Source organism: Paenisporosarcina sp. HGH0030 (assembly GCF_000411295.1).
Lineage (GTDB): Bacteria > Bacillota > Bacilli > Bacillales_A > Planococcaceae > Paenisporosarcina.
Map to the genome: position 1 here is coordinate 249126 of NZ_KE150422.1, position 216112 is coordinate 465237.

Genomic DNA, 216112 nt, shown 5'->3' on the forward strand with positions numbered 1-216112 from the left:
TCATTCCGCTCGACTTGCATGTATTAGGCACGCCGCCAGCGTTCGTCCTGAGCCAGGATCAAACTCTCCATAATAGGTGAGTCGATTAGCTCGACTTTGTTGCTGGCGTCAAATTAATGACGTTTTAAAATGAACAATTAAGTTCAAGTTTTGCTTCCCACACCGAAGTGTGTTCCGCTTTATTGTTGACGTTTTGCTGTTCAGTTTTCAAGGTTCATTGTGTCACTCGTTTTGGCGACTTCTCTAATTTAGCACTTTAAAGTAAGAGAGTCAAGCACTTTTTAAATCTATTTTTTCATGCTGTGTTGCTCAGCGACGTTTACTATTATATACAGGCTTTTATTCAAACGTCAAGAAAAAAATAAGACGCTTTTTCAAGCGCCTTATTTACTGTGGTGCTTCCTCATCAATTTGTTCAACTTTATAGTAGCGGTGAAAGATTTTATCACTCTTCGTCTCTATTCGTTCTACGTGGATGTAGCCCTTCTCTACAAGAAATTCAATAAAGACTTCCAAGTCGACCGAATAGTTTCTGAGCTCTTCTTGTTCGTGCAATTCTTGAATCGTCCAATGATCTTTTTGGCTCATGACTTCTAATATATGACGTGACCCGTCTTTGGTTCTTGAATGGATCATAAACTCACTTGCTAAGAACAATAGCTCCAATCTTTTATCGATTGGTTCTTCGCTTGATAGCAATTCTTCATATAGTTTATAGATGGAGGGTTCAATTATTTTGACCTGCGACCAAACAGTTACTTCAGGATGCATGCCGTTTTCAAAAACAGCCAGTCGTGCAAGATGGTGCAAGGAATCCACAATATGATTGTATGCATCCATGTAGTTTTTTTGTTCAAAGAACACTTTTCCTTCTAAATAACGACGCAAAAGTTTTGCAAATTCAATTCCCATTTTAATTTTACGTCCATAAAAGGGAAAATCTTTTAACTCAGTTTTCAATTCATGAACAAATTCATTACGGTCGAACATGACACGTCCATAAAAAATCCAGTCCACGATTTTTCTATTAGTTCCAAGAAGTAACCATTTCCGTAACTGTTTCTCAGTAACAATGTGCATCGCTGCTTTTTTATCGTTAAATGTATAATGTTTCGTAAACACAGGCTGTGTTGCATCTTTAGCTAATATTAAAAGAATAGTATCGAATGTATCCGTTATTTGACTAACTTTTTCTCTCTTCTCGACTAAAATGACGCCGAGCGTATTTGGTTGGCTCGCTCTTTCCTGATAAATAGGACGCAGAATTTGTTCCAACGGAAGTCCCCCTCATAAATTAATCAAAATGGTATATGTTCTTTTTTCGACAAAGGTTGTGAGATTCCTTCAAACGATTTACACTACCAATTATGGTATAGTAAACATGATTAAGGAGGAACACAATATGAAACCTTATAAAAATAAAATAAATCGAATTCGTTCGTTTGCATTATCATTGATTTTCATCGGTTTTGTCATCATGTATATCGGCATCTTCTTCCGAGAAAATCAAATCGTCATGACTCTGTTTATGTTTTTAGGTCTGCTAGCCATTATAGGCAGCACAGGTGTATACGCATGGATTGGAATGCTTTCCACGAAAGCAGTTCAAGTTGTCTGCCCTAACTGCGGAAAGTATACCAAAGTTTTAGGTCGTGTTGATATGTGTATGTATTGTAAAGAACCACTTACATTAGATCCTACTTTAGAAGGTCAGGAATTTGATGAATCTTTAAACCGAAAAAGATAATAACCAAGTGGGCTAACATTCATTATAGAATGTTAGCCCTTTTTTTGTACAAAAAAAAGAGCACCGAAATGCTCTTTTTGTTTACTATTGAACTTTTATAGCTGATGTTTCACAGGTCGGACATGTTCCGTAAATCTCCATACGATGCGAATTTACTTTGAATCCAGTGACGTGAGAAGCTAATTGTTCTACCTCATCTAAACCTGGATAATGGAAATCAACAATTTTGCCACAATTATCACAAATAATGTGATAGTGATCATTGGTAACGAAATCAAACCGACTCGATGAATCGCCATAGGTTAATTCTTTTACTAATCCGGCTTCTCTAAAAACACGAAGATTATTATATACCGTCGCTACGCTCATGTTTGGGAATTTCCCTTCAAGCGCTCTATATATATCATCTGCTGTTGGATGAATCATGGATTGGATGAGAAATTCTAAAATCGCATGACGCTGTGGTGTAATTCGGACTCCTGTTGATTTCAAATTATCCAATGCGTCACGTAAATGCATTTCAGTCATCGCCATGCACCTCACTTCATAAAGATTATTATTTTATAATCGTTACAATTAGTATAAGAAAGAAGTAACGAAAAAGTCAACAAAAACCCATTACATCAAGGCCTACTCAGCGTGTAATCCTTTTTCTTTCTGACCTAGGCGCAAGTTAACGAAGCGTGCAGCAACAAATAAGAAATCAGATAAACGGTTTAAGTAAGCTAAAACAAGTAGAGATACGCTATCGCCAATACTGACCGCAGAACGCTCAGCGCGTCGAACTATGGTGCGAGCTACATGCAGGGTCGCCCCGGCAGGATGACCGCTAGGCAAAATGAAGTTTTGTAATGACGGCAACTGCGCATCCCATTCATCGATTAAATTTTCAAGTTTTGTGATTTCACTATCTTCCAGTTTCCATTTCACTTCTTTTCCAGCAGGTGTGGCCAGTTCCGCTCCCACATGAAAAAGGGTAGTTTGGATTTGATGGAAAGCTTGCAAAACAGTCTCTTTTTCTTCAAAAAACTCATTTTGGATAAAACTGAGGGCAACTCCTATCATGGAATTCGCTTCGTCGCATGTACCATAAGCTTCTACCAAAGCATCATTCTTTGCAACTCGCGATCCATAAATAAGTGAAGTTGTCCCTTTGTCGCCTGTTTTAGTATAAATTTTCACGTTAATACCCCTTTTCTAAGTCTATGACATTTTGAAAATTCGATCCCGTTTCCATCCATTCATGTAGGTTATGCCGGAAAATCTTTAGAGCTCGTGGTACATATTCTGAAGAATGGCTGGAAACATGAGGTGAAACAATAACCCCTTCCATTTTCCAAAGCGGATGACTGTCATCAAGTGGTTCACTCTCAAAAACATCAAGAACAGCATAAGCAATTTGACGTTCCTTCATTGCTTGTATGAGTTGTTCCTCTTTTACCAGATCACCACGACCAAAATTCATAAAAATTGCATCTTCCTTCATTAATACGAAATGATTATATGTAATAAGACCCCTTGTTTCCGATGTACTTGGTAAGACAGAAATGATGATATCAACTTTGGGTAGTTCTTCATTTAATTGATCAAAAGTAATCATTGCATTCATGTTGGGTGCTTTTCGCCCAGAGCGATTGCAACCAATTGTTGTTACGCCAAACGCTTGCAACAACCGACCGATTTCACTGCCGATAGCACCAGGGCCAATTATCAGAGCCGTACTTCCAAAAAGCTCCATAGACCCTGAGCGCTTACTCCATTCACTGTTTTCCTGTTGTTTATACATCCACGGTAAAGCACGTTTAAGGGCAAGTAAATGTGCTAGGACGGATTCAGACATTGGTGTTTTGTGAATACCTTTGACATTGGTAACTAAAATGTTTCGCTTCGCAATATCACGAAGCGGCATTTTTTCTAATCCCGCAGAAGCAACCATGAGCCATTTCAACGAAAGTGCTTGATCAAGTGTTTCTTTTGAAATATCTTCGCCATAGGTCACAATGATTTCAGCTCGTTTAAGTGCATTTTCATCTTTAATAGAAGAAAAAATGAACTCAACTTTCGGAAACTCAGTCAGTAATTCTTCTATCAAATATTCCTTAACCGGAAAAGTAAAAAGTACATTGATCATTTAGCTGTCACTAATTCACGCAAAGTTACGAGAGCATCTTCCACGTGTCCCTTCACTTTTACTTTACGCCATTCTTTTACGACAGTTCCCGTCGGATCGATTAGGAATGTGGAACGTTCGATTCCCATATATTCTTTACCAAACATTTTTTTAAGAACCCAAACTCCATACGACTCTGCAACTGCATGGTCTTCATCAATCAATAATGAAAATGGTAATCCGTGTTTTTCAATGAACTTTGTGTGCGCTCGTTCCCCGTCTGGGCTGACTCCTAAAATAACGGCATTCAGGTCACGGAAAGATTCGTGCATATCTCTGAAATCACACGCTTCAGTTGTGCACCCTGGAGTAGAATCTTTCGGATAAAAATAAAGCAGCACATATTTATTCCCAGCGTAATTTCGCAGTGAAACTTCTTCCCCTTTTTCGTTTCGTAATGTGAAATCTGGTGCTTGCATGCCTTCAAGTGTTGTCATGAACATTCCCTCCACTTTACTATTTGTTTAATCGTACCTAAGAATGGCAGGAGTTTCAATTTTCTTGGCGTTCTCCTTCCTTTTTGTCTATTATTAAGGATGTTAGAAAAGGAACGGAGGATATAAATATGAATAGAACTAAGTCAGAAGCATTACATGAAGAAGCTTTACAACATATCGTTGGAGGCGTTAACAGCCCTTCACGTTCATACAAAGCAGTCGGTGGCGGTTCACCAACTGTCATGGAAAGAGCACAAGGAGCATACTTTTGGGATGTAGATGGCAACAAATACATTGACTATCTTGCAGCTTATGGTCCCATCATTACTGGGCATGCCCATCCACATATTACGCAGGCCATTACTAAGGCAGCTGAAAATGGATTATTGTATGGTACACCTACTCCTCATGAAGTGAAATTCGCAAAAATGCTGAAAGAAGCTATGCCTGGGATGGATAAAGTCCGTTTTGTGAATTCGGGAACAGAAGCGGTCATGACGACGATTCGAGTATCACGTGCTTATACAGGACGTACCAAAATCATGAAATTTGCTGGATGTTACCATGGTCATTCGGATTTGGTTCTTGTAGCTGCCGGTTCTGGCCCTGCGACACTGGGTACTCCTGACTCTGCTGGTGTCCCTAAATCTATCGCAAAAGAAGTAATCACCATTCCTTTTAATAATCCAGAAGCTTATAAAGAAGCGATGGAAAAATGGGGCGACGAAATTGCTTGTATTTTAGTTGAACCTATCGTCGGTAATTTTGGGATTGTCGAACCGAAAGAAGGCTTTTTACCTCTTGTGCATGATATTGCCAAACAAAAAGGTGCACTTATTGTTTATGATGAAGTAATTACAGCATTCCGCTTCCACTACGGTGGTGCACAAGATTTACTTGGTTTGACACCTGATTTGACTGCTCTTGGGAAAATCATCGGGGGTGGCTTGCCAATCGGCGCATACGGCGGACGAAAAGAAATTATGGAACAAGTCGCACCACTAGGACCAGCTTACCAAGCGGGAACTATGGCAGGAAATCCAGCGTCTATATTATCTGGAATTGCATGTTTAGAAGTACTGAAGCAACCGGGTATATATGAAGAAATGGATCGTTTAGGTGCACTGTTGGAAGAAGGTATTTTGAAAGCAGCCGCTAAACATGACGTGACAATCACAATCAATCGTTTAATGGGTGCATTGACAATTTACTTCACGGATGTGAAAGTAGAAAATTATGAACAAGCCGAAGCGACTGATGGCGAGATTTTTGGACGATTCTTTAAACTAATGCTGGAACAGGGTATCAACTTGGCTCCTTCGAAGTATGAGGCTTGGTTCCTGACGACTGCTCACACTGAAGAAGATGTTAAACAATCGTTAATCGCTGTGGATTATGCATTTTCAAAACTTGCCTAAGTATGGTTGACCCAAAAGCTGCCCTGCTGTAAAGTAGCAAAAAGCCTGTCACTCAGAAAGCAATCCAGGCCAATTTAGACAGACTCTTGTGTTGCAACAACTCGATGGAAACCTTTTCTCGATGGAAGGAATGAAATGGAGGTGCAGTCTGGTCTAACAAGCTAGACAATAAAGAGTTTCAGAAAGGCATTTTATTAAGCCTTTTTTAAGAAGTCGGAAAGGAAATAAAGCATATATGAAACTTGGTGCACGAATCGTTAAAACAGGTGTCGCAATCGTTTTTGCGCTCTACATGGCTGATTTATTGCATTTACCGTCTCCTGTTTTTGCAGGAATCGCGGCAATATTTGCCCTTCAACCTTCCATTTACCGCTCCTATTTAACAATTATTGAACAGATTCAAGGTAATATTATTGGTGCAGGAATTGCAGTTATTTTTGCTCTTTTATTTGGCCACAATTATGTAGCCGTGGGTTTAGCCGCTGTTATCACGATTGCTATCATGTTGAAATTAAAATTAGAGAAGTCCATTTCACTTGCGCTTGTGACAATTATTGCGATTATGGAAGTACAGAACGATGACTTTATAACATTTGCTCTAATTCGTTTTACAACTATTGTGGTCGGTGTGCTTGCCGCATTTGTAGTTAACTTAGTATTCATGCCACCGAAGTATGAAACCAAGTTATTTCAATCGATTCATTCGACTACCGATGAGTTGATTCGCTGGACGCGATTAGCGGAACGTCAAGCTTCTGAACATAATGCCACAAAACATACGCTTGAAAAGTTGCGAGAACGATTAATAAAAGTCGATCAGTTTTATTTATTCTATAAAGAAGAGCGTAGCTACTTCCGAAATGAAAAACGTGCGAAAGCCCGAAAACTTGTGGTATATCGTCAAATGATTTCAACCGCTAATAAAAGCTGGGATGTTCTGAAACGTCTTCATTTACATGAAAATGAATTGGCCAATCTCCCAGATCAATTTCGTTTGATGATTCAAGAAAGACTGGACTTTTTGTTGACATATCATGAACAGCTACATCTGAAATATACAGGAAAGTTAAAACCGGAACATTCGTTTTGGAACGGCAGTGATGCTACGCTTCAACGTCATGAAGTAATGGAAATATTCGCGAGAGAAATCGCACTCTCCAAAGAAGAAGAGTCTTTTTCTTCATATCATTTACTGCATGTACTTTCTGCAATTTTGGATTATGAAGAACAACTGGAACACTTAGATACGCTTATCATTTCCCACCAGAATTATCACGGTGAAGAAATAAAAGTCGAGCTTGAAGATGGATTTTAATTGATAGGGCAGTCATCTCTTCAGTGAGATGGCTGCTTTTTCGTGCAGACGATTTTCATTTTTTCCCTCCCCCGACTAAAATGCTTATTTGTCCAACTAACCGGAAGCTCAGCCAACAGACGCCCTACATCCCATAAAAAGAAGCCATTCCCTAAAAAGGAATGACTTCTTCAGTAACTAACTAGTTCTTCATGCGTGGATCCAGTGCATCACGCAATCCATCTCCCATTAAATTGAATCCCAATACCGTCAGCATAATGGCGATACCTGGGAAAATCATGGTCCAAGGAGCATTAATTAAATACATTTTGGAATCTGCCAGCATTTTGCCCCACTCCGGAGCCGGAGCTTCTGCACCAAGACCAAGGAAACCAAGTGCTGCCGCTTCAATAATGGCGGTTGCTATGGCAAGTGTGCCTTGCACGATAACTGGTGCCATTGAGTTCGGTAAAATATGCGAGAATAATATTCGGATATCCTGCATACCGATTGCTTTTGCTGAAGTGATATACTCTTCTTCCTTAATACTCAAAACTTTTGATCGAATCAATCGACCGAAGTTCGGAATGTTAATGATGGCAATGGCAATTAATGCATTTTGCAAGGAAGGTCCCAATACCGATACGACAGCGATTGCCAGTAAGATACTTGGAAATGCGAGCATGATATCGAAAATGCGGGAAATAACCGCATCCACCCACTTACCATAATAACCTGCTACAATTCCTAAAATACTTCCTGCAACCACCGAACCGATTACTGAGAAGAATCCAACCCATAATGAAATACGTGCACCATGGATAATGCGAGACAATATATCTCGGCCCATGTCATCTGTTCCGAACCAATGAGCAACAGATGGTGCCTGCAATCGATTGGGTAAATCTTGCTCATTTATGCCTTGTGGTGCTATCCAAGGTCCTATGAATGCCACGATGATAAAGAAGAGAACAATCCCAGCTCCGACTACGGCGACTTTACTTTTCTTAAAGCTTCGCCAAGCTTCATGCCAAGGGCCCGCTACTTTATCTTGTTGTGCTACTACATCTGATGGTTTAGGCGCGAATCCGACCATTATGAGATTCCTCCTTCTTAATCGTATTTAATTCGTGGATCAATCAAACTGTAAAGAATATCAATTAACAAATTAATCATAACGAAGATAAATGCCACGACAAGAATACCTGATTGGATTACTGGGTAGTCGCGGAAATTGATTGCTTCATAAATGTAACGGCCAACTCCCGGCCACGCGAAGATGGATTCTGTTAATATGGCACCGCCAAGCAGTAATCCCATTTGCAGACCGATAATTGTCAGAACTGGGATGATTGCATTTTTCAATGCATGCTTGTACACAACCCAGAACATTTTTTGACCTTTCGCACGTGCAGTACGTACATAATCCGATCTCATTACATCAAGCATGCTGGAACGAGTCATACGGGCAATGATTGCCATCGGAATTGTCGCAAGGGCTAGCCCTGGTAAGACCAGATGTTTCAATACAATGCCTAATTGATCAAAGCGTCCTTGAAGAATAGTATCCAACACATAAAGATTGGTTATTGAATCTATGGGATTCCTGACGTCTTCACGTCCTGTAGTTGGAAGAATGCCAAGCTCGATTCCAAAAATATATTGCATCATCAAACCAAGCCAGAAAATCGGCATGGACACGCCAACTAGCGCTAATATCATGGCTGTATAGTCAAACCATGAGTTTTGGAACCAGGCAGAAATGATACCTGCATTGACACCGACAATGACTGCTATAAGAACCGCAAATAGAGATAATTCAAATGTAGCAGCTAGATACGGCCAAATTTCTTCAGAAACTGGTGTAGTTGTCCGTAGAGATTCTCCAAGATCACCCTTTAACAATCCACCTAGATAATCAAAATATTGGACATACCACGGATTGTCTAATCCGAGCTTTGCTCGTAATGCCTCAATCGCTTCTTTCGTCGCTTGTTGACCCAAAATAACTTGTGCTGGGTCCCCAGGAATGGCACGAATAATCATAAAAACGACAAACGTCATGCCCAGCAAAACTGGGATTAATTGCAATAGTCTTCTCCCGATATAGTGAAGCATTGTCTTCACCTCTCCATCTGATGCGATATGTAAATCAAAATTCTTAGTGGACCAATATGACTGCAGCCCGTTTCCACGATTTCATTTCATTTGTTTTCGTAAATAAAATGGGGAGAAATCACGTAGACTTCTCCCCATCAGTCAGTTTGTTACTTGAAGTCTACTTCTGCTAACTTATCAGAACCAGTCGGATGTGGTAAGAAGTCTACCAGATTCGCTTTACCTGCAAGAAGTGGAGTAGAGTGAGCAAGCGGTACCCACGGAGCGTCTTCGAAAATGATTTCTTGAGCTTGACCGTAAAGTTCATTTCGCTTGTCTTCATCAACTTCTGATTGTGCTTCAATTAGGATGTCGTGTAATTCGTCGTTGCTATAGTATGAATAGTTATTGCTTCCGATATTGTCTTTATCAAGTAATACGTATAGGAAGTTATCCGCATCACCATTATCACCAGTCCAACCTAACATGAATGCATCTGCTTCTCCGTTACGAGCTTTTTCCAAGTAAGTTGCCCACTCGAATGTAACGATTTTCGCTTTGATGCCAACATCAGCTAAGTTTGATTGAATAACTTCTGCCACTTTTTGGCCATCTGGCATATATGGACGTGGTACAGGCATTGCCCATAGTTCCATTTCAAAGCCTTCTGCAAGACCAGCTTCTGCAAGTAATGCTTTTGCTTTTTCTGGATCGAAATCATATCCAGCAATATCGTCATTATAGCCGCTGATTACTGGAGGCATTGGGTTTTTCGCTACTTCAGCGCGACCTTCAAAGAATGCATCTACGATCGCTTGTTTGTCAATTGCATGGTTAATTGCTTGACGTACTTCCACTTTATCAAATGGAGGACGTGTACTAGTTAAACCTAAGTAACCAACGTTCATTGATGGACGTTCGAATAATTGCAATTCTGAGTTGCTTTCAACAGATTTGCCATCAGCAGGATTTACACCATCAGCCAAATCAATTTCACCTGTGTTTAAAGCGTTCAAACGAGCTGAGTTATCTGGAATTGCTTTGAAAACTACTTTATCAAGTTTAGGAAGACCCTTAACCCAATAATCTTCGTTCTTTTCAATTGTGATTGAATCATTACGTTTCCACTCGACAAATTTGAATGGTCCAGTACCTACTGGATTATCGCCGAATTTTGCTCCTTGTTCTTCAAAAGCTTTCGGGCTCGCAATACCGAACGGGCTCATTGCTAAGTTTTTAAGGAATGGTGCTTGTGGACGTTTTAATTTGAACACGACTGTGTAATCTCCATCTGCAGTAACAGAATCGATAACATGTCCTTCATCACCTTTGTAGCCACCGAACATTGATGAATAGTAATAGAAGTCTTCACCAGAACCATTTGCCCAACGCTCGAAGTTAGCTACAACAGCTTCTGCATTGAAGTCAGTACCATCATGGAACTTAATGCCTTCTTCCAATTGGAATGTATAAGTTAAGCCATCCTCTGAAGGCTTCCATTCTTTTGCAAGGCCTGGGTTGATTTCTGTATCTTGTTTACCGAAGTTCACAAGTGTTTCAAAAACGTTTTGCGTTACTTTAAATGATTCTCCATCAGTTACAGTTGCCGGATCTAGAGATACAGAATCTCCACCACGACCAAATACTAAAATTTTCGGTTCTTTTTCGTCGTCTCCGCTGTTTCCATCTGATGAATCAGTTTGACAGCCCGCTAAAATCGTTGAGAGGACTAGCATTGTTAATAAAGCAAGTGACCACAGTTTCTTCTTACCCAAATTGACCCCTCCATATTGTTTGTTTATTTATCATTGTTGCGCATGTTCACCGTATAGGTGGCAGGCAACAGAATGACCTGGTTCAACTTCTTCTAACTTCGGTACGATTTTTGTACACACATCCATTTTAAAAGGACAGCGCGTGTGGAAAGTACATCCCGACGGAGGATTTGACGGACTAGGAATATCTCCTTTTATAAGCATTTGTTCCCGCACAAAATTCGGATCCGGAACCGGTACAGCAGACAACAAAGCCTGTGTATAAGGGTGAAGTGGCTTGTCATAAAGCAATTCACTTTTAGCAAGCTCGACCATTTTGCCTAGATACATAACCCCTACTCGATCACTTATATGACGAACAACCCCTAGATCATGCGCGATAAATATATAAGTCAGGTTTAATTCTTTTTGTAAATCCTGCATCAAGTTCAACACTTGTGCTTGAATGGACACGTCAAGAGCTGAAACGGGCTCATCTGCAATGATCAGTTTAGGGTTCGTCATGAGCGCACGGGCAATGCCGATACGCTGACGTTGTCCACCACTGAATTGATGAGGATAGCGTTTTGCATGGTAACTGCTTAACCCAACAATCTCCAGAAAATCGTGGACTTTCTTTTTGCGGGTTTTGGCGTCACCGATTCCGTGCACAATCAGAGGCTCCTCCAAAATCTTCTCAATGGTATGTCTAGGATTTAAGGAAGCATATGGATCCTGGAAAACCATTTGAATTTCCCGGCGTGCCTTTCGCATATCATCATCGGATATATTCGTCAGTTCTTTACCATCGAAAACAACTTTTCCCTCTGACGGTTCTAGTAATCTCATAAGCATGCGACCTGTAGTAGATTTCCCACAGCCAGACTCGCCCACAATTCCAAGAGTTTCGCCTTTATTTACGTAAAACGATACATCATCAACCGCTTTTACATGCCCAGACACACGACTGAGTAATCCTTTACGTATGGGAAAATACTTTTTAAGTCCTTCAACTTTCAACAAGGGTTCTGTCATGAGTGGATACCTCCTGATCTTCGTACAAGAAGCATCTTGTCTTATGTACCGATGCAGTTTGATACAATTCTGGATTGTGTGTCAGGCACTTTTCAAATGCAAACTCGCATCGTGCAGCAAAGCGACATCCAGTATTTATGGTACCGGGTTTTGGTACATTACCGGGTATCGAATATAAACGTTGTTTTTTATAACGCATGTCCGGAACGGATTGCAACAATCCTTTTGTATATGGATGTTGAGGGTCTTTAAAAATCGTTTGAACCGGACCTTCTTCAACAATTTGGCCCGCATACATGACCACAACTCTTTCACAAGTCTCTGCCACAACCCCAAGATCATGTGTGATTAACAAAACAGCTGTATTCAATCGTTCATTCAAGTCTTTCATCAATGCCAGAATCTGCGCTTGAATAGTTACATCAAGTGCAGTTGTCGGTTCATCTGCAATTAACACTTTCGGATCGCATACAAGAGCCATCGCTATCATGACCCGCTGTCTCATCCCACCTGATAATTGATGCGGATATTCTTTCATCAATTCATTAGCACGCGGAAGACCTACAAGGGTAAGCATTTCAATTGCACGTGTATTTGCTTGTTTTTTTGACCATCCTTTTTTATGGATAAGAATGGCTTCCATCAATTGATTCCCTATTGTGAACAATGGATTCAAAGATGTCATAGGCTCTTGGAAAATCATTGCCACGTCGTTGCCGCGGACTTTACGCATTTCTTTATCGCTTAATTTAGTTAAGTCCTTATCGCCGAAAAGAATTTCACCACCAGTAATTTTACCTGGAGGACTTGGTACTAAACCCATAATGGATAAAGAAGTAACACTTTTCCCACAACCAGATTCCCCTACGATACCGAGTACTTCTCCTTCATGTACGGAAAAATCAATATTGTCTACTGCGGGAATTACTCCGTCATCTGTGAAAAAGGATGTTTGAAGACTTCTTACTTGAAGAATCGCTTTTCGTTCACTCATGATGATGGCCCTCCTTTTCCTAGCATACGAAATAAATAGTTTTATTAGTATCATTATTTCAGAAAATTCGATATGTTCTTTATTATACAAATAATAATTATAATTGCAATATTTATTATATAAGTCATACTTCTATTGTTTAACAAAAAAAGGTTCCCCTTTTCAGGAGAACCTTTTTAGTCTATATCCAGTTGTTGAACTTGAAATAAGTTGTAATATATTCCCTTCGAATTCATTAATTCATCATGCGTTCCTTGTTCCTTTAGTTCGCCATGATCAATAACAAAGATTTGATCTGCATGAGTAATCGTCGAAAGGCGATGGGCGACAATAATCGTGGTCCGGTCATGTGCCAAGCGCTCCAAAGAGTCCTGTATCAAGGACTCGCTTTCCAAGTCCAACGCAGAAGTTGCTTCGTCCAAAACTAAAATCGGAGGATTTTTCAGGAATACGCGCGCAATGGCAACACGTTGTTTTTGTCCTCCTGACAACTTGACTCCACGTTCCCCGACTTTCGTCTCGTAACCTTCGGGTAGCGAAACGATAAAGTCATGAGCGTTTGCAGCTTTTGCCGCTTCAATTACTTCGTTTTCCGTAGCACCTGGACGTCCCATAAGTATATTTGCTTTCACAGAGTCACTGAACAGTATGTTATCTTGCAATACTATTCCAATCTGTTCGCGTAATGAATGAATTTTTACATCTTTAATATCCTGGTCATCTATTTTGACCGAACCGCTTGTTGCATCATAAAATCGGGGAATCATACTGATGATGGTCGACTTCCCACCTCCGCTCATTCCTACAAAAGCAGCTGTTTGACCTGGCTCTACCGTGAAATTCATATTATTTAACACGAGATTATTTTCTTCCTCGTATTTGAAAGAAACGTGATCAAACTGCAGTTTCCCTTTTATAGTCGGCATATCCTGCGCATTTGGACCATCTTCAATATCATATTTTTCATCCATTAGTTCGAATACCCGGTCCATTGAAGCGAACGCTTGCGTCAATGTAGTTGATGAATTGACCAATCGTCTTAAAGGATTATAAAGGCGTTCGATATACGCGATAAACGCAACCATTGTCCCGACAGATAAATTTCCATTGATAACTTGATATCCAGCGTAGGCAATAACCAAAAGTGGCGCAACATCCGTAATGGTATTCACTACTGCAAAAGCTTTCGCATTCCATTTCGTATGATCAACAGCCTTGTCGAGAAACTCGCCATTTGCTTTATCAAAAATTTGCTGTTCATGTTTTTCCAAAGCAAAACTTTTAATGATGCTCATACCTTGGACACGTTCATGTAAATAACTTTGGACACCCGCAAGCGCTTGAGACCGTTTTCGAGTTAGGTCACGTAATCGTCCGAAGAAGTATTTCACACTGAACGCATAGAATGGGAAAGCCAGTAATGTAACAAGAGTTAATGGAACATCCATTGTCAGCATGATCGCAACAGCAATCAAAATCGTGGCTAAATCCAGCCATAAATTCATTAAGCCAATCATGACAAAGTTTTTGGTTTGTTCAACGTCGTTGATTACACGGGAGATGACTTCTCCAACCCGTGTGTTTGAATAAAACCGCAAACTCAGGCGTTGCAAGTGTGCGTATAATTCTTGTCTTATATCATACAAAATTTTGTTACTGACAAGTTGTGCATAGTATTGTCGGTAATACTCAATCGGAGGTCTTACAATGAAGAATACGAGTGCAGTTCCGCCCAGCCAATAAAATAACTGCCTCGTCTTTTCCGCATCTGTCAATGTATCTACACTGATGATATCGTCAATTACAATTTTAATTAATAGTGGAATAAATAACGGGATGGCAAATTTGACAATCCCAATGGCAACCGTGAGGACAATTTGCCAAGTATATGGTTTAACAAACTTCATGTATCTTTTTGTACTGCTCATCCGTTCACTTTCCTTTCCAAATGAAAAACCTGTTGGGATTCAACAGGCATCATTTACTCACGTATTCGAAGTTGCTTGTGAAATAGGTAACGGCTTGTCCACACCTCGATAAAATCTGGTGCAAATGGTCCTTTTCGTTGTTTAATCCAACTAATTAGTTTTTCCACATTACGATGTAAGATCGTATCAATAACCTCAGGATAATTCATTTGCTTTTTATGATCTTCAAATTCATCTTCGTCCAAAATTGTAAATGTCATATCTGGGAAGACTTTAACATCTAAGTCGTAATCAATGTATTTTAAAGATTGGTTATCGTAAATAAATGGTGAACTAATATTGCAGTAATAGTACACACCATCTTCGCGCAACATACAAATGATATTAAACCAGTGTTCAGCATGGAAATAACAAATCGATGGTTCCCGTGTTAACCAAGTGCGACCGTCTGACTCGGTAACGAGCGTGCGTTCGTTCGCGCCAATGACAATATTTCTTGTCCCTTTCAGAACCATTGTTTCCTGCCAGACGCGGTGGATTTTGCCGTTATGCTTGTAGCTGTGGATCTGAATCGTTTCTCCTTCTGCTGGTATTGACATGGATAAGCCCACCTTTTCGTCAAAGCACAATATATATAAATCTTGCAGTGTACTCATTATACCAACCAATTTACAAAAACTGTAGCAAAAAAATCAGCGAAGGCATAAGCCCTCGCTGATTAGTGGTGAATATTCATTATTTAGTTGAATTATTGTTGCGGTTTGCTTGTGGACCAGAAGCATTGTTTTTCTTCTGAGCAGATTGTTGATTGCGTTGGATTACTTCGTTAACATCAGTTTCAGAACCGAACTCTGTAGTGAAGTTAGCTGGAGTCCCCATCGTTGATTGTTGATTTTGTCTACGTACTTCTGCAGCGTTGGTTGGTTGGTTGTTGTTTTTGTTTGGCATGAATTTTCACCTCCATACTCATTAATGTGTGCAGGTTGAGAAAACTTATGCTTACAAATTTTTTTTTACATTACGATGGAGCGTCCGCCATCCACAATGATGGTTTGACCGCGAATCATATCCGAGCTATCTGAAATCAAGAACATGGCTGTTTTGACCATATCTTCGATTTCAACCATACGTCCAGCAGGTGTATTTTTTCTTGCGTCATCCAATAGTTCTTCGCGATTCGGGAAGTGCTTTAATGCATCTGTATCAAGCGCTCCACCGGAAACTGTATTTACTGCAATCCCTTTTGCCGCAAGTTCGACAGCTAAGTAACGCGTAATGGATTCAATCGCCGCTTTTGATACGCCTACAGTTGTGTAATTTTCTAAATAACGAATCGAGCCTAGTGAGCTGATTCCAACGATTTTTCCGCCTCGGTCCATTAATTTTGCCGCTTCCTGTGCCCCAAATAGCATGGCTTTCGCATTAATATTCATGGTCCAGTCCCAGTGGGATTCTTCCAATTCCATTACTGGTCGCAGAACTCCAGAAGCTGCATTGCTTACGAATACATCCAGACGGCCAAACTCTTCACGAATTGTTTCAAACATCGCTTTTAATTTTTCTACATCTCCTACGTTTGCGCGTACAAGAAGGGCTTTTTGACCAAGCGCTTCAATTTCTTTCACTGTTTCGAGAGCAGCTGTTTTGCTGCGTGCATAGTTTACAACGATATCATAGCCATTTTTTGCAAGTTCAATCGCAATTGCCTTTCCGAGTCCTCTGCTGCTTCCGGTAACTAACGCCACTTTGTTTGTTGTCATTATTGTTTTCCCCTCTCCATATAAGCCTGCCAAATTTTCAACATTGGGACAGGCATCGGTACTTCTTTAATTTCTTCTAATGATAACCACTTACAACTTTCAGTCAGACTTACTTCGACTCCATGTCCAACGAAATTATTCATCTCCCATGTTAAATGAGAAAAGACATGTTTAAAAGAACCTAAATCCATTTCTTTTGTAAAATGTGTGCCATAACGATCTTGGAACAGTGGAATCGTCCCTTCATCTTTGTTTGCGCGCTCAATCATGGGGAACTGCCACATGTTCGCCAACAAACCTGTTTCAAGTCTTTTTTCCATGAGAAATTGTTTTTGTTCATTTTGGGCAATATAAACATCATAATGTTGTGCTTTCGTTTTTTTGTTTTTCGTTTTTATTGGCAAGTCATTTTGTTCACCTGCATAAAAAGCAGCACAATTTTCTCTAACTGGACACAATAAACATTTTGGCGATGTTGGCGTACAAATCACTGCGCCCAGTTCCATCAATCCCTGATTGAAGGATGACGGATCTTGCGGGTCGATGATTTCAGAAACGGCTTGTTCAAAAATTTTTCTCGTTTTCGGCTTTGCGATATCTTCTTTTATTAGAAGAACCCGTGATAATACTCGCATGACGTTCCCGTCAACCGCATGTTCAGGTCGTCCATAAGCAATGCTCAATATGGCACCAGCCGTGTAAGGACCTACACCTTTTAGTGTCGAAATTTCATTTCTTGTTGAAGGCACTACACTATTATAAGTTTCAACTACTTCCTTTACACCTGCTTGTAAGTTCCGTACACGGGAGTAGTAGCCTAAACCTTCCCATTGTTTCAGAATTTTTTCTTCTTCAGCATTCGCCAATTCTTCCATTGTAGGAAAAGCTTCTATAAAACGATTGTAATAAGGTATGACTGTATCCACTCTTGTTTGTTGGAGCATGATTTCCGAAACCCATATTTTGTAAGGGTCTGATGTCTCTCTCCAAGGTAGATTTCTTTTTTCTTCTAAATACCATTCAATTAACGATTTACGAAATTCAATTTTGTTGAATTCATTCATACTTTACACCTACATTCTGTTGATTACATGTTCTACATTACGGGTATACCAGTTTGTAGAATGCAATCAATCTTGGAAGTCTAACCGTTTGTTATTTTAACAAAAATATCTTATGATGAACAAAATTATTCGGGCAGTCTCCATACAAAAGGAGTTGATACAGTTGGATACAGGTACTCATGTTGTTATGGGAATCGCTTTAGGTGGACTAGCCATGATTGACCCAGTGGTTGCTAACCATTCCATGACCGCCACAGCCGTCATTGCAGGAACCATTATCGGTTCTCAGGCTCCTGACCTTGATACGGTCCTAAAATTAAGAAATAATGCGGTATATATTCGCCATCATCGTGGCATTACCCATTCCATTCCGGCTGTCTTGCTATGGCCTTTGGCGATTTCCGGCGTCCTTCATTTAATTATGCCAAGTGCAGACCTTTTGCATTTATGGTTATGGACATTTCTGGCCGTATTTCTCCATGTTTTTGTGGACATATTCAATTCATACGGAACGCAAGCACTGCGTCCATTTTCAAATAAATGGGTGGCTCTTGGAGTAATCAATACATTTGATCCCATCATTTTTGGTTTGCATGTAGTTGCCTTGTTGTTCTGGGCATTCGGTGCAAATCCGGTATATACAATGCTGTTGCTATACGCAATTGTTTTTGTCTATTACCTTCTTAGGTTTGCAGTCCAGCATGCAGTCAGACATGCAGTCAAAAATACGATTCCTACGGCGGAAGAAATCATCATCGCACCAACGATTCGTTTTTTCCAATGGCGTATTGCAGCAATCTCTAAAACGCATCACTATGTAGGTAGAGCTTATGGACGTTCAATCAATATTTACGATCGCTTTGACCGTAAAACGATACCAGATTCTCCCCTTGTGAAAGCTGCTTTGAAAGACAAGAACTTGCAAGCTTTCATCTCATTCTCTCCTATATACCGTTGGGAAATTACAGATCATGATCACATTCATGAAGTTCGTCTCATTGATTTGCGTTATCGCAGCAATGATTATTACCCCTTCGTAGCTGTTGCTCATTTAAATGAAGACCTGGAAATCGTTAATTCTTATACAGGCTGGATTTTCAGTGAAGAAAAACTTCATAAAAAATTGGATTTCCTTTCAAACTAAAAAGTACACGACACTCGATGTCGTGTACTTTTCTTATTCGATAACCATAACGGTTAACAAATTTTTTCTTATTGTTGTGAATCGTTGTCCACTTGTAGCAAATGAGCATATTTCGGATTGTTACCTGCAAATTCATGAATCCGTTCTCCATAGCTTTCAATCCATTGACGAATTACTTTCTCAGTAACTTCGGTACCTTTATAATCATAGCCCGCTTTTGCGTAAGATGATTCAAAATCTGACCATAATAATTCAATCCACACACGTGCTTTGGCGACAGATAATGACTCATTCTTTGCTGCAAGTTCTTGAACTAATTGTTCGATTTGCTGTTGCATATTATTTTCCCTCCTTCAGTGGTTTTAGCATGGATATCGGCAATGCTTCAGTAAATTTTTCCCCACCAAGTCTGTAACCCCAAGCAAAACGCCCTTTTAAGTAATCCACTTGGAAAAAGACTCCTGGATCTCCTTCAATCCGATACATTTCTCCAGGTACAATCGATGCAGGATCTACTAAATAAGCTTGTGCCATAATTGCTTTACGTTCCAGAACAGCATATTCGTTTACATGACCAAGCTGACTCGCTTTACGTGCTTGTTCCAGTAATTTGGCAATTGCTTGGCGTAATTCCTGTTCGGACATCTGACTATATTTTTTTTCAATTTCCATCTTCTTCGAGCTCCTTTTTTCCAATAAACATTTCGATTTGTTCTGCAGGGAAACCTTTTACATACAAGGCTTGCTTCACTCTGCGTTTACGATCAAACCCGGTATATTTCGAAGAGAATTTCCGCCAGATTTTATCTCCTTGATCTGCAATCATTTCTTCCCATTCTTCTGGTTCTGTTTCAAATTCAATATCTTCAATAGCTTTGCTAATAATGGCATAAGAGTATCCCTTACGCAACAAGGTGTCCTGAATTTTTTGCTTTACTTGCATTGGCGTTTTGGATGAATGCTGGTTGGCTATTTTGGCAGCCAGACCTTTTGCAATTTCAGTTTGGTCTTCTTCCGTATACGTTTCAAGCACTTCTTCTTGCAACGATTTATCGATTCCTTTTTTCTTGAGTTCCTGTTGGATGGCACGAGGACCTTTTTTACCTGTTTTCTTTTGCGTTTCAAGCAATGCTTTAGAAAAGGATTCGTCGTTCAAAAAATCCAATTGATACAATTTTTGAATGGCTTCCAAAACAACGGCTTCTCCGTATTCAGCATCAAGCAGTTTCTTCTTAACTTCGTGTTCACTCCGCATACGGAAACTCAAGAATTGAAGTGCTTTGTTAAATGCTTTTCGCACTTCGTCGTCATAGACGATTTCATCTCTTTCCCAATCCTCCAGCACTTTGCCTTTCGATAATTGGTACTTTATAAGAAGCGATTCATCTACCGCAAATGCGTATTTTTCCTCTATATAAATATTATAACGTTCAGGATTATTTTTTTGACGCATGATTTTCGTAATGACTGTCACAACTATCACCTCATGTAACAAGTATACACATTATTAGAGGCACATTCATTTGCGTACACTTATAGAAGAAAGGGTATTATACATCTAACAGCTTTATAAAGGAGGATTATATTAAATGAAAATAGCGATTACTGGAGGAAGTGGATTTGTCGGACAGGAGATAACGAAGCAACTAACCTACAAAGGACATGAAGTGTTTATTTTAACGCGTTCGGATAAACAATCCGACGGCTCGGTACATATGGTCAAATGGCTTACAGATGGTGCTAAACCTGAAGAACACGTTGAATGCATGGATGCTTGGATTAATCTAGCCGGTGCATCAATTAATGAAGGTCGCTGGACTTCGGAACAAAAACAAAAAATTTATGAAAGCAGAATGAATGCAACAAATGAAGTTCTGCGCATTTTTAAAGAAGTGACGAAAAAGCCTTCCGTTTTGATTAATGCAAGCGCAATCGGGATTTATCCCCCTTCTGAACATGCAACATATACCGAACATTCGTCTTATCGTGGATCGGATTTCCTGGCAAAAACAGTTGAGGACTGGGAGAGTAAAGCGACGGAAGCGGAGCAATTTGGGACACGTGTGGCTTGCGGACGTTTTGGCATAATCCTTGGAAAAGATCAGGGTGCTCTTCCCCTTATGGCTTTACCTTATAAAATGGGTGTCGGAGGAAAAGTCGGAACTGGCCTTCAATGGGTATCATGGGTCCATGTAGCTGACGTCGCCAAAGCCATTCTTTATGCAATTGAAAATGAAGATTTTTCAGGTCCTTTTAACGTAACAGCGCCAGATCCGAAACAAATGAATGATTTTGGGGGAATTTTGGGCAAAGTTTTACAGCGACCTCATTGGATGCCCGTACCTTCACTTGCATTGAAACTTGTACTGGGTGACAAGAGTCAACTTGTTTTGGAAGGACAAAGAGTTATTCCCGATAAATTGTTAACCCATGGTTTTAAATTCACTTATCCAGATTTGCAACAGGCACTTAAAAATATTTATGCATAACATTTCAGAGAAAACGCAACCTATCTTAAAAAGAAAGGTTGCGTTTTTATGTGGTGGAAACATACCGTAGGCGTCATTGCCTCATGTGCAATATTAACTCTGGGCATTTTATTGAATCCATTTCAAGTAGATGCCGAATCTCTTAATTGGGGATTCAAAAAATCAAAACAGGAAGAACAAGCTCAAGCCGGGAGTGCATTTGATGAACTCTTGAAAAAATATGGAGCCTATTACAAAGGGTCTCCCGATGAAAAAATCCTATACCTTACGTTCGACAATGGCTATGAAAATGGCTACACTGCATCTATTTTAGACACATTGAAAAAAGAAAAAGCACCTGCCACTTTTTTTCTGACAGGTCATTATGTAGAAAGTGCGACGGAACTGGTCCAACGTATGGTGAAGGAAGGCCATCAAATAGGAAATCATTCGTATGGCCATCCAAATATGGCTAATTTATCGGAAGAACGAATGAAAGAAGAATGGGAAAAATTCGATCAGATTCTTGCCGAAAAAACGGGCGTGAAGAGAACATATTTTGCACGGCCTCCTGAAGGTGTTTTCAGTGAAAAATTACTTGCCTATGGTAACGAGCTCGGCTATCGCCATATGTTCTGGTCTGTCGCTTTCGTTGATTGGTATGCTGATCGTCCACAAGGAAAGGCTTATGCATACAACCATTTAATGAACCAACTTCATCCAGGTGCCATAATTTTGATGCATACGGTTTCTCCGGATAATGCAGCCGCTTTACCCGATTTTATTCGTGATGCCAAAGCGAAAGGCTACACATTTTCATCGTTAGACGCATTGGTAAATGAAGCAATCGAATTCCCGTTGTCTTTTCATTAACTGGTCTGTCCTATATACTGTAGAAACCAGTAGTAAAGGACGTGAAAACATTTGTCACAAGAAAACATAATCGAAGTCGGTCAAAAATTCCCGCTGACAATCAAACGCCTTGGCATTAATGGAGAAGGCATTGGCTATTATAAGCGCAATGTCGTCTTCGTTACAGGCGCTCTTCCAGGAGAAGAAGTGACCGCTCAAGTACAAGTAGTCAAGCGCAATTTTGCTGAAGCAAGCATTCTAAAGATCCGTAAGGCCTCACCTCACCGGCAAGATGCACCCTGCCCTGTTTATGAAGCCTGCGGTGGGTGTCAATTGCAGCATATGACTTATGAACAACAGCTTAAAGAAAAACGTGATTTGATTGTGCAATCACTTGAACGATACGTAAAAGACATTGCAAATGATATCGAAGTGCGCCAGACAATCGGCATGGATAATCCATGGCATTATCGCAACAAAAGTCAATTCCAAGTACGTAAAGACGGCAAGAAAGTAAAAGCTGGTCTATTTGCGGAAGGTACACATCAGTTATTGGATATCGATGAGTGTATCGTGCAACATCCACATACAACACTTGTGACGAATGCAGTAAAAAGAATTCTAGAGAAACTTAAAATACCGATTTATGATAGTGAAACCGGCAATGGTCTAGTACGAACAATTGTGGTCCGTACCGGCATTCAAACAGGTGAAATTCAGTTAGTACTTGTCACTACACTTGCAGAAATGCCGAAACGTCAACTACTCATTGATAAATTGGCGACCATAGATCCTGCCATTGTCTCGATTGTCCAAAATGTCAATCCGAAGCAAACTTCCTTAATTTTTGGCGAGCGAACAATAGTTCTTCATGGCAAGAAAACACTCCATGAAGAATTAGGTGAACTTTCATTTGATTTATCTGCACGAGCATTTTTCCAATTGAATCCCGCTCAAACCGTTCGTTTATATAACGAAATTAAATCGGCTGCAGCATTAACAGGTAAAGAAACCGTTGTCGATGCTTACTGTGGTGTTGGAACAATTGGCTTATGGTTAGCCGATCAAGCAAAAGAAGTCCGAGGAATGGATATCATTGCGGATAGTATTTACGATGCAAAGAAAAACGCAGAGAAACATGGATTCACTCACGCTACTTACGAGACTGGCACTGCTGAAGAGTGGCTTGCCACATGGAGCCGTGAAGGGTTCTCCCCTGATGTTCTAACTGTAGATCCACCTCGGACCGGTTTAGCTGACAGTTTATTGCATACTATTTTAAATGTGCGACCGAAAAGATTTGTCTATACGTCATGTAATCCATCCACTTTAGCAAAAGATTTAAGCGAATTGCGTAAGGTTTACAATATCGTCTATATCCAACCTATCGATATGTTCCCGCAAACAGCACAAATCGAAAGCGTCACATTGTTGGAACGTAAATAATCATTGAACGATAAACACTAGAATCATTTAATATAGCCTCATAATAAATAATAATTTCTAGCATGCTCAATTGGGCATGCTTTTTCTTTTTGTTTAATATCAAGGATTATTATTTTTAATTCTAGGGAATAAAGACAATAAGTTACTACGAATTTAAAGCTAAATTGGATTTACGGAGGAATTGCTATGAAGTGGAGAGGTCGAAGACAAAGTGCAAATGTAGAAGATCGCAGAGGGATGGGTGCTGGTGGAATAGGAATTGCCGGTGGTGGAATTGGTCTAGTCATTGTCATTATTATGACGCTAATCGGTGGCGGTGGTCCCGGTGATATTTTGAATAATATACAAGGCACTGATACGAACCAAGCAGGTCAATACGAAGAAACCGAACAGGAAAAAGAACTGGCGGATTTCGTTTCAGTTGTCCTGGCAGACACCGAAACTGTATGGAGCGAGCTTTTCAAAGAAAAAGGATCGGAATATCAGAAACCGATCATGGTATTGTATAACGGTCAAGTCCAATCCGCTTGTGGAGCAGCTGGCTCAGCCGTAGGACCATTTTATTGTCCAGGTGATTATAAGCTTTATATTGATTTAAGCTTTTATGAAGAATTGAATAAAAAATTCCAAGCTCCTGGTGACTTTGCAATGGCTTATGTTATTGCCCATGAAGTTGGTCACCACGTGCAAACACTTTTAGGTACAAATAAGGAAGTAATGGCACTTCGCAATAAAATGAGTGAAGAGGAGTTCAATCTATATTTAATACGTCTGGAGTTGCAAGCGGACTATTATGCTGGCGTTTTCGCCCATTACGCAGAAGGTCAAGGCTACTTAGAAGTAGGCGATATTGAAGAAGCGATTACTGCTGCAAGTGCAGTAGGTGATGATAATATTCAAAAGAAAACGCAAGGATACGTCGTACCGGAAAGTTTTACACATGGTACTTCTGAGCAACGCATGCGTTGGTTCAAAAAAGGATATGAAGCGGGAACAATTGAAGATGGTGATACATTTAAAGCAAAAAATCTATAATGACCTCTCATAAATGAAAACAGCATGTCCCATCGAATCTCAACTCGATTGGACATGCTGTTTTTTGGGCTTCAACAAGCTTAATAAACTTAACGTCAATAAAAATAACGAAATAAGCCATAAAAAACTGAAGTCTTTAAAGTACTCCAGAAACACACCGCCCAAAAATGGTCCGGTCAAGCTGCCGATACTAAAGAAAATCCCGCATAGTAAATTCCCTGATGGCAATAAAGCTTTAGGCGTTAAATCCGCCATGTAAGAAATACCAAGAGAAAATGTTGACCCTACGAACAAACCAGCGAGTAGAAATGCACCGATAAGTGTCCAAACATTATTCTCTAACATGGCTGCCAAACTAAAAGAGAACGCGCCGCCAAACAACGAAAATAATACGACTTTCTTTCTGCCGATTCGATCACTTAGAGCACCTAATGGTAACTGCGAAAGGATTCCACCTGTTGAAAATGCAGCTAATATAATGGAAACCATAGACACATTGACATCATTTCGCAACGCGTAGACTGGGAAAATGGCATGCAAGCTGGACTCCAAAAATCCGTAACTAAATGGAGGGATAAAAGCTACCCAAGCAAATCCAATGGTTGCCCCAAAACGTGCCCATGTCCCTCGCATTGTGGATGTTTCATGTATATGCCCGGGAAAATCATTATCTACAAAAAATATGAGTGACCAAGCGGACATACATAAAATCCCCGATATGATAAACGGCAAGCCTTCGTAAATATAAACGAGTGGCAAAAATAAAGGACCTGCTGCGAAACCAATTCCGAATGACAGTCCGTACAATGCGATATTGCGCCCTAAGCGTTCTTGTGGCGAAAAGCTTGTAATCCATGTTTGAGTCGAAAAATGAAGTGCATGGTCTCCTATTCCAATGAACAATCGCAAAATAAACCAAAAAACAACACTTTTCCATAGCGGAAATAACAGCAATGATACAAAAACCAACATCCCTCCGATGAGAATTATGGGCTTATAACCAAATCTTCGAAGTGGCTGTTCCATAAATGGAGAAATTAAAAGTGTTCCGATATATAGCCCTGTTGCGTTCAAACCGTTCAATGAAGAAGAAAGTCCATCTTGTTCGAAAATTACAGAAATGAGTGGCAACAGCATTCCTTGCGAAAATCCAGATATCGAAACAATGACCACTAAAATCCAAAATCTTCTTTTTTCTAAGGCTGTAAACTGATTCATGAAGGTCCTCCTGCGTACGGGTTGAAATTATATTCATTTCAACCAAGTTTCGGTACAATTCTATCATAAAGGAGGGATTTGCGTTGAAGTATGTGATGACAGAATATGGATTAGAAACAGAGTTGGAGTTTGGAAAATTAACGATTTCAGGAGATGAAACAAAAGGATTTAGACCTTACCAATTAATTGTTTCGTCTCTTGTAGGCTGTAGTGGCGGCGTTCTTCGAAAAGTATGTGAGAAGATGCGTATGCCGATTGAGGATATGGAGATTGAAGTATTGGAAGTGTTGCGCAATCCTGAAGAAGCAAATCGACTCGAAAAAGTGCACATCCATTTCAAATTAAGAGGTCAACTCGAGGAAGCGAAAGTTGAAAAAGCAATGATTCTGACGAAGAAAAATTGTTCTATGGTCCGTTCTGTAGACCAATCAATTGAAGTCGTAGAAACGTTCGAACTTATTTAGACATTGATGAAGGCTCAGTCGATGATCTGCGAACAGATGATTGGCTGAGCCTTCTAAATATCACTAATATCCAATTGAGTATCCATATATCGATTCACGGCTATTGTGCCGGTGAAATGTTCGAACCCCCTCCTTCTAACTGATTGATTGGTTTCGACTATTCACTACGGCCTCCCCTCTCTTGTTGAAGTAAATTAACCTTAACACGTTAATTAACTTTTGTAAATATTCAAAATACATTTAATATTAAAATATTTCATAAGTCCTACTGACAGTTGAAAAATCATTGTATATGGGCTACGATGTATGTGTAAAGCGAGGTGGCTCACATGGGCAAGTCAATTTCAAACAAAGACCAACAAGTCACATACTTAAAAGAACGTCTTCACATTTTCTTAGAAGTATTAGATTCAATTGAACCAGAAACGACTGAACTTGAAGACATTGATCGCTTGATTGCGATGATGGATGACTTAGAAGAAAAGATGGAACAATTTAAAAACCGTCCTGAATGAACACATGGAGAGTGCCTATTTATATGGGTGCTCTCTTTTTTATGTTCCAAATTCTATTTTATTTTAGCTCTGTTAAATGGTGTGGTTGTTTATCGTACATTTGCGCTTGCCGCACGTTCCGCATGAGCCCAACAAGTATGAAAACCACATACTTGCGGTCTCATTCTTCACGCTCTTGCGGCCAGCTAGGCGCAAATGCACTCTTCGTAATATCAACAACATTATTTAATAGGGTGTTCTAGAGTCTGTTAATCATATTGTTAAAGTAAAGGAATCTGCGCCACTCCTGCGGAAAAACGGGCTGGCAAGACCCCGCAGTGAGGTACGAGCGAGGAGGCTTGCCAGTTCGTCCGCGGAAAGGGCGCAGATTCCTTTTTTGTAAAATCAACCGTGAAAGTTCAAAGCGGTTAGTTCGAATGAAATTTTAAGCTATGAAATGTTTTTTGACTAATCGCAGACCATTTCTGTCGGTTCGCATGTGATTTATGTCCAGTCAGAGGCGGTTTATATCCATCTGCAATGGTTTTACGTCCATACAAATCTCTTTCTGTCCATTCGCATCCAACTTCTCCTTACCCCCCTCCCTCCTTTCGACATCCATTCCTTTTTTTAGCCAACTGAAAAGAGTATAATGGAGAGTGGAATTATGACTAAGCAATGTATGAGAGGGGTCAACACACATGTACTTAGAAACATTGGAAAAAAGCATATATGACTTAATTACAGAAACGTCGACAAACTTACCGAAAGATGTGCGTCGTGCAGTCCGCAAAGCTAAAGCGGCGGAAAATGCGGGCACTCGCGCTGCGATGAGTTTGGATACAATCACCAACAATATTCAAATGGCGGACGAAAATGTCTCCCCTATTTGTCAGGATACTGGGTTGCCTACTTTTAAAATCAAAACGCCAATTGGGGTTAACCAACTTGAAATAAAAGCGGCAATCAAACGTGCGATGGTTACTGCTACGAAAACTGGTAAACTGCGTCCTAATGCAGTAGATTCATTGACTGGTGAAAACAGTGGCGATAACTTGGGCGAAGGTGTTCCAGTTGTGAAGTTTGAGCAATGGGAAAAAGATTACATAGAAATGAAGCTTATCCTTAAAGGTGGCGGATGTGAAAATAAAAACATTCAGTACAGCCTCCCTGCACAACTTGAAGGAATCGGTAAAGCAGGACGTGACTTGGATGGCATTCGCAAATGTATTCTTCACTCAGTCTATCAAGCACAAGGTCAAGGGTGTTCAGCAGGATTCATTGGTGTAGGAATTGGTGGCGACCGTGCTTCCGGATATGACTTAGCCAAAGAACAATTATTCCGCTCTGTGGATGACGTGAACCCTAACGCGCAACTCGCTGAACTTGAAGAATACATTGTAGAAAAAGCTAATACACTTGGCATTGGCACGATGGGCTTTGGTGGAGAAGCTACTTTACTAGGTTGTAAGATTGGTGTCATGCACCGTATTCCGGCAAGTTTCTTTGTTTCCGTAGCTTACAACTGTTGGGCTTACCGTCGATTGGCGATCAACATTAACCCTGCGACTGGTGAAATCAATGAATGGCAATATCAAGAAGGCGAAAAAGTTGAGTTTAAAGACTCAGGTACAGATCAATCTGCTGAAGAAGCAACATCTCGCATTGTCGAACTGCGTGCACCAATCAGCGAAGAAGAAATTCGCCAATTAAAAGTCGGCGATGTCGTGAACATCAGCGGGATGATGTATACAGGACGTGACGCGATTCATAAATATTTATCCGAAAATGATGCACCAATAGATTTGAATGGTCAAATCATTTATCACTGTGGTCCGGTTGTTTTGAAAGATGACGAAGGCAAATGGCATATTAAAGCGGCTGGTCCGACTACATCCATTCGTGAAGAGCCTTACCAAGGCGACATCATGAAAAAATTCGGCATTCGTGCGGTTATGGGTAAAGGCGGCATGGGACCAAAAACACTGGAAGCGCTTAATGAACACGGCGGAGTATATTTAAATGCAATTGGTGGAGCTGCTCAATACTATGCGGATTGTATAAAAGATGTTGAGGGCGTGGATTTAATGCAATTCGGCATTCCTGAAGCGATGTGGCATTTGCGCGTTGAAGACTTCACGGCGGTCGTTACAATGGATTCTCACGGCAATAGCTTACATGCAGATGTAGATAAATCATCTCTTGAAAAATTAGCCCAATACAGTGAGCCTGTATATAAATAATTCATTAGATTGCCTGTTTAAGAACTTCTATGTTATAATGATTATTAATTAATATAAATTCTAATAAATGCTGGTATTCCCTTTGGGAGTGCCAGCTTTTCGTACATTTTAGGGACTATGATTTTGATTTTCATTATCAGGAGGAATGTAAATGAGAGCAAAAGAGCAAAATATTTCACTGACAATGTTCAGTCGCATCAAACCACATGCCGAATTGATTGCAGCACTTTTATCAGGCGTATTAATTGTAATCGCTTGGCTGATCGGAAAAGGCGAGGAAAGCTCCTTATCCATTTCTATCTATTTAATCGCCTTTCTAATTGGCGGTTACGCTAAGGCGAAGGAAGGCATTTTACACACAGTGCACAACAAAGAATTAAACGTTGAGTTACTGATGATTTTTGCCGCAATTGGCTCATCCATTATTGGCTATTGGACGGAAGGTGCGGTCCTAATTTTCATTTTTGCACTAAGTGGGGCTTTGGAAACTTACACGATGAATAAAAGCCAACGCGAATTATCAGCGTTAATGAAGTTACAACCAGAGGAAGCATGGCTGCTGGATGAAAACGGGCAATCAAAGCGTGTCGCTGTAGAGGAGTTGCAAATAGGAAACCTCCTGCTTGTAAAACCGGGTGAACGTATTCCCGTAGATAGCATTATCGTGAGCGGAAATACTTTGGTAGATGAAGCTGCAATCAGTGGGGAATCCATTCCTGTATCAAAACACACAGGCGACCATTTATTTGCCGGTACTGTTAATTTAAATGGTGTCATGACAATTGAAATGAACAAGCTAAGCAGTGAATCGCTCGTACAAAAAATTATCGAACTTGTGCAATCGGCGCAAAGTGAAAAATCACCGGCGCAACAATTTATAGAGAAGTTTGAGAGCCGGTACGTCAAGATTGTTCTTATCTCGGTAGGCATCATGATGTTTCTCCCCCACTTCCTATTTGGCTGGGACTGGACGACGACATTTTACCGGGCGATGGTACTACTCGTAGTAGCATCACCTTGTGCACTCGTTGCATCGATTATGCCAGCAACTCTTTCAGCCATTTCAAATGGTGCCAAAAACGGATTATTGTTCAAAGGCGGCGTTCATTTAGAAAATGTGGGTTCCATGAAAGCAATCGCACTCGATAAAACGGGCACGCTCTCTCAAGGAAAGCCCGAAGTGACTGATTTCATCGTTCGTGAAGGCATGGATGAAACCTCAGTTCTGACAAACTGGGCAAGTATTGAATCGCAATCAACGCATCCACTTGCAAAGGCAATTACTAAATTTGCGGTTAATCAAGGGATTGTCACTTCACCTATTTCGAATATGAAAGATGTTCCCGGTTGGGGGATACATGCAACGATTGGAACGACACAATGGAAAGTTGGAAAACCGAGTTACGTAGGAACAGATGCAGCCATGAAGTTTCATGATGGCATTGCTTCTAAATTGACCGAACAAGGAAAGACAGTTGTATTCGCAGCAGATAACGATGGGATCATTGCCATTGCTGCATTAAGAGACCAAGTTCGACCTGAAGCAAAAGAAGCTATTGCTTTACTTCGTGAATCAGGCGTCTATACGATTATGCTGACAGGCGACAATGAACGAACTGCAAAAGTAATTGCTGAAGAAGCTGGCGTTGATCAATACATTGCCGAATGCTTGCCAGAGACAAAAGTGAGCCATATGAAAGAACTACTTTTGAAATACGAAAATGTTGGGATGGTTGGCGACGGCATAAATGATGCCCCTGCTTTGGCAACTGCAACGATTGGAATTGCTATGGGTGAAGGGACGGATGTGGCATTGGAAACTGCTGATGTCGTCCTCATGAAAAATGAATTATCTAGAATCAATTATGCTGTCCGCTTGTCTCGTAAAATGAATCGGATTGTTAAGCAAAATGTATTTTTCTCCATTACCGTTATTGTCATTTTAATCATCAGCAATTTCTTTCAAATGATAAATTTACCTTTGGGGGTCATTGGACATGAGGGCAGTACGATTCTAGTAATCTTGAACAGTTTACGTCTACTGAATCGGAACATATAAAAAGCAGGAGCGTCTATACGACAGCTCCTGCTTTTTTCATGGCCAGTTTTTCTTTTCGTTCCTGTATCACGGCATTGATTTGTCCCCCGACCATCAAGATGATTCCGGAAAAATAAAGCCACATCATCAACACTATGATTCCACCAATACTTCCATATGTAGCTGAGTAATTGGCAAAGCTACTAACATATAATGAGAATCCAAGGGAAACAATGATCCAGCCTAGTGTTGCAAAGATTGCGCCAGGAATTACACTTTTCAAATACAACTTGCGATTTGGGGCAATCCAGTATAACAACATAAAGACGATAAAAATCATGACAGGTGGAATGGTCCATCTTATATTATTCCATACTTCCAAAAATCCTTGTTCATAGCCGAGATAAGAGAATATGAAAGTACCAATTTGTTTGCCAAATACCGGCAATACAAGTGCAATTACAAATAGCATTATGAGCAATAAAGTGAAAATAACGGATATACCTCTTGCGATGAAGAAAGGTCTTGTTTCTACCAAATCATATGAACGGTTAAATGATTTTATCAATGCGTTCATCCCATTCGATGCAGACCAAATGGTAGCAAGAATCCCGATTGATAATAAACCACCGTTGCGGTTATTGAGCACTTCATTCAAAGTGCCATCAATCAGCGTGTATACTTCAACAGGTGCATATGTACGCAAAATATTAAAGAGTTGATCCTCCTGCAAATTCAAATACGGCAACAAGGTCACCAAAAAAATCAGCAAAGGGAATAGCGATAATAAAAAGAAGAACGCAAGTTGTGCCCCTAAGCCTGATACGTCCACATGTTGAATGCGAGCAATTAATTCTTGAAAGAATCCTTTTGATGATGTGACATCAAAAGGATGCTTAGGTTCTTTATTTTTTTTCTTAAATTGCATCAATTTCAGCTTACTTAAGAAATTCCCTGACGACTTGGTTTTTTGACTACCTCTAGGTTGAATTGGAATATCTTCGTTAGCCATGTCATCGTTCCCTTCCTTATGAGAAATATTTCTCTTCGTATACATGCTCAGGTAAAACCGGCATAGTGAATTCATCTTCATCGTCTTTTACAATGGTTTTGTACTCTTCTTTAGAGTGTTCGAATGCTTCTTTTGTATCTGTTACCAACGTTTTCACTTGTGGTGTCAAGATTTTCATTTCTTCCACTTTCCCTGATAAATATTTAGCATCTTGGGATATCTGAGTATAAACCGTCTGTAGAACTTCTGCTTTTTCCTGTAATTTCATTATCAGGTCATCACGGTTTTTTGAATAATATTTCACGTCAGAAGATACCGTTTTCAATTTATATTTAACCTCTTCACGTGTCGCACGATCAAATAAACTGATCCCCGCTCCTGCCAATGCTCCAACAACCATGCCTTTAAATAATTTGCTTTCCTTCATATAAAAACCTCCTAAGTAGTAATAATCATTGTGCTTTAATATACCCAACTCTTTCTTCATTAAAACAATAAGTGAATTGGATTTGACAATCTTTCTGTCCCATGAAATGATTAACCATATTGTCCGAAAGGCAGGAATCCCAAATGAACTTAACTCAACCTTCACAAGAAAATGTGGAATACATGATTGAACAAATAAAAGAAAAACTTCGTATGGTCAATGTAGATGCCATGAAATCTGAGCATTTTGATGACTCTCAGTATGAAGATTTACACGATTTGTATGCCATGGTCATGAAGCGTGATACATTCAGTCCAAGCGAAATGCAAGCCATCGCATCAGAGTTAGGTTCATTACGTAAATAATTTTTTAAAAAACTTAGCGAACTTTTTTAGCCGAGAACCTCTAGTCTTGTTGACTTAGAGGTCTTTTTATATTGCTCAGCAAAACCAACTGCCTTCTCTGATGACAATCTGCATGCCCAATAATGTTAAATTAGCGTCAGTTCGCCATTGCTCCCATTGCTCTTTTTGAGGCAATAGATGTATATTTTCGAATGAATGGAAGAAACTATTGAAAACCGCTACACGCACTAGCTTCAAAGCAAAGTGTTAAGCCACCAATGCCACCACCAGTGATAAAAACATCCGTCTTCACGCTCATCCCCTCCATACTATTAAGTTCCTCAATTACTGATCGACAAAACTTTTAAGTATATAAAAAAACACCATTCAAATTTGAATGGTGTTCAAAGACTCATTATCAATAACAAGGAGGGCAGGAAAACTGGGCGACGATGGCTTCAGAAATTTCATCTGCCATATGGAGTGCCTGTAATTCGTATAGGTCGAATGTGTTGATTGAAGCGGTATAATTTTTTTCAAGCAAATAAGTCGTTACTGCTGTAAGTAACTCCAAATGTTTGTACATCATTTCCTGCATTTCATGTTTCGTGATAAAAGGATTAATCATACTCAAAAATTCAGCAATGTCATCTGCATTGGCGTACCACTTTTTATTAATGGCTTCAAAGCTTTTCGTATCTCCCGCTTTTGCCGCTTTCACCAGATCGGCTGCAAGTACCAGATGTTCCTTAATCAACTCACTGTAACGGTCTCCCGCTTCCTTTCCGTAATAAGGCACGAGTGCATCTCCCATCTCGGGAGCGTTTCGTAATAATCGCGCCAGCACCATCTCCAGGTCGGGTGAATCGTTTATCAATGCAATCACGGCTGCTCTTGTCCAGTATACATGCTGTGACCAAAGTAAACGCATCGTATTACGCAGTTCTAGTTCTGCACGACTGAGACATGGATTAAGAGGGGCTACGTATTGATTAATATTCGAATACATTTCATTACCTCCAATTGTTAATCTATGTATCGTATTCCGTATAGGCATTCGACGTTCGCGTTTCTGCAAAAAAAAATTAATAGAAGGAATTTTTGTTTTTGTGGTTTATTTCCGTTCAAATTGGTTTCTTCCTGTAGAAAGTCATTTTTACCGGTCGTCACCCGTGTACTCCCTCTCAGCCTCTCTTTATTCCCTTTCACTCATTTTCTTCCACTAAACATAAAAAAGCCTTCGCAAGGAAGGCTTCTCTAGGAAATTACACATTCATTAAATTTTGATACGCCACGGCAATGCCTGTACCAACAACTGCATTATGTTTAACCAAGGCAATATTTGCTTCCAAACTCTTGCCTTCCGTTAATTCTTTCACTTTTCCAAGTAAAAATGGCGTGACGTTTTTTCCAGCAATGCCGTTTTCGTCTGCTTCTGCCAATGCTTTTTCAATAATCTCAGTAATAAAGGACTCTTCCATTGCATCTTCTTCACGAATAGGATTGGCGATGACTGCTCCACCCTTCAGATTCAATGTCCATTTTGCTCTCAACATTTCGGCTACTGTTTGTGCATCATCCGCACGGAAATTCACTCCAAATGGACTCGTTCGCGTATAGAATGCCGGTAAAGAATCCGTTTGATACCCAACAACCGGTACACCTTTCGTCTCCAAATATTCCAGTGTGAGGCCAATATCCAAAATCGATTTTGCGCCTGCACAAATGACCGCTACATTCGTTTGTGCCAATTCTTCCAAATCTGCTGAAATGTCCATCGTTGTTTCAGCACCACGATGTACGCCGCCGATTCCTCCTGTAACGAATACATGAATACCTGCTAAATCAGCACAAATCATGGTCGCTGCTACCGTTGTTGCACCTTTTTGTTTAGTTGCCAATAAGTATGGCAAGTCACGACGTGATGCCTTGGCTACGTCTGGACTGTTTCCAAGCACTTCTAATTCTTCATCATTTAAGCCGATTTTGATTTGACCGTCCAATATGGCAATCGTTGCTGGTACTGCTCCATTGTCACGAATCAGTTGTTCCACTTCTTTTGCCGTAATTACGTTTTGTGGGTACGGCATCCCGTGAGAAATGATAGTCGACTCCAGAGCGACGACTGCTTTACCTGTCTCCAGTGCTTCTTTTACCTCGGTTGAATAAGATATGTATTGTTTCATTTATAATTCCTCCATTTCTTTTATTAAACGTGTTGCTGAAAGTTCGGTTCTTACCGTGTAAGGAGATGCTAATGTTTTGGAAGCATTCATCAGACCTGCTTGAATCGATTGAGGTAGTGATAAACCCTCCAACCAACTATGTAGCGTTGCCCCAACAAAGGCATCACCAGCTCCAGTAACATCTTCTAGCGAAGAAGCTTTTACGGCCGGCATGTGACGTACACCATCTTCAGCGGAACCAAAATAAACTCCATTGCTTCCAGTTGTAATGACTGCATACTTTGCACCTTTAGCTAAAAGTTCCAATATAGCTTCATGATATTCCTCATTCGTTTTAATCGTCTTTTTCAAATACATTTCGGCTTCATCTAGGTTACATAAGACCCAAGTGACACCATGTAGTTCATCGGGCATGCGATTCATTTTAGGTGAGGAAACAGGCACTATTGCCAATGGAATTTGATTGTCAAAAGCAAATCGTTGGATAAACTGTACCGTTTCTTTCGGACAGTTTAAGTCAATAACAATAAGTGTTGAACCACTTAACAGCATTTCATAGGTTTGTAGATAGGCAGGTGTCAATTCTTCATATACGTCCATATTGGCAATAGCCAGAACCAACTCCCCTGAAGGATCCAGGATTGCTGAGTAAGAACCCGTAGTGTGAGTTGGGAGCTGCTCGATGGATTGCAAGTTCATAAAGCTTTGCGAAGCCGTTTCGATTGTATGCCAATCTGCGTCTTTACCTGCAGTTGTAAAAAGACGCACTTTATGTCCTAAGCGTCCTAAATTTTCAGCGATATTCCGTGAAACACCACCTACACTTTCAATCGCATTCGCTGGATTCGATGTTCCCAGTTGAACATTTTGTTGCAAATGGAATTTACGGTCAACGTTGGCGCCACCAATACAATGAATTTCCCGTTCTTCATGCAAGACATACGCTCTTCCCGCAATCTTTCCTTGTTTCATTAAACCTGAAATTAAATTAGCTAACGCGGGTCTTGAAATGTTCAACGTTTCCGCCATTTCTTTTTGGGTCAAAAATGGATTTTGGCGAATCATCTCAATGATCGCCTGTTCTTTTTCATTCATCACATCACCTCTTTAAACATTTGTTTATAATATAAACTTTTGTGAAGGCAATTACAATACTTAATTTTCAAAATACCAAACTATTCTTTCGTTTTACGATTATTGCAATTGATTTACTGCTTTGAATATTGCTACTATAGAAGCAGACTGGACGAAAAAGGAGAATATTGAAATGACATCATTTAATGAGAAATTAACGAAGTACGCTGAGTTAGCTGTCAAAGTCGGCGTTAACATTCAACCGGGACAAAGTTTATACATTACAGCATCAATTGATAATCCTGAATTTGTACGTTTATTAACTAAAACAGCCTATGAAGTGGGCGCAAAACAAGTTTATGTGGACTGGACGGACGACGTCATTACCCGCACAAAATTCGAAATGGCTCCAAGTGCTTCTTTCGAGGAATTCCCAGCATGGAAAATTCAAGAACGTGAACAGCTTGCGGATCAAGGTGCAGCGTTCATGAATGTGATATCTTCAAGCCCTGATTTACTTAAAGGAATTGAGTCTTCCCGCATTGCTGCATTCCAAAAGGCTGCTGGAACCGCTTTATCGAAATATCGTCAATACGTTCAATCGGACAAAATCAGTTGGACAGTAATTGCAGCTCCTTCTAAAGCTTGGGCAGCGAAATTGTTCCCTGACGTTGCTAAAGATGAGCAAGTTTCTACATTATGGGAAGCAATTTTTAAAGCTGTGCGTGCAGATGTTGACTCTCCTATCGAAGCATGGAAAAAACACGATGAAACTCTTCATGCAAAAGTGGATTATTTAAACGAAAAAAAATATCACAAGTTACACTACACTGCACCGGGTACTGATCTTACAATTGAACTTCCTAAAGGCCATTTATGGTGTGGGGCTGGAAGCGTAAACGAAAAAGGCGATTCTTTCATGGCAAACATGCCAACTGAAGAAGTATTTACAGTTCCTTTGAAAACTGGTGTGGATGGAGTTGTTGTTAGCTCTAAACCTTTAAGCTACGGCGGCAACATTATTGACGATTTCAAAATCACGTTTGAAAAAGGACGCATTGTGAAAGTGGAAGCTGCAGAAGGACAAGAAGTATTACAACAATTGGTGGATACGGATGAAGGCGCGAAGTATTTAGGAGAAGTTGCATTGGTACCTCACCAATCCCCTATCTCTGAATCCGGATTACTTTTCTACAACACTCTGTATGATGAAAATGCGTCAAACCACCTTGCAATCGGAAGCGCTTATGCATTCTGTTTAGACGGCGGCAAAAAGATGTCTCAAGAAGAACTCGCGGAGAACGGCTTAAACCAAAGCATTACACACGTGGACTTCATGATTGGTTCTGAGCAAATGGACATTGATGGAATTTTGGAAGACGGCTCTCGTGAAGCGATATTCCGTGCAGGTAACTGGGCGTTTTAATGAACAATTTTCGACAATTGGTAAAATACCTTCAAGAATGCACTTTCCTCCTGTATACTGATAACTATTGAACAAATAGGTTAGTAGAAAGGAGAGTTCTCATGACTTTCGGGATTATAATTGTTATTGGCTTTATGATTATTATTGGGATAACTGGTCAATTCGTTATGCATTTCTTGGGTAGAGCTTTAGTTTCTCATGACGCAGAAATAATCGATCCAAAACCTAATACAAAGTATTAATCATATAAAGCAATCGTCTACAGACGATTGCTTTTTGTTATGATTTAACTTTTCGTTTACATTTACACTACACGAGTATAACGATAATGTGACAAAATCCTACAAGATACTTAATTCCCCCCTCCTCTCTATACCATATGTCACAGGAAATTCTGCAACATTTGACAACTCCCATTAAGTACCATATGGATTATGCACTAAAATCCTCTATACTTATGAAGCAAACCGTTTTAAGGGAGGAATCTGCATGTTTTCAGGTATTGATTTGGGGATTGATTTAGGAACAGCTAATATCCTTGTATATACAAAAAATAAAGGCATTATTTTAAATGAACCATCGGTAGTAGCGGTGGATACAAAAACTAGACAAGTTGTCGCATTTGGTGAAGAAGCGAAGAGTATGATCGGTAAAACACCAGGCTCGATTACAGTTATTCGACCATTGAAAGATGGCGTCATTGCTGATTTTGATGTAACGACAGATATGTTGCGTATGGTCATGAAAAAAGTAGGCAAAAAAATGGGTAGCTCTGTCCGTAAACCGAACGTTATGGTATGTACACCATCTGGCGCTACTTCAGTAGAACGCCGTGCAATTCATGATGCCGTGAAAAATAGTGGCGCTAAAGAAGTACATTTGATTGAAGAACCTGTAGCAGCTGCGATTGGCGCAGACCTGCCTGTCAGCGAACCAATTGCAAGTGTCATTGTTGATATTGGTGGGGGAACCACTGAAGTTGGGATCATTTCATTTGGCGGTGTCGTATCGTCTAATACAGTTAAAGTTGCGGGAGACCGTATGGATGAAGACATTATTCATTTTGTCCGTAAACAATTCAATGTGTTAATCGGTGAACGCACAGCTGAAAGAATTAAAATGGAAGTCGGGTACGCCTTGATTCCACATACAGTAGAAACAATGGAAGTGCGTGGCCGTGACGTCATGACAGGCCTTCCAAAAACTATTACAATCAGTTCTGTAGAAGTTCAAGAGACTTTGAAAGAATCGTTACTTTCTATTCTGGAAGCAATTCGTGCAACTCTTGAAAGCTGTCCTCCAGAACTATCTGGTGACATTGTTGACCAAGGTGTTGTATTGACTGGTGGCGGTGCCCTATTAAAAGGCATGCAAGAATGGTTATCTAACGAGATTTCCGTACCAGTTCATATTGCCCCTCAACCACTTGAGTCTGTAGCAATCGGTACAGGTCGTTCATTAGTTATGATGGATAAAATACAAAAAGTTGCCCGCTAATCAAAAATGATAGGGGCAACCTTGTGAGCGGGATGATTCTGTCATCTCGCTCATTTTTTTATATAATGCAGGTCGCTTTTGTTTGATAAAGTTCGGCGACAATTCCTCGTTCATAATTCCTTGATGAAAGATTGGAGTCAATGCCGGCGACACCGGTGGAATGAGCCACGTCCAATCCCCTTTTACTTCTCTTTGCTGCTTTTCTTCTTTATCACGAAACGTTTGAAATTGCTGTGCCGCTGTATAATGGTCGACAATCTGGACTCCAGCCTTTTTATACGATGCATACACTGCATGTTGAAGTTCCACTAGGGCTCTGTCCCTCCAGAACGTTGTCGTACTTGATGTATCAAGCTCCAACTGTTCTGCGACATCTCTCAATCGATTGTAACGATAAGAATCTACTAAATTTCTTGCTGCGATTTCTGTCTCCATATACCATCCGTTAAAAGGAGCGGGATAACGTAATCCGCCAATTTCCAAATATCGATCCGAAATGATTGGCACCGCATACCATTTCAGATTAAGTGGTTCCCAGTTTTGATGAACAGGATGATTGATTTCCACTTCAAGTATTTCTTCTTTATTTAATGGTACCATTATTGGATTCCCTTCATCCCATTGGAAAATCACGGGCAATAAATCGTACGGACTGCCCTCACCTTCCCAACCAAGATTTTGGGCTATTTTTGTTATCTCAATCGAAGCTGGATCACCTACAACATCACCTGATTCCAATTTGTACCCTGCATAGCGGATCAACTGATGACTCCACAATTGCACTTTTTGCGGTTCATTTTGTTTAAGTGGCGGAAAAATGGTAATCGTAGACCGAATTTTCCCTGTATTTGTTGCGTGTTGAATATGTTTATGCAGATATCCGGCTACTTCATCAGACGACTCCACATCTCTTGCATCTAAAATATCGAGACTTTCCCAAAACAACCGTCCAATGCATTTCGTACTATTTCGCCAAGCAAGCTTTGCACCATACGTTATTTCCTCCAGTGTATGTGTATAGGTTCCAGTAGCTCTTATTTCACTTTCTACACAACGCTGACGGTCATTTACCACTTCCATTGAAAGTCCATTCTCTTCTCCATATTGAAAAATAAATTTAGCTGCCTCTTCAAGCATTGAATGGTTCATGTTTTTCATCCTTTATGTTTCTTTATCCTTATAGTGTAGTTAATATTTCTATTCTACACAAAGGATTATCGGTACACATTACCTTGTTTTTAAGGAATGTGACTTAAAAGTGGCGAATCCCTATAAAAATCATCTACAATAAGAAAGGAACTTACTTAGGAGGAACTGATAAATGTCTTTATTAAACGAAATTCTTTCTTTTAACCAAAAATTCGTAGCTGAAAAACAATACGAAGAATTCATTACAACAAAATTTCCGGACAAAAAAATAGTTATCTTAACATGTATGGATGCCCGGTTATTTGAATTATTACCGAAGGCAATGAACTTTAAAAACGGTGATGTGAAAATTGTAAAAAGCGCCGGCGCTGTAATTAACCATCCATTCGGTGGCATCATGCGTAGTTTACTTGTAGCTGTATATGAATTGAATGCAGAAGAAATTTACATAATTGGTCATTACGACTGTGGGATGAGTGCCATCAAACCGGATGTCATGCTGCAGAAAATGATTGATCGGGGAATTGCTCAAGAAACAATCGATATGCTGAGCTATTCGGGTGTGGAATTGAACGAATGGCTGCGTGGCTTTGAAGATGTGAGCGAAAGTGTCAGACATAGTGTGGATATGGTAAAAAATCATCCCCTAATGGTCAAAGATTTTCCAGTTCACGGTTTGGTCATTGATCCCGCAACAGGCAGACTTACACTTGTGGAATAAGAAACATAAAAAAACTGCACCCCAATTGTTAGTGTGTCTAACAATTGGGGTGCAGTTCATGTTAGGCTCTTTTTTACTGTTCTGCTGATTTTTTGCGTCGATAATTCCATTGTTGGTATTGGAAACGAATGAAGCATCCGATACAAAACCCCATAATAGCTATCAATGCTGCTAATCCCACCATAACAGTTGCAATGTTAAACAAAATACCCCAATTCATAAAGAAACTAATCGTCGCAATTAATAAAAACCCAACGGCCAACCATTGGTTAAATTGTAGCTGGTCATAATCTTCTTGGGCATATTCATTTGCTGGCTTGGTTAAAAATTTCTTAACTATGGCTAAAACAGGATTGAATCCTGTAAATAAACTTAAAAGACATGAAACTAAAGGAATCAATAACATCCACGCGGATTGTGTAATAAGCGAAATGACTACTGATATGACAATTGTCCATTGATTCGCCATCACAAGAGGCTTCGGAATTGTTTTCATATTAAAACCTACTATTCTTATTGGATTTCAGTTTATTATATGATTGGGTTGAAAATATGTAAACATATCAGCCTATAACATCTAATATTTCCCGGGAAATCGACATAAAAAAACTGGTTTCTCAATTGAGAAACCAGCCATTCATCATTTTACGCCATTTCCGCCAAGCGGCCTTGCCTTTTCAATAATCATTTTCTAAAATTGCATAAATGTAATGATCTTCCCATTCACCATTAATGAATAGTAGCTGTCTTAACAAGCCTTCTTTTTGCATTTTTGCTTTTTCTAAGACACGCATTGAACCAACATTACGCGGAGAAACATATGCTTCAATGCGGTGTAACCCTATAACTTCCATTCCATACTTGACCAGAAGTTGAACCGCCTCTGTCGCAACCCCTTTGCCCACATTCAATTCATCTATAGAATAACCAATGAAAGCACTTGAAAAAGGTAGGCGTTTAATACTGTACATAGAAATATGACCAATTAGTTCCCCCGACTGTCTATCATAAATGCCGAAGCTGAATTCGCGTTGGTTCTTCATATGGTGAAGTGATTCTAGAATCTTTTCTCTTTGTACTGCTACGGTAAAGTATGAATCCTGATGCCTTGGTTCATAAATTGACCAATAATGTCGATTCTTAAATACTAGATTGGTGAGATCTGAAGCATCATTTTCATCTAATGTTCGTAAAAAACAAGTTTGTCCGTCCAGTAAAATCATTGAAAATCACCCTTTAGATGAAGTTAACGACAGAAACTCTTCCACATCTTTAATACATAGTGCTATGCCTTTTTCCCAGAACGCATGTTGAGTGATATCTTCTCCTAAATGCTTCATTGCTAAATCTTCAACAGACATGATTGCCGTATCTTGAAGTAGGGAGATATACTTTTCTTCGAAACTGCAGCCTTCTTCAATTGCTTTCGCATAAATGCTTAAGCTGAATAAATAACCGAATGTGTAAGGGAAATTATAGAATGGTACATGTGTGATATAGAAATGCAGTTTTGATGCCCAGAAATGCGGATGAACTTCACCTAATCCATCTCCAAATGCTTCACGTTGCGCTTCTTCCATCAATGTATTTAAGCGTGCAGCAGAAACAATTCCTTTTTTACGCTCCTCATAAAAACGAGTTTCAAATAAAAATCGTGCATGAATGTTCATGAAGAATGCGACACTTCGTTGAATCTTATCTTCAAGCAATGCCAATTTTTCATCAGCTGTTGATGCTTCTTTTACTGCTGCATCAGCTACAATCATTTCAGCAAATGTAGAAGCTGTTTCTGCAACTCCCATTGCATATTGACGATTCATCCAATGTACAGGACGAAGTGCATATGAATGGAAAGCATGACCAAGTTCATGTGCCAATGTTGCAACGTTGGACATCGTTCCACTATATGTCATAAAAATACGGGACTGCTGTGATAGAGGCATCCCAGTACAGAAACCACCTGGTCGTTTATTAGGGCGGTCTTCTGCCTCAATCCATTCATCTTCAAATGCCTGTCGTGAGAATTTCTCAAGCTCCGGACCGAATTTGCCGAAGTGTTTTAAAATGAACTCTGCACCTTCCTGGTATGACACTTTCTGAGTAGATTCAGTTACTGGCGCGTCTAAATCGTACCAATGCATGGCATCTGCTCCTACCAGCTCAGCCTTACGCTTTAAATATTCTACAAATGGAGCTTTATGCGCGCTGATTGCGCCCCACATAGCATCCAATGTTTGCTGTTTCATTCGATTTATTTGCAATGGTTCTTTTAATATTGAATCCCAGCCACGTTTTTTGTAAACGGCCAAGCGAAATCCAGCCATATGGTTCAATGTTTTAGCAAAGAACTCTTCTTTATCTGTCCATGCTTGTTCTAATGCTTCAAACGATTCTTTTCGAACTTTTGCATCCGGATGAGAACTTAAGTTACTCGCTTGTCCTACAGAGAACTCTTTTTCTTCTCCGTCCACTGTGACACGAACTTTCACGTCACCAACCAATAAATCGTATAGTTGACCCCATCCATGATAGCCGTCCACCCCAAGAGCGGTAATCATATCTTCTTCTTTTTCAGAAAGTAATTCCTTCGCTTCATCTCGCCATTCGTTTAGAACAAAAGCAAATTCTTTTAATTGATCGTCCTTCATTAAAGCAGTCCAAACAGTTTCTTCAGTTTTTGATAACTGTTGTTGAACAACGAGCATGGATGAAGAAAAACGAGCACCTAAAGAGCCGATTTCCCCTTGCAATAAGTTCGCTTGTTTATCAGTAGTATCTTGAGCTAAATAACAACCAACAACTGCTCCAGCTTGTGTTAAATTTTCAGCAACTTGTTTAGTTTCTTCAATAATAGAAGAAATTTTAGTAGCGTCTGATTCCCCTGTTGGAACAACAAAGGATGATAAAGTTTGCTCAAAAGTATCAAGTCTACTTGCTAAAGCATCCAAATGTTCACGAAGTTCAGGAGATGAGCTTCCTCCCTTAAAAAATACGTCCAAGTCCCAAACTTCAGCATACGTCTTTGTAGTCAATATCTTTCCCCCATGTCTTTCTAAATTTTCTGAAAACACTACACTATTATATCATGCTTCTTCGCCTTGCGAAACATCGTTCTGTAGTTTTGCAATGGGTATGCCTTTTTCAATGCACACTTGCATAATATGTTCCAGAATTCTTTTTAAAACAACCTTGCGTGCATATTTCTTATTATTCGCTTCAACGATAAACCACGGAGCCTGTTCAACATTTCTTCAGCAGCCGTGACAAATTCTGTCAATCCAGAGACCTTCATTCTTTTAAACTTCATTTTACAGAGAGTTTTGGTAAATAGAAATTTGTTGTTGCTTTGGACTGACGTTATACTAATGTATAGGAGGTGAATGCTGTGGTTCGTTTCGCACTAATGGTCATCGCACTGATTGGTGTGGTTATCATCAATGCATTGGCAAATATTTTACCACTTAACAATCAAACAACTGGTGAAATTTCCAATCGTCTTCCTGTACTATTTACACCGGCCGGCTATGTATTTTCAATTTGGTCCGTTATTTATGTATTGATGCTCATTTGGTTGGTAGGTATGTGGAAGAGGAGTAAAGATATAGATGCAACCTATATAAAGCGCTCAAATCTGTTTATCATCAGTTGCATTTTTAATGTGGCATGGATTTATTTATGGCATTATGAATATTTCTTATTTACGGTTGTCGTGATGATTGCATACCTAATTACACTAACTTTACTTTATCGTACTTATCCAGTATCCGATAACCTTCTTACTGGTCGCTTTCCAATATCAATTTATTTGGGATGGATCAGTGTTGCAACGATTACGAATATTAGTTATGTCCTAACTCTATATCAGTGGAATGGCTGGGGATTGAGTGACCCCCTATGGGCAGTCATCATGATGACTGTTGGAACAGCACTCGCACTACATATTCGATTCCACCATTTTGATATCGCTTATGTATTTGTCTTTATTTGGGCTTATATCGGAATTGCGGTCCGAAATGGTTTCGAAGAACTTCTTGTCTCTACAGCTGCTCTTTTCTTATGTGCAGTCATGCTAGCGGGCATCCTATTTATTAAAAAAAGACCAACTGCGCGTTCATAGCAGTTGGTCTTTCGCATTATTTAATCGATTTTCGTAATAAGAATTGGCGCATCTTTAGTAACGATGACCGTATGTTCAATCTGTGCAACTAATGATTTATCCGGAGTCAAGAAAGTCCAACCGTCACCAGACTCCACGATATGTTCCGCTTTTTCTGAAATGAACGGCTCAACTGCCAAAACCATACCTTCTTTTAAGATGGTAGGTTCCCATGCATCAAAGTAATTCAAAATATGCTGTGGTGCTTCATGAAGAGATTTTCCGATACCATGTCCAGTTAAGTTCATAATGACAGTTAATCCATTTTGCTTCGCTTCACGTTCCACAGCTTTGCCGATTTGATTTAACCGAGCACCAGCCTTTACTTTCAACATTGCACGGTTAAATGCACTTTCAGCTACTTCACATAGCTTTTCTTTCTTCGCGTAGCCTTCACCCACTACAAATGAAATTCCCGTATCTGCGAAATAGCCATTGAATGATCCGGATACGTCGATGTTCACTAGGTCTCCATCTTTGATGACACGTGAACCAGGAATGCCATGAGCAACTTCTTCATTGACACTGATGCATGTAAATCCAGGGAAATCGTACTCCCCTTTAGGACCAGAAATAGCTCCTTTTTCTTTAAACATGCGGCCAGCGATCTCATCAAGTTCTTTTGTCGTGACACCTGGTTTTGTTGCCTCTCGCATTACATCACGAATTTCTGCAACGATGCGACCGATAGTTTTTAACGACTCAAAGTCTTCAGTAGTTTTTGCAATCATATTCGTTAAACCCTTTCTTCCTCAAATTATCTACCCCATACTATACCACAAGAAAAGATGCTTTCCCATTTACCAAAATCATTCTGAACATTTGGTAAACCTCTAGTAAAGTATGCGCAATAGAGGAATTGCGTCATCAGCCGAATTTTAAAAACAACCCATACAGGGTTTTAACGTGGTTTTTGTTCATTCAAAACGAATTCTGTCCACTCGCTACCAACATTGATGATTCCACTCAATAAAGACACACCTATAAATCAAACGTTATTGCGATGTTCAATCAAACGTGGTGCAGCAACGAAAATGATGGAGCACACAATTGCTGTCAAAATAATGGAAGGAATCATATAACCGCCGTTATATACGAGCGAATAAATCCAAACGTTCTTGCCTTCTGCAGCTTCTGAAAAGAAAATAACTCCTGCGATTACGTGTGTAAAGAACCGGAAGAGCCCACCAAAAACAGCTCCCAATACGATATAAGTAATCATTTTTCCTTTACGCTGCTCATTTTTTGCTTGTATTACTTTATGTCTGACAAGTGCTGCTAAGCCAACAACTGTGAACGCTACGAAATAATCCAGGAAACCTTGGGCAGGAGTTAAAATATAAGCTCTTCCCGCTAAAATTTGAAGGACCCCAATAATCAGACCCGTGCTCAAACCTCCCGCAAGCCCCCATCGAATAGCCATCAATACGATTGGTACCATGACAAGACTAATAGATCCGCCCTGGAACCATAAGTTAATAGAAAGCATATCCAATACCAATCCGATTCCTGCAAAAATAGCCACTTCAATTAATAATAACAACTTACTTCGATTCATCTTGCTTCCTCCTTTTGCGATGTACTGCAAATCGCATGTCAGGGTGAAAAAACCATAAAAAAACAACCTCAGGGACAGAGCCTGACGTCGTTGGAGTCGGTTTCTATCCACATCCCTGCGCAAGCATTAACTTACAGGTTCAAAGGGTTAGAACGTTCCTCGCTCACTCTCAGCCATTACAGGCTCCCCTTGTGGTAAATACATCTAATTTTGATATTACGGGTTAATTGTAACCAAAGAGGGAAAGAGAAGCAAGAGGGTTTCGTTAGTTCTGTGACTTTTGGAACAGCGGTAGTATACTGAATATAAAAATTTATTGAGGATGTGAAGTTACATGATCGAGTTATTGAAAAATTTGGTAGCAATTAAAAGTGATACAGAAGAAGGTGCCAATGAAGCACTTCGATTTTGTTCAAAATGGCTCGATAGTCATGAAATCACACATGAAGTTCTTGAAAATGAAGGCCGATTGATGATTCACGCTGAAATCGGACAAGGTCCCACAACCATCGTATGGAATGGCCATGTGGATGTAGTACCTGGAAAAATCGAGCAATTCAATCCCGTTATCGAAGGCGACCGCTTGTATGGTCGTGGATCCGCAGATATGAAAGCTGGAGTGGCAGCCATGATGGAAGCGTTCCGACGTACTTATTCTGCAAGGGAAGAACTTAAGCAACGCATTGTTTTACATATTGTAACGGATGAAGAAACGGGTGGAAGTAAAACATCCGGTCATCTTGTAGAAATTGGTCGCTCAGGTGACTTTGTCATTTGCGGAGAACCAACTCACATGAAACTAAGTGTTCAATCGAAAGGAATTCTGCATGCGGATGTCACTTTGTTCGGAAAAGCTGCCCACGGATCCCGTCCATGGGAAGGAACGAATGCCATTGAAGCAGCCTTTAAATTTAATGAACAATTAAAGACACTACCATTTACGAAAGCAAGCAATCCATATTACGAATATCCTTCCATTAACTTGGCTAAAATCCAGGCAGGCGATCGATATAATGTCGTACCTGATGAATGTCTAGTTAACTACGATATTCGCTTTGTTCCAGGACAAAAATGGGAAGATATTATTGAAGAAATGACTGAACTTGCTCAATCTATTAACCCCAAAAATATTGTCAAACCTGGCGGTAAAACACCCGCCATTACAACAACCGAAGATAATGCTTTTGTTCAATCTCTTGCTGGTGTTATAGCACAAGTAACCCAAAAAGAGGCTGTGTTATTCGGGCAGCATGGAGCTGCGGATACACGTTACTATGCAAAAACTGGTGCTGGAGCAATTGAGTTCGGACCAAGCGGAGACGACTGGCACGGACCAGGAGAGTATGTATTGATATCATCCGTTGAGCAATATGCAGACATTTTAACGAAATATGCATTGATTTGAAACCTCTATTAATGTTGTAACGTATTAAAGGCAGTAAGCATTAAAGGAGGAGTATTAATGGATAATCAACGTATATTATCCGCTTTGTGTTATTTCAGTATTTTATTCGCTCCATTCTTATTGCCATTAATCGTATATTTCGTTTCACCGACAGCTGAGGTTAAGTATCATGCGAAACGCTCTCTTCTGTCACACTTGATTCCCGTGGTGCTCGGAATTGTCGGGTTCATTGTATTAGTGATTGGTTCAATCGCAGTATTCAGCACGACAGTTGATGGCACTGTAGAGCCTAGCACATCATTTAACTTCCTGACTGCAGGACTTCCTTTCTTGTTTATTGCAGTGTATGGTATTCTTTATCTTATTGTATTGATCTGGAATATCATCCAAGGAATTAAAGTACTGCAATAGGTTTACCTTGGGCTCTTTACGGGAATTAAATTAATGTACAATACTGACAGGAGCGATACACATGAGAATCGGTAACTTAGTTAAGACAGCTGTAAAGTTTGCGCCAATTATTATTCCAATCGTAAAAAAAGTATTGGATTCAAGAAAACGCTCCACAACAATAACATATCCACGCAAATAAAAAGTTGGAACTCATTAATCTGAGTTCCAACTTTTTTTATATCATCGTTTTCATTTCAGATATGGCAATATAATCTTCTTCCAAAAATGATGATGGCAGTGCGGCAGATTCATCTCCAGCTGCCGTTGCCTTTGCTCCTTGACGGTCTTTCATAATCTGTTCGAAGCTCAGTGGATTTGCAGGAGGAATCTCCCCTGCCAATACCTGCATGCCACCTTTAGCATAGACATTGAAGAAGCTGTTAGCCATGGCTCTGTATCCTTCAGCATTCGGATGCACATCAGCAGGGTTCGGTACTTTGCCAGTGGCTTGATCTCCAAATGCAGTTTCCACAGATACAAATTTCACACCCGCTTCTTTTGCCACGTTTGCCAAAATTTGATTCAATCGATTCAGTTGTTTCGCAGTACCGACTTTTTGTGAGTCACGAGCATGCGGATAGGCAAAATAATAACCCATTACATACACTTCCGCTTTTGGTGCAATCTTTTTCAACTCTGCAAGCATGGTCTTCATATTCTTTCGTACATTGTTCAAAGAATAGTCTGCTGGGATTTGCTGAAATGACAGTGAACCTGATTTTGCATCTGATTTTATTAATCTCAGAAGATCGTTTGCTCCAGCAGATATCGTGATGAGATTTGCATTTTGTAGCAAAGGTTTTGCTTCTTTCGATTGGACTCGCTTCAACACATCAGCGCTCGTAAATCCTGGGAACGCCAAATCTTTTGAGTAGAAGGCCAGTGGTTGATTTCTCGCAATTTCTTGGGCAATTAAATCACTGTAACCAGTATCAATCTCACGTGTCGGGGTTTGACCTGCCGCAAGTGAGTCACCGAGAGCCACATAAGAAACTGGTCCAATTACTTGAGCGCTTGTCTGTAATGGCACTAAAAACAGGCCCAGACTGAACAACACGACAGTTAGTTTTTTGATAATCATGACATCACCTTAAAATGCCCAATTACCTTTGCGGAAAATCGGTTCTCTTGTACCATCTTCGTATTCGCCATCAATGTCCATTTCTGCACTGCCTATCATGAAATCTTCATGAGTGATTGATGTATTTAATCCTAAAGCACGAAGCTGTGCTTCTTCTAAGTCCCGTGCACCCTCAACGCATGTTGGATACGCTTCGCCAATTGCTAAATGGTTAGAGGCATTTTCATCAAATAATGTGTTGTAGAACAAAATTCCAGAAGATGAAATCGGTGATTCATGAGGTACCAATGCCAACTCCCCTAAATAAGCAGAGCCTTCATCATGTTGAATGAGTTGCTGCAATAAGTCATTCCCTACTTCAGCCTCAGCCTTCACGATCTTTCCTTTTTCAAATGTTAACGTAAATTTGTCTATGATATTACCTTGATATACAAATGGTTTAGTATTACGGACATAGCCATTTACACCAAATTTTAATGGAGCAGTGTACACTTCTTCAGTCGGCATATTCGCAATAAACGCTGTTCTGTTAGGTGTTCTGCTGGCACCGGACATCCAAATATGTTTATCCGGCAATTCGATTATCAAATCCGTGCCTGGTGCTTTATAAATAATTTTTTTGAAACGTTTATCATTTAAAGCTGTTGCACGGGCTTCCAAATCGCGGATATGTGTTTTCCATTGATCAACAGCAGTTCCATCTCCGATGCGTACGGTTTTAAAAATCGTTTCCCATAGCATGGATAACTGCTCTTCTTTTGGCAAATCCGGGAATACTTTGGCTGCCCACATCTCTGAAGGTATAGCTACAATCGACCAAGCAATTTTATCTGACATGACGGAAGCGCGATATTTTTCCAATGCACGGCCAGCCACTTTTTGTTGATCGGAAATGCGTTTGGCAGGAATTCCAGCCAATAAATCAGGATCTTCTGCATCAATCCACAACAAAGCTCCCTGCTGATCGATCAATTCTTCACGCTGTGTAACCATCCATGCAGGAAATTCGTGCATAGCGGAATCTGGTGCCAACTCATAAAAAGCACGATTTATCGGTCCATCTGAGAAATTCACATGGACACGCTTTGCTCCAGCTTCATATGATTTCTTCACAACCAAACGCGTAAAATCAAGGGTATCAGTCGTTGTATTTATCAATACATATTGACCAGGTTGGACATTGATTCCAACGCGAACTGCCAAATCTGCATATTCGGCTAGTTTCTCTTCAAATGTCATTTCTTTTTCCCCCTTTGTTGCACCGTTTTTGAGGACCCTTCAATCAATTTACCTTGATCCCATACCTTTTGAACGGGTTTTGAAGGCAATTCTTTCGTCCATTTTTTAAAATTCTTTTCGTCTGTGTAGGTTAATAAAGACAATACTTCCCCGTCAGCACCAGCACGGCCTGTTCGACCTGAACGGTGCAGATAAGGTTCTATTGAGTGCGGTACATCGACGTGAATGACATGAGTCAATCCTTCAATGTCAAGACCTCGTGCTGCAATATCTGTAGCGATCAGTATGCTTACTTCGCCTTTACGGAAAGAAGCCAATGCCTGCTTACGTTCTTCTTTTTTCATATCTGAGTGCAAGGCAACTATTTTTGCTTCACGGAATTTCAGTTTCGTTTCTTTCATCAACAATTGATCTAAATTATTGACAAATGCTAGACCCCGTAAGCCTTCTACGTGCGCCAACCGTCGCAATAAATCGGTTTTATCTCGTTCTTCTACTTTGACGAATGAATGGACCACTTTTCCTTGTGCTGGCAATTCTTCATGACTAACTTGAATTCGAATCGGCTCTTTCATCATGCGGCTTGCAACAAGCTCAATTTCTTCTGTTATTGTTGCTGAAACGACCACAATCTGTCTGTCATGATTAGACCCATCGATAAGCGCTTTAATGATACCACGATGCTCACGGGCCAATAGTTGATCTCCCTCATCTAAAACAATATGTCGTATATCGTGCAATTTAAGTTTCTTTGATTTCATTAATTCATTCAAACGCCCCGGTGTTCCTACAACAATTGTGGGCTTTTTCTTTAATTTTTCCAATTGACGAGCCATATTGGCTCCTCCGATTAGTTGAGCAACCGTAATATCGGTATCTGCAGTCCACTCTCGCAATACTTCAACGATTTGCATGGATAGTTCCTGTGAAGGGGCAACGATAAGTGCTTGTGTTTTTTGAATGGCACCATTCACTTGATTCAATATCGGCAATACATACGCCAAAGTTTTCCCTGATCCTGTCGGCGATTGTGCCACCACATCTTTTCCTTCCAGCATGCTAGGGATTAATTGTGACTGAACAGGCATTTCATATTCAAATTTCCATTTATTTTGAAGTTCTGGTTTTAAGTTTTCGATAAATGTCATGGGTTATTCCACCTTTATAAATACATGCTCCTAGTGTACCACAAATCACTATCTTCAACCTTTTACTGATATATTCAGTCGTTTTCCCCATAATAAAAACCCTGTCCCCATGAAGGAGACAGAGTATGTTTAATCATTCAATTCGTAGCCGCATGCAAGTATGGCACTTTCAGCTAATACCATCAGCGAATCAATATAAGTTTCATCAAGATTCAGTTCTTTTTTGACAATCGATAATTCTGTACAGCCCAATATCAAATGATCGCAACCCAATTCGTTCATTTGATTGATGATTTGCTGCCATTTTAGAAAATCGACAGGTTGCCCAGCTTTGACGTCATCATAAATAACTGACATGACCAGTTTCTGAGTTTCCTCATCGGGTACAACCGGTTGAATGCCACTCTCTTTACAAGCCAGTTGGTAAACAGAAGCCGTCAATGTACCTGTTGTTGCCAGAATTCCTACTTTTTTGGCACCAATTTGAGCTGCACGTTTTGCCGTTTCGTTAATCATGTGCAATACGGGAATTTCCGCTCCTTGTTGAATCTCTTTATAAAAAGAGTGAGCAGTATTGCACGGAACCGCCAACACTTCCGCACCAATAGATTTCAGTTTTGTAGCATCGGAAATCATCACTGGCACTGGGTTGGCTTTCGATCGATCTAAGATATATGTTGTACGGTCTGGTATGGCCGTATTATTGGTAATCACCATGTTGACATGCTGTTGATCGGTTTTCGCTTTCGTGCGTTTGACAATCATTTCACCAAGCAACATAGTGGCCAGGGGACCTACCCCTCCAATGATGCCTAATATTTTCGTCTTCATAACTTATGACAAACCTTTGTTATTAAAGTATTTTTTGTATTTACGATAGTAATTCAAATTATTGAGCGTCAATTTCGCCCAACGTTTCGGATTGAAATCCTCTTTGTAGAATAAGTGATTTGTCACTTTTCCTTCTGAAATTAACTCCCTGGCTTCTTCTTTCAACAGCTCGTTTTGTGCGTATTTGAATAATACACCTTTAGGAATGATCATCCATAAGTGCTTGTCCTTCGCATACGTCAATGTTTGTGGAATATTGAGCATATGATCGTCTGCTACGTATTTCATCAAATTATGTCCACTTGCCGTTACATAGTAACTGCTGCGGCCATTTCGCAAGTTGATTTCAAACAGTTTATATTCACCATCACGCAAATCCAGCTTCATATCAAAATTCGCGAAGCCTGTGTAGCCAATATCTTCTAGGAATACACGAACTCGGTCAAGTAATGCCTCATCAAATGTATTAATGATTGCCGCATAGCTCCCGATTCCTTCTGGAGAATGTTCTTCGAGAATTGGATTTCCAAGTGACATGAGCTTAACTTCGCCATCTTTCCCAACGTATGCGTTCAACACGCGCATGTAGGAATCGTCTCCAGGAATAAATTCCTGAATCGTTAAATTATCTTTGTAAGATGAGCTATAGATCGCTTCGATAATGGCGTTTTTTTCTGCTTCATCGTGTGCGACAAACACTTTTTTCTTTCCAGGGAACGAGCAATTCCAGTACGCTACAGAGTTTGATGCTTTAATGATGATTGGATACATAAAGTCAATTGCAAACGTATCCTTCGTGTCATATGTGCATAGTGACGTTTTAGGATAGGCAAAGCCGTATTGCTCACAAATATTATAGAAGTTCTCTTTAAGAACGATGCGATCCATTAATTTTTCATCAATATATGGAACCGCGAAATAAGGCAGCAATTGCTCCTTATTTTTAATGATTAATTTTGCATAATCATCGCCACATGCAAGGAGCAAAAGCTTTTTGTCTGTATGTTCACCCGCCACTTTAATAAGTGCCGGAACGAATACGTCCTGTTCATTTAAACGCGGGATAACCTGAAAATCCAGGATTTTGCTGTCTTGTGTTGCGGATAAATTCATACGTCCAAGGACTAGCGGCTTTAAACCATAGGCTTCGTGAAAAGCACGTGCCATTCCATAAGCATTCATATCTGATCCAAGCAATATAGGTAAAAATGAATTTGTTGTCATTGTGATATCAACTCTCTTTTCCAAAAAAACATAGTTTGTGTTTATATTGTAACGTGAATTACGGTTTTCTCCGAGCAATTACTTTTTGTTAGAATGCATATGCCATTGAAATGAGCAAAAGCTCACTCCACGCGAAGCCTGAAAAGGTAAGTCCAAAGGGTTCTCCTGCCTGCGAAAAATCCGCAGGAACAGTGATGAATGGTGTACCTGCGGCAGCACCGATACAGCACACATGATCTTGAGGAAAGACCACGGCATCAAGTTGGAATCGTCCATCGACTTACTTATCGCAATTATACATGAAAACCAAATCCTCAGAAGTCATTTCATTACTAGATCCTACATATCAGCAATGGTTGCCTCATCCAGCCAATCCTTGATAAATTTTTTGCGCTTTGTTTGACTCATGAGAACTCCTCCCAAACATTTCGCTTCCCGACATCTCATTCAATCATTTATTAATCACTTCAATGTGAAATTATATCATTTTTCCCCAGTTAATTTAATGTCACTTTTTATCTGTTTTATGAACCTATATCAACAGACCCACAAAAAAGAGCCAGAGTAACTGGATCGCTCCTGTTACTCTGACACCTAATTAATCTACTTTTTCCATATGCTCTTTAATTAATTCATATAGGGATAGTTCATATAATTGTTTTCCTTCAACTTTAAATACGCCTTGTTTAACCAAATCATCGATAACGGTCATTTTCTTTCCGTCCATTTTTGTTTCTACTGGTGGTATCATGCAGTCAAACCCCTTAATTTCTAGATTCATAGGTTATTTACCCATGGCTCTAGTTTTTAAACCATTTTTTGAACGATTTAGGGAACCCTCTATACAAGACATAGCCAATTGCCGTCCCCAATGTATTCAGCCACAAATCGTCCACGTCACTGCTGCGCATTTGAGGTAACTGTAATATTTCTATGGCTAATGATAGGAGCAGTCCAGTCCCAATCACTTTCCAAGCGCGATTGAATTTCTGCCATAACAACGGAAGAAAAAAGCCAATCGGAAGAAACATCACAATATTACCAACGAAATTAATGAAAAAAGGTTGCCATAAGTTCAAATATTTAATCGCGTTATATGTTTCAAACAAGACTCGAAAAAGTTCTATATTAATTGCTTGATGATCTCCGTTTATTAATTGCACTTCCCCGCCTTGATTGCTCACTGATGGCAAAATCGTCTGTGACAACAGCCCCGCCAGGAACATGAAAAAAAAGACAATCCCGCATTCTCGTAAGATATTCAATTGTTTATTATTGCGTTTTATTTGAATGAAACGAACCACTAGAATGATCGGTAAAATTAATACCATATAAAAGCCCATATCTTCTATATACTTTAGAATCGACTCCATCACACACCCAATTTCTTCGCTGTAATACTCTTATTCTAAGCCTTTAAGGTTACTATTCAAAATGTATTTTAAGACAGTTAGCTTTTATTATTGATTATTATTGAAATGAGGGAATTACCATCAACATCAGAGATAATAAAAGTGGAAATCCGCTCCGTTAAACGAGCAATCTCGTTTAACAAAGACTATTTTAAAAGAAACCCCCACTTATCACGTATTCATCCAGGTCGCGCTGGATATACTGTCAAATAACAAGTATTTTCCAATACGAGAATACAATTTGATGATAAGGGTGGAACAAAATTTGGGTTACATAAAATTAATCCTCACATTACTTTTTGCAGCTTATTTAACAAGTCCGCTGTGGGAAGAACCAGCCAGCAAATACGTTGATGTATCTTTTTTAAATACAATTGATGCACAAGTAATTAAAGGATACGAGTATTTAAAAGAGCAGCCCATTATTGCTGATTTATCCCAAAAAGTGGCTACCATACCCGCAAAACTGACATTGGAAGCAGGAGAAACGAAGTATGCATCCATTAATCAAGTCGAAAAACCTGCACTATCAACACCTACAGAGGGATTATTTGCCGTTCATAACATACAAATTGGGGACAGCATGGAATCGGTCAATGCCGAGCTAGGCAAGGCGAAACGCATCACTAAAAATGAATATGGCTCAGATTGGCATACCTATCACACAGACTATCAAAACTTTTTAATGGTTTCGTTCGATGAGTCTCAACAAGTGAATGGGCTATTTACCAATAATGACTTGATTTCCACTTCATACGGATTCAAACTGAGCAGTCCAAAATCTATTGTTCATAATGCATTAGGAAAGCCTATCAAATACATTCAAAAAGGCAATGTCCGATACTTGTTGAATAGTGATGGAGAGATGGATACTTACTTAATCGAAAATGTCTATGTGACTGTGTTTTATGACGTCCATGAAAAAAATACTGTCACTGCAATCCAAATTATTTCAAAGCATTTGGAAAACCAAAAAGGTGCTTTATATGGTGACACAAGTGCGGATTTACAAAAGGGATTTGAATTTCAATTATTCGATTTAACAAATGCTGCCCGAGTTCATCACAATGTCTCACCAGTGAAATGGGAATCCAAAATCAGGGTAACAGCTTATAAACACAGTGTAGACATGGCAGAACATAATTATTTCAGTCATACCAATTTATCAGGACAATCTCCTTTTGATCGCATGACGATGGACAACATCAATTATTCCGTAGCTGGAGAAAATTTAGCTTATGGTCAGTCCAGCAGTATTTTTGCACATGAAGGATTGATGAATTCTATGGGGCATCGCAAGAATCTTTTAAAAAGCGACTTTGAATTGCTTGGCGTGGGTGTAGCATTTAATGATGAAAATCAACCCTATTACACCGAGAACTTTTATAAACCATAACTCGGAATTTCCGGTTATGCCTATAATCCAAAATCAAGGTCGTTCCCGTGTAATTGGGAACGGCCTTGATTCTTATTGTGCTGTTAATTAGGCTTGAATTCGGAATAAAATGACCGCGAATTTTGCCCGGCTTGTTTCCTCGTGTAAACCAAAAATTCCATTGATCGGCTTGGAAATTATCATACATTACATACGAAGATCTTGATGCTTGACTTGTCCTGAAGAATTCTGATTACTTTTCTTATACACATGAAATGTAAATGTAAATACAGTTCCTTCCCCAACTTTACTTTTGACTCGTATGGTTCCTTTCATAGCTTTGACAATACTATTTACAACCATCACACCGAGGCCAGTCCCTTTATCTCCTTTCGTTGAATAATAAGGTTCACCTAGACGCTCTATTTGATCTTTCGTCATACCAACTCCTGTATCTTGAATCTTGATCGTCACGTGAGTAGAATCTGCGCGCGAGGAAACCGATAAAATACCACCGTTTGGCATGGACTCAATCGCATTTTTTATGACATTGACAAAACATTGATGAAATTTTTGACGATCACCTTGTATGTAATTTAACGAGCTATAATCACTTTCCACTCTTACTGAATACCAATTAGCAGAAGGCTGCAGCAATTTTAGTATTTGGTTAAGCTCTTCTTCCACTTGAAATACTTCTACGGATTCAATGGTCGGTTTGGAAAATGTTAAATAATCCTGTATTACCTTTTCAGCTGATTGCAATTCTTCTTTTAAAATGTTTAGATATTGCTTTCGTTTATCCAAATCAAGTAAATCATCTTCCAAAAGCTGAACAAAACCCATGGCAGACGTCAAGGGATTACGAATCTCATGAGAAATGGCCGCACCCATCTGTTCAACTGCCTCTAATTTTTCAGCCTTGACCAAACGCTGTCGCAAAAGAACATTTCTTCTAATACCTTCTATAAGATAAGAAATCATGGCAACTCCGAGTGGCGGTACAAAAAGATAAGCAAACCAGAAATCTAAAGAATGTTCTGGCGGGGACAGAATTTCTAAACCTACTAATATGAGCAAACTGACCAGAAAAGTTACCCCTATAGAAAACATTATTCTGAATTTAGATGACCTTTTTAAAAACCAAGGGGAAATATACCATATAAACCAACTGGCTACTCCGTAAAACAATGCGGCTATAAAGAATCCGTTATCGATTCCCAAAAATCCACGAATAACGATAATCAGTAGACCCAATATCGGACTTATCCCCAAATAGAGTCCCCCTATCACAAAAGGGACTATTCGCAGATCTAATACTATATCTTCCGTCAAGCGGTATGAAAATACATAACAGAGCACCAAAGAAACGATAAAATATAACTTAGCTGTTTCTCGGTAATTATTCTTTTCATCTGATTTTTCTGCCCACATCAAAAAGAAAAAAAGTAAAACAATTAATATTGATAAATTAAATAGGAAATTCACTGTTAGTAATTCCACAAAGGTATACCTCGTCTCATGATGTTTATACCTAAATACTATCTGTAGTATAAAGTATATACAATACATTTTTAGACTATTTGACTTAATCTGATTATTCACTTTTTTATTCTTAAAACGTTTTAGTGGCTTTTCTTTCCACTCAATAGTTATTTCATATTTAAAATTGCCCAGAAAGGACAAGCCTTCCTGGGCAGTTTATTATTTAGTCAAAAATATTCAAGTCAAATTTCCTGAGAGGATTAGCGTTTTTCAATGAACACTACTTTTAAATAATTTCCTTCTTTAAATTCTTCGATTGTTTTAAAGTCTTCAGGGAGAGAGAACTCTTCCCGGATAGTATACTTTTCACCAGATTGTTTAAACGCTTTATCAATAAACCCTTTAAACTTGGTCATGCCAAACGTACTGCAGTTTGAAGAAGCAACAATCATGCCGTTTTTTTCAGTAATGGCAATTGCTTGCATAAGTAAATCTGTATAGTCCTTTCCAGCGCTGAACGTATGCTTTTTAGATCGGGCAAAGCTTGGAGGATCTAATATCACCAAATCAAATTTCAATTCTTTTCGAACCGCATATTTAAAATAATGAAAAACATCTTCCACAATAATGTCCTGGGACTCGAAATCGATACCATTAACACTGAACTGCTCGATCGTTTTGCTTTTACTGCGATTAGCCAGATCGACACTCGTCGTTTTTATTGCACCACCAAGTGCCGCTGCAACTGAAAATGCACCTGTATAAGAAAACGTATTCAAGACATTTTTCCCTTTTGAATAGGAATCACGAATAGTTCTTCTTACGTCACGTTGGTCCAAAAAGATGCCTACCATTGCCCCGTCGTTTAAATACACTGCAAAATTCATGTCATTCTCTTTTACAAGCAATGGTTCAGGAGCCTTTTCTCCCGAAATAAAATCATCATCTTCCATATAAGTACCTTTGACGGCAAAACGTTTTTTTTCATACAAACCTTTCACGTCAACCACATTGGACAACGCTTGAATCACTTCATTTTTAAACTGGTAAATTCCTTCACTGTACCAACTGATGACATAGTATCCATCGAAATAATCGATTGTAAAACCGCCCACACCGTCGCCTTCTCCATTAAATACGCGGAATGCAGTTGTCTTGGCATCCTGGAATAATGAATCCCGATGTTCGATGGCCAGTTTTAATTTTTCTTCAAAAAACGAGGCATCAAATTTTTCATGTTGATTTTGGCTCAAAATCCACCCTCGACCCTTGTTCTGTTTGCCATAATAACCTTTTCCTATGAAACGGTGTTGATCATCCACAAGTTCGATGATTGTCCCTTCATCTTTTACATCTTTCATATTGATGATTGCATCGTCCGTTATGAGCGGGTATCCTTCTTTCATATTTTTTGCAAAAGAAGATTTCACTTTAAGCTTTATATTTTGTTTCATAAAATCACCCAATCATTTGTTTTTCTTTTATTCTACATCTGTTTTAGCCGAAAATCATATGTAAGTCAGTTAAACTCATCGAATTCGCTTTACTATTAGTACTTTCCTTTTTATAACAACCATATAATAGAGGAATATTTGTGTATTGGAAGGAGTTGAATAAAAATGGCTATAAAGCCCCCGCAACTGCAAGCAGGTGACACCATTGGGATTGTGACTTTAGGGAGTCCATTAAGTGCTCAGAGAATTGATGAAGGCATTGCTACTTTAAAGAATATGGGCTTCAACGTCATTGTTGGGGATCATGTATATGATAACGACGGTTTCCTGGCAGGAACTCCTGAAGAACGGGCATCGGATTTAATGAAGATGTTTGAAGATAAAACCGTTACCTGTATTTTACCAACCAGAGGAGGAGTCGGAGTTGCTGGCATCCTTCCTTTCCTGGACTTTAATGTCATCAGGCAAAATCCAAAAATCATTTCAGGATACAGCGATGTAACGATTTTACTGAACGCTCTTTATGAGTATTCAGATTTGATTACTTTTCAAAGTTTACTGTTACTTGATTTCAACACCCGAACCCCTGCTTATAATTTCAATCAATATTTCGCTGCCACTTCAGCTAGACCAGCACCATGGCAAATTGTAAACCCGCCAGGCATGCCGTTCGTGAACAAAGTTTCCGGGGATGTAACAGGTCCGATTGTAGGTGGAAATCTGACGTCATTTGTGGACACATTGGGCACTCCCTTTGAAATTAATACGGAAGGAAAGATTCTCTGTCTTGAAGATACACATGAACCTATCAACACTGTTTACCGCTATTTAAATCACTTGAAACTAGCCGGTAAATTTGAGGATTGCATCGGAATTATGATGGGCGAGTGTACAAATTGCGAACCTGCCTATGGGGTCTCGTACGATCAACTAATAGATGATTTTCTTGTGCCTTTAGGAAAACCTATATTAAGTAATGTAGCCACGGCACATGGCCGTTTTAAGGCTGCCATTCCGCTTGGCGCAAGTGTGAGGATGAATACACTTAATCTTACTTTAACTGTACTCGAACCTGTTGTAAGTCCATAGAGTGAAAAAAACCGATTGCAATTATGTGCAATCGGTTAGTTTTATTTATTTTTTCAATAAGGAAGCCCATTCATTTTCAAGCCACTTATCGAATTCGCCACCCTTTTCACCTTCGTATGCATCATATACATCAAGTCTCATTTTTTTCAGTTTCTCTTTGAACTCGTCATATGAATGATCGGCAGGCAAGCTCTTTTTAATGCGCAACAAAATTTTAGACGTTCCTTTAATGATATCGAATTTTGTTTGTTTAGGCTTCTCTACATCTTCACCGAAATTTTTAAGTTGTCGGTAAGCTGCCTCTTGCACTTTAAATACAGGATCGTTGTTCATACGGTTTGTAAGAACATCTATCACTTTACTGTGTTTGGACTGACCCAATTCCTCAACTGCATCAAAACGCGCTCTCCAACTGGATGTACGGTTCGCTTCTTTTTTCAGTTCTTCGTAATTTTCTGGTAGATCATTTTGTACTTTGTTAGTCATGTAAATCTATCTCCTTTAATAAAAAAACCCAGCTATTCGCAGCTGATGTTTTTTCATTTATTTATTATCGAAAATTTCATATTTGCTTATCAGTATATACAAGCCATAGCGGATAAAAAACATTCAAGCATTCTAAAGAATTTCCTATACTAAGTATTGTACCATTTTCTGAAGACTCACATACGCTGTTTCACAAATAGAGATGAATTATACTTTTATTCACAGTTGATGGTGATCAATTTTTTCGATAACTTTTTGCAATTCAGACCAGTCCACTATTCTTGGAACGGTCAGATGCTGGTTATAGGATTGATTCATAACAAAAGGTTTGAGATGAGCTGATGAAAGTGTATTTAACACATCCGGCTTGTCATCAAAATAATAATCGAGTTGTAAAGATTGAATGATATCAACTTTTTCCTGATCCTTCATGCCGCAAAAGAAGCGATCATCTTGTACGGGAAACCCTTGTTCAATCATCCATTTTTTCGTCCGTTCGCCATGTTCACTCGGTCGAGCAGTTATATAATATATTTCATGACCTTGGTTACTTAGTTCCACTAATGCCTCTACGGCACCTGGATAAGGTGGACAAGCCGTGTAATAAATTTCTTCCAGCGAACGATTCCACATATCAGCACCTTGTTGTGCATCCAGTCCGAATGCTTCATGTATTTCAACTATCTTTATTTCATGAAAAACGTCGATGGGAACATTTTGTTTCAAATTTTTATTGTAGATATGAAAAGCATGTTCTCTCAGCTTAATGAGCGTGTCGTCTATATCAAAGCCAAACTTCATAATGGAATCCCTCAATTTTTTCTTTCATTTTTTATATACTGGATAACCGGTAAATTTAAAATCTTTCCCGATTTTTATCATCTCAGTATCAAATAATTCAACAGCATCGCCCATTTTGTCAATTCCTGTACCTTCCATGAAAGTAGGGGCTTGATGTCCTCCGATTAATTTCGGTGCAATATAAATAATGGCTTTATCAATCAATTTATTTTCTAAAAAAGCAGCGTTGATGGTTCCTCCACCTTCAATCAATATAGATGAAATTCCTTTTTCACCTAAGACTTTCATCACTTCAACAGGGTTTACATGTTTTGAACCAGACGTGGAAAAAACAGATATCCCCAAATTCTCCAAGGCTTTTTTCTTGTCCCTATCATAGTTAACACTGGTAAAAATCCAGGTATCAGCTAATTTATCTGTAACAACCTTACTCTCTAGTGGAACTTTTAAGGTAGAATCCAATATAATGCGAATCGGGTTTCGACCATTTGGAATTCTTGTTGTTAATTCTGGGTTGTCCGCAATAACAGTATTTACGCCCACTAATATCGCCATGTTTTCATTTCGTATTTTATGGACATCGTTTCTTGCTTCTTCAGATGTAATCCATTTGCTATCAGATGAATGTGTAGCAATTTTACCATCTAAAGTAATACCCGCTTTTAAAGTTACGAATGGTTGATTCTCGACGATGAACTTATTGAATACTTCATTCATTTTTCTTGATGCATCTTCTTGAATGCCAACAATGACTTCAATTCCTGCATCTTCAAGAATTTTGACACCTCGTCCGGAGACCATTGGGTTTGGATCGAGCGTTGCAATAACCACTTTCTTCAAGCCGGCTTCTACAATCGCCACCGCACAAGGACCCGTACGCCCGTGATGGGAGCAAGGTTCGAGTGTGACGTAAATGGTTCCACCCCTCGCTTTGTCTCCAGCCATGCGCAGCGCATGAATTTCTGCATGTGGTTCCCCAGTTTTCAAATGAGCTCCGACTCCAACAATTCGGTTGTCATTCACAATGACTGAGCCCACCAGAGGATTCGGATCTGTTTGCCCCTTCATCGCCCTTGCATTATTAATGGCCAAATCCATATAAAATTCATGATTAGTCATTCGGACAAGTCCCTTCATCCTCGATTTCTAAATGTCCCGAGCGTTTAATTTTCGTCTGCAAGTAAGCTTCATTATATTCGGATACATCTCCCCATAAAGGTGTGCGACCTGAAATTGGCATACCGGCATCAATCAATGCCGCGAGTTTTTTCGGATTATTTGTCAACAAAGTAACAGGTTTTGTACGCAATGCTTTGAGTACATGGATGGCATCATCATAATTGCGGGAATCATCCACAAAACCGAGGCTTTCGTTAGCTTCCACTGTGTCGTAGCCATTTTCCTGAAGAATATAGGCCATGGCTTTGCTGAATAACCCAATTCCTCTACCTTCATGATTTGCTAAATAAAACAACGCTCCTGAACCGTGATCGACAATCATTTGCATGGATTGTTTCAATTGAAATCCGCAATCACATCTTTTACTGCCAAAGATATCACCAGTGTGACAGATGGAGTGCATTCTAATAAGTGCTTCTTCATCATTTTCAAAATCACCATACACCAAGACGCTTGACTGTTGATATTCTGCAAGATTGGCAGAAGATAAATTATCTATAATCTGTTGAAAATCTTCGTTTTCATTGTTGCTATTCAACCAGCAGTACCATTGAAAAATGACTGTTTCTCCATATAAATTAACAGGTAGGCGAATGGGACCTACTAAATAAACCGCACCATCATCTTTTTTTATTAACTTTATTTTATCTTTTAAAACCGAAAGAGCTTCTTTGGAAACCATTTGAATATCGCTCATTTTACTATCCCCTTTTTGTATCGTGTTTTCTCCATTAAGTTACTTTATGTAAGTAATTATATTTTTGTAACTTGAATTTGTCAAGTAAGCAAACTATCTATATCAGAAATAGTTGAGAGAATATTAATGACTATCCAGTAAAGACTCAACTCACATACAAGAAATATCGATTAAAAGGTTCTATTCTTTCACGTTTTAATTCCACAAAAAAAGTTGATCCCTTTCTGAACCAACTTGGTTTAATGGCAACCCTACTCTTTATTGTTAACTAGGATTATTCCAACGGGCTAATTTATGAATATTACGAGTGAACAGTCCAGTTAACATTTTCGGAATTCCGAATTCAATCAACTTTCCTTTCACCTTCTCTCTCATTTTGTCTACGGTCATCTCAGGAGATGTAAACGTGCCATTTTGATAACAATGGCTACAATACATGACACTTTTATTTCCATTCTTTTCTGTACCGCCACCTTCAGCATCCTTTGAAAGTGGCATTCCACAACTTTGACAATTTTTATATGGCTTCATCTAAATATCACCTCATCTACTTGAATTATTAAACCTACATCCATTCTTTATCAGTCACATCAAAATTCTTTTCTGCCCAAGTGATTGCCTCCTCAAGTGATTCAAGATGATGATCGTCCTGAACTGTCCATTCGCTATCACACATGAATAAATAATACCCTCGTTCTTCTTCGTACTTTGCAATGGCTAAAGCAGTTATCGGTACTTCAATCGTAGTGCCATCTTTTTCTTCAAAATACATAGTGCTTAATTTTAGTGTTCCGTCATTTTTCGTTTGTTTGATTACTTTTGCTCCATCCAGTTCATTCACCTTCGTCATAAATTCATCCTCATTTCATTTTTAAGTTTAGTTTGTATTAGGCTCTTCACGTTCTATTTTTAGTTTCATTAAAGGTAGATGAAAAATCATGAATCGTTCATTTTCATTTTGTTCATACAGCTCTGGTACTTTGATTTCTCGCAGAAATTCGAAGGTTGTCCTTGTTTCGAGAAACAAAAGATACGCTGAGGTTGGATAGTAAAGAATTAAGTCAATAGATCTTTTATGCTCATCCACCGAATCGAGAATATGTTCAACAAATTTCATAAAAATTTGTTCGGAAAATGGATTGAAGAAATAGAATACATCATCTCTAGTATCAATTTTGTAGTCCTCAGCAAGACATCGTTCGAAGGTAATTAGTCCCTTCGATTTCTTCCCAGTCTTATCGTAGCTCTGCAAATTTTCTAGTGCATCTTGATAAAGTTTGCCACTCATTTCAATACCTATTGTCGGTACTTGAAAATGATTATGAATGTAAAAAGAAAGCCGACCTTTGCCACATCCAACATCCACTATTCGATTGTCCTTTGTTATTTCATAATGTTTGAACAGTTCATCTAAAGCAATATAGGGTGTTGCTTCATATCGATTATAATGCACGGACTGATTCAGCACTTCGAGCGTTCCTGCCGTTTTAATACGAAGCATTCTATCCATTTCCTTCTCACTCATGAAAAACCCTCTATTCTGCATTATAAACAATGCATTAGTTCTTCTGCCCGCTCCCACGGTACAGTGTAGCCTTTACCTTTCGCGCAGAAAATTGATGATGAACTATATTCAGGGTCTGCATCTTTATTGTAAGCAATTCTCTGAATGACTTCATCTTCATTATGACATTGCTCATATCCACCGAACATCAAATTTAATACACCTTTTCCTTGTGTAAACGAAGCAAGCTCCGCTGCATAGTTCATAAAGGTGGCCACTGGGACTTTTCCGGTCAATATCACTTTATGGCCTTCCGTTTTAGGTGAATCAAAACTTCCATGCGCCATTTGAATATCGGAAAGTACTTTTCCCATCTGATCAACGTCTACTTTTATCCTAAAGTCATAAAAGGGCTCCAGCAGAAGATTTGATGCTTTTTCCACCCCCTGTCTCAATGCCCTGTATGTGGCTTCCCGGAAATCACCGCCAGACGTATGCATATTGTCGGCTCGTCCTGTTAGTAATGTGACCTTAATATCTGTCAATGGTGAACCGGTTAACAATCCGTTATGCGCCTTCTCCAATAAATGATGCTTGACCAAGTTTTGATTGCCCACCGACAAGTGATTCGCATGACAGACATTATCAAATGTGATACCACTGTTTCTCCTAGCAGGTTCCATTTTCAAATGAACTTCGGCATAATGTTTCAATGGCTCAAAATGCCCGTACCCTATGGTAGTAGAGTTAATGGTTTCTTTATAAAGGATTTGCGGTTCTTCAAATTCAACTTCAAAATGAAATCTTTCTGCAACCAGCTGTTTCAAAATTTCCAATTGAATTGCACCCATCACATGGATATGAATTTCCTGGAGACGTTCCTCCCACATCACATTCAACGATGGATCTTCCACATCCAGTAATTGAAAACACTTCAATGCATCTTTTATATGAACAGATGGAACAATAACAACTTTGGATTTCAATGTCGGTACCATTTCATAATCAGCTTTCCCGTATAAAGTTCCTAAGCCATCGCCTGTAACTGCATTTGTCAGTCCTGAAACTGCAAAAAGTTCACCGGCCTTCACATGTTCTACCGTTTTGAATTTATTCCCATTGTAGACCCGTATTTGTGTGATTTTTTCCGTTAATGCTTGCTCTATCGGACTATACGTTATTTCATCTCTAACGCTCAAAGTACCGCTTAATGATTTAATAAAAGTGATTCTTGTCCCTTTTTCATCATGCCTAACTTTATAAACTCTTCCAGAGAATGCTTCATCACTTGTATATTGCGTCTCGGTCAATTGATGAAATTTATCCAGGAATTCGACTATACCAATATCCTGCAGCGCTGACCCACTGGCACACGGAAAAACTTTGTTATCCTTAATCAAGTCTTTCATTGTGTTGATCCATAAATCCTTCTCGTAACCATCTTCCATATAGTGTTCAAGAAGATTTTCATTGCGTTCAGCGATAGATTCTATTAGACTTTCCGTCATTTCACCTTCGTGAAAAGATTGAGTAATATCAATGACGTCCGCTGAAAAGTCTTCCTGTATTTCTTTTACTACGTTTTTCACATCCGCTCCAGTACGATCGGTCTTATTAATAAAGAAAAAGGTAGGAACGTGATGCTTTCTTAGTAGTTGCCAGATGGTTGCTGTATGTCCTTCGATTCCTTCAACAGCACTTAATATAACAATAGCGTAATCCATTACTTGAACGGAACGCTCCATTTCCGGAGAGAAATCAACGTGTCCTGGGTTATCAATTAAATAATACGTTGAATCTTTATATGTAAAAGTTGCTTGATCTGCAAATACTGTAATTCCTCTTTGTCTTTCTATTTCATGGCTATCGAGGAAAGCATCTTTATGATCAACACGTCCTCTGTGCTTAATACTTTTCGTATGGTAAAGAATTTGCTCGGAAAATGTTGTTTTCCCTGCATCAACATGGGCAAACACACCTATTGTTTTATTCATCACGTCCACCTCACTTATGTCAATTCTATCTTACAATTTACAAAAGATAAAAGCAGATACCTAAAAGGCACCTGCTTCACATAATGAACTTTACTTTTTCTTTTGTTGTTCTGGAAAGACTTGCTCACTGCCGAATTCAGTTTGTTCATTGCCAACCGTTTTTGCAATCAACTGCTTTACTTGATTGTAAGTAAGTCCTGAATTTGCATTATTTCTTTTGACCTCTTCAATATCTGTTCCGGTTTGAGTATATGCACCCGGCTTATTCTGATTATTCGTCATAAAAATGACACCTCCGTTTCGATTACTTTTATGTTCTCTCAAAACGGAGTTTTTACTCAATAATTTTAAGTAAAGTAATTTTCAAGTGGTTTCCAATAATTTTCATGCCATCCTGTCCCAAGATGTTCCCCTTGAGCTTCCGGGAAAGCCGTGTGTGTGAATACGAGTTGAGTTTCATTGCCAAGTTCCTTGAATTCAAACTTAGCAATAGAATAAACACCTGCTTCCCAATTACCGGCACGCCAAGCTTGGACAATTCTTTCATTAGGCACCAATTCAATATTTCGACCCGTAATCATTCCACCGAATAAAGAAAAAGAATCTCCTTCTTCAGAACCGATTTCAGTTGGTGCACCGCCAGTAACTTTAGCAAATTTCGTTGCATCGGTTAGCGCTTCATAGAGGTGATTTGGGCTAACGTTAAAACGTATTTCTTGATGTATTACAGTAGACATAATGGATTTTCCCACTTTCATGTTTTTGTAAGGATGGACCTAGGATCGACATCAGCATCTTTCCTTCTGCAAAAGATTGCAATCGAATCATATAATGTTTCCACCCTTCTAGGTGAGTCTGGATTTTTTCGGTAGGTAGATCATAGTGCGTCAATATTTACTGCGTCCCTTTTTCACTATGTACGCAAACAGACGAATCATTAAAAAAGATGGAGAACGTTTAGTCTCCATCTTTATTTAGCAATGCTACACTCTTTTAAATGTAGCCATTGATACGTGATTTGCCCTCTTCGATTATTTCTTTTCTTAAACCATCAATGGCTTCTTTACGATGTTCGTTTTTTTCCTTGATTGCGGCAAGCTCTTTCCCTTCAGCATACGTCATTGCTTCTTCTGCTGCTTCCATATTGTCAATCGTTTTGTTAAGTCTTTCTTTGTTATCTGCTGAATCATTTGGCAGTGGTCTAGGCATCACAAATCCTCCTTCAATTTGAATATTAGTCAAGAATTAGCGTTCCCACATTCCTGAATACTATCCATTGAATTCGTTTTTAGTAATTCGTATTTAAATGCACTGCTTTTACATCTACCTTCTTTATAAACTGCGTGAGGAAATCACAACAGTTTTAGTTTTCAAAAAAGTCCAGCTCAACTTGTTGAGCCGGACTTTTTTAAGCCTGCTTTAATTCCAGTCTTCGTGCAACTAAGGATAAAGCAAAGTTAACGATAAAGTACATCAATGCAATAGTGACGAAAATAGGTATGACACCCGATTCGTTCTGTGCGTATAAGATTTGAGCGTTATGCAATAGTTCTGGCAACGCGATGACGACAGCCAAAGATGTGTCTTTCAGAAGGGAAATAAATTGACTGACAATCGGTGGAACCATTCTTCTCAAAGCTTGGGGCATAATAATATATCGTAATGTCTGTATGTAGTTCAAGCCAGATGAACGTCCAGCTTCTATCTGTCCTTTTTCAATGGAATTCAGCCCACTTCGGATGATTTCCGAAAGCATCGCGGATTCAAAAATCGTCAATGCCACGATGGCAGCTGTCATTATTTCCATATCAATCCCGATTTCGGGCAACGCAAAATAGGTAAAGAAAATGATTAACAGTAAAGGGAGGTTACGGATTGTCTCAACAATCAATGCAACTACATGTGAAACAACAGGAATCTTCGCGTACCTGATTGTCCCCATCAGACCACCAATTATAAAGCTAAGCACAATTGAAATGGCAGCTACCTTAATTGTGACCCAAAATCCTTCGAGTAAAAATTTTATATTGGCCGGTGTTAATACATCAGTGAACGGTGCCAGGAAATCCATCTATGCACCTCCTTAATTACTTCTAGCCAGGCGTTTTTCCAAAAATACTACGCCAAAACTTAAAGGTATAGTTAAAATCAAATAAAACAAACCAACGAAAATATATGTATCAAAAGTGGAGAATGTCTTCGCAGCTATTAAATCCCCTTGATACATCAAATCCCCACCTGCCACGACGGCTAATAGTGATGAGTTCTTAACCAAATTGATAAATTGATTGCCAAGAGGCGGGATAACAATTTTTATTGCCTGTGGTAGGATGACAGTCCTCATTGCTTGTCCGTAAGTCAGTCCTGATGATCTGGCTGCTTCCATTTGGCCCTTTGGCACTGACAAAATCCCTGCACGGATTGCTTCAGCAATAAAAGCCGCTGTGTAAACAGTCAATCCTATAATCCCTGCCGTCATTCCGCCGTAACTACCAGCCAAGTAAGTGAAAAACACAATGACCAGTACAGGTATATTACGGATAAATTCCACATACGCCGTTCCAATCCAGTTTAGCGGTTTAAATGGGGCAATTCGCATAACTGCAATAAGTGTCCCAAGAAGAAAGCTACAAACCAATGCTATTAAACTAGCAATAATGGTGATTTTAAATCCTTCCACAAATAAATCCATATTATCTGTCAGTATCGAGAAATCCAGCAAACGATCTCCTCCTAATTAATCAGGATGAGCAGTCCGTAATTCTACTTACGGAATATGCCCATCCTGACAAGAAACCTAATATAAATTATTATTTCTTAATCCATTTATCCTTGATTTCATCATATTTTCCTGAGTCCTTTAAGCTTTTCAATGCTTTGTTCAACTCATCGACAAGCTCTTGATTGCCTTTTTTAACAGCGATTCCATAAGGCTCTTCCGTGAAAGTTCCACCGACAAGTTCAAATGAAGGATCTTCTTCAGCCATGCCATAAAGGATAGAATCATCTGTAGTCAGGGCATCACCCTTACCAGATTTTAATGCTGTAAAAGCTTCAGCGTAGTTTTCAAATTCAAGAACAGTCGTTTCAGGAGCTTTCTCACGAATATTTATTGCAGATGTAGAGCCTTTAACAGCAAGCACTTTTGTTCCTTTTGCTAAGTCTTCAATGCCCTTAATCTTACTTCCCTTTTCTACAAGCAATGATTGTCCTGCATCAAAATACACATCAGTAAAATCAACTTCTTTTTTACGCTCTTCATTAATTGTCATCGTAGCTACAACCGCATCGATTTTATCATTGTTCAAGAGTCCTACTCGCGTTTTCGAAGTAACTTCTTTGTACTCAGGTTTAACATCCGGGCCGAACATTTCTTCTGCCAGTGCTTTGGAAAGATCGATATCAAAACCTTCAACTTCGCCAGTTGATGGATTTTTCAATCCAAAAAGACGAGTATCGTATTTTACACCAAACACAATTTTTTTGTCCTCTTTGATTTGTGCAAGTACATCTTTGTCTTCGCTTGCATTATCGTCCCCGCTGCAACCCGCAAGAAAAATAGCGGCCATTGTAGATACAAAAGCCATTTTTAATAATTTTTTTGTCTGAAACATTCCAATTACCCCCTATTAATGATTTAAAATACGACTGAGGAACAAACGAGCCCGCTCTTCACGGGGATTCTCGTAGAATTCAGCCGGAACTGCTTCTTCTAAAATTTTTCCTTCATCCATAAATACAATTCGGTCCGCAACCTCTTTAGCGAATCCCATTTCATGAGTGACCACAGCCATCGTCATTCCTTCTTTTGCAAGGGTTTTCATAACATCCAGAACCTCACCAATCATTTCGGGATCGAGTGCCGAAGTCGGCTCATCAAAAAGCATGATTTCGGGTTTCATGACTAGACCACGTGCAATTGCCACACGCTGTTGCTGGCCACCAGATAGCTGGGAAGGGAAAGCATCGGCCTTATCAGATATACCTACTTTATCAAGATAGTACATAGCTGTTTCTTTAGCTTCTTTTGCAGATTGCCCTAATACTTTCATTGGAGCTAGCATGATGTTTTCAAGCACTGTTTTGTGTGGATATAAATAAAAATGCTGAAATACCATTCCGATATTGCGTCTTAGCTTATTGATATCCGTTTTTTTATCCCCTACTGAAACATCATTTACAATAAGGGTACCTTCAGAAATTGTTTCCAACCGATTCATACAACGTAGCAAAGTACTTTTCCCTGAACCAGAAGGTCCAATTATGACAACTACTTCGCCCTTATTGATTGTGAGATTAATATCTTTCAAAACGTGAAAATCTCCAAAATACTTATTTACTTCTTTAAATGCAATCATTCTTGACCTCCTAAATTTTAACCCTTATGTATATATGTATAATTCATTCTAGCAGAAATTTTCAGAATTAATAAAATTATATTCACTACTTAATGAAATAGTCAATGTTAATATTTCTTCGTTTTTGTCTTTAAGTCTTCATTCTTAAACTTTATGTATGCTAACTAAATATTCATATACCTCTAATATTTATTTTTTAAACCAAGATTATTAATAAATAATTTGAAAACTTTGAACATGGAGCGGTGATTTTATGCCAAGAAGGACGGTTGAGACATCTTGGAGCTATTTTCACTTCACAAGATGAGAAGACGGTTAAATTGCGTAAAAAGCTTGAAGAAATTGAAAAAGGAGTTGGGGCCATGAGCATTGACGAAGTCCCATAAGCGTGGTTGCTTAAGCCTTCTGGCACATATTATGCCGATAGTGGGTTCAGGCAAATGCCACGCATAGAATCAGCTATACGGGCTTTGTATATATCTTTAACAAGAGACCAGTGGTTTGATATTTTACAGGTTGCTATTTGAGCCTAGATTCCTTTCTCACTTCTCTCAGTCATAATCTAGTATTCATCTGAATATGATAGAGCAAGACACCCCGAGTAGTCGCAGAGCTGCTCGGGGTGTCTTTGTGTGTATATATGATAAAACCTATATTAAAGTAAGCTTTGTCCTTTTTCATAAAATCTTTTCATGTCATGTTTTGGTACAAGTGCTCCACCCGTTGCCCAAACGATATGTGTGGCTTGAGAAGTATTCAAGTTATTTTCTTTCACGTATTCGGACGCTAATATCAGTCCTGGTCCTATCAGACCTGAAGTGGCTGATGGTTCCAGATGGATCCCTTCACTATCCGACAATAATGCCAATAATTTAAATAAATCTTCATCCTCCATGGTGTAAATACCACTAACGAGCTTCTCACTAATAGAGGAAGCGAAGCATGACGGTCTTCCTACTGCTAAGCCATCCCCTTCAGTTAAGTTATCGATTCCGAAATTCTGCACACATACTTTTTCTTTTTCCCCTGTCAGCAGCCCGACTAATACGGCTGGAGAATGAGTGGGTTCCACAAAGAAACAATGTACATAATCTCCAAAAACCTGTTTTAGTCCGAACGCAATTCCACCAGGCGACCCACCAACACCACACGGTAAATATACAAATAAAGGATGTTCAGCATCAACTTGTATATTTTCATTTTGTAGTTGTTTTTCCAAACGAATCGCCGCGACACTGTACCCGAGGAATAAATGCTTTGAATCTTCATCATCAACAAAATAGCCTTTTACATTATTTTTCGTTTCCTGTCTTCCAGCAAAAATGGCTTCGCCAAAATCTCCTTTGAATTCATGTACGGTCGCACCTTTTGCCCGCAATAAATCTTTCTTCCATTGCTTAGCATCTGCGGACATGTATACGGAAACATGAAAACCTAATTTTGCGCCAATAATACCTATACTCAGACCCAAATTCCCTGTAGAGCCAACACCGATTGAATACTGACTGAAAAATTGCTTGAAATGATCGCTTGAAAACGCGCTGTAATCATCGTCTCTTTTAACTAGACCTGCTTCTAGCGCCATCTTTTCCGCATAATACAGGACTTCATATACACCGCCTCGTGCTTTAATTGAACCTGCAATGGGCAATTCATTGTCGCATTTTAAAAACAATTCCCCATTTATTTTGGCATCGTATTTTGTATTCAGCTCATTTTTCATTTTCGCTATATTTCGAAGAGGTGATTCGATGATGCCATTCGTCTCTTTCGTTTCAGGAAACTCTCTCGCCAAGTAAGTAGCAAATCTTTGAAATAGCGCTGCGGCTTCCTTCATATCTGTTTTCGTCACTGGCAAGGAATCAATTTCTTCCATTTTTTGAAGCTGTGAATTTAACCATACAACCGGTTCCAAGCGAATGATATCATCCAAAAGCGGATATTGCTGAACCCATTTATCTAATTCCGATTGTTCAAAGATCAAACTCTTCATCCTTTCTTTGTGAGGCCTTTAAATTTGATGATGAGAGCCGATTATCTACACCATTCATAATAGTATGTGCAAAATTAGTTTGAATTTCTACTTAATGAATGGCAAAAATGAACTGGTCAAGTTTACTACTTATGATTTATTTGGAACAGGATATTCTAATGTAATGATTCACAAAGGAGGTTTATTTAGTGCGACGAATATTTCACTTAACACTATACGCTTTTACACTGTCTTTGCTAATAAGTTCCGTCGTTTCTGCAAAAGAGCAGCCGAAAGTGGATATACTGGAAGAGCGCATGAGCTACTATTTACAATTTGAAAACACACTTGTCCCTTGGTACTATTTAGCCGCTGTGGATCAGTTTGAACGCAATATTCAGCAAGTGCGGAAAGACATTCCGAAGAGAGATGGCACGATTGCCATTCAATTTTCGGACGATTACTGGGCAGGAATGTTTAATCCTGATAAAGATGACATAACACCTGAATCCATCACATTTTTTGGTGGAAATGGACTAGACGGGAATGCAGACGGCATGGCAAATCCAGAAGATAGTATAGATATTCTTTTTACGATGTCTTCTTATTTAGCCAGTTACGGACAATCTGAAGAAGACTTTAAACTGGCCGTATACGAATACTACCAAAGTGAAAAAACCGTCGATCAAATCATGACCATTGCCAAATTATATAAACACTTCAACACACTGGATCTGGGTGAACATGTTTTCCCTATCCCACTTAATCAGAATTACAGTTATAGAGGTACTTGGGGAGCTAACCGCGGATGGGGTGGCCGACGCATTCACGAAGGCACTGACTTATTTGCTGGATATGGCGTTCCGGTAAAATCGACCTCATATGGAATTGTTGAAGAACTGGGTTGGAACCAATTTGGCGGTTGGCGTGTGGGTATACGTGATATTCAAAATACCTATCACTATTATGCGCACTTAGCTTATTTTAATGAAGGATTAGCAAAAGGCGATATCGTTGAACTCGGTTCTGTTATTGGTTTTGTGGGAAGTTCGGGATATGGGAAACAAGGAACTTCAGGTCGATTCCCACCTCACCTGCATTATGGCATGTATAAATATAATGGACGCACGGAATGGGCATTCGATCCATATCCTCACTTGAAAATATGGGAGCGTCAAGCAAGGGAAGCCAAAAAACGAAAAAAATAAATATGTGACTCCCTCAATAATAATTTTTATTGGGGGTGTAAATTTTTATTGCAAGCTTCTATAAATGCATCGAAAATTTTCCGTGCAGCTTCATCGCCGCCAAAAAACATGTTTTCTGGATGCCACTGGACACCAAGGACGAAGGAATGCACTTCACTTTCGATAGCTTCAATTACACCATCACTTGCACTCCCACTGACTCTTAATGGAAAGGGAACATTGCGATTGGCTTGGTGGTGGCGACTATTGACCTTCAAACGGTGTTGCCCAGTGATTTGATGCAGCAACGTACCAACTGTTACATTCACAAAATGAGAACCATGCGACTTAGGTGCCCGTTGCTGATGTTGCAAAAAATCATTCTTTATTTGAGCACCAATATCTTGATACATATCTCCACCTATGGCGATATTTAACGACTGGATTCCTCGACAAACACCCAAAATCGGTTTATTGAGCGTTAAAAATTTCCGAATAAGAGCTAATTCAAAAACGTCTCTGGCAGGATCTATAATCCCCAGCATCGGATGTGGTTCTTCGCCAAAAAGTGTAGGATCTATATCGTACCCTCCTGTCAGGTAAAGACCATCCAAAAATTGTGCCAACTCATCTATATCGGACTTTTCCTCTAAATGTGGCAACATCACTGGCATGCCCCCCGCCTGTAAGATAGCATGGGCATTGGCCATGGATACAGAGTATTCATCCCCATCGTACTGCACAAACGAACTGATTCCAATAATCGGTTTCATTATCTGTCCCCTTACTTTCATTCGAAATTTAGTCACCGATAAAATATGGACTATAGTTTGTCATATGCATAAGAAAGGACTTAAAGAAGTGTTATGGAAAAAATTAGCACCTCGTTTTAATAGTCATTACCATCATGATCCTTTCGGAATCCTTATTACTTTTCCCGTTTAAACGTTAACTGTGTATACATAGTCATTCATTTAAAGCACATGATAAGAGTGTTCTCTGCCACCTTTTACAAATAGTTGAAAGGATGAAAACCAATGAAGAAAAAAGTGTTTACAGAAGAAGACCGTAGATTGGCTAAAGGTCCTTACATGCATAATCCGGATGCCGTACAAACGGACAAAGTGAGCTTATTTGATATGCATGAAGATATGAAAACGGTGGACATACTGTTTGTTGATGAATTGAACAAACAAGTAATCAATGATCCAGCACGAAAAGTGACAAATGATCCTTCAGCCAATGAAGAAATACACCCTAATTGAAAATACCTCCATTTCATGTAGCCTTACATGGAATGGAGGTATTTTTTGTTTGTTCATTGTGTAATTCGCGAATCCTGAAAGGTCACTACACGAGGCCGCTGTACAAATAATCCCTGTAAACCAACAAAAGATTCTATATAGCGGCCATCATTTCCTATATCGACGCTGTGTCAATGTAACTGCATATACATAAAGAATAAGAGCTATCACAAATGGGAGTGCCGACATAATTTGCCCAACTAATTCATTTCCATCATGATGGGGATGGGCCATGTACATTTATTCCTTTTTCTAGGAAATATCCATGGCCTAGTTGACGACATGTCTATACTGATAATAAGAAACTATAATGTAAAAAATAGAATAAAGGAGTTGTAACGTGGTACTTAAACAAAAACTACAAAGTTGGAAAAATGAAGGATTTATCGACGAATCAACTGTTGAAAAGATTCTTGCATTTGAAAGTAAGCAACCGAAACCTGTTAAAATCCCACTGCTTTTGATTATCGGGCTTATCTTCTTTTCATTGGCCGTGTTCAGTTTCATTGCGGCCAATTGGCAAGCGATGCCTGATGTGTTAAGAATATTTCTTACACTTTCTGTAATGTGGTTGTTTTACATCCTTGGGCATTTTTCTGAGATGAAAAAATTTGGTCAACCAATCATATTCCGTCTTATTGGTTTGGCCATGTTTGCAGCAAGCATCGTTGTAACGGTCCAAACATATCATTTTTCCTTATATAATTCGTTTTTACCATGGGCAATATTCATTGCAGCACTTGGTCATTATTGGCACTGGCGTCAATTTCCTTATGCCATCGTCGCTTTTGTTTTTGGGGCTCAAGTATTATTTACTTCCGTTGTAACTCTGGGGTGGTTTGAATGGGGAGCATTCTTAGCTGTTTCATTAGCCTGGTTTTATTTCAGTAAAACGCCCATCTCGATTTCATTTAGTTGGATTCTACTATTTGGAGCAGGACTCACACTTTGGTCAGTCGTTGAATATGACAACGTACTTTGGCCAATATGGTCACTATTTGGTGTTGTCGCTTTCATTCATTTCTTCCCGGAAAAAGAACAGATTGTACGTCCTCTCTACCTTATGATAGGGGGAATACAGCTTCTAGTTTACTTAGCTATTTTGGGAGAAACCCAACTCTCTTTCATCGAGATAAATATTGTTGAATCAATCACTCTGGCTATCGTTGGAGCAGCATTACTCGCGTTCAGTTATTTCCGATTCAAAAAATTCCAATGGGTTGCTGCACTAAGTCTAATCGGACTTCTGCTTTATGATGAATCGGCAATAGGTCTTGCCATTTTGGCCGAAGTCATCGCACTTGCTTATTTAATAAATGAGCATCGTAAAGACAGACTACTTGCACCTGGCTTTGTATTTTTCATTCTTGTCCAGTTTGTCCTGTATTTCATTTATGCGTGGGGAAGAATGGATGTCTCCCTATTCTTCCTAATCGGAGCGCTTTTACTTTTTGCATTGTCCGGCATCGCCTGGAGAATTAACAAGAAGAAAGTAGGTGTCTCTTCATGAAGTCCTTTTTATTTCCTGCCTTACAGACACTGATGATTTGCTTGATTGCTTTGAGCTTCTTTGCAGCTTCTTGGTTTGGTGAAGAATATGTGTTACGAGCCGAGCCTTACGACCCGTATGATCCTTTTTACGGCGAGTATGTGATGTTGCAATACCCTGATTTGAAATCTTCCTCTTCTGCACCGGAAGGCGATATTTATTTTTCATTAAAAGAAGGCAAAGATGGCTATGCCATTATTGATCGATTGGATAGCGAACATTTTTGGGGAGCTATACAAGGAACAAATTATGGTGGGCAAATTACTACACCACAGCTTGAACAATATTATGTGGAACAAGGTACCGGTCCTAATTTAGAGGAAACGAAGGATTTGGCGCTCACTCTTGATGTAGCCCCTTGGGGTTCTATACGTCCTACATTTTTAGAGAAACGCCACGATCAGAAATAGAAAAAACGGCAAAAGCTAAATGCTTTTGCCGTTAGACTGTAGACAAAAAATAAAAAGAGTGAATATAACTGTATACTAATGAAAAAGAGGCGTATGCAAGAAAATGTTGATTTCCTTTGCGGCGGACGCGTTTCGCGGGCACGGCTTTAGTCTCCTCGTCACTACGTTCCTGCGGGGCCTTCAGCTCGTGCTGTTCCCGCTGAAGTCGCCGCCTCCACTCCAATCAACGGAATTCGCTTCTGTTATCGTATCTCTTCATATTATTTTATTAGTAAGATGGTCGGTTATTTCTGAAGACTCCTGCGGAAAAACGAAATAAGCTAGACCCCACAGGCTCAGCTGTCATAGACAGCTGAGCCGAGGAGGCTAGCGTTTCGTCCGCGGAAAGCGAAAGAAATAGCCGACCATAAACTTTTTCGATAGAGTGCAATAGATAAGAATGCGAATTTTTATACTTTTATTTTGATTGCTTTTGCCGTTTTTGTTACCTTTGATATTCAATCAGCCAGCAATCACGATACTCACCTTCGTGCAGTTCATTTTTAGGTAATAGAGTTACCTTCTTGAATCCACATTTTTCATAACACCGTATGGCACGTTCATTCCATGTCTGTGGGTCCATTACTACAAGTTCAGCATGTTTTTGCTCAACCAAGAACGTTACCATAGATTTCACAAGATGAGTTCCTAAGCCTCTATTCCAATACTCTGTTTCCCCAATAAACTGGTCCATGCCATAAATCTTATATGGTGAATCAGAATAACCATAATGATTTCTCGTTTCTTCATCCAATTCATAGTACTGGATGTAACCTATTTTAACATCCTCATATTCAACCATACATTTCATTTCATTTTCATCGCAATTATAGAATTTCTCATTTACTTTTTCCAAGTCAAATGGATTGTCCCTTCCTTCATAATATTGTAAGACTTTCGGATCCGAAAGCCATTTTGCCAATAAGTGCTTATCCTCTATTTTCAGTTCTCGCACTGTTATTTGCCCATTCTTATCAATCAAATTCGTTTCCTCCATTGCAACTTTCTAATAGAGTTATTCGTTACTTTTCTTGAAATTCCTTCCAAGGTCAATATTTCCAAAAAAATTTTTCGACAAATTTCTCACTTTTTCGTTTCTGTGGATAAGGTTATACACATTTTCCCGGGTACTGAGTGTACATTTCTACTAACTATCAACAAGTTAATCACAATTAATCCACCGATAGCTGTGGATAAGAGAACGCTTGTTCCGAACAAAACTATCTGATAGATTAAGATTACATCAAAGATATTTACCAATTTATTTGCTGCTTTCCTAAAATGGCCCATCTATTATGTAATCGGAGGTGAATTCACTTTGAGTAAACTATCATCTGAATTGTTGATTGAATCGTATGTTAAGGCAAAAGAATTAAAGTTATGTCCTGAATTTATCTACTTGTTGGAAATCGAAATTCGCCGACGCTCTCTACACATCTGACACTCTTTCTTTCATTGTTTTTTATCATATACATGTAATAATCATTATAAAAAGGAAACCAGTAGCTCATTAGCTGCTGGTTTCCTTTCTATGATTATGGGATTTTCTTATATCAGAACAAAAAGAATTCCAGCTGCTAGCTAAGCAGTTGGAATTCTTTTTAAATTAATTCGGTTGCCAGAAAATGTAAATTAATAACTAGATGATATTAAAAAGAAAAACAAACTTTTTTTGAAAACTGCTATAAAAAGTGAGTGAATCCTATGTAATGGCACCCTTTTGATTTTACATATTATACTTCATCCATTATGTTGATTTAGATTGTGATGTTCCGGTTTAGCAGCGTCGATCATTAGGAAAATGGCAGAAAGAATGTGCATAATCATTCCTACAAAAGGAATCCATGCGATACAAGAAGTGACGATACCAAGTATACTTCCCGTGGTCGAACCACCATCTTTTTTGGTGAGAACCAATGTTACAATGTGTAATGCTAACATAATGCCTAATGGAATCCATAAAAATCCAATTACAATGCCTGCTCCTAGAAAAGGAATCCCCAATAACGCTTCAAGACCGCCGGTGACCCATTTCAATATTTTAGATGTGGACAATTTAAACACCTCCTTTCTTGTTAATTAATAGGCTCTGTCATACTTGCTGGCTCATGCGGAACATGCGACTAGTACAATTGTACGCTAAACAACCGATATCTTCTACATCCTTTAACACAGCCAATAAAATAAAAACTACAACTTAATTTCTGTCCGTTTCTATTTAAGAAAGCAAACGTAATGGTTAAACCAAATAAAATTCCAACATCTTCAAAAGATGCTGGAATTTTTTTGTCTATCATAATAATCGACGTGACACCTTTTTCCCATCATATGAATAAACAATTGGTTTATTCTCAACATACGTTTCCAAATAGACTGACCGTCCCCACAACTGATAAATGTAAGGCAGTACATGTTCCAGATAAAGAGGATCCAGCTCAGTTCCCTCGTAACCATGCTTTAAATAGAGTTCACCATTTCTCGAGTAGTCTCCATCCTCAACCACGATATAAGGAAAGCTTCCATTCACCCTCATCGAAATCAATTGGTCACGAACCTGCTCATAGTCTTTATCGGTAATTTGATAGTTTCCATTCTTCTTTTCAAACAAATATAGATCTTCCTGTTTCACCAATTCCTTCGTCAAATAATTTCGGATGAAAGAAATATCTGATTCAATTTCTCTTACTTCAAACATTTTTTCCCGGCCAGAATTTTCTTTAACGCCGTTTTTCTTCATTCGCTCTGTTGGATGATTGTATCGCTTTTCAATATCCTCAAAAATCTTTAAGCCCAGATAATAGGGATTGATACTCGTTTTGGAAGGCTGAACAACTCCGGCATTCAATGTCGCAAATTCGATGGTTTCAGCTGGCGTCAAATCCATTTCTCTTAATATTCGCTGATGCCAATAGCTCGCCCAGCCCTCATTCATGATTTTCGTTTCCATTTGCGGCCAGAAATACAGCATTTCTTCCCGCATCATGGTTAAGATATCCCTTTGCCACTCTTCCAGTTCACGGCTATATTCCTGGATAAACAATAAGAGGTCTTTTTCAGGGGATGGCGGAAATTTCTTTCTTTTTTCTATGAGTGCCTTATTGTCTTTCGCTTTTATATCCAAGTTCCATAAGTCATCATACTGAGTTTTCCGATTGACTTCTTTTTCTTCTTCATTCGTATCGTAGTCCAATAATTTATGTCTGATAATGGAGGGATCCACATGCTCCTGTATGGCCATGGCCGCATCCAAAAAACGTTCTACTTCTACTTTGCCATAAATCATTTCATAATTGGCAATCCGTTCGGCAGTTGCCGTCATACTTTCGACCATATCACGCTTCGTATTGGAAAATCGAGCATTGTTTTTAAAGAAATCACAGTGGGCAAGCACATGGGCAATAATTAATTTATTTTGAATGAGACTATTTGTATTAAGCAGAAACGCATAACATGGATTTGAATTGATCACCAGCTCATAAATCTGACTTAAACCCAAGTCGTATTGCAGCTTCATTTTATGAAATTGTTTCCCAAAGCTCCAATGGCTGAATCGTGTGGGCATGCCGTATGCACCAAATGTGTAAATAATATCAGCAGGACAAATTTCATAACGCATCGGATACGTATCCAGTCCAAATCCAGTTGCAATTTCCGTAATTTCGTCTATTGCCCGATGAAGAGCATTCTTTTCCATCTATTGAATCCCTCCGACGGTTTATTCAATGACAAGTGCAAGGCACCGACCAGTTCAAACGGAAGTTATTTCTTTTTGGAAAAAGCTTTTCAATGCTTTATAGACATCTTGTTTTTCTTTCAATATATAATGGCGGAACATCGGATTCGAGATTTTTTTATAAGTGGACATCAAAGTGGAATATCGATTATTGGGGTTCACTTCTCCGTAGCCAAACATACTGGAAACGGCCATCAGTTCATTTACCAACTTCAAACATCTTTCATTATCGTTTGACATGTTTTCACCATCTGAAAAGTGGACCGGGTAAATATTGAATCGAGAAGGTTGATATTTTTGTTCAATCAGTTCCAGCGCTTTTAGATAGGCAGATGAACAAATGGTGCCGCCGCTTTCACCTTTTGAAAAAAAGTTCTCTTCCGTGACAACCTTTGCTTCAGTATGATGAGCGATAAATTCAATTTCCACCGTTTCGTATTTGGTACGTAGAAATTTGGTCATCCAGAAAAAAAAGCTGCGAGCCATATATTTTTCAAATGGTCCCATGGATGCACTCGTATCCATCATCGCAAGTACAACTGCTTTGGATTCCGGTTTTACTTCATCATTCCATGTTTTGAACCGCAAATCCTCATTATGGATAGGCGAAATTTCCGCTTTCCCATTCGCCGCGTTGCGTTTGATAGCCGTTAAGATGGTGCGCTTTTTATCAATATTGCCCATCAGCCCTTTTTTACGAATATCATTGAATTCAATTTTTTCTTTTCTAATTTGAGCTTGTTCTTTTTGCTTTAAATTGGGTAACTCGAGTTCATTGAAAAGGGCACTTTCCAGCTCCGCCATGGTGATTTCCACTTCATAATAATCCTTACCCGCTTGATCCCCTGCTTGTTTCCCTTGCCCTGGAGCGGCTTTTCCTTCCCCAGAACCACGTGCGATGACATCTCCTACCTGACTATCACCATTCCCTTGACCCACGTGTTTTGATTTGTCGTAATTATAGCGAATTTTGTACTCATCCAAGGAGCGGATCGGAATTTTGATGACATCCCGTCCATTTGACATAATAATGCTTTCTTCACTGATTAAATCCGGCAAATTATTCTTGATGGCTTCTTTGACTTTATCCATATGACGTTGCTGATCTTGATAGCCTTTTCTATGGAGCGACCAGTCTTCCTGTGAGATGACAAAATGATTATCAGGTTTTTCGTTCATTTCCACCCACACCCATCCAGTATTAAAAGTTTTTTAATTTTATTATCATATGCGTTGGCGAACAAGTTATTGACTTCAGAGAGTAAGAAAAACAAGACGAATTATCTGATTCGTCTTGTTCTGTTATTCATATTCATCCCATTATCGATTAAGCAGGCTTCCTACGTAACGCAATAATTCATTGGCTGAAATTGAATTATAGCCATGTTCATCAATCAGTCTCGCAACTACTTCATTTACCTTTTTAAGCTGTGATTCATCCGGTGTTTTGGATGATGTCGTAATCTTCACCACATCTTTTAAATCCGCAAAAAGTTTCTTTTGTATAGCTTCGCGTAAACGTTCATGTGAATTGTATTCAAAGCGCTTTCCTTTTCTAGCGTAGGCAGACAGACGTATGAGTATTTCTTCCCTGAACGCTTTTTTCGCATTTTCAGAGATGCCAATTTGTTCTTCGATTGAACGCATCAGTTTTTCATCCGGATTCATTTCTTCACCGGTCAAAGTATCTCTTATTTTATTTTTATTACAATAAGCTTCTACATTGTCCAGGTAATTATCCATTAAGGTAATTGCTGACTCTTCATAGGAATAAACAAAGGCTTTTTGAATTTCTTTCTTGGCAATTTCATCATATTCCCGTCTGGCAATAGAAATATAATTCATGTACCTTTCCCGGTCTTCCTGCGTGATGGAAGCATGTTGGTCGAGACCATCTTTCAGTGCACGCAAAACGTCCAGAGCGTTGATCGATGGCACTTCCTTGCGGATGATGGCCGAAGAAATCCGATTGATTACGTAACGCGGATCAATGCCGTTCATCCCCTCATGCGGAAACTCCTTCTGCAATTCCTCCACATCGATTTGATTGAAGCCTTCTACACTTTCGCCGTCATATAAACGCATTTTCTTCACAATATCAATGCCTTGCTTTTTAGGTGTTTCAAGCCTTGTTAATACTGAGAAAATGGCGGCTGCTCGCAATGCTTGCGGAGCAATATGAATATGTGTCATATCGCTTTCCTGGATCATTTTTTCGTAAATCCGTTCTTCCTGACTCACTTTCAGGTTATAAGGAATTGGCATGACAATAATTCTGGAATGCAAGGCTTCATTCTTCTTATTTGAAATAAACGAAGCATACTCTGTTTCATTTGTATGAGCCACTATGAGTTCATCCGCGCTGATTAATGCAAACCTTCCTGCCTTGAAATTCCCTTCCTGAGTTAGAGATAACAACAGCCAAAGGAATTTTTCATCGAGTTTCAACATCTCCTGAAATTCCATCATTCCGCGGTTCGCTTTATTCAGTTCCCCATCAAATCGGTAAGCACGAGGATCTGATTCCGCACCGAATTCTGCGATTGTTGAAAAATCAATACTTCCTGTCAAATCGGCAATATCCTGTGATTTCGGATCAGAAGGCGTATATGTGCCAATTCCCACCCGTTTGTCTTCGGAGAAGAAAATTCTTTCCACCATTACGTCTTCCAAGCGACCATTGAACTCTTTATCCAAACGCATCGCGTTCAAAGGAGACAAGCTGCCTTCAATGCGGACTCCATACTCTTCAAAAAATTCGTCACGTAACTCGTGGGGAATGAGGTGAAGTGGGTCTTCGTGCATTGGGCATCCTTTTATCGCGTAAACAGCTCCTTCGTCGGTTTTTGAATATTTTTCAAAACCACGTTTCAACAATGTCACAATTGTTGATTTCCCTCCACTTACAGGTCCCATCAACAATAAAATACGCTTTCGAACATCCAATCTTTTTGCAGCTGGGTGAAAGTACTCTTCTACTAGTCGCTCAATGGCCGTTTCAAGTCCAAATATTTCTTCACCAAAAAAATGGTACATTTTATGACCATTCTTTTGCGTCAACCCATGGCTATTGATCATATTATAAACACGTGAATGAGCCGATTGGGCAACTTCTGGTCGTTCCTTAACGATGGTCAAGTATTCAGCAAATGTACCCTCCCACTTTAGGCTGTTTTCTTCTTCTCGGAAGCTCTTCACCTTGTTCAAAATATCCATTTTTTCCCTCCGTTTAGGGTTTGATTTATTCATAGTATGAAATGAGACAACTTATGATTACCGGGACTTTTCACAATTGCCTCATCCGGCAAAAAGATCTTCAAAATTAATATCCGATTTTAGAAAGTACTTTTCTCATCATTTTCATGTTGCGAATAGCTTTAATTAATACACATGTTCTTACTCTTTGACATAGGTTAAAGGAATAATAGAGTGGAGATGAAAAAAATGAAGAAAAAATATTTACGTTGGTCCGAAGTACCTTATGCAGGTGAAAAGAAACCACCAGTAAATCCTGATACACCATCTTCAGGTTCTCGGTCTTTGACCTATTTAAAAAGAGACAAAGAAAAGAACTTCTTGAATCCAAATGGAACGATAATGCACTTTCCCATTAAAAAACCTAGTGCAATAGATTTTGAAAAAGAATTAAAGATTGTTCAGCGTACACTCAACCACCTGACACACACTCAGGAACAGTTGGCCATTTTTTATGGAACAGGTGTCCCTACTAAACAGTGGACTTCTATCATTGACCGTTTAGTAGAATCGTATGGGGTCAGTCCTGTCTACGCCTCTCGAATACTAGCTGCTGTCCATATGGCAATCAATGACACCAAGATTGTCGTATGGGATTTGAAGTATAAATTGGATGTTGCCAGACCAAATCAATATGACCATGAGATGGAAACGATTCTTTCCACACCTAAATTTCCTTCCTATCCTTCTGGCCATGCCAGCATGTCTGGCTGTGCAGAAGTGGTGTTAAGCTATTTCTTCCCAATGGAAGCACAAAAGTTACGAAAAATTGCTTTTGATGACGCCTTCAGCCGTCTATGTGCTGGCGTTCATTTTGAAGCCGATAACATCGAAGGCTTGAAATTAGGCAGATATATTGGAAACGTAATAGTTGACCACTTACGTGCGCAGAAGAATGAAGATGGCAAGTCCATTGACAAACCTTTTAAGGAATACCGGAATGCCAATATTAATACGCATGACTATAAGCAGTTTATCCCGTATGATTTCGATGATGAAGGTACGTCTCGAACAAAATTCAATTCCAAATCTATCTCCAAATCCAAAGATTTCAATGAACCTATTAAATTCAATGATTCCAATGAATCCTTTGAATCCAATAAAACGCATGAATCGAATGAATCTAGTGAAATCAAAGTTAACCAGAAATCCCATCAAAACGATATCCGGCCCAAGCCTCCATGGTATTTTTAGTGTGACGAAAACCTTTACAATTCAACCCGACATATCAATCCTCAAACCAAAAGACAATCCTATGTGATTGTCTTTTTTAATTTGAGGACATAGCCAAGTCGTACAAGAGTGATTGTTGAGTGTGTGTACAGAAATGGGAGCTGACTGGAGAAAACCTTTAAAGCGCCTTTTACATGAACATGTTTTCGTTCTACATGATTTTTTTTTTTTGAAATTTAAAGAATGAACTTCGCTTTTATAACCATGTTAAGAAGGAACGATACTTTTAAGGAGGTTTTTTGATGGGAAGTGACAATCATAAAGGTGCTATTAACTTTACAGGTCCCTTGTCTCAAACACCAAAGAAGAAAGATTTTAATGCAACTTCACCAAAAGAAGAAATTTCGATGGAATTAGTGGAGCAGGGATTCTTAAAACCAAAACATGAGCCAATGACATCGAATCATCGTAAAAAAAGTGAAAGAGAAAAATCTTACAAGTCCTAAAGTATCGTGAAACTGAATAGAAGAAAAAACACCTCCAATTTGAAAAGAATTGGAGGTGTCCTATTTTTGAATTTTAATGATACTCACATTTGATTGTTCTTTTTTCCAATCACTTCTTGAACTGAAGATATTTTAGAAATTGCATGAAATTCTTCTCCAAAACTGATTGCTTTTCTTGCAACTTCTGGCCGAATACCGGAGATAAAGCTTTCAATCCCCATCAAGTTCAAAACTTGAACAAGTTGAGTCAGCTGGAATGCAACGACTTCTTCAATTTCAATCACACCAGAAAGATCGATAATTAAACTTTCTACCATGTTTTCACTACACTTCATCGGAATATCATTAAGTAAGGACAACCCACGTTCCGAATTAATCACACCGATTACCGGAAGAACAGAAATTTTATCACAAATCTTGATGAGTGGTATTTCCAGTAATTTTATCAAGGCCTGATGCTCGGTCAATCGTTTCTCGTTGAATTCATGGTAATACTCAGAGAACTTGACAATCATCAGTTCAAATCCAGAATTCAGCATTTCACTCCATTCCGATACTAGATGTTTGCAAACATCTTCATTCGTTTGATCGATATATTGTTTCATATATTCCCAAAAGAGCGTTCTCGTTTTTCCAAGAAATTTAATAACTTCATGAATGGCTATTCGATGTTCCACTCGCGACTTTGCTACAGTTTGAGCCCATTCATCAAGTTTTTCCCGAAAATCGAAATCATTTTGATCAAAGCTTGATATCAATAACTGAATGGTATGTTGATGCTGCTTTCTCAAGAGTTTCTCCACATCTGGTGAAGCTTGATTAGAATAAAATGAACCCGGCTCTTTTACTCTCTCATTCAACCATTCTTCCGTGATTTGATGTGCATGATCTTTCAAGTAGTTGGATATTGCGAGTGTAGACATCTTGAGTGTACTCCTTTAAATAAATACTTTTCGATATTTGATGTTAAATTATTACTTATACTATCGGATTTTGAATGGTTCGTAAAATATTGCACGATGCAATTATAACAAATGAACTGCTTCAACTTTAAAATCATTCACTTTGCACGAAAAAAGACCATCTTTTGGATGGTCCTTTTCCTTCAAACAGTTGCATTTATTATTCCTTCATCTGAAACATTTTTGCTCATAAATAAACCTGCATATAACAAGACGATACCAGCCATCAGAATCATTCCAATGTAAACGGACATCATGGTCGGGACCAGGTATGCACCCATGATAATCGTGGAGCGAGCAACCAAGTCTGCACCGCTGAATGATAGGTTCGAAAAGGCAGAATAAGATCCCCTCTTATTGGCTGGCATCATGTTTGCCTCTTCCGTATTTCGAATCGGTGAATAAATCAGTTCTCCCAGTGTTGCAATGATATTAAAGAGAACTAGAATGTACCACGTGTTGGCAGACGTGACCGTTACATAACCGATTCCATATAGTAGAAGTCCAAACAGTAAGACATTTTTCTTATTGAACCTATCAGTGAGTTTATTGATGATAAACGTAAAACACACAACGAGAAGCATATTTTGGATATTGAGGTAACTCAGCATCCTTACTCCCCCCACTTGGAACTCCCCTATTTGTACTGTCTCGAACGTTTCTGCGAGACGAACGCCGATGTAACTGTTAAGTGAAAACTCAGCGGCAAAAATAAACATCGAGCCTACGACAACTTTGACAAACGGTATATCTTGAAAAGCAATTTTATAATTTTGAATTACATCCAGTAATACATTTTGATGCTGTTTTTCCAATCTACTTGTGGACTCATCCCGCAGCCATATATGATAAGCAATCGGTAGACTGGCCGATGTGACCGTCAACATGGCAAACAGTTCAATTTGATGGTTGACGTAAAGCAATCCTCCAAGTGCCGCACCGATTGCCATAGATAGATTTACGAGCCAGTATTCAATAGCATAGACTGCTTTTCGATTTTCAGGCGTGGTCGAATCGATGATGATCGCATGCATGGCAGGTCGCCCTAGGCTGCTTGTCACTACGAATGCTGCATAGGCAATCGCAAATAACCAAATCAAGTTGTCTTCAGGTAATAGACTCAAGGTCATGAATAGAAACAGCAACGCACTCAAGGAAGATGTGAGGAGCAACACCCTTTTGCGTGGTAATCGATCCGAAATATAGCCCCCGATCAAATTAGTGAAAAAGCTGACGACGACTGTGAATACCAGAAACACACCTGCCCATACCTTGCTCATTTCCTGTGCAAAAAATAATGCCATGAAAGGCATGACCGCTGATGATACCGCACGGTTGAAAAACGATGTAATCAACCGAACTTTTATATTTTGTGGATAGTCTTTAAAGGCCATGTTGAACCCCTCCTATTACTTATGTATATTAAACTAGACTATTGACATTAAAAATGGACAAAATAAATAATTATGTCCACTTTTTCAAAAAAGGAGAACATGATGGATAGACATTTATTGACCGTATGGCGTTCGGTTTCATCAGGGAGCATTAGGCTGGATGAACTAACGGAACTCCTCGGTCTGAGTAGGAAACAAACGGCAAGATACTTGCAGAAATGGACAAAAGAAGGCTGGCTCATCTTTACTTCAGGACTTGGGAGAGGCAAAGCATCGAAGATTCAATGGCAAAAAAATGTGGAAGAAGTTTATGAAGACTTGGTCATGAAAATGATTGATGAAGAACCAGTCGAAACGATCGGGAAATATTTACTCTACGAGTGGTCAAGCGACAGCAAAATGCGTTTGATGAATAAGTTCCATTCCAAATTCGGCTACAACCAAAGCACAAACCACATGGACAAGCTCATCATTCCAAGAAGATACACCTTCCTAACGATGCATCCACTGGAAGCGGCAGAAGTACATAGCGCGAGCTTGGTGGCGAATCTATTCAATCGATTAGTGGCCATTGACGAAAAGGGGATGGTTTCACCTGAACTTGCCCACAGTTGGGATGTAACCCCATCGAAACTCCGACTCTATTTGAGAAAAGATATTAAGTTCCATGATGCATCCATACTGACCGCGGAAGATGTGAAGTTCTGTCTGGAAAAATTGAGGTGTCATAAGCATTTCCGGGATTTATGGGAGCCCATTCAGCGCATTGAAATCGTGGCACCTCTAGTAATTGATATTGAATTCCCAAACGGTTGCAGCTATTGCCTCCAACTTTTGGGTACGTTAACTGCAAGCATTTACAAGGAAACTAAAGGACAGTTACTTGGCACTGGAGCATTTTATTTAGAAGAAAGCAATGACTTAAAAACCACGATCTGTGCTTTCAAGGATTATTTTTTGGAAAGACCTTTATTGGATGCAGTGGAATTTGTGCAGGTACCAAAAGACTTCGATACCGCCTACCGTTCTGCAACTAAAGACCCAGTAGATGGCACTTTTCAAGTAGAAAGTAGCTCAGGTTTCGGAGTCGTAATCATGAATGCGTTTCGCGATTCACAGATTCAGTGCAAGGAAGTCCGAGACTATCTGCACTATGTAATAGCGAAGCATCGCCATGAAATTCCACTCGTACATTCACGTGCTTGGGCCAACGATAAGAGCTGCCTCATAGGTCATGATCAGCAATACAAAGTACCAGTGATGCAACGCCCCCATTTTTCAGAACCATTGATTTTAAAAGGAGTGAACTATACGGAAAAAACCACTATGTGGCTGAAGGAAGTATTCGAAAAAGAAGGCGTCCCTGTGGAAGTCACTTGGCTTCCCTTTGCCGAGACAGTTCAAAACAGTCCAAGAAACCAGGAAGCCGATCTGTTCATTCACGGTGAAGTATTCGAATTGAATCAAGATTTGTCCTTTTACTATTTTCTTAAAAATGGGTACTCCCCATTAGCAAAAATGATTGAGGCCGATGAAACGGCCAGCATGTATTTAAAGGAATATGTGCATACCCCTTTTGAAAAGTGGACTACCTTGAACTTGAGAATGGAAAGAGCTCTTTTGGAAGCTTCGCTGATGATTCCTTTATATTATGAAAAACGTCAAATCCCCTTCTCTACCGATCTAATGAACGTCAATATCAAGCATTTTGGATACGTTGATTTTTCCAAGTTGTGGGTAAGACCCGAACTTTAGAATAAAAGATCATCCATGAAAATAAAAAGGGCTACCGATTTGGTAGCCCTTTTCGTTTAAGTGTTACTTGATTTTTATCTGTTTTCTTTATTCTTCTTCGACAGAAACATATAATGTTTTGTCTTCGCATCATTAAAGTAATAACGTTTTGTAGTATTTAACGCATGGTGCCAAATTGTTACGTGTTAACAAAGAGAACGTTTGGCTGATTCCCCCACCAAACTAAATATAAGAGCAACCCTTGGATACGTAATCGACGTATTCAAGGGTTTTCTTCATAGAGTGTGACATTATCGGCGTCGAAAGTTTCAGCTAGCGAGACGATTTTCAGCAGAACGGAATTTTGTGCAACCCGGAACGCAGAACTGTCAACCTGGAATCCAGAACTGTCAACCTAGAATCCCATTCTGTCTACCTGACAGACTTTTCACTTTTATTATATACCCCATTAGGGTATACTACATTTAAGAAATCAAAATGATAGGGGAGTATATACCATTGAAAAAGAAACGGTACTTATTGAGTTTTGCATTACTAGTGGCACTGAGCGGTTGTGGAAATGAAACGAGCAAGGAATCCGACCATAGTGAGATGGATCATGGAGGTTCACATTCCAGCTCTGGTGAGATTCCTGAAGGGCTAAAAGACGCAACAAATCCAACTTTTAAAGTTGGTAGCGAAGCAACCATTACAACAGATCACATGAAAGGCATGAAGGATGCCGAAGCTACAATCGTTGGAGCTTACGATACGACAGTATATACCATTTCTTATACACCAACGACTGGTGGAGAAAAAGTAGAAGACCATAAATGGATCATTCATGAGGAAATAAAAGACGCTGCTACTGAACCATATGCAGAAGGCGATGAAGTAATTGTCGAGGGAGATCATACGGAAGGGATGAAAGGCACCACCGCAGTTATCGACTCAGCTGAGGAAACAACTGTGTATATGGTAGATTACACTTCGACTGATGGTGAAGAAGTAAAGAATCATAAATGGGTAACTGAAAGTGAACTTTCTGCTGAATAAGGTGTGTTCGTAGTCACAATAAAGAGAGGGACGGTGACATGGTCATCGCCCCTCTCTTTTTGTGCTTTTATCCACCCGGTGATATTCCGAAAGTTGAATGACTCGAACATTTCGCGTATTCAACTCATGGTATATATCTCTGCTATCACGAAATGAAATGGTTTGTTCTCTTTCACTTTGTATCAGCTCTTCTGCAATTTCCATGGATTCAACATGGATAAATCGCCGGATGTAATGGTCTTCATCAAAAAAATAAGTGATTTTGAATTCTTTCATGACATATAGCTCCTGATAATTAATTTAGTGAATAATGATTAGTATACCCATGCAAAAGCCTCCCTATTAATCAGATTAATGGGAGGCCATGCAAGTTATACATTAGATTTTCAATTCAATTTCAGCGTCAGCTTTTAACTCTTCAACATGTTTAGTCAATAATTCTTGCTGTTGTTGTTGTTTAAGAATCCCTTTAATTTCTTCTTTTGCTTCTTCAAGTGGAGGAAGATCTTGTCCAGCCGATTTTGCTTGAGAAGCAGCTTGATCGTAATAGGCTTTAATTTCTTTTTCTGTTACTTCTTTGGCAGGTACTACTTTATCCTGATATTTTTCAAACAGAATGGAGTCAGCAATTTGGGTTTTCAGCATTTTAGTATCCATGCTTTGTGCTTTCAACGCTTTATTCATTGCTTCTTCTCCACCGTATTGCTCTACAAAAGATTTATATTGTTCATCAATCTCTTTATCTGTAGCAGTAATTTTTGCTTCTTTCGCTTTTTGTAAAATCAACGTTTGTCCAACAAGCGTATTAAGTACTTGCTCTTTTACCTGTTTTGCTGCTTCTTTGCTACTAGGATCTTGACCTGTCTGCTGCATTTGCCCTTGAACGGAAGCCAATACTGCATTATATTCCTCACCTTTTAATTCTTCTTCATTGACTACCGCAACAACTTTGCTCTCGTCTACTTCTTGCTTAGCAAGCTTTGCCTGCATTTCTTTAGCTGCAGCTGCTTGGTCTTGTTCAGATGGTGCTTTTGTTGCTTCCTGCTTCGTTTCTTCTTGTGGCTTTTCTTCTTTTGTTGCTTTATCTTCTTCGTTGCAAGCAGATAAACTCAATATCAATACACCTGCTGCAAACGGTAATATAATTTTTTTAATATTCATTCTCATGTAAACCCCTTTCGATTCAAAGCTACGCTTTATAACTAAAGCATAGTCTGCATCTTAACGGAGAATCCCTGATAGTTAAACCCATACCCCTTCATGTCATCGAATTGTTAACTTGTTGTCATATGATGACCAAAATTAGGCTTGGCATGAAATTTAATGATAATACACTCCCATTTGTTTTTGGCGATTCACTTTACACAGACTTTTTATAAAAAACCAGTGTGGTATTATCATTAATACGCCGTTTTTCCCCCGTCTGTATATACCCCATTTTTTCATACAAATGGCAGTTACGTTCTTCCTCCAGGATTGTTGCCAGTTCCCAACTGATGGCTTGAGGAAAGCTTTCTTCTACTAACAATATCGCTTTTTTTGCTATACCTTGCCCTTGATGGGTTGGACTGATAAACATGGGGCTAATCCAAAAATGAACATCTTCTTTCCAAAAGATACGGATTCCACCTACAAGTTTTGTATCCAACAAAATTTTATAAAATATGCCTTGAGGATTAGTGATCCTCGAAACAACTCGGTCTATTGTTTCATTCGCTGGGTTTATATCGTAATCCTTATACTTTTCCATAAGCGGCATGAATGCTTTGACTTGCATATTAAAAATAGCTTCTGCATCGGGTATTGTTGCTCTTTCCAGACTAACTATATTCAAATTATTACGCCCCAATCAATCTATGATGTTTCCTATTATTAAATTATGATATTTATTAAATAAAAAAAGAGTGAATACTAGATCATGTAAATCTGGTTTTGTCGACATGAGTAATCACCCCATCTTTACTTGTAGTAAGTACTCTTCCTGGAGAATCCCGTAGATTGCACAGTCTTTGTATTGATTTTTAGCGTTACGAATCATATGCCGTATCAACCCTTCTTGTTTCATTCCAACTTTTTGCATGATTTTTCCGGATGCAGGATTATCACTGTTATGTGCTGCAGATATCTTATGAATATTCATATGCCTGAAGCCAAATTCCATAACGGCTTTCAACGATTCTGTTCCATATCCTTGATTCCACCAGTCGTAACCGAGTGTAAATCCTACTTCGCAATTTTCCGTGCCGAGGTCGAAATGATAAAAATCGATTGCTCCGATAAGATCACCAGTTGCTTTTAATTCAATGCCCCAATAACAAAATTCTTGTTCCTCATATTCATTGACAATATTCGTTACCCTCTCAACTGACTCCTTGATTGATTTATGTGCTCCTTTTATGAGATTGTCCGTAACCCGTTCATCAGACATCCAATGGGTAAAGAAGTTTTGTGCATCTTCAATAACCAGTCTTCTAAGAATCAATCGTTCGGTTTCCAGCGTTGGTGTTCCGTGGAATTTAATCATGTTCGCACCTACTTTAATTTATTTTTCCCGTGACTCCATGGCATTAAAGCAACAAAATCTAACTGAACAATAGGTAGAGTGATGTAATCCAGCACAAAATATCAACTTCCAGTAACCATTTTGCTATTTTAATCTTTTGCTGCATTAATGAACCTTCTTGTACGTATTTATGAAGTTATTGTGTAAGGTTTATCTTCTCTAATCATATTCATATTCCCTCTTTTGACGAACTGCTTTACAATATGTCCGAAGGCCAATCTCTTCTGGAAAAACTATAAATTGTGTGGCCCAGCGTGCAGTAAACGTAATGTTAAATTGCTGAAATTTCATTTGTATGTGACAATATAACTAAATAGCATCATACTTTCCAATATTTAAGGGGTACAACAATGAAAAAAAGCACCGATTTTTACCGAATAATTCCGTTTGTCTATTTGATTATAGGTCCAGTCTGGGTTATAGGGACAGATTATTTATTATATGATCCTAACACCATTTTTGAAAAAGTCCTTCTCCTTCAGACATTCAAAAGTCTGTTATTTGTTTTCTTTACCGCCATTCTTTTGTATTTTTATATTAAAAATTTGAGAGATTCAAAACTAATTGAAGAAGAAAAAGAGAAGCTCACACTGCTAATAGATACCATGCCAGACTGTGTTTCATTTAAAGATGGTGAAGGCAAGTGGCTTCAAATCAATAAATTTGGTGCTCAATTATTCGAACTAGAAGGCATCGATTACAGGGGCAAGGACGATAGAGAGATGGCCCAGTACACTGATTATTATCATGATGCTTTGATTTATTGTATTGATACCGACGAGGAAGCTTGGAGGGCTGGGAAAGTCACTCGCTGTGAAGAAACCATTCAATTAAGAGATGGCTCAAGCAAAACGTTCGATGCATTCAAAGTGCCCATTTTCAATCCTGATGGTTCGAGAAAAGGGCTGGTCGTAATCGGGAGAGATATTACAGCATTAAAAGAAACGGAAAGTATGTTGAGACAGTCAGAAAAAATGTCTGTTATTGGTGAACTGGCTGCAGGCATTGCTCACGAAATACGTAACCCTTTGACCACTATTAAAGGTTTTTTGCAAATGGGGAAAGATAAGGCCATTAATCTTGAGCCTCATACCGAGATGTTGATTGATGAAATAGACCGAATTAATACCATCGTTAACGAACTATTGATTGTTTCAAGACCATCGGAAGTTATTTTTTCCAACAAAAACATAAATACAATTGTTAAAGAAGTCATTCAATTGTTATCGACAGAAGCATCGCTTCAAAATATTCAACTGAATTTAAATGAATTAGAAAAATTTGATACATATTGTAATGATAGTAAATTAAAACAGGTGTTTATCAATATTCTAAAAAATGCTATAGAATCTATATCCACTCAAGGTGAAGTCAATATCACTTTATTCGAAAAAGATGAAAACTATTTTGCGATTAAATTTGAAGATAATGGGTGTGGGATTGAGGAAAGCCGTTTGAAACACATTGGTGAGCCATTCTATAGCGTAAAAGAAAAAGGTATTGGCTTAGGAATGACTGTTAGTTTTAGTATTATTGAATCTCATAAAGGAACTATTAATATATCAAGCGAAGTCGATAAAGGAACTAGCGTGGAAGTGTTGTTGCCTAAATATAAATTACAAGCTATTTCATAAATGAATTTGCCCCTCTGCATCCTAGCATCAATTAACCTTGTTCATAATTCGTTCGTCATTCATTATGCAAGTATAGTTACAAAAGCAAAAAGACACCTCCAATCTATATTACTGGAAGTGTCTTTTTGCCATCTTATTATTTGATTCTCTCATTACCTTCGTAGATTTTCACATTCAAAGGTCCGGCTAGATATTCTGCAGCTCTACTTGAAAAGGAAGTGAAGTGATCACTTTTGTTGTGACTTTCGACAGCGTTCATATCTTGCCATACTTCGACCATCGTGTATAAGTTTTCTTTCTCTATATCTTTCAATAAGTCGTATGAAACATTTCCACTTTCAGCTCTAGAGGCTGTGATTAGTGGATGAATTTCTTCCAAAAATGCTTGTTCTTTTTCTACTTGCACTTGAAATTCAGCATGAATAATAAACATCGATTCAGTTCCTCTTTTCTGTTACTTGACTGTTAGCTTTATTTCCATTCAGTGATGGCATCCACAGGTAGACGGACAGACTGATACCCTTTATCTATCGCTTTTCCAATCGAAATTAGCATAACGGGATAGTAACGCTCTTTGTCCATACCAAAAGCTTCAGCAATTTGGTCCTTTTCATAACCACCTATTGGATTCGTGTCATAACCGTGAGCTCTTGCTGCGAGCATCAGTTGCATGGATACTAAACCAGCATCAATTAAGTTCATTTCCTTCAATTGTTCCGGTGACATGGTTGAAACCAATCCTTTGATAGCTGGTAGCTGTGCATCTCTGACTTCAGCTGGCATCAGACCTTGTTCCACTGCTTTACCGTAAATGTCGTCAGCATAGTCGATGCTGTTCATATCTGCAAATACGGCAATCATTGCAGCAGATGTTGCCACTTGGTTTTGATTGAATTTGGCCAGGGGAGCCAATGTCGCTTTACCTTCTGGGCTATCGATGACAACAAAACGCCAAGGTTGGAGATTAACGGATGAAGGGGCAAGCGTGGCAGTTGTTAGTATTTCAGTCATTTCCAGTCTTGTTATTTTCACCGTCGGATCATAATTCCGGATGGAACGACGTCCTGATACGATTTCATTAAAGTCATTTATAAGTGTATGGTTCATTTTTCATTCTCCTTTATATTTATACTAGTTTGTCGTATTGCGACTACTCATTTGGATTAATATTTTTGACGTTGTCTTGTATCCGTGTCAGCATGTCCAAAAGTAAAGAGCGTTCCTCTGCATTGAATCCAGTTAAAACCTTCGAAATGAATTGCTGTTTCTCTTTTTGGTAAGCAACAATTCTTTCACGACCTTCATCCGTCAGACGAACAAACGTAAATCGATTATCTGCGGGATTCTTACGTCGTGTGACCATTCTCTTTTCTTCCAATTGCTTTAAGTGCCTCGTTACAGCTGCATGATCTATATTCACTTCTTTTTGAAGCTCCGTCTGACTGATTTCATCCACTTCAAACAACTTGTTCAACAAATCCAATCGGGATTGACTGATGCCTGTACAGCGCTCAAACTTCGGGCTTGTTTGCTTATTTATCTCATATAATCGATAGACAATTTTTCCTTCATCTGAACATGAGTTGGACATAAAACCACCCCTTTAATGTTTGACGGGTCAACAGTTGACCCATCAACTACTATAATACGATGCATTATTAAAATCAACTAATTGAATCGTTTAATAACTCTTCTTCTTGAAAACTGCAATTATATCCAGTGATTTTTAAGGTTATAAGCAAGAAAAACCCCCATTCATCCAAAGAATAAAAGGAAGGTTTTTCAACTATTTTGAAAGCAGGTCGTTAATCGAAACTCACAGATATTAATACTAACGATTTGAAGTTTGAAAGCTTCTTCCATGAATTGGCGGTGTCCAAGATTTCAGAAATTGCTCGGTTCGACTCCGTCCTCTTTCAATCAGAGCCTCTCTCCTTTCTTTACTAAGATCAAAATCTGTAGTGTTAACATCATCTACTGGTATGAAGATAATATCTTTCTCATGTTTCCTGGAAATGTACCTTTCATCATGCGCATTTTGCATCGTTGAAAAAAGCGCTTCGAATAAATTGAGTCCATTGTTGATTTTATTTCCTTTCGATTCGTGGTGGCCACGACTGATTTTCAAACCAAGAACGGGTCGTTCCCTATTTCCATCTTTATCATCGAATAACCACAAAGGAAAGTTACTCAACACTCCCCCATCAACAACAATTGTCTCCCCATTCTTGACTTTCAAAGTGACTGGTTCAAAGAAAAAAGGGATGCCACAACTCATACGTAAAGCACGGGCAATGGGGAAGCTATCTGCTGATAGCCCATAACTTGCTAAGTCATCTGGAAATACAATTATTTTTCCATTCGTCAAATCTGAAGCCACGAGCTTCAACGTACCATCCGGTAAATCACCAAAAGAATATACCCCTTTTGCCGCCAATTTTTCCATGAACCAGTTTTCCAGTGCATTGCCTTGGTACAGTCCCATGTGCCAATACAGGAAAATCCATTTCATAAATGGTAATGGAACGATCGATTTTCGTGTATCGAGTAGGGTTTTGAAATCTAAATCACCCAGCATCTCTTCCATTTCCTTACCAGTGTATCCAGCAGCAATAAAGCAGGCAAGAATAGCCCCTGCACTTGTTCCCGCTACTCGTTGAAAGCGATATCCCTTTTCCTCCATTACTTGATATGCACCAACTAATGCAAAATTTTTCAAGCCTCCTCCAGAAAACACCCCATCTATTAACATGCTTACGCTCCTTTTTTCAAGTCGTTGTCTTACACTGTAATAAGAAAGAACGCAAATTAGAACTTAATTCGACAATGACTTGTTGAGCAAAAGCGTATTAAAAGAAGTGAAAAGCCTTCCCCGCTCGGTCGGGAAGGCTTCATTCATGTCTTCATTTGATGTATTGGGGCAACTATTGGTGTTATTGGGGCAACTCTTCATGTTATAGGGGCAACTTTCCCCGTTATTGGGGCAACTTTCCCCGTTATTGGGGCAACTAACCAATTATCTCCTAATTTCATCTTTACTTAATATCAAGGATACTGTTGCATGACGGTCCTGACATTGACAAATCGCTGAAATGATTGCCACACCGTCGGCACCAGCCTGTAGCGGTTCGTGTGCATTTTCAGCTGTGATTCCTCCAATAGCGACGATTGGGTAATCGAGATGTAAACTTCGGGCTTGTCGCAAGAAAGTGAGACCTGCAGGAGCCATTGCATCAGATTTCGACCTTGTTTCATATATCGGACCAATCCCAACATAATCCGCACCACCTTTGATGGCACCTTCGAGCTCTTGTTGGGTATGCACGGAAACTCCTACGATTTGTCCCGTGAACTTTTCTCTTATATCCGTAAGGGCGATGTCATCCTGCCCTACATGCACCCCATCTGCATGCAATTTTATCGCTAATTCCACATCGTCATTGATAATGAATGGTACCTTGTAAGATTTGCATATTTCCTGACATTGCCGTGCAAACTCTTCCAGTTCATCCCCTTTCAATGCCCCATCACCTTTTTCTCTCAACTGAAACATTGTTACGCCAGCCTCCAACGCATCCTTTAAAACAACCAAGGGATCTTCAACACAATTGGGTGTACCCATTATGAGGTATACTGCCAAATCTTTACGGTTCAATGATGGTCACCTCACAAATTGCTTTTAATTGCTTATAAGCGAAATGGTTGGTCGGTCCATGTCCATGGCCGATACCAAGAGGATTCTCGAGAGCCAGCTGGACAAATTTTTTCGCTTCAATCAAAGCTTCCTTCAAAGGAATTCCTTGTCCCAAAAATGCAGTTAATGCGGCAGAAAACGTACAGCCCGTTCCATGTGTATGCTTGGTGTTGATACGAGGGGTAACCATTTTAAAGCTAGTCCCATCGGCCATAAAGACTGTATCAGTTGCCGTATCTCGTTCTTCTAGATGACCGCCCTTCATGACCACGCAATTGACACCCATTCCTAAAATCGCCTTGGCTGCTTTGTGCATATCTGACTCCGATTGGATTTCCAAACCAGCCAGCACCTCGGCTTCTGGAATATTTGGGGTTAATACTGTTGCAAGAGGCAATAGGTTGGTCCGTAAAGTTTCCACGGCTTGATTCTGCAAAAGGTTTGCGCCTCCTTTGGCAATCATCACAGGATCAACGACAAGCTGTACATTTTTTTCTCGCAAATTATTTGCTACTTCTTCAATGATTTCTGTTGAAAAGAGCATGCCTGTTTTGACTGCTTGGATGGGCATATCCTTAAAGACAACATCTATTTGTTGTGCCACGAAATCGGGTGATGTTGGAAAGATCCCTTCTACACCCAGCGTATTTTGAGCAGTCAGTGCTGTAATCGCGGACGTACCAAATACGCCAAGTTCCTGAAATGTTTTCAAATCGGCTTGTATACCGGCTCCGCCCCCACTATCCGAGCCTGCTATCGTCATGACAATGTTCATTTTCCATCACCTTTGGAAAAGAGATGCAAAGCATTTAGTACTTCAGTCTGGAAAGAGCCAGGAAGTTGTGCCTGAGACGATGCTTGCTCGGATATTTGTTTATAAGCTTGAAGGAGATCACGTAAGTTGAGGAGGGCCTCTCCATCCAAACTTAAAGCCGCCGTACAAATTGCACTCAACAAACACCCAGTACCGGTTACCTCGGTCATTCGTTCATGCCCGCCAGTTATCCAAAATTCTTTGTTTCCATCGGTAATATAATCTGAAGCGCCAGTCACAGCTACTATACAATTCCAATCCTTCGCTACTTGCTTGGCAACGTCCGCGATGTCCATGTCACCTTCTCCACTGTCCACTCCTTTTGACTTCCACGAAACACCTGCTATTGCAGCCAGTTCACCTGCATTACATCTGATTAAATTAAACCGAACTTGTTCCAGCAAATCCTTCACTGCCTGTTTGCGAAATGACGTAGCTCCTACGCCTACTGGATCCAAAACAACGGGTGTACCAAGTTCATTCGCTTTTTTACCAGCCAGAAGCATCGCTTCTTGCGTTCGTGTATTGATTGTGCCGATATTAATTAATAGAGCCGAGGAAATGGCAACCATTTCTTCTACTTCTGATATCTCATCCGCCATGATTGGTGACGCACCGATTGCTAGCAACCCATTGGCTGTAAAGTTCGCCACGACATAGTTTGTCATGCAGTGAACGAGAGGCTTTTTTTGACGTATTTGTTCAATAGGCATAGACTTTCACCTCGTTTTCCCAGTTCTCAAGTGTCCAAGGCATTTCCCAGAATTTCCACTCGTAATAGCAGCTCTTAGCAAAATGACTTTTCAGCACATTTCTCTTATTCGGATTTGCCTCTGCATATCGATTCATCATTTGCATTTGATGCTCGATTTTTTCTTTGTAACCTGGTGCACTATACACGGCAATCCAATCTTCATAAGCTTTGACACCTGGTTTAGCGTCTTTATACTTCTCCCCGATTTCCTGATAGAGCCATGGACAAGGGAACATGGCGGCAAACGCTTCTGCCACATCCCCGTTATGAGCTGCATTGTACATATGCGATACGTAGTTGTAGGCAGCCGGAGCAGGTTCAAAGTGTGCTTCCATTTCCTCCGTAATAGCGAGCTCTTTGAAAACAGTTCGGTGCAACTCAAGCTCGGCTTCATTGATGTAGCGGGCAGATTCTAAAAAGAATGCTATGTCTTCATTCGTTTCAGCCTTCGTAGCGGCAATCGCCAGCACCTTTGTGTAGTGTTTTAAATAATAGGCGTCCTGCATCATGTAATACGCAAATTTCTCAAGTGGCAATGTCCCGTCCACCAGTCCCATTACAAAGGGATGATCAAAACTGCCTTGCCAATAAAGATCCGTTTCTTTTCGTACTTCTTCACAAAATGTCATTACTAGTCCTCCTTCTTTGGATGGACGCAAGTGCAAAAAACGCCCTTTTGCGTATGACAAAAGAGCGTTTCTGATGAAACATTGCTCCCTACGTCAGTGTTAACTGTCAGGTTCCAAGGGTCAGGTTTTAACCTTCTCAACTAAAAAGTCCCCCCGCAATTAAAATATTGAATTAGAAACAAAAAAGCCCTCCATAATGGAGAGCTACAGTACAAAACAAAAGCGTTAAACCGCTATGTACTTTGCTCCCTACGTTCGTCTTAACGAACAGGTTCAAAGGGTCAGGTTTTAACCTTCTCAACGCCAATGCGTCCCCCCGCAACTATTTTAATTACTTACATACTAGCACACTATCAGGAAATCTCAAGAATCGTGGTGAGTAATTTCAGTTTCCATCATGAATGAAAAAACCCTTCAACTCCTTCAAAGAACTCATTTCATCATCGTTTACAATTTTTTTCTGAACGAAAAACACCATTTATCATAATCCATTCTGTCTTCATAGAACCTATGAGCATCGGTTCTTTGGATTCCCGATTCCAGTGCTACATATTCGGCACCATTTTCTTTTGCCCACTCATGTATGAACTCCAACAATGTCTCTCCATACCCAAGCGAACGTTTAGAGACGTCCGTAACTAAATCATAAATATAAACGTGACGGCCGCTATAAAAATTTGTTCTCAAGCTCACGCCTGCCAAAGCTACGATTTGATTTTGAGCAAATAAGGCAAAAAGTCGATATCCGTCTTGTGTCATTTGTCCAAGCAATTCCTGAAAAGACTCTATCGTCAAATCCAATCTTAACTGTTTCATTAGTGGAAATGCACGTTCGAATTGTTCTGGTTTGGTTAGTTCTAAGATTTTATGGGTTGAATCATCCATCGTCATTCCTCCGTCAAAATTAGTTTCCGTCACATGTCCCATGTAGCACAAAAGTCTTCATCTATTTAACAGCTTCTACTATTTTTAGTTTTTCCTTTAGGGTTTGAACAATCGTATGTACTGGGACGTTCTCCGTGTTGATGTAATCCCCAAAATCATGTTCTTTATATGCTTTCAGGCATTTCGATGTTTGTTGGAAACACCAATTCCCTTCTTCCTCCCCACGTTCCCTAAGTCTATCGAAAATAGTTTCCTGATTTGCTGTTAAACAAAAATGGCTTGTTTGTTCATCTATCTTCTTAAATCCATCAAATATGTAATTAAAATATTCTACTTTCCGAATAGTCATTGGAACAATTAAGTTCACTTTATACTGTGCGATTAAGTGCTCAGCTACGGTAACGGTTAATTGTTTCCAAAGCTCCAAATCCTGAAAATCTCCTGTTTTTGCTTCAAGAGCCATAACATCTACTGGGAGAATTTTGCCTAACAAAGTACCTATTTCTTCCGGATCAAAAATCATACTATTTTCGACTTCTTTCTGTAGTTCATTGGAAACAGTGGTCTTCCCCACCCCAAATGCTCCATTTATCATGATAATCATTCGTACACCAGTCCTTTCCCTTTAGTTTCATCCTTCTACAAGCATTAATTATTGTTACATTTTACCATTCTTTCATTGTTGAATTAAATAACAAAAACAAAAAAACACCGCAAATGCGGTGCAATTAGTGAGTGATTATGGGTTGTCATGCTCAATTGGACTAAGGGCTTTGGTTTCGTCCAGATAAATGAAAGCGTCGTAGCGACTTCCCATTTTTGAAGGTACATAATTCCCGTAAGCTTCGAACTCAGGATTATAAACCACGCCAATTGCCCGATGACCAATCCATTCATCAAACAGGTGGCGATTGTCATCATCGAAAATCAATAACTTATTAAATTCACCGGCTGCATGCATAGCGTATTCCCATGATTTTTCCATAGCTGGTGGCACGACCATCATTTCATATGGGTTTGCCCATTGGTCAGTTGCGATAACTGTTCCCTTGTGTGTGCCAAATCCGACAGCGAAAACATTTTCTTTTCTGTTCTGTAGACGGAGAATCTGTCCAACGTTCACCATGCCAGCCGCTTCCATATCCGTTGCGGAAGCATCCCCGATATGGGTGTTGTGTTCCCAAATGATGATTTTTGCATCGTTTCCATGATAGTCCATGACTTCGTTTATCACTTCAACCATATGCTCATCACGGACATTCCAGGAGATATCATCACTACGGACCATAGCCCGGTAATATTCTTCAGCGTTTTGTGCAACCATTGCATTGATTTTCAAGTTCAAATCGGCTTCCTGTACATCATTATAGTTATCTTCATGAACGCGTATAGACTTTAGTAGCTTAGTCACTTCATCGATACATGCTTCCGATATATTTACCGAAGACATGGCATACGTTTCAGGATGTCGATTAAAAGGTTCAAAGCACGCGAACGCTTTCCTGGCCAGATCCAGATCCTCACTTTCTGGATCTGTCTTGCTTAAATAAGTGATTACTTCGTCCAATGACTCCCACAAACTGTAGACATCAATTCCGTAAAAACCTACGTTTTGACTAACTCCAATTTTGGCATTGTGTTCCTTGAGCCATGTGATAAAGTCAGCAATTTCCTCATTAGCCCACATCCATGTTGGCCAACGGTTGAACGCCTTTAACACATCTTTTACATCTTCTTTTTCTTCTGAGTACCCTTTAATATATCGATTAACTTGTTGGCTGGATGGCCAATCACCTTCAACAGCAATAAGAGTGAATCCTTTTTCCTCAATCAACCTTTTTGACAGTTCAGCACGAATCGAATAAAACTCTGAAGTACCATGGCTTGCTTCTCCCAATAGAACGATTTTCGCTTCGCCGATTGCTTCTATAATAGGTGTAAAATCATCTTGTGTTTCAAAAGGAATAGCATATTTTTTAATGGATTGCTCTAGGGAATTCATTGAAACACTCCTTTATCAGTTGAGTTTACGTCTTCTCTGATATCTATTATTGTTTATTACTTACTATATCTATCATTCTAAATTCCCCTGTTTTCCAACCTTTATTCTTAAAAAATCATTTAATTGAAAAAAGGATATAAATGGCATGCAACAAATTCATGAAATGGGAAAAGATAAAAAATTGAATGAAGAATATATTTTAAGGGGCGGGTATAGCATGGCCATGGAATGGTTTAACCGAGTAACAGCCGAACTGCAGGATCATCTGAATTCGATCTGTGATGAATATGATAAAGTCGGTCATATGACGATTGATCAAAGTGCCAAACATCCGAGAATTGAGTTTTTCGTCGAGACGGAAGATGACGACAGAGAGTTTTTCTGTACCCTCCTCTTTGATCCTCATAACGAAGAATTTTACATTGAAACATTTGATTTCGAATATGAAATGCAGGCAAGGATTATACTCCCTGATATTGAAGATGTTATTGACGCCGTCCACGAAAGTTTCCATTCTTTTATGAACGGAGATAGTGAAGCGTTTTATGTGGATGAAGTAGATGATGAAGATGATTATGTATTGGAAGAAACTTATGTAACAGATGAAGATGAAGACGGTGAAGAGTATTATGTAGATGAAATTGTACATGATGATTATGATCCTGAAGAGGTCGGCGTTGATTGGGAATCTCCTGAAGTCACCGCATTTCATATAGAAGATGAAGTAGAAATCACCTATCAGTTTGGACTGGTTGGGGACACGGGTCACGGCGTCCTCAAAAGAGTCAACCGTTATTGGCTGGATGACGAGCTCCATAAAGACGAAAGCATCTTTACGTTTTCTAAAGAAGAGGCCAGCACAATGATTGCTATGATTGCGAGCCATATGGACTCGATGACTGAATATAAAGAACTTTAACTTCACTAACAGGTATCTGGGATAATACTTCCGATACCTGTTTTTAATTTGCTCGTACAGATCCGCTCATTAGCCCGGTGTTGTTAACATCCCCTCTAATACTATTTTTAGAATTAACATTTACTTATCGCCTAACTTTTTTGAATAAACTTCAGGGATGATTGAAAAAATAATTATGCCTAGTATCACAGCGAAAAATATATTTCTACTAATCCCTCCGAGTAATAGTAGTGATGTTAGAATTACTAAAAATAAGATTCTCCACCCAATAACAAATTTGTTCATTTTGACACACCCCCGAGTGTTGTTATTCCTTATTTAAAAAAATCATTTTTTATCTTATTTATCTATACTCACTGATTAGCTCGACTTAGAAATACTTTCCACATTAATTATTCAAAAGGTGAACAATATAGCCACAATAAAATTAGTAAGCCTAAGTTGATTACCCCAAATATAAAAGAGATAAATTTAAAAATAGCAATATGGTATCTTTCAGGGAAAAATTTCTCTGAAATGAACAGTAGACCTCCTAGTAACATTTCAACAAATGAAAATGTGTTAATGCCTCCGGTAAAATCGTCATCCTCTTCGTATCCCTTAAAAGCAACATAAAAAGCATTTCCAACCAATAATACTAAAATGAATGAAATTATTAATAGAACATATATATTCATAATAAAATGCATCTCCTAATGTAATCCAGATCTACGATGTAAGAATCAGTTAATGTTAAGAGTTTTATTTATCGTTATCTAAATCACTATCAAGAAAAGATTTTTCATTTTCTTTTATTCCATTCTCTTTTTCAAGAAATTGACCAATTACTGATCTGTTTATTCCGTTTCTTACTGCTATTTCAATAACGTTCATAAAAATCACTACGCCAACCAAAAAAAGACAATTGATATAACAGCAGTCTGCATTTAAAGCCCCCCATAATTAATCAACAATTACTAAATTTTACCACAAAAACAGAATTTTAGTTCAATCCATTTAATGGGATATCTATATACTTTATATATTTATTTGTTTCAACCTCTTGATAAACCCTTACAAATTTAACATCAAAAGTTGGATAAGGACTAAGTTCTTGTTCTGCTAAGTCTTTCATATCTATAAGTTCTATTTTTGTTAAACCATAATTTGTTTTCCCCAAAGTCATATGTGGTACAAAGTCGTCCAGCTCAAAATACTGTTTAATTAATTCGTTGGAAGGAGAAATTTCTCGAACTATAGTTTTATGTAGTTTATATAATTCATGGGAATTTGCACTTAAATAAAGAATGTCTTCACCAAAGAACATTGGTTTATCAAGTGTAATTTGAAAGGGTTGAAAGTTATTACATACTTTTCTAACTCTACTTAGCCACTCTTCATCTGGGGTTAATCCACCTTGTGCTTTTAGAGTTATATGTGGTTCCACAAAATTTGTAATCAGATTATTTTTCCACTTATGCTGAAAATCTATTAGTTTCATTTTGTATTCATCTGAAGGTACAATCCCAATAAAATATTGCAATAATATCACTCCCTCTTTCAATGATCTTGAACTAAATGCAAATTAACTATAAGTTATTAATCTTTTTATTGCCTCGACAACAATCTGGGGTTCATCGTTTTGGATATAATGAGCACTATTTTCATGTTGACGCCACCAAAGGAATGTCCTACCAAAATGTCGTTTAGTTGAAAATTGATTGTACTGTGATAGCAACTTCTTTAGGCTTAACGTCAATGTATGATAATTTTTCTATTTCAACCCATATTGGCAAATATGTACCTCTATCTCGATTATTATCAGTGTATTCTTCTCCTTGTCCAGTACCAAAAATCCCATCGAGTATTTCAGCTAAGAAAAAGTATTGAGTACCGTTACAGTCCACCTTTGCAATGCACTTACTAACGTTTACTATTACACCTAACTCCTCAAAGGCCTCTCTTTTTGCAGCTGTTTCAGGATGTTCACCTTCTTCAATTCCGCCTCCAGGAAAAACATAGTAAATTGAACCGTTCCTAATTCGTTTAATCAGCCCAACTTTATTATTTTCTACAAGAATAACCGAAGCTCTGTCTCTCAAAATTATCCTCCCTATTTCTTACAGCCATTAAATTAAAAGAGCTCTATTTTGAGCTCAATATTTACCTCAAGGTCTTTAGTGTGAAAAGTGTTTTCCTTTAAAAACTAGATTCCCATTTAATTTTGAAATACTAGGTCTGCTTGCTTCTTTGGAGATTCTGTATCCAAATAATACTCTTCTGCTTTCCAGTATCTATTTCTAAATTTCTCGATATTGCTTTGTGTCACATCACTTTCACGGTTATATCTTATTTCTCTCGGACAATCCAAATAAACTAAATAATCGTAGAATCTTCTCCACTCATTTCGTTGTAGAAATACTCCTTCAACGATAATTAGACAAGTTTCAGGTAATCTAACTACTTGTATATTGTGTGTGTCAGATTGATTATCATAAGTTATTAAGTTTAGTTCTTCAGACGTTTTTAGTTTGATGAACAAATTCTCTTTTAACCAATCAGTATCCCATTGTAAATGGTAGTACTCATACCACTCTTCATAATCGGTGTCGTAACGCCTTTTTTTCTCCACAATGTAGTCATCTATATGGAAAATGCAGATGGGGATATTTTTTTCTTGAAGATGGTGTTGAACTTTTTTTACAAAGGTTGTTTTCCCAGAACGGCTTAATCCATCTATTCCAAGAACGACTCTTTTACCTTTTTCAACGGGTGGAATTTCATTTAGTAGAGTATGTATGTAATCTTCCATGCCAGTCCCCCCTAATTCAAGTGCTTAATATTTCTTCCACTGGGATCGTGAGTAACTGTCAAGAGAGCTATTTTGGCACGTTTTTCACCTCGATTATGTAAATCTTACTATACCAATTCTCCTAAACTACCTGTTTTCCTTTTTAAACTAATTTTATTCATCGCTCTTATAAAGACGTGCTATAAATCCTAAATAGCTAGAAACTTTTTACAATTCCTTAATACTCAAGAAATATTGCATCGCTATACTATATAAAAGTACACAAATAGAACGCAATGTTAAGGGAGATTAAATGAAGATTAACCAGATAAGTACGATGTTTAAATATTTACGATATTTACATAATAACCATAATTTTGTTATTCAAGAATTTAAAAAAAGTGAAGAGTTTAAGGGACTTATAAGTAAGCAAAAGATAACAACTGTATTTCAGCCGATTTTATCTCTTGTGGAAAATGAAACCATTGGATATGAAATACTGAATCGTCCTGAGATCACATCCTTGTTTCCATCAACAGAAAAATTTTATGATTATGTGGGTCAAAGTGATAACGTCTTTATGGTCGAAGCCTTTTTGCGCAATCTATCACTTGAGAGATATTCGGAGCAGTTAGAGCATTCGCAAGAGTTTAAAAATCGGTTGGTTTTTCTTAATATTCAACCACAAGTACTAACAGATTCGGCGTATCGAAGTGGAAAAACGTTGGAGCTATTAGATAAATATAATCTTTCTCCTAGCCAAGTTGTATTAGAAATGACGGAAAAAGAAGCTGTGATTGATTATAATCGATTTGAAAAAATAATAGAGAATTATCGTCTACAAGGATTTAGAGTTGCCGTGGATGATGCTGGAACAGGTTATAATAGTCTCAAAACGCTTGCATATTTAAAACCGGAATTCATCAAGATTGATAAATCGCTGATCCGTAATATTAACATTCAACCAGCTCAACAACAGTTAGTCGAACTTCTGGTCGAGTTTGCACTGCAATCCAAAACCGACGTTATTGCAGAAGGCATTGAAACATTGTCAGAATTGGAGTTTATTCAAAAACTTGGCGTTCATTATGGACAAGGTTATGCATTAGGAAAACCGAACCCTCTATTAAAAAATGGAATAGTACCCTTAACTCAATCACCTATTGTCACACCTGCAAATTTATATCGCGCTAAATGAAATTCTAAATAAGTACAGATTAGAAAAAACATGCTCATGTATTTCCTTTTTTGAATTCAACATAAACACCCCTCACATCATTTTTAATTAGATTTTGTGAAGGGTTGTTTTTATACAAAAATTAACCCAATATATCCCTTTATATAAACTAAAAGAACTATTATAGTATAGATAATATGCTTCATGTTTTTACCAATTGAAATTAAAAGTATTAATTACCTTCTTTAGTTTAAGTACAACTCTTACCACAATGTTCAAGTGAATAAGAAATTAACGACAAAATTACTAAATATGGGGGTTTATATGATTGCTTATATCGGAGATATTGCTAAAGAAATACCTAAGGTACCTTTTGGAACGCCTTGTCACCAGGTGGACCAAATTTTTCATAATGATTTAAGTCTGCAAGGCATTGTTATCACTGAGCAAAATTCAGCTACAGCCTTAATTACTAGAACTAATTTTTATCAAAAAATGGGTACACAATATGGTTATAACCTTTACATTAAGAAGCCTATTGAAATATTAGCCAATAATAATCCATTGATTGTGGACTTTTTCACTTCCATTGTTGAAGTCAGTAAGTTAGCGATGGATAGATCCGAAGAAGAAATATATGATGACGTAATTATACAATTAGACGATATAATCGTCGGTGTAGTGAGTATTAAAAGCCTTCTAATGAAAGTTTCTGACATACAAGTTGAGTTTGCTAGTTATTTAAATCCCCTGACTAGGCTGCCAGGAAACATTATTATTAATCAAAATCTAAACAAAGTTTTGGAGCATAAAAAAGAGTTTAGTCTCTTATATATAGATTTAGACCGTTTCAAAGCTTATAACGATTATTATGGCTTTAAAAAAGGAGACGAAATTCTTCAGCTAACTGCAGATTTATTAACTAACTCCCTTGATAATAAAGAAAGTTTTTTAGGTCATATCGGAGGCGACGATTTTATTGTTCTTTTTAACCATTACTTCTATGAAGAATACTGTGACAGAGTAATCAATGCATTTGATGAGCAAATCAAAAAATTTTATACAAATGAGCATCTAAAAGAAAATTTTATCTATACCACAAATCGTGAGTATCAAATGGAAAAGATTCCGTTAGTTTCTATATCGATTGCCGTCGTTACAAACGAGCATGAAGAATTTACCTGTGTTGAAGATATTGTCTCGGAGGCTACTCGATTAAAAAAAATATGCAAAATGAAAAGTGAAAGCTGTTTCTACGTCAAACCAGTATTAGTCTAAGAAATTAGAATCCATGCAAAAAGACACCGCCAAATTGGCGGTGTCTTTTTGCAATTTTATTGACACTTTTTATTTCTTGATAATGGCGACGAAATCGCTACCGACTTGGCCTGTTTGCTTCTAGCCCACTAGCGAAAGGTGCAAAGAACCTCTTCTGCGAAAAAGAGGACGAATGGTATCCCAACCGTGTCCTTTTTCTTGCTGACGATACATGAGCCAAAGAGGTGCGGAAGCCTTTTGTTCTTTATTTATTATTTTTCAACAGATTCAAGTTTGTCGAGCATTCGATATAAAACTACCGCCGTTTCTGCTCTTGTCGTTTGCTTTTTAGGATCGAACGCTCCGTTTGATCGACCATTGATTAAACCCAGTTTACTTGCATTGCTTACTGCCTCTTTCGCATACATACTGATTTTCGAGTCATCCTTAAATTTGTCTTTTTGAGGCAAATTCGTCGTCAGTTCTGGATTTGAATAGTCAATAGCACGCATCATCATGGCCGCCATTTGCTCACGTGTGATATCTGCGTCTGGATCGAATGAGCCGTCGTCCTTACCGTTTACGATACCCATGCGATGAGCCGCTTCAATTTGTTGGGCTGCCCATTTTTTTGAAGCTGGGACATCTTTGAATGTTCCCTTATAGTCTTCCAAAGGCACTTGCAGTGCTCTTACAAGAAGGACAGCGAATTCAGCACGTGTCAATTTTTGTTCCGGTGCAAATAATTCAGCTGTTTTTCCTTCTGTTATAAAGCGTGAAGCTATGGAGTCAATTTCTTTATTAGCCCAGTGCTTGGCAGTATCTTTGAATGCGACATTTGCAGACATGACCGTGAACATGGATGGATTATTCTTGGTTGAAACGGTCCAATAGCCATTCTTCTCTTTTCCGCCAGCATAAACCCACGCGTTCGCTCCATTGTCGTAATAGACTGCTGTCGTTCGATGTTTATTGATAGTTTGAGCTAACTTCAGTTTCAGTTCGACTGGATACTCAAGTGAGTCAATCTCTTTATCTCCTGCCATTAAAGCGATGTCCACAATATCAGTGTAACGATTGCCAGTTGGAAGACCGGCTTCTTTTTCAGCCTTAACAGTTGAAATAATAGAGATGCTGCCTTGATTCTGCTGCAATTGTTTCGCAGCTTTAACTGGCAACACAACTTCATGACCGTTCTTCGTCAAGAAACGTAGGGGTTTGTCCGCAATGATTGCATTGGATATTACTTGTTTTGGAATGACCCATTTCGCGCTATCGGAAGTTGGCATTTGGTCAAAAGTCCAAGAATCATTCGTTTTTGTTAGTTGGCCTTCGTTTACGTTAAAAATTTGTTCCCCTGTAACTGGTGGTATAGGCGCAGGTGGAATTTCGTTTCCACCGTTGTTACTTTCTTGGTTACCTGTTGTGAACACGGAAACGTCAGAGCGCATTTCTCCGCCAAATGAATCCTTCACTTGAACATACCAGCTATGTTTAGTCGAACGTTCGAGATTATTCCAATTTACTTCCGCAATCGAACCATCCGTGATGTTTTTAACTTCACCGATCCGTTCAGTTGTGAATACTTCTGCCTTGAACATATCTGTAGCAACAACTTTTTCTTTCGGCGTCAAGTCCGTTTCAATCGTGAATTCATCTTTTCCAGGATAGTCTACTGGATTGTAGTAGTTATACTGATCCAAATAAGGTGAGTATGTCTGCATCTGGATGGTGTTTTCAACCGGATTTACTTTCATAAGACGCAGGAAGCCTTGTCCGCCTTCAGGTCCTCCCTGATAATCGGCTAACATTTGAAACACTTTCCGATCGGCTGTACCGTCCTTATCATCATCGATTTCGTCAACCAGTGTTTCAGCGTCATGGTAATGGCCTGACAATACCGCAATTACGTTTTCGTTCGTCTTGACGACATCGTTGAATATTTTTTCACCGATTGGGCTTCTGTTGCCGGATACCAATAAATATTCATGGAAGGAAAGAATGGCTTTCTTTTCAGGATACTTGGCTAGGACTTCATTCATCCATGCAATGTCCTCTTCATTCACTCCCCAGCCCATGTACATCATGATGAAATCATTGCCATTAGAACTGATCAGATCGTAATGGCCACGATTGTCTTTATAGGATTCCCCATAATAATCCTTGTCCATAAATCTTTGTTCCCCGAAGTATTTACTGTATTCATTATAGTCCCCTGTTTTGTGACCGACATCATGATTTCCTGCCAATACACCGTAAGGAATGTCTGCATTGTCAAGCGTGCCCATGAATGTATCCGCACGCTCCCACTGAATTGGCTGGTCAGCTTCATCGACCAAATCGCCTGTATGGAAAACGTATTTTAAGTTCAGGTTTTGTTTCGCTTCAGCCATCCATTTCGTCATTCTTTCGAAGATATGTGGGTAACTTTCGGAATAATATTGTGTATCCGACATCCAGATGAACGAATAATCGAAATCCGTTGTGGACGCAATTTCATCCTGTACCATCACTTGTACTTTTCCGTCCTTGACAAACTCTTTCACGTTGACGGATCCATGTAAAGTGAAGTTCTTGTCGTCTTTTGCAACTTTCCATTCTTGCAGTTCCCATAAAGCATTTACATGATTCCAAACGTACATTGATACTTTACGGCCGATCAGTGATTTCCCTTCCCAGTTCAGGACGATTTCGTCATCTTTATCAAGCTCTTCCCCTACAGTAACTTCAAATCGGTGATACGGGAATTTATCCAGTGAAGTAGTTTCAATGTACTCTCCGTCCACTTTGGCCATTTTATCTTTTGCCGTGACAACGGATTCACCTGCTGGAATCAGCTCTTTAGGCGGTTCCCGGTCTGCACTGTTTTCAAATACTGTGATTTCCTCTGCATCCGCTTCAAACTTGTGTCCCTTATAGAATGAAACATTCAGCTCATCCTTTGTAGGGTCCGTCACTTTCACTTGCAGTTTCGTCTCGTTCGGGTTGACGTTTTCCGTACCGTCTATCGGAGAAATGATTTCCGGCATGTATGGTTTTTCTTCCAATACGGTAAAGTGAATATCTTTTTGTACTTCATTCATGGCAACATCTTTTGCCGTGAATGAAACTGTATGTTCGCCTTGTGACAATTTTGCGGATGACGTCTCAAAAGGCATTGTGATTTCTTCCCCATCCAGCAACGCAGTCACGCTTTCAACTGCAGAGTACTTATCCTCAACCTCCGCCTGAATCGTAAAGGCACCTTTGTATTCCTTTCCTTCTTCAATCGAAGGGGTAATGATTGGTGCACTGTTATCGATAATAACTTCAGCTTTTGTATTTTCTGCATCCTGCGCTTCGACCGTATGCGTTCCTTCAGTTTCTCCAGTTGTGTCCCAAGCGTAGGCCTTTGCACTAAATTTCTCATCCGGCAGATGGAAGCTGAAATCGATTACCGGCTTGGCACTCGCACCGTCTCCGACCGATAGCTCTTTTTCGATATCTTTGTATTGAGGATCGTAAAGAGTGGTACCATCCGCTAAAACTAATCGTACATTTTTGACATAGAAGTCATCGCGATTTTCTTCTGAATTTGTATCGAAAGGAGACACTTTTGTACCTGCACGTATCGATATTTTGGTATCGAGTCCTTGCGTAAAGTGATCAGGATCCACCGGTATGGTCAAGGTTGTATAAGTGTTAATTGTGTCATCGAAAATGTGGAGCGTTTCATCACCAATCGTGACCCCGTTTTTAAAGTATAGATTGACATTTTTCGCATCAAAGGCGAAGTAAGCCTGTGTTGGTAGCGCAGGTTTGGTTTCGCCCGTGACATCCTTTTGATTAATTAATAGTTTTGAATCCTTGCCATACGTTTTCAGCAAAACAGTTTTACTTAAATAAGAGCCATCTTCCACGTTCAATCCTGTTACAATCGAATCGTCGTTTAATATTTCGATTTGCTTAACATCCGAAGCCACTTCATTTGTGCCATCTGATACCTGAACGTAATAACTTAAGTTCTCCTTCCCAAGTAACTCTGGTGAAGCAACCGTATGAGAATAAACAGTAGAATCGTAGGTTTTGGTTAAATCGACCATACGATATTCGTCGGTTTCATTTGTTCTATAGAAAAGACGCACCGTTTTGACCATGGACTCATCCGTTACATCGAATGAAAGATCAAGATTTTCGTGTCCCGACGTCGGGATAGCTTCAGTCAAATCGCTGATTGAAGGCGCTGTTTTGTCCTCAGTAAAAGTAACCTTGGCTTTTGGTATCTGGATTGGTGATAGGCTCCCTGGTGTCGCATTTTCCAAGCTGTGGCTGTATTTTTTCATGACATTGGATTTGCCATCTGAAGGATACGTGTATAAAATGCCTTTGTTCGCAGCCACGTCATCTACATCCGGCTGGTCGTAATAATAGGCAGATGAAATATCAATGCCTGTATTTGTTGCGATGGCTAAACCGCGATGACTCGAGTTGGCCATTCCTCCAGATTTGATTTCCGCGATGTCTACATTTTCAATCAAGTTCACATTGTAAATCTGGTTGAAATCAGCCACAGTCTTTTCTTGATTGCTCGCATTTTTAATCCAATAGACGATGGTTTTGCCACTAGGCAGGATAATGTCCTCTTTATCCGCTTTCCATATTAAGTCCGCTTCCGGACCTTCCGCTGGATAACGATAGCGAATCTTGTAATCTTTCAAGTTAATGGCTTCTGCCGAATTGTTATACACTTCGATAAACTCATAGCCATCCAGTGATCCGACATTCGTCGAGTCTGGAACGAGCTCTGTCACAAGAAGTGCAGGAACATTTTGTGGGTTAACGTCCATACCTTCAATCAACACTTGATAATCTTCTGTCCTAGCTGTATTTTGCCCATCAAATGCTTCAATGCGGTAGGTTACTTTGTTCGTCAATATTTCCGATTGGTCGATTTGGGCTTCAAACGTATTTTCTTCAGATGAACCGACCATATCCTTATGAAGCCAACTGCCATTTTCCGTCAGTTTGTAAAACAGTTTTACGTTTTCGAGTTTTGTTTCATCCGTAACCACTGCTTTGAATTTAACGGGTTCACCAACCGCAACTTTGTCGATCGCTTGATGTGCAATGACAGGTGCTGCTTTATCCTCGACTATTGGATCTGCAGGGGCTTGTCCCGTGATCAATCTACCTGGTGTCGGTGCTTCTGAAGACGAAAGAATGTCCATCGTTTTCCCGTCTTCCCCGGCTTTGTATTGAATGCCTTTATTTAAGCCGACATCAGCTTTCACATATTTTGCTGAAGTGAAAATATTGTTGGACGTATCCGCAACCGATATCGTTCGCTCGTCAGAGTTTGCCATTCCGTCCGACTCGATGTAGGTAAACTGACTTTCCGATAACTGGGTATTGAATTCGTTATTGAAATCTGCAAGTGTCAGATTCGTATTTGCTTTATTTTTGACCCACACGACGAGTGTCTCGCCTGGAGCAATCGCTTTGTCTTCATTAAATGTCCAATCTACCATTTTCCCATCTGGATATCCGTAGACTAACTTGTAATTCTTTAAATCAATTGATTGGGTGCTATTGTTATATAGTTCGATAAACTCAAACGCATCCGTTGACGTATCAGCTACATTATTGCTGTTAGGCAACAGTTCCGTAATGAGGATTGGAGAGAATGCTGCTGCCTCGACATGTGTTTGGCTTTTCTGCAATAACTCGGTTGGTGAAGGAATTACCGTGGAAAATGTTAAACTACTCATCAACGCAATTGGCACCAAAAATTTCTTGTTCATCTAGCAAAATTCCTCCCAAGTAAATATATTCCATCATCAGTTTACGGGAGAATTGTATGCGCATTATGAAGCAGAAGTAAAAGCTATGTAAATAAAAGGATTTTTATAGAAGGGGAGTAAAAAGAGGAGATAAAGGAGGGACATTCGAGGATATAAAACTTCCAGGAGATTTTTAAAGTTATAGACATTAGTTCTCTTTTATATGGTATGGATATATTTCTTTAAAACGGTTGTGGAGGACATGACGGAAAGCATTGCGCCGTAGTTGACGAAAAATGATACTTCATCACCCACCAGGACTCAATTCAATTCAATTCTTAATTTAATTTCCCATCTTAATAGAGATAACCTAGAAAATCTATATCGCCTTCAGTCCATTCATTCATACCGATTTTCTTAATCATTAATTCACTTATTTCTTCATAGCCTATTCCCAGTATAGTTTGATTTCTATCATCGATTTTCAACCATTTACATTTGTTCTTAACAGATTTGTAGCCGTTCTTTAAATACAATGTTTGATTGTCGGCAAATAAAATTATAAAATCAATATCCTTCCCTACACAGTACTTATCGATTTCTAATAGTAAAAGTGAAGCTATTCCTTTTGCACGGGATTCCTGTGAAACACATAAATCAATTATCCCAAGCACTTTTATAAGTTTTCCATTAAGGTTCATAACTCGGTAATCTAACCCAACCTGTGCAAGAAGGTGTTTATCCTCGTTAAAGGCTAAGAATCTAAAATGAGGCACTTGTTTAAAATAAATTCTATTGTTTGGATAAATACCCTCGAAACTCTCAGTCAATAACTCTTGAATTTTCTCAGTTATTTCGTTATCAATTTCGCACTCAATGATCTTTTTTATCTTCAAATTTTCTTCATTTTTCATCATAAATTAACAATCCTTTCTTGAACTATCCTTCTTTTAGATATTTTCTCAATCCAAATTGTTTTGCCTTCCAAACTATTTTCAAATAATTTAATTTACCGCACTCGTTGGTTTGATTACTATTAAACTGAAAAATAATAAAAACAATTTGACTCTTTTATAAATCCAATTTTTTCGTAAAGCCTTTGTGCTGTAATGTTTTCCTTACCTGTCTCAAGCGAAACTTCTTTTGCACCTGTTTCCTCTGCAAAATGTATGGCCTTCTTTATTAAATTCTCAGCAAATCCCTTTTTACGAGCATTTTCTTTCACATATAAATCATTTAACACCCATGACCGCTGCATACTAACTGATGAAAATGTTGGATATAGCTGAACAAAACCAACAGGATTATTCTCATTAAAGGCTATAAATACTACTGAGTCTTTGTTAATCAACCTTTCTCTCAAAAACTCTCTTGCACCTACCAGATTAGACGTTTGTTCATAGAATAATCTGTATAAATCAAATAGTTCTGTTAGCGAATCAAGCTCGTTTAATGTTGCTTTTTGAATTCTCATGTATTTTAACCCCCATTAATTGCCCAACAATTTTGATGTAAAACACCCGTTAGCAAAACTATTCCTGTTTCTTTAATGGCATATATAAAGAAGGATTTAATTCTGTACTTTCAATAACAATAGCAGTTAATCCATCATTTGATTTCGTTTCGTGCCACTCATCTTTCTCCCAAAATACAGCATCTCCAGATTGGACTTTAAAGTATTCTTCTTTATCATTACGAACAGTACCTTCTCCGGATAAGATTAACAAGAGTTGAGGAACTACCGCTTGGTGATAGCCTACAATACCATTCTTGTCTAAATGCATACAACCAATGTTAGTTGTCTTATCAGTTTGAATAATACGAGACATAATAAAATCTGAGTTGAATTTTGAAATCTGCTTACCACTTTCTTTATTAAATTGATAAAACTCCATTATGTACCTCCGATGACTTCGAAATATTTTACTTTTTGTAACTTTTCATATCGCCTATTATTAAATATTCAAATCCTTTTTTAAATAATAATGAGTGAATTCTCTGCCCACATTATCAATACTTCCGAATACTTGATAACCGTTTTTTTTATAGAAATCTAACGCCTGAAAACTTAATGTATCTACCTTGATGAAATCGCATTTTTTCTCTAATGCGAATTGCTCGACTTCCATCAATAGCTTGGAGCCGTACCCGAATTTCCGAGTTTCTTCATCAACTATTAAAGTGTGGATTTCTAACCAATTCCAGCACACTTCACCTAATAAACCACCACGAACAAGACCATTTTCATCTTTAAGGAATAAATTGATTTGTTCGTACCGCCCTCTTAAATCCTCTGGAAAATGAGCCAAGTTATATTTATATAGCTCATTATTAATGTGATTTTTGTCGTCATTATTTATTTCTCTTATGATTTGAAAACTCATTATTTATTACTCCTTTAATTTATTAGGACTCATTATCGTAAAATGGTTCTTTAACACTTACAAATCATTAAATGATTTCCATCAGGATCTTTAAAATTGAAATAGTGATTATGTTCGATATCACTTGTTAACTCAACTTGATTTTTCTTCATGTACTGAAAAGCTTCTTCTATATTTTCTGTATTGAGATGGAATACAGGTTTTTTAAATATATTTTCTTCTGAGAAAATTTTGCTATCTAATACAATCCCCGTACCATTCATAGGTATTACATAAATATGACCGAACAGAATTTCTCCATCTGCTGGTACACCTAATATGTCACAATACCAATCTCGAGCTTGTTCTATGTTACTTACTGGAATAAAGACCGTTCCGATTTGATTTAGAATAGGACTATTCAATGTAACACCTCCATATTTAATTTCAAATTAACTTCGGTGGTTTCCGATGTTTAGTAGCTTGTTCAAAAGCATAAGCGAGTTTGATTAGTATCCCTTCACTAAAAGCAGCACCAGCAAAAGTAATACCAAATGGCTTACCACTTTCCATGTATCCAGCAGGAATAGCTATAGACGGATATCCAGCTTTTGCACATATTGTGGAACCAATATAAGAAGGGAAAATGATCGCATCAAGATTATATTTTTTCAAAGTAAAATCAATACCCATGTCCTGCGAAAAATACAGATCTTCCAATTTCGCATTCAAATATTCAGGATTTCTTAACGTGTTGGGCAAGGTCTCTCGATATTCCAACTTACCCTGACCATATTTTAATGCCCTCTGTTCATGTTGTTTATTGAATTGAATTAGTTCTGTGAAAGAATGAACTGGAACATAGGATGGTAACTGAGATAAATAATTTCCTAAACTATGTTTTAGTTCATAGATAGATACTTCCCAACTCCATTCCCGATGGTAGGAAGGAATTTCGATATCCTCGATGACTTCTGCGCCTTCGCCACGTAAGGTTTGAAGTACATTGATAAACAGAGTTTTATCATATTCTCCTGATTGAAGGTAATCGTCAGAAGCATTATTGAATACGCCGATTCTGGCACCTTTTAATCCATTGGAATCCAAATAGATCGTATAATCCTGGAGTGAAATACCTTCACTTTTATATGTAGCTGGATCGCCTTTATCGAAACCTGTTAAGGAACCTAATAAGATAGCAGCGTCAGTAACCGTTCTTGCAAAAGGTCCAGCTGTATCCTGTGAATATGTAAACGGAATAATCCCTGTGCGACTGATTAAACCTACTGTTGGTTTAATTCCAACAACAGAGTTTTGAATTGCAGGACTCAGAATGGAACCATCTGTTTCAGTGCCTACAGACAATACGGTGAAATTTGCAGCAACGGCAACGGCTGATCCTGAACTTGATCCACCGACAAAAAGGTTCGCATCGCCATATGGATTTAATACTTGTCCGCCTCTGGAGCTATAGCCTGCCCACATTTCATTCGACATGCCATTAGCCAGTTCTGTCATATTTGCCTTACCTAGAATGACTGCACCTGCTTCACGGAGTTTTTGAACAAGGAATGCGTCTTTCATTGCAATATTATTTTCTAGTGCAAGTGTTCCTGCACTGGTATGCATGGAATCACTTGTTTCAATATTATCTTTAAGAAAAACTGGGATACCATGTAAAGGCCCCCTCGTTCCTTTTGTTTTTCTTTCATAATCCATTGCTTCTGCAATAAATATTGCATCCGGATTTATTTCAAGGACAGAATTTATTTTTGGACCGTCCTGGTCATACTTGGCTATTCTTTGAAGGTAATACATAACCATCTCTTTTGAGGTTATTTCACCGTTTTCTAAAGCGACCTGTATCTCATTGATTGTTAATTCTTCTTTAAAAAAATCATTAAACTTAATTTCCATGTAGTTCTCCTTTTTCAAAACCTTTTAGATTTAAAAGGCGATCCATAATTTAATTATTGATTACCACTGTTGTTTTTTTGACAGATGAAAGCTTGATTAGCCCCAACAATAAAAACAACATACTTACTGCCCATAAAACCCCAGCAAATCCTAGTAGCAGAGAGATTTCTTCGGATGCCATTGGATGGTTTATATCAAAAGCAATCGCCTTTAGTGCTTGGCTTACGGCCAAACTAAAAAACACAAAAAAACTAAGGACCAATGCATACGCCGCTCTGAATAGTTTTCGTTCTTTTGAGAATAACAATCTCAATACCACAATAAACGCGGTACCCATTACGATTGATAATCCAGCGACTAACATACCCATTGTTTCCTGTTCCATTGGCATGTCTCTCCACTCCCCAAAGATTAAATTTTCACTTTATTTATTTTAACATAAATTTACAGAGCCATTGGTTGATTTTCAATAAGAAAAAGGGAGTTCAATTCATTTGCGAATTGAACTCCCTTTTTCTTATTTTGTGTGATTACGTGACCAGATAACAACTGGAATGAGCAGTAATGAGAGGAAGCCTCCAACAAGTGACAGAGTGGAGTAACTAGTTAGTGCCACAAACATTCCGGAAAAGCCTCCGCCAGTTGCCCCTGCTAATGCTACCAAAACATCCACTTTCCCTTGAGTCTTTGCACGAGCGGTTGGGTGAGTTGAATCCACGATTAATGCTGTGCCACAGATCAATCCAAAGTTCCAACCAAGACCTAGGAGAACTAGTGCAATGATAAGTACTAGCATGGAATCAGCTGGTGCAACAGCCGCTACAATTGCGGCAGCCATTAACGTGGCACCAGCAGCGATGGTCATGACCATTCTTCCAAACTTGTCAACGAGAACTCCGGTCACCAAGGAGGGCAGATACATGGCCGCAACATGAAGGCCTATGACCATTCCGACTTCATCCAATCCATGTCCGTGATGCCTCATATGTACGGTAGTCATGGTCATAATGGCAACCATAACCATTTGGGTTATGACCATGACGGTTGCTCCAAGAACGATTCCTCGATTGTTGTTTGTGTGGGAAGTCGTATCAACAAGATTACTCACGTTCTTTATCTGCGCATCTGCAATAGCATTTGCTACGACGAGCGGATCAGGACGAAGGTAAACTAAAAGTACCAGACCTGCAACAATATAAGTTGCGGCTGCTAAAATGAACGGACCCGACAGTGCAGGGACACCAAGTGACGTAGCAAACTTGCCCATGACACCGACCAAGTTCGGACCCGCAACTGCACCGAGTGTTGTGGAAACCATGGCAATGCTGATTGCAGTTCCCCTCTGTTTGGAAGTTGCCAGGTCAGTACCCGCATAACGTGCCTGTAGATTTGTAGCAGTGCCGAAACCGTAGATCAGCAAGGAAGCAAAAAGCAGATAGATGTTGTTAGTTAATGCTGCAATCACCACACCAATTGCCCCAATACCACCTGCAAGGAATCCAGTCGCGAGTCCAAAACGGCGCCCGTAGCGTTGAGAAAGTCTCCCTACCACCAGTGCAGCCCCAGCAGAACCTAGTGTAAACAATGCGACAGGAACTCCTGCAAAACTATCTGTTCCTAGCATATCCTGTGCAAGGAGTGCTCCGACTGTTATTCCCGCAGCTAGACCTGCCCCTCCGAATATTTGCGAAATGACTACAATCCATAAAGTCCTTCGATATAGCTGTTGTTGTTTTTCCGGAGAATCTACATAACTCTTTATCCAATCAGATTGATTGTTGTTGACTCCTGAATCATCAGGTTTTGGCGACATGGGTTTGTCCTCTTTTCTTAAGATACATCTCTATGAAGTTACTGAATCTTGTATTGTTTATCAAAATAATTATATGCTCTAGAATTCAGAAAAGAAATTCATTATTCCCAACAGCGGCTAAATAGATGGCTCCATCTAGTTTTCGTATATAATTTAATGCATCAAGTACCTGTTGGTAAGGAGCTAGTTATAATGGAAATAAGAAATGCTAAATTATCGGATGAACCTACAATCGCTGATTGGTTACAAAATGATACAGATTGTTTTTATGCAACAGGTGAAGACGTCTATTCTGCGGATATGTATCGTAGCTGGCATGAAGCACCTGACCAATTTGGCTACATTTTTATGAAGGAAAACCATGCTGTAGCTTATGGAGAAATTTGGGTAGACGTCGAAGAGCAGGACTTGGAACTGGCTCACTTGATTGTCCACCCTTCCTATCGCAACAAAGGAATCGGAAAACAACTTGTGCGAATGCTTCAGAAGGAATGTTTGGATTATGATTATCCATGGGTTTTTTTAAGAATCGAACCTGAAAATAGCCGTGCAAAAAAATGCTACACAGGCGCAGGATTTATAGAAGATTTGAGTCTACGTACAACATTCAATTCAAGATGGGTTTGGATGAAAGCTAAAAACGGAGAAGCATAAGGAAAAGCAGTTAGGAAAGTATCTCCTAACTGCTTTTTTGTGGTTGATTTCAAAACCACAGTAAATATGGTGTGATTTATGATGGCACGCAATCAATTTCGAAACCAGGTAGACAGTATCACACTCCAGGTAGACAGAATTCCTCTCCAGGTTGTACAAAATTAGGTTATCCGTACTTTAAAACAAAGAAGTTAGGTCGTGAATACTTTGAAAAGCTATAATTCGCAGTACATGCTAAATATCAGACAACACGATCAACGTTGCCAACACATGTTCAAGAAAATCCTCTAGCTCCCCCATATGCTCTTCATTGATTTTATGATTAAATGGCAATTCAATTTTGTTCAAGTAACTTGACGCTTCCTGTCCATACTCAAAACTCAATGTTTGTTTTACTTTCTGATCTGGTTCCCATATACCATGCAAAGCTTGCTCGATCTTCATGCACTGCTCGGATACTTGTTGAACACGTTTATGAAACCTTAATACGAGGGAACACCCTGGACTTGTATCAGGCTTCTCCAAAATCTCAGCAGCTAACTCTTCCAAAGAAGCTTCCAAAACAATTTCCGCTGTCACTTCAGGTTGACCGACCAATGTAAATTGGATGGCAAAATATCTACCCATAACGGAGAAATCCATTCGATCGACCCGGTTTGTAATGTCAATTTTACGTTCGATCGTATCCAGGTCGTACACCTGATTTTCAAATGCGACTTTTAAGTTCTCGAAAACGGTTGGATCATACATTTGGACACCTCCGAGTTTTGTGATGTGTAGTTAAAGATTCTGATTTCTGTTCTGCAATTACAGCAGATGTTGATATTGCCAAATACGTTCATTGGTCTTTGATATTTCATCAGTTTACGTTTCCAATAAACCAAATGGAGTCTCTTTCAAAAGATTCATCATTTCCCTCGAATCCTTTAACTTCTAATCCATCAGGTATATGCAGACCCCATTCATTTTGAAGATACTGGACATTAGTAGAGGGTGAGAATACTTTATTGAATTCGCCGTTATGATTTAATCCTGCATAAAAACTTTCTAATCCTGCTTGAGTGTAACCGACCATAACCAAGACTCGATATAAATCTGGTATCGGTAGAAAACAGATGATTCTATATTCCTTTTCTTTTTCTGTTTTCAAATCATGCAATGCTTTAACAAAGTTAATAATCATTTGTAAGAACTCTCTTTTTTGGGATTTAGGAAACTTACTGTAATCCCCAAAATCTTCGTATATATCATCAAAACTATAGGATCTACATCCAAGATACGAAGGGCTTAAGTCTGGTGGGACTGGTAGCGTTTGTGACCATTCTTCAATATTGTTTCTAAAATTACGGAACTTCCTTGTTTTTCCACGCACTTTCTTTTCTCTTATCATCTTTAATGAAACACCTCTATTTTCTGTCTTGCTTCTTAAGCAGTATCAATCCCCTATAACGTTTTCTGATTGAAATGATCTAACGCTACATTGACCGAATACATGTCGTGAATGTTATTTTCCAGACAGTACTGGATGACTAGATCAAAGACATTGCTATCTGATAATGAGTATCCTGCAGCACTCAAAAGCTCATCAGTGTCATCGCTATCGAGCTGCAATGCCAAAGCAAGCGAAATGGTTGTATTTTTACTTGGACGATAGTCAGGATTGGAGCGAATCTTCGAAAACAGTTTGCGATCGATTCCCGCTTTTTTGTAAATATCGACATCACTCACCCCGGCATTATCAATCAAGCGAAATAACACTTGATTCAATGTAGGCTTGCGATGATTTTTTATATAGTCCTCCAAATCAATCGTGATATTTTCCGATTGTAGGCAGTACTCCAAATCCACTTGAGACTCTAATGTCATGGTCATTATCTCGTTATGTAAATGATTCTGTATGTACTCTTCTATTTCAATAAAAATGTGCTGATTGAGCAAAAACATCCGCCTCCTAAAATGTCGCTTTGCAGGCGACCAAATCATTTTAAAAACTGGTTATGATTATCTTACCAACAAACGAAAGAGGATGATGACTTTGAATTACAATCGTACAGAAATTATTTTCTTGCTTGATCGAAGCGGATCTATGTCTGGACTTGAAAGTGATACTATCGGTGGTTTTAATGCGTTTATTGAAAAGCAATGCCAACTTGAAGGGAAAGTATCACTCACGACAGTCCTGTTTGACGATCAATACGAAATACTATGGGACGGCATCAATGCGGCTGGAGCAAAGATAACGCATGATGATTATTATGTAAGAGGCACTACTGCCATGCTGGATGCAGTCGGAAAGACAATTGTGGATGTCGGTCATCGACTTTCGAAAACACCAGAAGAACTAAAACCAGGCAAAGTCATATTTGTCATTACGACTGACGGAATGGAAAATGCTAGTTGTGAATTTACGCATGATAAAGTGAAAAAACTCATTAAACAACAGGAAGATCAATATTCATGGGAGTTCATTTTCATCGGTGCAAACATGGATGCGGAAAAGGAAGCCGGTAGTATGGGTATCCAAGCAGAGAACGCATTTAACTTTGTAGCTTCTGAAATAGGTGTTGAATCCATGTATGAAATGGTCAATGAAAATGTGTCGAAGAGAAGAAAGCGATAATGGTTATCTATTAAATACAGTTATCATTCCAAATTGATTTGAAATTTTATTGCAGCTAATGAATGAATGGACACCCATAGCACGAGACCAAGCGGCCGAAGATACTATTTCGTCCGCTCTTGATTGTCCTAATCAATTTCAATCTGAGCCTTCCTTCCATTCCCCAACCAGCGATGCCCATGTTGAATTTAGTTTAGAAATTCTAATCCCTTATCGGTTTTAAGTGAAAATATTTCCTGCATGCTATATAATCCCATAACCTAAAATACTTCAGGAACCACCTTAATAGTAAGTACATATAAAATCACCATTTCAAATCCCAGCTCACTCAACCTATAAGATAGTCCTTGGGGTTTTCCTCATATTTCTTTTCAGCAATTGCTCTAAATCCAGTTAAGCACTAGTTAGTTCAATTGAACAAGAAACTAATGGGGATTTAGAATTGAATCTATATAAATATTTTTAATTAATAAATTTCACTTTACATATCTTTCAAACTTCTAATCCATAATGAACTGTTCATAATGGACTTCTTTTTTACGAATTTATTTTAAGAAAAATAAAATTCTTATACGAAAGAATGTAGTTATGATAGAAGAAGTTGTTTTTATAACCATAGACCAAGAGAATTGCTGTGCATTCTTTACTGATCCAACAACAGAACCTGGATCAACACTTATCATAGACTGTCAAGAGATTATTGCTATTCGAATTGAAGCTGACTGAGTTATAAGGGGTCTCTGTCTATATGGAAGAGGCCTTTCTCAATATAATCAACATTCTAGATTGAACAAATTATTTATTATCATTATTTAGTGAAATTATATTTTGATATGAAAAAAGCCGATTCCCTTACACTAGGGAATCGACTTTTTTTGTTTTTTCTTACTAAACGATCGTCACCATTTTTAAGTTTAGGTTATTACAATTGAATCTAGTCTAACATATAGTGCTCTTATCCATTACTACATTCCCACCTCGAGAAGAACATCATCTACTGTTTTCTTTTTGTATTTCTTCTCTGGTTTTGGAGCCTTGTCCAACATCCATGGGTTTTGAATTAAGTAGTTATTCACCACATACTGCATATCTTTCTCATCTACTACACCATCATAGTTGATGTCGGCTTCGCGTTTGTTTGTTTTCCAATTGGATTGAATGTTAAGCGCATCATGAATATCGATAACATGATCTTTATTCACATCTCCTGCAGGTGCATTGCTATAATAGAGTGCTTTCGAATAAGGTTTAACTTCACCATTTTCTTTCAACCCGATCGTAAAGGTTTTCTTAACAGTGAAATGTCCCGGCATATCTACCTCTAGTGTAAATGGTTTATCCGTTAGCGGCAAATTAGATGATAACGACCAAGGAAACGCAATACTTCCTATCTTGTTTGAATATTCCTTTCCTGCTTCATCTGTCACTTTGACTTTTGCACCTGCCTTTACATAATCCAATGCCGATGATGGCTCATCAAGATGAGGAATCATAAACGCTTCTCCATAGACAAACGATTTCATGTAGGAGTAAGTTCGTTCAACCTGATAAGGAAGACTAATACCAAATGCGGAATTCGTCGTGCCATCTGTATTTGTATACGATGCATTGAATTGTGTTAACTCCCGGCTTACACTGTTAGAATCATCTTTCACTTTGTATGTGATATCTACCAACGGAACTTTTCCAGAAATTCCTGTTTGTGCTGCATCACCAGTTAATGTAGCAGTGATGTTCGTTTTTATTGTAGTTCCGTTTCCATTTACATCTATATTCTCTGTCTTTAGATCTAATTTCCCATCCAACGTCTCATGTGGTTTAATACTCACCACATCGACATTCTTCGATGCATCACTATCAATAAATGTATACACTGCTTGCTTCATGTTTCTCATATTGTTCATGGAAAGAGTAACCGTCACTGTATCGCCCGCTTTTACTTTCTGTTTATCAGGAATGGCTGTCCCATACGGCGTGCCTTGTTTCACATAGTATAGAGATTTATAACTAGAATAGTTCCGTACTGTCGCCTTATTTTCTGCATACATTTGCACTCGTAATGGTTGTACATTGGGATTCATTGGGATTTGTGTGATAAACTTTCCGTTGGCGTCAACCGGTACCGATACGCTCTTAGTCCCTCCTCCCAGTCCTCCCCCACTACCTGGCATGGTATAGACTACTTTATTATCTGCTTGAGTGACATTCATGCCGCCAGCTTTCATCTCTTCGACATCTTTATCATATACTGAGCCTGTTAACGATGCGGTTTGTTGATCTGGGCTATATTCATATACACCAGAGTCCGCGCTGAGATTGAGAGTTGGCTGCGTAACACTATAGTAAACCGGAGCATCTGAGCTAAAGGTTTTTCCCTGGTCATTTGTCCCTACAAGCCTGATTTTGTACATTCCCGGTTCGGTTTGTTCATAATCATACGCAATCGGGTGATCCGGATTTCCCGTTAACGGATAATAATACCCTTCGTTCATTACGCCTCTTAGATAATATTCAATATTCTCATCCGCACCGAGGCCTTCCAATGTGCCAAGGAAGCCAATTTCTTGGTTCGTTTTCGGATCTACAAGGAATAGATCCATTGTGCGCATATGAGATTTTAATTGGAATAAAAGGCCGACTGACCATCTTATTCCGTTATACCCTGACTCAACCGCTGTCGTAAAGGCAGGTGGATCTACCGCGATATGATCGATTCCTTCTTCCACTGTATGAATTGCAAACGGAACTTGGTATGTTTCTTCCAGGTTATTTTTGTTTGTGTACGTGATATATCCTTCATACGTTCCTAATGCTGCTGACTTTGGTACGTTAATTAAGACATTTGAATTCTTTTTCGAATTGCCCTTTACTGTCATTGTCTTATCCGTTACGATTTGAACACCATTTGCAGCCGCATCCTTTGAACCTCTTCTGTCCGGCTGGAACTGTACCTTCACATCGAACTCTTTTGCTTGTTTACTATTGTTGTAGATAACTAGAGAACGGCTATCCTGCACATTTTTTCCATTTGGCGCAAATGTACCAAAGCTGATTGCTCCTGTGTCATCCTTTATGTTTTTTAGATTTCCTTTTTTATCATATTTCCCTTCCGTTTTATCGACTACTTCGATTCGTGTTTGAGAATGAACCGCTTCGTACGGATCGACTTGTCCTGCCCCAACTTCAAATACGCTATAGTCCCCGTTTAACGGATCAGCTGTGTTCATCAATTTTTCCTTCACTTCGGATGGTGTGGCCTTCGGATTGGCTTGCAATAACAATGCCGCCACGCCTGAAACGTTAGGAGCTGCCATAGATGTGCCGGATAAGCGTTCGTAAGCATATTGATAATTTCCTATTTGATCGGGTCCGTGCACATAAGACGGCACAGTCGATAATACAGATACCCCAGGTGCGGTTACTTCGGGTTTAATATCATACAATACACGGGATGGTCCACGAGAGCTGAAGTCAGCTAATACGCTCCCTTCTGTTACTACTTGACTCATATCATCAAAGGAGAACGTTGGATTGCCGGAAGTTAATTTTCCCTTTATTGCTGTTCCTTGTTCATTATTTAGAGAGAATACAGGAATAGAATTAAATCCTTCTCCTAAATACACATCTTGTAACGGCGGATTTGTATTGTACAATAGAACCGCCATGGCTCCATTTGCTTTCGCCGTAGCCATAATATTATTCAGATCAAATGTTCCACGAGCCGCGAGAACCAGTTTTCCATTCACATCCTTGTTTTTATATGAGGAAGCACCACCTGCCCCTACATCCACGACTGGCATGTTTTGACCTTGGAACTCCTCGATTTTATCACTAAATCCTCTTGTAACCAGCTTCAAATCAGCTGATACAATCGTACTCGCATGAAGCGTTCCTTTATATGTTGGAATAGTTACAGATGTGTCGCTAGCCCCAACAGTAAGCGCCAATGGAGAACCTCCAGGTGCGCCAAGCGTATACATTTTATTTCCGGAATTTCCTGCTGACACCACTGCAGTTACGCCTGCCATTACGGCATTGTTAACCGCGATGCTTGTCACAAACAACGGGTCATTAATATTCGCGCCGAGGGACATGTTTATGACGTCCATGCCATCCGATACCGCTTGGTCAATCCCTGCTAATATTGCTGTGGTACTACCAGAACCGTACGGACCTAACACACGATACGCATAAATGTCAGCGTCTGGCGCCACACCTGTAACTGCTAAGTCCGTGCTATTTTCTCCTTGTCCAGCAATGATTCCGGCCACATGCGTTCCATGTTCGGTATAATATTTTTTACCTGACGGTTGTCCTGCTTTCACCCAATCATCATACGTTGTTTCCATTGGATCGTTATCGTTGTCCACGAAATCATATCCGCCTTTATAGGCAGCTTTTAAGTCCGGGTGATTGTAGTCAATTCCTGTATCGAGAATCCCAACCTTCACACCTTTTCCCGTAAAGCCTTCTTGATGAAGCTTTTCGATGCCTGGAAAGGTTACCATTGTATGTGTATCAATTTGCTGTTTCGATGCTTGTTCTTCTACAGGTAACTCCGCCTGTACCTGCATATCGCTCCAGACTGTCTTTACTGCCTTTGATTGAAGCAAAGCTTTGGCCTTGTTGGCAGGAAGTGTCATGGCAACCCCGTTAAACGCATGTTTATATGTCCGCTTAACTGTGTAAGAATTTTTCTTTTCTTTTAGCTCATTTTTGAAAATCACTTTCAAATCGGTTTGAAACGTTTCATGTGCAGCCTCTACTTTTTGTTTTGCCTCAGCAGAATCAAGAGATTTGCCTTCCGCTTGTGCTACTAAAACTGCGGTTTTTACTGGCTTGTCCTTAAATTCAACAATGATTGAAACCGGAGCATCACTTTTTAAATCTACTTCAGGAGATAATTGAAGTCCTCCTTGGTCGCTCGTTTTCAGCTGTCTAATAGCTTGTCTCTGAGCTGGCGTAAGATTTGATAATACTTGTTCGAATGATGTTTGTGATTTTGCGCTAACAGCGGCATTATTGCTGATGTTTGGCAAGGTGCTAAACATAACTCCGGTGCTGAGCGCAATGATTGCGGTATTCTTTACAAAATTCTTTATCATATTCCTCTCCCCTTCTTACTGCGTTGGTTACATCTTTATTGTATATAAGGTTGATAGAATATTAGTTTTTGAAAAATTCTATCAAGTTCATTTTTTTAATAAAATCAGAAATCTTAAAATAGTGCTTTCTCTTTCTACCATATATCTGATGAACATATTCGTTTAAAGTAAATCAAAACAAACTGTTACTTAGCTAGCATATTTGGACAGTTAAATTCTTCTAATCTTAATAATTGTATATATTTTCTTCAGGTTCAGCAGTCGCATAAGATCTATATTCCCAGTAAACTTGAAGGTATTGTTTCAATCTTTTCATATTCCCTATTTGATTTGCCGCATTTATCAATTTTTTTAAAAAGATAATAAAAAAGAAGTCTCCATTTTGAGACCTCTTTTTTATTACTTATTCATGCGCATGTTAATTTTTAATAATGAAAAATTCCGCTTGCTTTCTTCTAGGTGAATTGAATAACCAACAAATTATAGGGGACTAAACCGCTTCTTATTTTAAATGTTGCTTGATCATATTTTCTGTTTGGAATAACTTCACATACATTGCTTCATGTTCGACTGTGACGTATTCTCTATATTCCCAATAAATAAGAATGCATTGTTTAAATCTCTCTCTATTTCCGATTTGATTTGCCGCATATGCTACATCCAACACTTCATAAAGCCCTTCTGAAAACCGCTTGCTTGCAAAATGGTACAAAGCATAAGCATAACGGAAACGCAAGTACAATTGTTGCTGATACGGATGAATACTCGCAGCCCAGTCTTGGATAACATCTTGAAATCTATATATCAATCGCTCAACATCTTCTAATCGATGCAGATGGACATACGCCTCCAACACTCGCGGTAAACCGGCAAACATATCGTCCCTGCTTTCTAACCAATTTAAGTATTCATCCACATATTCGAACTGACCGAAATCTAAAAAAACACAAAATCGATTCCCAATAGCTGCACCTGCATAATAATCATTGACTTGCTCATAACGATCTATAAGGGCTAATACTTCTTCTAAAGAGTTCCCTAGGCGTTGTAATGCAAGACTCTGGTACACAAGGGCTCTTCCATAATGTTCCCCTTCTTTAGCTATTTTCTCTAGTTTCCGAGCATAATAGAGTGTTTTTTTCCATTCCTCTCGTATAAAAAATGTAGCCGTTATCAACATATAAGATAATTCTTGAAATTCTTCTGGCATATAAGCTATATGTTCCAGCACATGCCCAAGGGCGTATTGTCCTTCTTCTGTCAATCGAACTATATAAAACCTTCTGACATAACTAATCGCTACTTCTTGCGAGAAGTGATCGGGCATGTTCTCTATGATGAATTCATACAGTGACAATGCCTTCTCTTCTTTTCCTTCTTCAAAAAGCTGCTCAGCCACAGCAAAAATGTGAACGAAATTTTTGTTTCGAATAGTTTTAGACCTTTCTTCTAATACTGCATCCAAAATGGAGTGGAGCTGCTCTTTAAATCCCATCACTGCACATTTATATAAAAATTGCTCACTTTTCCGCTTATCCAAATACCGGCTAACATTAAAACATTCCTCAGCAAAATAAGAATATAAAGCGCCTTCCGTTAGCCCTAGTGAAAGAGTGATTACATCCAAATTACACACGGAAAGTGACTGTTTATGATTCAAAATACGGCTTATTTCACTTAAATGGATGCCGGATTGTTTTGCCAACTCCGTTCTGCTTAATTTCATTTCTTGCATACATTGGTAAATTTTTTCGGAAAGATTGGCATTCATCTTTTTCACCAGCTTTCTTGTAGCGTATTTACCTCATGAAATTTGTATTGCATCTGTTACAATCTCTCTAATATCCTATAGTAACCTCTTATTTTTTTCAATTTACAAAATATTACTGAATAATTATTAGTATTGTATTTTTATAACAGACGTTGATATAGATCACTATTATATTTAATATGTATTTGCATATTTTTTTGATTGCATACCTCACATAATCCAGCCAAAAAAGTCAAAGCATCTGAATGACCAATTGTAATTTTTTCCGACGAGTATCCATTCGTCAATCTTGCTAAGCTTTGTAGAACTTCCTTCATTTATGTCACCACTTTCTTTTCGGATGACTAAACCGATCGATCTCACCAATTTCGGAGATAATCGTTACAGCAATTTTCCAATTTCAGGAATCGATTGAACAATCTCGTAGTCTTCTAGTTCATTTGCCAAGGTAACGATACGATTCTCTAAAATTGAAAGATGTCCTTTAAGAGGCACTACTGCCATGCTGGATGCAGTCGAAAGACAATTGTGGATATCGGTCATCGACTTTCGAAAACACCAGAAGAGCTTAAACCGGGCAAATTCATATTCGTCATTACAACAGACGGAATGGAAAATGCAAGCCGTGAATTTACTCATGAAAAAGTGAAAAAGCTAATTAAGAACCAGGAAGAGAAACAGAAATGGGAGTTCATTTTCATCGGAGCCAACATGGATGCGGCAAAAGAAGCAAGCAGCATGGTCATTCAAGCAGAAAATGCATTTGATTTTGTTGCATCTGAGGATGGTGTTGAGTCCATGTATAACATGGTAAATGAGAATATTTCGATGAGAAGAATGGGTAACAGCAATCGATAGGTATTAGACATGAAAAAGACAAAGCAGTTAGGAAGATATCTCCTAACTGCTTTGTCTGCTATACAAGCTTGTGACATACATTTAAAGGTGCTGCTGTTACTACAACCCAGTAGAACAAAACAAGACAACCCGCCACCCATCTGGATCTTCAATTGTAATGCTATCGTCTTGCCAATATGGATTTTCCGCTTCAACCTCGGGGTATCCCATGTCATCTAATTTCTTTGCAACATCAGTAATTACATCCCAATTCGGTAAATAAAGAACAAGTAAATTGTCTTTAGTTGGTGCTGGGCATGGTGTCCCTGATACATGGCTCGTAAACTCCAAGTGATAGTTTTTGTCGGGAAGCCCGAACATCACCCCGTCATATCCGTCATGGTCCCAGAACTCTCCTACTCTTTGGAGACCCAACCCTGTTTCATAAAACTCTACTATTCTTTCAAGTTGATCCGTTGGTCTGACGATTCTCATCTGCACCACAGGAAGTGCACTGGACCAGGGCTTTTTCACCTTAACAGTAATAGGCAAAATCGCATGCTTCAAAATTTGATAATGATCGCCTTCAACTTCCACTATTATTGGATGGATCGTAGCTGGTCGGTTTGTCGGATACCAATGCCGGCCTTCTTTCACCACCACAAAACTCCCAATATCATCACCATAAAATCTAAAGTTAGCTGAGTCAGATTGATTTACATTTTTAATCGGTGACAAGAAATCACTCATGTCCTTCACATCTGCACAAGGAAGCCCGACTTCACAAACATCGTACCAACCTTCACTTTCAAGAATTTCGCGCTCAAGAATCTCCACTATATTCCCGTCAGGATCGGTAAAGTAAACTTGTTTCCCCTTCCAATACCCGCTCAATTCCCCTTCAGAATTAGGCAAAATCTTGACGTTACATTTTTTCAATTTCTTAAACATGTATTCATAGAAAGGTAAACTGGTTCTTAATGCAAAGTGGTACAGAGGAGCCTCTACATTGGCAGATTGCTGAAATGTAATAAGTGTGTTTCCGGCTCTTACGGTAAAGAAGCTTTGATTTTCTCTTACAATTGACATCTCCAAAGTTTCCGTATAAAACTTTTTCATTTCGTGAATGTTCACGGTTTCAAATACGATTTTTAGAATCTTCATTCTCAACACCTCAAATGTATTGTACAAAATCACTTACCCGAACCATATGTACATAAGGATGAAAGAATGCTACGGCTTTTGGATGATGACAAAGTAAGAAAGGTTTTAAGTTATATCAAGTGATTTTATCAACTGGCAATTGAATCCTAAGAAATCAAATGCCAGTTGAAAAATTAAAGGGACATCTTTAAACCTTCATGGGTTGCTTTAAAGCCTAAACTTTCATAAAAACGTAAGGCATCTTTCCGCTTTTTATCCGTTGTGAGCTGAACCAAATGACAACCGCGCTCTTTAGCACGTTGAATCCCAAAGCGAATTAGTTCGGTTCCGAGTCCTTTGCCACGTTCAGAAGAAGATGTTCTTACCCCTTCAATCGTAGCCCGCCATCCACCTTGATGTGTGATATAAGGAGTAAATGTAATTTGTTGAACTCCAATAATTTCAACTCCACGACAAGCTACCACCAACTCATTGTTAGGGTCAGAATTAATTGCCTCAAACGCTTTGAGATAGCTGTCTGGAAGTGGTCTCTCGTTCCGTTCTCGCTTGCTACCTAAAACATCATCAGCCAGCATTTCCACAATTCTCTCCAAATCTTGTTCTGCTGCAATTCTAAACTTTAGTTCTGTTCCCAAGAATATCCCTCCTTGTTAACCATCAATTTCTCCAAAGTAATTAGATCTTAGTGAAGTTAAATCTCTCTAACCTCTAGTTCCTAGCACATCTGTGTTTGGGGGTTCATACCCCATTTGACGCGCCATAGCTACGATTTGACCCTTGTGGTGGAATTCGTGAGTGATAACATGCATGAGCAGTTTAGCAGGCGTCATAGATATGATCTCTCCTCCTACTCTCCAGGGAATCTCTCTTTCAATTGGCACATCCATGTGATTCGAGAATACTTCAAATACCTCATTTACAAACGCATCTACTTGATTAAAACGAACTTTTATTTCATCCAAACCTATTTCGGCTAAATCGTCCTTTGCCGTAAGTGGCTTCTTCGTTTTTAATAAAATATAAGAACCTAACCAAGCATAATAACAGTCTGATATATGTACTAGAGAGTCTCTTATACTTTGAAAACCGAAGCCATCCACTTGGCGAGTAAAATCATCTGGTTCTAGTTCACTACAAAACTCGAAAACGGTTTCTCGAGTTTGTTTGACCCATTCATATTCAGTTTGATTCATTTCATACACCCCTTTAAGAAAAGAAGATAATCTTAAAACCAAAAAACTTTATTATTCCTCTTCTATTTTCCAGCTATTTTGTAACTTCCTAATATAAATGATTTGACCAATGTGATAGGCGTTATGAGTTGAGACATTACCGAGTACTGCCCACCACTCCACATGTTCAGGGAAACCATTCACTTCACTTTCAACTTTTTCTTCAGTTAATAAACCTTGCCAGTGTAATAGCACTTCTAACAGTTGTTTTTTCAAGTTGGTGAATGTTTGATGTTCAGGAATGATAAAGCTTTTATCATTATTTCCAATAGAAGGCACAGCATTGACGTGAGATTTTTGGTACCTTGTTTGCCATGTTTGATTCCAATATAAGAGATGCTGGACTATTTCAGCTATGCTATTACTATTTTCGTTTGGCTTCCAAAATGCTTCTTCCTCAGACAAGTTTTTCACTGATTCTGAAAATGGAGCGTACCAGCTAGGGTCATTCGCATTTGCTAACAACTGATCCGCTAAAACATCTTTTGCATGAAACATACTCCCACACTTCCTATCTTTTAGAGTTATTAGTAGATTCTACAAAGTACATGAATTGTCCTGTTATTATTGTTAATCACCTGTTTGCCTTTCTAGAATTAAAAATGAGCAGTGACTAAGTCACCACTCATTTCTTATTGATGCTATTTTTCCAAGTTTCATCATTATTATCGTGAAACCTCGTTCTTATAAACATCTTTGCGAGAATGGAAACCATCAGCCCTGGATGAAAAGTACTTTGGATTTGCAAGAGCTGACAGTGGAACAAAGGGTGAAAGTCTTCCAGACATTTTTGGAGTTTGTATAGTGGAAGGTTAATATGAAGTTTTGCAGCTATATTGATAAATCAGTATGTCTTTGTTTTTTCAGTAAGGATGCTAGGACATATTTCTTCCTGTAAATCCTGAGTAATAATGGACATGTCCGTCATTAAATGTTGTGGTTCCTGAAAATTCATGGTAATGTGTTCCATCGTTCAAGTAGATAGGACGTCCCGTATTACCTGAAAATTGATGAACATGCCCTACAAAAGTGGTAGTTCCCTCATAATAATGAACATGGTCCATCGTGAAATTTGCTGGGGCAGTCGTTCCCTGAACTAAATGTGAATGACCATCATTTATCGTCGTTTCCGTGGAATATTGGTGAACATGTAAATTGTTGTCGTTCCATCTTATGCCTAAAATTTCATGCTCGTGCACAAAATCTCCTCCTTATTCCTCTAGATACTTCTATATATTTCTATGTAACAAAAATCTAATTCATCACATAGAAATTGTCTGTCCTATCAGTACTTTGGATTGGAAGAACTGACAGTGGAGGTAAAGGGGAATAACAAGAGAGGTAGTAAAATTTGTTTAGTTCTAGGCTAATGAAAAAGCAGACAAGGTATCAAGAAAGGATACTATTTGTAATGGTCCTAATCGATTTACTTAGGCAGCTTTTTTCTTATTCAACTAACTCCTTAGAATTAATTAGATTCTAAGGAGTTTTCTATATAGTGAGCTATTGTATGGTTAAGCTTCCGCAATGGAGGGAGACAAGATGTCTGGATACTCAACGCAACCTTTATTTGAAGAAGAGGATACGTATAGACATAATGGACAAGTTCACGTTCATAAACTTACTCAGTAGATATTAACAGGGAGGAAGTTTTCCATAATTATGCGTGAAAAGATAAAGCTACAAAAATTCGTTGATAAACTGCCTATTCCAAACACCTTATCTCCTAAGATGCGAAGTAATTACAGTTCATATTACGAAGTGACCATGAAGGAGTTTTCTCAGAAGCTACACAGAGACCTTGGACCAACTCGTTTATGGGGTTATGATGGAACTTTTCCGGGTCCTACGTTCGAAGTAAGGAAGAATGAAACCGTGTTTGTTAAATGGATTAATGATCTGCCTAATAAGCATTTTCTTCCTGTTGATACAACGATTCATGGTTCTGAAATAACTCTTCCAGAGGGTAGAAGTGTTGTCCATTTACACGGAGGAAGAACGCCTGCCCATAGCGACGGTTACCCCGAAGCGTGGTTTACGAGAAATTTTCAAGAAACGGGACCTTTATTTGAACGAGAGGTTTATTCGTATCCAAACATTGAGCGAGCGACAACGTTGTGGTATCACGACCACACGGTAGGTATTACAAGATTGAACATCTACGCAGGACTCGCGGGATTCTATCTCATTCGCGACAATCATGAACAATTCCTTAATCTTCCGAAAGGAAAATATGAAATCCCTCTTTTAATTGTTGACCGCTCTTTCAACCCAGACGGATCACTTTACTACCCCAGCACACCGGATCAAAAAGACAAAGGTCTTCCTTATCCTTCTCTTGTCCCTCCTTTTGATGCAGATACGATTCTTGTAAACGGGAAGGTTTATCCATATCTGGACGTTGAACCAAGAAAATACCGATTTCGAATTTTAAACGCATCCAATAGTCGAATCCTTACATTAAAAATGGAATCCAATCAGCCTTTTTATCAAATTGGCACGGATGGTGGCTTTCTTGAGACAACAGTAGTATTAAATGAATTTATTATTATGAGTGCCGAGCGTGTAGATGTGATCATTGATTTTTCTCAATACTACGGTCAAACCATTATTCTCAAAAATGTCACCAAGAGTGCATCCGTCGAGACAACAGATGTCATGCAATTTAGGGTAACTGTTCCGTTAAGAAGTATAGATACCAGTTCCCTTCCTTTTTATTTAGGGAAAATCGAACGACTTCCAATAAGTATGGCAAAGAGAACAAGAGATTTAACACTCGTCAGAACCAAGGATCAATATGGTCGATCCTTGAACTTATTAGCTGGGAAAATGTGGATAGATCGGATATCCGAAAGAATTGAAGTAAATACCGTTGAAATTTGGCGCATCATTAATATAATCGATGATGATCCTCATCCCATCCATCTCCATTTGGTTGATTTTCAAATTCTTAATCGTCAGCCTTTTGATGTTTCTCAATTTCAAAAAAACGGAACCCTTATTTTTACGGGACCTCCCACTCCTCCTAATCCCTATGAAATGGGGTTAAAAGATACAGTTCAGACCCCCTTTGGTTACGTCACATCCATAATAGCTCGCTTTGGACCATTCACCGGGCGATATGTGTGGCATTGTCATATGCTGGAGCATGAAGATCACGAAATGATGCGTCCCATTGAGGTTTTTGACGTTCCATTAACAACAACAACAACAACACCCATCATTTCCAGGTTACCTTATCCCCCTTGGATGTAAGATTGGTTTGCAAAGCTGCCTTTTTACATGGCAGCTTTTCTTATTGAGTGAGGAAGTCGAATACTTCCTAATCCGGGGGTTATGTAAATCTGTTGTACATGTGCCATGTGGTATACAATCACTGGCACGAGGGATTGGCAATTTGTCGGTCGAATACATCCGCCAGGCTCGGTTACAGAAGCGAGTGGATTTTCTTATTTAACTAACGGGTGCTTTAGTTGAAGATCAGCCGGCTGATTATGTAGCTCTTTTTCTTATTGAACTAACGAGGGCAGGTTAGTTTAATAAGAAAAACAGGGTTGTTATGTCATATAAGACGTATTATACGAAGTAAAAACACAGGAGACCGTGGTGCGTTAAAAAAGTATTTTATCTACTTAACCTTAGAGTACTTAGTGCTTCTGCAACTTTATGAGCAAAAGTTAATGGTGGTTCTACAGATTGAAAATTAATATAAAGGATGTTCGGTTTCGTATATAGCCAATTGCTATGCAATGCGCTGATAATTATTCCATTTTTCACAAGTGTGTGAACAAAATAAGGGACTTCTTTTTCAAGAATAACTGTTACTCCGCGATTAAGAGCGTACCCGTTTTGATCTAAATTTTCAAACATGATTTCAGTCTCAATGTTTCCTCGAACTGGACGTCCTTGAATTGTGACTGGAAAGTCACGATTAAGTTCTACGGGGCAAATACCATTTTCGATATCTGGTTTTCCGTTAAGAATTTGGCCAAACTGTTGACATAGAGTGTTGAAATTATCCATTAGACACGTCCTTAATATTTTATTCAGTTTTATGTTCGTGCCTGTAACTTGGTGAATTGTATTTTTTAGAAAACTGAACAGTAAAGTAATTACAAACAATTCCTCGAATCGATTTCTGTAATTCAAGAATTATTTTTCTTCATCTGAGTGGTTAAATATTCAACTTGTTTCTGCAATTCTGCCACTTGTTTTTCTAGATCACTTTGACTTTGTTGGTCTTGAATATCACTCTTTATAGCTTCTTCTAAGGCAAGTGCTGCTGCTACAGTTGAAAATGCATCACCAAGTGTAGAAAGCACTGAGCCTATTAGATCAAGCTTCTCAGGGAGAATTCCAACAGAAAAGGGATCTTGAACCATTTTCCCATTCACACTACGATTCAATTCTTTTCCTCCTAAAAAGATTTGTAATGATCAGACTTCTTGACCTAGGTATATATAATGCTTGCAATGAATTTTTTGTGAATAAGTAACAAAAGAAGAGAAAAAAGATTTACTTGAAGATTAAACTTGAAGATTAATTGAAACCTTATTAAACTAACGGATGCTTTAGTTCAATACATTCGTTTATTTGTGTTTGCGAGTATACGGTTTTTAATGATCGTTTTTGAATGATTCAAGACGAGATCTGGATGAGGGCATAATTGTGCGACGTTTAGGAACAGTTCAGACTTGGTCGTAAAGATAGTCTCGAGCTCAGGAAATGTTTCCTGGATAACCTTATGCAACAGACTGCGGGTGACGCTAATCGATTCGAATAATTATTAATAGAATATGCAGTTTCGACTGCTAATGGATATTTAATAATATTGATTGTTGTAACCTGATAAACGCTTCAAGCTTGGGGTGCCATACAACTTTCGTTTGAACGACTGCAGTTCTTTTAAAGTGTTTTAAGTATGGCAAAAATACAGAGTCAAAGATTATCGGATTAGTATTTAATTGTGAGTTAGTATGTAATAAGGAATTATTTGGTAACGTATATTTACTGGATAACTAAAAAGTGAGGTTTATAGATGAAGTATTTGATACTCAGTATATTCATATTATTCCTGTTAACTGGTTGTTCGAAGGAATCTGAAAAAGTAGACGCAAAAATTAAGCGTGCAGAACTGACCAGATATGAAGAAAGTCTCATTACACTTTCCAGTCAACATGCCCTGGTCTATGATCTTAAATTGAAGAATGAAGCAGCAAAAGAAATCGTTGTGACTATCGATTATTATGAAAAGGGTGAATTCGTGCGTCAAATCAGCGAATTGACGGATCGGATTGTAGAAGATGAAAACAGTTTAAGAGTCTCCATTCTCCAGCAAGTAATAAATGAGGAGGAAGATTGGATCACATCAATCTTGACGGAGGCTGGTGTGTCATCGATTGCTGTTAGGCAAAATACTGCAGTAAGGGATAAAAAGAATTTTGCATCGACATCAGGTGGTATTACCGAAGGGTCATTGTTCATTGGTGAGCAAAAAACAATACATTCAATTGTTTACTCGAAGCTCGGAGAAATGTCCATTTTACATGACATTGAAACAAAAGAAGATTTAAAGAAGGCCACTGACTATGAACAAGTGTATATTGTTTCATTGGAAATACGATAAAAAACGAGCGGTGAGTTAATCATCGCTCGTTTTCCTTTGTAGATGAAGGTGCTATTTGATTTGATATCGTTTCAATAAAATGCTTTAAAATCCGCGCAGTCAATCCCCAAATCGTATACTGCTCGTAGTCATAAAACCATTCTTCCATCATCCGTGCTCTCCATTGGTAATCACTGCCGTTCACGATCTTATCATATGGAAAATCCTCCATCGGCATCGGTTGAACGGGGACCATGTGAACGTACGGTTTATGGTCCAACAGCCACTGAACGGGGATTGTAAATGTCTCTTTCACTTCATCTGGATTGAAGGAATAGGTTTGATGGTGATCAATGGTTGCAACGAATGGATAGACCACCAATGACGATGTTGGAATAAAGACGCTCATCTGCCCCAGGACGTGAATGGCTGATTGATCAATTCCCAACTCTTCATGTGTTTCCCGAATAGCTGCGTCCATTGGGGATGCATCGGTCGGATCGATTCGTCCACCTGGAAAACTGATATCCCCTGGTTGCTTTCTCATTGTCAGTGAACGCACTTCAAACAGAACATGCCATTCTCCTTCCACTTGAACAAGCGGAATCAGAACTGCCGAACGCATCGCGGTCTCCTCGCCAATAAACAGAGGTTGATTTTGATTTAATCCATTTTTTATCTTTTCCAGGAACATTGAATCTCCCCCCACTTCATTGTTTTATCTCCCCCTATCGTATCATGAAAATCTTGAGATAAAAGAAATGAAGTGCCACTCTGACAACGGACTTGAAATGGTTTTCTATTGGTTCTGTTTCATATATGCAATGGTTTGTTTCAAGCCTTCTTCATATGAAGTAGTTGGACCTTTTCCTATCAGCTTTTCAACCTTTTCACCATTCAGTACAACCGGTTCTTCATTTAAATAGAACATTTCAACCACTTCACGCATCTGGCGATTAAACATCCCCAAAAACCGAATCATATTCTTTGAAATCGTTGACACACCTTTTTGATAGCCCGTGATTTCTCTGATCGTCTTGACAATTTCTTCACCCGAAATGACACCATGCCCTGGAATGTTCCAGCTTTGACCATATGCCTCATTAAGTAGGGATAGACTGACGATGGCCTTTGCTCCGTCTGGCGTGTAAATAAATTCCCTAGAAATCCGTTGATCACCGACATAGCTCGTTTTTTTATCCTTCACCACATTTAACAATGTGTAATTTAATATCGTATTTTCCGCATTGGGACCGTAAAAGTCAGGAAAATGGGCAATTAATGCTGGAACATTGGATTCCTTAACTTGAGTTTCAACCTTCAATCGTATGTTTCCTTTTTTCGTATGTGGATTTTTGATAGTCGTTTCACTTACTTTCTCACCACCACTACGTCCATAGGCATAAATATTATCCACAATGGCGAGCTTTGCAGCATGCTTTTCTGCCGTTTGAAGTATATTGGACATCAAAATAGGGAGCTTTTCTTTCCATTCGATATATGGAATATTGGCGGAATGGTAAATAATGTCCACGTCCTGAGCAGCCTTATCCAAATCCTCTAATCGAAAAAGATCTCCCGAAAAAATAGTGACATTTTCCTCTTCCCCAAAAAGTTTCTCTAACTTTTCCCTATTGCGGGCAAATGCCGTCACCATAATCCCTCTACTTAGCAATTCTTTTACAATTGAATAACCAATTCCTCCGGAAGCGCCCAATACTAACACTTTTTTCATCATCTCAATCCCCCTCGTTAATTAACCACTGGTAAATTAAAATCAAAAAAAATTAGGCAATTGCTTTCATCAAAAAATTCACGTGAACAATTGCCATTTCCTTAACATCCTCAAATGTATTAACATGCCTGCAATAATGCGTGACAAAACCATGTAAAGACAAAAAGATACAGTAGATTTCCTGTAACGATACTTTATTGCCACATAAGGAAGATATGTTTTGAGCAAACAATTCATAGCTCTTGGAAGGTCCTTGATTGATAAAATTTCGGACTTCCTCATCTTTAATTAAAAACATGATTTCATAATGATTTTGATGCGTAAGCCCAAACTCAATAAATCCCATAAGAATTTCCTTTAATTTATCTTCGTTGCCGGTCTCTTTCTCCATTACATCCATTTGTATTTGATCGAGCATAAAGAAATGCTCTTCCACTAATGCGTAAAACAACTCGGCTTTATTTTCAAAATGATAATACAGTGCCCCATGACTATAACCTAATTCTTTAGCTATTTGCCTCATGGATACATGCTGATACCCCTTCTTCACAAAAAGGTTTCTTGCTGCTTCCATAATCATTTCCCTTGTTAATTCCTGAAGTACAGATTTTCTTGGTGACATATTTTCCTCCTAATTAACCAGTGTTCAATTAAATTATATTTGATAAATTTTCCAATGTCAATTTTGGAATTTTTCTAGGCGAACCTTATCTCAGAGGTTTAAATAAACGAGCATTTGTATTCCGTCAGAAGACACGAACGACTACTATTTCAAAGTTCGGTACATGCGTAAAAGTGCTTCAAGAGCGATATCTAGAAGTAGCATGGGTATAATAAAAGTACAGTAGAAAACACTAAAATAGAATGTCCTTGTTCAGTGAATAAAGCTTAATACTCAATATCATAGAAATACCTAAATGATTATTTAATCATAAGAAATATGGAGGCGATACAATGACTAAAGAAAAAGCTGCAATTGAAAACGGATGGAACTTAGATAACAGTTATGCCCGACTCCCTAAATCATTTTTTACCAAGATCACCCCAAATGCTGTGCATTCGCCTGAGTTGATAAAATTTAATGATTCCTTGGCAACATCACTTGGATTGAATATTGATGAGTTAAAAAGTAAAGACGGCGTAGCGGAGCTTGCAGGCAATAGCATTCCTGATGGATCAATTCCGCTAGCGCAAGCTTATGCCGGGCATCAATTCGGGAATTTTAACATGTTAGGAGACGGCCGTGCACTGCTGATTGGCGAACAAATCACGCCTTCAGGTGAACGATTTGATATTCAACTCAAGGGTTCAGGACCAACACCTTATTCCCGCCGGGGTGATGGTCGAGCGGCACTTGGTCCGATGCTACGTGAATACATCATCAGTGAAGCCATGCATGCTCTTGGTATACCTACAACCAGAAGCCTCGCAGTAGTGGCAACTGGTGAGTCAATCATCCGCGAAACCGAACTGCCTGGTGCCATTCTAACCCGTATCGCAGCCAGTCATCTACGCGTTGGTACGTTTCAATACGCTGCAAATTTCGGCACAATTGAAGACGTCCGGACGCTTGCTGACTATACAATAGAGCGTCATTATCCATATGTTGCAGGTAATGAAAATCGATATCTATCGTTACTCCTAGAAGTCATCAAACGTCAGGCTGACTTGATCGCAAAATGGCAACTCGTTGGCTTTATCCACGGGGTCATGAACACCGACAACATGACCATCAGCGGAGAAACCATCGACTATGGTCCTTGCGCATTTATGGATGAATATGATCCAGCAACGGTATTCAGTTCCATTGACCACCAAGGTCGTTATGCATACGGCAATCAGCCATACATGGCAGGTTGGAATCTAGCGCGCCTTGCAGAAACTTTATTGCCGTTGTTCCATGATGATCAGGAGCAAGCAATCAAAATCGCCCAAGACGCGATTGCAGAATTTAATAAGTTGTATCACGAGAACTGGTATGCAGGAATGAGAGCAAAACTGGGAATTTTCAATGAAGAGAAAGAAGATGAAACCTTGATTGAAGACCTTCTTAATATGATGCAGAAGTATCGTGCGGACTATACCAATACATTCCGTGCACTGACTTTCGATAAGCTTGAAGATACGGACCTGTTCAACAGTGATGAATTTGTGGAGTGGAATAAGCGTTGGCATACGAGATTGGGAAGACAAGAAGAATCTAAAGAATCTTCTCAACAGTTGATGAGGGATTCAAATCCTGCGATTATTCCTCGTAACCACCTGGTTGAAGAAGCACTTGAAGCTGCAGTTGAACGTGGAGATTATGGCGTGATGGAGAAATTACTTGAAGTACTTTCTAGTCCTTTTGAACACGCTAGCGAAAAAGCTGATTATTGTATGGTGCCTGGGGATTCATCAGGTTCTTATCGGACTTTTTGTGGTACTTGATTAAAAATCAATTAGTAATAAATACAAAATAAAATGCCTGTCATCGAATACGTCATTCGATGACAGGCATTAATAATTACTCGAATCGCTACTCGACTGTTTCAATCTCTAACTCATCCAGTAACCTAATATGCTCAATGTGTTCATCCCCACCAAAGCCACTTCCATACAGCGAATTAACTGGGGGTAGCACTTTGCCGAAATGATCATAGGCCATCCAGCCAAAATACATATAGTATTCTATATTAAAGGAATTGCTGAACACATCTGGCTGTCTTGCTGTCTCCAACTTTGTATATGAAGCTAAAATAGATGACCATCTATCTGGCAATGGAATAACACCGTATGATGTTTCCGAGAGTTCAACTATTTCCTCGAGCTGAACACCTGGATCATAGTAATCGATGCCTTCCGTAATGTGGAATGACCGATCTTTTATCAGATAGAACTTCAGCTTTTCAATCGGTGTTTCAGGAGCAATGTTCCACACCAAGTGGGTAGTGGAGTAATCTCCATCTTCAATACGCCATGAATGTGGTTCACCACCTGTATTGACTGACACCAGCTCCCATTCTCTTTTTTGCCATACCCAATGACTGACTCCATATTTGTTCTCTTCCGATATAAACGGGACAAATACATGTTTTTCATCAAGCGCGATGGTGTCCTGAATCTCTTTTACATTTGATTGCGGGAAAATGTGATTGATTTCCTTAATCAATTCTTCCTTATCAGGAAAGGAACTAGGATTATAAGAAGTAATCCAATAAATCAAACTGATGACGAGTAATATGGCCATGACACTTAATGTAACCAATAGTTTTTTCTTTGACATTTTAATTTATCCCCTCAATCAGAGAGTGTTTAAAGCGAAAATAACGCTGTTCTTTTGGGGTGGATATCAAAAGTCCTTTTCCATCCTCTTCGATATAAACTACAGAGATCAGTCCACTTCCCCATTTTGGGATAGCTCCGATAAGTTGGTAAGGAAACTTTTCTTGTGTGTTGGTCGAATCCTCTCCCAAATCCGCTCCGTAATACCAGTCTGTGCTATGTATCGGTTCTTCACTGAAATCAAGAATGGTTGCCAAAGCATTTTCTTTATCCAGTTCCTGATGCTTTTCCCCAGGGTGAATGGGAATAATAGAAGCGTCGTCAATGTTCGAAATATAAGTTGACGGTTCACCCCCGGGATAAATGACCTGAAAAATAGGAACCGCAAGCAGCAAGAAGATGAGAAAGATAAAGTTGGCTGCAAAACCAAACCAGGCAAATGGTCGGTAAGTCTTCCACGCCTCGTTCTTTTTTCTGAAATATGCATATAAAACCCATACACCCAGAGGCAAAATCGATATTCTCATCGCCGTACCGAAAATCTCAATATCGAATGAGAACGAAAACACCCCGACTAGCATGACCACTAGCACTTTCCATATTTTCGGTTTGACTGATTGCCCTTTATAAAGACGATATGCAATCCATGCAATGACACACCACGCTAATATACTCACACTCACTTCCACCACATTGTTGTTCTCCAAGAAAATCATTCCCCTTATTGCTAATGATTGCACACGATTCATGCTTATAAATCTAGTTAGCACCTTCTTAATTTCGACAGGTAAGCTGAATAACCTTCCAATATTTTCTTTTTATGAATCATTTTTAATGTTGGTGCGAGAGCACGGGGTCTTCTTGGGAAGCGTCCAGAAAAATACGGTGAGAAAGATATTGAGATGATGGAAGCACTTATTGATGAAGGTACACCAATCAAAGATGGGGCAGAAAGATGTGGCCTTTCTCGAACAACCATTTATCACTATTTTGAGCGTATGTGATCTGATTATATATGGAACAAGATTTTGCATCAGCGGAACGGATGGTCATTGCTAAATTCCATTTTAAAGATGCTCTCTGAAGAAACTCATTAAGACATATTAGATTCATAACGATGAGACTACCAATTAGAAACAACTTTTGATGATTGTTCCCTCTTTATTAGGAAACATGCTATACGTTTCAAGTAACCAAAATCAGTAATCTTATCATTTATGTAAAACACCCCTTAGTTGAAGACAAAGGGTTATTCAACTACTTGAATAAGTTCAAAGTGAATAAATAAACCCCGTTTGTCTCCACTTAACTGCCATCCCTCAAAATAATTAACTGTCGTGAAACTACTCAAGATAAATGCTACCTTCAAATTCCACAAATAAATCAGATATTTCTTCAAATGTAGGAAATTCAATATTCTTTTTCCCATTCTGAGCTCCCGAATTTAGTCCACATGTATGAAATAAGTATTGTTAGAAAAGCATAATCAGAGTTAGCAATTTGATTTTATTCATAATAAACGGCTATAGGGGTTACTAACAAATCTCCAACTTCAATAATTTTAAATGATCCAAGTAATATGTCTAACATCATTGTTGGAATAACATCTAAATCATCTTCCGCAAATGCCTTAATATTATTACCTGTAATAACATTTTCTTTTTTTCCAATGACTCGTATTAACATCTTGGCTTTTCGACTGTTGTCAGTTCGAAAGGATAAGGATTCTGTTGACTCTCGTAAATATTCTTTCTTTAATAGGCCTATTTTATTATTTGCTTTAATAACCGTGAGCCCATTTAATAGTTTTGATGCCAACGTACTAAATGTGTTAATTTGCTTGAAAATATTTAATATGGGTTGCGTACTTTCAAATGTGTCTACAATAATTCTAGCTTTTTCCATATTACCGCGATCTTTAGCGTTAGGATTAGACTTATTTAGTAAATTTTTCGCTTGTTCATAACTCAACCCCAAATCATCAATTTCTAAGCGCATAAAACTGCTCATCGAATCTAAATCCATAGCATTACTCAATAGTTCAAAATCGTAAAAACGAAAAGTTGACTCTTCGATATATAAATCTCCTTCCTTAAAATTCTCACCCTTGGAAAGAAGATTCTTCTTAACTAGTTTATCTGTCAATAATTCTAATGCGTAATCATGAAAAGCTTTATTTAAAATATCTTTTTGCCCTTCAAGTATTGTTCTAGAATAATTTTCGCTTTCACTTCCATTATTGCCCAATGACGCTCCCGCACCTAAACTGCCCCCTGGAAATAATCCAGTCCCAACTTTAATGCTAGCTGTGAGTCCCGAATTTTTCCCTTTGGTTGATTGAGTTGAATTACTATTTGTTTCTTGATCAGACGTCTCAATTGAAAAGTTATTTACAAGTCCTTCATCCAATTGTGCAAGCATTGAATTCATTATGTCTGTATCCAAATAAATAAATTCTTTCATTTAATATCCTCCAATATTTTTAAATTTAATCTGTGATTGAATGTTAATTGTGGGCTAGGCTCTTTTTGAGCTGAAAAGGATGTATTAATTATTCTTCTTCTGAAGTATTAATTTCCATTCGATACCCTAATGCATTTAAGACTGCCTTTGTAGCAAAACTAATTGCGTCACGCGAATTTAAAATTTTATTTTCATCCCCAATAATATTATTAACAAATACATAACTATTACGATTCCAGTCGAATTGGGCGATTTTACGAAAATATTCTTTTAATTGAGTTTCATTTTGAGCTACTTTAATGAACGTTCCAGCTACTCTTGAAGCTACAATAATACCTGTGCCGCTAGTCAATACATTGTTATTCCGGATAGCCGGGATATCAGAAGGATTTTTAGATTGAAGATGATTTAGTATGTCTGCGATGTATTTATTATCTTCTAGTTCTTTAAAGAAAAGGGCTGTATTTCTTCCCACAGTTTCCTTTAAATTCACGTCATTAGCTAATATCATTGATACTTTGAGGCTTTTAGTAGATTGTGAATTATATCCGGCTATTTCCATTACTGCACTTTTTAAGTTATTAATTGTGAAAATATTATTTGAATTTTTAGATACACTTGTTGAAAGTAATTCAGTAGTTTGTTTTAGATATTCAATATCATCAATTAAATCTACTACTATATTAGAAACTTTATCACGAGTATTAAATAGAGTATTAATTGATGAGCTTGTTTGTTTCGCATTTTGATTTACATCTACAAAATCTTGCCGTATTTTACGTGTGCTTTTTTCGTACACAATGTTTAAGAGTATACTGCTATCAGCGATTTCTTCAGCGGATTCTACAGCTAATTCACGTATCGCTACAGCACGATGATTCCCATCTAAGCATTCAAATTCGTAATCAATCGGAAGAATAACCAGCCCAGCCATAGATCCTACAGATTCAAATCTAATATTTAGTTCTTCTTCAGTTTCGTCTCCAAAAGTATAAGGGCGAAAATCTAATTCTTCGAACGAAGTAAGAGTGATTGGGGGAATAGTAAACTGTTCTTCAGTTATGATATAATCTTTAATTTCATTCTTATGTGTAGTATCTAAAAATCGATTACGAATTTCAGATTGAATAATTTCTTTGTTTTTCTTTTTTGCAGAAGATGTGTGAATAAATTTCCCTAAAACTCGGTATGGTAATGTGATAGCATACCAAATTCGTTTACCACTTTTATATTTAATTGCTGGTAATGTGATAGATGCAATTGGAGATCCTGCATTGATTGGATTAGCTTTACTGTATGTTTGATTATTCATATATTAACACCCCTTATTATTTTGTTACGTTTAATATAAAATATAAAATACATATTGTAAAGGTTTTTACGTTTAATTATAGACGTAAAATATCGATATCAAACTGTAAACAACTCTCAAAATACAACCAGCTCAGTTAGATAAACTGAGCTGGTAGTATTTTTTTTTATAACACATAACACCAATTTTTTAAAATTAGTTCGCTTTAATTTCACATTCTTGCACCTACGATTCCGACCTTCTCTCCTTCATAAGCTTCGAAGCTAATATTTTTAACCACAAGTGTGGATTCCATATACTTTTTAATGCCATTCAATTTTAATTCCAACATAAATTTTCCTTCTTTCATCCATAATCAAAGCTACGCCGTTTATGGATAGACAAAGAAGAACTTCATTACTATGAAATTTTTTTCAAATAAAAAAGACCATAGGAAGAAGATTTCTTCCTACAGCCTGAAATATTCAATACAAATAATTTATTAAGCATAAATCAAAAAATCTGCTCGACTAAAAAGCGCAGTTTTTTGCCTATAGAAATACTTGAATAAATTATTATCCTGATTTCAGTAAAGTAAGTTGTCTTCTAATTGCCTTCATTCCATAAAGAGCATGACAATTAAACCTAAAATAATAGGCGAATATCCACTCGTTACAAAATCCCTATTAATTTTCAAAAATTAATATCAGCAATTAGTCGGCTCCATAAACTTACTTTCCCCCTCCAGAATTTTCTCTATTATCTAACAGTCGAATTTTTCTGTAAATCAATGTTTATGTTTAAGTTGAATTGGTTAGGGGATACTTAATATGGACATTTAGTATCCTTAAATAATTATAGGGTCTATAAAAAAACTAGAAATAAAATGCGTAATTATTTGGAGGGTGAGGTTTCTGTGAAACTGTATCAGGTTAGAAAAGGGCAAATTGTATATTTTCAAAATGAATTGCACAAGGTTTATTCGGTAAAACCTATGTATAGAAAATCTGTCCATCTTATGAAATTGAGGGATTTATCACAGCATTTAAGCAGTGCGGCGGAAATCGATAAGTACCAGCCTAAGGAGCTGGATAGCTTTATTTTCAATAAAAACATCTATACCCTCAGCAAGGATCGAAAAGCTGAAGAAGGAGATTTCATCTTAATTACTCATCCCAATCCTGATTACTTGGATCATTATTCTTTAAATGAAATTGAGGTAGTGTCATCCGCTGAATCTAAAGGGGTTGTTACAAGCAAGTCTAACGGGGTTAGGCATAATGAGTATCTTTTGATGGTTCCAGGCCGCCATGAACACAGCAACCCGATTGAATACCGAGACATTCAAAATATTGATGACAGCAGTTTGAATGACCTGTCAAACTTTAATGCTGATATGCTGCCGTCTATAGGCGATGTGTATAGAAGCAATGATAAAGATGAATCAATCGAAGCGATGGTTATTGCCATCCAAGGCAATTCTGTATTTCTCGGTGGCAATTTAGAGTTGGCACTTGAAGAGTTGATGAACACTGAAAAATGGGAATTTCTTTATAACCTTCTTGATCAATGATTTCTTTATTTCATCTTCACAATCGGACTTATCTGCCTTTTTAATTTCACATTTTATTTCTGTTGGAGGTTTCCATGAACGTTGACAAGCTAAAAGAAAACAGTGTATTTATCATCTCACTGTTACTAACCCTAATCTTTATTGTGTGGGGGATCTTTTTCACAGATCTTCTTACCAAAGTGACCGATACCATTTATAATGCATCGATTGATTATCTTGGATGGGTTTATATCGGCGCTACCCTTTTCTTTGTGATTTTTTCCATCTATTTGTTGTTTTCTAAATATGGCCATATTCGGTTAGGGAAGTCGACAGACCGACCTGATTTCAATACCGCGTCCTGGCTAGCTATGTTGTTTGGAGCAGGGATGGGAATAGGGATTGTTTACTGGAGTGTCGCCGAGCCGGTCACCCATTATACGACCCCTCCATACGGAGAAGGCTATACCATTGATGCAGCCAATACTGCCATGAAATATACCTTTTTCCATTGGGGTCTGCATCCATGGGCGATTTACACGGTTATTGGACTGGCTCTTGCTCTTTGCCAATACAACAAAAAACTGCCTGCAGCCATTAGTTCTGTTTTCTATCCGATTCTGAAAGATAAAATCTATGGACCCATTGGGAAAACAATTGATATTCTTTCGGTATTTGCAACTGTCTTTGGCATTGCAACATCTCTTGGCCTTGGAGCCTTGCAAGTTACTGCAGGGATGCATTCCATATTCGGTGCTCCCAATACGTTACTTGTTCAGCTGATTGTCATTGTCGTGGCTACAGTTATTTTCCTCATTTCAATCAACACTGGCTTGGAGAAGGGTATTCAATACTTATCCAACGCGGCAATGATAATATCGTTTGCCATTTTATTATTAATTCTGATTGTCGGTCCAACCCTGACCATCATTAAAGTATTCTTTAATACTACTGGGCTCTATATCAATGATTTCGTCCAAATGAGTTTAAGGATGAGACCATTTGGTGAAGGCGAATGGATTGCATCCTGGACATTATTTTATTGGGCTTGGTGGATTGCATGGGCACCTTTTGTCGGGATGTTCATCGCCCGTATTTCTAGGGGGAGAACCGTTAAAGAATTTGTCATAGGCGTGTTAATCGTTCCAACTCTAGGTACTTGTATTTGGATGTCCATCTTTGGCGGTTCCGCTCTTGATATGGTAGTCGACTCTGGAAACCATGAACTGGCCACCTATATAAAGGACAATGTATCTCTAGCAATTTTCACATTCTTTGATCATCTTCCGTTAAGTTCCGTATTAAGCATCATGGGATTTGCTCTAGTTGCTATTTATTACGTAACCGTTGCAGATACATCTACATTTGTATTAGGTATGCTGAGTGAAGGTGGAACATTAAATCCTTCCAATAAAATCAAAATGACATGGGGTATCATTCAATCTGCAGTGGCAGCTGTCCTGCTAATATCGGGTGGATTAGAAGTATTGCAAACTGCATCTATTGCAGCTGCATTTCCATTTGCTATCATTATGATCTTTATGTGCTACTCCTTGCTGAAAGGACTGCAAAGTGAATTGGAAATACAACCAAGAAGTAAAAGTCATAGAACAGTGGTAAGGAAAACGACGCCATCTGCGTTTAAAAATATTTGAATCGAAAAACTGGAGCCTTTTGGTGCTCCAGTTTTTTGTGTTCATATTACTATTTTGCTCAACGTTCAAGTCTGTGAATGTTCCGTGTAATCTAGCCAGTCAGAAAATTGTAAAGTCGAATTCCATTCGCTTTTGCTTACCACTCCTTCTTTGTTGCGAGATAAAGTGGCTAAGTCCACCCTTTCCATTAACAGGAATATTTATCTGAATACTGGAACTTTTTAACTACTGAATCGTATACCAAAGAAAGGTGTATTAAATGGAGGAGGATGGGACGTTGCATAAGATACGATGCATAAGTGGCTTCATGCTAATTACTTGCTTGCTGATGACTGGCTGTACGAAGGAAAAAACGGAAGTTCAAGGTGAAACTACAGTTGTGTCGACCGATGAAAAAGTTGAAAGTCAAGGCAAGGATGACGTTGTGTTGGACGATGAAAAAAACATAGCTGCGATCACGGCTGTGCTTGAACATGATTATACGGTCCCGAATGAGGAATATATAAAATCATGGGAAAACCTTACCAAAAAATACGATGAGATTTACGAAAATGATGCAGAAGGAACGGTCTATACTTCGGACCCAACGGAAGGCACTCCTGAACGGGAGGCTTATATGGATTTCTTTAAAAAGGCGTATGGACCATATTTCACGGATAGCGAGTATGATTTCTACATTAACTCCCTTGCGTTGCATCCTCACCACATGGGGGAAGATTATTCTTATGAAATAAAGGTCCTCGACATTCAGGTGATAAAAAGCAAAAACCCGAATACACCTCTAACTTACGATTTTACCGTGCTGGTTGAGTACACCAAAAAAGGTGAGAAATCCATGGAATTTAAAATTACTGGAGATGCCATTTGTCCTGAAGAAGGCAAAATCGGGCGTATTAGATTCCTTGATGACGGAGGGCTTCAAAAACAAGATCAATAAATTAATGAACGTATATTAGCACTGCCCCCGGGCAGTGTTTTTCGTTTACTTGCTGTTAATTTCAATTAGCAAACTGACAGAAATTGCTATACACTTTAAGTAATACTAAACGGCTGTGTGGTGATTTTTTTGTTCAAATTGTTGTTAATTGAAGATGATGCTTCCTTGTTTGATGAAATACAGGACAGGCTCTCGCAGTGGTCTTACGAAGTTTTCGGAATCCATGATTTCAACAATGTCATGGATGAGTTTATATCCGTTAAGCCTGATCTGGTCATTATTGATATTCAGCTACCCAAATTTGATGGCTTTCATTGGTGCCGGATGATTCGGTCGCATTCGAATGTGCCGATCATCTTCCTGTCCTCCCGTGACCATCCCACAGACATGGTCATGTCAATGCAGCTTGGGGCTGATGACTTTATCCAGAAGCCTTTCCATTTTGAGGTTCTTATTGCGAAGATCCAGGCGATTCTTCGCCGAGCTTACAACTATAGTTCCGATCCGGTAAGCCTGCGGACGTGGTGCGGTGCCGCGGTTGATTTTGAAAAGAGTACGGTTTCGAATGATTTGGGTTCAATTGAACTGACCAAGAATGAAAGCTTCATCCTTCAGCTCCTCATAGAGCAGAAGAATAAAATCGTCACCAGGGACCAGTTGATGAACAGCCTTTGGGACGACAAGCGCTTCATCAGCGACAATACGCTGACGGTCAATGTCAACCGGCTGCGCAAGCGCCTTGATGAGCTAGGACTCGGACAATACATACTAACGAAAGTCGGACAGGGATATATGGCGCTTGAAGAGGCAAAGAATTATGATTCGTAACTTCCTGACTGAACGAGTCAGCTGGATTCTCCTGTTCGCTGCATTGCAAGTTTTCGGCCTGTTCATTGCCTATATTGACGCGGCGATCCCATTCGGCCCCATACTCTATATTTCTTTCTTGTCCTTCTTACTTTTTGTCGTCTTTTTATGCTTCCGTTATTTTAAAGAAACGAGATTTTACCGAAGCCTGGAAGATTGGGAAAGCAGCCTCGACCTTTCGGAAGTTGCAGAACCCGTTAGCCCTTTTGAAACAATTGTCGAGCGCAGCATCACGGAGCAAACTGCGCTGCTGAAAGCAGAGCTGTCAGAAAACCGCATCCATTTGGAGGAGGAGAAAGACGATCTTCTATCCTGGATTCATGAAGTCAAAACTCCTTTGACCGCCATGCAATTGATGATTGGACGCGTCGAAAATGAATCGCTGAAAGCCCATCTGAACCAAGAATGGCTTCGGATTCACTTACTTTTGGACCAGCAGCTCCACCAAAAACGTCTGACAGTCATCGAGAACGACCTTTATATCGAACAAGTCAATCTTGAATCGATTGTTTTCACTGAAATCAAAACAGTGCAATCATGGTGCATACAAAAAGGCATTGGCTTTGACATACAGCTCGACATAACCGACGTACTGAGTGATGCTAAGTGGCTGTCCTTCATCATCCGTCAGCTGTTGACCAATGCCATCAAATATAGTGACGCAAGCGACATCCAAATCCGAAGCTACAGTCAAGACGGCCAGACCTTCCTGGATATAGTGGACCAAGGAAGAGGAATCGATCCGAAAGACCTTCCAAGAATCTTTGACAAAGGGTTCACTTCAACGACCAATCACCGGGAGCTGGCCTCGACCGGCATCGGCCTCTATTTGGCGAAAAAAGCAGCAGCCCCCCTTCTCATCAAAATTGATGTGGAGTCTCAGATTGGTCAAGGGACGACTGTCACTTTATCATTTCCTAAACAAAATGAATTTGTGAACTTACAGGGCATGTGACAAAAGTGTCACATGCTTTTGTTTTTTGTTCGGCCAATCGCAGGATTAACATGTCATTCCTTTTTATAATTAACTCATCCCAACAAAACAAAAGGAGTATGGACATATGAACATATTGGAAGCAAGAAAAATCCGTAAGAGCTACGGCAGCAAGTTAAATAGACAGGAAGTACTGAAAGGCATAGACATCAGTATCCAGAAAGGTGAATTCGTAAGTATCATGGGCGCATCCGGGTCCGGCAAGACGACTTTGCTGAATGTTCTTTCCACTATCGACCATGTAAGCGAAGGTACCATCCAGATCAATGGCAGTGAAATGAACCGAATGAAGGAGAAACAGCTGGCCGAATTCCGCAAAAACCATCTCGGTTTCATCTTCCAGGAATACAACCTGCTTGACACCCTGACGGTAAAGGAAAATATCCTGCTGCCGCTATCAATCACCAAATTGCCGAAAAAGGAAGCCGAAGACAAGTTTACGATATTGGCTAGTGGGCTCGGCATTCTGGAGATTGCGCATAAATATCCGAATGAAATATCAGGCGGCCAAAAGCAGCGGACTTCCGCAGCACGGGCATTCATCCATGAACCAAGCATTATTTTCGCGGATGAGCCGACCGGCGCTCTTGACTCAAAATCCGCTTCAGACTTGCTGAACAAACTGAGCGAATTGAACAGGCAGAGACAGTCAACTATCGCAATGGTGACACATGACCCTACCGCTGCCAGCTTCTGCAGCCGGGTGATTTTCATCAAGGACGGCCAAGTGTATACGCAACTGCATAAAGGGAATCAATCCAGAAAGACGTTCTTCGAAGATATCATCAAAACGCAAGGTGTGCTTGGAGGAGTTCAGAATGAACATTAACATCATCATCTTCCGCAACCTGAAAAAGAATCTCAAAAATTATTATCTATATGTATTTGCACTCGTATTCAGTGTCGCACTGTATTTCTCATTCGTCACCCTGCAATACGATCCGGCGATGGATGCAACGAAAGGCACAATCAAAGGCGGGGCTTCCATTCGTGCAGCCTCCATCCTGCTCGTGGCGATTGTCACGATATTCGTGCTGTATGCCAACACGATTTTCATTAAACGGCGCAGCCGAGAAATCGGCTTGTTCCAACTAATCGGCATGACCAAAGCGAAAATATTCCGTATCCTGAGCATCGAGAATCTCATCCTTTATTTCAGCTCAATCGTATTGGGGATTTTTATCGGGTTTTCATTTTCTAAATTGGCTTTGATGATTCTATTTAAACTGACGGCAGTAGATACTGCGGCCACCCTCCAGTTTTCAACACAGGCGTTCATCCAGACACTGGCTGTTTTCATTGGGATCTTTTTATTGATTTTGGTGATGAATTATTTGTTCATCCGAAAACAAAGCATATTATCCTTATTCACTTTGACTTCCTCCACGGAAAGCCATGTGAAGAAAACATCCAAATGGGAAATCGCCATTGGCATTGCAGGATTGTTTTTAATCGGTTCAGGATACTTCGTATCATCCAGATTGTTCGAAGGCGATTTCTCGGGAATGACTGGGCTTTTCATTGCCATGGCATACACACTCGCTTCAGTCATTATCGGGACATACTTGTTCTATAAAGGGTCGGTCAGTTTCCTTGCCAACTTGATCCGAAAGAAAAAAGATGGTCATTTAACCGTCCATGAAGTGCTGTCACTGTCCTCCATCCAGTTTAGGCTGAAATCAAACGCACTACTGCTAACGATTATCACGGCAGTATCGGCACTGGCAATTGGCTTGCTGTGCTTAAGCTATATCTCTTATTATTCAGCAGAAAAGACGGCAACGGATTATTCCCCTGCTCAATTTTCACTGACCGATACAGCTGCCGCTGATAAATTCAAGCATTCACTGGAGTCAGAGGGCATCAAGTACCGTGAAACTTTGATCGACGTCCTCACTGTGAAAATCAATGCCTCTGACATTATGGAAACAGAACTGCCGGAGCTTGCGAAGGATGCAGCTGCCATGTCGCTTCCTGTCGTCAGCGACAGCAGTGTCAAAAGCATTGATGTCAAGGCGGATGAAACGGTCTTCACTGGGACCAGCAATTTGCTCCAGAAAATCATCAAAATTAAAGACTCAGGAAACATTGAGCTGATTGGCAAAACAGAACGTATCCCACAGAAGTTCATAGGGATGGAGAAGGACTTCGTCGTCTCCTGGTACTTCACGGATGGTGGACTTCCAATCGCTGTCGTCGACAAAACTGTGTTCGAGCGATTGAAAAATGATGTGGATCCCGCTATTCAAAAAGAATCCATGGTTTATATCGGCATCGACATAGCCGATGAAAAGGAAATCGTTCGTGCGAATGAAATGTTTGCAGAAAACGGATTGAGTGGCAACTATGCCAACGATTCCCGCCTGGATATAAGCAAGAAGCAGAAGAATACGATGGGCCTTGCTATGTTCATTGTTGGATTCCTCGGGCTCACTTTCCTAATCACTTCAGGCTGTATCCTGTACTTCAAGCAGATGGGCGAGAGTGATGAAGAAAAACCGAACTACACCATTCTGCGAAAGCTTGGTTTTACACAAAGCGATTTGCTGAAAGGAATCCGCTATAAACAGCTGTTCAATTTCGGCATTCCTTTAATCGTCGGACTCGCACACAGCTACTTTGCGGTCCAATCGGGCTGGTTCCTGTTCGGGACCGAGCTATGGGCTCCGATGTTTATCGTCATGGGGATTTACACAGCTTTATATTCGATCTTTGGACTATTGTCAATCCTGTATTCCAAGAAGGTGATCAAGGAGTCTCTTTAGTAGCATCGGATTAGAACGAACTGCTAGAGTCGAGTTTATCTTCCACTATTCATTCTAATATTGAACTTTTAAAGGTTTCGTGACGTTCCTAGTTTTCGAAGTGTGAAGTGGAACAAGAAGTTATCACATCATGCGGCATCTCTTCTGTATTAGAATACGATCATCATCATCCCTATCATTTGTACAAAAAAGACAGCTTCTCCTTTAATCCGGAGAAGCTGTCTTTTCATGTAAACCATAAGGGTTAAAGATTCTATTTTGCATTCACATCGGGCTGATGGATTCCGAATATATTGCCTTCGGTATCAATATAGTATCCTTGCCATGCCATTCCAGGCAGGGCATATTTGGGCATTGCGACCTTGCCGCCATTCTCAATAATTTTCGCTTCCGTTAAATCGTAATTTTCCACTCCCATTGTACAAGCAAATCCATTTAAAGCTTGGTTTGTTTCCGGCGGAGCACTTTGACGTTGCATTAAAGCGCCATTGATTCCAGGTTCCTTTTCATCACCAGTCACAGCTCCAAAGTAAGGCATTCCTGCATATTCACTATAATCTTGAAATGACCATCCAAATACCTCTCCATAAAATTTCTTTGCTTGTTCCATGTCATTCACATGAATTTCGAAATGAACTAATCTCCCCATAATTACCTCCTATTAATTGTTACATACATTGTCTTTCACCAAAGGCAAATGGACATTCTTCCACCTTGATAAAAGGAGTTTCTATAATGTAAGTATTCTCTATCTATAGCTCAGGTTCCTTTTTCAACTATATAAAAATTTTTCAATACCATTACTTTTTGCGAGCAGAATAACTCTTAGGTAGTTCAAGATTATGCTGCTCCATGACCACACGTAGGCGGTCTGGGTAGTCAGTGATGATTCCATCTACGCCATCATCGATAAGCTTGTCCATAGTAGGCTCGTCGTCGACTGTCCACGGAATGACCTTCATGCCGTACTTGTGCGCATCCTGAACCATACTCTTTGTCACATACGGCACATAGCTCTCATCAGTGACTTTTCCATTCTGCGGGAAACCATGAACTGGTGAAATGGCGTCAACGCCGAACGAGTGGGCCGCCGCAACGAGGTCTCCCCCAAAGTCGTCTATGTCAATACCACCCAACCAAGGAGATGCACCCGGCTGACCTGGTTGCAGGAATTGAGGACCGTTAGTCAGTGCGATTAGAGGTAAGCGTGGTTCAACCTCTTTCATCCGCATGAGCGCACCCCAATCGAAGCTTTGGATTGAAACTCGGTTAAGCATTCCGGCTTCGCGAACCTCTTGGGCAACTATCTGCACGAATTCTTCACGTGGAGCTGTTTGCTCCGGTGCCCCGGCTTCCACCTTCGTCTCGATATTCATCCAGACATTATTAGCGTTGTAGAGCTTGACAAGATCGAAAACCTCGGATAGAAGTGGTATCTGTGCACCAGTGCTCAGGGCCTGACCTGGGTATTGTGGCAACATTTGTGAACCGCAGTCCAGCGTACGTACCTGAGCAAGAGTTAGATCCTTTATATACTTGCCAACGTAAGGGTACTCAGGGTCGCCAGCAAATGCCGGGCCTTTGTCTGTACACTTGGCACCCGATATCTTACGGTCGTGAGTAATAACTGCTTGATGGTCTTCGGTAATCTGCACGTCAAGTTCGAGTGTACTCACCCCGAGCTCGAGGGCCTTGGAAAACGATGCAATTGTGGACTCAACGGTGAGCCCAAGTCCGCCGCGGTGCGCCTGAAGATCAAACTCTTTGGGACCAAAGCTCTTCGAGTTGTGTGACCAAGACGGGTTTATAGCGGCTGAGGCTGGTTGTACTGACACTTGGCTTGCCGCTGAACACACCATAAGGGTAGCCATTGTTGCTAATATAAAATTTTTCCTTTTCATATTGCTCATCTCCTTATAAAATCTATTACTCTTATAAGTTTAGATGATTGATGTAAATCCTTGATTAATATGATAATAAGAGAAAGTAAATATAAATAAGTAAATGGTCTTGGTGCCGCCCTTTTCATTAAATAATTTCATTGAGTGGGTTAATTATTCGCTGCACTAACTCTTGCTTTATTTGAGAGAATGGAACTTTTCCCCTTTTAATCGGAAGCCTACTATGGTTAAGGAAAATTCAATATTAAAAAGCCTAATTTCTCAATTTAACGCTGAGAAATTAGGCTTATTTTTCATTGCTCCATTACAGTGCCATATTATTGAATAACATTATGATACGCTTCTTCGTGGCACATCTATATGAATTTTTTCTATTTTCGAATCGCTGCTTTTTCTCTAAAATCAATGATTAGATCCAACTTAATCATAAAGTAAACACCTAGAATTCCATTTAAGCCATATGTCTCTTTTGTAATTTCTACTTGTACTTTAAATGAATCTGCAAGGTTAGGGAATTACATTGATTTTATACTTTAAGGCGATAAATATTACTTGTATTCGGCAATACCTATTTATACTTCCCTAGTTTCTTCCCTTAGCCATACTCTCTCTTCTTCATTTAAATAAGGAGCTAGCTTTGTGTATACCTCTTGATGATAATTATTTAACCATTGCTTTTCACTCTCTGTTAACATATCTATATTGATACCGGATAAATCAATTGGGCAATACGTGATTGTTTCAAACTTCATAAATTGACCAAACTCTGTTTTCTCGTCTTCAACTACTAACATCATATTTTCAATTCTAATTCCATATTTACCTTCGAGGTAAATTCCGGGTTCATTCGTAATAATCATGCCTTTTTCTAATATAACATTATTATTATCATTCCTTATGCTTTGTGGTCCTTCATGAACATTCAAGAAAAAACCTACCCCATGTCCAGTCCCGCATTTATAGTCCAAACCATACTGCCAAATTGGTTGTCTTGCTAAAACATCTAAGTTAGAGCCTGTTGCTCCGTATAAATATTTTACTGAGCTTAATGCAATAAATCCTTTTAACACCAAAGTAAAATCTCTTTTTTGTTCATCGGTAAGTTTTCCTAAAACAATCGTTCTTGTAATATCTGTTGTTCCATCATAATACTGTCCGCCTGAATCAATTAAAAAAAGACCTTCATTCTTAAGAGTATATTGGGTTTCTTTATTGGCTTTATAATGCATCATCGCAGCATGTTCTTTATAACCCGCTATCGTATCAAAGCTAGGTCCAACAAATCCTTCCTGACCCCTTCTGAAATCTTCTAATCTTTCTTCTGCAGTAATCTCTGTAATTTCTTCTTTATCTACAGAGTTTTTTAGCCATTTTATAAATTTCACCATGGCTAAACCATCTTTTATTTCACACCATTTTAAATTTTTTATCTCAACTTCATTTTTAATAGCTTTTAAATTAGTCGTGATGTTAGGAATTTCAATTTTCTTTGTATTGCTGTTAATGGCATTATATAAACTGATATTTGTTTTATTCGTATCTAAAATAACGGCATCTCCGTCTGAAAGATTTCTCAAGAATGTTTGTATTTCATGATTCGCTTTTAACTCGATTCCTTCAGCCTCCAGTTCTAATTTAACCAAAGCGGGAACCTTGCATGAATCAATAAATAAATAACATTTATGTTCTGCTACGATTACATTAGCTATTACAATTGGATTGTTAGGCACATCGGCTCCTCTTATATTTAAAAGCCATGCAATGTCATCAAGGGAAGTTAAAATATAATAATTTGCTCCTTTATTTTTCATTTCTTCTCTTACTTCACTTAATTTTTCTACTCGTGATTTGCCTGCATATTTAACGTCATGAGTAAACATTGGTCCTTTAGGAATCTCCGGTCTATCTTCCCACAGATCACCAATTAAATCTTGATTCATTTTTAATGCGATTCTCTTTGCTTTTAGATCTTTTTCCATCTTTTTAACCATATTAATTGAAAAAACATTTCCATCAAAGCCCACAATGCCTCCTTCATTAAGAACATCTGTTAGCCATTCTGAATAAAATGGTACCCCTGGATCCATCATTCTAAATAATCTGATTCCTGAGCCCTCAAGCTGCTCTTCAGCTTGAATATAGTATCTACCATCTGTCCATAACCCAGCATCCTCTAATGTAATAACTACAGTACCTGCTGACCCTGTAAATCCCGATATCCATTGTCTACATTTCCAATGTTCTGCTACATATTCACTCTGATGTGCATCAAAACTGGGAATTATATAAGCATCCATTTGATTTTCTTTCATTAGCTGCCTTAACTTTTCGACCCTATCTCTGATATTCATTACTAATACCTCCATTTTCCTTAAGACTAAATTCTTTACTTTCACGGTCATACAGCCATGCGGCTAGTACTATACTAATTATTCCGGCTGTAAGCTTTGATATTATAAATGCTCCTATCATATCTGGTGCTACTCCTGACACAAATCCAAGTTGACCACCAAATACAAATGCTCCACTTACTCCAAAGGCAGTACATACCACTTTTCCTTTAGGATTCATTTCCTTATATGTTCCAAATATCAGCAGATTACTAGCTAAACTTCCTAGAATGCCTGCTACTGACACTGAATTAATTCCAAATTTCTCCCCTATTTTTTCAAAACTATTTTTAAAAATTCGATTAATAAGCGCTAGCATAGGATATGCTCCACCTAAAACAAATGCGATCTTGGCTACTATAACAGTAGATTCAGATAGTGGTGCTAATCCTGATACAAGCCTTACATCAAATATCACTTCTATACCTTGTAAAAGTAACCCAACAGTACTCAAACTCACTATAAGCTTTCCAAATACATTAAAAACTTTTATAAAAACATGAGGAACTTTTAATAATCCTGCCCCTAAAATAATGGCAAAAACAAATATAGGGACCAGATTCAACACTAATATATTGATATTTATTTTTTGCCATAAGCCTGCTGCAAGACATCCTATTGGTATAGTAATAATTCCAACCAACACACCCTTAGAAAAGTATTTTTCGTCCTCTTTAGAAAGCATCCCTAATGCGACAGGTATTGTAAAACTAATTGTGGCTCCTAAAGTAGATGCAATGATAATTCCTGAGAATGCCCCCATTTCCTCTGTCAATGCTAGCTTATTAGCCATTTGATAGCCCCCCATATCTATAGCTAAAAATGCTGCTGGAACTATAGAGGGATCTAGATGAAAAAATCTACAGATTGGAATAATCACAACAGATAAAAAATCTGTAAATATAGGGACTAATGAAATTATTCCTATCATGCCAAGCCCTAAAGCCCCCATGGTCTTTATGCCTTCCTCAAATTTCCCACCCAGTTTCAAATGATTTCCGGTAATATAATCAATAGCTCCGATTACAAAAAAAGAACCAATTAGATATAATATTAATTTATCCATTGTAATTACCACTTTCTATTAACTTTATATAATGTCTTTACTAGTCAGCATCTGTATTATCAAATCCTCTATTGTAGATATAATTAGGCGTATTAACAGCTATAAGCTTGACCATTTTATTAGTATAATTAGCCCAATTGTGGGCAATATTTGAGTCCATATGAACACTGTCACCAGGATATACTTCATGCCTCTCACCATTTATGTAAACTGTTAATATACCCTCTAAAACATAAATGAACTCTTCTCCCTCATGCTTATAGGATAATATTTCTTCATCTTTCTTTTGAGGAAGAATTTCTATAAGCCTTGGAACAAGTTGTTTATTTTCCAAATTTGTACTTAAACTATACTTAATAAAACCACCTTCTACTGAATCCATTATTTTTTGTTCATAACTTCTTAAAACCATATCTTTCCTTTTAATTGGATAATCAAAAAAATGTGTTAAATGTACTTCCAAAATATCAGCTAGTTTTTCAAGTGAATCCACTGCAATGGTAGTAAGCCCCCTCTCTAATTGAGACAGAAATCCAACAGATAGTTCGCTTTTTTCACTTAACTCTTTCAAAGTAATTCCTTTTTCAGTCCTCAATTTCTTTATTTCCATTCCTATATTCATTACTTCACCCCGAATTTCATATTCGTGAATAATATAATACATATCAGAGTAAAATTCAATCTATTGTGAAATAATTTCATAAACATGAAATTTAATTAATTAACGTTATCATATATTCTCGCAAGAACAGTCCGTAGAATAATACAATCTGACACAAAAAAAGACGCTTGATCTATTAGATCAATGCGCCTAGATTGTTAAATAATAAAATACGAAAAAAAGCTATCTTATTGTGCCTTACTCAACTAAAGTACCAATAGCTCGAAGGAGAGTAGAAAACTTTTAGGGTTCTCCATTCAATTAGCCGTTTTTCGGTATCCCAGTTTGCCATACACTCTAATCTATGTAGCCCAGATTTTGTCATATATTATATATAGGGGGTACCGGTCACTCAACAGGTTCAGAATTCGTTATCGATGGTGGATTAACTACACAGTAATAAAAGTACATGAAAAAATCTGTATATGATTTATAAAGGCTGATTTTCTTTTAGTAAAGAAAATCAGCCTTAGTTTTTTATTTAATTTAATTTAATTTAATTTAATTTAATACCGCACTTATTTGTGGTAAGGTTCCCCGTGGTGTATCTAAATGAGGTTTTTATAAACTTGATATCCTAATATCCCAAAATAGCAACATTCTGATTTTGCAAAACAAACCTATTATCCAACCATGCTAAAGTATTCAAAACAAACCCTAAAGAATCAGCATTATATCTCCCAGCAATTTTCTGATAGGCCAATAGCTCATACCGTTTATTTAAATCAAAATCTACAGGATATAAACCACTAAGAGGATTTACAAATCCAGTAATAGGACTCTTCAGTTTGCCATTTTCATCATATATTTCATTTAAATACTCGGTGCCTTTTGTTGAGATGTCTATAATGTACTTTTTATTATTTATCATGCTAACAACTTCCACTTTATAATAATCTTGATAAGTAACCTCATATTGGTACTGCTCATTATATACATTAAAATCAAATAATAATTGTGCTGTATTATCCACAAAGGAATAAATATAATGGTACATAATTCCACCACTACCACCTGTAGCAATACTTATGAAAATATCATCTACTCCATTCCCAGTAAAATCCCCCAAGAATACAGTAGGATTGTAGCCTGCATTTTCACGAAGTGAGACACTTGTTAACTCGCCAGATCTCCCATCTTGAACGAGCAGGGTGATATTTTGAATAAATGGACTATCTGGAGTCATTATGCCGGTTAAATAGACATTATCAGGTACTCTATCCCCAGTTACATCTCCACGAGCAAACGAAACTACATTCGGAGGATTCATGTTCGTCCTAGCGTAATAATTATTCATAACATGCTCCTTTACATAATACCTATAATCATCATTTTCCTACGTTCTAAAAGAATTCTAGCTACTGTTTATTAGTATTTATTAAGTAATATCTTATGCCCCGATATTATTATCGAACAATCAAACCTTCACCTTAAATCCTGCAAACCGAAATTTACTTGTTGTATATGGCCCTACCTCAATGAGCATACCAGCCCAAACCACTCCCTATAAAATTATTGTATGTGTTGAAAAAAAAAGTTAGGCACCATAAATGTATGATACGGTTCCATAACTCATATCTTTTTGATTCGTTACAATTCGATTTCATCCATTAGAAGAAATGACTTCGCCTCTATAATCACTTGGCAATTACTTGGTGTACCATATGCAGATCAATACTTATATGACACCATAAGCGTAAGTAAATCTTTTATAGCTAAAATACACGTGTATGTGAGTACAAGTTGATAGGTAAATGACTAGATGCAGGAGCACCAACTTCACCACTACCATCTTTGGTCCCTCCACACCAAGTAGAAGCATATGCTAAATATATAACAAAAACGGAGCGCCAATTCTTTGGCACTCCGTTTTACATTTTTGCTTTACTGGTTTGTTTACGTCTATGAAGGAATTTACGACCTGTTAGAGAAATCAGTAACAAGACCAGTACTAGTACTAAAATTTGCATATATGATAAATTAAAATATTTAGCACCTGTAACAATTAATAGTGTAGAAAGCGTACCTTTTACAGTGAAAAAAATAATAATCCATAATCCGCTTTTTTTCCAGTTCATTTATATTTTACCCCTTTGATAGTTCTTGAAAGTGATATCTTAATAGAAATCTAATACATTAAGAAATAAAAAAGTAGATTTTTTTTAAAAAACAAAAATCATTTCAATTTAATGTAACGAATTCATGTTAAATGAAATTGATAATCATTGTCAAATTTACTAAGGATTTTTAAATGTCTAATTGTTTTTCCATAAGCCTATATTTCCTTTTACTTGCAAATAAGCACTATAAAAAAACAGAAAACAAATTTCATTCAACTACGTGCCAGCGAAATAATTACCCAGCAAGACTATAGAGAGGTAATACAGCAAAATGAGTCGAGTTTGCAGCAACTTAGTCACACTAAATTGGAATTAGGAAAGAAACTTAATAATTCCTCAAACCATAAGCAAGTGATAATAATTCAGAAACAGCTTGCTCACATTACAAAGTTGGATAGTTTAACACCAGAGTTATTGCACCGCCTAATCGAAAGGTTAGAAATAAAAGCAGACGGAACAGCGAGAATCTTTTATAGATTCTCGTTGCCATCTGCTATTGTTTAACGTAATTTTAGCAACACGCAGCACTCCACATGTGCAGAGTGTATGTGGCAACACAAGGGTGCTGGTGGGTTTATACATTCTTAAGACGTTTTTCTTTTAGAAAACAGACTTTATCAAAACAAAAGCTGCCGGCTGAAAAGGAACTTGAAACTGAATAAAATAAGTACACATGAGTTGATGTGATTCATTTTTTCTCTAACTTTTTGAGGGTTACATCATTTCACTGTCCCCGTCCCATCAACATTCTTTTCCAAAGTTATCAAGCAATGCACGCACTTCATCTGTTGATTTCGTGTTCATCAATTGATTTCTTAATTCACCAGCTCCACGGAATCCTTTGACATAAATTTTGAAAAAACGATGAAGCCCTGTGATTGAACGTGGCAGTGCTTCCGCATATTGATCTTGAAGATCAAGCTGCAGTCTTAAAAGATCAAGGTATTCTTTACTGCTATGCTCTTTTGGCTCTTTTTCAAAAGCAAAAGGATTTTTAAAAATACCTCGCCCGATCATAACGCCATCAATACCATATTGTTCAGCAAGCTGCAGCCCAGTTTGACGGTCAGGAATGTCTCCATTGATTGTTAGCAGCGTATTTGGTGCGATACTGTCACGTAATTTTTTGATTTCCGGAATTAGCTCCCAATGCGCATCTACTTGGCTCATTTCCTTTCTTGTACGTAAATGAATAGAAAGGTTCGCAATATCCTGTTTTAAAATGTGCGTTAGCCACTCCTCCCACTCATTTACATCCTCATAGCCAAGTCGTGTTTTCACGCTGACAGGCAGTCCGCCCGCTTTTGCTGCTTGAATAAGTTCTGCCGCAACGTCTGGACGCAGAATAAGGCCACTACCCTTCCCTCTCGATGCCACATTAGGTACAGGGCAGCCCATATTAATATCGATGCCTTTAAATCCTAGCTCTGCCATGCCAATACTCATTTGACGGAAATATTCGGGATTATCCCCCCAAATATGTGCCACCAATGGCTGTTCATCTTCTGTAAAAGTCAAACGGCCACGCACACTTTTCATGCCCTCTGGATGACAATAGCTATCCGAGTTTGTAAACTCTGTGAAAAATACATCCGGTCTACCTGCTTTACTTACTACGTGACGAAAAACAACATCTGTCACATCTTCCATTGGTGCAAGTACAAAAAATGGTCGTGGTAAATCACGCCAAAAATTTTCTGTCATATTTAAATTCAAATCCTCTCATTATGGGTACATAGTCAAACGCTCGGTCAAAAAATATAAAGCGAAATGAAAAAAGGAACGTATTCCTCGATGGGAAATACGTTCTTTTATATATTATACTAACTCCAACCAAGCCACCGCTTCACAATGTGTCGTCTGCGGGAACATATCGACTGGTTGCACTTCTTGCGTAACATACCCACCATCTTCTAATATGCGTAAATCTCTTGCCAAGGTACCTGGATTACATGATACATAAACTACACGCTTCGGCTTTTGTTCCAAAATCGTCTGCAATAATGCTTCGTCGCATCCTTTACGTGGAGGATCGACTACTAGTACATCGGCAGTTTTTCCTTCTTTATACCATTTCGGGATGACGACTTCTGCTGGGCCAGCTTCGAAGTAAGTGTTTGTGAAGCCATTGATTTCAGCGTTTCGTTTGGCATCTTCGATGGCTTGTGGAACGATTTCCACACCTAGTACTTGTTTCGCTTTTTTAGCGAGGAACAAAGAAATGGTGCCGATTCCGCAGTAGGCATCAATGACGGTTTCTCCACCTGTTAGTTGAGCGTAGTCCAGTGCTTGTTGGTACAACACTTCGGTTTGTTCTGGATTCACTTGATAGAACGAACGCGCTGAAATTTCAAAACGCACGTCACCGATCAAATCTTCAATGGCGTCTTTGCCCCAAAGTGTGATGGTCTTGTCGCCGAAGATAACGTTGGTTTTTTCTTCGTTTACGTTTTGAACGATGGAAGTGACTTGTGGCAAGATACGTTGGATAACGGCCACTGCTTCGTCTTTTTCCTTGAATTTCTTTTTCTTCGTAATGAGCACGACCATGATTTCACCAGTTGCGCGGCCTTTGCGCACAACAACATGACGTAGCATCCCTTGGTGAGATTTTTCTTCATACGGCATTATGCCGAGGTTGCCGAGTTCTTTCTTCAATTCACGTAGAATGTCGTCCGCATCTTCGGTCTCGATGATACAGATATCCGTGTCGACAATTTCATGTGAACGGGTTTTATAGAACCCACCGACCACTCGTCCATCTTGCAATCCGAATGGAATTTGAGATTTGTTGCGGTAACGCCAAGGGTTGTCCATTCCTTTTACAGGAAGGACAGGCACGTCTGGCAGTTTCCCGATTCTAGTCATCGCATTTTTAACCATTTGCTGTTTCCACAGAAGCTGTCCTTCGTAGGATAGATGCTGAACTTGGCAGCCTCCACATTCATCAAATACATGGCAAGGTGGTGCAACACGGTGTTCAGATGGTTTGATAACTTCAATCAATTTGGCAAAGCCATACGATTTCAAGGTTTTCAGGACATGGACTTCTGCCATTTCTCCAGGCAGTGCGCCCACGATAAATAACGGGTAGCCATTTACTTTGGCGACTCCCGCTCCGTCATGCGTCAGATCTTCTATATGAACCGTGATTCGGTCGTTTTTTTGTACTGGTAAAGACATTCAACTTCCTCCATTTCAATTGCTTTTATTGTAGCATGAAGGCATGAAAAAAGCAGAATGGCTTATACCATTTATCTATTCACCTTAACATGTCATTAACGATGATCATTTCAGCGTCTACAACTTAATATAAGCGCTGCTGACAAGGTGGAAATGGATTTATGTCTTGGATCGTTTGATATTCATAATGCTTAATCGCAAACTGGGTGTGATATAAGTACTCCATGATGTAAAGTTGATCGCCATCAGCATTGCATAATATACCGGAAGTTCCTTGACCATTTGTAAATGAAACACCTATCGGCTGACCAATTAAGTGCCAGATTTTCTGTTGCCAATTCATAAAAAATCACTCCTTTTAGTTACCATATGGAGCTTGGCAAAATATGTGCAGTCAATCTGGGTCGGTGTTAAATTTACTCTGGACCTATGAAAATTTATAGGTTAATAGTAAACTACGCTTAACAGACTAGAAGTTTTGTTGTATAGACTATGTAAAAATAAAATGGGGGCATCGAAATAATAATGAGGAAGTTCCCCAAAATTCTCCTAAAAGTGGTTTCAACCATCCTGATCTGTTTTGTGGTGCTTAAGTTAAATTCGTTTCATGACAAAAAATTGGCGGATGATCGGATTGGCAAGGTAATTGAATTACAAGGGGCAAATCTGGAGGAAGCAAGAATCGAAAGAGATTTCTATGACTACTTCGAATCCGGATATGTAAAAGATATATATTTCAACGACGATCCAGATATAGAATACAGGTACGTTTACGAAAAGTCTCGGGATATGGTATATGTGTCGGCTTTTGTTGGAAATGCTTCTATCGACCTGACAAACAAGGTTGCTAAATATGAAGAATTCATGGACGTGTATTTCAATTCGGGTGGTAATATTGAAAGAGTTGAAAAAAGATAGTCGTGTTTTCATTTTTATGCTTACAAAAAAAAAATTCACTCTCAAGGGGCGATTACATTGGAACAGGCAAAACAAAAGATTCATTCATTTTTAATGTTTGAAGGGGCTGCGGAAGAAGCAATCAATACCTATACGTCACTATTTGATCAGTCCGAAATCATTAATATTAATCGTTACGAAGCGAACCAAGGCGGCAAAGAAGGTTCAGTTATGCACGCTATATTCTCTATTAAAGGACAAGAGTTCATGGCTAGTGACAGTTATGTTCAGCATGCTTTTACATTCACCCCGTCGATTTCATTGTTTGTGACATGTGACTCCGAAGAAGAAATTGATCAGGCTTTCGAGAAATTGTCTCAAGGCGGAGAAGTATTGATGCCACTGGGTGCCTATCCATTCAGTCCAAAGTTTGGATGGATTAACGATCGATTCGGTGTTTCTTGGCAATTGAGTCTTCCCATCTATTAATCATTGAAGGGGGCTTCCTTATTGGAAGCCCCCTTCTCTTTAACCATCACATTGGTTAGGTCGCTCTTGTTCAATCAAATCAATAATCTTTATTGTTTTTTTATCTCTTTGAATGGTTATTTCGCAAGATTGCATTTTTTAATAATCTCACTATAAAAAGTGAGAATGAAATTACTCCTATTAAGCTTAAAGTTATTAAAAAAACAGTAAGAATAACATTCATTTTTAAACCCCCAAGAATTTTCTATTCTAATGCCAATTTAACGGCTTCCAGGGCATGTATCACAGTTGTATCAAATAAAGGAACTTCAGCGTCTTCAGGTCTTATTAATAATCCAATTTCTGTACACCCCAAGATAATTCCTTCTGCTCCATCATCTATTAAACTTTTGATTACTTTTTGATAGTACTCCCTTGAAGATTGCTGGATATTTCCTAAGCACAACTCTTCAAAAATCACCCTGTTAATAACTTCACGGTCCTCTTGATTAGGCACCAAAACCTTAATCCCATTAGACTCGATGCGTGATTTATAAAAGTCTTGTTCCATTGTATATTTAGTGCCTAGTAACCCTATCGTACGTACATCAGACTTAAGGATTTGATTCGCTGTGGCATCCGCAATATGTAGGATAGGGATGCTAATTTTTTCTTCAATATATGCAATCACTTTGTGCATAGTATTGGTACAAATGATAATAAAATCTGCCCCCGCTTTTTCTAAAGACAGTGCAACATCTCCTAATACATGTCCGGCTTTCTCCCACTCATCTTCTGCTTGATAACGCTGAATCTCAGCGAAGTCCACGCTATACATAATGCATTTAGCCGAATGTAATCCACCTAATTGCTTTTTTACTTCCTGGTTGATTAGCTGGTAATACTTAGCTGAGGATTCCCAGCTCATACCACCTATTAGACCAATAGTTTTCATAAATAATCTCCTATCATCAGTTTATGTCAGTGCACGATTGCTGCTCTCAAATTGCTGATGCCATTTTCTAAATACCCTTTTAGGCAGGTCAGCATATAAACCCAGCCTTCTTTGTTATTTAATAACTGACTAATTAATTCCTCGTCATTTTCATTCCAGCCTTTTTCGTTCACTTCTATAATTGTCTTCGTATCATCTAGTTCGTTGAACATAATCGTCACAGTATGTTCTTCTCCTGATGGACCCCATTTGAAGACAATTTTTTTATTTTCCTGAATTTCCACTACGGTTACTTCCACTTCTGCATTGTATTCTTCATATCTCCAGGTAAAGGTCTTGCCTTGTTCCAATTTTCCAGAACCAGCTGAAAACCAAAAATTAGCCATTTGCTCTGGTTCAATGAACGCATTGAATACCTCATGTGCGGGTTTCATTATTTTTAATTTTGTATGTACTTGAATATCCATATATTTTTTAATCCCCTTTGTATTGTTTTTATTTTTATCCATACCTATATATTCAATATTAGTCGTTCAACACCTTTAAAAAATCTATATTCAGATCAAAATGCTCTCCGTATGTCTATGTCTTGTTTAAGGTTTTAACTAAAAGCGGTTAGAATGAAAGTAAGGCGGAATCATCTCGCTTTATTATTGGAGGTTTTAATATGAAAGCACTTATATATAACACATTTGGCGGACCCGAAGTATTGGAATACCATGACATGCCCAACCCAGTTATCGATCCAAATGAAATTTTGATCCGCATGAAAGCGATTGGCTTGAACTTTGCCGACGTCTATAGGAGAAAAGGGAACTACCACCTTGAGGGGGAACCTCCTTATATTCTGGGGTATGAAGGAGCAGGCATTGTGGAACAAGTAGGAGCAGATATTCAAGGTATTCAAAAAGGGGACCGAATTGCATTTGCGGATGTCCCGTTTGCCAACGCCGAACTGGTGGCTGTTCCAATGGATAAAGCCATCCCCCTACCGGAGTCCATTTCATTTGAAGAAGCTTCTTCCGTCTTGTTGCAAGGGTTGACAGCCCATTACTTGACGAAGGACAGTTACTCAGTGAATAAGAATGATGTAGTACTTGTACACGCGGCTGCTGGCGGTGTCGGGCAGCTTCTAATTCAGATTGCCAAGTTGCTTGGTGGAAAAGTGATTGGTTTGACATCTTCAGAGAAAAAAGCAAAAGCAGCTAAAGACGCCGGAGCGGATGTAGTGTTTCTTTACAAGGATGACTGGAAGTCGGCAGTTCTTAATGAAACACATGGCAAAGGTGTAGATGTTGTGTATGAGTCCGTGGGTTCTACATTGATGGACAGTTTTGCGGCAACTCGAGTCGGTGGTACGGTTGTCTTCTATGGAATGGCTGGTGGTGACCCGGTTTCTGTCGACCCACGCATGTTGATGGATACATCTAAAACGCTGACAGGCGGAGACTTATGGAATGTCTTGACCTCTAGAGAAGAACGAGTGGCTCGTTCAGGTGAGTTGTTCCGATGGATGGAAGAAGGAAAAGTGAAATTAGCGAAGCCGACCACGTTTGCATTGCATGAGGGACAGGAAGCCCATCGCTACTTGGAAAGCCGTCAAAGCACAGGGAAAATTTTATTAATTCCTTCGAACGGAGAGTCAAAATGATTATCTTTCAAAAAGACAGTTTGACTGTTTTTCAGAGCGCGCTATGGAAAACGACAAGCTCAGTAGTTGAGACAGATGACTTGATCTTGGTTGTCGATCCCAATTGGCTCCCCCTTGAAATTCAGGAAATACAGGAATTTGTGGCAAACATACGCAACGGCAAAGACTTGTATCTGTTATTCACACATGGTGATTTTGATCACATTATCGGGTATCACGCATTCCCCGATGCCAAAGTAATCGGTAGTAAGGGCATGCAGGAACATCCGAGAAAACAATACAAGCTCGATTTAATTCAGCATTTTGATAATGAATATTATGTTGAGAGAACTTATCCTATAGAGTTCCCAACAATTGATTTGGTCATTGAAAAGGATGGACAACAACTCGTCCTAGGCGATACAACGATGACCTTTTATTTATCCCCCGGACACACGCATGATGGATTATTTACTGTCATCGAGCCCCTGGGCATCTGGATAACTGGAGACTATCTCTCCGATTTTGAACTTCCCTATTTATTCGATAGTGCAAATGCATACCTAGAAACACTTCATAAAGCGCAGGCAATTTTGGATTCTCATAATATTAAGGTACTAGTTCCAGGGCATGGACAAGCTACAGACAATGAAAACGAGATAAAACGAAGAATTGAGCTGGCACATGATTATCTTGAGAGATTGATTGATGCCGTGAAAAGAGAAGATGCGGAAGCCATTCTGAGCTTGGAAAAAGAGATGCCTTTCCCATCGAATTTCACGAAAGAATGCCATCAGAAAAACGTAGAAATTATCCGTGAAGAAAATACTTAATCCCATTAGAAAACCGCTTGGTTCATTACAACCCAAGCGGTTTCTTTATTTCGATTATGCAACAGTTCGTCTACATTACTTTAATTTGTTAGCGTCTTGTTGTTTCATGGATTGAATCGTTCCTAATACAATTCCCATTACCTGTCCTTTAAGAGCATCCGGCACAGATTCATTGGTAGGATTGCGATAGATAAAGTGATTCGGTTCTCCGTTATATGAAAATCCGAGCTGTGTTAGGTCGTTCTTCAAAGAATCTGGTATTTGATTCGAACCTGTAGATTCTTCAAAATACTCTGTTGGAGCTACATATAGCTCTACATCATCGAGACTGGAAGAGACGATAAGCAGGTTTGTGTCACCAGATAGAACCCATTGTCCTTTAGAACGAATGGATATTCCCGCATGTTCTAACCCAGAGACTCCATCCAGATTCACACCAAAAATCTGATTGATCAATACTCTTATCTCTGCTCCAGTAATAGATTTATTCTGAACTTCAATGTACCGATCCATGACTTCATTTTTAGGCATGTCCATAATTTCAGCATCCAGTTCCGTTGAGACTGCCGTTACATTTAAGGACCTGCGAAGACTTTCCATGACTGAAATGTTGTACATGGACACTTTATTACCGTAGTTTTTTTCTGAAATGTAATTCAAATCTATACCGAAAACGCCCTCTACCACTTCACGTACTTCTGTCCCGTTCACTTCAGCACCAAATGATTTTAAGTAAAGATCCATGACTTCCGTTTTTGGCATTTCATTAATATTTCCCACTGAATTTCCGATTGCTTTCATTACCGCTGCTGTATATTTGTTTTCCATAACATATCCTCCTTCTCATCTTATTTCTCTAAACCCCATGTTATTAAAAATGCGATTCCAATTCTCTTAAGCTTTGCTACTTTCCTTGGAAATAGTGAATATGGTACAAAGAATATGTATCCATTAACTTATATATAATAGAATGTTAATTGTCAAACGTTCAAAAACTAAACCGTATGAACAAAGGAGAAAAACGATGCTTAAAAAACCTCTACGTGACGAATACCCTGCTTATTACGAAAACTATATCGGGCTGGTACCAGATGGTGAACTGACAGATAATCTGAACACACAGATTCAGGACATGATTACACTATTTTCGAGCGTCGATGAAACGCAGGCGAATTATCGCTATGCCGAGAACAAATGGACATTGAAAGAAGTCATTGGTCATATCACGGACACTGAACGGATTATGAGTTACCGACTACTACGAATAGCTAGAGGCGATCAAACGCCATTGTCTGGTTACGATGACGAACAATATGTCCGAGAAGCTTCATTTCATTCCCGCTCCTTATCAAATTTGCTTGAAGAATTGGTGGCAGTCCGATATTCAACTGTCAGTTTAATCAAAGGATTGCATGAAAACACATGGCCGAGAAAAGGTATCGCAAACAACGGAGAAATAACTGTCCGAGCACTGGCCTATATCATTGCAGGTCATGAACTTCACCATGTGAAGATTATCAAGGAAAGTTATCTGAAGCGTTGAACTCATAAAAAAACGCTTGGATCTCATTGATTCAAGCGTTTTGAATTTGTTTATAGTGGAAGATCTTTCTCTTGTGGGTCTTCTACATCCTTTTCTTTCGCCAGGAACCAGCCTGCCGCTGCAATTCCAATCAACACAGTGTAGAAAATCAGCTTCCACTCTGTGGAATGGGCAAATTCATATGAAATAACGCCAACGTCTGGATGTCCCAACGTCAAGACGGCAAGTTTCACACCTACCCAGCCCACAATCGCAAACGCTGCGATTTCTAGTCCCGGTTTTGAATGAAGCAACTTGACGAAGAAGTTGGCTGCAAAACGCATGATGATTAAGCCAATGAGACCTCCAGTGAAAATGACAAGGAACTTACCGCCGTCCATACCGCCGATTGGAGGAAGATTGGTGTTCGGAAGTGTCATAGCTAGAGCTACCGCCGCCAAAATTGAATCTACCGCAAATGCGATGTCCGCCAATTCCACTTTGAATACCGTACCCCAGAAACCTGCTTTTTTCTTTTCCTTTTCTTCCTTTTGTACGCCATTGTTATTAAAGTAAAGTTTTCGTGCGATATGGTTAATGGCGATGAATAACAGGTACAGTGCTCCGATTGCCTGCACTTGCCATACGTCCACTAGGAACGAAATGATGAATAATGAACCGAAGCGGAAAACGAACGCTCCAACGAGTCCGTAAAACAAAGCCTTTCTTCTCTCGGCTTCCGGCAAATGTTTGACCATGATTGCTAGAACTAGCGCGTTATCTGCAGCAAGCAATCCTTCGAGTCCAATCAGTAGTAACAATACCCATCCATATTCCATCAAGATTGAAATATCCATTACTGATTCCTCCTTTAGAATTCAATTAAATTATCTTCGCAAAATGCGAAAGTTATACAGAGTCATTTACTGCAATTACTTGTATGACATCGTGGTCTAGGCTTTCCACTCCCTGTTTGAAAGCGAGTCGGGACTGGAATCGATAAGATGCACTGATAGCTGGCTGCATCGTTAATGGGAGCCTAAATGTGAAAGGAACCTGATTAGTGGCATCTGATTCAATCAGCTTTGAGGTAAAAATGGTTACGGAATCGATTATTTCTTCTTCGGTTTTGTCCCCTTCGCAGGTCTTCACCAAATCACAATCGATTCGTTTCAATTGTTGTTCAATCGTACCTCCTTTTACCAAGAAATTTCCCTTAACTAGCTCACCCGGCCTGTAAATATCTTTCTCAAGAATCAAATCAATTTTTGCCGACCCTATTCCAACTAACGCCATGTATTTCCTCAGTATCATATAAAATCCTCCTGTAATTTGTATTTAGTTGAGAGGCTCCATTTCGATTGGTCCGTTTCCAAAAATGAAAATAAAAAAACCTTTACCGGAAACGGCAAAGGTTTTTGAAAAAACAAAAGACCTTTACCAATGTTGGTAAAGGTCTTGCTAACAACAAATTCGTTGCCAACAAAGCCGGGAGATTTTGGCCTCCGAAATGACGACTTTGCTGTAAAAGCTACTCCCCTTTAGGAGTTACGATTCAACTAATTACTATTAATATATTCTATTTAAGGGTAAATTGTCAAATACTTTAATTTTTCATAGACAATTCGTCACTTAAAGACTTGTCTATTAACGAAAATCAAATAAACAGATTTCAACTATTTAACCAGAATAAAAAAACGCTTGGATATTCAATCATATCCAAGCGTTTTCATTTATCTATTCTTTTTTTCGTAATGGTCCGTCTTTTGGGGCGAACCAAAATGCTGTGATGATGGCACCGATGAGGACGATGAATGGTGCGTAAAAAATCATAAAATCCGTCATATGATTGGCCTCCTTTAGGCGTGATTATCTTTATTCCCACGAACGTAGTCTTTATTGAACAGGAACAACCTCAGCAATAAATACAAGGATGGAAGCAATAATCCAAGTCCCGCAATGAAAGCAACAATCAAGGCGATGGCCATCGCTTCGTTCGTGAAACTATCGTAAATCGTCAAATAAGGATATAACAGGTACGGATAATGTGAAATCCCGTATCCGAAGAATGCCAAGGCAAACTGCCCAGTCAACAAACCGAACGCCAAGCCATAATTTTTACGTTTCAAAATCAGCCATACCGTTCCGACAAACATCAGGAATGAGATACCAAACACCCACCATAAATCAAGAATGCGCGCATAGTGTTCCGGATTATGTCCGCGAAGCTCGAAGATGATTCCGCCTGCTGTGATAATCGTTGGCAATGCCCAAATGAGCGAATACTTACGAAGCAATTCAGTTGCCGATTGGTCACCTGCTTTATTGGCATACCAAGTCAGGAAGACAGCCGAAATATAAAGCAGTGCCGCGATGCTCAGTACAACAATGCTCCAGGTCAACGGACTCGTAAAGAGCTTCCAGTAATCCAGGACGGGATGGTCATTTACCATTGAGATGAATCCGCCTTCGGAAATCGTCAAAACGATCGAAAGTGATGCCGGGATAAACAAACCGGATAACCCGTACATGAAGGTATATCCTTTATGCCCATATGAACCATACATCGCAAATGCGTAATAGGATCCGCGGATTGCAAGCAGGATGATCGCGATGCTTGCAGGAACCAATAGCGTTGTCCCATAGTAGAATGCAGTTTTAGGGAAAAAACCGATAATCCCGACGAAGAAGAAAACGAGAAATACATTTGTTACTTCCCATACTGGTGAGAGGTAGCGCTCAATAATGTTCGTCAGGATATGGTCACGCCTAGTCAGTGTGTTATATGCATTGAAGAAACCTGCACCAAAGTCGATGGATCCGATTATCAAGTAGCCAAACAGGAAAATCCATAAGACAGAAAGTCCGACTATTTCGAGCGTCATACGAAGTCACCGCCTTTTTCTTTGCGTCTATCCTCAATTTCTTGCTCCACTGGATTCTTCTTGAACATGCGTCGGAGAATGACGACACTACCTACTCCAAGAATCAGATATAGACCGGCAAATAGCACCAGCATTAAATCCACTTGGCCACTGGTCGTAGCCGCATCCTCCACTCGCATGATTTTTCGCAAAATCCAAGGCTGACGGCCAACTTCTGCGAGCCACCAACCGAATTCAATTGCCAGCACTGCTAACGGTCCGCTCGCAACAAGCAGCCATCTGAACCATTTCGTCTGTACAATCGACCACTTTCTCCATACCGCGAATACATAGACGGCAGAAAGGAAAGCTAGCCACATGCCGATTGTCACCATCATGTCAAATAAGTAATGAATGTATAGTGGTGGTTCTTCATCATCAGGCACTTGATCAAGCCCCTTAACTTCAGAGAATGGGTCGCCATGGGCAAGAATACTCAGCGCATATGGAATTTTGATGGCATACTTAACTTCCCCATCGTCCAGAACGCCGTACATGACTAACGAAGCATTTTCTTCCGTCTCAAAATGCCATTCCGCAGCAGCGAGTTTTTCAGGCTGGTACTCCGCCAAATATTTCCCGGAGAAGTCCCCGATTATCGCCGTTGCAATAGAGAAGATAAGGCCGAGCTTCATTGTTAAAAACAAGGCTTTTTTATGGTACACATGATTGGAGCCTCTCAATAATCGGTAAGCAGCAATCGAAGCAAGCACAAATGCCGCCGTCATGTAGGCTGTCACAACAACATGCGCCACTTTAGTAGGCATTGCAGGGTTGAACATGGCCAGCAGAGGATTGATGTTAATCAATTCCCCATCTACCAAATCAAATCCTTGAGGCGCATTCATGAATGCATTCACAATCGTAATAAATACCGCTGAAAATGATGCCCCGACTGCAACCGGAATCAGTAATAATAAATGTTTCTTTTGATTTTCAAATCGATCCCATGTATATAAATAAATCCCTAAAAATATGGCTTCAAAGAAAAACGCGAACGTTTCCATGAATAATGGCAAAGCTATCACATTCCCTGCCAGTTCCATAAAGTTCGGCCAGAGTAATGAAAGTTGGAGACCAATGGCCGTCCCTGTAACTACGCCCACTGCAACTGTGATGACGAAACCACGTGCCCACCGTCTTGCGAGAAGAATGTAATGTTCATCATTTTTCTTGATTCCCACCCACTGGGCGATCATAATCATGAGCGGAATACCTACTCCAATGGTGGCATAGATAATATGAAACGATAGCGTGAGTTCAGTTAATACCCTACTAAAAAATACTGCTTCTTCATTCCCCACTTGAAACCCTCCTATAACTTCAGAAAATCCTACCTATTATCGACAACATCATAATGGTTGCCACAATAAACGCAAGCCACATCAACTTTTTCTCTTGTTTTTTATACATGTCGTCACCTTCCTTACTTTCTATCATACCCCAATTAGAGTCATTCAAAATCTCGGGATGTATCGATTTTGTCACGTCCCTGTGAAGGAAATGTGAAAACTATCACATATTGATATTGCGAAAGTTCCGAGTATTTTGTATTCTAAGTAAATCATACTTAATTTTCGAGGTGAATGCGATGAAAACGAAGCGTAAAGTGTTGGCGTACATAACAAAAGGCCAGGCACCCAATTTGGAATTACTTGTTTTCGAGCACAAAGAACATCCGGAAGCAGGCTTACAAGTTCCAGCCGGCACAATCGAAGAAGACGAGCAACTAATTGATGCATTGTACCGGGAAATTAATGAAGAAACAGGTATTACGCGTGACAATCTGTCCTTCATTGGAAAAATCCACAAGTATAACTATTATCCGAATGGAAAAGGCACAGTTCATGAACGTAATTTTTTCCATCTGGGTTATGCAGGTGACCAACAAAATTGGGAGCACCTTGTGGTTTGCGATGGACTAGATAACGGCCTTACATTCCAGTTCCGTTGGGAGCCACTCGGAACGTTGCCAAAACTTGCAGGTGCACAGGATGTTGCAGTTGAGATGCTAAGTCTGAGAAGAAAGAGACATGAGGAATCGACCGATTGAAGTAAAAGGCGAGAAAATCCACAAATCGATGATTGATGGAAAACCGGTAAATGAATACTATCTCTACAAGTTACTATAAAAAGAACAAAGAGCATTTCCTGGACTTCCAGGAAATGCTCTACAAATTAATTATGGACGGTCTTGTTCACGAATGTCATTGATCGGAACAAACACTTCAATATGACGATATAAATTTTCAAATACCGCTGGTGCATTCCCACCGTATTCACCGTCTAAATTTAGTTGGACATGATCGTCTGCTGATACAGTGATATGTTTGGCTTTTTTATATACAACATGAGGATCTTCCAAATGCTCACCACGTATTGCAAGGGTTGCCAATCGAATAAACTCGGCAATGTTACACTTTCTCAAAATGAGTAATGTAAACAGGCCATCATTGACGCTCGAGTCGGGAGCAAGTTTTTCAAATCCACCTACTGAATTTGTCAGGCCCACAAGAAACATCATCGCTTCGTCATCAAACACTTCCCCATCGTATTCTATCCTTACTTGGGAAGCGCGAATAGACGGCAGCATTTCAATTCCTTTTAAATAATATGCGAGTTGACCAAGTACAGTTTTCAACTTACTCGGTACGTCATACGTTAACTCAGTTATTTTCCCGCCGCCCGCGATATTAATAAAATAGCGATCATTGACAACGCCAACATCAACGGGAATTGTATCGTTCGCCAAAATAATGTTCACTGCCTTATCAATATCTCGAGGAATTCGAAGTGCGCGCGCAAAGTCATTAGTCGTTCCCATTGGGATTAGGCCGACTTTCGGGCGCTTTTCAAATTGACTGATTCCGGCCACTACTTCATTTAACGTGCCGTCCCCACCAGCTGCAATCACCAGGTCAAATCCTCGCTCGACTGCATAATTAGCGGCTCCAACAGCGTCACCTTCACACGTCGTTGCGTGACATGACGTTTCGTAACCAGCCTTCTCTAATTTTTCTAAAACCTCAGGCAAGTGTTTTTTGAATAACTCACGGCCAGATGTTGGATTGTAAATAATGCGTGCACGTTTCATACACATTTCCTTCTTCCTGCTTTACATTTTATTCTATTTGCTAGGACTCCTGAGAGATCTGAAAAGTTCCCTGTCAACAGTTCAGCAGGAATAGTCCACGAAAAGAAGCCGGACATATGCCTCGGCTTGATTTCTTTATTATATACGAATGCACCCAGTAGAACAATTATGACTGTTTTTGCAGTGCTCCTGTAAATTCCTTACGGATGTCCTCGTAAACCCACAACCAGTATTCAGGTGTAGATTTGTACTGAGCTGTGATTTTCTCAATAAAATCCTTTTGCATGTCTTTGAACGTTGGGTCATCTGATGCGGGCATTTCTTTACGAAGTTCCATCACATATTCTTGAAGTTTCGGTGCACGAGGACCCCATTTCGCAATGACTTTTCCATCTTGATTCAACAATAAGTAAATTGGGATTGATCGGCCACCGTTTGTTAAATAACGGTCCATTAAGTCCAAAGTTTGATCTCGGTAAACTACTCGGACCTCTATATCTGCCGCTTCAGCAACACGACGCAAAATCGGATTATTCATCATAGCATCCCCGCACCAATCTTCAGTAATACCTAAAATGCGTGGCGATTTATCTTTTAATAAGGAAATGAATTCATCGTCTTGAGGGACTTGGAATTGTTCATAAATATGAAAGCTGTTGTCTTTATGGGTCTCCATTTTCTCCATATATTCATTCAAAGAAATGGCTTCATCAAAGTATTGTTGTTCTGTTTTCATGAGTGTATCTCCTCCTCTCCCTTCAGTTTACGTATTTTCATCTGATCAATCAAATTTTTAGTTGACAGTCTATTTAAAGAAGCATAAAGTTAGTTAATATTTTCATACTCACCAATTAGGAAGTGCGATTATGCGTCCAAGGAATAAGAAAAAATTTTTATTGCCTCCTCCCCTGTTAATTGCGGGAAGTTTCTTGTTTTTAATTCTGCTAGGTACGCTTTGTTTAAAGCTTCCTTTTGCCACGAACACACCTATTTCGTGGACGGATGCTTTGTTTGTTGCGACGTCAGCGACAACCGTAACGGGACTCAGCGTTTTTGACCCTGCCTCCACTTTGACTTGGTTTGGTGAAGGAGTACTTATGTTCCTCATCCAATGCGGGGGAATCGGCTTGATGACATTTGCCGTAGCATTACTCATTGTACTTGGAAAGAAAATCGGCCTTCAAAACCGCATCTATTTGCAAGAGTCCTTCAATCAACAATCTGTCGGGGGTATCGTCAAACTAGTAAAGCTGATTTTGACATTCGTTTTAACGGTTCAGTCCATTGCGATGGTCATCATGACCCTCCATTGGACTCCCAAATTCGGTTTTTCAGAAGCACTTTACTTAAGTGTATTCCATGTTATTTCCGCTTTTAATAATGCTGGGTTCGCATTGTTTCCGGATAACCTGATCGGGTTCTCGGGAGATCCCATCGTGAATTTAGTGTTATCAGCCTTATTTATAATAGGTGGACTTGGTTTTACTGTCATTGTTGATATTCATCAGAAAAAATCTTTCAGAGAATGGTCTCTTCACACAAAAATGATGATTATCGGTACAATCAGCATTAACGTGTTAGCGTCCGTCACGTTTTTCCTGTTAGAATACGGCAACCCTGCCTCTTTAGGTAACATGACTTTTTACGAAAAAATTATGACATCCTATTTCCAAGGCGTTACTCCTCGTACGGCAGGATTCAATACCGTGAATTATGGTGACTTAGAAGATCCTACGATTTTGCTAACCATGATTCTCATGTTTATTGGTGCAGGGAGTGCATCAACGGCATCAGGCATCAAACTAACTACTTTTATGGTTGTTATTCTTGCTACAGTTGCGTTCTTCCGCCAACGCGGCGAACCAGAATTGTTCGGTCGCTCCATACGTATCGATACGGTAATTCGTTCATTGGCAATTACAACAATCAGCACATTGTTCGTGATGGCCTTTATCTTCCTGTTAACCGTATCAGAAAAAATCCCATTTCTTCCTCTCGCATTTGAAGTCGTTTCTGCCTTTGGAACAGTCGGATTGTCGATGGGAATTACTGGGCAACTGAGCGACTTAGGCGAAGTATTATTATGTGTGGTCATGTTTGTTGGTCGAATCGGCTCACTCACATTGTTCTTCTTATTAATGAAGCCGAAAAAAGTCAATTATCGTTATCCGTATGATCAAGTATTTACTGGATGATTATCGAAAGCCTTCCACGAAAACGGAAGGCTTTTACTATCCATTTATGGGTAAACTTAAATCAAAAAGCTGAAGATGAGGTGAATCTATTGTTTTTAATTGCATTGCTAAAACCTTTAAAAACATATGAAGACTATGTCTATAAAGCCAATGCCTATTCTCATATATTCCAGAAAGAAAAAGCAATTGCAACGATGGAACAAGCAGCCATACACCCACAATTTTCGATCGAAGAAAGATCAAGCGGCTACATTTATTTAGGGATTCGCTATTCTAAAATGTTGAACTACCGAAAAGCATCCGATTGTTATCATAAAGGATTTGAGCTGATGATTGACGAGCCTTTTTCATATCGTAGTCCCTTTAAACAAGCCATTGAGGCTTTCATCAAAAATGGCGATGACGTGAGAGCGAAGTTTTGGCTAAATAATCTCCTCGAACGTCAAAGTTATGATAAGAATTTCAGGAAGCTTGCTGTTCTTGAGAAGAAATTATATTGAGATGGTTTTATTCGTGTATCTCAACTAACTTAACTTAACTTAACTTAATGATGAGACAGCGGTGAACGATGAAAAAGGATTTGTCGATCAAACTGGAGATTTATCAATCAAACTGGCTACATTGTCAATCAAACTAAGGATTTATCAATCAAACGAAGCACTTTATCAATCAACCAGATTTCAAAAGCAAGTTTACTTGGTGAGATGCCATATTCATAATCCATAAAAAAAGCGACTCCACGTTGATGGAGTCGCTTTTGTATTTATCGTTTTGAAATTTCTTCTTGAAGGATTTTATTAACCAACGGTGGGTTAGCTTGTCCTTTTGTTGCTTTCATAATTTGACCAACCAAGAAGCCAATCGCACGGTCTTTCCCGTTTTTGAAGTCTTCGATTGATTGTGCATTCGCGTCCAATGTTTGTGTGACGATGTCACGAAGCGCACCTTCGTCAGAAATTTGAACTAAGCCTTTTTCTTTCACGACTTGTTCAGCAGTTCCGCCATTGTCAGCAAGTTCTTTGAATACTTTTTTCGCGATTTTCGAAGAAATCGTGCCATCGCTGATTAGTTTGATCATGCCAGCCAAACCTTCAGGCGTTAGCTTTGTATCATGCAATTCTTTTTGGTCGACGTTCAAGTAAGCTGATACTTCACCCATCATCCAGTTAGATGCAAGCTTCGTATCCGCACCAAGAGCAATCGTTGCTTCAAAGAAATCGGACATTTCTTTCGTTAACGTCAAGACCATTGCATCGTATGATGGCAAGCCCAACTCTTCAACATAACGTTGTTTACGAGCGTCAGGAAGTTCAGGAATATCCGCACGTACACGGTCCATCCATTCTTGGTCAATGACTAAATCGACTAAGTCCGGTTCCGGGAAGTAACGGTAATCGTCCGCTCCTTCTTTAACACGCATTAACAATGTTTTGCCTGTCGATTCGTCAAAACGACGAGTTTCTTGCAGGATTTCTCCACCTGAAAGCAACACTTCTGCCTGACGAATTTCTTCATGCTCAAGGCCGCGACGCACATAGTTGAATGAGTTCAAGTTTTTCAATTCAGCTTTTGTACCGAATTGCTCTTGACCGTAAGGACGAAGTGAAATGTTGGCATCACAACGTAGTGAGCCTTCTTCCATCTTACAATCCGATACGCCTGTGTACTGGATGATTGATTTCACTTTTTCCAAGTACGCATAAGCTTCTGCAGGTGTGCGGATATCTGGCTCTGAAACGATTTCAATTAATGGTGTACCTTGACGGTTGTAATCAACCAATGAGTACCCTTTATCGGTATGTGACAGTTTCCCAGCATCTTCTTCTAAGTGCAAGCGAGTAATCCCGATGCGTTTTTTGTAGCCATCCACTTCAATTTCAACCCAGCCGTGTTCACCGATTGGTTGGTCGAATTGAGAGATTTGGTATGCTTTCGGATTATCCGGATAGAAGTAGTTCTTGCGATCGAATTTCGTATGTGTTGAGATCTCACAGTTAAGTGCCATCGCTGCTTTCATGCCGAAATCAATTGCGCGTTTATTAACAACAGGTAAAACTCCTGGGTATCCAAGGTCGATTACATGTGTATTTGTATTCGGTTCTGCGCCAAAGTGGGCAGGTGAAGGTGAAAACATTTTCGAATCTGTTTTCAGCTCTACGTGAATTTCTAAACCAATGACTGTTTCAAAGTTCATGATTTTGCTCCCTCCCAAAGTTGAGGAGTTTCTTTATGGAAGCTTGTCGCCTGCTCGTAAGCATGAGCTACACGATAAATCGTTGCTTCATCAAAGTGTTTCCCGATAATTTGCAAGCCCAGTGGCATTCCTTCAGAGTATCCACATGGTACCGAGATTCCTGGAACACCAGCCAAGTTTACAGGGATGGTTAAAATATCATTTGCATACATCGTCAATGGATCATCGTTTTTCTCGCCAACTTTAAATGCAGGTGTTGGCGTCGTTGGTCCAATGATGACGTCGTATTTTTCAAATACTTGATCGAAATCTTGTTTGATCAATGTACGCACTTGTTGTGCTTTTTTGTAGTATGCATCGTAAGAACCTGCGCTTAATGCAAATGTTCCTAACATGATGCGGCGTTTTACTTCGTCTCCGAAACCTTGCGCACGTGTTTCTTTGTATAAGTCCATTAATGATTCCACGTTTTCTGCACGGAAACCATAACGGATCCCATCAAAACGAGCTAAGTTTGAAGATGCTTCAGAAGAAGCCAGTAAATAGTATGTTGCTAAGCCGTATTTTGAGTGAGGTAAAGATACTTCTTCCCAAGTTGCGCCAAGTGATTCCAATACTTTCAATGCATCAAGTACCGATTGTTTGGCAGCTTCCCCAACACCGTCTCCTAAATACTCTTTAGGAACACCGATGCGAAGGCCTTTAACGTCGCCAGTCAATGATTCAACAAAGCTTGGTACATCAACATTTGCAGAAGTTGTATCGTTTTCGTCCACACCTGAAATCGCTTCAAGCAATAACGCATTGTCTCTTACATTGCGTGTAATCGGTCCGATTTGGTCTAAAGAAGATGCAAAAGCAACCAAACCAAAACGAGATACACGGCCATATGTTGGTTTCATCCCAACTACACCACAGAATGATGCTGGTTGACGGATTGAACCACCTGTATCTGATCCTAATGAAAATGGTACTTCACCCGCTGCAACTGATGCTGCAGAACCACCTGAAGAACCTCCAGGAACACGGTCAAGATCCCAAGGATTACGTGTGATTTTGTACGCTGAGTTTTCTGTTGAAGAACCCATTGCGAATTCGTCCATGTTCAGTTTACCGATAGTGATCATGCCCGCTTCACGCAGTTTGCGAACGACTGTCGCATCGTAAATCGGGTTGAAACCTTGAAGGATTTTAGAAGAACATGTTGTTTCGATGCCTTCTGTTACGATGTTGTCTTTTACACCAATCGGCATACCGAATAACGGTCCGCGTTTTGATGCAGGCACTTCGTCCATTTCTTTTGCTTGAGCCATTGCTTGTTCTTTATTAAGTGCTAAAAATGCTTTTACGTCACCGTCTAAAGTTTCGATACGTGTATAGGCTTCAGCTGTCAAATCTGCAATTGATAGTTCTTTGTTATGTATCATTTCTTGCAGGTCGGTTGCCGAGTAGTTGAATAATGTCATGGATAGTCCCTCCTTACGTCAAAATCAGTCTAAAATTGATGGTACTTTTACTTGGCCCGCTTCTTGCTCACGAACATTTTTCATCATTTTTTCACGGTCAAGTCCAGGGACTGCCTTGTCTTCACGCAATACGTTCACTAACGGTAAGACATGTGTAGTTGGTACAACATTTGTTGTATCCAGTTCATTTAACTGCTCAGCAAAATTGGTAATTGCCGCAAGTTGGCCTGCAAACATTTCAGCTTCTTCATCTGTAATGGCAAGACGTGCTAAATGTGCTACGTGCTTTACTTCTTCTTTTGATATATTCGCCATTTTTTACACCTCCGAATTCACAATCATACCGAGTATCATATCATTTTTCACTTTAAAAGAATAGAGACAGCATCAAGCTGTCCCTAGGTATTACAATGGTTTTGCTAAAATGAATCTATTCCCATTTGATGATTTCCAGCGACAAGCAAACTCGTACTTCTGTTTCATGTCCTCAGAGTCGAGCTAAATTGGCGCTTTTCGATTTTCTTGATGTCCAGCTACAAGCGCCAGCTCGCACTTCCGCTTCAAGCCCTCATTCGAAAACGGGTTTTCGATTCGGTCTTTCCACCGTCAGCGTCAAGCTAGAACGGCGCTTTTCGCTTTTCTTGATGTCCAGCTACAAGCGCCAGCTCGCACTTCCGCTTCAAGCCCTCATTCGAAAACGGGTTTTCGATTCGGTCTTTCCACCGTCAGCGTCAAGCTAGAACGGCGCTTTTCGCTTTTCTTGATGTCCAGCTACAAGCGCCAGCTCGCACTTCCGCTTCAAGCCCTCATTCGAAAACGGGTTTTCGATTCGGTCTTTCCACCGTCAGCGTCAAGCTAGAACGGCGCTTTTCGCTTTTCTTGATGTCCAGCTACAAGCGCCAGCTCGCACTTCCGCTTCAAGCCCTCATTCGAAAACGGGTTTTCGATTTGGTCTTTCCACCGTCAGCGTCAAGCTAGAACGGCGCTTTTCGCATTTCTAGTCATAAATATGGACGTAAGGCTCTTTCTCGTCTGCTTCTTTAATGACCAGTGCTTCTGGTCCGTTAATCGATGTGACGCTGACTTCTACATGCATGGAAGCTGGGAAATGTTCCATCACCAGTCCCGTCATGTATTGCGTAAAGCCAATGATTTCAGCCGTACCATAAAACTGTATCGGAATATCAATGGTCATTTTCTTAATATGATCGTCCTGGTAGAACCCAGTACCAACGATACTTGTGAAATTCGAGAAATACTCTTCCACATCTTGTTTGAATTTATTGAACGATTGTCCCACTTCACGGTACTTTTCTTCGGAAACAGGTTGTGGGAACAGAACGAATTCTTCATTAATGTCTGTCCAATCAGAAACTGATGCTTTTCCTTCACCAACTTGCCCGCTTGCAAAATATGTACCCGGTACTATGGAATTGCGGCTTTCTTGTCGGAACAAGCCAACCGTAATTGGCACTTTCTCAAGGCCTTTCATTGTACGCATGCGTTTAACGATTTCATTGGCCATCTTTTTACCTTGTTCAACAATCACTGCTTGGGGAATTGGTTCTTCATACGTCGCACCAAAGTCTTCCTTTTGGTAGTAATAGGTAGAATTCATTGCAAGACCAATGGAAACACCACCAAGTTTCACTTCGTTTTTATCTGATTTTACTAAATAGTTTTGCTCAACTATATGTGCTAAATATATAGGTGCTTTTTTGGCTAACTCAGCTGTCATGTTTCCTTCTTTAGGACGACTTGGATTTAACCCGCCTTTCGTTTGCGAACTTCTGGCCAACCACGAACTTAGTACTTCCGCATCAAGCATTTGACCTTCTTGGAAAAAGTAGTCGTCTGGTGAAAACGTACGTTGCGACAAACGCAATAACCCGCTTTCTACTTCTTTCACATCGTACTTGGAATAAATATTCGAGACGACTAATCCTCGACTCATACTTTCTTGATATGGCAAGAGGGTACGATAATACTGGTCCGAAATTTGCATGCTCGGAATGATCGTTGCCTCTTCTTTACTTTTTTCAGTTTCAGTGTTGACTTTTGTATCTTTACTAAGGCTCGGGATACACCCTGCAAGTAAGGTTAAAGATATTATAGCTGGAATCCAGCGTATTCGTTTCATTATAGGAAGGACTCCTTCACTCATTTAATTCTTCAATCAGACGGTTTTCATCCCATACCGGAATGCCCAACGTACGGGCTTTGTCGAGCTTAGAACCGGCATCTTCACCTGCAATGACGATGTCTGTTTTTTTACTCACACTCCCAGAGACGGTACCGCCTACTTGTTCTATTTTCTCTTTTGCTTCTTGTCGTGTCAATTGTTCCAATTTCCCAGTTAACACAACTGTTTTACCTGTCAATACGTGATCCAAGTTGGAAAGATCCACTTTTTTACCAGTATAGGATAAATTCACGTCTAGTTTTTCAAGTCGTGCGATTAATTCTTGTACTTCTTCGTTGTCAAAGTAACTTACAACGGAGCCCGCCATTTTATCGCCAATTTCATGAACCGACGTTAGTTGTTCTGGAGTTGCTTGCGCAAGTGACTTCATATCTCCGAACTCTTCTGATAGAATTTTGGCGGCCTTCTCACCAACATGTCGAATTCCTAATCCAAATAATACGCGCTCCATTGAATTTTGCTTGGATGATTCAATGGCAGTAACCAGATTCGTTGCCGACTTCTCACCCATTCGATCCAACTGGATCAATTGATCTTTCGTAAGCGTAAACAAGTCCGAAACATCGTGGATGAGTCCTTCACGGAACAATTGCTCCACCACTTTTTCACCGAGTCCATCAATATTCATTGCGTTTCGCGACACAAAATGAATGAGTCCTTCGGTAATTTGAGCAGGGCATTGAGGATTGACACAACGCAGTGCCACTTCACCTTCAATACGAACGAGTTCACTCTCACAAACTGGACAATGTGTAGGCATGTTAAATGCCGGCAACTCCTCTTTACGAGCCTCAAGAACCACTGCCACCACTTCTGGAATGATGTCGCCTGCTTTGCGTATAATGACGGTATCCCCAATACGAATGTCTTTTTCACGAATCAAATCTTCGTTATGTAAAGACGCTCGTCCGACGGTCGTTCCTGCCACTTGTACAGGTTCAAGTATTGCTGTCGGTGTTAAGGCACCTGTACGTCCGACGGTCAATTCAATGTCGAGCAGAGTGGTTACAACTTCTTCAGCCGGGAACTTATACGCTGTCGCCCAACGTGGACTCTTAGCCGTGAAGCCTAAATCCTGTTGGTGAACATAGCGATTCACTTTTATGACGATGCCGTCAATTTCATAAGGTAGATTTGGACGTTCTGCTGTCCACTTTTCAATATACGATACGACTTCGTCGATTGACTGACAGGTTTGTCGTTCCCTATTTGTTTGAAAACCAAGTTCGTCCAAATAATCGAGCGCTTGTGCATGGCTATCCAGCTGATATGCTTCCCCGTCCCCACCGATGCCATAAACGAAAATGGCCAGGTTACGACTTGCGGCGATTTTCGGATCAAGCTGACGCAATGAGCCCGCTGCTGCATTTCTCGGGTTTGCGAACTTTTCTTCTTCATTTGCCACACGTGTTTCATTCAATGCGGTAAACGATCTTTTAGGCATGTAGGCTTCGCCTCGAACTTCGATAGTGAGCGGTTTTTTCAAGCGTAACGGAATGGAACGGATGGTTTTTAAATTCTCCGTAATATCTTCCCCTATGCGACCATCACCACGTGTTGCGCCGCGGACAAAAACGCCATTTTCATAGCTAAGTGAAATGGCTAAGCCATCTATTTTCAATTCACATACATATGAAAACTCGTCCCCTATGCTTGCACGGATGCGTCGGTCGAAATCGTCCAAATCCTCCCGTCCAAAAGCATTCGATAAACTGAGCATCGGATATGTGTGTGATACTTTCTTGAATCCTTCAAGAACCATTCCACCAACACGTTGAGTTGGCGAATCCGGATAAATCAGGTCAGGAAATTCACTTTCAATGGCAATGAGTTCCTGCAAATATTGGTCATAAACCGCATCAGGCACGACCGGCTGATCCAGCACATAATAGGCATAGCCTGTATCGTGCAAAAGCTGATTGAGTTCTTTCACACGTTCTTCCAATTGTACTTTATCCATAGAGTCGTTCCTCCGCTCGATCTGTTATAACTATTTAAAAAGGAGCATCAAAAGAGCCAGTTTTTGGAACTCAGGTTAAGAACGCCACATCCTGCTCCTGCGATTACTCGTCGCAAAATTCCTGCTCCTGCGATTACTCGTCGCAAAATTCCTTTTGTGGCAACGGCTGCATAACCTGCTTCGTGCAGGCCTCGACGTGCTATTTTGAGCGGACTTTTTAAATTACCTATAATTTATACTTTTTCAACTGGTGCAAACTTCGCAAGTAATCGCTTGATGCCGGTTGGGCTTGGGAAAGCGATATCGATTTCCGTATTCTCGCCTTCACCGCGTACACTAACAACTGTTCCTTCGCCCCATTTTTTATGAACGGCTTTGTCGCCCGTATTCCATCCAAGCTTGTCCCCGCCTGAAGCTTTATATGCAGGACGTTCAACTGCTGGACGCGTAGTGTTCGCAACCGAACGACGGGTAGTTTGACTTCTACCTGTACCTGCAGATTGTTTCAACGTCACATGCTCTAGAATATCTTCTGAGATCTCCGCAATGAATCGGGAAGGGTTGTTGTATCCGCTTCGGCCGAACAATGTTCGCGATTGTGCACAAGTTAAATACAGACGCTCTTCAGCACGTGTAATCCCTACGTATGCTAAGCGTCGTTCTTCTTCCATTTCGTCATTGTCACCGATCGAACGTGAATGAGGGAAGACGTTTTCTTCCATCCCAATGATGAATACGACCGGGAACTCCAGTCCTTTTGCTGCGTGCATCGTCATTAGTACGACTTTTCCTTTAGATACATCTTCATCGTTATCCAACTTATCCAAATCGGAAATCAGCGCCAAATCAGTAAGAAAAGATACAAGGGTTTTATCTTCACTGCGTTCTTCAAACGCTTTCGTTACGGATAAAAACTCTTCAATATTCTCAAGACGGCTTTCTGATTCGATCGTCTTTTCATTTCGCAGCATATTACGGTAGCCGGTTTTATCCAATACTTGCTCCACGAGTTCAGTGACAGATAAGAATTCCTGCATTTGAGTGAATCCATCCATCATCTGGTGGAATTTAGCCGCTTCGTTTGCTGCGCGTGCTGGCAATCCCATAAAGTCCACTTCGCGAAGTGCATCAAAAATGGAACGGTCCTGTTCAAGTGCATACATTGCCATTCGTTCGAAAGATGTCGCACCAATGTTGCGTTTTGGTTCATTGATGATACGCGCCAATGCCAAATCATCTTCGTTGTTGGCAATCAAACGTAAGTACGACAGCAAGTCTTTAATCTCTTTGCGATCATAGAACTTCGTGCCGCCAACGATTGTGTAGGTAATATTCGATTTGACCAAAACTTCCTCCATCACACGGGATTGGGCGTTTGTGCGATACAGAATGGCGAAATCATCTAGGGTACGATTGCCCTTTTCCATCAATTCCTGAATTGTTTTGACGACAAACTGTGCTTCCTGCTGTTCGTCATAAGCTTTGTAAACATTGATTGCTTCACCTGAACCGTTGTCCGTACGCAGTTCTTTTGGATAGCGACCTGTATTGTTTTGTATGACGTCATTTGCGGCTTTCAGGATGCGTTTAGTCGAGCGATAATTTTGCTCCAGCATAATGGCCTGGGCATTTGGATAATCTTTTTCAAAAGACATGATGTTTTGAATATCTGCTCCACGCCAGCGATAAATCGATTGATCCGAGTCGCCTACTACGCACAAGTTATTGAATTTCTTTGCCAACATTTGTACAAGTTCGTATTGGGCTTTGTTTGTATCTTGATATTCATCAACATGAATATAATGAAATTTGTTTTGATAAAACTCCAATACATCCGGTACACGTTTGAACAGAGTTAACGTTGTCATAATCAGATCATCAAAATCGAGGGATTGATTTTTGCGAAGACGTTTGTCATACGCTGTGTAGACTTCCGACGCTGTCTTCTCGAACGGATTGAACTGATTCATTTGGCTCGCAAATGTTTCGGCATCAATGCACTCGTTTTTTGCTGAGCTGATAGCGTTTAACATGGAACGGGGATCATATTTTTTAGGGTCGATGTTCTGGTCTTTCAAAATACGTTTAATGACTGTCAATTGTTCAGTGGTATCCAAAATGGAGAAGCTTTTCGAGTAACCGATTCGATCGATATCGCGACGTAAAATACGTACACACATCGAGTGGAATGTAGAAACCCACATGCGCTCTCCTGTTCCATTGCCAAGTAGGCCATCGATACGCTCACGCATTTCTCTTGCTGCTTTATTCGTAAATGTAATCGCCAAAATTTTCGATGGGTAGACTTCTTTTTCCACGACTAAATAAGCAATTCTGTGAGTTAACACACGTGTTTTCCCAGAGCCCGCTCCTGCCATAATCAGCAAGGGACCTTCCGTTGCTTTTACTGCTTTTTCTTGTTCGGGATTCATCCCGTTTAATAAATTCTTTACGATTAATTCCATTATGCACCGTCCTTCACGAACATTTGTTCTTCAATTATAAACTGCTTATGTTAATTGTCAAAGTGTCACTGCATGAACAGCTTTCACTGTTTCGAGCGCTTCGTTCAAATTGTCATAAAGATGATTGCCCACTACAACTGTGTCCGCAATCATTGCCATTTCAGTCGCTTGTCTTGCCGATGTAATACCACCGCCGTAAAAGAGACGCGTGTTTTTCAAAACGTTTTTTGCAGCTTTCACCATCTTGGGGTCTCCATAAACACCGCTATATTCTAAGTAGAATATCGGAAACTTGAAAAAGTGTTCAGCCAACCTTGCGTGGGCAATCACTTCTTCCTTTGATAAAGAAGTGTGAGCTTCAGTCGCGCGTGCCGCCTTACAATCTGAATTTAAAATACAGTAACCTTCCGGAACAAGTTCATTCCAGTCCATATAATCCCCGAATTCCTTGATGGCTTCGATATGCAAATCCTTCACCCACGTGGTATTTGTACTATTTAACACGGAAGGAATGAAATAGAAATCGAATCCTGGCGTCACGGAGTCTATCGTCGAAATCTCCAGTGCAACCGGTACATTATATTGTCTAACTCTAATTAGTAAGTCCAAAACCAAATCAAGGGTAACTCCATCTGTACCACCGACTAGAATGGCGTCCGTTCCAGATTCACACACCTGCTTTAGCGCTTCTTCGGATATTTCCTTCGCAGGATCTAATTTAAAAACGTGACGCCACTCCTGATACATCATCGGTTCCCACCTATCTATGTTCATATTCATCTATCTAGTATAACAAAAAAACCCTCCTATCCGAAGAGTGAGAGCGGGCAAATATTTGGTATCATTCGTTTAATCGACATCAATTTGCTTTTAATCGGCATGAAACTCTTATTAATCCGCATCGTTCTCGTATTATTCGGATTTACCCATTTTTACCCAATAATAAAGGACCACTCGGATGTGAGTGGTCCCTGTGATGGTTTATTCGTTTGAATTTCCGTACTTAGGAAATTGAAAAGGTTTTTCGTCAGGATATAGCCTGCCTAGCATTTCATCATATGTATCGTTCCCGTAATCGAAACAACGACGCACGCGAGAAATGGTAGCCGTGCTGGCTCCAGTCTCATTTTTAATCGTTTCATATGTTTTCTTCAGTCGTAATAAATGAGCCACTTCAAAGCGTTGAGATAACGATTGAATTTCACTTATAGTGCATAAATCATCAAAAAATCGATAGCATTCTTCAATGTCTTTTAATTCTAAGACCGCTTTAAATAACTGATCCGTTTGATGACCGCGTATTTTATCTACTTGCATGGTTGTTACCTCCTTTTCGAAGCATTTTTAGGGCGTAAATGTAACCATTTGGTCAATACCGGGGTTTGTTTTCACTAAATGAATCCAGCTTTTTCCTGGAACGAGTTTAGCGGGTTCACCATTTTCCATTGGCACTAGCACACCATCTATTTGTTGCCATTCGATTTCTTTCATCATACCTGCTTGGAATAAGTAGCCTTTGCCACCCGATTTTAAATCGAGTTGTTGTCTTCCTGCGCCATCAATTGTTTGATGGTCCACTTCAAAAAACATTACATTGGCTAAGCTGATCTCTTCGTCAGTCTCTCTATCTATCGTGACAATCCCTCCAGAAGAACGAGAGTATTGTTGAGTAAGTGTATCATATGAATACACATGGTGGAAGTCTTCACTCCCGCCATAGCGGACATCAATCATTGATGCAGGAGTACCCAAAGGAACATCTTCGACTGAATCATAGAATGCCAGGTTCGGAATTTTTTCGATTTCTTGTCGGGCACCAACTTTGTCCATTCCTTCGATGACATGTTCACCTGTAATGTACGAATTGTGAGGTGCTACACGATCTTTGGAACGTAAAAATAGGGAACCGTCATATTGCATGCCATTGATGTTGTCCACATCTCCTGTAGTTAACATCAGTCGCGCTTCCGGGCTATAGCCGTGTGCCACGTAAAAGGCATCGAGACCGGATGCAATTTCAATAAAGTAATCACGTGCACTTCGGACCGGTCCAATTTCATTAGGCAATTCGCTTTGATACAATGCAAGCAAACGTGTCACGTTTCCTTCTGCCACCATTTCATAAACAATATCTGCACTCGCAAGTCCCGATTGTGGTCTTGCTTTCGGGTGATTATTGATTGTGACCAGCACAGGACGTTTCGTGAATTCTTCTTCGGAACGTTCACCCGAAAAAGGTGCAGCAAAAGGTAAGGTTACTACTTCTTCGTCTTCATTCTCATCTGTCGTTTCATCCTCGTTTGGATTTTCTGCGTCGACTGTATTTTCTTTATCTTTAGAACAACCCGCAATAATAAGCAACAAAACCATCATAAACAGCCATTTCTTCATTTCTCCGAACCCCCTAAGATCTCATGAATGAAGGGAACAACACTGATTTTTTCATGACATCATATATGCCGCGTTGTGTAATGCGGACATATGGTAAATGAGTCGATTGCAAAAATAGCAATGTGTAAATTGCATCACCATGTGTATACCCTCGTTCGTTCAATGCTTTCTTCAAAAACAATTCCCGCTCAATCAAATCTTCCACTTTTTCATTTGATAGTCCTCCACCTATTGCCAGTGGAATGTGTGCAATGACTTCACCATGTTCAACGAGCACGATGCCGCCTTTCATCCGCTTCATTTCATTGAAAGCTACTAACATATCTTTATGGTTTTTACCTATTAGAATAATATCTCCTGTATTCGAGTAAGACGAAGCAAACCCCTGCACGGAAGTCGCAAAACCTTTAATCATCGTGTTGACACGCCACTTACCATCGCGGTCAATTAACATCAGATAGCTCTCATCATGATCAGAACTTAAGCTCGACTCACCAGTGTGAATCGATACACTATATGGCTTCGTGATCACATCATTAACCATTTCAATTCCAAAAGGCATCGAGAACTGAAAGTCCCCATCATGCAAATCAAACGGCAATTCCAAATCACCTAATACGGACCAATCGATTGTCGGCAGCTGTTGCACTTGCTTGCCGTCCCTCTTCAGCCATTCGCCCTTTGACAGCACGCTTACAGGGACAGGATTTCGCTCGTTTTCCAAGAAGTTTAAAGAAGCTAATCTTCCTGTGGCAATAAATCCATGCAGACTGGTCATGTTGTAATAACGGGCTACATTATAGGATGCCATTTGATAGGCATCAATCGGTTTCACTCCTGCATCCAGTGCGACTTGAATGCATTTATCCATGACGCCATCGATGTGGAAAGAAGGTGTCGAACCGTCCGTTGTCATCATCAAATGATCAAAAACATCCAGTCCTTTTTCCACAATTCCTTTTAATAAATGAGGTAAATCAGGGCGAATCGACGAATGTCTTAACGTCACGGCATAACCATGCAACAACCGTCTTTCCACTTCTTCAACTGTCATGGCTTCGTGGTCACCGTCGCTACCTAGCAATTTCATGCGCGCCAATGTTTTGTCAGAAGCACCAGGTAAATGGGCTTCTACTTTTTTGCCTTTTGTTTTAGCCGATTGCAACCAGTACAGCATTTGGTCATCACCTGCTAGTAAACGTGGCCATGCTGTCAATTCTCCGCCCATCAATACTTCCGGACGCTCCAACCATTCACCGATGGATTTCGTCGTAAATAGTTCATCTTCATTTTCAAGCTCAGTTTGTGAATCAAATCGTGCCCACCAATAAAATGAAAACGGCAGTTCATTCAATTGATCCAATAGTGTAAACGCTTTCTTGTTTTTCAACAAAAGAAAGAGTATAAGATTGTCTGATAGAAACGTAGTTGTACCTAATTGTGCTGCATAATCAGCAAATGATTGGGGATGATAAAGTTGAAATGGATGAACATGAGGTTCGATATAGCCCGGCACAATCACCTGTCCATTTGCATCAATTATTTCTGCGTCAGTTGTTTGAACAGGCATATCAGGACCTGCATACACAATGCGGTCTTTTGCAATCCAAATGTTGCCTTCAACCCATTTTTTCAGCACGCTATGTAAGTATGTTGCATTCACAATAATTTTATCGGGACTCGTTTTTCCATCAATCATGCTTAATTGGTGGCGGATCTCCCCTATTTTCCACAACGGGTGTTGCATGGTATCCACTCTCCTTTCAAGACGGGTATCATTTTTTTATACTAGCATACCAACTTTGGAAAATACAGACGGTAAGGTCACTTTTTTGAAAATTCAGATAGGAGGAAACACGAAAATGTCACAAACGCAAAACCTTAGCACACGTAACGCACTGACAAGACTTTCACTCGGACTTAGTATGCTCGCTTATGGTACCGCTAAACTCGCCCGCAATCCCAAATGCAACAAAGGTCGCATGATGGTTGCATTCGGTGCTATGAAAGCTGCAGAAGGAACGGTCAAATTCTGTCCAATGAAAGCCATGATCCAAAATCAAAGCATGGTGGGACAAACCAGCAATACCCCAGAAATCGGAAAATTGATGAAGGATTTCGCTAGTCAAGGTATGTCGGGTCAATCAGGGTCTGGTTCAAATTCTGGTTCCGGTTCTGCAACAGGTTCTGGTACTGGTGCTACTACTGGTGCTGCCGTTGGAAACATGGTGAAGGACCTCGCTAGTCAAGCTATGTCGGGACAAACAACATCTGGAGCTGGTGCAAAAGCTGGTTCTGGTGCTGGTGCTGCCGTTGGAAACATGGTGAAGGACCTTGCCAGTCAAGCTGTGTCGGGACAAACAACATCTGGTGCTGGTGCAAAAGCTGGTTCTGGTTCTTCCAAAAATAAATAAAGGATTTTTCTGGGCAAGGCATGTCGCCGGTGACGAATTGAGGTAGTAAGTGAAAGTTTATTCCTCTTCGCTAGAAGGTTATACACTTTGGCGGAATGTTTATTCCCTATGTTAATTCCCTCTCGCGGTCACTATATTCCCTCTCGTAGTGTGTTTATTCCCTTTCACCCAATTTAAAAAAGACTGTCCCTTAAGTTTTTGAGGACAGTCTTTTTTATTTAATGGAATAATAAATAAGACTATTACGCAGTGAGGAGTTATATCATGTTACAATAAAAGGAAATTACCTGGATGTGGAGGCAGCCTAAAATGGACAGTGTTAATTTCTTTTCAATATTTTATATTTTTATTGTTATAGGTCTTATTGTTATATTTATACTATCTTTCTCTCTTTTTATTCGAAGAATACGTATCAATTCTGCCATTAAAAGTAATCATTATGTTGAAATTGATCAGAAACTTGATAAAATCATAGAATTACTTGAGAAGAAAGCAAACGTTTAAGAAAACATTAATAGACAAGCTCAAAATGCATAACTGCATTTTGAGCTTTTTTTATGTTTTACACTTTACCCTAACATGCGGTGCAGAAATTCAGCCGCTCGTTCGAAGGTGAAAAAAATATAATGTCTTAACATCTCACATTTTGAAACATACCACTCACAAAAAAAGATTATCCTCAAATGACTTGAGGATAACCTTTTTCGATTATTTCAACGCACGCCAACCAATGTCGTTTCGATAGAAAAATCCATCCCACTTCAATTCAGCAAAAGCGTCATACACTTGTTTTTGAGCATTAGCCAGAGAGTCTGATTTCGCTGCGACCAAAATTACGCGGCCCCCATTGCCAACGAAGCGACCATTCACTTCTTTCGTGCCCGCATGGAAGATCTGTAAATTTTGATTAAGCTTTTCTAAGTCAGGCAGTGTCGCCCCTTTTTTAACCATTTCAGGATAACCATCTGCGGCTACTACTACACCAAGCATCTCTTCATTCGACCATTCCAATTCATATGGTTTTTCATCGAAAAGTGCGTTCATGAATTCACCGAAATCTGAAGCCATACGTGGTAACACGACTTGTGTTTCTGGATCACCAAAACGAGCATTGAACTCAATGACTTTCGGTCCATCCTCAGTCAAGATTAACCCGGCATAGAGAATACCAGTAAAAGGTGTTCCTTCCGTTGCCATCGCTTCAACAGTAGGTGCCACAATCGCTTCAAATGCTTCCTGAACGATAAGTTCCGAAATGTGCGGGACAGGTGAATAAGCTCCCATGCCGCCAGTATTCGGTCCACGGTCACCGTCATACGCACGCTTGTGATCTTGGGCGATGACCATCGGGTAAATCTGGCCGTTATGAACAAAAGACATATATGAGAACTCTTCCCCATCGAGGAATTCCTCAATGACCACGCGAGATGATGAATCACCAAACTTTTGGTTACCAATCATGTCCTCCACGGAATTAAGTGCTTCCTCCACAGTCATGGCAACAACCACACCTTTACCTGCAGCGAGTCCATCCGCTTTTACCACAATTGGTGCACCCATTTTCTCGATATAGGCTTTGGCTTCTTTGACGTCTGTGAACGTTTCGTAAGCCGCCGTTGGAATACCGTATTTCTTCATTAGTTCTTTGGCAAAAGATTTACTGCCTTCGATTTGTGATGCCGCTTTCGTAGGCCCGAATATACGCAGACCTTCTGCCACGAAACGATCGACTATTCCAGCAGCCAGCGGTTGTTCAGGTCCCACAAACGTAAGATCGATAGCATTTTCCTGAACGAAAGCAACCAGCATATCAAATTCAAGTGCTTCGATTGCCACACAGGTCGCATCTTCTCTCATGCCATCATTACCTGGTGCAACGAACACTTCAGTTACAGATGGAGAGTTGTTGAATTGACGTACAATAGCGTGTTCACGCCCACCACTACCAATAACGAGTACTTTCATTAAGTTCTCCTCCTCTAGTGTTTGAAATGACGTACGCCTGTAAACACCATAGCAATTCCATATTCATTTGCTTTCGCAATTGAGTCTTCGTCTTTTACAGATCCACCTGGTTGAATAATGGCGGTGATTCCTGCTTTAGCAGCTGTTTCAACGGTATCATTCATAGGGAAAAAGGCATCTGAAGCAAGTGATGCACCTTGTGCTTTTTCTGCCGCTTGCTCTAACGCAATCTTAGCAGCACCGACACGATTCATTTGCCCAGCACCAACGCCAAGCGTCATTTGCGCATCTGTGACAACAATCGCATTGGATTTCACGTGTTTTACAACACTCCATCCGAGCTTCAGTGCAGCCCATTCTTCTTCCGTAGGTTCACGGTCCGTTACGACACGGACGTCCGCTTGTGCAAAACCATGAGCATCAGGTTCTTGCATCAACAAGCCACCCTCGATAGAAACGGTATTCCATTTATCCTTTTTGTTTTGTTCAAAAGGAATTGTTAGTAGACGGATATTTTTCTTTTTCGTCAAAATCTCCAAAGCCTTATCAGAGTAGGAAGGAGCAAGGATGATTTCAAGGAAGATACCTGAAAGTTGTTCCGCCGTTTCGGTATCCACTTCGCGATTTAAGGCAACAATGCCACCAAAAATGGACATACTGTCCGCTTCGTATGCTTTGCCAAATGCTTCAGAAATGGTTTCACCAACTCCGACACCACATGGATTCATGTGTTTGACAGCGACAGCAGCCGGCAGCTCAAATTCTTTAACGATTTGAATGGCTGCATTGGCATCCTGGATATTGTTGTAGGAAAGCTCTTTCCCGTGCAGTTGCTGTGCAGAAGCGATGGAGAAATCCGATCCTAGTGCACGTTGGTAGAACGCTGCTTTTTGATGTGGATTTTCTCCATAACGAAGCGATTGTTTCAATTCATATGTAAAGGTAACTTGTTCGGGAAATTCTTCACCTGCAAGGTCAGTTAAATAACCTGAGATGTACGCATCATAAGAAGCAGTATGACGGAAAACTTTTGCTGCCAGACGACGACGCGTTTCAATCGTAGTTTTGCCAGCTGCTTTCAATTCTTCCAAAACAGCCGGATAGTCCGCTGCATCTGTAATGACAGTTACATAAGCATGGTTTTTCGCAGACGCACGCAACATTGCTGGTCCACCGATATCAATGTTCTCAATCGCATCGTCAGCTGTCACATCCGGTTTTGAGATCGTTTCACGGAAAGGATATAAGTTTACACAAACAACCTCGATTGGCTCGATGCCATGTTCATTCATTTGTGCTTGATGGTCGGCATCATCATGCTTGGCAAGAAGGCCTCCGTGAATCATAGGGTTAAGCGTCTTCACACGACCACCCAATATTTCAGGGAATCTCGTTACTTGATCGACAGGTGTAATGGCTACTCCATTTTCCTGCAAATACGCTTTTGTTCCACCGGTTGATAGAATTTCATACCCTAACGTCTCTAGTTCTTTTGCGAACTCAAGAATTCCTGATTTATCTGATACACTGATAAGCGCACGTTTTGTCATAGAAAATCCTCCTAATTTGGAAAAGCGTAAAGTGCCACTCTAGCACTGCACCGGCGCTGGAAGAAAGGTCCCATTTTCTGAAGCTTAATCCTGTGGCCCTCTACCGGCTAAATAATTGATGCAACGTTTTTGCATAGAGTTCATGTTCGACCGCATGTATAAGTTGTTCTGTTTTCTCACGGTCACCCTCTACTACTTCAACCGCTTGTTGCGACAGAATTGGGCCCGTGTCCATCCCTGCATCTACATAATGTACGGTCACGCCGGTTACTTTGACGCCATGTACCAAAGCTTGACCGATGGCATCTTTGCCAGGAAATGAAGGCAATAGTGACGGATGGATGTTGACGATGCGGTTCGTAAAGGCATTCAGCAATGTATCGCCGATTAAACGCATATAACCAGCCAACACCAACCATTCTACCTGAAGCTCCTTCAGTTCCTGTAAGATGGCTTCTTCATATTCAACTTTCGACCCAAAATCTGACGGTCGGAAAGCCACAACGTTTACACCAGCTGTTTTAGCTCGTTCCACCACAAAAGCTTGTGGCCTATCTGTAACGACAGCCACGATGTCAGCATGTAACTGACCAGCTCTTGCTGCGTCCACGATGACTTGAAAATTACTTCCACTGCCGGAAGCAAAAATCGCCACCTTTGGCTTACTGTTCATCGTTCAGGCTCCCGTCATGAGTTCCATTAAATTGAACACCTTCACCTGCTACGACACGACCAATCACGTACGCATTTTCACCGTTTTCTACTGATAGTCGAATGGCTTGTTGCGCTTGATCTTCAGGAAGAGCAATGACGAAACCAATGCCCATATTGAAAACATTATACAAATCACGGTCTTCCAGAGACCCTTTTTCTTTCAACATTGAAAACACCGGTAATACTGGCCATGAGCCCAGTTTGATTTCGACACCAAGACCTGCGGGCATCATGCGGGGCAAGTTTTCATAAAAACCTCCACCAGTCACGTGTGCCATACCGTGCACGTCCAGCTGTTCATGAATGGCAAGAACCGGTTTAGTATAAATTTTTGTCGGTTTTAATAATGCTTTCCCAATACGGCCCAAATGTTCGTAGCCTGCAACTAAGGAATCTATTTCATATCCTTGATCGGCAAAGACAATTTTACGCACAAGTGAAAAACCATTTGAATGGATACCACTGCTAGCAAGTCCAACAAGGACGTCACCCTGTTGAATCTTTTCACCTGTTACGATATTCGATTTCTCAGCTACCCCTACGGCAAACCCAGCAACATCGTATTCATCTTCTTCATAAAGACCAGGCATTTCCGCTGTTTCTCCACCGATAAGTGCGGCTCCAGCTTGTACACAACCATCTGCTACACCTTTGACAATTTGCTCAATCTTTTCAGGCTTTGCTTGTCCAACAGCTAAATAATCTAGGAAAAATAAAGGTTCGGCACCTTGAGCCACGATATCATTGACACACATTGCCACGCAATCGATGCCGATTGTATCGTGTTGATCGGTCATAAACGCCAATTTCAATTTAGTCCCTACGCCATCTGTCCCCGAGATTAAAACAGGTTCTTTGTAGTCGAGTGATGACAGGTCAAACATCCCACCGAAACCACCGAATGCCCCCATTATGCCTTTACGTGCTGTACGATCTACATGAGATTTCATTCGCTTTACAGCCTCGTAACCCGCTTCAATACTTACGCCAGCTTGTTCATATGCCTTTGACATCCATGTCGCCTCCTAGCGAGCCAATTCTTTTTGGTGCGGTAAAATGGTATCCGGGTATATTTCAGTCGGATAATTCCCTGTAAAGCAAGCAAGACAATGTCCAGCTTCAGGACCTTCATCCGTTCTTCCGATTGCACGAACCAATCCTTCAACTGACAGGAAAGTAAGTGAATCCGCCCCAATCAATTCTCTTATTTCTTCAATGCTATTGTTGGATGCAATTAGTTCTTCACTTGAACTCGTATCTATCCCGTAGAAACATGGACTTTTCATAGGCGGAGAACTAATGACAACATGCACTTCCGTTGCTCCCGCTTCTTTTAACATCGTTACAATACGTCTGGATGTCGTACCACGGACGATTGAATCATCGACCATAACAACACGCTTGCCGTTTACCACTTGGCGAACTGGCGACAGCTTCATTTTCACACCACGTTCACGCAAGTCCTGTGAAGGTTGGATGAAAGTACGACCGACATATCTATTTTTGATCAATCCTAATTCATACGGAATTCCCGTAACTTCAGAAAATCCGATGGCAGCCGAAATACTCGAGTCAGGTACACCTGTTACGACATCTGCATCAATTTGTATTTCTTTTGCCAGTTCTTTCCCTAAACGCTTACGTGCCATATGAACGTTAATGCCATCTATATCCGAATCGGGACGTGAGAAGTAAACGTACTCCATTGTACAAATCGAGCGTTTTGCAGGGAATGCAAAGCGTTCAACACGTAATCCTTCATTATTGATAATCAAAAACTCACCAGGTTCCACAGAACGGATACATTCGGCACCAATGATATCGAATGCACAAGTTTCCGAAGCAACTACCCAGGCATCACCCAGTTTTCCTAAAGACAATGGGCGCAAACCGTTCGGATCGTTTGCGACAATCATCTCGTCTTCCGTCATCATGACGAAGGCAAAAGCACCTTTAAGTAGGGATAATGCATTCTTCGCGCGTTTTTCAAACGTCGAATAGCCACTTTTTTTAATTAAATGAGCCAATACTTCTGTATCTGAAGAGGTCTGGAAGATGCTTCCTTGACGCTCTAAGTGTTGTTTTAAATGGTTCGCATTTACGAGATTGCCATTATGGGCAATCGCAAGACTGCCAGTTGTCGAGCGGAATAAAAGAGGTTGCACATTTTCAATACCTCCACCGCCTGCAGTTGCATAACGTACATGTCCTACCGCACCATAGCCTTGCAAATGATCAAGCTTGCCTGCACTGAATACTTCATTAACAAGCCCTTCTCCTTTGACTGCTTGAAGCGAATGACCATCCGTTACGACAATCCCCGCTCCTTCCTGTCCACGATGTTGAAGTGCATGCAATCCGTAATACGCAATCTGTGCTGCATTTGGGTCACCCCAAATTCCAAAAACGCCACACTCTTCGTTTAATCCTCTGAGTTCAGCAAGCATGGAATTGCTCCTTTCCAAGCAGATCGGAATTCCTCAACAGTTCCTGACACCCACTCTTCGCCATGTTCATTACGAATGATGACGGACGTATCTGATGTAACCGTTCCAATGTTCACTGCATCTTTTACGATTTCTTCGAACGCTGCCGCATGTTGTGGTTTCACTGTCACGATGAAGCGAGATTGTGATTCACTGAATAAAGCTGTGGTAGCCGAACCTGAAATAGTTACGTCCACACCAAGGTTTTGTACTCCGAAAGTTTTTTCAGCCAATGCAACGGCGAAGCCACCTTCTGCAATATCGTGAGCTGATGCCACAAAGCCTGATTGAATTGCTTGCAACAAAGCGTTTTGACGAGTTACTTCCACATCTAAATCAATTGAAGGTGCTTGTCCAAAAATACGACCTTCCACCATTTTTTGAAGTTCACTGCCACCAAACTCAGTCATCGTTTCACCGATCACGTAAACCAAGTCACCAGCTTCTTTCACATCTTGTGTTGTTACATGTGATAAATCTTCAACTAAACCAACCAAGCCGATCGTAGGTGTTGGATAAACAGCTACTCCACTGCGCTCGTTGTAAAGTGATACGTTCCCGCCGATAACAGGAGACTCAAGTGCCAAACACGCCGCAGCCATCCCATCAGCCGATTTCTCCAATTGCCAGAAAATCTCTGGTTTTTCTGGATTTCCGAAGTTTAGACAATCCGTAATCGCCAAAGGTTTAGCTCCTGAACAAACAACGTTACGTGCCGCTTCCGCAACCGCGATTTTCCCGCCAGTTTCCGGATCTAGATAAATGTAGCGTGAGTTACAGTCTGTCGTCATAGCAAGTCCTTTGTTTGTTCCTCGAACTCGAACGACCGCTGCATCCGAACCTGGTGCAACTACTGTGCTCGTACGTACTTGATAATCGTATTGATCATAAACCCATTCCTTCGAAGCAATGGTTGGTTGTTTCAATAAATTAATCAGCGTTTCTTTATAGTCAGCGACTTGAGGTTCTGCGTTTTCCATCGCTTGATATTCTGTGTAATAAGCAGGCACACTTGATGGTTTATGATAAACCGGTGCTTCTTCTGCCAACGCATCTGCCGGGACGTCTGCTACGACTTCACCTTTATGAAGCAAACGAAGCATTTTATCGTCTGTTACCTGTCCGACAGCGACTGCATCCAAATCATATTTTTCAAAGAGCTCCACGATTTCCGCTTCGCGTCCTTTTTTCACGACAATCAACATACGTTCTTGTGATTCTGACAACATCATTTCGTAAGCTGTCATTCCTGATTCACGTTGAGGAATTAAATCCAGATTCATTTCTACACCGAAGCCAGCTTTGGAAGCCATTTCAGCTGATGAAGAAGTTAATCCTGCAGCACCCATGTCTTGAATTCCTACAAGGGCGTCAGATTTTACAAGCTCCAAACACGCTTCAAGCAAAAGCTTCTCCATGAAAGGGTCGCCTACTTGAACGGCCGGACGTTTTTCTTCAGAAGTTTCACTTAACTCTTCCGATGCGAATGTCGCTCCATGAATTCCGTCGCGCCCTGTTTTTGCCCCTACATACATAACGGTATTGCCAACACCAGAAGCGACACCTTTTTGAATATCTTCATGATTGATCAATCCCACACACATGGCGTTTACCAATGGGTTTCCTGCATAACAGTCGTCAAACTGAACTTCTCCACCTACTGTCGGGATGCCGATGCAGTTCCCATATCCTGCAATTCCTGCAACCACTTCTTCAAACAAATAACGAACACGTGGACTTGTCAATTCCCCAAAACGTAATGAGTTCAGCATCGCAATCGGACGGGCTCCCATTGAGAAAACGTCACGGATGATTCCGCCAACACCAGTTGCCGCTCCTTGGAAAGGCTCGATAGCAGATGGATGATTATGTGATTCCATTTTGAAAACCACAGCTTGTCCATCCCCGATATCCACGATTCCAGCTCCTTCACCAGGACCTTGAAGTACGCGAGGACCAGTCGTTGGGAACTTACGTAAGATTGGTTTCGAGTTTTTATAAGAACAATGCTCCGACCACATAACTGAAAACAATCCAGTTTCCGTATAGTTCGGTTGACGTCCTAAAATGTTTTCGACCATCTCAAACTCTGAATCAGATAAACCCATTTGAGCATATAGTTTTTGTTCTTTAATTTGCTGAGGATTTGGTTCAAGCATGACTGACATGAGATTCCCTCCACTGTTTAACGATAGATTTGAATAACGCTAATCCGTCTGTACCACCAATTAGTTCGTGCACTGCACGCTCTGGATGTGGCATCATACCCAAGACATTACCTCGTTCGTTGATTATCCCTGCAATGTCTTCAACACTGCCATTTGGATTGTCGTTCGTATAAGTGAAAACAATTTGATTGTTTGCTTTTAATGAAGCAAGTGTTTCTTCATCACAACTATAGTTTCCTTCGCCGTGCGCGATTGGAACTTGAATCACTTGGTCTTTTGCATATTCAGCTGTAAACATGGTGTTGTTATTGACGACTGTCAAATCAACGGTACGACACATAAACTTCAAGTTTTTATTGCGTAACAAAGCACCAGGAAGTAAACCCGCTTCGGTTAAAATCTGGAATCCATTACAAATACCAAGAACTGGTTTACCTGCATCAGCTGCTTTTTTCACTTCACTCATAACGTTAGAGAACTGAGCAATTGCACCACATCGCAAGTAGTCTCCATAAGAGAATCCACCTGGTAGTAAAATGCCGTCATAACCACTTAAATCTTTCGTATCGTGCCACACATATTCAGCTTCTTCACCAAGCTCGTCTTTAATTGCATGGTACATATCTAAATCACAGTTCGATCCTGGGAATACGAGGACTGCAAATTTCATTTGCTTACAGCCTCCTCGACATCGTACCTATAATCTTCAATCACTGTGTTCGTTAATAATTTTTCACACATCTCTTTAACTACCACGTCTAGCTCTTTTTCAGAATCATCCACTTGAATTTCTAAGTACTTTCCAATACGAACATCTGCAACTTCGTTATAGCCCATTGTATGCAGAGCTCCCATTACGGCCGAACCTTGTGGGTCTAATACACTTTCGCGAAGCGTTACATAGATTTTTACTTTTTTCATTGTGTGATTCCTCCTAGACGGGATAGTATGATTTCGTATGCGTCCGTTAATTGACCTAAATCTCTGCGGAACACGTCTTTGTCCAGCTTTTGTTTTGTTTTTTCGTCCCATAAGCGGCACGTATCAGGTGAAATTTCATCAGCTAGCAATACATTGCCTTCATTGTCCCGGCCAAATTCTAGTTTGAAATCAACTAAAATAACACCGATTTCTTTGAAGAATTGCGTCAATATCTCATTTACTTGTAATCCCTTATCATAAAGAGCTTGTACTTCTTCTTTAGAAGCGATGTTCAAAAGCTCGATGTGCTCTTCAGTAATGAGGGGATCACCAAGTTCGTCGTCTTTGTAGTAGAACTCGACGATAGGGCGTGCGAGTTCTACTCCTTCATCCAGTCCGAGGCGCTTAGCTAAACTGCCCGCTGCGACCTGGCGAACCACGACTTCGATTGGAATGATGTCAACTTTTTTCACTAATTGCTCATGATCGGATAATTGCTCAACGAAATGAGAATCAATACCTGCAGCTTTCAATTTTTCAAACAGTAAAGATGTGATTTGGTTATTCAACGTACCTTTTCCTGCGATTTCAGCTTTCTTTTCTCCGTTAAACGCAGTTGCACTATCCTTGTATTCCACAAAAAGAATATCTTCTTTGTCTGTTGTATATAATCGTTTCGCCTTACCTTCATACAAAAGCTGACCTTTTTCCACGTGTATTCCCCCGATTAGTTTAGTCCGAGACGTTCGAAAATCATATCGACATGTTGGATATGGTAGTTATAGTCAAAGCAATCGTCCAATTCTTCTTTAGACAATTGAGAAGTAATGGTTTCGTTCTGTTCAACGACACCACGGAAAGCAATTTGGTTTTCCCAAGCTTCCATCGCACAAGGTTGAACTGTATCATACGCTTCTTCACGAGCCATTCCTTTGTCAATCAAAGCAAGAAGAACGCGTTGTGAGTAAATCAAACCGAGTGTGCTGTCCATGTTGCGTTTCATATTGTTTGGGAATACCGTCAAGTTTTTTACGATGTTTCCGAAACGATTTAGCATGTAGTTTAAAGCGATTGTCGCATCCGGTAAGATGACACGCTCAGCTGAAGAATGTGAAATATCACGTTCATGCCACAAAGACACATTTTCATAAGCAGTCAACATATATCCGCGAATTAATCGTGCAAGACCAGTCATGTTTTCAGAACCAATCGGGTTACGTTTATGTGGCATAGCAGATGATCCTTTTTGACCTTTTGCAAATGATTCTTCCACTTCACGTGTTTCTGATTTTTGCAGACCACGAATTTCTGTTGCAAACTTCTCTACAGACGTTGCAATCAATGCCAGTGTGCTCATGTATTGTGCATGGCGGTCACGTTGCAATGTTTGTGTCGAGATTTTTGATGCTTCGATTCCTAAGTTTTCACAAACATATTTCTCTACAAATGGATCGATGTTTGCGTATGTTCCAACTGCACCAGACATTTTGCCTGTTTCAATTGATTTTGCAGCTGCTTCAAAACGTTCTACGTTACGCTTCATTTCTTCATGCCATAAGGCAAGTTTCAAGCCGAATGTCGTTGGCTCCGCGTGAACACCATGCGTACGTCCCATCATGACCGTGAATTTATGTTCTTTTGCTTTATTGGCCAAGATTTCAACGAAATTGTTCAAATCTTTACGAAGGATTTCATTTGCTTGCTTGATGATGTAAGAAAGAGCTGTATCAACTACATCCGTTGAAGTCAGTCCGTAATGTACCCATTTACGCTCATCGCCAAGTGTTTCAGATACTGCACGAGTGAAAGCAACAACATCATGACGCGTTTCTTCTTCAATTTCTAAAATGCGATTAATATCAAATGAAGCATTAGCACGAATTTTCGCTACGTCTTCTTTTGGAATATCGCCAAGTTCAGCCCATGCTTCACATGCCAAAATCTCAACTTCCAACCATGCTTGGTATTTGTTTTGTTCCGTCCAAATTGCTCCCATTTCAGGGCGAGTATAACGTTCTATCATATAGTTCTCCTTCTATTCCGACCAAATGCCGGAATGCTCGATTTCTTGTAGCGTTTGATTTATATCGTTTGTCAAAATGGTCACATGCCCCATTTTACGTTTTGTTTTCGCTTCTTCTTTGCCGTATAGATGAATGGACCAGTCTGGGTATTTAGAAATCGCGTTCGATAGAGGAACGACGTGTTCTCCAAGTACATTGACCATGACAGTCGGTTGATGCAGGATAGGCTTCCTTAGAGGCCATCCGCAAATTGCACGCACATGTTGATGAAACTGTGATATCGTACTACCTTCTATTGAATAGTGTCCTGAGTTATGAGGACGTGGCGCCAACTCGTTAATCACAATCGTGTCATCTTTCAGCACAAACATTTCAACTGCCAAAGTGCCGACTAACTGTAAATGATCAGCAATTTGTTCTGCCGCTTCTGTAGCTTGTGTCAGAATCGATTCAGTTACACGAGCAGGTACAATCGTTTCGTGTAAAATATGATCTTTATGAATATTTTCACCTACAGGCAGGCAATAGGTTTCCCCGTTTCCATTACGCTGTACGATAACTGAAATTTCTTTACCGAATGGCACGAACGCTTCCGCAACACACGCACCGTGATTGAATAATGGTTCCGCCAGTATTAAATCGGCTTCCGATTCGAGCTTTACTTGACCTTTGCCATCGTAACCGCCGTATGCGGTTTTGACGATACAAGGGAAACCAACCTCATTAATACATGCTTTCAGTTCCACAATACTTGTCGCAACTATATAGTCTGCAACCGGTACACCAGCCTGACAAATTTCAGCTTTTTCTGTAATTCGGTTTTGTGTTATACGGACAAGTTCTGCCCCCTGAGGAATATAAGCATATTCAGCTAACCGCTTAAGTCCTTCATAATCAATATTTTCAAATTCGTACGTAATGACATCACTGACATCTGCTAGCTCTTCTAAAGCCGTCTGGTCATTATAAGGTGCAACAATTCGTATATCCGCGATTTGACCGCAAGGCGATTCCATACTTGGATCGAGCACTGCAATTTTGAATCCGGCTTCCTTGGCAGCCAAAGCCATCATTCGACCTAATTGACCTCCACCAATAATTCCAATTGTTTGTCCTGGTGAAATGGTTTTAATCATATGAGGTCACCGTTGCTTTCAAATACTTTGTCCTTCGTCGCTTCACGTCTTAAGTCTAAATTGTGTGCCAAAGTTTGATCGGTCATTGCTAGCATTTGAGCAGCAAGCAATCCTGCGTTCGTTGCTCCAGCTTTGCCGATAGCGACTGTCGCAACAGGAACGCCACCTGGCATTTGAACTATGGATAGTAACGAATCAAGACCATTCAATGCTTTTGATTGAATAGGAACCCCAATAACCGGTAACGTCGTTTTCGCTGCAACCATACCCGGTAAATGTGCGGCTCCGCCAGCTCCCGCAATAATCACTTGAATTCCTCGTGTTCTTGCTGACATCGCATACTCAAACATTAGATCTGGCGTGCGATGCGCCGACACCACTTTTTTTTCATAAGGGACTTGCAGTTCATCTAATATGTCACATGTATGTTTCATTGTTTCCCAATCACTTGAGCTTCCCATGATCACGCCGATTTTTGCATTCATCTGAAATCGCTCCTTTATAGAAAAGCTTAAAGCGCTACACTAGTTTGACAACGAGCAAACACTTGAAGCTAGACATTATTGACAAAAAGTCCCCAAATAAACTGCTCACTATGCATGAAAAGCAGTTTACTTGAGGACTTTAAAGAAAAGGGGTTATGAACGGCTGACATATACATATGCAGACTCACATCCTTATTTTCATCCAAAAGTTGCTTTCCCGCATAGTCCGGTCATTTACGGTGACCTGGTAGAGACGCTAAAGCCAATTCTTTAGCATATATGGGGATTATCGTTGTTCTTATTCATATTTTAACAACCATTAGGACTCGAGTCAACGCTAAAATGCGAACGATAAATTTTCAGAAAACAATATCGTTCGGTTTTTCGCCAGTTTTTAGGTTATTCAGAGATGTACGTACCTTTAAATTGGATGATTTGACGAATTGGGACGATTTCTCCATTCACTTCTTGGAACATCGGCTCTTCCCTTCGCCCTGTTGGCATATAGCCTTCAGTCTGCATACGCTTTAAACAGTCATCAATGGTTTCATTCTCTGCTACTTCAAACCATACAGTCTTTTTCTTCATTTAAATAGTTTTCCTTTCCTTACCGTTTTAACCCAGAATCCACCATGAATAGTTTTCGGCTCATAAGCAATAATAAATGCTTTTGGATCAAGCTCTTTAATCGTTGCATACAGTTTCAATTCATATTTTCGGGGAGTCAGGATTTGCATCGCTTTTCGGTTACCTTCAAGACCATTCGCTTCCCAATCAGTTACTCCATATCCTTTATCACGCAAAAGGCGTGGCAAGGTACGATTTTCTTCAGTCGTAATTACATTTACCGTAATATAACCAAGGGCCATCTTCTCTTCTATTTTCGTACCAACAAGTACCCCAGTACCATACCCAACTGCGTAGGCTATAAGGTTTTGGATCTCATTCAAGTTATCCAATACTAATCCAAGACCCACAACATATATAACCACTTCAATGGTGCTGAGAAACGCTGCAAAATAACGATAACCCTTCAACGTCATTATCATGCGCACTGTAAAAAACGAAACATAGACAATATTTATAGTAAATATGATTAATACCATCAAAAGTGCATCATTGCTCATAATAAACTTCCCTTCATGAAAAAACATTAAGCCCCTATCTTATTAGAGAACCCTTTAGAATACAAGAAATTTTGCGGAATTTCTGTAATTCACATTAAAACAAAGCTATTTACTGTTAAAGCGAAAAGCGACTAATATGCTAGGAAGTTATTTAAATTTTACTTATATTAAATTTGCCCTTTAATGAAAAGATGTAAACTACTTTTAGTTAGTAAGCCATCCAGTCGCTTTGAACCGGCTGATTCAACTGGATGTTCAAGAAAATCCCATCAAATAGAAGAGAGCCATGCAGCGACCGGCAGAATCTCCACCATTCAGGGGTTTGTGATAGTCGATTGTCTCATAACCCAAGTTAAACAGTCGGGTGAAACAAGCTCGTTCGCTTAAAATCAACAGTTGTAAATTTATCAATCAAACTGGAGATTTATCGTGCAGATTGGATACTTTATCGCTCAAACTAAAGATTTATCGTTCAAATCGAAGCATTTATCGCTCAAACTCATCTCACGAGCAAGTAGACTTGCCCCCTTGTTTCCTCGAACTACTTGCACCTCTCTTTTCTCACTCACCTTCGTACTGCGCTTAAAAAACAACACAAAAAAACCGATACCTTGAAAGGTATCGGTTTCTTATTTTGCCTAGCGACGTCCTACTCTCACAGGGGGCTCCCCCAACTACCATCGGCGCTAGGCTGCGAAAGACGATGAACGGCAGATTTCTTCGTCAACCGCAGGTCTTCGAGTCTCGCGTATATTATACGCTCCGAGTCTCTTCCCTTTGTTTCCTCGAACTCTTTGTTCCTCCTCTTTCTCGCACACCTTCGTACTAAGCTTAAAAAACAAACACAAAAAAACCGATACCTCGGAAGGTACCGGTTTCTTACTTTGCCTAGCGACGTCCTACTCTCACAGGGGGAAACCCCCAACTACCATCGGCGCTAAAGAGCTTAACTTCCGTGTTCGGTATGGGAACGGGTGTGACCTCTTTGCCATTATCACTAGACT

212 protein-coding genes, 1 rRNA gene, 5 pseudogenes and 4 riboswitches are annotated in these 216112 nt (G+C 39.4%); of the genes and pseudogenes, 59 read left to right on the top strand and 159 right to left on the bottom strand.

Going from position 1 to position 216112, the window contains the following annotated elements; all coding sequences use genetic code 11:
• Positions 1-387: 387 nt before the first annotated feature.
• Positions 388-1275 (bottom strand): nucleotidyltransferase-like protein, encoded by an 888-nt coding sequence (locus tag HMPREF1210_RS13355; protein WP_016429218.1) that lies wholly within the window; start codon positions 1273-1275, stop codon positions 388-390.
• 127 nt (positions 1276-1402) lie between these two features.
• Between HMPREF1210_RS13355 and HMPREF1210_RS13360 the strand changes: the two genes are divergently transcribed.
• Positions 1403-1747 carry a YgzB family protein gene (locus tag HMPREF1210_RS13360; RefSeq protein ID WP_016429219.1) on the top strand — a complete coding sequence of 115 codons (345 nt, stop codon included), beginning with the start codon at positions 1403-1405 and terminating at the stop codon, positions 1745-1747.
• 84 nt (positions 1748-1831) lie between these two features.
• Here the strand turns inward: HMPREF1210_RS13360 and perR are convergent, their stop codons facing one another.
• The 4 genes from perR to bcp form a co-directional block, all read right to left on the bottom strand.
• Positions 1832-2275 carry a peroxide-responsive transcriptional repressor PerR gene (perR, locus tag HMPREF1210_RS13365; RefSeq protein ID WP_016429220.1) on the bottom strand — a complete coding sequence of 148 codons (444 nt, stop codon included), beginning with the start codon at positions 2273-2275 and terminating at the stop codon, positions 1832-1834.
• Between the two features lie 102 nt (positions 2276-2377).
• Positions 2378-2929, bottom strand: a complete 552-nt coding sequence (locus HMPREF1210_RS13370; protein WP_016429221.1) for a cob(I)yrinic acid a,c-diamide adenosyltransferase — start codon at positions 2927-2929, stop codon at positions 2378-2380.
• 1 nt (position 2930) lies between these two features.
• Complete coding sequence (locus tag HMPREF1210_RS13375; protein ID WP_016429222.1) at positions 2931-3878, bottom strand: D-2-hydroxyacid dehydrogenase; 948 nt, start codon at positions 3876-3878, stop codon at positions 2931-2933.
• Positions 3875-4354 carry a thioredoxin-dependent thiol peroxidase gene (bcp, locus tag HMPREF1210_RS13380; RefSeq protein WP_016429223.1) on the bottom strand — a complete coding sequence of 160 codons (480 nt, stop codon included), beginning with the start codon at positions 4352-4354 and terminating at the stop codon, positions 3875-3877. Before bcp ends, HMPREF1210_RS13375 begins: the two co-directional genes overlap by 4 nt.
• A 128-nt stretch (positions 4355-4482) precedes the next feature.
• Between bcp and HMPREF1210_RS13385 the strand changes: the two genes are divergently transcribed.
• Complete coding sequence (locus HMPREF1210_RS13385; RefSeq protein ID WP_016429224.1) at positions 4483-5772, top strand: glutamate-1-semialdehyde 2,1-aminomutase; 1290 nt, start codon at positions 4483-4485, stop codon at positions 5770-5772.
• A gap of 235 nt (positions 5773-6007) precedes the next feature.
• On the top strand, positions 6008-7087 hold the full coding sequence (locus HMPREF1210_RS13390; RefSeq protein ID WP_016429225.1) for an aromatic acid exporter family protein: 1080 nt from the start codon (positions 6008-6010) through the stop codon (positions 7085-7087).
• 181 nt (positions 7088-7268) lie between these two features.
• Here HMPREF1210_RS13390 and HMPREF1210_RS13395 read toward each other — a convergent pair whose 3' ends face one another.
• From HMPREF1210_RS13395 to mutY, 10 genes are all read right to left on the bottom strand, one after another.
• On the bottom strand, positions 7269-8162 hold the full coding sequence (locus HMPREF1210_RS13395) for an ABC transporter permease (protein WP_016429226.1): 894 nt from the start codon (positions 8160-8162) through the stop codon (positions 7269-7271).
• A gap of 17 nt (positions 8163-8179) precedes the next feature.
• Positions 8180-9184, bottom strand: coding sequence for an ABC transporter permease (locus HMPREF1210_RS13400; RefSeq protein ID WP_016429227.1), 1005 nt, complete (start codon positions 9182-9184; stop codon positions 8180-8182).
• A gap of 149 nt (positions 9185-9333) precedes the next feature.
• Complete coding sequence (locus HMPREF1210_RS13405; protein ID WP_016429228.1) at positions 9334-10938, bottom strand: ABC transporter substrate-binding protein; 1605 nt, start codon at positions 10936-10938, stop codon at positions 9334-9336.
• A 30-nt stretch (positions 10939-10968) separates the two neighbouring features.
• Positions 10969-11952: an ABC transporter ATP-binding protein gene (locus HMPREF1210_RS13410; RefSeq protein ID WP_016429229.1), complete on the bottom strand. Its 984-nt coding sequence runs from the start codon at positions 11950-11952 to the stop codon at positions 10969-10971.
• Positions 11927-12946 carry an ABC transporter ATP-binding protein gene (locus HMPREF1210_RS13415; protein WP_016429230.1) on the bottom strand — a complete coding sequence of 340 codons (1020 nt, stop codon included), beginning with the start codon at positions 12944-12946 and terminating at the stop codon, positions 11927-11929. Before HMPREF1210_RS13415 ends, HMPREF1210_RS13410 begins: the two co-directional genes overlap by 26 nt.
• Before the next feature lie 176 nt (positions 12947-13122).
• The gene (locus tag HMPREF1210_RS13420) at positions 13123-14874 is read right to left on the bottom strand and encodes an ABC transporter ATP-binding protein (protein WP_016429231.1); all 1752 of its coding nucleotides are present in this window, start codon (positions 14872-14874) and stop codon (positions 13123-13125) included.
• 53 nt (positions 14875-14927) lie between these two features.
• Positions 14928-15473, bottom strand: coding sequence for a DUF402 domain-containing protein (locus tag HMPREF1210_RS13425; RefSeq protein ID WP_016429232.1), 546 nt, complete (start codon positions 15471-15473; stop codon positions 14928-14930).
• 136 nt (positions 15474-15609) lie between these two features.
• Entirely contained in the window at positions 15610-15822 is a 213-nt protein-coding gene (locus HMPREF1210_RS13430; protein ID WP_016429233.1) for a gamma-type small acid-soluble spore protein, read from the bottom strand.
• A 65-nt stretch (positions 15823-15887) separates the two neighbouring features.
• Entirely contained in the window at positions 15888-16634 is a 747-nt protein-coding gene (gene fabL / locus HMPREF1210_RS13435) for an enoyl-[acyl-carrier-protein] reductase FabL (RefSeq protein ID WP_016429234.1), read from the bottom strand.
• Positions 16634-17698, bottom strand: coding sequence for an A/G-specific adenine glycosylase (gene mutY / locus HMPREF1210_RS13440; protein ID WP_016429235.1), 1065 nt, complete (start codon positions 17696-17698; stop codon positions 16634-16636). Before mutY ends, fabL begins: the two co-directional genes overlap by 1 nt.
• A gap of 163 nt (positions 17699-17861) precedes the next feature.
• Between mutY and HMPREF1210_RS13445 the strand changes: the two genes are divergently transcribed.
• Positions 17862-18842 carry a metal-dependent hydrolase gene (locus HMPREF1210_RS13445; RefSeq protein ID WP_016429236.1) on the top strand — a complete coding sequence of 327 codons (981 nt, stop codon included), beginning with the start codon at positions 17862-17864 and terminating at the stop codon, positions 18840-18842.
• A gap of 68 nt (positions 18843-18910) precedes the next feature.
• On the opposite strand, the gene HMPREF1210_RS13450 is transcribed toward HMPREF1210_RS13445, so the two are convergent.
• From HMPREF1210_RS13450 to recX, 3 genes are read right to left on the bottom strand one after another with little or no spacing between them, the layout of a single operon-like run.
• Positions 18911-19180: a YfhJ family protein gene (locus HMPREF1210_RS13450; protein WP_016429237.1), complete on the bottom strand. Its 270-nt coding sequence runs from the start codon at positions 19178-19180 to the stop codon at positions 18911-18913.
• A gap of 1 nt (position 19181) precedes the next feature.
• The gene (locus HMPREF1210_RS13455) at positions 19182-19514 is read right to left on the bottom strand and encodes a YfhH family protein (protein WP_016429238.1); all 333 of its coding nucleotides are present in this window, start codon (positions 19512-19514) and stop codon (positions 19182-19184) included.
• Entirely contained in the window at positions 19504-20316 is an 813-nt protein-coding gene (gene recX / locus HMPREF1210_RS13460; protein ID WP_016429239.1) for a recombination regulator RecX, read from the bottom strand. Before recX ends, HMPREF1210_RS13455 begins: the two co-directional genes overlap by 11 nt.
• 115 nt (positions 20317-20431) lie before the next feature.
• Between recX and HMPREF1210_RS13465 the strand changes: the two genes are divergently transcribed.
• The 4 genes from HMPREF1210_RS13465 (at position 20432) to HMPREF1210_RS13480 (ending at position 24643) form a co-directional block, all read left to right on the top strand.
• Positions 20432-21331 (top strand): TIGR01777 family oxidoreductase, encoded by a 900-nt coding sequence (locus HMPREF1210_RS13465; protein ID WP_016429240.1) that lies wholly within the window; start codon positions 20432-20434, stop codon positions 21329-21331.
• Positions 21332-21379: 48 nt separating this feature from the next.
• Positions 21380-22183 (top strand): delta-lactam-biosynthetic de-N-acetylase, encoded by an 804-nt coding sequence (gene pdaA, locus HMPREF1210_RS13470; protein ID WP_016429241.1) that lies wholly within the window; start codon positions 21380-21382, stop codon positions 22181-22183.
• 51 nt (positions 22184-22234) lie between these two features.
• A complete protein-coding gene (rlmD, locus tag HMPREF1210_RS13475) occupies positions 22235-23608 on the top strand; it encodes a 23S rRNA (uracil(1939)-C(5))-methyltransferase RlmD (protein WP_016429242.1) in 1374 nt (457 codons plus the stop codon).
• Positions 23609-23794: 186 nt separating this feature from the next.
• Positions 23795-24643 (top strand): neutral zinc metallopeptidase, encoded by an 849-nt coding sequence (locus tag HMPREF1210_RS13480; protein ID WP_016429243.1) that lies wholly within the window; start codon positions 23795-23797, stop codon positions 24641-24643.
• 39 nt (positions 24644-24682) lie between these two features.
• Here the strand turns inward: HMPREF1210_RS13480 and HMPREF1210_RS13485 are convergent, their stop codons facing one another.
• Positions 24683-25861: an MFS transporter gene (locus HMPREF1210_RS13485; RefSeq protein WP_016429244.1), complete on the bottom strand. Its 1179-nt coding sequence runs from the start codon at positions 25859-25861 to the stop codon at positions 24683-24685.
• A gap of 83 nt (positions 25862-25944) precedes the next feature.
• Here HMPREF1210_RS13485 and HMPREF1210_RS13490 point away from each other — a divergent pair, with 83 nt between their 5' ends.
• The 4 genes from HMPREF1210_RS13490 to HMPREF1210_RS13505 all read left to right on the top strand — a co-directional run bounded on the left by HMPREF1210_RS13490 (position 25945) and on the right by HMPREF1210_RS13505 (position 31121).
• Complete coding sequence (locus HMPREF1210_RS13490) at positions 25945-26325, top strand: OsmC family protein (protein WP_016429245.1); 381 nt, start codon at positions 25945-25947, stop codon at positions 26323-26325.
• Between the two features lie 329 nt (positions 26326-26654).
• Positions 26655-26840: an SE1561 family protein gene (locus tag HMPREF1210_RS13495; RefSeq protein WP_016429246.1), complete on the top strand. Its 186-nt coding sequence runs from the start codon at positions 26655-26657 to the stop codon at positions 26838-26840.
• A gap of 680 nt (positions 26841-27520) precedes the next feature.
• Entirely contained in the window at positions 27521-29062 is a 1542-nt protein-coding gene (locus HMPREF1210_RS13500; protein ID WP_016429247.1) for a fumarate hydratase, read from the top strand.
• Between the two features lie 151 nt (positions 29063-29213).
• Positions 29214-31121, top strand: a complete 1908-nt coding sequence (locus HMPREF1210_RS13505) for a heavy metal translocating P-type ATPase (protein WP_016429248.1) — start codon at positions 29214-29216, stop codon at positions 31119-31121.
• Between the two features lie 13 nt (positions 31122-31134).
• Here HMPREF1210_RS13505 and HMPREF1210_RS13510 read toward each other — a convergent pair whose 3' ends face one another.
• Both HMPREF1210_RS13510 and HMPREF1210_RS13515 read right to left on the bottom strand, forming a co-directional pair.
• Positions 31135-32112, bottom strand: coding sequence for a YihY/virulence factor BrkB family protein (locus tag HMPREF1210_RS13510; protein WP_016429249.1), 978 nt, complete (start codon positions 32110-32112; stop codon positions 31135-31137).
• Positions 32113-32128: 16 nt separating this feature from the next.
• The gene (locus HMPREF1210_RS13515; RefSeq protein WP_016429250.1) at positions 32129-32539 is read right to left on the bottom strand and encodes a YtxH domain-containing protein; all 411 of its coding nucleotides are present in this window, start codon (positions 32537-32539) and stop codon (positions 32129-32131) included.
• Between the two features lie 143 nt (positions 32540-32682).
• On the opposite strand from HMPREF1210_RS13515, the gene HMPREF1210_RS13520 reads away from it, so the two are divergent.
• Positions 32683-32904, top strand: coding sequence for a DUF1128 domain-containing protein (locus HMPREF1210_RS13520; protein WP_016429251.1), 222 nt, complete (start codon positions 32683-32685; stop codon positions 32902-32904).
• A 397-nt stretch (positions 32905-33301) separates the two neighbouring features.
• Here HMPREF1210_RS13520 and HMPREF1210_RS13525 read toward each other — a convergent pair whose 3' ends face one another.
• The 3 genes from HMPREF1210_RS13525 to HMPREF1210_RS13540 all read right to left on the bottom strand — a co-directional run bounded on the left by HMPREF1210_RS13525 (position 33302) and on the right by HMPREF1210_RS13540 (position 36164).
• Positions 33302-33892, bottom strand: a complete 591-nt coding sequence (locus tag HMPREF1210_RS13525) for a hypothetical protein (protein ID WP_016429253.1) — start codon at positions 33890-33892, stop codon at positions 33302-33304.
• 256 nt (positions 33893-34148) lie between these two features.
• On the bottom strand, positions 34149-35069 hold the full coding sequence (locus HMPREF1210_RS13535; protein WP_016429254.1) for a pseudouridine-5'-phosphate glycosidase: 921 nt from the start codon (positions 35067-35069) through the stop codon (positions 34149-34151).
• Positions 35070-36164, bottom strand: a complete 1095-nt coding sequence (locus HMPREF1210_RS13540; protein WP_016429255.1) for a carbohydrate kinase — start codon at positions 36162-36164, stop codon at positions 35070-35072. It abuts the gene before it with no gap.
• Positions 36165-36336: 172 nt separating this feature from the next.
• On the opposite strand from HMPREF1210_RS13540, the gene HMPREF1210_RS13545 reads away from it, so the two are divergent.
• The 3 genes from HMPREF1210_RS13545 (at position 36337) to mreBH (ending at position 39066) form a co-directional block, all read left to right on the top strand.
• Positions 36337-37569, top strand: a complete 1233-nt coding sequence (locus tag HMPREF1210_RS13545) for an aminopeptidase (RefSeq protein WP_016429256.1) — start codon at positions 36337-36339, stop codon at positions 37567-37569.
• A gap of 101 nt (positions 37570-37670) precedes the next feature.
• On the top strand, positions 37671-37811 hold the full coding sequence (locus HMPREF1210_RS18255; protein WP_016429257.1) for a hypothetical protein: 141 nt from the start codon (positions 37671-37673) through the stop codon (positions 37809-37811).
• Positions 37812-38058: 247 nt separating this feature from the next.
• Positions 38059-39066, top strand: coding sequence for a rod-share determining protein MreBH (gene mreBH, locus HMPREF1210_RS13550; protein WP_016429258.1), 1008 nt, complete (start codon positions 38059-38061; stop codon positions 39064-39066).
• On the opposite strand, the gene HMPREF1210_RS13555 is transcribed toward mreBH, so the two are convergent.
• Positions 39067-40215 (bottom strand): nitric oxide synthase oxygenase, encoded by a 1149-nt coding sequence (locus HMPREF1210_RS13555; RefSeq protein ID WP_016429259.1) that lies wholly within the window; start codon positions 40213-40215, stop codon positions 39067-39069.
• Between the two features lie 172 nt (positions 40216-40387).
• Between HMPREF1210_RS13555 and HMPREF1210_RS13560 the strand changes: the two genes are divergently transcribed.
• On the top strand, positions 40388-40936 hold the full coding sequence (locus tag HMPREF1210_RS13560; RefSeq protein ID WP_016429260.1) for a carbonic anhydrase: 549 nt from the start codon (positions 40388-40390) through the stop codon (positions 40934-40936).
• A 73-nt stretch (positions 40937-41009) separates the two neighbouring features.
• Here HMPREF1210_RS13560 and HMPREF1210_RS13565 read toward each other — a convergent pair whose 3' ends face one another.
• The 4 genes and pseudogenes from HMPREF1210_RS13565 to HMPREF1210_RS18520 all read right to left on the bottom strand — a co-directional run.
• The gene (locus HMPREF1210_RS13565) at positions 41010-41432 is read right to left on the bottom strand and encodes a DUF4395 domain-containing protein (protein ID WP_016429261.1); all 423 of its coding nucleotides are present in this window, start codon (positions 41430-41432) and stop codon (positions 41010-41012) included.
• Positions 41433-41613: 181 nt separating this feature from the next.
• Positions 41614-42159, bottom strand: coding sequence for a GNAT family N-acetyltransferase (locus HMPREF1210_RS13570; protein ID WP_016429262.1), 546 nt, complete (start codon positions 42157-42159; stop codon positions 41614-41616).
• A gap of 6 nt (positions 42160-42165) precedes the next feature.
• Positions 42166-43968: a M3 family oligoendopeptidase gene (locus HMPREF1210_RS13575; RefSeq protein WP_016429263.1), complete on the bottom strand. Its 1803-nt coding sequence runs from the start codon at positions 43966-43968 to the stop codon at positions 42166-42168.
• A gap of 51 nt (positions 43969-44019) precedes the next feature.
• A pseudogene (locus HMPREF1210_RS18520) lies at positions 44020-44172 on the bottom strand (polyphosphate kinase); the annotation flags it as partial.
• A 149-nt stretch (positions 44173-44321) separates the two neighbouring features.
• Here HMPREF1210_RS18520 and HMPREF1210_RS13580 point away from each other — a divergent pair.
• Positions 44322-45053, top strand: a complete 732-nt coding sequence (locus HMPREF1210_RS13580) for a TspO/MBR family protein (protein WP_016429264.1) — start codon at positions 44322-44324, stop codon at positions 45051-45053.
• 20 nt (positions 45054-45073) lie between these two features.
• On the opposite strand, the gene map is transcribed toward HMPREF1210_RS13580, so the two are convergent.
• Together map and thiT are read right to left on the bottom strand one after the other, a co-directional pair.
• Entirely contained in the window at positions 45074-45823 is a 750-nt protein-coding gene (map, locus tag HMPREF1210_RS13585) for a type I methionyl aminopeptidase (protein WP_016429265.1), read from the bottom strand.
• 257 nt (positions 45824-46080) lie between these two features.
• The gene (gene thiT, locus HMPREF1210_RS13590) at positions 46081-46650 is read right to left on the bottom strand and encodes an energy-coupled thiamine transporter ThiT (RefSeq protein WP_016429266.1); all 570 of its coding nucleotides are present in this window, start codon (positions 46648-46650) and stop codon (positions 46081-46083) included.
• 95 nt (positions 46651-46745) lie between these two features.
• Positions 46746-46850: riboswitch (TPP riboswitch) on the bottom strand.
• A 134-nt stretch (positions 46851-46984) separates the two neighbouring features.
• On the opposite strand from thiT, the gene HMPREF1210_RS13595 reads away from it, so the two are divergent.
• Together HMPREF1210_RS13595 and HMPREF1210_RS13600 are read left to right on the top strand one after the other, a co-directional pair.
• Positions 46985-48055: a M20 family metallopeptidase gene (locus tag HMPREF1210_RS13595; protein ID WP_016429267.1), complete on the top strand. Its 1071-nt coding sequence runs from the start codon at positions 46985-46987 to the stop codon at positions 48053-48055.
• 57 nt (positions 48056-48112) lie between these two features.
• Positions 48113-48466 (top strand): DUF4870 domain-containing protein, encoded by a 354-nt coding sequence (locus tag HMPREF1210_RS13600; RefSeq protein ID WP_016429268.1) that lies wholly within the window; start codon positions 48113-48115, stop codon positions 48464-48466.
• 217 nt (positions 48467-48683) lie between these two features.
• Here HMPREF1210_RS13600 and HMPREF1210_RS13605 read toward each other — a convergent pair whose 3' ends face one another.
• The 7 genes from HMPREF1210_RS13605 to HMPREF1210_RS13630 all read right to left on the bottom strand — a co-directional run bounded on the left by HMPREF1210_RS13605 (position 48684) and on the right by HMPREF1210_RS13630 (position 55404).
• A complete protein-coding gene (locus tag HMPREF1210_RS13605; RefSeq protein WP_016429270.1) occupies positions 48684-49589 on the bottom strand; it encodes an SGNH/GDSL hydrolase family protein in 906 nt (301 codons plus the stop codon).
• A gap of 9 nt (positions 49590-49598) precedes the next feature.
• Positions 49599-50828: an aminopeptidase gene (locus HMPREF1210_RS13610; RefSeq protein WP_016429271.1), complete on the bottom strand. Its 1230-nt coding sequence runs from the start codon at positions 50826-50828 to the stop codon at positions 49599-49601.
• On the bottom strand, positions 50825-51976 hold the full coding sequence (locus tag HMPREF1210_RS13615) for a DEAD/DEAH box helicase (protein WP_016429272.1): 1152 nt from the start codon (positions 51974-51976) through the stop codon (positions 50825-50827). The genes HMPREF1210_RS13610 and HMPREF1210_RS13615 overlap by 4 nt, the downstream gene beginning before the upstream one ends.
• 129 nt (positions 51977-52105) lie before the next feature.
• A complete protein-coding gene (locus HMPREF1210_RS13620; RefSeq protein ID WP_016429273.1) occupies positions 52106-52807 on the bottom strand; it encodes an aspartate/glutamate racemase family protein in 702 nt (233 codons plus the stop codon).
• A 3-nt stretch (positions 52808-52810) separates the two neighbouring features.
• Positions 52811-54031, bottom strand: a complete 1221-nt coding sequence (locus tag HMPREF1210_RS13625) for a hypothetical protein (protein ID WP_016429274.1) — start codon at positions 54029-54031, stop codon at positions 52811-52813.
• 598 nt (positions 54032-54629) lie between these two features.
• Positions 54630-54782, bottom strand: a complete 153-nt coding sequence (locus HMPREF1210_RS17820) for a Fur-regulated basic protein FbpA (protein WP_016429275.1) — start codon at positions 54780-54782, stop codon at positions 54630-54632.
• 49 nt (positions 54783-54831) lie between these two features.
• Positions 54832-55404 (bottom strand): VanZ family protein, encoded by a 573-nt coding sequence (locus tag HMPREF1210_RS13630; RefSeq protein ID WP_016429276.1) that lies wholly within the window; start codon positions 55402-55404, stop codon positions 54832-54834.
• A gap of 304 nt (positions 55405-55708) precedes the next feature.
• Between HMPREF1210_RS13630 and HMPREF1210_RS13635 the strand changes: the two genes are divergently transcribed.
• The gene (locus HMPREF1210_RS13635) at positions 55709-56839 is read left to right on the top strand and encodes a CAP domain-containing protein (protein WP_016429277.1); all 1131 of its coding nucleotides are present in this window, start codon (positions 55709-55711) and stop codon (positions 56837-56839) included.
• A gap of 186 nt (positions 56840-57025) precedes the next feature.
• Here the strand turns inward: HMPREF1210_RS13635 and HMPREF1210_RS13640 are convergent, their stop codons facing one another.
• Together HMPREF1210_RS13640 and HMPREF1210_RS13645 are read right to left on the bottom strand one after the other, a co-directional pair.
• On the bottom strand, positions 57026-58093 hold the full coding sequence (locus tag HMPREF1210_RS13640; protein ID WP_231391159.1) for a HAMP domain-containing sensor histidine kinase: 1068 nt from the start codon (positions 58091-58093) through the stop codon (positions 57026-57028).
• A gap of 470 nt (positions 58094-58563) precedes the next feature.
• On the bottom strand, positions 58564-59757 hold the full coding sequence (locus HMPREF1210_RS13645) for a class I SAM-dependent rRNA methyltransferase (RefSeq protein WP_016429279.1): 1194 nt from the start codon (positions 59755-59757) through the stop codon (positions 58564-58566).
• Positions 59758-59922: 165 nt separating this feature from the next.
• Here HMPREF1210_RS13645 and HMPREF1210_RS13650 point away from each other — a divergent pair, with 165 nt between their 5' ends.
• Positions 59923-60846, top strand: coding sequence for an LD-carboxypeptidase (locus HMPREF1210_RS13650; protein ID WP_016429280.1), 924 nt, complete (start codon positions 59923-59925; stop codon positions 60844-60846).
• A 45-nt stretch (positions 60847-60891) separates the two neighbouring features.
• On the opposite strand, the gene HMPREF1210_RS13655 is transcribed toward HMPREF1210_RS13650, so the two are convergent.
• The 16 genes from HMPREF1210_RS13655 to HMPREF1210_RS13730 all read right to left on the bottom strand — a co-directional run bounded on the left by HMPREF1210_RS13655 (position 60892) and on the right by HMPREF1210_RS13730 (position 73858).
• Positions 60892-61332 carry a HEAT repeat domain-containing protein gene (locus HMPREF1210_RS13655; protein WP_016429281.1) on the bottom strand — a complete coding sequence of 147 codons (441 nt, stop codon included), beginning with the start codon at positions 61330-61332 and terminating at the stop codon, positions 60892-60894.
• Positions 61333-61551: 219 nt separating this feature from the next.
• Positions 61552-62133 (bottom strand): HAD family acid phosphatase, encoded by a 582-nt coding sequence (locus HMPREF1210_RS13660; protein WP_016429282.1) that lies wholly within the window; start codon positions 62131-62133, stop codon positions 61552-61554.
• 24 nt (positions 62134-62157) lie between these two features.
• Positions 62158-63252: a bifunctional diaminohydroxyphosphoribosylaminopyrimidine deaminase/5-amino-6-(5-phosphoribosylamino)uracil reductase RibD gene (gene ribD, locus HMPREF1210_RS13665; RefSeq protein WP_016429283.1), complete on the bottom strand. Its 1095-nt coding sequence runs from the start codon at positions 63250-63252 to the stop codon at positions 62158-62160.
• Positions 63245-64009 carry a GTP cyclohydrolase II gene (locus HMPREF1210_RS13670; protein WP_016429284.1) on the bottom strand — a complete coding sequence of 255 codons (765 nt, stop codon included), beginning with the start codon at positions 64007-64009 and terminating at the stop codon, positions 63245-63247. The genes ribD and HMPREF1210_RS13670 overlap by 8 nt, the downstream gene beginning before the upstream one ends.
• Before the next feature lie 264 nt (positions 64010-64273).
• Positions 64274-64540 (bottom strand): zinc ribbon domain-containing protein, encoded by a 267-nt coding sequence (locus tag HMPREF1210_RS13675; RefSeq protein WP_016429285.1) that lies wholly within the window; start codon positions 64538-64540, stop codon positions 64274-64276.
• Between the two features lie 34 nt (positions 64541-64574).
• On the bottom strand, positions 64575-64859 hold the full coding sequence (locus HMPREF1210_RS13680; protein ID WP_016429286.1) for a hypothetical protein: 285 nt from the start codon (positions 64857-64859) through the stop codon (positions 64575-64577).
• Positions 64860-64886: 27 nt separating this feature from the next.
• A complete protein-coding gene (locus HMPREF1210_RS13685) occupies positions 64887-65534 on the bottom strand; it encodes a methyltransferase (RefSeq protein ID WP_016429287.1) in 648 nt (215 codons plus the stop codon).
• 20 nt (positions 65535-65554) lie between these two features.
• Positions 65555-67507, bottom strand: coding sequence for a translation factor GTPase family protein (locus HMPREF1210_RS13690; protein ID WP_016429288.1), 1953 nt, complete (start codon positions 67505-67507; stop codon positions 65555-65557).
• Positions 67508-67597: 90 nt separating this feature from the next.
• Complete coding sequence (locus HMPREF1210_RS13695; protein WP_016429289.1) at positions 67598-67789, bottom strand: hypothetical protein; 192 nt, start codon at positions 67787-67789, stop codon at positions 67598-67600.
• Positions 67790-67854: 65 nt separating this feature from the next.
• Entirely contained in the window at positions 67855-68244 is a 390-nt protein-coding gene (locus tag HMPREF1210_RS13700; RefSeq protein WP_016429290.1) for an SRPBCC family protein, read from the bottom strand.
• Between the two features lie 256 nt (positions 68245-68500).
• Positions 68501-68716 carry a small, acid-soluble spore protein tlp gene (locus HMPREF1210_RS13705; RefSeq protein ID WP_016429291.1) on the bottom strand — a complete coding sequence of 72 codons (216 nt, stop codon included), beginning with the start codon at positions 68714-68716 and terminating at the stop codon, positions 68501-68503.
• 199 nt (positions 68717-68915) lie between these two features.
• The gene (locus HMPREF1210_RS13710) at positions 68916-69578 is read right to left on the bottom strand and encodes an amino acid ABC transporter permease (RefSeq protein ID WP_016429292.1); all 663 of its coding nucleotides are present in this window, start codon (positions 69576-69578) and stop codon (positions 68916-68918) included.
• Between the two features lie 12 nt (positions 69579-69590).
• A complete protein-coding gene (locus tag HMPREF1210_RS13715) occupies positions 69591-70229 on the bottom strand; it encodes an amino acid ABC transporter permease (protein ID WP_016429293.1) in 639 nt (212 codons plus the stop codon).
• Between the two features lie 88 nt (positions 70230-70317).
• A complete protein-coding gene (locus HMPREF1210_RS13720; RefSeq protein ID WP_016429294.1) occupies positions 70318-71121 on the bottom strand; it encodes a transporter substrate-binding domain-containing protein in 804 nt (267 codons plus the stop codon).
• Positions 71122-71136: 15 nt separating this feature from the next.
• A complete protein-coding gene (locus HMPREF1210_RS13725; protein WP_016429295.1) occupies positions 71137-71865 on the bottom strand; it encodes an amino acid ABC transporter ATP-binding protein in 729 nt (242 codons plus the stop codon).
• A gap of 655 nt (positions 71866-72520) precedes the next feature.
• The gene (locus tag HMPREF1210_RS13730; RefSeq protein WP_036660141.1) at positions 72521-73858 is read right to left on the bottom strand and encodes a D-serine ammonia-lyase; all 1338 of its coding nucleotides are present in this window, start codon (positions 73856-73858) and stop codon (positions 72521-72523) included.
• Between the two features lie 188 nt (positions 73859-74046).
• On the opposite strand from HMPREF1210_RS13730, the gene HMPREF1210_RS13735 reads away from it, so the two are divergent.
• On the top strand, positions 74047-75045 hold the full coding sequence (locus tag HMPREF1210_RS13735; RefSeq protein ID WP_016429297.1) for a M23 family metallopeptidase: 999 nt from the start codon (positions 74047-74049) through the stop codon (positions 75043-75045).
• Between the two features lie 26 nt (positions 75046-75071).
• Here HMPREF1210_RS13735 and HMPREF1210_RS13740 read toward each other — a convergent pair whose 3' ends face one another.
• Positions 75072-75797 carry a gamma-glutamyl-gamma-aminobutyrate hydrolase family protein gene (locus HMPREF1210_RS13740; RefSeq protein ID WP_016429298.1) on the bottom strand — a complete coding sequence of 242 codons (726 nt, stop codon included), beginning with the start codon at positions 75795-75797 and terminating at the stop codon, positions 75072-75074.
• A gap of 264 nt (positions 75798-76061) precedes the next feature.
• Between HMPREF1210_RS13740 and HMPREF1210_RS13745 the strand changes: the two genes are divergently transcribed.
• The 3 genes from HMPREF1210_RS13745 to HMPREF1210_RS13755 all read left to right on the top strand — a co-directional run bounded on the left by HMPREF1210_RS13745 (position 76062) and on the right by HMPREF1210_RS13755 (position 78287).
• Positions 76062-76289, top strand: a complete 228-nt coding sequence (locus HMPREF1210_RS13745) for a hypothetical protein (protein ID WP_016429299.1) — start codon at positions 76062-76064, stop codon at positions 76287-76289.
• A gap of 379 nt (positions 76290-76668) precedes the next feature.
• Positions 76669-77838 (top strand): DUF2157 domain-containing protein, encoded by a 1170-nt coding sequence (locus tag HMPREF1210_RS13750; RefSeq protein ID WP_016429301.1) that lies wholly within the window; start codon positions 76669-76671, stop codon positions 77836-77838.
• On the top strand, positions 77835-78287 hold the full coding sequence (locus HMPREF1210_RS13755) for a GDYXXLXY domain-containing protein (RefSeq protein WP_016429302.1): 453 nt from the start codon (positions 77835-77837) through the stop codon (positions 78285-78287). The genes HMPREF1210_RS13750 and HMPREF1210_RS13755 overlap by 4 nt, the downstream gene beginning before the upstream one ends.
• 484 nt (positions 78288-78771) lie before the next feature.
• On the opposite strand, the gene HMPREF1210_RS13760 is transcribed toward HMPREF1210_RS13755, so the two are convergent.
• Positions 78772-79308 carry a GNAT family N-acetyltransferase gene (locus HMPREF1210_RS13760; protein ID WP_016429303.1) on the bottom strand — a complete coding sequence of 179 codons (537 nt, stop codon included), beginning with the start codon at positions 79306-79308 and terminating at the stop codon, positions 78772-78774.
• 336 nt (positions 79309-79644) lie between these two features.
• On the opposite strand from HMPREF1210_RS13760, the gene HMPREF1210_RS17825 reads away from it, so the two are divergent.
• Positions 79645-79767, top strand: a complete 123-nt coding sequence (locus HMPREF1210_RS17825; RefSeq protein ID WP_081637837.1) for a sporulation histidine kinase inhibitor Sda — start codon at positions 79645-79647, stop codon at positions 79765-79767.
• Between the two features lie 299 nt (positions 79768-80066).
• On the opposite strand, the gene HMPREF1210_RS13765 is transcribed toward HMPREF1210_RS17825, so the two are convergent.
• The 4 genes from HMPREF1210_RS13765 to HMPREF1210_RS13780 form a co-directional block, all read right to left on the bottom strand.
• Entirely contained in the window at positions 80067-80381 is a 315-nt protein-coding gene (locus tag HMPREF1210_RS13765; RefSeq protein WP_016429304.1) for a hypothetical protein, read from the bottom strand.
• Between the two features lie 238 nt (positions 80382-80619).
• On the bottom strand, positions 80620-82020 hold the full coding sequence (locus HMPREF1210_RS13770) for a SpoVR family protein (RefSeq protein ID WP_016429305.1): 1401 nt from the start codon (positions 82018-82020) through the stop codon (positions 80620-80622).
• 54 nt (positions 82021-82074) lie between these two features.
• Positions 82075-83238, bottom strand: coding sequence for a sporulation protein YhbH (gene yhbH, locus HMPREF1210_RS13775; protein WP_036660207.1), 1164 nt, complete (start codon positions 83236-83238; stop codon positions 82075-82077).
• Positions 83239-83379: 141 nt separating this feature from the next.
• Positions 83380-85275 carry a PrkA family serine protein kinase gene (locus HMPREF1210_RS13780; RefSeq protein ID WP_016429307.1) on the bottom strand — a complete coding sequence of 632 codons (1896 nt, stop codon included), beginning with the start codon at positions 85273-85275 and terminating at the stop codon, positions 83380-83382.
• Between the two features lie 228 nt (positions 85276-85503).
• Between HMPREF1210_RS13780 and HMPREF1210_RS13785 the strand changes: the two genes are divergently transcribed.
• On the top strand, positions 85504-86508 hold the full coding sequence (locus HMPREF1210_RS13785; RefSeq protein ID WP_016429308.1) for a vanadium-dependent haloperoxidase: 1005 nt from the start codon (positions 85504-85506) through the stop codon (positions 86506-86508).
• 281 nt (positions 86509-86789) lie between these two features.
• Entirely contained in the window at positions 86790-86993 is a 204-nt protein-coding gene (locus HMPREF1210_RS13790; protein ID WP_016429309.1) for a hypothetical protein, read from the top strand.
• Positions 86994-87076: 83 nt separating this feature from the next.
• Here HMPREF1210_RS13790 and HMPREF1210_RS13795 read toward each other — a convergent pair whose 3' ends face one another.
• Both HMPREF1210_RS13795 and HMPREF1210_RS13800 read right to left on the bottom strand, forming a co-directional pair.
• A complete protein-coding gene (locus HMPREF1210_RS13795; RefSeq protein ID WP_016429310.1) occupies positions 87077-87916 on the bottom strand; it encodes an STAS domain-containing protein in 840 nt (279 codons plus the stop codon).
• A gap of 182 nt (positions 87917-88098) precedes the next feature.
• Positions 88099-89349 carry an MFS transporter gene (locus HMPREF1210_RS13800; RefSeq protein ID WP_016429311.1) on the bottom strand — a complete coding sequence of 417 codons (1251 nt, stop codon included), beginning with the start codon at positions 89347-89349 and terminating at the stop codon, positions 88099-88101.
• A 102-nt stretch (positions 89350-89451) separates the two neighbouring features.
• Between HMPREF1210_RS13800 and HMPREF1210_RS13805 the strand changes: the two genes are divergently transcribed.
• Together HMPREF1210_RS13805 and HMPREF1210_RS13810 are read left to right on the top strand one after the other, a co-directional pair.
• Positions 89452-91104, top strand: a complete 1653-nt coding sequence (locus HMPREF1210_RS13805) for an ABC transporter substrate-binding protein (protein ID WP_016429312.1) — start codon at positions 89452-89454, stop codon at positions 91102-91104.
• Positions 91105-91602: 498 nt separating this feature from the next.
• Positions 91603-92139 carry a YdhK family protein gene (locus HMPREF1210_RS13810; RefSeq protein WP_016429313.1) on the top strand — a complete coding sequence of 179 codons (537 nt, stop codon included), beginning with the start codon at positions 91603-91605 and terminating at the stop codon, positions 92137-92139.
• A gap of 42 nt (positions 92140-92181) precedes the next feature.
• Here the strand turns inward: HMPREF1210_RS13810 and HMPREF1210_RS13815 are convergent, their stop codons facing one another.
• The 4 genes from HMPREF1210_RS13815 to HMPREF1210_RS13830 all read right to left on the bottom strand — a co-directional run bounded on the left by HMPREF1210_RS13815 (position 92182) and on the right by HMPREF1210_RS13830 (position 94663).
• Positions 92182-92415: a hypothetical protein gene (locus HMPREF1210_RS13815; RefSeq protein ID WP_016429314.1), complete on the bottom strand. Its 234-nt coding sequence runs from the start codon at positions 92413-92415 to the stop codon at positions 92182-92184.
• Positions 92416-92517: 102 nt separating this feature from the next.
• Positions 92518-93300 carry a SurA N-terminal domain-containing protein gene (locus tag HMPREF1210_RS13820; protein ID WP_051123230.1) on the bottom strand — a complete coding sequence of 261 codons (783 nt, stop codon included), beginning with the start codon at positions 93298-93300 and terminating at the stop codon, positions 92518-92520.
• Positions 93301-93499: 199 nt separating this feature from the next.
• Positions 93500-93916 carry a GNAT family N-acetyltransferase gene (locus tag HMPREF1210_RS13825; RefSeq protein ID WP_051123236.1) on the bottom strand — a complete coding sequence of 139 codons (417 nt, stop codon included), beginning with the start codon at positions 93914-93916 and terminating at the stop codon, positions 93500-93502.
• Positions 93917-94087: 171 nt separating this feature from the next.
• Positions 94088-94663, bottom strand: a complete 576-nt coding sequence (locus tag HMPREF1210_RS13830; RefSeq protein ID WP_016429317.1) for a GNAT family N-acetyltransferase — start codon at positions 94661-94663, stop codon at positions 94088-94090.
• A gap of 389 nt (positions 94664-95052) precedes the next feature.
• Between HMPREF1210_RS13830 and HMPREF1210_RS13835 the strand changes: the two genes are divergently transcribed.
• Entirely contained in the window at positions 95053-96336 is a 1284-nt protein-coding gene (locus HMPREF1210_RS13835) for an ATP-binding protein (RefSeq protein ID WP_016429318.1), read from the top strand.
• Between the two features lie 136 nt (positions 96337-96472).
• On the opposite strand, the gene HMPREF1210_RS13840 is transcribed toward HMPREF1210_RS13835, so the two are convergent.
• From HMPREF1210_RS13840 to HMPREF1210_RS13890, 11 genes are all read right to left on the bottom strand, one after another.
• The gene (locus HMPREF1210_RS13840; RefSeq protein WP_016429319.1) at positions 96473-96769 is read right to left on the bottom strand and encodes a putative quinol monooxygenase; all 297 of its coding nucleotides are present in this window, start codon (positions 96767-96769) and stop codon (positions 96473-96475) included.
• 38 nt (positions 96770-96807) lie between these two features.
• Positions 96808-97443, bottom strand: a complete 636-nt coding sequence (locus HMPREF1210_RS13845; RefSeq protein ID WP_016429320.1) for a nitroreductase family protein — start codon at positions 97441-97443, stop codon at positions 96808-96810.
• A gap of 43 nt (positions 97444-97486) precedes the next feature.
• Entirely contained in the window at positions 97487-97927 is a 441-nt protein-coding gene (locus tag HMPREF1210_RS13850) for a MarR family winged helix-turn-helix transcriptional regulator (protein WP_016429321.1), read from the bottom strand.
• Between the two features lie 240 nt (positions 97928-98167).
• Positions 98168-99088 carry a patatin-like phospholipase family protein gene (locus HMPREF1210_RS13855; RefSeq protein ID WP_016429322.1) on the bottom strand — a complete coding sequence of 307 codons (921 nt, stop codon included), beginning with the start codon at positions 99086-99088 and terminating at the stop codon, positions 98168-98170.
• Positions 99089-99352: 264 nt separating this feature from the next.
• Positions 99353-99991, bottom strand: a complete 639-nt coding sequence (gene thiE, locus HMPREF1210_RS13860) for a thiamine phosphate synthase (RefSeq protein WP_016429323.1) — start codon at positions 99989-99991, stop codon at positions 99353-99355.
• Positions 99981-100805 (bottom strand): bifunctional hydroxymethylpyrimidine kinase/phosphomethylpyrimidine kinase, encoded by an 825-nt coding sequence (gene thiD, locus HMPREF1210_RS13865; protein ID WP_016429324.1) that lies wholly within the window; start codon positions 100803-100805, stop codon positions 99981-99983. The genes thiE and thiD overlap by 11 nt, the downstream gene beginning before the upstream one ends.
• On the bottom strand, positions 100802-101557 hold the full coding sequence (gene thiM / locus HMPREF1210_RS13870; protein ID WP_016429325.1) for a hydroxyethylthiazole kinase: 756 nt from the start codon (positions 101555-101557) through the stop codon (positions 100802-100804). The genes thiD and thiM overlap by 4 nt, the downstream gene beginning before the upstream one ends.
• A complete protein-coding gene (tenA, locus tag HMPREF1210_RS13875; RefSeq protein WP_016429326.1) occupies positions 101547-102227 on the bottom strand; it encodes a thiaminase II in 681 nt (226 codons plus the stop codon). Before tenA ends, thiM begins: the two co-directional genes overlap by 11 nt.
• A 68-nt stretch (positions 102228-102295) precedes the next feature.
• A riboswitch (TPP riboswitch) is annotated at positions 102296-102392 on the bottom strand.
• Between the two features lie 64 nt (positions 102393-102456).
• Positions 102457-102555, bottom strand: a riboswitch (TPP riboswitch).
• A gap of 119 nt (positions 102556-102674) precedes the next feature.
• Positions 102675-103112: a GNAT family N-acetyltransferase gene (locus tag HMPREF1210_RS13880; RefSeq protein ID WP_016429327.1), complete on the bottom strand. Its 438-nt coding sequence runs from the start codon at positions 103110-103112 to the stop codon at positions 102675-102677.
• Between the two features lie 61 nt (positions 103113-103173).
• Positions 103174-103716 (bottom strand): AAA family ATPase, encoded by a 543-nt coding sequence (locus tag HMPREF1210_RS13885; RefSeq protein WP_016429328.1) that lies wholly within the window; start codon positions 103714-103716, stop codon positions 103174-103176.
• A gap of 135 nt (positions 103717-103851) precedes the next feature.
• Positions 103852-105114, bottom strand: a complete 1263-nt coding sequence (locus HMPREF1210_RS13890) for an erythromycin esterase family protein (protein WP_016429329.1) — start codon at positions 105112-105114, stop codon at positions 103852-103854.
• Positions 105115-105331: 217 nt separating this feature from the next.
• Here HMPREF1210_RS13890 and HMPREF1210_RS13895 point away from each other — a divergent pair, with 217 nt between their 5' ends.
• A complete protein-coding gene (locus tag HMPREF1210_RS13895; protein WP_036660212.1) occupies positions 105332-106033 on the top strand; it encodes a hypothetical protein in 702 nt (233 codons plus the stop codon).
• Positions 106034-106425: 392 nt separating this feature from the next.
• Here the strand turns inward: HMPREF1210_RS13895 and HMPREF1210_RS13900 are convergent, their stop codons facing one another.
• From HMPREF1210_RS13900 to HMPREF1210_RS13915, 5 genes are all read right to left on the bottom strand, one after another.
• Positions 106426-106710 (bottom strand): hypothetical protein, encoded by a 285-nt coding sequence (locus HMPREF1210_RS13900; protein ID WP_016429332.1) that lies wholly within the window; start codon positions 106708-106710, stop codon positions 106426-106428.
• A 64-nt stretch (positions 106711-106774) separates the two neighbouring features.
• Positions 106775-106906 (bottom strand): hypothetical protein, encoded by a 132-nt coding sequence (locus tag HMPREF1210_RS18525; protein WP_255349293.1) that lies wholly within the window; start codon positions 106904-106906, stop codon positions 106775-106777.
• 109 nt (positions 106907-107015) lie between these two features.
• A complete protein-coding gene (locus tag HMPREF1210_RS13905; RefSeq protein WP_016429333.1) occupies positions 107016-107555 on the bottom strand; it encodes a 2'-5' RNA ligase family protein in 540 nt (179 codons plus the stop codon).
• 163 nt (positions 107556-107718) lie between these two features.
• A complete protein-coding gene (locus HMPREF1210_RS13910; protein ID WP_016429334.1) occupies positions 107719-108114 on the bottom strand; it encodes an NUDIX domain-containing protein in 396 nt (131 codons plus the stop codon).
• A gap of 116 nt (positions 108115-108230) precedes the next feature.
• Positions 108231-108824, bottom strand: coding sequence for a kinase (locus HMPREF1210_RS13915; protein WP_016429335.1), 594 nt, complete (start codon positions 108822-108824; stop codon positions 108231-108233).
• Between the two features lie 292 nt (positions 108825-109116).
• Between HMPREF1210_RS13915 and HMPREF1210_RS13920 the strand changes: the two genes are divergently transcribed.
• Both HMPREF1210_RS13920 and HMPREF1210_RS13925 read left to right on the top strand, forming a co-directional pair.
• Positions 109117-110001 (top strand): EAL domain-containing protein, encoded by an 885-nt coding sequence (locus tag HMPREF1210_RS13920; RefSeq protein WP_016429336.1) that lies wholly within the window; start codon positions 109117-109119, stop codon positions 109999-110001.
• Positions 110002-110304: 303 nt separating this feature from the next.
• On the top strand, positions 110305-111258 hold the full coding sequence (locus tag HMPREF1210_RS13925; RefSeq protein WP_016429337.1) for a GGDEF domain-containing protein: 954 nt from the start codon (positions 110305-110307) through the stop codon (positions 111256-111258).
• 251 nt (positions 111259-111509) lie between these two features.
• On the opposite strand, the gene HMPREF1210_RS13930 is transcribed toward HMPREF1210_RS13925, so the two are convergent.
• The 9 genes from HMPREF1210_RS13930 to HMPREF1210_RS13970 all read right to left on the bottom strand — a co-directional run bounded on the left by HMPREF1210_RS13930 (position 111510) and on the right by HMPREF1210_RS13970 (position 123089).
• Positions 111510-117017, bottom strand: coding sequence for an S-layer homology domain-containing protein (locus tag HMPREF1210_RS13930; protein ID WP_016429338.1), 5508 nt, complete (start codon positions 117015-117017; stop codon positions 111510-111512).
• 335 nt (positions 117018-117352) lie between these two features.
• Positions 117353-117913 (bottom strand): GNAT family N-acetyltransferase, encoded by a 561-nt coding sequence (locus tag HMPREF1210_RS13935; protein ID WP_016429339.1) that lies wholly within the window; start codon positions 117911-117913, stop codon positions 117353-117355.
• 119 nt (positions 117914-118032) lie between these two features.
• Positions 118033-118470, bottom strand: coding sequence for a GNAT family N-acetyltransferase (locus HMPREF1210_RS13940; RefSeq protein ID WP_016429340.1), 438 nt, complete (start codon positions 118468-118470; stop codon positions 118033-118035).
• Between the two features lie 58 nt (positions 118471-118528).
• Positions 118529-118891 (bottom strand): cupin domain-containing protein, encoded by a 363-nt coding sequence (locus HMPREF1210_RS13945; RefSeq protein WP_016429341.1) that lies wholly within the window; start codon positions 118889-118891, stop codon positions 118529-118531.
• 60 nt (positions 118892-118951) lie between these two features.
• The gene (locus HMPREF1210_RS13950) at positions 118952-119380 is read right to left on the bottom strand and encodes a GNAT family N-acetyltransferase (RefSeq protein ID WP_016429342.1); all 429 of its coding nucleotides are present in this window, start codon (positions 119378-119380) and stop codon (positions 118952-118954) included.
• Between the two features lie 50 nt (positions 119381-119430).
• A complete protein-coding gene (locus tag HMPREF1210_RS13955; protein WP_016429343.1) occupies positions 119431-119784 on the bottom strand; it encodes a VOC family protein in 354 nt (117 codons plus the stop codon).
• Positions 119785-119806: 22 nt separating this feature from the next.
• Entirely contained in the window at positions 119807-121276 is a 1470-nt protein-coding gene (locus HMPREF1210_RS13960; RefSeq protein WP_016429344.1) for an amidase family protein, read from the bottom strand.
• 49 nt (positions 121277-121325) lie between these two features.
• Complete coding sequence (locus HMPREF1210_RS13965; protein WP_016429345.1) at positions 121326-121667, bottom strand: hypothetical protein; 342 nt, start codon at positions 121665-121667, stop codon at positions 121326-121328.
• Between the two features lie 126 nt (positions 121668-121793).
• Complete coding sequence (locus tag HMPREF1210_RS13970) at positions 121794-123089, bottom strand: MFS transporter (RefSeq protein ID WP_016429346.1); 1296 nt, start codon at positions 123087-123089, stop codon at positions 121794-121796.
• A 192-nt stretch (positions 123090-123281) separates the two neighbouring features.
• Here HMPREF1210_RS13970 and HMPREF1210_RS13975 point away from each other — a divergent pair, with 192 nt between their 5' ends.
• Positions 123282-123743, top strand: a complete 462-nt coding sequence (locus HMPREF1210_RS13975; protein WP_016429347.1) for a GNAT family N-acetyltransferase — start codon at positions 123282-123284, stop codon at positions 123741-123743.
• Between the two features lie 234 nt (positions 123744-123977).
• Here HMPREF1210_RS13975 and HMPREF1210_RS13980 read toward each other — a convergent pair whose 3' ends face one another.
• The 3 genes from HMPREF1210_RS13980 to HMPREF1210_RS13990 all read right to left on the bottom strand — a co-directional run bounded on the left by HMPREF1210_RS13980 (position 123978) and on the right by HMPREF1210_RS13990 (position 125687).
• Positions 123978-124493 (bottom strand): hypothetical protein, encoded by a 516-nt coding sequence (locus HMPREF1210_RS13980; protein ID WP_016429348.1) that lies wholly within the window; start codon positions 124491-124493, stop codon positions 123978-123980.
• A gap of 109 nt (positions 124494-124602) precedes the next feature.
• A complete protein-coding gene (locus tag HMPREF1210_RS13985; protein ID WP_016429349.1) occupies positions 124603-125133 on the bottom strand; it encodes a DUF3916 domain-containing protein in 531 nt (176 codons plus the stop codon).
• Positions 125134-125186: 53 nt separating this feature from the next.
• Positions 125187-125687, bottom strand: coding sequence for a hypothetical protein (locus HMPREF1210_RS13990; protein WP_369758076.1), 501 nt, complete (start codon positions 125685-125687; stop codon positions 125187-125189).
• Positions 125688-125772: 85 nt separating this feature from the next.
• Here HMPREF1210_RS13990 and HMPREF1210_RS13995 point away from each other — a divergent pair, with 85 nt between their 5' ends.
• The gene (locus HMPREF1210_RS13995) at positions 125773-126363 is read left to right on the top strand and encodes a vWA domain-containing protein (protein ID WP_231391164.1); all 591 of its coding nucleotides are present in this window, start codon (positions 125773-125775) and stop codon (positions 126361-126363) included.
• Between the two features lie 965 nt (positions 126364-127328).
• On the opposite strand, the gene HMPREF1210_RS14000 is transcribed toward HMPREF1210_RS13995, so the two are convergent.
• From HMPREF1210_RS14000 to HMPREF1210_RS18260, 3 genes and pseudogenes are all read right to left on the bottom strand, one after another.
• Entirely contained in the window at positions 127329-131468 is a 4140-nt protein-coding gene (locus tag HMPREF1210_RS14000) for a S8 family serine peptidase (protein WP_016429352.1), read from the bottom strand.
• 502 nt (positions 131469-131970) lie between these two features.
• A complete protein-coding gene (locus HMPREF1210_RS14005) occupies positions 131971-133239 on the bottom strand; it encodes a helix-turn-helix domain-containing protein (RefSeq protein WP_016429353.1) in 1269 nt (422 codons plus the stop codon).
• Positions 133240-133570: 331 nt separating this feature from the next.
• Positions 133571-133725 (bottom strand): annotated as a pseudogene (locus tag HMPREF1210_RS18260) (IS110 family transposase); the annotation flags it as partial.
• Between the two features lie 42 nt (positions 133726-133767).
• On the opposite strand from HMPREF1210_RS18260, the gene HMPREF1210_RS14010 reads away from it, so the two are divergent.
• Positions 133768-134097, top strand: coding sequence for a hypothetical protein (locus HMPREF1210_RS14010; RefSeq protein ID WP_051123232.1), 330 nt, complete (start codon positions 133768-133770; stop codon positions 134095-134097).
• A gap of 99 nt (positions 134098-134196) precedes the next feature.
• Here the strand turns inward: HMPREF1210_RS14010 and HMPREF1210_RS17405 are convergent, their stop codons facing one another.
• The 6 genes and pseudogenes from HMPREF1210_RS17405 to HMPREF1210_RS14035 form a co-directional block, all read right to left on the bottom strand.
• On the bottom strand, positions 134197-134571 hold the full coding sequence (locus tag HMPREF1210_RS17405; RefSeq protein ID WP_051123238.1) for a VOC family protein: 375 nt from the start codon (positions 134569-134571) through the stop codon (positions 134197-134199).
• Positions 134572-134916: 345 nt separating this feature from the next.
• Positions 134917-135240, bottom strand: a pseudogene (locus HMPREF1210_RS18680) (VOC family protein); the annotation flags it as partial.
• Between the two features lie 173 nt (positions 135241-135413).
• Positions 135414-135815, bottom strand: a complete 402-nt coding sequence (locus tag HMPREF1210_RS14020) for a GNAT family N-acetyltransferase (protein ID WP_051123239.1) — start codon at positions 135813-135815, stop codon at positions 135414-135416.
• Positions 135816-135941: 126 nt separating this feature from the next.
• Complete coding sequence (locus HMPREF1210_RS14025) at positions 135942-136433, bottom strand: DinB family protein (RefSeq protein WP_016429357.1); 492 nt, start codon at positions 136431-136433, stop codon at positions 135942-135944.
• Between the two features lie 51 nt (positions 136434-136484).
• Positions 136485-136970: a DinB family protein gene (locus HMPREF1210_RS14030; protein WP_016429358.1), complete on the bottom strand. Its 486-nt coding sequence runs from the start codon at positions 136968-136970 to the stop codon at positions 136485-136487.
• 377 nt (positions 136971-137347) lie between these two features.
• The gene (locus HMPREF1210_RS14035; protein WP_016429359.1) at positions 137348-137671 is read right to left on the bottom strand and encodes a YmaF family protein; all 324 of its coding nucleotides are present in this window, start codon (positions 137669-137671) and stop codon (positions 137348-137350) included.
• A 463-nt stretch (positions 137672-138134) separates the two neighbouring features.
• Here HMPREF1210_RS14035 and HMPREF1210_RS14040 point away from each other — a divergent pair, with 463 nt between their 5' ends.
• Positions 138135-139727: a multicopper oxidase family protein gene (locus HMPREF1210_RS14040; RefSeq protein ID WP_016429360.1), complete on the top strand. Its 1593-nt coding sequence runs from the start codon at positions 138135-138137 to the stop codon at positions 139725-139727.
• 369 nt (positions 139728-140096) lie between these two features.
• Here the strand turns inward: HMPREF1210_RS14040 and HMPREF1210_RS14045 are convergent, their stop codons facing one another.
• From HMPREF1210_RS14045 to HMPREF1210_RS18455, 3 genes and pseudogenes are all read right to left on the bottom strand, one after another.
• Positions 140097-140495 carry a DUF1259 domain-containing protein gene (locus tag HMPREF1210_RS14045; RefSeq protein WP_016429361.1) on the bottom strand — a complete coding sequence of 133 codons (399 nt, stop codon included), beginning with the start codon at positions 140493-140495 and terminating at the stop codon, positions 140097-140099.
• Positions 140496-140617: 122 nt separating this feature from the next.
• Entirely contained in the window at positions 140618-140878 is a 261-nt protein-coding gene (locus HMPREF1210_RS14050) for a hypothetical protein (RefSeq protein ID WP_016429362.1), read from the bottom strand.
• A 176-nt stretch (positions 140879-141054) separates the two neighbouring features.
• Positions 141055-141243 (bottom strand): annotated as a pseudogene (locus tag HMPREF1210_RS18455) (IS110 family transposase); the annotation flags it as partial.
• A gap of 267 nt (positions 141244-141510) precedes the next feature.
• Between HMPREF1210_RS18455 and HMPREF1210_RS14055 the strand changes: the two are divergent.
• Complete coding sequence (locus HMPREF1210_RS14055; protein WP_016429363.1) at positions 141511-142098, top strand: hypothetical protein; 588 nt, start codon at positions 141511-141513, stop codon at positions 142096-142098.
• 19 nt (positions 142099-142117) lie between these two features.
• On the opposite strand, the gene HMPREF1210_RS14060 is transcribed toward HMPREF1210_RS14055, so the two are convergent.
• From HMPREF1210_RS14060 to HMPREF1210_RS14070, 3 genes are all read right to left on the bottom strand, one after another.
• Positions 142118-142771 (bottom strand): CoA pyrophosphatase, encoded by a 654-nt coding sequence (locus HMPREF1210_RS14060; RefSeq protein WP_016429364.1) that lies wholly within the window; start codon positions 142769-142771, stop codon positions 142118-142120.
• 105 nt (positions 142772-142876) lie between these two features.
• Entirely contained in the window at positions 142877-143812 is a 936-nt protein-coding gene (locus tag HMPREF1210_RS14065) for an SDR family NAD(P)-dependent oxidoreductase (protein ID WP_036660235.1), read from the bottom strand.
• A 52-nt stretch (positions 143813-143864) separates the two neighbouring features.
• Positions 143865-144434, bottom strand: a complete 570-nt coding sequence (locus HMPREF1210_RS14070; protein ID WP_016429366.1) for a TetR/AcrR family transcriptional regulator — start codon at positions 144432-144434, stop codon at positions 143865-143867.
• 332 nt (positions 144435-144766) lie between these two features.
• On the opposite strand from HMPREF1210_RS14070, the gene HMPREF1210_RS14075 reads away from it, so the two are divergent.
• The gene (locus tag HMPREF1210_RS14075) at positions 144767-146242 is read left to right on the top strand and encodes a YdiU family protein (RefSeq protein WP_016429367.1); all 1476 of its coding nucleotides are present in this window, start codon (positions 144767-144769) and stop codon (positions 146240-146242) included.
• 88 nt (positions 146243-146330) lie between these two features.
• On the opposite strand, the gene HMPREF1210_RS14080 is transcribed toward HMPREF1210_RS14075, so the two are convergent.
• Entirely contained in the window at positions 146331-147077 is a 747-nt protein-coding gene (locus HMPREF1210_RS14080) for a hypothetical protein (RefSeq protein WP_016429368.1), read from the bottom strand.
• A 1-nt stretch (position 147078) separates the two neighbouring features.
• Positions 147079-147783 carry a hypothetical protein gene (locus HMPREF1210_RS14085; RefSeq protein WP_147640356.1) on the bottom strand — a complete coding sequence of 235 codons (705 nt, stop codon included), beginning with the start codon at positions 147781-147783 and terminating at the stop codon, positions 147079-147081.
• A gap of 135 nt (positions 147784-147918) precedes the next feature.
• Between HMPREF1210_RS14085 and HMPREF1210_RS17835 the strand changes: the two are divergent.
• Positions 147919-148080 (top strand): annotated as a pseudogene (locus HMPREF1210_RS17835) (helix-turn-helix domain-containing protein); the annotation flags it as partial.
• Positions 148081-148582: 502 nt separating this feature from the next.
• Here HMPREF1210_RS17835 and HMPREF1210_RS14095 read toward each other — a convergent pair.
• Together HMPREF1210_RS14095 and HMPREF1210_RS14100 are read right to left on the bottom strand one after the other, a co-directional pair.
• The gene (locus HMPREF1210_RS14095) at positions 148583-149539 is read right to left on the bottom strand and encodes a hypothetical protein (RefSeq protein ID WP_016429371.1); all 957 of its coding nucleotides are present in this window, start codon (positions 149537-149539) and stop codon (positions 148583-148585) included.
• Positions 149540-149627: 88 nt separating this feature from the next.
• Positions 149628-150851, bottom strand: coding sequence for a DNA sulfur modification protein DndB (locus HMPREF1210_RS14100; protein ID WP_016429372.1), 1224 nt, complete (start codon positions 150849-150851; stop codon positions 149628-149630).
• Between the two features lie 895 nt (positions 150852-151746).
• Here HMPREF1210_RS14100 and HMPREF1210_RS14105 point away from each other — a divergent pair.
• From HMPREF1210_RS14105 to HMPREF1210_RS14135, 7 genes are all read left to right on the top strand, one after another.
• Positions 151747-152403, top strand: a complete 657-nt coding sequence (locus HMPREF1210_RS14105) for a hypothetical protein (protein WP_016429374.1) — start codon at positions 151747-151749, stop codon at positions 152401-152403.
• 74 nt (positions 152404-152477) lie between these two features.
• On the top strand, positions 152478-154037 hold the full coding sequence (locus HMPREF1210_RS14110; protein ID WP_016429375.1) for a BCCT family transporter: 1560 nt from the start codon (positions 152478-152480) through the stop codon (positions 154035-154037).
• A gap of 277 nt (positions 154038-154314) precedes the next feature.
• The gene (locus HMPREF1210_RS14115) at positions 154315-154974 is read left to right on the top strand and encodes a hypothetical protein (RefSeq protein ID WP_051123233.1); all 660 of its coding nucleotides are present in this window, start codon (positions 154315-154317) and stop codon (positions 154972-154974) included.
• A 129-nt stretch (positions 154975-155103) separates the two neighbouring features.
• Positions 155104-155802 (top strand): response regulator transcription factor, encoded by a 699-nt coding sequence (locus HMPREF1210_RS14120; protein ID WP_036660152.1) that lies wholly within the window; start codon positions 155104-155106, stop codon positions 155800-155802.
• The gene (locus tag HMPREF1210_RS14125; RefSeq protein ID WP_016429377.1) at positions 155792-156796 is read left to right on the top strand and encodes a sensor histidine kinase; all 1005 of its coding nucleotides are present in this window, start codon (positions 155792-155794) and stop codon (positions 156794-156796) included. Before HMPREF1210_RS14120 ends, HMPREF1210_RS14125 begins: the two co-directional genes overlap by 11 nt.
• A 106-nt stretch (positions 156797-156902) precedes the next feature.
• Positions 156903-157664, top strand: coding sequence for an ABC transporter ATP-binding protein (locus HMPREF1210_RS14130; RefSeq protein WP_016429378.1), 762 nt, complete (start codon positions 156903-156905; stop codon positions 157662-157664).
• A complete protein-coding gene (locus HMPREF1210_RS14135; RefSeq protein WP_016429379.1) occupies positions 157654-159600 on the top strand; it encodes an ABC transporter permease in 1947 nt (648 codons plus the stop codon). The genes HMPREF1210_RS14130 and HMPREF1210_RS14135 overlap by 11 nt, the downstream gene beginning before the upstream one ends.
• A 253-nt stretch (positions 159601-159853) precedes the next feature.
• Here HMPREF1210_RS14135 and HMPREF1210_RS14140 read toward each other — a convergent pair whose 3' ends face one another.
• The 10 genes from HMPREF1210_RS14140 to HMPREF1210_RS14185 form a co-directional block, all read right to left on the bottom strand.
• Positions 159854-160249 carry a VOC family protein gene (locus tag HMPREF1210_RS14140; RefSeq protein ID WP_016429380.1) on the bottom strand — a complete coding sequence of 132 codons (396 nt, stop codon included), beginning with the start codon at positions 160247-160249 and terminating at the stop codon, positions 159854-159856.
• Positions 160250-160400: 151 nt separating this feature from the next.
• A complete protein-coding gene (locus tag HMPREF1210_RS14145) occupies positions 160401-161501 on the bottom strand; it encodes a glycerophosphodiester phosphodiesterase family protein (protein ID WP_016429381.1) in 1101 nt (366 codons plus the stop codon).
• Between the two features lie 572 nt (positions 161502-162073).
• A complete protein-coding gene (locus HMPREF1210_RS14150; RefSeq protein ID WP_016429382.1) occupies positions 162074-163852 on the bottom strand; it encodes an aminopeptidase P family protein in 1779 nt (592 codons plus the stop codon).
• Positions 163836-164957 carry an ethanolamine utilization protein EutH gene (gene eutH, locus HMPREF1210_RS14155; RefSeq protein ID WP_016429383.1) on the bottom strand — a complete coding sequence of 374 codons (1122 nt, stop codon included), beginning with the start codon at positions 164955-164957 and terminating at the stop codon, positions 163836-163838. Before eutH ends, HMPREF1210_RS14150 begins: the two co-directional genes overlap by 17 nt.
• A gap of 40 nt (positions 164958-164997) precedes the next feature.
• Positions 164998-165579, bottom strand: coding sequence for a helix-turn-helix domain-containing protein (locus tag HMPREF1210_RS14160; protein ID WP_036660154.1), 582 nt, complete (start codon positions 165577-165579; stop codon positions 164998-165000).
• A 616-nt stretch (positions 165580-166195) separates the two neighbouring features.
• Positions 166196-166915, bottom strand: coding sequence for a hypothetical protein (locus HMPREF1210_RS14165; RefSeq protein ID WP_016429385.1), 720 nt, complete (start codon positions 166913-166915; stop codon positions 166196-166198).
• Positions 166916-167489: 574 nt separating this feature from the next.
• Positions 167490-167696 (bottom strand): hypothetical protein, encoded by a 207-nt coding sequence (locus tag HMPREF1210_RS14170; RefSeq protein WP_016429386.1) that lies wholly within the window; start codon positions 167694-167696, stop codon positions 167490-167492.
• A 783-nt stretch (positions 167697-168479) separates the two neighbouring features.
• Complete coding sequence (locus HMPREF1210_RS14175) at positions 168480-169442, bottom strand: tRNA-dihydrouridine synthase (RefSeq protein WP_016429387.1); 963 nt, start codon at positions 169440-169442, stop codon at positions 168480-168482.
• Positions 169443-169556: 114 nt separating this feature from the next.
• Complete coding sequence (rlmD, locus tag HMPREF1210_RS14180; RefSeq protein WP_016429388.1) at positions 169557-170921, bottom strand: 23S rRNA (uracil(1939)-C(5))-methyltransferase RlmD; 1365 nt, start codon at positions 170919-170921, stop codon at positions 169557-169559.
• 124 nt (positions 170922-171045) lie between these two features.
• Positions 171046-171264 (bottom strand): hypothetical protein, encoded by a 219-nt coding sequence (locus tag HMPREF1210_RS14185; protein WP_016429389.1) that lies wholly within the window; start codon positions 171262-171264, stop codon positions 171046-171048.
• Between the two features lie 182 nt (positions 171265-171446).
• Here HMPREF1210_RS14185 and HMPREF1210_RS14190 point away from each other — a divergent pair, with 182 nt between their 5' ends.
• Both HMPREF1210_RS14190 and HMPREF1210_RS14195 read left to right on the top strand, forming a co-directional pair.
• The gene (locus HMPREF1210_RS14190) at positions 171447-171839 is read left to right on the top strand and encodes a DUF3139 domain-containing protein (protein WP_016429390.1); all 393 of its coding nucleotides are present in this window, start codon (positions 171447-171449) and stop codon (positions 171837-171839) included.
• A 57-nt stretch (positions 171840-171896) separates the two neighbouring features.
• On the top strand, positions 171897-172307 hold the full coding sequence (locus HMPREF1210_RS14195; protein ID WP_016429391.1) for a VOC family protein: 411 nt from the start codon (positions 171897-171899) through the stop codon (positions 172305-172307).
• A gap of 244 nt (positions 172308-172551) precedes the next feature.
• Here HMPREF1210_RS14195 and HMPREF1210_RS14200 read toward each other — a convergent pair whose 3' ends face one another.
• Both HMPREF1210_RS14200 and HMPREF1210_RS14205 read right to left on the bottom strand, forming a co-directional pair.
• Positions 172552-173241, bottom strand: a complete 690-nt coding sequence (locus HMPREF1210_RS14200; RefSeq protein WP_016429392.1) for an aspartate/glutamate racemase family protein — start codon at positions 173239-173241, stop codon at positions 172552-172554.
• Positions 173242-173267: 26 nt separating this feature from the next.
• Positions 173268-173708 (bottom strand): SRPBCC family protein, encoded by a 441-nt coding sequence (locus tag HMPREF1210_RS14205; RefSeq protein ID WP_016429393.1) that lies wholly within the window; start codon positions 173706-173708, stop codon positions 173268-173270.
• A 200-nt stretch (positions 173709-173908) separates the two neighbouring features.
• Here HMPREF1210_RS14205 and HMPREF1210_RS14210 point away from each other — a divergent pair, with 200 nt between their 5' ends.
• Together HMPREF1210_RS14210 and HMPREF1210_RS14215 are read left to right on the top strand one after the other, a co-directional pair.
• The gene (locus HMPREF1210_RS14210; RefSeq protein WP_016429394.1) at positions 173909-174892 is read left to right on the top strand and encodes a quinone oxidoreductase; all 984 of its coding nucleotides are present in this window, start codon (positions 173909-173911) and stop codon (positions 174890-174892) included.
• Positions 174889-175704: an MBL fold metallo-hydrolase gene (locus tag HMPREF1210_RS14215; protein WP_016429395.1), complete on the top strand. Its 816-nt coding sequence runs from the start codon at positions 174889-174891 to the stop codon at positions 175702-175704. The genes HMPREF1210_RS14210 and HMPREF1210_RS14215 overlap by 4 nt, the downstream gene beginning before the upstream one ends.
• Before the next feature lie 75 nt (positions 175705-175779).
• Here HMPREF1210_RS14215 and HMPREF1210_RS14220 read toward each other — a convergent pair whose 3' ends face one another.
• On the bottom strand, positions 175780-176532 hold the full coding sequence (locus tag HMPREF1210_RS14220) for a hypothetical protein (protein ID WP_016429396.1): 753 nt from the start codon (positions 176530-176532) through the stop codon (positions 175780-175782).
• 196 nt (positions 176533-176728) lie between these two features.
• On the opposite strand from HMPREF1210_RS14220, the gene HMPREF1210_RS14225 reads away from it, so the two are divergent.
• Complete coding sequence (locus HMPREF1210_RS14225; protein ID WP_016429397.1) at positions 176729-177247, top strand: DinB family protein; 519 nt, start codon at positions 176729-176731, stop codon at positions 177245-177247.
• 50 nt (positions 177248-177297) lie between these two features.
• Here the strand turns inward: HMPREF1210_RS14225 and HMPREF1210_RS14230 are convergent, their stop codons facing one another.
• From HMPREF1210_RS14230 to HMPREF1210_RS14245, 4 genes are all read right to left on the bottom strand, one after another.
• Complete coding sequence (locus HMPREF1210_RS14230; RefSeq protein ID WP_016429398.1) at positions 177298-178083, bottom strand: TerC family protein; 786 nt, start codon at positions 178081-178083, stop codon at positions 177298-177300.
• 52 nt (positions 178084-178135) lie between these two features.
• Positions 178136-178540 (bottom strand): sporulation protein, encoded by a 405-nt coding sequence (locus HMPREF1210_RS14235; protein WP_016429399.1) that lies wholly within the window; start codon positions 178538-178540, stop codon positions 178136-178138.
• 545 nt (positions 178541-179085) lie between these two features.
• Positions 179086-180111, bottom strand: a complete 1026-nt coding sequence (locus HMPREF1210_RS14240; RefSeq protein ID WP_016429401.1) for a cytochrome d ubiquinol oxidase subunit II — start codon at positions 180109-180111, stop codon at positions 179086-179088.
• Positions 180108-181454, bottom strand: coding sequence for a cytochrome ubiquinol oxidase subunit I (locus HMPREF1210_RS14245; protein ID WP_016429402.1), 1347 nt, complete (start codon positions 181452-181454; stop codon positions 180108-180110). The genes HMPREF1210_RS14240 and HMPREF1210_RS14245 overlap by 4 nt, the downstream gene beginning before the upstream one ends.
• Positions 181455-181741: 287 nt before the next feature.
• On the opposite strand from HMPREF1210_RS14245, the gene HMPREF1210_RS14250 reads away from it, so the two are divergent.
• The gene (locus tag HMPREF1210_RS14250) at positions 181742-182203 is read left to right on the top strand and encodes an NUDIX domain-containing protein (protein WP_016429403.1); all 462 of its coding nucleotides are present in this window, start codon (positions 181742-181744) and stop codon (positions 182201-182203) included.
• A gap of 129 nt (positions 182204-182332) precedes the next feature.
• Here the strand turns inward: HMPREF1210_RS14250 and HMPREF1210_RS14255 are convergent, their stop codons facing one another.
• The gene (locus HMPREF1210_RS14255; RefSeq protein WP_036660248.1) at positions 182333-183244 is read right to left on the bottom strand and encodes a diacylglycerol kinase; all 912 of its coding nucleotides are present in this window, start codon (positions 183242-183244) and stop codon (positions 182333-182335) included.
• A gap of 166 nt (positions 183245-183410) precedes the next feature.
• Positions 183411-183980, bottom strand: a complete 570-nt coding sequence (locus HMPREF1210_RS14260) for a thioredoxin family protein (RefSeq protein WP_016429405.1) — start codon at positions 183978-183980, stop codon at positions 183411-183413.
• Positions 183981-184110: 130 nt separating this feature from the next.
• On the opposite strand from HMPREF1210_RS14260, the gene HMPREF1210_RS14265 reads away from it, so the two are divergent.
• Positions 184111-185439: a TrkH family potassium uptake protein gene (locus HMPREF1210_RS14265; protein ID WP_016429406.1), complete on the top strand. Its 1329-nt coding sequence runs from the start codon at positions 184111-184113 to the stop codon at positions 185437-185439.
• An 89-nt stretch (positions 185440-185528) separates the two neighbouring features.
• Positions 185529-185939, top strand: a complete 411-nt coding sequence (locus HMPREF1210_RS14270) for a hypothetical protein (protein ID WP_147640358.1) — start codon at positions 185529-185531, stop codon at positions 185937-185939.
• 263 nt (positions 185940-186202) lie between these two features.
• Here HMPREF1210_RS14270 and gatB read toward each other — a convergent pair whose 3' ends face one another.
• The 10 genes from gatB to HMPREF1210_RS14320 all read right to left on the bottom strand — a co-directional run bounded on the left by gatB (position 186203) and on the right by HMPREF1210_RS14320 (position 199865).
• Complete coding sequence (gene gatB, locus HMPREF1210_RS14275) at positions 186203-187633, bottom strand: Asp-tRNA(Asn)/Glu-tRNA(Gln) amidotransferase subunit GatB (protein ID WP_016429409.1); 1431 nt, start codon at positions 187631-187633, stop codon at positions 186203-186205.
• Complete coding sequence (gene gatA / locus HMPREF1210_RS14280; protein ID WP_016429410.1) at positions 187630-189099, bottom strand: Asp-tRNA(Asn)/Glu-tRNA(Gln) amidotransferase subunit GatA; 1470 nt, start codon at positions 189097-189099, stop codon at positions 187630-187632. Before gatA ends, gatB begins: the two co-directional genes overlap by 4 nt.
• Positions 189100-189123: 24 nt before the next feature.
• A complete protein-coding gene (gene gatC, locus HMPREF1210_RS14285) occupies positions 189124-189414 on the bottom strand; it encodes an Asp-tRNA(Asn)/Glu-tRNA(Gln) amidotransferase subunit GatC (protein WP_016429411.1) in 291 nt (96 codons plus the stop codon).
• A 682-nt stretch (positions 189415-190096) separates the two neighbouring features.
• Positions 190097-191239: a CamS family sex pheromone protein gene (locus tag HMPREF1210_RS14290; protein ID WP_016429412.1), complete on the bottom strand. Its 1143-nt coding sequence runs from the start codon at positions 191237-191239 to the stop codon at positions 190097-190099.
• 16 nt (positions 191240-191255) lie between these two features.
• The gene (ligA, locus tag HMPREF1210_RS14295) at positions 191256-193262 is read right to left on the bottom strand and encodes an NAD-dependent DNA ligase LigA (protein WP_016429413.1); all 2007 of its coding nucleotides are present in this window, start codon (positions 193260-193262) and stop codon (positions 191256-191258) included.
• Positions 193263-193495: 233 nt separating this feature from the next.
• A complete protein-coding gene (gene pcrA / locus HMPREF1210_RS14300; RefSeq protein ID WP_016429414.1) occupies positions 193496-195727 on the bottom strand; it encodes a DNA helicase PcrA in 2232 nt (743 codons plus the stop codon).
• Between the two features lie 57 nt (positions 195728-195784).
• Positions 195785-196477: a heptaprenylglyceryl phosphate synthase gene (locus HMPREF1210_RS14305; protein WP_016429415.1), complete on the bottom strand. Its 693-nt coding sequence runs from the start codon at positions 196475-196477 to the stop codon at positions 195785-195787.
• 231 nt (positions 196478-196708) lie between these two features.
• Positions 196709-197044 (bottom strand): YerC/YecD family TrpR-related protein, encoded by a 336-nt coding sequence (locus tag HMPREF1210_RS14310; RefSeq protein ID WP_016429416.1) that lies wholly within the window; start codon positions 197042-197044, stop codon positions 196709-196711.
• A 27-nt stretch (positions 197045-197071) separates the two neighbouring features.
• Positions 197072-198118: a DUF3048 domain-containing protein gene (locus tag HMPREF1210_RS14315; RefSeq protein ID WP_016429417.1), complete on the bottom strand. Its 1047-nt coding sequence runs from the start codon at positions 198116-198118 to the stop codon at positions 197072-197074.
• 13 nt (positions 198119-198131) lie between these two features.
• A complete protein-coding gene (locus HMPREF1210_RS14320) occupies positions 198132-199865 on the bottom strand; it encodes an adenine deaminase C-terminal domain-containing protein (RefSeq protein WP_016429418.1) in 1734 nt (577 codons plus the stop codon).
• Between the two features lie 115 nt (positions 199866-199980).
• Here HMPREF1210_RS14320 and HMPREF1210_RS17840 point away from each other — a divergent pair, with 115 nt between their 5' ends.
• Both HMPREF1210_RS17840 and HMPREF1210_RS14330 read left to right on the top strand, forming a co-directional pair.
• Positions 199981-200532, top strand: coding sequence for a YgaP-like transmembrane domain (locus HMPREF1210_RS17840; RefSeq protein ID WP_016429419.1), 552 nt, complete (start codon positions 199981-199983; stop codon positions 200530-200532).
• A 309-nt stretch (positions 200533-200841) separates the two neighbouring features.
• A complete protein-coding gene (locus HMPREF1210_RS14330; RefSeq protein WP_016429420.1) occupies positions 200842-201036 on the top strand; it encodes a DUF4083 domain-containing protein in 195 nt (64 codons plus the stop codon).
• Between the two features lie 204 nt (positions 201037-201240).
• Here HMPREF1210_RS14330 and purD read toward each other — a convergent pair whose 3' ends face one another.
• The 15 genes from purD to rrf all read right to left on the bottom strand — a co-directional run bounded on the left by purD (position 201241) and on the right by rrf (position 216110).
• Entirely contained in the window at positions 201241-202497 is a 1257-nt protein-coding gene (purD, locus tag HMPREF1210_RS14335; protein ID WP_016429421.1) for a phosphoribosylamine--glycine ligase, read from the bottom strand.
• 14 nt (positions 202498-202511) lie between these two features.
• The gene (purH, locus tag HMPREF1210_RS14340; protein ID WP_016429422.1) at positions 202512-204047 is read right to left on the bottom strand and encodes a bifunctional phosphoribosylaminoimidazolecarboxamide formyltransferase/IMP cyclohydrolase; all 1536 of its coding nucleotides are present in this window, start codon (positions 204045-204047) and stop codon (positions 202512-202514) included.
• A 100-nt stretch (positions 204048-204147) separates the two neighbouring features.
• A complete protein-coding gene (gene purN, locus HMPREF1210_RS14345) occupies positions 204148-204720 on the bottom strand; it encodes a phosphoribosylglycinamide formyltransferase (protein ID WP_016429423.1) in 573 nt (190 codons plus the stop codon).
• Positions 204710-205774, bottom strand: a complete 1065-nt coding sequence (gene purM, locus HMPREF1210_RS14350) for a phosphoribosylformylglycinamidine cyclo-ligase (protein WP_016429424.1) — start codon at positions 205772-205774, stop codon at positions 204710-204712. The genes purN and purM overlap by 11 nt, the downstream gene beginning before the upstream one ends.
• 12 nt (positions 205775-205786) lie before the next feature.
• A complete protein-coding gene (purF, locus tag HMPREF1210_RS14355) occupies positions 205787-207208 on the bottom strand; it encodes an amidophosphoribosyltransferase (protein WP_016429425.1) in 1422 nt (473 codons plus the stop codon).
• Positions 207184-209415, bottom strand: a complete 2232-nt coding sequence (purL, locus tag HMPREF1210_RS14360) for a phosphoribosylformylglycinamidine synthase subunit PurL (protein WP_016429426.1) — start codon at positions 209413-209415, stop codon at positions 207184-207186. Before purL ends, purF begins: the two co-directional genes overlap by 25 nt.
• Complete coding sequence (gene purQ / locus HMPREF1210_RS14365) at positions 209399-210085, bottom strand: phosphoribosylformylglycinamidine synthase subunit PurQ (RefSeq protein ID WP_016429427.1); 687 nt, start codon at positions 210083-210085, stop codon at positions 209399-209401. The genes purL and purQ overlap by 17 nt, the downstream gene beginning before the upstream one ends.
• Positions 210082-210336 (bottom strand): phosphoribosylformylglycinamidine synthase subunit PurS, encoded by a 255-nt coding sequence (gene purS, locus HMPREF1210_RS14370; protein WP_016429428.1) that lies wholly within the window; start codon positions 210334-210336, stop codon positions 210082-210084. Before purS ends, purQ begins: the two co-directional genes overlap by 4 nt.
• Positions 210333-211049 (bottom strand): phosphoribosylaminoimidazolesuccinocarboxamide synthase, encoded by a 717-nt coding sequence (gene purC / locus HMPREF1210_RS14375; RefSeq protein ID WP_016429429.1) that lies wholly within the window; start codon positions 211047-211049, stop codon positions 210333-210335. The genes purS and purC overlap by 4 nt, the downstream gene beginning before the upstream one ends.
• A 14-nt stretch (positions 211050-211063) precedes the next feature.
• Positions 211064-212359: an adenylosuccinate lyase gene (gene purB / locus HMPREF1210_RS14380; RefSeq protein WP_016429430.1), complete on the bottom strand. Its 1296-nt coding sequence runs from the start codon at positions 212357-212359 to the stop codon at positions 211064-211066.
• 12 nt (positions 212360-212371) lie between these two features.
• Positions 212372-213496, bottom strand: coding sequence for a 5-(carboxyamino)imidazole ribonucleotide synthase (gene purK, locus HMPREF1210_RS14385; RefSeq protein WP_016429431.1), 1125 nt, complete (start codon positions 213494-213496; stop codon positions 212372-212374).
• On the bottom strand, positions 213493-213981 hold the full coding sequence (gene purE, locus HMPREF1210_RS14390; protein WP_016429432.1) for a 5-(carboxyamino)imidazole ribonucleotide mutase: 489 nt from the start codon (positions 213979-213981) through the stop codon (positions 213493-213495). Before purE ends, purK begins: the two co-directional genes overlap by 4 nt.
• A 202-nt stretch (positions 213982-214183) precedes the next feature.
• A riboswitch (purine riboswitch) is annotated at positions 214184-214284 on the bottom strand.
• Positions 214285-214380: 96 nt separating this feature from the next.
• Positions 214381-214569 (bottom strand): NETI motif-containing protein, encoded by a 189-nt coding sequence (locus HMPREF1210_RS14395; protein ID WP_016429433.1) that lies wholly within the window; start codon positions 214567-214569, stop codon positions 214381-214383.
• A complete protein-coding gene (locus tag HMPREF1210_RS14400) occupies positions 214566-215108 on the bottom strand; it encodes a DUF2179 domain-containing protein (protein ID WP_036660252.1) in 543 nt (180 codons plus the stop codon). Before HMPREF1210_RS14400 ends, HMPREF1210_RS14395 begins: the two co-directional genes overlap by 4 nt.
• Before the next feature lie 886 nt (positions 215109-215994).
• Positions 215995-216110, bottom strand: a 5S ribosomal RNA gene (gene rrf / locus HMPREF1210_RS14405).
• Positions 216111-216112: the final 2 nt, after the last annotated feature.

What these genes read in the sequence shown, in the direction of transcription:
- HMPREF1210_RS13360 (WP_016429219.1), top strand. Translation starts at nt 1,403, where the DNA reads ATGAAACCTTATAAAAATAAAATAAATCGAATTCGTTCGTTTGCATTA.
- perR (WP_016429220.1), bottom strand. Translation starts at nt 2,275, where the DNA reads ATGACTGAAATGCATTTACGTGACGCATTGGATAATTTGAAATCAACA.
- HMPREF1210_RS13375 (WP_016429222.1), bottom strand. Translation starts at nt 3,878, where the DNA reads ATGATCAATGTACTTTTTACTTTTCCGGTTAAGGAATATTTGATAGAA.
- bcp (WP_016429223.1), bottom strand. Translation starts at nt 4,354, where the DNA reads ATGACAACACTTGAAGGCATGCAAGCACCAGATTTCACATTACGAAAC.
- HMPREF1210_RS13385 (WP_016429224.1), top strand. Translation starts at nt 4,483, where the DNA reads ATGAATAGAACTAAGTCAGAAGCATTACATGAAGAAGCTTTACAACAT.
- HMPREF1210_RS13390 (WP_016429225.1), top strand. Translation starts at nt 6,008, where the DNA reads ATGAAACTTGGTGCACGAATCGTTAAAACAGGTGTCGCAATCGTTTTT.
- HMPREF1210_RS13395 (WP_016429226.1), bottom strand. Translation starts at nt 8,162, where the DNA reads ATGGTCGGATTCGCGCCTAAACCATCAGATGTAGTAGCACAACAAGAT.
- HMPREF1210_RS13400 (WP_016429227.1), bottom strand. Translation starts at nt 9,184, where the DNA reads ATGCTTCACTATATCGGGAGAAGACTATTGCAATTAATCCCAGTTTTG.
- HMPREF1210_RS13410 (WP_016429229.1), bottom strand. Translation starts at nt 11,952, where the DNA reads ATGACAGAACCCTTGTTGAAAGTTGAAGGACTTAAAAAGTATTTTCCC.
- HMPREF1210_RS13415 (WP_016429230.1), bottom strand. Translation starts at nt 12,946, where the DNA reads ATGAGTGAACGAAAAGCGATTCTTCAAGTAAGAAGTCTTCAAACATCC.
- HMPREF1210_RS13420 (WP_016429231.1), bottom strand. Translation starts at nt 14,874, where the DNA reads ATGAGCAGTACAAAAAGATACATGAAGTTTGTTAAACCATATACTTGG.
- HMPREF1210_RS13425 (WP_016429232.1), bottom strand. Translation starts at nt 15,473, where the DNA reads ATGTCAATACCAGCAGAAGGAGAAACGATTCAGATCCACAGCTACAAG.
- HMPREF1210_RS13430 (WP_016429233.1), bottom strand. Translation starts at nt 15,822, where the DNA reads ATGCCAAACAAAAACAACAACCAACCAACCAACGCTGCAGAAGTACGT.
- fabL (WP_016429234.1), bottom strand. Translation starts at nt 16,634, where the DNA reads ATGACAACAAACAAAGTGGCGTTAGTTACCGGAAGCAGCAGAGGACTC.
- mutY (WP_016429235.1), bottom strand. Translation starts at nt 17,698, where the DNA reads ATGAATGAATTCAACAAAATTGAATTTCGTAAATCGTTAATTGAATGG.
- HMPREF1210_RS13450 (WP_016429237.1), bottom strand. Translation starts at nt 19,180, where the DNA reads ATGCAACAGCAAATCGAACAATTAGTTCAAGAACTTGCAGCAAAGAAT.
- HMPREF1210_RS13455 (WP_016429238.1), bottom strand. Translation starts at nt 19,514, where the DNA reads ATGGAAATTGAAAAAAAATATAGTCAGATGTCCGAACAGGAATTACGC.
- HMPREF1210_RS13465 (WP_016429240.1), top strand. Translation starts at nt 20,432, where the DNA reads ATGAAAATAGCGATTACTGGAGGAAGTGGATTTGTCGGACAGGAGATA.
- pdaA (WP_016429241.1), top strand. Translation starts at nt 21,380, where the DNA reads ATGTGGTGGAAACATACCGTAGGCGTCATTGCCTCATGTGCAATATTA.
- HMPREF1210_RS13480 (WP_016429243.1), top strand. Translation starts at nt 23,795, where the DNA reads ATGAAGTGGAGAGGTCGAAGACAAAGTGCAAATGTAGAAGATCGCAGA.
- HMPREF1210_RS13485 (WP_016429244.1), bottom strand. Translation starts at nt 25,861, where the DNA reads ATGAATCAGTTTACAGCCTTAGAAAAAAGAAGATTTTGGATTTTAGTG.
- HMPREF1210_RS13495 (WP_016429246.1), top strand. Translation starts at nt 26,655, where the DNA reads ATGGGCAAGTCAATTTCAAACAAAGACCAACAAGTCACATACTTAAAA.
- HMPREF1210_RS13500 (WP_016429247.1), top strand. Translation starts at nt 27,521, where the DNA reads ATGTACTTAGAAACATTGGAAAAAAGCATATATGACTTAATTACAGAA.
- HMPREF1210_RS13505 (WP_016429248.1), top strand. Translation starts at nt 29,214, where the DNA reads ATGAGAGCAAAAGAGCAAAATATTTCACTGACAATGTTCAGTCGCATC.
- HMPREF1210_RS13510 (WP_016429249.1), bottom strand. Translation starts at nt 32,112, where the DNA reads ATGGCTAACGAAGATATTCCAATTCAACCTAGAGGTAGTCAAAAAACC.
- HMPREF1210_RS13515 (WP_016429250.1), bottom strand. Translation starts at nt 32,539, where the DNA reads ATGAAGGAAAGCAAATTATTTAAAGGCATGGTTGTTGGAGCATTGGCA.
- HMPREF1210_RS13520 (WP_016429251.1), top strand. Translation starts at nt 32,683, where the DNA reads ATGAACTTAACTCAACCTTCACAAGAAAATGTGGAATACATGATTGAA.
- HMPREF1210_RS13525 (WP_016429253.1), bottom strand. Translation starts at nt 33,892, where the DNA reads ATGTATTCGAATATTAATCAATACGTAGCCCCTCTTAATCCATGTCTC.
- HMPREF1210_RS13535 (WP_016429254.1), bottom strand. Translation starts at nt 35,069, where the DNA reads ATGAAACAATACATATCTTATTCAACCGAGGTAAAAGAAGCACTGGAG.
- HMPREF1210_RS13540 (WP_016429255.1), bottom strand. Translation starts at nt 36,164, where the DNA reads ATGAATGAAAAAGAACAGGCGATCATTGAGATGATTCGCCAAAATCCA.
- HMPREF1210_RS13545 (WP_016429256.1), top strand. Translation starts at nt 36,337, where the DNA reads ATGACATCATTTAATGAGAAATTAACGAAGTACGCTGAGTTAGCTGTC.
- HMPREF1210_RS18255 (WP_016429257.1), top strand. Translation starts at nt 37,671, where the DNA reads ATGACTTTCGGGATTATAATTGTTATTGGCTTTATGATTATTATTGGG.
- mreBH (WP_016429258.1), top strand. Translation starts at nt 38,059, where the DNA reads ATGTTTTCAGGTATTGATTTGGGGATTGATTTAGGAACAGCTAATATC.
- HMPREF1210_RS13555 (WP_016429259.1), bottom strand. Translation starts at nt 40,215, where the DNA reads ATGAACCATTCAATGCTTGAAGAGGCAGCTAAATTTATTTTTCAATAT.
- HMPREF1210_RS13560 (WP_016429260.1), top strand. Translation starts at nt 40,388, where the DNA reads ATGTCTTTATTAAACGAAATTCTTTCTTTTAACCAAAAATTCGTAGCT.
- HMPREF1210_RS13565 (WP_016429261.1), bottom strand. Translation starts at nt 41,432, where the DNA reads ATGAAAACAATTCCGAAGCCTCTTGTGATGGCGAATCAATGGACAATT.
- HMPREF1210_RS13570 (WP_016429262.1), bottom strand. Translation starts at nt 42,159, where the DNA reads ATGATTTTACTGGACGGACAAACTTGTTTTTTACGAACATTAGATGAA.
- map (WP_016429265.1), bottom strand. Translation starts at nt 45,823, where the DNA reads ATGATTGCAAAAACTACTGAAGACTTTGAGTCGTTAAAAACTATCGGT.
- thiT (WP_016429266.1), bottom strand. Translation starts at nt 46,650, where the DNA reads ATGAATCGAAGTAAGTTGTTATTATTAATTGAAGTGGCTATTTTTGCA.
- HMPREF1210_RS13595 (WP_016429267.1), top strand. Translation starts at nt 46,985, where the DNA reads ATGATCGAGTTATTGAAAAATTTGGTAGCAATTAAAAGTGATACAGAA.
- HMPREF1210_RS13600 (WP_016429268.1), top strand. Translation starts at nt 48,113, where the DNA reads ATGGATAATCAACGTATATTATCCGCTTTGTGTTATTTCAGTATTTTA.
- HMPREF1210_RS13605 (WP_016429270.1), bottom strand. Translation starts at nt 49,589, where the DNA reads ATGATTATCAAAAAACTAACTGTCGTGTTGTTCAGTCTGGGCCTGTTT.
- HMPREF1210_RS13610 (WP_016429271.1), bottom strand. Translation starts at nt 50,828, where the DNA reads ATGACATTTGAAGAGAAACTAGCCGAATATGCAGATTTGGCAGTTCGC.
- HMPREF1210_RS13615 (WP_016429272.1), bottom strand. Translation starts at nt 51,976, where the DNA reads ATGACATTTATCGAAAACTTAAAACCAGAACTTCAAAATAAATGGAAA.
- HMPREF1210_RS13620 (WP_016429273.1), bottom strand. Translation starts at nt 52,807, where the DNA reads ATGAAGACGAAAATATTAGGCATCATTGGAGGGGTAGGTCCCCTGGCC.
- HMPREF1210_RS13625 (WP_016429274.1), bottom strand. Translation starts at nt 54,031, where the DNA reads ATGACAACAAATTCATTTTTACCTATATTGCTTGGATCAGATATGAAT.
- HMPREF1210_RS17820 (WP_016429275.1), bottom strand. Translation starts at nt 54,782, where the DNA reads ATGATACCACCAGTAGAAACAAAAATGGACGGAAAGAAAATGACCGTT.
- HMPREF1210_RS13630 (WP_016429276.1), bottom strand. Translation starts at nt 55,404, where the DNA reads ATGGAGTCGATTCTAAAGTATATAGAAGATATGGGCTTTTATATGGTA.
- HMPREF1210_RS13645 (WP_016429279.1), bottom strand. Translation starts at nt 59,757, where the DNA reads ATGAAACAAAATATAAAGCTTAAAGTGAAATCTTCTTTTGCAAAAAAT.
- HMPREF1210_RS13650 (WP_016429280.1), top strand. Translation starts at nt 59,923, where the DNA reads ATGGCTATAAAGCCCCCGCAACTGCAAGCAGGTGACACCATTGGGATT.
- HMPREF1210_RS13655 (WP_016429281.1), bottom strand. Translation starts at nt 61,332, where the DNA reads ATGACTAACAAAGTACAAAATGATCTACCAGAAAATTACGAAGAACTG.
- HMPREF1210_RS13660 (WP_016429282.1), bottom strand. Translation starts at nt 62,133, where the DNA reads ATGAAGTTTGGCTTTGATATAGACGACACGCTCATTAAGCTGAGAGAA.
- ribD (WP_016429283.1), bottom strand. Translation starts at nt 63,252, where the DNA reads ATGACTAATCATGAATTTTATATGGATTTGGCCATTAATAATGCAAGG.
- HMPREF1210_RS13670 (WP_016429284.1), bottom strand. Translation starts at nt 64,009, where the DNA reads ATGAGCGATATTCAAATGGTTTCCAAAGAAGCTCTTTCGGTTTTAAAA.
- HMPREF1210_RS13675 (WP_016429285.1), bottom strand. Translation starts at nt 64,540, where the DNA reads ATGAAGCCATATAAAAATTGTCAAAGTTGTGGAATGCCACTTTCAAAG.
- HMPREF1210_RS13680 (WP_016429286.1), bottom strand. Translation starts at nt 64,859, where the DNA reads ATGACGAAGGTGAATGAACTGGATGGAGCAAAAGTAATCAAACAAACG.
- HMPREF1210_RS13685 (WP_016429287.1), bottom strand. Translation starts at nt 65,534, where the DNA reads ATGAGTGAGAAGGAAATGGATAGAATGCTTCGTATTAAAACGGCAGGA.
- HMPREF1210_RS13690 (WP_016429288.1), bottom strand. Translation starts at nt 67,507, where the DNA reads ATGAATAAAACAATAGGTGTGTTTGCCCATGTTGATGCAGGGAAAACA.
- HMPREF1210_RS13695 (WP_016429289.1), bottom strand. Translation starts at nt 67,789, where the DNA reads ATGACGAATAATCAGAATAAGCCGGGTGCATATACTCAAACCGGAACA.
- HMPREF1210_RS13700 (WP_016429290.1), bottom strand. Translation starts at nt 68,244, where the DNA reads ATGTCTACTGTAATACATCAAGAAATACGTTTTAACGTTAGCCCAAAT.
- HMPREF1210_RS13705 (WP_016429291.1), bottom strand. Translation starts at nt 68,716, where the DNA reads ATGCCTAGACCACTGCCAAATGATTCAGCAGATAACAAAGAAAGACTT.
- HMPREF1210_RS13710 (WP_016429292.1), bottom strand. Translation starts at nt 69,578, where the DNA reads ATGGATTTCCTGGCACCGTTCACTGATGTATTAACACCGGCCAATATA.
- HMPREF1210_RS13720 (WP_016429294.1), bottom strand. Translation starts at nt 71,121, where the DNA reads ATGTTTCAGACAAAAAAATTATTAAAAATGGCTTTTGTATCTACAATG.
- HMPREF1210_RS13725 (WP_016429295.1), bottom strand. Translation starts at nt 71,865, where the DNA reads ATGATTGCATTTAAAGAAGTAAATAAGTATTTTGGAGATTTTCACGTT.
- HMPREF1210_RS13730 (WP_036660141.1), bottom strand. Translation starts at nt 73,858, where the DNA reads ATGAAGAGTTTGATCTTTGAACAATCGGAATTAGATAAATGGGTTCAG.
- HMPREF1210_RS13740 (WP_016429298.1), bottom strand. Translation starts at nt 75,797, where the DNA reads ATGAAACCGATTATTGGAATCAGTTCGTTTGTGCAGTACGATGGGGAT.
- HMPREF1210_RS13745 (WP_016429299.1), top strand. Translation starts at nt 76,062, where the DNA reads ATGAAGAAAAAAGTGTTTACAGAAGAAGACCGTAGATTGGCTAAAGGT.
- HMPREF1210_RS13755 (WP_016429302.1), top strand. Translation starts at nt 77,835, where the DNA reads ATGAAGTCCTTTTTATTTCCTGCCTTACAGACACTGATGATTTGCTTG.
- HMPREF1210_RS13770 (WP_016429305.1), bottom strand. Translation starts at nt 82,020, where the DNA reads ATGGAAAAGAATGCTCTTCATCGGGCAATAGACGAAATTACGGAAATT.
- yhbH (WP_036660207.1), bottom strand. Translation starts at nt 83,238, where the DNA reads ATGAACGAAAAACCTGATAATCATTTTGTCATCTCACAGGAAGACTGG.
- HMPREF1210_RS13780 (WP_016429307.1), bottom strand. Translation starts at nt 85,275, where the DNA reads ATGGATATTTTGAACAAGGTGAAGAGCTTCCGAGAAGAAGAAAACAGC.
- HMPREF1210_RS13785 (WP_016429308.1), top strand. Translation starts at nt 85,504, where the DNA reads ATGAAGAAAAAATATTTACGTTGGTCCGAAGTACCTTATGCAGGTGAA.
- HMPREF1210_RS13790 (WP_016429309.1), top strand. Translation starts at nt 86,790, where the DNA reads ATGGGAAGTGACAATCATAAAGGTGCTATTAACTTTACAGGTCCCTTG.
- HMPREF1210_RS13795 (WP_016429310.1), bottom strand. Translation starts at nt 87,916, where the DNA reads ATGTCTACACTCGCAATATCCAACTACTTGAAAGATCATGCACATCAA.
- HMPREF1210_RS13800 (WP_016429311.1), bottom strand. Translation starts at nt 89,349, where the DNA reads ATGGCCTTTAAAGACTATCCACAAAATATAAAAGTTCGGTTGATTACA.
- HMPREF1210_RS13805 (WP_016429312.1), top strand. Translation starts at nt 89,452, where the DNA reads ATGGATAGACATTTATTGACCGTATGGCGTTCGGTTTCATCAGGGAGC.
- HMPREF1210_RS13815 (WP_016429314.1), bottom strand. Translation starts at nt 92,415, where the DNA reads ATGAAAGAATTCAAAATCACTTATTTTTTTGATGAAGACCATTACATC.
- HMPREF1210_RS13820 (WP_051123230.1), bottom strand. Translation starts at nt 93,300, where the DNA reads ATGAATATTAAAAAAATTATATTACCGTTTGCAGCAGGTGTATTGATA.
- HMPREF1210_RS13825 (WP_051123236.1), bottom strand. Translation starts at nt 93,916, where the DNA reads ATGCAAGTCAAAGCATTCATGCCGCTTATGGAAAAGTATAAGGATTAC.
- HMPREF1210_RS13830 (WP_016429317.1), bottom strand. Translation starts at nt 94,663, where the DNA reads ATGATTAAATTCCACGGAACACCAACGCTGGAAACCGAACGATTGATT.
- HMPREF1210_RS13835 (WP_016429318.1), top strand. Translation starts at nt 95,053, where the DNA reads ATGAAAAAAAGCACCGATTTTTACCGAATAATTCCGTTTGTCTATTTG.
- HMPREF1210_RS13840 (WP_016429319.1), bottom strand. Translation starts at nt 96,769, where the DNA reads ATGTTTATTATTCATGCTGAATTTCAAGTGCAAGTAGAAAAAGAACAA.
- HMPREF1210_RS13845 (WP_016429320.1), bottom strand. Translation starts at nt 97,443, where the DNA reads ATGAACCATACACTTATAAATGACTTTAATGAAATCGTATCAGGACGT.
- HMPREF1210_RS13850 (WP_016429321.1), bottom strand. Translation starts at nt 97,927, where the DNA reads ATGTCCAACTCATGTTCAGATGAAGGAAAAATTGTCTATCGATTATAT.
- HMPREF1210_RS13855 (WP_016429322.1), bottom strand. Translation starts at nt 99,088, where the DNA reads ATGTTAATAGATGGGGTGTTTTCTGGAGGAGGCTTGAAAAATTTTGCA.
- thiD (WP_016429324.1), bottom strand. Translation starts at nt 100,805, where the DNA reads ATGAACATTGTCATGACGATAGCAGGCTCGGATAGTGGGGGCGGAGCC.
- thiM (WP_016429325.1), bottom strand. Translation starts at nt 101,557, where the DNA reads ATGCCTATTGAACAAATACGTCAAAAAAAGCCTCTCGTTCACTGCATG.
- tenA (WP_016429326.1), bottom strand. Translation starts at nt 102,227, where the DNA reads ATGACATTTTGTGAAGAAGTACGAAAAGAAACGGATCTTTATTGGCAA.
- HMPREF1210_RS13880 (WP_016429327.1), bottom strand. Translation starts at nt 103,112, where the DNA reads ATGGATGATTCAACCCATAAAATCTTAGAACTAACCAAACCAGAACAA.
- HMPREF1210_RS13885 (WP_016429328.1), bottom strand. Translation starts at nt 103,716, where the DNA reads ATGATTATCATGATAAATGGAGCATTTGGGGTGGGGAAGACCACTGTT.
- HMPREF1210_RS13890 (WP_016429329.1), bottom strand. Translation starts at nt 105,114, where the DNA reads ATGAATTCCCTAGAGCAATCCATTAAAAAATATGCTATTCCTTTTGAA.
- HMPREF1210_RS13895 (WP_036660212.1), top strand. Translation starts at nt 105,332, where the DNA reads ATGGCCATGGAATGGTTTAACCGAGTAACAGCCGAACTGCAGGATCAT.
- HMPREF1210_RS13900 (WP_016429332.1), bottom strand. Translation starts at nt 106,710, where the DNA reads ATGAATATATATGTTCTATTAATAATTTCATTCATTTTAGTATTATTG.
- HMPREF1210_RS18525 (WP_255349293.1), bottom strand. Translation starts at nt 106,906, where the DNA reads ATGAACGTTATTGAAATAGCAGTAAGAAACGGAATAAACAGATCAGTA.
- HMPREF1210_RS13915 (WP_016429335.1), bottom strand. Translation starts at nt 108,824, where the DNA reads ATGGAAGATTACATACATACTCTACTAAATGAAATTCCACCCGTTGAA.
- HMPREF1210_RS13920 (WP_016429336.1), top strand. Translation starts at nt 109,117, where the DNA reads ATGAAGATTAACCAGATAAGTACGATGTTTAAATATTTACGATATTTA.
- HMPREF1210_RS13925 (WP_016429337.1), top strand. Translation starts at nt 110,305, where the DNA reads ATGATTGCTTATATCGGAGATATTGCTAAAGAAATACCTAAGGTACCT.
- HMPREF1210_RS13930 (WP_016429338.1), bottom strand. Translation starts at nt 117,017, where the DNA reads ATGAACAAGAAATTTTTGGTGCCAATTGCGTTGATGAGTAGTTTAACA.
- HMPREF1210_RS13935 (WP_016429339.1), bottom strand. Translation starts at nt 117,913, where the DNA reads ATGATGAAAAATGAAGAAAATTTGAAGATAAAAAAGATCATTGAGTGC.
- HMPREF1210_RS13940 (WP_016429340.1), bottom strand. Translation starts at nt 118,470, where the DNA reads ATGAGAATTCAAAAAGCAACATTAAACGAGCTTGATTCGCTAACAGAA.
- HMPREF1210_RS13945 (WP_016429341.1), bottom strand. Translation starts at nt 118,891, where the DNA reads ATGGAGTTTTATCAATTTAATAAAGAAAGTGGTAAGCAGATTTCAAAA.
- HMPREF1210_RS13950 (WP_016429342.1), bottom strand. Translation starts at nt 119,380, where the DNA reads ATGAGTTTTCAAATCATAAGAGAAATAAATAATGACGACAAAAATCAC.
- HMPREF1210_RS13960 (WP_016429344.1), bottom strand. Translation starts at nt 121,276, where the DNA reads ATGGAAATTAAGTTTAATGATTTTTTTAAAGAAGAATTAACAATCAAT.
- HMPREF1210_RS13965 (WP_016429345.1), bottom strand. Translation starts at nt 121,667, where the DNA reads ATGCCAATGGAACAGGAAACAATGGGTATGTTAGTCGCTGGATTATCA.
- HMPREF1210_RS13970 (WP_016429346.1), bottom strand. Translation starts at nt 123,089, where the DNA reads ATGTCGCCAAAACCTGATGATTCAGGAGTCAACAACAATCAATCTGAT.
- HMPREF1210_RS13975 (WP_016429347.1), top strand. Translation starts at nt 123,282, where the DNA reads ATGGAAATAAGAAATGCTAAATTATCGGATGAACCTACAATCGCTGAT.
- HMPREF1210_RS13980 (WP_016429348.1), bottom strand. Translation starts at nt 124,493, where the DNA reads ATGTATGATCCAACCGTTTTCGAGAACTTAAAAGTCGCATTTGAAAAT.
- HMPREF1210_RS13985 (WP_016429349.1), bottom strand. Translation starts at nt 125,133, where the DNA reads ATGATAAGAGAAAAGAAAGTGCGTGGAAAAACAAGGAAGTTCCGTAAT.
- HMPREF1210_RS13990 (WP_369758076.1), bottom strand. Translation starts at nt 125,687, where the DNA reads ATGTTTTTGCTCAATCAGCACATTTTTATTGAAATAGAAGAGTACATA.
- HMPREF1210_RS13995 (WP_231391164.1), top strand. Translation starts at nt 125,773, where the DNA reads ATGACTTTGAATTACAATCGTACAGAAATTATTTTCTTGCTTGATCGA.
- HMPREF1210_RS14000 (WP_016429352.1), bottom strand. Translation starts at nt 131,468, where the DNA reads ATGATAAAGAATTTTGTAAAGAATACCGCAATCATTGCGCTCAGCACC.
- HMPREF1210_RS14005 (WP_016429353.1), bottom strand. Translation starts at nt 133,239, where the DNA reads ATGAATGCCAATCTTTCCGAAAAAATTTACCAATGTATGCAAGAAATG.
- HMPREF1210_RS17405 (WP_051123238.1), bottom strand. Translation starts at nt 134,571, where the DNA reads ATGAGAATCGTCAGACCAACGGATCAACTTGAAAGAATAGTAGAGTTT.
- HMPREF1210_RS14020 (WP_051123239.1), bottom strand. Translation starts at nt 135,815, where the DNA reads ATGCTGGCTGATGATGTTTTAGGTAGCAAGCGAGAACGGAACGAGAGA.
- HMPREF1210_RS14025 (WP_016429357.1), bottom strand. Translation starts at nt 136,433, where the DNA reads ATGAATCAAACTGAATATGAATGGGTCAAACAAACTCGAGAAACCGTT.
- HMPREF1210_RS14030 (WP_016429358.1), bottom strand. Translation starts at nt 136,970, where the DNA reads ATGTTTCATGCAAAAGATGTTTTAGCGGATCAGTTGTTAGCAAATGCG.
- HMPREF1210_RS14040 (WP_016429360.1), top strand. Translation starts at nt 138,135, where the DNA reads ATGCGTGAAAAGATAAAGCTACAAAAATTCGTTGATAAACTGCCTATT.
- HMPREF1210_RS14045 (WP_016429361.1), bottom strand. Translation starts at nt 140,495, where the DNA reads ATGGATAATTTCAACACTCTATGTCAACAGTTTGGCCAAATTCTTAAC.
- HMPREF1210_RS14055 (WP_016429363.1), top strand. Translation starts at nt 141,511, where the DNA reads ATGAAGTATTTGATACTCAGTATATTCATATTATTCCTGTTAACTGGT.
- HMPREF1210_RS14060 (WP_016429364.1), bottom strand. Translation starts at nt 142,771, where the DNA reads ATGTTCCTGGAAAAGATAAAAAATGGATTAAATCAAAATCAACCTCTG.
- HMPREF1210_RS14065 (WP_036660235.1), bottom strand. Translation starts at nt 143,812, where the DNA reads ATGAAAAAAGTGTTAGTATTGGGCGCTTCCGGAGGAATTGGTTATTCA.
- HMPREF1210_RS14070 (WP_016429366.1), bottom strand. Translation starts at nt 144,434, where the DNA reads ATGTCACCAAGAAAATCTGTACTTCAGGAATTAACAAGGGAAATGATT.
- HMPREF1210_RS14075 (WP_016429367.1), top strand. Translation starts at nt 144,767, where the DNA reads ATGACTAAAGAAAAAGCTGCAATTGAAAACGGATGGAACTTAGATAAC.
- HMPREF1210_RS14080 (WP_016429368.1), bottom strand. Translation starts at nt 147,077, where the DNA reads ATGTCAAAGAAAAAACTATTGGTTACATTAAGTGTCATGGCCATATTA.
- HMPREF1210_RS14095 (WP_016429371.1), bottom strand. Translation starts at nt 149,539, where the DNA reads ATGAAAGAATTTATTTATTTGGATACAGACATAATGAATTCAATGCTT.
- HMPREF1210_RS14100 (WP_016429372.1), bottom strand. Translation starts at nt 150,851, where the DNA reads ATGAATAATCAAACATACAGTAAAGCTAATCCAATCAATGCAGGATCT.
- HMPREF1210_RS14110 (WP_016429375.1), top strand. Translation starts at nt 152,478, where the DNA reads ATGAACGTTGACAAGCTAAAAGAAAACAGTGTATTTATCATCTCACTG.
- HMPREF1210_RS14125 (WP_016429377.1), top strand. Translation starts at nt 155,792, where the DNA reads ATGATTCGTAACTTCCTGACTGAACGAGTCAGCTGGATTCTCCTGTTC.
- HMPREF1210_RS14130 (WP_016429378.1), top strand. Translation starts at nt 156,903, where the DNA reads ATGAACATATTGGAAGCAAGAAAAATCCGTAAGAGCTACGGCAGCAAG.
- HMPREF1210_RS14135 (WP_016429379.1), top strand. Translation starts at nt 157,654, where the DNA reads ATGAACATTAACATCATCATCTTCCGCAACCTGAAAAAGAATCTCAAA.
- HMPREF1210_RS14140 (WP_016429380.1), bottom strand. Translation starts at nt 160,249, where the DNA reads ATGGGGAGATTAGTTCATTTCGAAATTCATGTGAATGACATGGAACAA.
- HMPREF1210_RS14145 (WP_016429381.1), bottom strand. Translation starts at nt 161,501, where the DNA reads ATGAAAAGGAAAAATTTTATATTAGCAACAATGGCTACCCTTATGGTG.
- HMPREF1210_RS14150 (WP_016429382.1), bottom strand. Translation starts at nt 163,852, where the DNA reads ATGAATATCAGAGATAGGGTCGAAAAGTTAAGGCAGCTAATGAAAGAA.
- eutH (WP_016429383.1), bottom strand. Translation starts at nt 164,957, where the DNA reads ATGGATAAATTAATATTATATCTAATTGGTTCTTTTTTTGTAATCGGA.
- HMPREF1210_RS14160 (WP_036660154.1), bottom strand. Translation starts at nt 165,579, where the DNA reads ATGAATATAGGAATGGAAATAAAGAAATTGAGGACTGAAAAAGGAATT.
- HMPREF1210_RS14165 (WP_016429385.1), bottom strand. Translation starts at nt 166,915, where the DNA reads ATGAATAATTATTACGCTAGGACGAACATGAATCCTCCGAATGTAGTT.
- HMPREF1210_RS14170 (WP_016429386.1), bottom strand. Translation starts at nt 167,696, where the DNA reads ATGAACTGGAAAAAAAGCGGATTATGGATTATTATTTTTTTCACTGTA.
- HMPREF1210_RS14175 (WP_016429387.1), bottom strand. Translation starts at nt 169,442, where the DNA reads ATGACAGAAAATTTTTGGCGTGATTTACCACGACCATTTTTTGTACTT.
- rlmD (WP_016429388.1), bottom strand. Translation starts at nt 170,921, where the DNA reads ATGTCTTTACCAGTACAAAAAAACGACCGAATCACGGTTCATATAGAA.
- HMPREF1210_RS14185 (WP_016429389.1), bottom strand. Translation starts at nt 171,264, where the DNA reads ATGAATTGGCAACAGAAAATCTGGCACTTAATTGGTCAGCCGATAGGT.
- HMPREF1210_RS14190 (WP_016429390.1), top strand. Translation starts at nt 171,447, where the DNA reads ATGAGGAAGTTCCCCAAAATTCTCCTAAAAGTGGTTTCAACCATCCTG.
- HMPREF1210_RS14200 (WP_016429392.1), bottom strand. Translation starts at nt 173,241, where the DNA reads ATGAAAACTATTGGTCTAATAGGTGGTATGAGCTGGGAATCCTCAGCT.
- HMPREF1210_RS14205 (WP_016429393.1), bottom strand. Translation starts at nt 173,708, where the DNA reads ATGGATATTCAAGTACATACAAAATTAAAAATAATGAAACCCGCACAT.
- HMPREF1210_RS14210 (WP_016429394.1), top strand. Translation starts at nt 173,909, where the DNA reads ATGAAAGCACTTATATATAACACATTTGGCGGACCCGAAGTATTGGAA.
- HMPREF1210_RS14215 (WP_016429395.1), top strand. Translation starts at nt 174,889, where the DNA reads ATGATTATCTTTCAAAAAGACAGTTTGACTGTTTTTCAGAGCGCGCTA.
- HMPREF1210_RS14220 (WP_016429396.1), bottom strand. Translation starts at nt 176,532, where the DNA reads ATGGAAAACAAATATACAGCAGCGGTAATGAAAGCAATCGGAAATTCA.
- HMPREF1210_RS14225 (WP_016429397.1), top strand. Translation starts at nt 176,729, where the DNA reads ATGCTTAAAAAACCTCTACGTGACGAATACCCTGCTTATTACGAAAAC.
- HMPREF1210_RS14230 (WP_016429398.1), bottom strand. Translation starts at nt 178,083, where the DNA reads ATGGATATTTCAATCTTGATGGAATATGGATGGGTATTGTTACTACTG.
- HMPREF1210_RS14235 (WP_016429399.1), bottom strand. Translation starts at nt 178,540, where the DNA reads ATGATACTGAGGAAATACATGGCGTTAGTTGGAATAGGGTCGGCAAAA.
- HMPREF1210_RS14240 (WP_016429401.1), bottom strand. Translation starts at nt 180,111, where the DNA reads ATGACGCTCGAAATAGTCGGACTTTCTGTCTTATGGATTTTCCTGTTT.
- HMPREF1210_RS14250 (WP_016429403.1), top strand. Translation starts at nt 181,742, where the DNA reads ATGAAAACGAAGCGTAAAGTGTTGGCGTACATAACAAAAGGCCAGGCA.
- HMPREF1210_RS14255 (WP_036660248.1), bottom strand. Translation starts at nt 183,244, where the DNA reads ATGAAACGTGCACGCATTATTTACAATCCAACATCTGGCCGTGAGTTA.
- HMPREF1210_RS14260 (WP_016429405.1), bottom strand. Translation starts at nt 183,980, where the DNA reads ATGAAAACAGAACAACAATACTTTGATGAAGCCATTTCTTTGAATGAA.
- HMPREF1210_RS14265 (WP_016429406.1), top strand. Translation starts at nt 184,111, where the DNA reads ATGCGTCCAAGGAATAAGAAAAAATTTTTATTGCCTCCTCCCCTGTTA.
- gatB (WP_016429409.1), bottom strand. Translation starts at nt 187,633, where the DNA reads ATGAACTTTGAAACAGTCATTGGTTTAGAAATTCACGTAGAGCTGAAA.
- gatA (WP_016429410.1), bottom strand. Translation starts at nt 189,099, where the DNA reads ATGACATTATTCAACTACTCGGCAACCGACCTGCAAGAAATGATACAT.
- gatC (WP_016429411.1), bottom strand. Translation starts at nt 189,414, where the DNA reads ATGGCGAATATATCAAAAGAAGAAGTAAAGCACGTAGCACATTTAGCA.
- HMPREF1210_RS14290 (WP_016429412.1), bottom strand. Translation starts at nt 191,239, where the DNA reads ATGAAACGAATACGCTGGATTCCAGCTATAATATCTTTAACCTTACTT.
- ligA (WP_016429413.1), bottom strand. Translation starts at nt 193,262, where the DNA reads ATGGATAAAGTACAATTGGAAGAACGTGTGAAAGAACTCAATCAGCTT.
- pcrA (WP_016429414.1), bottom strand. Translation starts at nt 195,727, where the DNA reads ATGGAATTAATCGTAAAGAATTTATTAAACGGGATGAATCCCGAACAA.
- HMPREF1210_RS14305 (WP_016429415.1), bottom strand. Translation starts at nt 196,477, where the DNA reads ATGATGTATCAGGAGTGGCGTCACGTTTTTAAATTAGATCCTGCGAAG.
- HMPREF1210_RS14310 (WP_016429416.1), bottom strand. Translation starts at nt 197,044, where the DNA reads ATGCAAGTAGATAAAATACGCGGTCATCAAACGGATCAGTTATTTAAA.
- HMPREF1210_RS14315 (WP_016429417.1), bottom strand. Translation starts at nt 198,118, where the DNA reads ATGAAGAAATGGCTGTTTATGATGGTTTTGTTGCTTATTATTGCGGGT.
- HMPREF1210_RS14320 (WP_016429418.1), bottom strand. Translation starts at nt 199,865, where the DNA reads ATGCAACACCCGTTGTGGAAAATAGGGGAGATCCGCCACCAATTAAGC.
- HMPREF1210_RS17840 (WP_016429419.1), top strand. Translation starts at nt 199,981, where the DNA reads ATGTCACAAACGCAAAACCTTAGCACACGTAACGCACTGACAAGACTT.
- HMPREF1210_RS14330 (WP_016429420.1), top strand. Translation starts at nt 200,842, where the DNA reads ATGGACAGTGTTAATTTCTTTTCAATATTTTATATTTTTATTGTTATA.
- purD (WP_016429421.1), bottom strand. Translation starts at nt 202,497, where the DNA reads ATGAAAGTACTCGTTATTGGTAGTGGTGGGCGTGAACACGCTATTGTA.
- purH (WP_016429422.1), bottom strand. Translation starts at nt 204,047, where the DNA reads ATGACAAAACGTGCGCTTATCAGTGTATCAGATAAATCAGGAATTCTT.
- purN (WP_016429423.1), bottom strand. Translation starts at nt 204,720, where the DNA reads ATGAACAGTAAGCCAAAGGTGGCGATTTTTGCTTCCGGCAGTGGAAGT.
- purM (WP_016429424.1), bottom strand. Translation starts at nt 205,774, where the DNA reads ATGTCAAAGGCATATGAACAAGCTGGCGTAAGTATTGAAGCGGGTTAC.
- purF (WP_016429425.1), bottom strand. Translation starts at nt 207,208, where the DNA reads ATGCTTGCTGAACTCAGAGGATTAAACGAAGAGTGTGGCGTTTTTGGA.
- purL (WP_016429426.1), bottom strand. Translation starts at nt 209,415, where the DNA reads ATGTCAGTCATGCTTGAACCAAATCCTCAGCAAATTAAAGAACAAAAA.
- purQ (WP_016429427.1), bottom strand. Translation starts at nt 210,085, where the DNA reads ATGAAATTTGCAGTCCTCGTATTCCCAGGATCGAACTGTGATTTAGAT.
- purS (WP_016429428.1), bottom strand. Translation starts at nt 210,336, where the DNA reads ATGAAAAAAGTAAAAATCTATGTAACGCTTCGCGAAAGTGTATTAGAC.
- purB (WP_016429430.1), bottom strand. Translation starts at nt 212,359, where the DNA reads ATGATAGAACGTTATACTCGCCCTGAAATGGGAGCAATTTGGACGGAA.
- purK (WP_016429431.1), bottom strand. Translation starts at nt 213,496, where the DNA reads ATGATTAAAACCATTTCACCAGGACAAACAATTGGAATTATTGGTGGA.
- purE (WP_016429432.1), bottom strand. Translation starts at nt 213,981, where the DNA reads ATGAATGCAAAAATCGGCGTGATCATGGGAAGCTCAAGTGATTGGGAA.
- HMPREF1210_RS14395 (WP_016429433.1), bottom strand. Translation starts at nt 214,569, where the DNA reads ATGAAGAAAAAGACTGTATGGTTTGAAGTAGCAGAGAATGAAACCATT.
- HMPREF1210_RS14400 (WP_036660252.1), bottom strand. Translation starts at nt 215,108, where the DNA reads ATGAGCAATGATGCACTTTTGATGGTATTAATCATATTTACTATAAAT.